This is a genomic window from Paenibacillus sp. FSL L8-0436 (assembly GCF_038593025.1).
In the GTDB taxonomy this organism is placed as follows: Bacteria; Bacillota; Bacilli; order Paenibacillales; family Paenibacillaceae; genus Paenibacillus_AQ.
Window position 1 is genome coordinate 6679979 of record NZ_CP151955.1, and the last position, 230686, is coordinate 6910664.

The 230686-nt window shown below is 49.7% G+C and carries 192 protein-coding genes, 1 pseudogene and 2 riboswitches (1 of these 195 only partly in view); of the genes and pseudogenes, 46 read left to right on the forward strand and 147 right to left on the reverse strand.

The features are described 5' to 3' along the window. A protein-coding gene (locus NSS79_RS30945) for an MFS transporter (RefSeq protein ID WP_342437352.1) crosses the window boundary here: on the forward strand, positions 1-1211 show its 3' portion. It extends 46 nt beyond the left edge of the window; the window shows 1211 of its 1257 coding nt (coding positions 47-1257); its start codon lies beyond the left edge, outside the window; the stop codon is at positions 1209-1211. A gap of 212 nt (positions 1212-1423) precedes the next feature. Further along, the gene (locus NSS79_RS30950) at positions 1424-2704 is read left to right on the forward strand and encodes a molybdopterin-dependent oxidoreductase (RefSeq protein ID WP_342437353.1); all 1281 of its coding nucleotides are present in this window, start codon (positions 1424-1426) and stop codon (positions 2702-2704) included. A gap of 18 nt (positions 2705-2722) precedes the next feature. Here the strand turns inward: NSS79_RS30950 and NSS79_RS30955 are convergent, their stop codons facing one another. From NSS79_RS30955 to NSS79_RS31065, 23 genes are all read right to left on the reverse strand, one after another. Then, on the reverse strand, positions 2723-4594 hold the full coding sequence (locus NSS79_RS30955) for a PBP1A family penicillin-binding protein (protein ID WP_342437354.1): 1872 nt from the start codon (positions 4592-4594) through the stop codon (positions 2723-2725). Beyond that, a complete protein-coding gene (locus NSS79_RS30960) occupies positions 4588-5196 on the reverse strand; it encodes a hypothetical protein (RefSeq protein ID WP_342437355.1) in 609 nt (202 codons plus the stop codon). Before NSS79_RS30960 ends, NSS79_RS30955 begins: the two co-directional genes overlap by 7 nt. 85 nt (positions 5197-5281) lie before the next feature. Then, complete coding sequence (locus NSS79_RS30965) at positions 5282-6409, reverse strand: HAMP domain-containing sensor histidine kinase (RefSeq protein ID WP_144024468.1); 1128 nt, start codon at positions 6407-6409, stop codon at positions 5282-5284. Between the two features lie 20 nt (positions 6410-6429). Continuing rightward, positions 6430-7137: a response regulator transcription factor gene (locus tag NSS79_RS30970; RefSeq protein ID WP_038600934.1), complete on the reverse strand. Its 708-nt coding sequence runs from the start codon at positions 7135-7137 to the stop codon at positions 6430-6432. 138 nt (positions 7138-7275) lie between these two features. Further along, positions 7276-8202: a hypothetical protein gene (locus tag NSS79_RS30975; RefSeq protein WP_342437356.1), complete on the reverse strand. Its 927-nt coding sequence runs from the start codon at positions 8200-8202 to the stop codon at positions 7276-7278. A gap of 13 nt (positions 8203-8215) precedes the next feature. Beyond that, entirely contained in the window at positions 8216-9523 is a 1308-nt protein-coding gene (locus tag NSS79_RS30980; RefSeq protein WP_342437357.1) for an ABC transporter permease, read from the reverse strand. Beyond that, on the reverse strand, positions 9510-10247 hold the full coding sequence (locus NSS79_RS30985; RefSeq protein ID WP_342437358.1) for an ABC transporter ATP-binding protein: 738 nt from the start codon (positions 10245-10247) through the stop codon (positions 9510-9512). Before NSS79_RS30985 ends, NSS79_RS30980 begins: the two co-directional genes overlap by 14 nt. A 2-nt stretch (positions 10248-10249) precedes the next feature. Next, a complete protein-coding gene (locus NSS79_RS30990) occupies positions 10250-11971 on the reverse strand; it encodes an alkaline phosphatase (RefSeq protein WP_342437359.1) in 1722 nt (573 codons plus the stop codon). 287 nt (positions 11972-12258) lie between these two features. Beyond that, positions 12259-14271 carry an NAD-dependent DNA ligase LigA gene (ligA, locus tag NSS79_RS30995; RefSeq protein WP_342437360.1) on the reverse strand — a complete coding sequence of 671 codons (2013 nt, stop codon included), beginning with the start codon at positions 14269-14271 and terminating at the stop codon, positions 12259-12261. 100 nt (positions 14272-14371) lie between these two features. Further along, entirely contained in the window at positions 14372-16729 is a 2358-nt protein-coding gene (gene pcrA, locus NSS79_RS31000) for a DNA helicase PcrA (protein ID WP_342437361.1), read from the reverse strand. Positions 16730-16792: 63 nt separating this feature from the next. Then, entirely contained in the window at positions 16793-17503 is a 711-nt protein-coding gene (locus NSS79_RS31005; protein WP_342440472.1) for a heptaprenylglyceryl phosphate synthase, read from the reverse strand. 266 nt (positions 17504-17769) lie between these two features. Further along, the gene (locus NSS79_RS31010; RefSeq protein WP_342437362.1) at positions 17770-18642 is read right to left on the reverse strand and encodes a phosphatidylinositol-specific phospholipase C/glycerophosphodiester phosphodiesterase family protein; all 873 of its coding nucleotides are present in this window, start codon (positions 18640-18642) and stop codon (positions 17770-17772) included. An 89-nt stretch (positions 18643-18731) separates the two neighbouring features. Continuing rightward, positions 18732-20132, reverse strand: coding sequence for an undecaprenyl-phosphate glucose phosphotransferase (locus tag NSS79_RS31015; RefSeq protein ID WP_342437363.1), 1401 nt, complete (start codon positions 20130-20132; stop codon positions 18732-18734). Then, positions 20129-21076 carry a glycosyltransferase family 2 protein gene (locus NSS79_RS31020; protein ID WP_342440473.1) on the reverse strand — a complete coding sequence of 316 codons (948 nt, stop codon included), beginning with the start codon at positions 21074-21076 and terminating at the stop codon, positions 20129-20131. Before NSS79_RS31020 ends, NSS79_RS31015 begins: the two co-directional genes overlap by 4 nt. 126 nt (positions 21077-21202) lie before the next feature. Beyond that, complete coding sequence (locus NSS79_RS31025) at positions 21203-22162, reverse strand: glycosyltransferase family 2 protein (RefSeq protein WP_342437364.1); 960 nt, start codon at positions 22160-22162, stop codon at positions 21203-21205. A gap of 241 nt (positions 22163-22403) precedes the next feature. Beyond that, positions 22404-23264, reverse strand: a complete 861-nt coding sequence (gene rfbD, locus NSS79_RS31030) for a dTDP-4-dehydrorhamnose reductase (protein ID WP_342440474.1) — start codon at positions 23262-23264, stop codon at positions 22404-22406. 8 nt (positions 23265-23272) lie between these two features. After that, positions 23273-24295 carry a dTDP-glucose 4,6-dehydratase gene (rfbB, locus tag NSS79_RS31035; RefSeq protein ID WP_342437365.1) on the reverse strand — a complete coding sequence of 341 codons (1023 nt, stop codon included), beginning with the start codon at positions 24293-24295 and terminating at the stop codon, positions 23273-23275. A 335-nt stretch (positions 24296-24630) separates the two neighbouring features. Beyond that, complete coding sequence (locus NSS79_RS31040; RefSeq protein WP_342437366.1) at positions 24631-26304, reverse strand: rhamnan synthesis F family protein; 1674 nt, start codon at positions 26302-26304, stop codon at positions 24631-24633. Between the two features lie 4 nt (positions 26305-26308). Beyond that, entirely contained in the window at positions 26309-27613 is a 1305-nt protein-coding gene (locus NSS79_RS31045; protein WP_342437367.1) for a glycoside hydrolase family 99-like domain-containing protein, read from the reverse strand. Positions 27614-27679: 66 nt separating this feature from the next. After that, positions 27680-28897 carry a class I SAM-dependent methyltransferase gene (locus tag NSS79_RS31050; protein ID WP_342437368.1) on the reverse strand — a complete coding sequence of 406 codons (1218 nt, stop codon included), beginning with the start codon at positions 28895-28897 and terminating at the stop codon, positions 27680-27682. Between the two features lie 22 nt (positions 28898-28919). Then, positions 28920-30230 carry an ABC transporter ATP-binding protein gene (locus tag NSS79_RS31055; RefSeq protein WP_342437369.1) on the reverse strand — a complete coding sequence of 437 codons (1311 nt, stop codon included), beginning with the start codon at positions 30228-30230 and terminating at the stop codon, positions 28920-28922. 12 nt (positions 30231-30242) lie between these two features. After that, a complete protein-coding gene (locus tag NSS79_RS31060; RefSeq protein WP_342437370.1) occupies positions 30243-31043 on the reverse strand; it encodes an ABC transporter permease in 801 nt (266 codons plus the stop codon). Between the two features lie 2 nt (positions 31044-31045). Next, positions 31046-31927 (reverse strand): hypothetical protein, encoded by an 882-nt coding sequence (locus NSS79_RS31065; RefSeq protein WP_342437371.1) that lies wholly within the window; start codon positions 31925-31927, stop codon positions 31046-31048. Between the two features lie 584 nt (positions 31928-32511). Between NSS79_RS31065 and rfbA the strand changes: the two genes are divergently transcribed. From rfbA to NSS79_RS31080, 3 genes are all read left to right on the forward strand, one after another. After that, positions 32512-33390, forward strand: coding sequence for a glucose-1-phosphate thymidylyltransferase RfbA (gene rfbA / locus NSS79_RS31070; RefSeq protein ID WP_342437372.1), 879 nt, complete (start codon positions 32512-32514; stop codon positions 33388-33390). Between the two features lie 21 nt (positions 33391-33411). Next, a complete protein-coding gene (gene rfbC / locus NSS79_RS31075) occupies positions 33412-33966 on the forward strand; it encodes a dTDP-4-dehydrorhamnose 3,5-epimerase (protein WP_342437373.1) in 555 nt (184 codons plus the stop codon). A gap of 211 nt (positions 33967-34177) precedes the next feature. Beyond that, positions 34178-36925 (forward strand): O-antigen ligase family protein, encoded by a 2748-nt coding sequence (locus NSS79_RS31080; protein WP_342437374.1) that lies wholly within the window; start codon positions 34178-34180, stop codon positions 36923-36925. Between the two features lie 203 nt (positions 36926-37128). On the opposite strand, the gene galU is transcribed toward NSS79_RS31080, so the two are convergent. The 7 genes and pseudogenes from galU to uvrA all read right to left on the reverse strand — a co-directional run bounded on the left by galU (position 37129) and on the right by uvrA (position 48156). Beyond that, positions 37129-38016 (reverse strand): UTP--glucose-1-phosphate uridylyltransferase GalU, encoded by an 888-nt coding sequence (gene galU, locus NSS79_RS31085; protein ID WP_076113847.1) that lies wholly within the window; start codon positions 38014-38016, stop codon positions 37129-37131. A 256-nt stretch (positions 38017-38272) separates the two neighbouring features. Continuing rightward, positions 38273-40789, reverse strand: a complete 2517-nt coding sequence (locus tag NSS79_RS31090; protein WP_342437375.1) for a DUF3656 domain-containing protein — start codon at positions 40787-40789, stop codon at positions 38273-38275. A gap of 162 nt (positions 40790-40951) precedes the next feature. After that, a pseudogene (locus NSS79_RS31095) lies at positions 40952-41176 on the reverse strand (hypothetical protein); the annotation flags it as partial. Between the two features lie 102 nt (positions 41177-41278). Continuing rightward, positions 41279-43246 (reverse strand): stalk domain-containing protein, encoded by a 1968-nt coding sequence (locus tag NSS79_RS31100; RefSeq protein WP_342437376.1) that lies wholly within the window; start codon positions 43244-43246, stop codon positions 41279-41281. After that, positions 43227-44384: a trypsin-like peptidase domain-containing protein gene (locus NSS79_RS31105; RefSeq protein ID WP_342437377.1), complete on the reverse strand. Its 1158-nt coding sequence runs from the start codon at positions 44382-44384 to the stop codon at positions 43227-43229. Before NSS79_RS31105 ends, NSS79_RS31100 begins: the two co-directional genes overlap by 20 nt. Positions 44385-44570: 186 nt before the next feature. Continuing rightward, positions 44571-44780 (reverse strand): hypothetical protein, encoded by a 210-nt coding sequence (locus NSS79_RS31110; RefSeq protein ID WP_038597219.1) that lies wholly within the window; start codon positions 44778-44780, stop codon positions 44571-44573. Between the two features lie 502 nt (positions 44781-45282). Further along, positions 45283-48156: an excinuclease ABC subunit UvrA gene (gene uvrA, locus NSS79_RS31115; protein WP_342437378.1), complete on the reverse strand. Its 2874-nt coding sequence runs from the start codon at positions 48154-48156 to the stop codon at positions 45283-45285. A gap of 164 nt (positions 48157-48320) precedes the next feature. Between uvrA and NSS79_RS31120 the strand changes: the two genes are divergently transcribed. Continuing rightward, complete coding sequence (locus NSS79_RS31120; protein WP_342437379.1) at positions 48321-48497, forward strand: hypothetical protein; 177 nt, start codon at positions 48321-48323, stop codon at positions 48495-48497. Between the two features lie 123 nt (positions 48498-48620). Here the strand turns inward: NSS79_RS31120 and uvrB are convergent, their stop codons facing one another. Further along, on the reverse strand, positions 48621-50612 hold the full coding sequence (uvrB, locus tag NSS79_RS31125) for an excinuclease ABC subunit UvrB (protein ID WP_342437380.1): 1992 nt from the start codon (positions 50610-50612) through the stop codon (positions 48621-48623). Between the two features lie 181 nt (positions 50613-50793). On the opposite strand from uvrB, the gene NSS79_RS31130 reads away from it, so the two are divergent. From NSS79_RS31130 to NSS79_RS31140, 3 genes are all read left to right on the forward strand, one after another. Beyond that, a complete protein-coding gene (locus NSS79_RS31130) occupies positions 50794-51579 on the forward strand; it encodes a flagellar motor protein (RefSeq protein WP_342437381.1) in 786 nt (261 codons plus the stop codon). Beyond that, complete coding sequence (locus tag NSS79_RS31135) at positions 51576-52406, forward strand: flagellar motor protein MotB (protein WP_342437382.1); 831 nt, start codon at positions 51576-51578, stop codon at positions 52404-52406. The genes NSS79_RS31130 and NSS79_RS31135 overlap by 4 nt, the downstream gene beginning before the upstream one ends. Positions 52407-52475: 69 nt before the next feature. Further along, complete coding sequence (locus NSS79_RS31140; RefSeq protein ID WP_342437383.1) at positions 52476-53111, forward strand: hypothetical protein; 636 nt, start codon at positions 52476-52478, stop codon at positions 53109-53111. Positions 53112-53193: 82 nt separating this feature from the next. Here the strand turns inward: NSS79_RS31140 and gcvH are convergent, their stop codons facing one another. After that, positions 53194-53586, reverse strand: coding sequence for a glycine cleavage system protein GcvH (gene gcvH, locus NSS79_RS31145; RefSeq protein WP_342437384.1), 393 nt, complete (start codon positions 53584-53586; stop codon positions 53194-53196). 182 nt (positions 53587-53768) lie between these two features. After that, positions 53769-53865, forward strand: a riboswitch (glycine riboswitch). A 239-nt stretch (positions 53866-54104) separates the two neighbouring features. Between gcvH and gcvT the strand changes: the two genes are divergently transcribed. From gcvT to gcvPB, 3 genes are read left to right on the forward strand one after another with little or no spacing between them, the layout of a single operon-like run. Next, a complete protein-coding gene (gene gcvT / locus NSS79_RS31150; protein WP_342437385.1) occupies positions 54105-55229 on the forward strand; it encodes a glycine cleavage system aminomethyltransferase GcvT in 1125 nt (374 codons plus the stop codon). Then, a complete protein-coding gene (gene gcvPA / locus NSS79_RS31155; protein ID WP_342437386.1) occupies positions 55226-56578 on the forward strand; it encodes an aminomethyl-transferring glycine dehydrogenase subunit GcvPA in 1353 nt (450 codons plus the stop codon). Before gcvT ends, gcvPA begins: the two co-directional genes overlap by 4 nt. Continuing rightward, the gene (gene gcvPB, locus NSS79_RS31160; protein WP_342437387.1) at positions 56575-58035 is read left to right on the forward strand and encodes an aminomethyl-transferring glycine dehydrogenase subunit GcvPB; all 1461 of its coding nucleotides are present in this window, start codon (positions 56575-56577) and stop codon (positions 58033-58035) included. The genes gcvPA and gcvPB overlap by 4 nt, the downstream gene beginning before the upstream one ends. Before the next feature lie 69 nt (positions 58036-58104). On the opposite strand, the gene NSS79_RS31165 is transcribed toward gcvPB, so the two are convergent. Next, positions 58105-58950: a LuxR C-terminal-related transcriptional regulator gene (locus NSS79_RS31165; protein WP_342437388.1), complete on the reverse strand. Its 846-nt coding sequence runs from the start codon at positions 58948-58950 to the stop codon at positions 58105-58107. A 222-nt stretch (positions 58951-59172) separates the two neighbouring features. Between NSS79_RS31165 and NSS79_RS31170 the strand changes: the two genes are divergently transcribed. From NSS79_RS31170 to NSS79_RS31195, 6 genes are all read left to right on the forward strand, one after another. Further along, a complete protein-coding gene (locus tag NSS79_RS31170) occupies positions 59173-59373 on the forward strand; it encodes a hypothetical protein (RefSeq protein WP_074111224.1) in 201 nt (66 codons plus the stop codon). Positions 59374-59424: 51 nt separating this feature from the next. Further along, positions 59425-59628, forward strand: a complete 204-nt coding sequence (locus NSS79_RS31175; protein WP_342437389.1) for a hypothetical protein — start codon at positions 59425-59427, stop codon at positions 59626-59628. 50 nt (positions 59629-59678) lie between these two features. Next, on the forward strand, positions 59679-60332 hold the full coding sequence (locus NSS79_RS31180; RefSeq protein ID WP_342437390.1) for a type II CAAX endopeptidase family protein: 654 nt from the start codon (positions 59679-59681) through the stop codon (positions 60330-60332). Positions 60333-60592: 260 nt separating this feature from the next. Beyond that, the gene (locus tag NSS79_RS31185) at positions 60593-62800 is read left to right on the forward strand and encodes a peptidase domain-containing ABC transporter (protein ID WP_342440475.1); all 2208 of its coding nucleotides are present in this window, start codon (positions 60593-60595) and stop codon (positions 62798-62800) included. Next, the gene (locus NSS79_RS31190; RefSeq protein ID WP_342437391.1) at positions 62797-64455 is read left to right on the forward strand and encodes an HlyD family efflux transporter periplasmic adaptor subunit; all 1659 of its coding nucleotides are present in this window, start codon (positions 62797-62799) and stop codon (positions 64453-64455) included. Before NSS79_RS31185 ends, NSS79_RS31190 begins: the two co-directional genes overlap by 4 nt. 16 nt (positions 64456-64471) lie before the next feature. Next, positions 64472-65752, forward strand: a complete 1281-nt coding sequence (locus tag NSS79_RS31195) for a hypothetical protein (RefSeq protein ID WP_342437392.1) — start codon at positions 64472-64474, stop codon at positions 65750-65752. A 114-nt stretch (positions 65753-65866) separates the two neighbouring features. Here NSS79_RS31195 and NSS79_RS31200 read toward each other — a convergent pair whose 3' ends face one another. Further along, positions 65867-66670: a LuxR C-terminal-related transcriptional regulator gene (locus NSS79_RS31200; protein ID WP_342437393.1), complete on the reverse strand. Its 804-nt coding sequence runs from the start codon at positions 66668-66670 to the stop codon at positions 65867-65869. Positions 66671-67130: 460 nt separating this feature from the next. On the opposite strand from NSS79_RS31200, the gene NSS79_RS31205 reads away from it, so the two are divergent. From NSS79_RS31205 to NSS79_RS31215, 3 genes are read left to right on the forward strand one after another with little or no spacing between them, the layout of a single operon-like run. Next, positions 67131-68147, forward strand: a complete 1017-nt coding sequence (locus NSS79_RS31205) for an ATP-binding cassette domain-containing protein (protein ID WP_342437394.1) — start codon at positions 67131-67133, stop codon at positions 68145-68147. Positions 68148-68165: 18 nt separating this feature from the next. Further along, positions 68166-68972, forward strand: coding sequence for an ABC-2 family transporter protein (locus NSS79_RS31210; RefSeq protein ID WP_342437395.1), 807 nt, complete (start codon positions 68166-68168; stop codon positions 68970-68972). 18 nt (positions 68973-68990) lie between these two features. Next, on the forward strand, positions 68991-69788 hold the full coding sequence (locus tag NSS79_RS31215; RefSeq protein ID WP_342437396.1) for an ABC-2 family transporter protein: 798 nt from the start codon (positions 68991-68993) through the stop codon (positions 69786-69788). Positions 69789-69923: 135 nt separating this feature from the next. Here NSS79_RS31215 and NSS79_RS31220 read toward each other — a convergent pair whose 3' ends face one another. The 6 genes from NSS79_RS31220 to NSS79_RS31245 all read right to left on the reverse strand — a co-directional run bounded on the left by NSS79_RS31220 (position 69924) and on the right by NSS79_RS31245 (position 77996). After that, positions 69924-70319, reverse strand: coding sequence for a hypothetical protein (locus tag NSS79_RS31220; RefSeq protein ID WP_342437397.1), 396 nt, complete (start codon positions 70317-70319; stop codon positions 69924-69926). Positions 70320-70733: 414 nt separating this feature from the next. Then, positions 70734-73739, reverse strand: a complete 3006-nt coding sequence (locus tag NSS79_RS31225) for an efflux RND transporter permease subunit (RefSeq protein WP_342437398.1) — start codon at positions 73737-73739, stop codon at positions 70734-70736. 361 nt (positions 73740-74100) lie between these two features. Beyond that, positions 74101-74424: an L-rhamnose mutarotase gene (locus tag NSS79_RS31230; protein WP_076109601.1), complete on the reverse strand. Its 324-nt coding sequence runs from the start codon at positions 74422-74424 to the stop codon at positions 74101-74103. A 298-nt stretch (positions 74425-74722) separates the two neighbouring features. After that, positions 74723-75886, reverse strand: a complete 1164-nt coding sequence (locus NSS79_RS31235; protein ID WP_342437399.1) for an ABC transporter permease — start codon at positions 75884-75886, stop codon at positions 74723-74725. Next, positions 75879-77042 (reverse strand): ABC transporter permease, encoded by a 1164-nt coding sequence (locus NSS79_RS31240; RefSeq protein ID WP_342437400.1) that lies wholly within the window; start codon positions 77040-77042, stop codon positions 75879-75881. The genes NSS79_RS31235 and NSS79_RS31240 overlap by 8 nt, the downstream gene beginning before the upstream one ends. An 18-nt stretch (positions 77043-77060) precedes the next feature. After that, entirely contained in the window at positions 77061-77996 is a 936-nt protein-coding gene (locus NSS79_RS31245) for an ABC transporter ATP-binding protein (RefSeq protein WP_342437401.1), read from the reverse strand. Between the two features lie 447 nt (positions 77997-78443). On the opposite strand from NSS79_RS31245, the gene NSS79_RS31250 reads away from it, so the two are divergent. Further along, positions 78444-79598, forward strand: coding sequence for a sensor histidine kinase (locus tag NSS79_RS31250; protein ID WP_342437402.1), 1155 nt, complete (start codon positions 78444-78446; stop codon positions 79596-79598). 66 nt (positions 79599-79664) lie between these two features. Next, the gene (locus NSS79_RS31255; protein WP_342437403.1) at positions 79665-80321 is read left to right on the forward strand and encodes a response regulator transcription factor; all 657 of its coding nucleotides are present in this window, start codon (positions 79665-79667) and stop codon (positions 80319-80321) included. A 218-nt stretch (positions 80322-80539) separates the two neighbouring features. Here NSS79_RS31255 and NSS79_RS31260 read toward each other — a convergent pair whose 3' ends face one another. From NSS79_RS31260 to ftsE, 5 genes are all read right to left on the reverse strand, one after another. Continuing rightward, a complete protein-coding gene (locus NSS79_RS31260) occupies positions 80540-81850 on the reverse strand; it encodes a PDZ domain-containing protein (protein ID WP_342440476.1) in 1311 nt (436 codons plus the stop codon). A gap of 111 nt (positions 81851-81961) precedes the next feature. Beyond that, entirely contained in the window at positions 81962-83431 is a 1470-nt protein-coding gene (locus NSS79_RS31265; RefSeq protein WP_342437404.1) for a S41 family peptidase, read from the reverse strand. Between the two features lie 119 nt (positions 83432-83550). Further along, a complete protein-coding gene (locus tag NSS79_RS31270; protein WP_342437405.1) occupies positions 83551-84867 on the reverse strand; it encodes a peptidoglycan DD-metalloendopeptidase family protein in 1317 nt (438 codons plus the stop codon). A 68-nt stretch (positions 84868-84935) separates the two neighbouring features. Then, positions 84936-85850 carry a permease-like cell division protein FtsX gene (gene ftsX, locus NSS79_RS31275; protein WP_341096733.1) on the reverse strand — a complete coding sequence of 305 codons (915 nt, stop codon included), beginning with the start codon at positions 85848-85850 and terminating at the stop codon, positions 84936-84938. Continuing rightward, on the reverse strand, positions 85840-86526 hold the full coding sequence (gene ftsE, locus NSS79_RS31280) for a cell division ATP-binding protein FtsE (protein WP_038600957.1): 687 nt from the start codon (positions 86524-86526) through the stop codon (positions 85840-85842). Before ftsE ends, ftsX begins: the two co-directional genes overlap by 11 nt. A 298-nt stretch (positions 86527-86824) precedes the next feature. On the opposite strand from ftsE, the gene NSS79_RS31285 reads away from it, so the two are divergent. Together NSS79_RS31285 and NSS79_RS31290 are read left to right on the forward strand one after the other, a co-directional pair. Next, positions 86825-88261, forward strand: a complete 1437-nt coding sequence (locus NSS79_RS31285; RefSeq protein WP_342437406.1) for a VanW family protein — start codon at positions 86825-86827, stop codon at positions 88259-88261. Between the two features lie 202 nt (positions 88262-88463). Then, entirely contained in the window at positions 88464-88868 is a 405-nt protein-coding gene (locus NSS79_RS31290; RefSeq protein WP_342437407.1) for a hypothetical protein, read from the forward strand. A gap of 20 nt (positions 88869-88888) precedes the next feature. Here the strand turns inward: NSS79_RS31290 and NSS79_RS31295 are convergent, their stop codons facing one another. Continuing rightward, positions 88889-89491, reverse strand: a complete 603-nt coding sequence (locus NSS79_RS31295; RefSeq protein WP_342437408.1) for a DL-endopeptidase inhibitor IseA family protein — start codon at positions 89489-89491, stop codon at positions 88889-88891. Positions 89492-89713: 222 nt separating this feature from the next. On the opposite strand from NSS79_RS31295, the gene NSS79_RS31300 reads away from it, so the two are divergent. Next, complete coding sequence (locus NSS79_RS31300) at positions 89714-90499, forward strand: alpha/beta hydrolase family protein (protein ID WP_342437409.1); 786 nt, start codon at positions 89714-89716, stop codon at positions 90497-90499. A gap of 131 nt (positions 90500-90630) precedes the next feature. Here NSS79_RS31300 and argH read toward each other — a convergent pair whose 3' ends face one another. From argH to NSS79_RS31435, 27 genes are all read right to left on the reverse strand, one after another. Continuing rightward, entirely contained in the window at positions 90631-92046 is a 1416-nt protein-coding gene (gene argH, locus NSS79_RS31305; protein WP_342437410.1) for an argininosuccinate lyase, read from the reverse strand. A gap of 125 nt (positions 92047-92171) precedes the next feature. Continuing rightward, the gene (locus tag NSS79_RS31310) at positions 92172-93407 is read right to left on the reverse strand and encodes an argininosuccinate synthase (RefSeq protein ID WP_038597293.1); all 1236 of its coding nucleotides are present in this window, start codon (positions 93405-93407) and stop codon (positions 92172-92174) included. Between the two features lie 340 nt (positions 93408-93747). Then, positions 93748-94716: an ornithine carbamoyltransferase gene (gene argF, locus NSS79_RS31315; protein WP_342437411.1), complete on the reverse strand. Its 969-nt coding sequence runs from the start codon at positions 94714-94716 to the stop codon at positions 93748-93750. After that, complete coding sequence (locus NSS79_RS31320; protein ID WP_342437412.1) at positions 94713-95999, reverse strand: aspartate aminotransferase family protein; 1287 nt, start codon at positions 95997-95999, stop codon at positions 94713-94715. Before NSS79_RS31320 ends, argF begins: the two co-directional genes overlap by 4 nt. A 228-nt stretch (positions 96000-96227) precedes the next feature. Continuing rightward, positions 96228-97046: an acetylglutamate kinase gene (gene argB / locus NSS79_RS31325; protein ID WP_342437413.1), complete on the reverse strand. Its 819-nt coding sequence runs from the start codon at positions 97044-97046 to the stop codon at positions 96228-96230. Between the two features lie 40 nt (positions 97047-97086). Further along, positions 97087-98319 (reverse strand): bifunctional ornithine acetyltransferase/N-acetylglutamate synthase, encoded by a 1233-nt coding sequence (argJ, locus tag NSS79_RS31330; RefSeq protein ID WP_342437414.1) that lies wholly within the window; start codon positions 98317-98319, stop codon positions 97087-97089. 21 nt (positions 98320-98340) lie between these two features. Further along, positions 98341-99390 (reverse strand): N-acetyl-gamma-glutamyl-phosphate reductase, encoded by a 1050-nt coding sequence (gene argC, locus NSS79_RS31335; RefSeq protein ID WP_218642518.1) that lies wholly within the window; start codon positions 99388-99390, stop codon positions 98341-98343. 191 nt (positions 99391-99581) lie between these two features. Continuing rightward, positions 99582-100466, reverse strand: a complete 885-nt coding sequence (locus NSS79_RS31340) for a YitT family protein (RefSeq protein WP_076109619.1) — start codon at positions 100464-100466, stop codon at positions 99582-99584. A gap of 158 nt (positions 100467-100624) precedes the next feature. Further along, positions 100625-101738 (reverse strand): peptide chain release factor 2 gene (prfB, locus tag NSS79_RS31345; protein WP_342437415.1). Its coding sequence is split into 2 segments (ribosomal slippage): positions 100625-101665 and positions 101667-101738, totalling 1113 coding nucleotides; the frame shifts between segments, so codons are not numbered across the junction. A 54-nt stretch (positions 101739-101792) separates the two neighbouring features. After that, entirely contained in the window at positions 101793-102068 is a 276-nt protein-coding gene (locus tag NSS79_RS31350; protein WP_342437416.1) for a hypothetical protein, read from the reverse strand. A 190-nt stretch (positions 102069-102258) separates the two neighbouring features. Then, a complete protein-coding gene (gene secA, locus NSS79_RS31355; RefSeq protein ID WP_342437417.1) occupies positions 102259-104766 on the reverse strand; it encodes a preprotein translocase subunit SecA in 2508 nt (835 codons plus the stop codon). A 357-nt stretch (positions 104767-105123) separates the two neighbouring features. Then, complete coding sequence (gene raiA / locus NSS79_RS31360; RefSeq protein WP_342437418.1) at positions 105124-105675, reverse strand: ribosome-associated translation inhibitor RaiA; 552 nt, start codon at positions 105673-105675, stop codon at positions 105124-105126. A 184-nt stretch (positions 105676-105859) separates the two neighbouring features. Then, a complete protein-coding gene (locus tag NSS79_RS31365; RefSeq protein ID WP_342437419.1) occupies positions 105860-107317 on the reverse strand; it encodes an S-layer homology domain-containing protein in 1458 nt (485 codons plus the stop codon). A gap of 332 nt (positions 107318-107649) precedes the next feature. Beyond that, positions 107650-107847 carry a cold shock domain-containing protein gene (locus tag NSS79_RS31370; RefSeq protein WP_019915069.1) on the reverse strand — a complete coding sequence of 66 codons (198 nt, stop codon included), beginning with the start codon at positions 107845-107847 and terminating at the stop codon, positions 107650-107652. Positions 107848-108072: 225 nt separating this feature from the next. Then, the gene (locus tag NSS79_RS31375; protein ID WP_342437420.1) at positions 108073-108414 is read right to left on the reverse strand and encodes a flagellar protein FliT; all 342 of its coding nucleotides are present in this window, start codon (positions 108412-108414) and stop codon (positions 108073-108075) included. After that, the gene (gene fliS / locus NSS79_RS31380; protein WP_341096757.1) at positions 108407-108817 is read right to left on the reverse strand and encodes a flagellar export chaperone FliS; all 411 of its coding nucleotides are present in this window, start codon (positions 108815-108817) and stop codon (positions 108407-108409) included. The genes NSS79_RS31375 and fliS overlap by 8 nt, the downstream gene beginning before the upstream one ends. Before the next feature lie 19 nt (positions 108818-108836). After that, positions 108837-110726: a flagellar filament capping protein FliD gene (gene fliD / locus NSS79_RS31385; RefSeq protein WP_342437421.1), complete on the reverse strand. Its 1890-nt coding sequence runs from the start codon at positions 110724-110726 to the stop codon at positions 108837-108839. A gap of 17 nt (positions 110727-110743) precedes the next feature. After that, positions 110744-111133, reverse strand: coding sequence for a flagellar protein FlaG (locus NSS79_RS31390; protein ID WP_342437422.1), 390 nt, complete (start codon positions 111131-111133; stop codon positions 110744-110746). A gap of 139 nt (positions 111134-111272) precedes the next feature. Next, positions 111273-112466 carry a flagellin gene (locus tag NSS79_RS31395; RefSeq protein ID WP_342437423.1) on the reverse strand — a complete coding sequence of 398 codons (1194 nt, stop codon included), beginning with the start codon at positions 112464-112466 and terminating at the stop codon, positions 111273-111275. A gap of 282 nt (positions 112467-112748) precedes the next feature. Then, positions 112749-112976, reverse strand: a complete 228-nt coding sequence (csrA, locus tag NSS79_RS31400) for a carbon storage regulator CsrA (RefSeq protein WP_342437424.1) — start codon at positions 112974-112976, stop codon at positions 112749-112751. A gap of 1 nt (position 112977) precedes the next feature. Next, positions 112978-113424 carry a flagellar assembly protein FliW gene (gene fliW / locus NSS79_RS31405; RefSeq protein ID WP_342437425.1) on the reverse strand — a complete coding sequence of 149 codons (447 nt, stop codon included), beginning with the start codon at positions 113422-113424 and terminating at the stop codon, positions 112978-112980. 92 nt (positions 113425-113516) lie between these two features. Next, on the reverse strand, positions 113517-114083 hold the full coding sequence (locus tag NSS79_RS31410) for a DUF6470 family protein (protein WP_342437426.1): 567 nt from the start codon (positions 114081-114083) through the stop codon (positions 113517-113519). A gap of 15 nt (positions 114084-114098) precedes the next feature. Further along, positions 114099-115016, reverse strand: coding sequence for a flagellar hook-associated protein FlgL (flgL, locus tag NSS79_RS31415; RefSeq protein ID WP_342437427.1), 918 nt, complete (start codon positions 115014-115016; stop codon positions 114099-114101). Between the two features lie 14 nt (positions 115017-115030). Next, entirely contained in the window at positions 115031-116626 is a 1596-nt protein-coding gene (gene flgK / locus NSS79_RS31420; protein ID WP_342437428.1) for a flagellar hook-associated protein FlgK, read from the reverse strand. Positions 116627-116683: 57 nt separating this feature from the next. Beyond that, positions 116684-117184 carry a flagellar protein FlgN gene (locus NSS79_RS31425; protein ID WP_342437429.1) on the reverse strand — a complete coding sequence of 167 codons (501 nt, stop codon included), beginning with the start codon at positions 117182-117184 and terminating at the stop codon, positions 116684-116686. Between the two features lie 12 nt (positions 117185-117196). Next, the gene (gene flgM, locus NSS79_RS31430; protein ID WP_038597336.1) at positions 117197-117484 is read right to left on the reverse strand and encodes a flagellar biosynthesis anti-sigma factor FlgM; all 288 of its coding nucleotides are present in this window, start codon (positions 117482-117484) and stop codon (positions 117197-117199) included. Between the two features lie 103 nt (positions 117485-117587). Further along, entirely contained in the window at positions 117588-117998 is a 411-nt protein-coding gene (locus NSS79_RS31435) for a TIGR03826 family flagellar region protein (RefSeq protein ID WP_076109633.1), read from the reverse strand. 168 nt (positions 117999-118166) lie between these two features. Between NSS79_RS31435 and NSS79_RS31440 the strand changes: the two genes are divergently transcribed. From NSS79_RS31440 to NSS79_RS31455, 4 genes are all read left to right on the forward strand, one after another. After that, positions 118167-118874, forward strand: a complete 708-nt coding sequence (locus NSS79_RS31440) for a response regulator transcription factor (protein WP_342437430.1) — start codon at positions 118167-118169, stop codon at positions 118872-118874. After that, complete coding sequence (locus NSS79_RS31445; protein ID WP_342437431.1) at positions 118871-119830, forward strand: HAMP domain-containing sensor histidine kinase; 960 nt, start codon at positions 118871-118873, stop codon at positions 119828-119830. The genes NSS79_RS31440 and NSS79_RS31445 overlap by 4 nt, the downstream gene beginning before the upstream one ends. A 97-nt stretch (positions 119831-119927) precedes the next feature. Next, complete coding sequence (locus NSS79_RS31450; protein WP_342437432.1) at positions 119928-120839, forward strand: ATP-binding cassette domain-containing protein; 912 nt, start codon at positions 119928-119930, stop codon at positions 120837-120839. 1 nt (position 120840) lies between these two features. Then, a complete protein-coding gene (locus tag NSS79_RS31455) occupies positions 120841-121548 on the forward strand; it encodes an ABC transporter permease (RefSeq protein ID WP_342437433.1) in 708 nt (235 codons plus the stop codon). A 5-nt stretch (positions 121549-121553) separates the two neighbouring features. Here the strand turns inward: NSS79_RS31455 and NSS79_RS31460 are convergent, their stop codons facing one another. From NSS79_RS31460 to fni, 54 genes are all read right to left on the reverse strand, one after another. After that, complete coding sequence (locus NSS79_RS31460) at positions 121554-122420, reverse strand: ComF family protein (protein ID WP_342437434.1); 867 nt, start codon at positions 122418-122420, stop codon at positions 121554-121556. Beyond that, positions 122417-124495, reverse strand: coding sequence for a helicase-related protein (locus tag NSS79_RS31465; protein WP_342437435.1), 2079 nt, complete (start codon positions 124493-124495; stop codon positions 122417-122419). Before NSS79_RS31465 ends, NSS79_RS31460 begins: the two co-directional genes overlap by 4 nt. A gap of 94 nt (positions 124496-124589) precedes the next feature. Then, positions 124590-125033, reverse strand: a complete 444-nt coding sequence (locus tag NSS79_RS31470) for a hypothetical protein (RefSeq protein ID WP_342437436.1) — start codon at positions 125031-125033, stop codon at positions 124590-124592. A 240-nt stretch (positions 125034-125273) separates the two neighbouring features. After that, positions 125274-125996 carry a response regulator transcription factor gene (locus NSS79_RS31475; RefSeq protein ID WP_038597350.1) on the reverse strand — a complete coding sequence of 241 codons (723 nt, stop codon included), beginning with the start codon at positions 125994-125996 and terminating at the stop codon, positions 125274-125276. Positions 125997-126000: 4 nt separating this feature from the next. Next, on the reverse strand, positions 126001-127158 hold the full coding sequence (locus tag NSS79_RS31480) for a histidine kinase (RefSeq protein WP_342437437.1): 1158 nt from the start codon (positions 127156-127158) through the stop codon (positions 126001-126003). A gap of 57 nt (positions 127159-127215) precedes the next feature. Next, positions 127216-129900 (reverse strand): stalk domain-containing protein, encoded by a 2685-nt coding sequence (locus NSS79_RS31485; RefSeq protein WP_342440477.1) that lies wholly within the window; start codon positions 129898-129900, stop codon positions 127216-127218. A 403-nt stretch (positions 129901-130303) separates the two neighbouring features. Continuing rightward, positions 130304-134332, reverse strand: coding sequence for an Ig-like domain-containing protein (locus NSS79_RS31490; RefSeq protein ID WP_342437438.1), 4029 nt, complete (start codon positions 134330-134332; stop codon positions 130304-130306). A gap of 208 nt (positions 134333-134540) precedes the next feature. Beyond that, positions 134541-135743 carry a methionine adenosyltransferase gene (metK, locus tag NSS79_RS31495; protein WP_076109642.1) on the reverse strand — a complete coding sequence of 401 codons (1203 nt, stop codon included), beginning with the start codon at positions 135741-135743 and terminating at the stop codon, positions 134541-134543. Positions 135744-136012: 269 nt separating this feature from the next. Next, positions 136013-136285 (reverse strand): alpha/beta-type small acid-soluble spore protein, encoded by a 273-nt coding sequence (locus tag NSS79_RS31500; RefSeq protein ID WP_342437439.1) that lies wholly within the window; start codon positions 136283-136285, stop codon positions 136013-136015. A gap of 149 nt (positions 136286-136434) precedes the next feature. Next, positions 136435-136974 (reverse strand): hypothetical protein, encoded by a 540-nt coding sequence (locus NSS79_RS31505; RefSeq protein ID WP_038597360.1) that lies wholly within the window; start codon positions 136972-136974, stop codon positions 136435-136437. 103 nt (positions 136975-137077) lie between these two features. After that, complete coding sequence (locus NSS79_RS31510; protein ID WP_342437440.1) at positions 137078-139819, reverse strand: hypothetical protein; 2742 nt, start codon at positions 139817-139819, stop codon at positions 137078-137080. Positions 139820-140321: 502 nt separating this feature from the next. Continuing rightward, a complete protein-coding gene (locus tag NSS79_RS31515; protein ID WP_342437441.1) occupies positions 140322-140663 on the reverse strand; it encodes a hypothetical protein in 342 nt (113 codons plus the stop codon). Between the two features lie 255 nt (positions 140664-140918). Next, positions 140919-144824, reverse strand: coding sequence for an S-layer homology domain-containing protein (locus NSS79_RS31520; protein WP_342437442.1), 3906 nt, complete (start codon positions 144822-144824; stop codon positions 140919-140921). Positions 144825-145037: 213 nt separating this feature from the next. Further along, the gene (locus NSS79_RS31525) at positions 145038-146165 is read right to left on the reverse strand and encodes an MraY family glycosyltransferase (protein ID WP_038597370.1); all 1128 of its coding nucleotides are present in this window, start codon (positions 146163-146165) and stop codon (positions 145038-145040) included. 113 nt (positions 146166-146278) lie between these two features. Continuing rightward, positions 146279-147037 carry a WecB/TagA/CpsF family glycosyltransferase gene (locus NSS79_RS31530; RefSeq protein WP_342437443.1) on the reverse strand — a complete coding sequence of 253 codons (759 nt, stop codon included), beginning with the start codon at positions 147035-147037 and terminating at the stop codon, positions 146279-146281. 6 nt (positions 147038-147043) lie between these two features. After that, positions 147044-148177, reverse strand: coding sequence for a polysaccharide pyruvyl transferase CsaB (gene csaB, locus NSS79_RS31535; RefSeq protein WP_342437444.1), 1134 nt, complete (start codon positions 148175-148177; stop codon positions 147044-147046). Next, complete coding sequence (locus NSS79_RS31540; RefSeq protein ID WP_342437445.1) at positions 148153-150189, reverse strand: DUF5693 family protein; 2037 nt, start codon at positions 150187-150189, stop codon at positions 148153-148155. The genes csaB and NSS79_RS31540 overlap by 25 nt, the downstream gene beginning before the upstream one ends. Before the next feature lie 161 nt (positions 150190-150350). Continuing rightward, on the reverse strand, positions 150351-152069 hold the full coding sequence (locus tag NSS79_RS31545) for a phospho-sugar mutase (RefSeq protein ID WP_342437446.1): 1719 nt from the start codon (positions 152067-152069) through the stop codon (positions 150351-150353). Positions 152070-152117: 48 nt separating this feature from the next. Continuing rightward, complete coding sequence (gene fabZ / locus NSS79_RS31550; RefSeq protein ID WP_038597382.1) at positions 152118-152540, reverse strand: 3-hydroxyacyl-ACP dehydratase FabZ; 423 nt, start codon at positions 152538-152540, stop codon at positions 152118-152120. 293 nt (positions 152541-152833) lie between these two features. Continuing rightward, positions 152834-153064: a DNA-directed RNA polymerase subunit beta gene (locus tag NSS79_RS31555; RefSeq protein ID WP_342437447.1), complete on the reverse strand. Its 231-nt coding sequence runs from the start codon at positions 153062-153064 to the stop codon at positions 152834-152836. A gap of 8 nt (positions 153065-153072) precedes the next feature. Beyond that, positions 153073-153894, reverse strand: a complete 822-nt coding sequence (locus NSS79_RS31560; RefSeq protein ID WP_342437448.1) for a flagellar hook-basal body protein — start codon at positions 153892-153894, stop codon at positions 153073-153075. 14 nt (positions 153895-153908) lie between these two features. Further along, positions 153909-154784, reverse strand: a complete 876-nt coding sequence (locus NSS79_RS31565; RefSeq protein ID WP_038597390.1) for a flagellar hook-basal body protein — start codon at positions 154782-154784, stop codon at positions 153909-153911. Positions 154785-154834: 50 nt separating this feature from the next. Beyond that, entirely contained in the window at positions 154835-155833 is a 999-nt protein-coding gene (locus tag NSS79_RS31570; protein ID WP_038597393.1) for a rod shape-determining protein, read from the reverse strand. A 128-nt stretch (positions 155834-155961) separates the two neighbouring features. Continuing rightward, positions 155962-156249 carry a sporulation transcriptional regulator SpoIIID gene (spoIIID, locus tag NSS79_RS31575; protein WP_038597396.1) on the reverse strand — a complete coding sequence of 96 codons (288 nt, stop codon included), beginning with the start codon at positions 156247-156249 and terminating at the stop codon, positions 155962-155964. Positions 156250-156474: 225 nt separating this feature from the next. Next, complete coding sequence (locus tag NSS79_RS31580; protein ID WP_038597399.1) at positions 156475-157215, reverse strand: M23 family metallopeptidase; 741 nt, start codon at positions 157213-157215, stop codon at positions 156475-156477. Positions 157216-157276: 61 nt separating this feature from the next. Next, positions 157277-158434 (reverse strand): stage II sporulation protein D, encoded by a 1158-nt coding sequence (gene spoIID / locus NSS79_RS31585; protein WP_342437449.1) that lies wholly within the window; start codon positions 158432-158434, stop codon positions 157277-157279. Positions 158435-158616: 182 nt separating this feature from the next. Further along, entirely contained in the window at positions 158617-159993 is a 1377-nt protein-coding gene (murA, locus tag NSS79_RS31590) for a UDP-N-acetylglucosamine 1-carboxyvinyltransferase (protein WP_342437450.1), read from the reverse strand. Positions 159994-160189: 196 nt separating this feature from the next. Beyond that, positions 160190-160447 (reverse strand): DUF1146 family protein, encoded by a 258-nt coding sequence (locus tag NSS79_RS31595; protein WP_038597407.1) that lies wholly within the window; start codon positions 160445-160447, stop codon positions 160190-160192. Positions 160448-160643: 196 nt separating this feature from the next. Next, positions 160644-161060 (reverse strand): F0F1 ATP synthase subunit epsilon, encoded by a 417-nt coding sequence (locus NSS79_RS31600; protein WP_038597409.1) that lies wholly within the window; start codon positions 161058-161060, stop codon positions 160644-160646. 65 nt (positions 161061-161125) lie between these two features. Next, positions 161126-162523: a F0F1 ATP synthase subunit beta gene (gene atpD / locus NSS79_RS31605; RefSeq protein WP_342437451.1), complete on the reverse strand. Its 1398-nt coding sequence runs from the start codon at positions 162521-162523 to the stop codon at positions 161126-161128. Positions 162524-162643: 120 nt separating this feature from the next. Further along, positions 162644-163510, reverse strand: coding sequence for an ATP synthase F1 subunit gamma (gene atpG / locus NSS79_RS31610; protein WP_038597413.1), 867 nt, complete (start codon positions 163508-163510; stop codon positions 162644-162646). A gap of 153 nt (positions 163511-163663) precedes the next feature. Then, a complete protein-coding gene (atpA, locus tag NSS79_RS31615; RefSeq protein WP_342437452.1) occupies positions 163664-165175 on the reverse strand; it encodes a F0F1 ATP synthase subunit alpha in 1512 nt (503 codons plus the stop codon). 11 nt (positions 165176-165186) lie between these two features. Then, entirely contained in the window at positions 165187-165738 is a 552-nt protein-coding gene (locus tag NSS79_RS31620) for a F0F1 ATP synthase subunit delta (RefSeq protein WP_038597419.1), read from the reverse strand. Further along, positions 165735-166223 carry a F0F1 ATP synthase subunit B gene (atpF, locus tag NSS79_RS31625; RefSeq protein WP_038597421.1) on the reverse strand — a complete coding sequence of 163 codons (489 nt, stop codon included), beginning with the start codon at positions 166221-166223 and terminating at the stop codon, positions 165735-165737. The genes NSS79_RS31620 and atpF overlap by 4 nt, the downstream gene beginning before the upstream one ends. A 97-nt stretch (positions 166224-166320) precedes the next feature. Beyond that, the gene (atpE, locus tag NSS79_RS31630) at positions 166321-166533 is read right to left on the reverse strand and encodes a F0F1 ATP synthase subunit C (protein WP_036699216.1); all 213 of its coding nucleotides are present in this window, start codon (positions 166531-166533) and stop codon (positions 166321-166323) included. A gap of 107 nt (positions 166534-166640) precedes the next feature. Further along, positions 166641-167408, reverse strand: coding sequence for a F0F1 ATP synthase subunit A (gene atpB, locus NSS79_RS31635; RefSeq protein WP_038597425.1), 768 nt, complete (start codon positions 167406-167408; stop codon positions 166641-166643). 29 nt (positions 167409-167437) lie between these two features. Continuing rightward, on the reverse strand, positions 167438-167815 hold the full coding sequence (locus NSS79_RS31640) for an ATP synthase subunit I (RefSeq protein ID WP_342437453.1): 378 nt from the start codon (positions 167813-167815) through the stop codon (positions 167438-167440). Beyond that, positions 167808-168041, reverse strand: coding sequence for an AtpZ/AtpI family protein (locus NSS79_RS31645; RefSeq protein ID WP_342437454.1), 234 nt, complete (start codon positions 168039-168041; stop codon positions 167808-167810). Before NSS79_RS31645 ends, NSS79_RS31640 begins: the two co-directional genes overlap by 8 nt. Positions 168042-168220: 179 nt before the next feature. Further along, the gene (gene wecB / locus NSS79_RS31650; RefSeq protein ID WP_342437455.1) at positions 168221-169381 is read right to left on the reverse strand and encodes a UDP-N-acetylglucosamine 2-epimerase (non-hydrolyzing); all 1161 of its coding nucleotides are present in this window, start codon (positions 169379-169381) and stop codon (positions 168221-168223) included. Between the two features lie 66 nt (positions 169382-169447). After that, positions 169448-170077 carry a uracil phosphoribosyltransferase gene (gene upp, locus NSS79_RS31655; protein ID WP_038597434.1) on the reverse strand — a complete coding sequence of 210 codons (630 nt, stop codon included), beginning with the start codon at positions 170075-170077 and terminating at the stop codon, positions 169448-169450. 459 nt (positions 170078-170536) lie between these two features. Next, positions 170537-171787 (reverse strand): serine hydroxymethyltransferase, encoded by a 1251-nt coding sequence (glyA, locus tag NSS79_RS31660; RefSeq protein ID WP_342440478.1) that lies wholly within the window; start codon positions 171785-171787, stop codon positions 170537-170539. A gap of 86 nt (positions 171788-171873) precedes the next feature. Then, entirely contained in the window at positions 171874-172527 is a 654-nt protein-coding gene (locus NSS79_RS31665; RefSeq protein WP_342437456.1) for a TIGR01440 family protein, read from the reverse strand. A gap of 171 nt (positions 172528-172698) precedes the next feature. Continuing rightward, positions 172699-172781, reverse strand: a riboswitch (ZMP/ZTP riboswitch). Positions 172782-172831: 50 nt separating this feature from the next. Then, positions 172832-173419: a low molecular weight protein arginine phosphatase gene (locus tag NSS79_RS31670; RefSeq protein ID WP_342437457.1), complete on the reverse strand. Its 588-nt coding sequence runs from the start codon at positions 173417-173419 to the stop codon at positions 172832-172834. Positions 173420-173471: 52 nt separating this feature from the next. After that, positions 173472-174044 carry a manganese efflux pump gene (locus NSS79_RS31675; protein ID WP_038597443.1) on the reverse strand — a complete coding sequence of 191 codons (573 nt, stop codon included), beginning with the start codon at positions 174042-174044 and terminating at the stop codon, positions 173472-173474. A 217-nt stretch (positions 174045-174261) separates the two neighbouring features. Next, positions 174262-175539: an L-threonylcarbamoyladenylate synthase gene (locus NSS79_RS31680; protein ID WP_342437458.1), complete on the reverse strand. Its 1278-nt coding sequence runs from the start codon at positions 175537-175539 to the stop codon at positions 174262-174264. Positions 175540-175669: 130 nt separating this feature from the next. Beyond that, positions 175670-176419 (reverse strand): stage II sporulation protein R, encoded by a 750-nt coding sequence (spoIIR, locus tag NSS79_RS31685; protein ID WP_342437459.1) that lies wholly within the window; start codon positions 176417-176419, stop codon positions 175670-175672. A 108-nt stretch (positions 176420-176527) separates the two neighbouring features. Further along, complete coding sequence (locus NSS79_RS31690) at positions 176528-177739, reverse strand: FtsW/RodA/SpoVE family cell cycle protein (RefSeq protein ID WP_342437460.1); 1212 nt, start codon at positions 177737-177739, stop codon at positions 176528-176530. Positions 177740-177972: 233 nt separating this feature from the next. After that, positions 177973-179157 (reverse strand): FtsW/RodA/SpoVE family cell cycle protein, encoded by a 1185-nt coding sequence (locus NSS79_RS31695; RefSeq protein WP_038597451.1) that lies wholly within the window; start codon positions 179155-179157, stop codon positions 177973-177975. 129 nt (positions 179158-179286) lie between these two features. Beyond that, the gene (locus NSS79_RS31700) at positions 179287-180303 is read right to left on the reverse strand and encodes a HemK/PrmC family methyltransferase (RefSeq protein WP_342440479.1); all 1017 of its coding nucleotides are present in this window, start codon (positions 180301-180303) and stop codon (positions 179287-179289) included. Positions 180304-180328: 25 nt separating this feature from the next. Further along, on the reverse strand, positions 180329-181396 hold the full coding sequence (prfA, locus tag NSS79_RS31705; protein WP_076109669.1) for a peptide chain release factor 1: 1068 nt from the start codon (positions 181394-181396) through the stop codon (positions 180329-180331). A gap of 237 nt (positions 181397-181633) precedes the next feature. After that, the gene (gene ychF / locus NSS79_RS31710) at positions 181634-182734 is read right to left on the reverse strand and encodes a redox-regulated ATPase YchF (RefSeq protein WP_038597457.1); all 1101 of its coding nucleotides are present in this window, start codon (positions 182732-182734) and stop codon (positions 181634-181636) included. A gap of 189 nt (positions 182735-182923) precedes the next feature. Then, on the reverse strand, positions 182924-184267 hold the full coding sequence (locus NSS79_RS31715) for a S41 family peptidase (RefSeq protein ID WP_342437461.1): 1344 nt from the start codon (positions 184265-184267) through the stop codon (positions 182924-182926). Positions 184268-184417: 150 nt separating this feature from the next. Beyond that, positions 184418-184888 carry a GNAT family N-acetyltransferase gene (locus NSS79_RS31720; protein WP_342437462.1) on the reverse strand — a complete coding sequence of 157 codons (471 nt, stop codon included), beginning with the start codon at positions 184886-184888 and terminating at the stop codon, positions 184418-184420. Positions 184889-184928: 40 nt separating this feature from the next. After that, on the reverse strand, positions 184929-186068 hold the full coding sequence (fni, locus tag NSS79_RS31725) for a type 2 isopentenyl-diphosphate Delta-isomerase (RefSeq protein ID WP_342437463.1): 1140 nt from the start codon (positions 186066-186068) through the stop codon (positions 184929-184931). Between the two features lie 248 nt (positions 186069-186316). Here fni and NSS79_RS31730 point away from each other — a divergent pair, with 248 nt between their 5' ends. Continuing rightward, the gene (locus NSS79_RS31730) at positions 186317-187852 is read left to right on the forward strand and encodes a phospholipase D family protein (protein WP_342437464.1); all 1536 of its coding nucleotides are present in this window, start codon (positions 186317-186319) and stop codon (positions 187850-187852) included. 110 nt (positions 187853-187962) lie between these two features. On the opposite strand, the gene cls is transcribed toward NSS79_RS31730, so the two are convergent. Beyond that, a complete protein-coding gene (cls, locus tag NSS79_RS31735) occupies positions 187963-189471 on the reverse strand; it encodes a cardiolipin synthase (protein ID WP_340896217.1) in 1509 nt (502 codons plus the stop codon). A 227-nt stretch (positions 189472-189698) separates the two neighbouring features. Here cls and NSS79_RS31740 point away from each other — a divergent pair, with 227 nt between their 5' ends. Beyond that, positions 189699-190613 (forward strand): TetR/AcrR family transcriptional regulator, encoded by a 915-nt coding sequence (locus NSS79_RS31740; RefSeq protein WP_342437465.1) that lies wholly within the window; start codon positions 189699-189701, stop codon positions 190611-190613. Between the two features lie 114 nt (positions 190614-190727). Then, positions 190728-193928 carry an efflux RND transporter permease subunit gene (locus tag NSS79_RS31745; protein WP_342437466.1) on the forward strand — a complete coding sequence of 1067 codons (3201 nt, stop codon included), beginning with the start codon at positions 190728-190730 and terminating at the stop codon, positions 193926-193928. Between the two features lie 132 nt (positions 193929-194060). Here NSS79_RS31745 and NSS79_RS31750 read toward each other — a convergent pair whose 3' ends face one another. After that, positions 194061-194738: a molecular chaperone TorD family protein gene (locus tag NSS79_RS31750; protein WP_341096858.1), complete on the reverse strand. Its 678-nt coding sequence runs from the start codon at positions 194736-194738 to the stop codon at positions 194061-194063. A 385-nt stretch (positions 194739-195123) separates the two neighbouring features. Here NSS79_RS31750 and moaA point away from each other — a divergent pair, with 385 nt between their 5' ends. Beyond that, positions 195124-196125, forward strand: coding sequence for a GTP 3',8-cyclase MoaA (gene moaA / locus NSS79_RS31755; RefSeq protein ID WP_076109673.1), 1002 nt, complete (start codon positions 195124-195126; stop codon positions 196123-196125). A 93-nt stretch (positions 196126-196218) separates the two neighbouring features. Here moaA and NSS79_RS31760 read toward each other — a convergent pair whose 3' ends face one another. After that, complete coding sequence (locus NSS79_RS31760; RefSeq protein ID WP_342440480.1) at positions 196219-196830, reverse strand: LysE/ArgO family amino acid transporter; 612 nt, start codon at positions 196828-196830, stop codon at positions 196219-196221. A gap of 228 nt (positions 196831-197058) precedes the next feature. Between NSS79_RS31760 and NSS79_RS31765 the strand changes: the two genes are divergently transcribed. The 3 genes from NSS79_RS31765 (at position 197059) to NSS79_RS31775 (ending at position 200224) form a co-directional block, all read left to right on the forward strand. Next, a complete protein-coding gene (locus tag NSS79_RS31765) occupies positions 197059-198639 on the forward strand; it encodes a PLP-dependent aminotransferase family protein (protein ID WP_342437467.1) in 1581 nt (526 codons plus the stop codon). Between the two features lie 63 nt (positions 198640-198702). Next, positions 198703-199311 (forward strand): TetR family transcriptional regulator, encoded by a 609-nt coding sequence (locus NSS79_RS31770; protein ID WP_342437468.1) that lies wholly within the window; start codon positions 198703-198705, stop codon positions 199309-199311. 169 nt (positions 199312-199480) lie between these two features. Next, complete coding sequence (locus tag NSS79_RS31775; RefSeq protein WP_342437469.1) at positions 199481-200224, forward strand: SDR family oxidoreductase; 744 nt, start codon at positions 199481-199483, stop codon at positions 200222-200224. On the opposite strand, the gene NSS79_RS31780 is transcribed toward NSS79_RS31775, so the two are convergent. The 4 genes from NSS79_RS31780 to NSS79_RS31795 form a co-directional block, all read right to left on the reverse strand. After that, entirely contained in the window at positions 200217-201275 is a 1059-nt protein-coding gene (locus tag NSS79_RS31780; RefSeq protein ID WP_342437470.1) for a HAMP domain-containing sensor histidine kinase, read from the reverse strand. The two genes, NSS79_RS31775 and NSS79_RS31780, sit on opposite strands and share 8 nt — an antisense overlap. Next, positions 201272-201952, reverse strand: coding sequence for a response regulator transcription factor (locus NSS79_RS31785; RefSeq protein WP_340896200.1), 681 nt, complete (start codon positions 201950-201952; stop codon positions 201272-201274). The genes NSS79_RS31780 and NSS79_RS31785 overlap by 4 nt, the downstream gene beginning before the upstream one ends. Beyond that, a complete protein-coding gene (locus NSS79_RS31790) occupies positions 201882-203747 on the reverse strand; it encodes an ABC transporter ATP-binding protein (protein WP_342437471.1) in 1866 nt (621 codons plus the stop codon). The genes NSS79_RS31785 and NSS79_RS31790 overlap by 71 nt, the downstream gene beginning before the upstream one ends. A 116-nt stretch (positions 203748-203863) precedes the next feature. Further along, complete coding sequence (locus tag NSS79_RS31795; protein ID WP_342437472.1) at positions 203864-204517, reverse strand: molybdenum cofactor guanylyltransferase; 654 nt, start codon at positions 204515-204517, stop codon at positions 203864-203866. Between the two features lie 317 nt (positions 204518-204834). Between NSS79_RS31795 and NSS79_RS31800 the strand changes: the two genes are divergently transcribed. The 7 genes from NSS79_RS31800 (at position 204835) to NSS79_RS31830 (ending at position 214251) form a co-directional block, all read left to right on the forward strand. After that, positions 204835-206631, forward strand: coding sequence for a sensor histidine kinase (locus NSS79_RS31800; protein ID WP_342437473.1), 1797 nt, complete (start codon positions 204835-204837; stop codon positions 206629-206631). Continuing rightward, complete coding sequence (locus tag NSS79_RS31805) at positions 206631-207896, forward strand: response regulator (protein ID WP_342437474.1); 1266 nt, start codon at positions 206631-206633, stop codon at positions 207894-207896. The genes NSS79_RS31800 and NSS79_RS31805 overlap by 1 nt, the downstream gene beginning before the upstream one ends. Before the next feature lie 112 nt (positions 207897-208008). Then, positions 208009-208953 carry a sugar ABC transporter permease gene (locus NSS79_RS31810; RefSeq protein ID WP_052092358.1) on the forward strand — a complete coding sequence of 315 codons (945 nt, stop codon included), beginning with the start codon at positions 208009-208011 and terminating at the stop codon, positions 208951-208953. Continuing rightward, a complete protein-coding gene (locus NSS79_RS31815; protein WP_342437475.1) occupies positions 208946-209785 on the forward strand; it encodes a carbohydrate ABC transporter permease in 840 nt (279 codons plus the stop codon). The genes NSS79_RS31810 and NSS79_RS31815 overlap by 8 nt, the downstream gene beginning before the upstream one ends. A 97-nt stretch (positions 209786-209882) precedes the next feature. Further along, positions 209883-211232 carry a sugar ABC transporter substrate-binding protein gene (locus NSS79_RS31820; protein ID WP_341096880.1) on the forward strand — a complete coding sequence of 450 codons (1350 nt, stop codon included), beginning with the start codon at positions 209883-209885 and terminating at the stop codon, positions 211230-211232. Positions 211233-211259: 27 nt separating this feature from the next. Then, positions 211260-212828 (forward strand): glycoside hydrolase 43 family protein, encoded by a 1569-nt coding sequence (locus NSS79_RS31825; protein WP_342437476.1) that lies wholly within the window; start codon positions 211260-211262, stop codon positions 212826-212828. A gap of 202 nt (positions 212829-213030) precedes the next feature. Further along, positions 213031-214251: an MFS transporter gene (locus NSS79_RS31830; protein WP_038597510.1), complete on the forward strand. Its 1221-nt coding sequence runs from the start codon at positions 213031-213033 to the stop codon at positions 214249-214251. A 117-nt stretch (positions 214252-214368) separates the two neighbouring features. Here the strand turns inward: NSS79_RS31830 and NSS79_RS31835 are convergent, their stop codons facing one another. After that, positions 214369-216075 carry a glutamine--tRNA ligase/YqeY domain fusion protein gene (locus NSS79_RS31835; protein ID WP_342437477.1) on the reverse strand — a complete coding sequence of 569 codons (1707 nt, stop codon included), beginning with the start codon at positions 216073-216075 and terminating at the stop codon, positions 214369-214371. A 205-nt stretch (positions 216076-216280) separates the two neighbouring features. On the opposite strand from NSS79_RS31835, the gene NSS79_RS31840 reads away from it, so the two are divergent. Then, entirely contained in the window at positions 216281-216526 is a 246-nt protein-coding gene (locus tag NSS79_RS31840; RefSeq protein WP_038597516.1) for a DUF2164 domain-containing protein, read from the forward strand. Positions 216527-216567: 41 nt separating this feature from the next. Next, complete coding sequence (locus NSS79_RS31845) at positions 216568-217116, forward strand: GNAT family protein (protein WP_342437478.1); 549 nt, start codon at positions 216568-216570, stop codon at positions 217114-217116. A 133-nt stretch (positions 217117-217249) separates the two neighbouring features. Here the strand turns inward: NSS79_RS31845 and NSS79_RS31850 are convergent, their stop codons facing one another. The 12 genes from NSS79_RS31850 to NSS79_RS31905 form a co-directional block, all read right to left on the reverse strand. Then, the gene (locus tag NSS79_RS31850; RefSeq protein WP_342437479.1) at positions 217250-217894 is read right to left on the reverse strand and encodes an MOSC domain-containing protein; all 645 of its coding nucleotides are present in this window, start codon (positions 217892-217894) and stop codon (positions 217250-217252) included. Continuing rightward, positions 217875-218405 (reverse strand): N-acetyltransferase, encoded by a 531-nt coding sequence (locus tag NSS79_RS31855; RefSeq protein WP_342437480.1) that lies wholly within the window; start codon positions 218403-218405, stop codon positions 217875-217877. Before NSS79_RS31855 ends, NSS79_RS31850 begins: the two co-directional genes overlap by 20 nt. 49 nt (positions 218406-218454) lie before the next feature. Further along, entirely contained in the window at positions 218455-219672 is a 1218-nt protein-coding gene (locus tag NSS79_RS31860; protein WP_342437481.1) for an MFS transporter, read from the reverse strand. 476 nt (positions 219673-220148) lie between these two features. Then, the gene (locus NSS79_RS31865) at positions 220149-220976 is read right to left on the reverse strand and encodes a formate/nitrite transporter family protein (RefSeq protein ID WP_342437482.1); all 828 of its coding nucleotides are present in this window, start codon (positions 220974-220976) and stop codon (positions 220149-220151) included. 203 nt (positions 220977-221179) lie between these two features. Beyond that, entirely contained in the window at positions 221180-222544 is a 1365-nt protein-coding gene (locus NSS79_RS31870) for an FAD-dependent oxidoreductase (RefSeq protein ID WP_342437483.1), read from the reverse strand. A gap of 366 nt (positions 222545-222910) precedes the next feature. Then, on the reverse strand, positions 222911-224545 hold the full coding sequence (locus NSS79_RS31875; protein WP_342437484.1) for a formate--tetrahydrofolate ligase: 1635 nt from the start codon (positions 224543-224545) through the stop codon (positions 222911-222913). Between the two features lie 409 nt (positions 224546-224954). Continuing rightward, positions 224955-225431: a glutathione peroxidase gene (locus tag NSS79_RS31880; protein WP_342437485.1), complete on the reverse strand. Its 477-nt coding sequence runs from the start codon at positions 225429-225431 to the stop codon at positions 224955-224957. Between the two features lie 129 nt (positions 225432-225560). Further along, the gene (locus NSS79_RS31885) at positions 225561-226583 is read right to left on the reverse strand and encodes an LLM class flavin-dependent oxidoreductase (RefSeq protein WP_342437486.1); all 1023 of its coding nucleotides are present in this window, start codon (positions 226581-226583) and stop codon (positions 225561-225563) included. Between the two features lie 199 nt (positions 226584-226782). After that, positions 226783-227121: a DUF3243 domain-containing protein gene (locus tag NSS79_RS31890; protein ID WP_342437487.1), complete on the reverse strand. Its 339-nt coding sequence runs from the start codon at positions 227119-227121 to the stop codon at positions 226783-226785. 197 nt (positions 227122-227318) lie between these two features. Continuing rightward, positions 227319-228254, reverse strand: a complete 936-nt coding sequence (locus tag NSS79_RS31895) for a D-alanyl-D-alanine carboxypeptidase family protein (protein WP_342437488.1) — start codon at positions 228252-228254, stop codon at positions 227319-227321. A gap of 230 nt (positions 228255-228484) precedes the next feature. Beyond that, positions 228485-230368, reverse strand: coding sequence for a DEAD/DEAH box helicase (locus NSS79_RS31900; RefSeq protein WP_342437489.1), 1884 nt, complete (start codon positions 230366-230368; stop codon positions 228485-228487). A 55-nt stretch (positions 230369-230423) separates the two neighbouring features. Further along, the gene (locus tag NSS79_RS31905; RefSeq protein WP_038597555.1) at positions 230424-230627 is read right to left on the reverse strand and encodes a hypothetical protein; all 204 of its coding nucleotides are present in this window, start codon (positions 230625-230627) and stop codon (positions 230424-230426) included. Positions 230628-230686: the final 59 nt, after the last annotated feature.

The following is a 230686-nucleotide window of genomic DNA, read 5'->3' on the forward strand; positions in this document are numbered from 1 at the left end:
ACCGGGAACAACGCAATCTGCAACAGGATACTATTTACCGGATTTTACTCGCCGTAAGCTTTGTGCATTTATTCAATGATTCCATTCAGGCGCTTATCCCGGCGATGTTTCCTATCTTAAAGGAAAACATGCTGCTCTCCTATGCACAGGTCGGATGGATATCCTTCGCCCTGAACATCACTTCTTCGGTGATTCAGCCGGTAATCGGCTATGCCGCTGACCGTAAACCGCGACCGATCCTGCTCCCTCTGGGGATGTGCTGCACGTTCGCCGGAGTGTTCCTGCTCGCTTTTGCCGGAAATTACGTACTGGTCATCTTCTCCGTTATGCTTGTCGGCTTCGGTTCGGCTGCGTTCCACCCGGAAGGCATGCGTGTAGCTCATATGGCTGCAGGTCAGCGCAAGGGATTGTCGCAATCCATCTTCCAAGTGGGAGGCAACGCCGGACAATCTCTGGGTCCTCTTTTGATGAAATGGGTATTCATTCCCTTTGGGCAGATGGGTGCACTTGGGTTCACCGTCATTGCTGCCGCCGGAATTGCCGTACAGACCTATGTGGCCAAATGGTACCAAGAAATGCTTAATGCAGGCTATACGTTCCGCAAAAAATCAACTGGACGCACGCTTGACCCTGCCCGCAGCAAAAGCATTCTGACCGCAACCGTGATCCTGATCTTTATCGTGTTTGTACGCTCCTGGTACAGCGCCTCCATCGGCGGCTATTATGCCTTCTACTTAATGGATAAATACGGAATGAAGCTTGATGACGCTCAAATATACATCTTTATGTATTTGGCAGCCGGTGCAGTTGGCACCTTCTTCGGGGGCCCGCTAGCCGACCGCTTCGGACGGCGTAATCTCATCCTGATCTCTATGGTGAGTACGGTGCCTTTTGCGCTGGCGCTGCCTTTTGTAAACCATTTCTGGGCCGCTGTTCTGCTAATCATCTCCGGATTTGTCCTACTGTCCAGCTTCTCAGTAACAGTCATTTATGCACAAATGCTCTATCCGGGCAATATCGGAACCGTCTCGGGACTGATTACTGGACTGGCTTTTGGGCTTGGCGGGATCGGCTCGGTAGTTATCGGCGACCTGATCGACCGGATCGGAATTGCGACTGTGTTCATAGCTTGCGGCTTCCTCCCGCTGCTTGGCCTGCTTGCCCTGCTGTTACCCAATGATAAGACGCTGGAGAAATGGGCCGCTGAATAAGCAGCATGATTTCATCGCTTCGTCTCTCTTCTATATCTATATAGGTCCATAAGGGTCCATCCTTCTCTATTAGAGTAGGGTGGGCTTTTTTCACAGCAGAAGATATAAACTCTTAACAGCCAGCAGAATTATCCAACCGCCCTTTTTTAGGGTACAATTAATTAAAAGTTGAACTAATTGTCATAGCGCGGAAGGCTGAGGAGGAATGGCAATTGAAGAAAGCACTCACGAACATTCGTAAAGGATACGGGAAGAAGCTTGTCTCCATCCATATGTGGAATACCTGGCTGGTCCTGTTTCTGGCACTCAGCGGATTATTGCTGGTCGGCGGTTTCTGGCGGGAGCTTCTGGGTGAGGGCAGGGTGTGGCTAAAATGGGCCCATATCGCGTTTGGACTGGTGCTGCTGATTCCGGTCATTTATTATTTACTGCTTGCTGCAAAACACTGGAAAAGGCTCAAGGGGAAAAATGGGCAAAAGGCTAATGTGATTTTTGTGCTGGCCCTATTGATCGGGTGGATTGTGTCGGGTGTCGTACTCTGGCAATTCAGGCTTGCCGGGCCAAGAGCGGCCAATACCGCACTATTTATACACGATCTTCTGACTTGGGTTGGACTTCCGGTTATTATTTACCACTCTATTACCAGAGTCAAATGGCTCAAAGAACCGAAGAAACGCTCTATTGTACCAGAACCGGTAACATCGGCTAATGGAGCATCTGCTTCTAATGATGAGCAGAAACAGCCGGGAGCAGCCCATTTCCAGCAGCCGATGTATACCCGCCGCGGTTTCATTAAAGTCGCTGTGGGTGCCGGACTTGCGGTAACGCTCGGACCGACCTTTGTCCGCTGGATCGGCAAATCTTTTCAGTTGCCCGGCACCGCGGATTATGCAGCCAACAATGCCAACACACTAATCCCCGACCCTATTCCGCTGGCAAATTCAGCACCACCGATTGGTGGAGGAGCGGAAGGGAACTTCCGCGTATATACTGTAACCGATATTCCAGCATTCGATAATTCGAACTGGTCATTTACGATTGACGGGCTGGTGGACAAGAAGTTCACCTGGAACTGGGAGGAATTCGTCAAGCTGCAGCGCGAGGTGCAGGTCAGTGATTTCCACTGCGTCACCGGCTGGTCTGTCTACAAGAATACCTGGGAGGGTCTGCCCCTCTCCAAGCTGCTTGATCTTGCCGGAGTAAAAAGCCAGGCGGTGATGGTCAAGCTGTATTCCGGCGACGGCGTCTATACGGACTCCCTGACACTCGCACAGGCGCGAATGGAGGATGTTATGGTTGCCGTCATGCATGACGGCAAGCCGATTCCGAATCAGCTGGGCGGGCCTGTACGTCTGGTCACTCCGCAAATGTATGCCTATAAATCGGTAAAATGGCTTAACCGGATTGAACTCATTGATGAGGACCATGTCGGCTATTGGGAACAGCGGGGGTACGACAAAGACGCCTGGCTGCCTGGAGCAAATCGTGTATAACTGCGGCCAGCGCCTCTTTCAATTCCGAACGGCTATTGCTTTGTTCATCACTGAGGAGAATAAAGCGGCCGCCATCCCGCTGCCCGCAGTCATATAGTTATCCTTATCGGTACGGTCAAAACCCATCCATACAGCGGCTGTCCAATCCGGTGTGTAGCCGACAAACCAAAGATCCCGATTAGCCTTGCTGTCGACACCGGGAAGCGCTGCCTGAGTCGTTCCGGTCTTGCCGGCAACCGGAATGTTCATCCGCGCTTTTTTCCCGGTTCCTTGATTTACTGCATTGCGGAGCATGAACGTCATGCTTTCCGCAGTTCGCGCCGAGATCACTTGACGCTGGCTGGAGACATGCTTGTATAGAACCCGCCCGTGCGCATTGGTTATGCTGCTAATGGTATGAGCTTCATTAAACGTCCCCCCGCTCGCAAACACACTGTAGGCCTGGGCCATTTTCAGAGGAGATACCCCATTGTGGAGCCCGCCGAGCGCAATGGACAGATTATTATCCTCCTGCGGCAGTTCTAACCCCAGCTTTCCGGCAAATTGACGGGCGCTGAAGATTCCCACCTGCTTCAGCAGCCATACGGCCGGAGCATTGATGGATTGCTGGAGTGCCTGGTTCAGGCTAACTTGGCCACGGTATACGCCATTCAGATTACCCGGGCTGTAACTCCCGTAAGACTGCTTACGGTCGGGAACTATACTCGATGGAGTAAAGTTGCCGCTTTCCAGCGCAGGCCCGTAATCAATAATCGGCTTAAAGGCGGAACCCGGCTGGCGTGCGTCAATAATCGCCCGATTAAGGCTGCCCGTTTGGGGATTGCGCCCTCCCATCATGGCGGCAATTTCTCCGGTGTGATGATTGAGTATCACCATGGCCGCCTCGACCTGCTGGTTTTTCCCATCGGGAGGAAAGGCATCTGCGTTACGAAATGCTTGCTCCAGTGTTTTCTGGATGCCTGTATTCATCCCTGTCTTAATCCTGTAACCACCTGTTTGCAGCTCTTCCCTCGACTTACCCGTAAGCCGGGAGGCTTCTTTCAGCACAGCGTCAATATAGGAAGCTCCTGAGACCTCAGTCTCAAATTCTACTTGAGGGCGGTATTTCTGTTTGCGCGCGGCAACCATTTGCTGTGGGCTGATCAGCCCCCGCTGCTGCATGATTCCCAGAACAAGCTCCCTCCTCCCCTCGGAAACCGCGTTGTTCTCCGCAGGATTATAGATGGAAGGACCTTTCGGGATAGCCGCTAAAGCAGCGATTTGCGAAATCTCCAGCTTTTTTAGGTCACTTACACCGAAATAGTACTCTGATGCCGCCTTTATTCCATACTGCCCCCGGCCCATATAGATTTGGTTCAGATAAAGCTGCAAAATATCCTGCTTTGACAACCGTTTCTCCAAAGCTGTAGCAATGGAGGCCTCGTTCAGCTTGCGTAGCATATTTTTATCTCTGTTTAAATAGAGATTGCGGGCTAACTGCTGGGTGATGCTGCTGCCTCCCTCTGTTACTCTGAAGTTCACGGTATTGTTAATGGCGGCACGCAGGATTCCCGTATAGTCCAGTCCCTGATGGCTGTAAAACCGGCGGTCCTCGACTGCCAAAAAGGTGTCGATCAGCAGAGCCGGCATCTCTTCCAGCTGAGCCATCGTCCGATATCCCGATTCCGGCAGCGGAATTCGGCGCAGCACATTCCCCTCTGAGTCGGTAATGACGCTTGATTGATCTAAAACCAGCTTCCCGGCCTGACGGCTTACCACAGCCTCTCCATATACACGGACATAGAACAGCATTGCCAGCAGCAGTAACACGCCAATTACCGCAAGATCAAATCCGGTATAAAAAACACGCAGCAGTTTTCGCCGGGTGCCGGTATTCCCTCTGCTCAGCACTTTGCAATCAGGTTCACAAGGAACCGCTCCAAGCCCGCCGCTTCACGTTTCACCGCATCCACCTGAACGGCCTCTCCTTCTGCAGCCTTCAGCTCATCCAGCAAGCGCAGCAGCGTCTTCATCCTTAGTATGAGGGCCATACTCTCTTCACTGCTCCATCCCGCTTCTTCTGCATCTGCCGATTCAATCTCTGCTGTACCGGTGAGTTTTGTTTGCTGGCCTTTGTTCAGTTTCCGCAGATTAGCAGCCAGCCTGCCCAACTCTCCTCCGGTGGATACCTCCAGTTCCTTAAAGAAGCCATTCGCCGCAAGCTCATCCGATGCCTGCAGCAGCGCCTTGAAATCATCGGATAATTTTTGCGAACGCAGCAGAAAAAAGCCGCCGGAAAGAGCGGTAAAAAGAATTACTGCCAAAGGCAACCTGCCGATATGATTGATTATCCAATGCAATAAGCGGACTGTAAAAGCCCCGGAATCCGCGCTATGCCGCGAATATAGAAAGGAAACCACCGCCTGCAGCACCATAAGAACACCACCGCTGAGCAGCAAGCTTCCTCCAATAACATACAAATATCCGGTTCGTACCGTATTTAGTCTTCTCAAGTTTATCCCCTCCCGGTATCTGTGCATTTACTACTCCATGACACATAGAATACCGGCAAGTTCTTAAGAACCTCCCGCACAAGTTCTAAAGATTCTCTAAAGACTCCTCTGGAGACAACGGGAAGCGGGTGATAAAGTCGGTACGGTTCACATCGCTTTGGGCTGTAATTTCTCCATGGTGGCGTTCCACAATCCCTTTGGCTATAGCAAGTCCCAGCCCCGAACCTCCGGTATGCCGGGAACGGGAGCGTTCAGCCCGGTAGAATCGTTCAAAAATATGCGGAAGGTCGCTTTCGGCAATCATTTCTCCAAAATTGCTGATCCGCACGACCGCTTCATCCCCTTCCCGGGTGAGTACGATCTCCAGTTTTTTCCCTTCACGCCCGTAACGGATGGCATTGGTAATCAAATTTTCATAAGCGCGCAGCAACTCGTAAGGCGCTCCCTGAATCCATAAGGATTCTGTATGGTCCACCAGCTCATAGGCCATGCCTGCCCGGGCAAGCTCTGGAACCGCCTCTTCCGCCAGCTGCCGAATGAACGCCTTGAGGTCCAGCTGTTCTGCTGCAAGCGGCAGTCCTCCACTGTTGACACGGGTATATTCGAACAGATCATCAATCAGCTTACGCAGCACCAGTGCTTTCTGATAAGCAATACCTACATAATAGCGCACCTCTGTCTCTTCCCGGCAGCGGTCCTGCTCAATATAATCCAGATAACCCAAAACAGAGGTCAGCGGAGTACGCAAATCATGAGAGACCCCGGTAATCAGCTCATTTTTGGCCTGGATCGCCTTACGCTCTTCAAGCAGGGACTGCTGCAGCCGTTCGGACATAATATTAATATTCTCTGCCAGTACACCTAGCTCATCACTGGTCCGCACTTCAATCCGGTGTGACTCTCCCAGTTTGGTGATTTGCTGAATTCCCTGTGTGATCTCTTCAAGATAGGATACTACTTTTCGTGTGTACAAAAAAAAGAACACCAAAAAGCTGATAATGCCTACGGCTGTCATTACCGGTACTGAACCAATATGGTTAATAATCCATTTCAAAACCAGGGAATAGGGAGCCGACGGTGAACTCGTGTTCATGTGAAGCAGAGAATTCACCAGCCGGTAACCTCCCCATAACAGGATGGCTCCTGACAACATGCTGAGAATAAACGCCCAAATGAATTTCCAGCGGATAGTACTTATATATTTTGCATTCACAGCATTATCACCTCAAGTTCTCAGGATGGCCCGTCCAATTTATACCCGATCCCCCATACAGTTTGCACATAACGGGGCTGCTTTGGATCCAGCTCAATTTTCTCGCGGATATTGCGGATATGTACCATAACCGTGCTGCCTCCGTCCAGGAAAGGCTCATTCCAGATATTCCTGTAAATCTGCTCCATGCTGAGCACCTGACCCTGATGTCTCGCCAGCAGCTCCAAAATGGAAAATTCACGGGGTGTCAGCCTTACCTTACGTCCATCCACGCAGACCTCATGTTTCAATATGTCGATGACCAGATCCTCGAAGATCAGCTCATTGTCATTCATCCTTGGTTGGGTATCCTTGTTGAATTTATGATAGCGGCGCAGCTGTGATTTGGCCCGGGCCACAAGCTCCAGCGGATTAAACGGCTTTCCGACATAATCGTCGGCGCCTATACTGAGTCCAAGAATTTTATCCATATCGGAATTTTTGGCGGACAGCATGATGATCGGCATATTTTGCTCTTCACGGATTTTCATGCAGGCTTCTATCCCGTCCATCTTGGGCATCATCACGTCCATAATAATGAGGTCCACCTTCTCCTCTTTTAAATATTCCAGCGCTTCCTGTCCGTCAAAGGCTTTGAGCAGCCGATAACCTTCGTTGCAGAAATAAATATCCATCAGGTTAACGATCTCCCGCTCATCGTCCACTAGCAATATTGTTTCTTGTCTCACAGGTAGGTATCCTTTCCATTCCATAAGTGGTAATCTACCTTCTAATATATTAGAAATTATCCAATCTATAAACCCAAAAAAAGCCTCGTATCCCCATAAGGTATACAAAGGCTGGTATTACTCATTTTATTAGTTCCTTTAAATGCTCTTGAAGGAGGCATCATAAAGCCGGAACATTGTTTTGTAGCCCGACTCGTCAATCTTGATACCCACGTCCAGACGCCCGGTAATTTGCAGTGGGCCGGAGGTATGCCGGAGCTTGCTGCCTTCAGGCACAAAGACAATCATAATCTTGTTCCAGTAGGTCTCATCCCCATTATCAAAGGGACACTCCGCCCCGGGCTCTGGAATCAGCAGAAACCAGTTCTTCTCAAAGGAGAGGACTTCGCCCATAAAGCCCTTAATCGTAACCTCGCTGCCGCTGAGATCCCAGAACTGCTCCGAGGGGCGGGTCTGGTCACTGCCGTCGAAGAAGCCGTTCCAATCAATGGCAGTGTGGCCTGTGTTGGAAGTCTTCGATTGGGGCGCTGCGGTTGGGGCGGGGCTGGCCTCAGGGAGGGAGCTGGCTTGTGGAGACGGAGATGCAGCGCTGCTCTTTCCACCGTTCTTGTCTGCTTCACCTGTGTTAGCCTTTGACTTCGTTTCAGGTGCTGGAGATGCCGGGCTCTTGCTATTACTCTTGCTGGAGCCTACAGTCTTCTTCGATGTATCCTGAATAACTGCTGCTGGAGCAGAAGGTTTCGGCAAAGGTTTGGATGTACTTGGTGCGATGGATGACGCCGCAGCCAGTTCGGGTTCCGGTGAAGGTCCAGCTGTGGCCGTGGCGGCTTCTGGAGAGCGATCCATGGTTGGCGAAGCTGCCGGTGATTCTTTTGCAACTATGGGTACTTGTGTAGCTTCGGGTGATTGTGCCACATCCTCTGTTACCGGATTGTCCGCCTCCACCGCAGCAGCAAAGGACTCTCCACCGCCATCAGCTGCACTGTTCTGGCCGCATGCTTGAAGCAGCAGCAGGCTTGTAACAGCAACCGTCATCAGGATCAACCTACCCTTTAATGTTATCAAGTGAATGTACCTCCTAGGATTTGAACAAAGCAAGAGGATGCATCCGGTACATCCGGAATGCAGGCCCCAGCGAAGACAGCAGACCAATGGAAAGCGCCCCTGCAGCAATAAGCCAATGATCAGATGTCCACTGATAAGGTTCAATTTGAATGCCAGCTTGGGCGAATAGTGCATCCTTCAGCAGGTAAGCGCCAAGATGACCCAGCAGCAGTCCGGCGATAAGTCCGGTAGCTGTCACCAGCAGACCTTCGCTCGTTAAGGTCAACCATACATAGGCTCTGGATTTGCCGAGAAGACGCAATAACCCCACATCCTTGGTACGTTCCCCGACTGCGGCAATCAAAGACAGCAGGATCGCTATCGCTGCCAGAATTACGCATAATGCCGTGAGCACACTCAATAGCTGTGCTCCCTGATCAACAGCGTTCAGCACGTCAGAAACCGCCTGGCTTGTATAGGCAGCCTGAACTCCATTACTGCCATCCAGCACCTCTTTCAAATCATGGGCCCCCAGCAGACTGGCCGGTTTAACCAGCACGGCTGTAATCTCCCGCTCCTCAGGAGGCAAGCCATGTACGGCCCAGGCATAATCTACGGTCGTAAATACTGCGCGGTCATCAGGGGTATGAAGGGCCGGAAGAATACCCACAACGGTATACTGGAAGCTTTCATGTGCGTGTTCTTCGCCATGTTCTTCGCTATGTGTTTCGTCCGGGGAATCTCCAGCCGCCTCGGCAGCATGGTCTTCCTCATGCTCTTCCTCATGATTTTCCTCATGCTCCTCTGTGTGTTCCGCCTCCGCAGTTTCATGGCTGTCTCCCTGAACAAGCCCATGTGCGCCCGTAAATGTATCTCCAATGTGCAGACCCAGAGATTCCGCCACATACGATCCAATAATGGTCTCACCGGTGTGCGCATATAAATTCCCGTCCTGAAGGTGACGGTCGCCGTAACGGGTAACAAAATATCCGGAGTCCATGCCTACGATCGGAAAACCTTTATAATTATCTCCCGTTGTCATCGCAAAGGCCTTATCCACATCCTGATCCTGCTCCACTTGATCCAGAACAGCAAGCGGGATATTGCCTGTCGGAGCACCGATATGATAAAAGGTATTCAGTACAAGCTGGGTTTCACTTCCGGCTGCACCAATTACGAGATCGAACGGACCATACCCTTTTTTGGCGCCTTGCTCAACGCTTTGCCGGGACAAGGATAGCAGGACGATAAAAGCAACCGTAACTGCGACCGCACATACCGTCAACAGCGACAGAAACCGCCGATGCAGCAAATTACGCAGTGTTAATTTAAAGAGACTCATACAATCCCCTCTTCCGTTTCTCCCGGCTGCTCTGGAGTTTGGGCGCTGATTCCCGGCGTATCCGGTTAATCTCTTGAATGTTCAGACAGCGGGGAAAACGGTTCGCCATATTGAGATCATGCGTTACAACAATTAAGGTATGTCCATGAGCGACGCTGAGATCCAGTAAAAGCGAGGCAATTTCATCTGCCGTTTCCCAGTCCAGACTGCCGGTGGGTTCATCCGCCAGCACAAGCGGCGGCTCATTCACGAGCGCCCGCACAATCGCTACCCTCTGCTGCTGCCCGCGGGAAAGCTGGGAGGGAAGATGCCGGCCCCGGTCTGCCAGACCTACCTGATCCAGCCAATCGTCAACTACCCTTCTTTTCTCCTTAAGCGGAAGCTTTGCGGTCATAGCAATCTCCACATTCTGCCTTGCCGTCAATGAGGGGATCAGATGGAAATCCTGCAGCACATACCCGATATTGGAAGCCCGGAAAACATCACGCTTCGCCTCTGTGAGCTCGCGTAGCGGCTTGCCGTCCACGACAATCCCGCCGCTGTCGGCCAGCAGAATTCCGCTGATCAGATGCAGAAGAGTGCTTTTACCGGACCCGCTGGGTCCGGTAATCGCTACATTCTCTCCTTTTTCAACACTCCATTCAGGAATATCCAGTATCGGCACATTTCTTCCGTCTACACGAAATTGCTTTTTCAAATCGTGAATTTGGAGCAACAGAGCCACTCCTATCTCAATTTAATACGTTCGGACAAGGCATCCCAAGTCAAGGTTGTGCCCTTCAGCTGGCTGAATGCACTAAGCGGCAGGTACAATACGCCGTTATCGATATCAACGATATAAGAAGCAGCCTTGCCGTTCAGCTTAGCGGTTTTGTCTGTTAGATTCACATCAATTACATTCTTCTGCAATGTCAGCTTCGCAGCGGCAGCATCCCCTTTGTAAGTGCCTCCCAGCGCCTTGATCAAAGCTTCAGCAGGATAGAGTACTTTGTTGTCGCGGCTGATTTTGAACTTCGGATATACGTATTGGGATTGCAGCTCTGCGGAACGTTTGTTCAAATCAAGGCCCAGTATGCTGGCACCCGCCTTCGCGATCTCGGTGTTGTCCACCTGTCCTTTTACCTGCTCCGCAATCGGACCATAAGCCCAGACACCCACATCTACTGCGGAATGGCCATGGCCTGACCAGCCCACCAGCAGACGTTTGGAAACCACTGCATTGTAGGCTCCTTCACGTTTATACGAAGACCCGTCGCCTTCCATAATTTGTGCAACCTCTTCGTCTGTAAGATCGGTAATCCATGTATTGGCTGTTACGATGCTGCGGATCTCTTCTGGTGTCTGTGCTGCTTCCAGAGCGGCAGCCAGGCTTTCCGAGGAATGTTTTTGCTTATCCCACAGGTCGATATTAATTTCGTAAATGTTGTCGCGGGAGAGGGACAGTCCGCCCGTTTCATGGTCGGCTGTGACCACAACGGAGGTGTTGCCGTTTTTCTTCGCGAAATCAATCGCTGTCTTGACCGCCGCATCGAAGTCAAGTGCCTCCTGGACAAGTGTCGGCAGATCGTTGGCATGACCGGCATGGTCAATCCGTCCGCCTTCAATCATCATGACAAAACCCTCTTTATCCGCCGATAAAATATTCAGCGCTTTGGAGGTCATTGTCGCCAGGCTTGGAATTTCCGCTGTACGGTCCGGAACATAAGCCACGTGGGAACTGCCGAACAGGCCCAGCACCTTGCTGTTTTTGGAGGTAAGCGCATTTAAGGCTGTTTTATTTTCAACTACAGTGTAGCCTTTGGCTTTAAAATCAGGGAGGATGTTCTTATCCGTCCGTTTGCCCTTTTCATCTTTGGTTACAAAAAACTGCTTGCCCCCGCCCATCAGAACATCAACGCCGCTCTCCAGGTATTGCGAGGCAATCGCCGATTCATTATCACGGCTGCGGACATGGGAGGCGTAGACAGCTGGCGTCGCGTGAGTAATCCGGGCTGTGGTAACAAGTCCTGTTGCTTTGCCGCTCGTTTCCGCAGCCTCAATAATGGAGGCAAACGGTTTGGATACATCTTCATTGGAAACGCTGATGCCTGCGTTGTATGTTTTGTGGCCTGTAGCAAATGCAGTACCGGCTGAGGCGGAATCTGTAACGATCCCCGAAACGATTTTCCCGCCGTCCTCACCACGGTCTGCATATGTAGTCGCTTGTCCCACGTAGTACGGATCAAGATTAAGATGGCTGACTCCCTTGGTGTATTGCTGAAAATATCTTGCGGCAGAAATTTGGGCCGGACCCATGCCGTCACCAATTAGTACGATAAGATTTTTGGACTGGGCTTTTGCAGCTCCCCCAGAAGTTTTAGCACTTTGTGCCGCTCCGGCCAGTGTAGCTCCTGAAACTACAGCTGCTGCCAATCCTCCAATTACCACACTCTTCATCAGCTTTTTCATTATTAACCCCTTCCTTGTTATAAAGATCTTTAACCAATCTTACCTTCGAAAGGTTAACCAATTGTCAACTGTAGTCAGGGGTTGTATTAAATTATCAACTGTTCATATATCACCGGAAATAAAAGGCTCTCTACTTCAGGATAATGCTGCTGTTTCAGATGTACCCATTGAACTATACATACTTACCTTTCACAAAAAAGCCCTGTGACCTTTCGCAGGAAGCGAAATGATCACAGGGCTTTGTATCTTGCTGTTCATTGCTATTCAGTATTATGCTGTATAACGGTCTAAATCTCCAGCAGCCGGATCAGTTCTTCCTCATCCTCAATGACCTGAATGCCCAATTGCTGTGCTTTGGTCAGCTTACTGCCCGCTTTTTCACCGGCGATGACCAGATCGGTTTTCTTGGAGACACTGCCCGATACCTTGGCGCCAAGTGCCTCGAGACGTTCCGCAGCTTCCTCACGGGTAAGCTTCTGCAGCGAGCCGGTTAACACTACGGTCTTGCCGCTGAAGAAGGAATCGGTACTCACCGGCCGCGGAGCCTCAGGCGCCTTAGCTTCTACACCCAAAGCCAGCATGCGGTTAATGCCCGTTACCACAAAAGGATCAGCGAAGAAGCCCACGATGCTCTCTGCCACAATCCCGCCGATATCCGGCAATCCAGATAATTCCTCTGCTGTAGCAGACATTACAGCCTCCAGACTGCGGTAATGATCGGCCAGCATCCGTGTGGTTGCTTTACCGGTATTCGGAATGCCTAGGGCAAAGAGGAACGAGGCTAAATCACGCCCTTTGCTCTCTTCCAGCGCCTTCAGCAAATTGTCTGCTTTCTTCTCACCGAAGCGATCGAGCTTGACCAGCTGTTCAAAATTCAGTTCATATAAATCGGCAGGTTCCCGCACATTCAGCTCTTCGTGCAGCTGCCCGGCCGTCTTGTCGCTGAAGGTCTCAATGTCCATCGCATCACGGGAAGCGAAATGGGTGATCCGTCCGATAATCTGCGGCTTGCAATCCAGCTTGTTGTTGCAGAAAAGATGCGCGCCGCGCATTTCGAGCGGGAAACCACATGACGGACAATTCTCGGGGAATACAATTTCCCCGCCGTCGCTTTCTTCCGTCACCTTGCCAAGTATCTCTGGAATGACATCATTGGAGCGGCGGATAAACACCCGCGTGCCCAGCGCATGCTTAAGATTCTTGCGTTCGATATCTCCGACGTTATTCAGCGTGCAGTTCTGGACAGTAACTCCAGCCAGTTCTACCGCCTCCACACGGGCCAGAGGTGTGACTTTGCCTGTGCGGCCTACGTTCCAGCTGACTGACTCCAATATCGTCGTCGTTTCTTCAGCTTCGAACTTGTAGGCAACCGCCCAGCGCGGGAATTTATCGGTATAACCCAGCGCTTCGCGGATACGGAAATCGGTAACCTTGATTACCGCACCGTCAATCAGATAGTCCAGACCGGAACGGCTCTCTTCAATCTCCGCCAGCTGCTCTGTAACCTCGTCAAAGTTAGCGAAGTAGGTGAGGTACGGATTCACCTTAAACTGGTTGGTCCGCAGGAAATTCATCATCTCCTGATGATCGGCAAACTGCACCCCTTCAGCATAACCCACGTTATAAAAGAAAGCATTTAGCCTGCGGTTCGCCGTAGTCTTAGGATTAAGGTTGCGCAGCGCTCCGGCAGCGCCATTGCGTGCATTCTTCAGCGGTTCGGCCGCCCGTGTATTGTAGTCGGCCAGCACCGACAGGTTCATAATCCCCTCGCCCTGCACTTCGATAAGACCTTCCTTGAACGGAATCGTCAATGGAACAGACTTGATCGTCTTCACCTGAGCCAGTATGCCTTCACCCGTCACTCCATTTCCTCTTGTCGCCGCCTGCACTAACACACCGTCACGGTAGGTCAGGTTCAGGGTCAGGCCGTCGAATTTCAGTTCGACGGCATAACAAGGCTCGGGCAGAGGTGTATCCGGATTCTTCGTGTTGTAGTCGTTCACGAGACGCAGCACACGGGTATTCCAGCTCCGCAGCTGCTCAATATTCTGCGCTTTATCCAAACTCCATAGTGGAGCAAGGTGACGATGCGGGGTAAAGCCTTTCAGCAGTTCCCCTCCCACACGCTGGGTAGGAGAATCCGGCAGCACAATGCCGCTCTCTGCTTCCAGGGCCACCAGCTTATCGTAAAGCACATCATATTCCTTGTCGCTGACCTGCGGCGCATCCAGCGTGTAATAATGATAATTGTATTGATTCAGCTCAGCCACAAGCTCTTCCATCGTATGCATAACGTCCATCCGGGCGTATCCCTCCGTCATAAGGATAATGTAAAGCATGTGAATGATACTTCTACCTTATCTTTATATTCTAAAAATGCATTCGTTAACCGTCCCCGGATTATTCGACTTTAGTAATCGGGGCAAAACCCGCAAGCAGCCGTTTCACACCGACTGGTGCCGGAAAAGCAATTTGCAGCTCCGTGTCGTTGCCGCTGCCTTTCACGGACACAATGGTGCCGGTACCCCATTTGCCGTGGGCTACCTTGTCGCCGGCTTTATACTCGCCTGGCGCCGCGGCCCCCGCTCCTGATGCGCGCTGTGCGCCGCTTCCGGAGGTTACGGTCACGCGGCCTGATCCGGCCGCTGACGCTGTGCTGCCGCCAAAGCCGGCGGTCCCGCCGCCTGCCGGCGCATCCCCGGCAGCGCCTCCGCGGCTGCCGAAGTTCCCCCTGGCGCCGCCGGTGAAGCCACGGCCGCCATAGGCACCGCCAACCTCCGCGCCACCGCGCCGGAAGCGGTCCGAAGCAGAGCCGGTATCTTCCTTAAGCTCCTCCGGAATCTCCTCCAGAAAGCGGGACGGCGGGTTGGCCGTCGTCCGCCCGAACAGCGTGCGGCTGCGGGCACAGCTGAGGAACAGCTGTTTCTCTGCACGCGTAATGCCTACATAAGCCAGCCGCCGTTCTTCTTCCAGTTCATCATTGTCCTGGAAGGCGCGGCTGTGCGGGAATACGCCCTCTTCCATCCCGATAATAAACACGGTCGGGAATTCCAGCCCCTTCGCGCTGTGCATGGTCATCAGCACTACAGCATCGTCGCGTTCCTCCTCATCGTCATTCACACTGTCGATGTCAGCAATCAGCGCCAGATCCGTGAGGAAGGAGACCAGTGACTTGTCTTCGTTATTCTTCTCGAATTCCATCGTCACGGACAGGAACTCATCGATGTTCTCCAGCCGTGAGCGGGATTCTAGCGTATTCTCATTCTGCAGCTCCAGCCGGTATTGCGAGAGCTCCAGAATCTTCTCCGTCAGCTCCGTTACCGAAAGGAATTCGACCATCCGGTGCAGCGCTTCGATCATATCATAGAACTCCACCAGCGTATTGCGCGTCCGTCCGGCAAAGCCCAGATCGTCCACCGTCTGCAACACACGGAAGATGGATACCCCACGTTCTGCTGCTGCTACAGCTAGCTTGCCTACAGTAGTGTCACCAAGTCCACGCTTTGGCACATTGATAATACGCGTCAGACTGATGTCATCATCCGGATTGGAGAGCAGGCGAAGGTACGCCAGCAGATCCTTGATTTCTTTACGGTCATAGAACTTGATCCCGCCGACGATCTGATAAGGAATGTCCGATTTGATCAAAATTTCTTCGATTACGCGAGACTGTGCATTCGTGCGGTACAGGATGGCATGATTCTGGTAAGCCTGGCCCTGCTTGGCATTTTTACTGATCTCTCCGGTGACAAAATAACCTTCATCATGCTCGGAGTCGCCGCGGAACACTTTGATCTTCGGACCTTCCTCTGAATCCGTCCACAGCTTCTTCGGTTTACGTCCGGAGTTCAGCGCAATTACGCCGTTGGCTGCATTCAGAATATTGGAGGTCGAACGGTAATTCTGCTCCAGCAGAATCGTCTTGGCTTCCGGATAGTCTTCTTCGAAATTAAGGATATTCGTAATGTCTGCTCCGCGCCAGCGGTAAATCGACTGATCGCTGTCACCAACTACGCAAATCCGGTGATGGCTTTCCGCCAGCATACGGCAAAGCATGTATTGCGCACGGTTCGTATCCTGATACTCATCCACATGAATGTATTTGAACTTTTTCTGGTAGAAATCAAGTACCTCAGGCACTTCCTTGAACAATTGGATCGTCTTCATAATTAAATCATCAAAATCCAGCGAGTTGTTGCTTCTCAGCCGATGCTGGTACTTGGTGTACACTTTAGCAACAAGACCTTCAAAATAATCGCCAATCTTCTGCTCGTATTGCGCCGGAGTAATCAGCTCATTTTTGTTTGTGCTGATGACGGCCTGGACAGCCTTTGGCTCAAATTTCTTCGTATCGATATTCAGGTCTTTCATACAGTTGCGGATGACGGACAACTGGTCTGTAGAATCGAGAATTGAGAAATTGGAGGTGAAGCCAATCCGTTCTATATCCTTGCGCAGAATCCGTACACACATCGAGTGAAACGTGGATACCCATATATCCCGTCCTTCTGTTCCAACCAGCTTCGAGACACGGTCCTGCATCTCCCGGGCCGCCTTATTCGTAAAGGTAATCGCCAGAATTGCCCACGGCGGAGCCTTGCGGTTCGCAATCAACCAGGCAATGCGGTGGGTAAGCACCCGGGTCTTGCCGCTGCCCGCGCCGGCCATAATCAGCAAGGGACCTTCAGTAGCTTCTACAGCCTGGCGCTGTGGAGGATTAAGCCGGCTTACGGCTTCCTGTATGTTAACAAGTTGCATGTGTGACATGCTCCTTTCTCAGTTTAAGCTTAAAATGTCATGAGCAGTGCTATCTCAAACTTGCTACTCCCAATGCATCTGCGGGGTCTTCTTTACCGCCTGCACAGTGAGCAGTGCTTGCTGTATATCCTGGTAAATAATATTCCCCACCACTACGGTATCGCAGAGGGCAGCTGCCTGCTCAGCCTCAGCCTCGCCGGTAATACCGCCCCCGTAAAACAGCTGGCTGTTCTCCACCATCTCTCTTACCGAACGAACCGTCTTCATATCACCGAACATGCCGCTGTATTCAAGATACACTACCGGAAGCTGCATCAGCTTGTCTGCAATCTGGGCATAAGCCGCAGCCCCCTCGGCACTAAGCGAATGGTCTGCACCCGTAAGCCGTGCTACGGAAGAATCTCCATTCAGGACAATATATCCTTCAGCCAGCAGCAGTTCCCATGGAATCAGGCTTCCGTAACGCTGAATGGCTTTGCGGTGTTGGCCAATAATCCAGGCCGTGTCTGGTGTATTAAGCACCATAGGAATCATATACAAATCAAAGCCGGGAACGACTGCCTCCAGATCCGAAATCTCCAGTGCGCAAGGCAGCTCATAACGCCGCAGCCGGTTCAGCAGATCAATAGTATTCTCATAAGTCACACCGGTGGAGCCCCCAACCAAAATCGCATCGGTTTCGGACAGGCAAATGGCCTCCAGTTCAAGGTCTCCGAGCGCACGGTCCGGATCGAGCTTAAAAACATGCCGCCAAGGCTGTATCAGTTGCCGCATCATATTCATCAATCGTCCATCTCCATCATTCATCTAGCAAGCCAAATACACTCCCGCTACCGCAAAAAGCCGTAACTCTAGTCTATGCCAGCGCTAAGGGGAGTGTCAATTTAAAGAGCGAAAAAATGCGAACATTTTTTCGCCTTTTTATAATATAAGAATTCATTGTTTTATGCTAAAGATCAGTCTTATCTTTCTGGCAGAAACTATGCTTTAAGTGCAGCGTTCATCGAACAATGATTGCTCATCATCACCTCTGCCGGCTGCTAGTTTCGCCCCAGACCTCTGAGTCTGTCCATGTCATCTTCAGAAACGAAATCAGTATAGAACCCGTCCACACCCAGACGGGACAGCTGGACGATTTCTTTCTCATCATTAATCGTATGCACATAGACGCGGGCACCGGCCCTTTTCAGCTTTTGCACAAAGCTCTTGGTGGCCCTGTCGTCAGACATGGTGATGTCCGCCCCGGTTTCCTTGACGAATTGAGTCACCACTTCATCACTATCCTCCGATTGATATAACGTATAAATGACTTTGGGGAAGACATGCACCTTACGGATCATATCCAACATCTCACGACTGTAAATCTGCGGTACAATCCGCTTCAGCAGCGATGGATCCCTGCGCTCAGCTGCCTCGACAATCACTTCGAATTGCTGTGTGACCAGCCCCGCTTCAACCTCCTTCGTATCGGTTACGATATAGGCATCCGGATAAGCCATCATCAAATCCATGATCTTCTCAATATCAGCCGGCGAGTATAAGCCCAGAATCGGACTGTCCATAAATTCGGCATAATCCAGTACTTCCCCTTGCTTGTCTGCAGGAAGCACTTCCTGCTGTCCTAACTGCTTAGTCATATCCTTTGACCACTCATGACGGGCCACTAGTTTCTGATCCCCCGTGAACAGCAGATCAACTTCAAATACGCGTGTTCCCTGCTCATAATTGGCGATAAAACCTTCAACAGCGTTGGTATAGGCATGCCCGTTGATGCCACCCATTGCATGGGCAACAATCCGGTGGGCTGCAATGCCGGCGGCCGGCTCTTTATCTTCCGGTATCAGCGTAATCACAAGCAAAAGTACTATTGCTATAACCATGATGACTGATGCAGTACTCTTTTTTTTATCCATTATAGTAGGTTTCCTTTGCAAAAGTTAGAGTATAAAAACAAAAAACGGCTGTGGCCTTGGGTAAGGATAGCAACCGTTTCTATGTGAAATTAATAGGCATTTTTAAATCCGTTACGAATCGTTTTGACAATAATCCGGATATCAAACAGCAATGACCAATTTTCAATATAAAAAATATCATGCTTAATCCGTTCTTCAATCGAGGTGTCCCCACGCAGACCATTGCTCTGTGCCCAGCCGGTAATACCCGGACGCACATGATGCTTCACCATATACTTGGGGATCTCTCCACGGAACTGCTGCACGTAGAACGGCCGTTCCGGGCGGGGCCCTACCACACTCATATGCCCCAGCAGCACATTAAAAAATTGCGGCAGCTCATCCAGACTGGTCTTGCGGATAAAACTTCCGAAGCGGGTGCGCCGCGGATCCTCCCGCGTACTCCAGCCTGTATCTTCTTCGCCGTCCTGCTGCATTTTCATCGAGCGGAACTTATACATCATGAAATTATGCCGGTTCAGTCCTACACGTTCCTGCTTGAAGATGACCGGGCCCGGAGAAGTCAGGCGAACACCAAGAGCCACTAAGAGCATTACAGGCGACATTACAATAATTGCGAACAGCGAAAAAATAATATCAAACAGCCGCTTAGCCAGCTTATTCCCGGTCATATCCAAAGGAATATCACGAACATTAATCATTGGCATTCCGGCAAAATTATCAAAATAAGGACGCGCCGGCAGGTAGTCGAAGAAATCCGGAATAATCAGCGTCCGTACCCCAGCCTTTTCGCAGGCGGCAATAATGGCAGGATACTTGGAGTGGGCATCAAGCGGAAGCGCCAGAATCACCTCGTCTACCGGCAGCAGCTCCAGCATTCCAGCCAGTTCATCCACCTTGCCGAGAATTGGCTTAAAGCGCCGTTCCTCAATCCCGTCCCATTCCTGATAATCATCAAGAAAACCAATGGTCTCATATCCCAGCTCCGGATACTGCACCAAATTGTTGTAGAATCGTTTGCCGAGCGAGCCTGCACCGATAATCAGCACGAATTGACGGTTAAAGCCTTTTTCACGGAGTGATTTCAGCATCGTCTTCAGCACATAACGGTAAAGCATGATGGAGAGAATATTAAAACCCATATATATGGCCAGATACTGACGGGAAACGTCGATTTCCTTCAGGAAGAACATCAGGCCAAGCAGGATAAAGACTGCCATGATATGCACCTGAAATATTTTGAGGAATTCATCGACAAAACGTTTCTTACGCTTCGGCAAATACAGGGAAAGCATAATCCCTATAAATACGGAAATCACACCATAAATAAGGCTCCAATAGGCATAGGATTCAACCGGAAGCGTATTATAGGATTCCAGCCAGCCACTCTTGAACTTCAGCCACCAGGCCCCCAAAAAGGAGATTTGGATAATCAGGAAGTCGGCAACCATATAGAGTTGTGTTAAAAACCTCTGATTACGGCGAATCATAATCTCACCTCAGCATTCGTTTCATTGCGTGGACCTGCTTCTCCGGAATCCGCAAGGCTCTGCGCCGGTGAAGAAACCACACGTGAAGACTTTAACATATTGCGGACAAGCGAAAGGGTGAACTTTACCCCGACTCCGGCATATACCGCTCCATTAATCATACTGTTGTACCTCTTGCTATAATGCTTGCGATGAAATAAAATCATCGCTCTGTGAAACTCATAGACAATTTTAAATGGCCTGCGCCGTGCGCTGCCGCCTTTTAGATGCACGATGGAGGTCTGCGGATAGTAATAAATCCCCCACCCGGCTTCTTTAATCCGGAAGCACCAATCCAAATCTTCACCATACATAAAGAACTCTTCGTCCAGGCCGCCGACCTGCTCGATCGTCGCCCGCCGCACCAGCATAAAAGCTCCGACTAGACAGTCTACCGGGTAATCCAGATCTGGATCCAAATAACCTAGCTGGTAGCCGTTGAATCTGGGCCGGTCGGGAAACAGCTTGCTGAAACCAAAAGCATAATAAAAGGATGCCGAAGGCGTCGGAAATCCCCGCTTGCAGGCCTTGTCCAGCGATCCATCCGGCAAAATCACCTTGCAGCCCGAAGCGCCAAGATCCGGCCGGCTGTCCATAAAGGAAACCATCGTCTCCAGCGTATCCTTCCGCACTACCGTGTCGGAATTGAGCAGCAGCACATAACGTCCGGAGGCCGCCTCCATCCCCTGATTATTCCCCCGGGCGAAACCAACATTCTCAGAGTTGGCAATCAGCAGCACATCCGGGAATTCCTTGCTGATCGACTCGACAGAATGATCACGGGAATTATTATCTATTAAAATGATCTCATAGGAATAATTAGTTACCGAGTCATATACCGACCTAATACAGTCCATCGTCAAGCCGCATGTGTTGTAACTTAAGATTAATATACTGACATCTATATTCACTTCACTACGCTCCTGACAAATATAGTAATCTACCGACAACTATTATAACATAAAAACCTCCCTGATAGGCGGAGCCTAATTAAGGAGGTTTTTACAGATTTCCCGTGTCAGCCAATTACCTTACGCGTCCGGTTTCCTGGATGCTTTATTTTGTATATATCGCCGTTTCTGTTTAAGATGTCTCCATTGTTCGAAAAAAGCAGACCAGGCCTTTAGCAATTGGCGTTCCTTAAGCAGCGTATAACCGTGTGCGGCAAGCTCATACGGCAGTGAATACAGCAAAGTGAGAAGCAGCGTGCCGGCAGGCTCGTTCTTGTAAATCATCTTGTAGCGGTTAATATACGAGATCCGCCTAATAAACATCGGTTTGCTGTCCCGGCCGGAAGGTTTCCAGCCACGTTCGTGGTAGCCTATGGCTTCTGCTTCAAAGTAAGCCAACCAGCCGAACAGCCCAGCCCGCCATGCCACGTCCACATCCTCCTTATAGGCGAAGAAATCCGCATCAAAGAACTCCCCCTCAACGCTGATATCTTCAATCATCCGGCGCGAATACATCGCTGCAGCGCCGGATACGCCAAATACGAAATCAGATTCCAGCCAGTCTGTGGAGGGATCTCCCGCCCCGCGGTCAAAGGCACGCCGGGCTCTATTCATCCGCAGCCCTGTGCTGTCCACTAGCGAGTGATCGGCTTTGAGTAAAAGCTTGCCAGTAGCGCTGCCAATACGCGGATTTGACTCCATCTGCAAGACAAGCCTGGAAATATAACTGTTCTCAAGCGTCAGATCCGGGTTAAGCACAAGTACATAATCTGTATCCGTAGCCGCCAGGGCCTGGTTATGAGCGGGTGCGAAGCCAGTATTAATCTTATTTTCTATGAGAACAAGGGAAGGAACCCCGGTCTCATGGAGCTTTTGATAAAACGTCTTTACTCTTTCCACGCACCCGTCCGTTGAGGCATTATCCACCACCACAATCTGCTTCACCGGATAATCCTGGGCGAGTACTGCCGTCAGACAATCAATAATATCATCCGCACTGTTAAAGGTAACAATATGTACACTGACTGTTTTGTTATTCATAAATATCCTCGGATTCTTGAATTCATTATGATTCTGAAGCTGTTACACATTATTATAACGAAAACATCAGGTTGCGGCTATGTTACCCAGGAATGATGACATCCCTTGAAGAAGGAATAAAAGTGAAATTTCAGCCATGGTGTCAGCACTTTGTAATGTAATGTGTTAATGTGAACAGTCGTTACTGCAGCAAAAAGCTCCCGACCGTCGATGACGGTTCAGGAGCTTAGCTTGCGCTTATCTATTTCAGTTCCAGCAAAAAGTCCCTCAATCCGGCCCGCCAAGGCCGGATATCTTCAAACCCGTTCGTGCGGATGGCTAAATGCTCCATTACCGAATTGCGTGGACGTGGCGCCGGGCGTGGAAACTGTTCTGTAGCACATGGCTCTAGCTTTGCTGTGAATTTCAGACCCAAAATATCTTCTGCCTCCGCGAAAATTGCCAGTGTGAACTCATACCAGGTGCAGGACTCACTGTTAGAGGCATGATAAATTCCGTACTTCTCCGTTTGAATCAGCTCAAGCAGGAAACGGGCCAAATCTACCGTGTAGGTAGGTGAGCCATGCTGGTCGTCTACCACCTGCAGCAGCGGCTTCTCCTGCCCCAGCTTCAGCATCGTTTTCACGAAGTTGTTGCCATATTTTCCATACACCCATGATGTACGTACGATGAAAAATTTCGAGGACAAAGACTGCACCAGGATTTCTCCTGCCCGCTTTGACTTGCCATAAATACTTTGGGGATCCGTATTATCATATTCATGATAAGGCTGAGTTCCCATGCCATCAAAAACATAATCCGTACTAATGTATACCAGCTTGGCTCCGGACTTCTCCGCAGCCAGTGCTACATTGCGGCTTCCGGTGGCATTAATCAAATAGGCGGCATCCACATCGGTTTCCGCAATATCTACCGCTGTATGGGCGGCACAATGAATGACAGCATCCGGACTGAACCCGCTGATGACCTCAGTACATTGATCAAGATCTGTAATATCCATCTCCTGACGGTCACAGCCTAGAACCTCATGTCCTTGCTGCTGCAACAAAAGTACAAGGTCCTGCCCCAACTGTCCAGCGGAACCCGTAACCAATACTTTCATCTTCGACATTACAGGGAATCCCCCAAACGGCTGCCATACTGTAGTTCGGCATATTTCTGGTATTCACCGGATTGAATACGGGTCCACCACTCTTTATTATTCAAATACCATTGAATGGTTTCTTTAATGCCGGTTTCAAATGTATGCTTTGGCTTCCAACCCAACTCGTTCGTAATCTTAGTCGGGTCGATGCCATAGCGGCGGTCATGTCCTGGACGATCCTGCACGTAAGTAATCAGAGAATCCGGTTTGCCCAGTTCCTGCAGCACAGTATTCACGATATGCACATTTGTGCGCTCATTATTGCCGCCAATATTATAGACCTCACCGTTTACCCCTTCGTGAATAACCAGATCAATTGCGCTGCAGTGATCTTCTACATACAACCAGTCACGGATGTTCATTCCATCACCATAAACCGGCAGTGCCTGATCAGCAAGCGCACGGGAAATCATAAGCGGAATCAGCTTCTCCGGAAATTGGTATGGCCCGTAGTTGTTAGAACAGCGGGTGATATTAACCGGCAATCCAAAGGTTTCGTGGTAGGCGCGCACAAGCAAATCTCCGCCCGCTTTGCTGGCGGAATAAGGACTGTTTGGAGTGAGTGGAGTTTCTTCAGTAAAGAGTCCCGTAGCTCCTAACGTTCCATACACCTCATCTGTAGACACTTGAACAAATTTGGTCACACTATATTTCTTTGCTGCATCCAACAGCACCTGTGTGCCGAGCACATTTGTCTTTACAAACACATCCGGCTCCAGAATACTCCGGTCCACATGTGATTCCGCCGCGAAGTTGACTACGATATCGACTCCCTGGCTGAACAGTGCATCCATCGCTTCTACATCCGTAATGTCCGCTTTGGCAAACGTATAATTCGGATTGCCCTCCACCGACTTCAAATTCTCCAAATTTCCCGCATACGTCAACGCATCCACGTTCACGATCTGGTAATCCGGGTGCTGCTGCAGCATGTATATTACAAAATTGCTGCCGATAAATCCGGCCCCGCCGGTAACGAGCAGTTTCATATGTTAGCCCACCTTTTGTTGATATTGTGATATTTTCACAACAGAGTTATAGAATTGAGCGAGCCCTCTTAAAACTCCCCAACCTGTTGGATTCTTGATAAATTCTTTAGATGAGTCCTTCTAAATCAAATGTTCAAATCAGTATCCAACGTTACTTCCTTAAACAAAGAAAGTAGTCTATTCTTAGTAACAAAAATGGCATACCGGTTGTTTTACATTATTCCTTTACCATTCTTCATGGAATAGTATTCGTCTAAACAATATAAAATTTGGGCGTGCATCAGCACAAAGCCTATCAAGTTTATAAAAAACCAAAATACAAATTATAAAATATCTTATAACACCGGGATTCTTTGATTGATATAATTTCCGTCTTGCAATTCTGTATCAAGATACTCCGTAGTTGAAATTTTATAACCCTTCTGTCTAGCGAGCAATACAAATATTCTTTCTAAAGCGTGAGCCAAAGTTCCATCTTGCATTCCATTTTCGAAATCAAAATCGTCTGCAGTGATACACAACTTTGTTATGGAATTAATTGCTCTTGGATTAAACCAAAACATAGTCCCCGCAAAGAAACTCAACGTAACTTGTTCTTTATCGATTCCAATTTTCAAGCAAAGTTCCTGAACTCTTTCTTTGTTGGCACCCCAAAATTCATCATTAATCAAATATGATTGTTCTGGTCCAATCATTCCCAGGTGCGGATCATTCTCAAACTGATTTATGATAGACAAAACCCTTGTTGTAGAACCCAATAACTCGTTATATATCCCTTGTCTCCAGTTGGTACCTTGAGCACTATAGAGACTTTTTTTCGAATGGATTTTACAAACACTGTTGTACTTATCTAAAAGCCCAGTATTAAACAGAGACAGGAACGGGGCCACATCTCTACCTCTATTTTCAACATAATAAACATATACATTAGCATTCGTAAAGTGCTTGAACTTTTCTTCCACTTCAAAAGCGGCCCCCAAGCTTACGACTGAAATGTACAAATCAAACTTAACAGGTATATTCTTCAAATAACGAATAATTTCATCTAGCAGTTCCAGATAAAATAAATGTAGAACAACTGCAGTTTCAATTGATTTATCGGTTACTCGGCTAGGAAGATTCTCAGAAGAGAAATATAATTGAGTTGAAGTATGTCCAATATCATTTAATAAGTCATCTATCTTTTTCCCTTTATAGAAGGAGGCCTTATTAACTAAATAGTCTTTCACTTCAACTGCATCTTCTCCCCTACCCTTCTCGATATATTCAACTGCTTCTGGATAGTCCCTCACAGCTTCCCACTTACAAATTGAAAACTGATTATAAATATCTTTCCATAGTAGGTGACAAGCATTTCCTTCTCTCAAATACTTGAGACTAAAAAAACTCAAAGCCATAAGTTTCCAATTTTTCTTTTTATAACTATTAAACAATGCTTGAAGATAGCTTTTAGAAGACCACTGGTAACAAGAACCCACCAGTAACGAATGACTCATTGCACTTTGAGACATCCCAATCTCATACTTAAAAATAATATCCGTCTTTTTATCTAGTATGGTTACATTTCTCCAAAATTCCCCAAACCAGACACTTACTAAGGCCTCTTTTTTTAGAACCACGAAAAAACTTTGCACATGATAATTAAACTGATAGGAATCTACCAATCCACATATATCATAGATGCTATTATCAGCAATTTCTAAAATACTTTGAATATTAAAGGATGAAGATATAAAGAAACTATCATTAAGAAGTAACACCTGGTCATATATATATACATTCCCAATTTTTTCAATCCCAAATTTATAGCTGTAAAAGTCATATCCTACATTCTCTCTTACAAAACATTCCACTTTAGGAGGCAATAAATCCAATTGATCAGCATGTAAATTTGTCGAGACCATTATGATACGTTCACAAACTGCTTCAAGATGCCCTAAAAGCTTTAGTACATTATTAGATAGCTTCCCATCTTTGTCATAATGCGCAAAAACGGCAATTCTTTTCAAAGTGTTACCTCCTAACTCTTAGATATATCTTTTTAGCCAAGTTGAAAAATCTAGGATATCTCCTTAACCGATATTTAATTTTATCCTTAGTAAAATATGTCCATGCCGTTTTGTCTTGCAGTTTGAGATTTAAATTTCTATTCTCATTCGCGTATAAAATTGACATATTGATAGCTTTATTATATTCATCCGTAAATGTTTTCATTTCGTTTTCGGTAAGAGCTATACAATCAATAACCTCTCGCAATTCGAAATCTTGTTTCTGCAAGGCTGTTGATGTCGCTTCAAGGTACGCATGTCCATACTTTAAATCCGGTTCTAGATGACAGCCTTCTCCCCATTCATTCCAAGCATTTATAAAAATATACTGGTTGTGTATTGGGTTTGTTTTTTCAGTAAATTCAACGAGATATCTTAACCAGTACCTGTAAAGAGCAGGAGATGCGTTAATAATTGAGTGTGGATTATTTTGCCTACGCGCCGTATTATCCCAAGATGGAATTATGCCTCTGTACCATATATAGTCCTTCGATTTAGCCTGAATACCTTGAGCCGCTACTTTAGGATAATCAACAATTCCACCTGCAAAATTGGGATTAGTTATATTCGGCATATTGGAAGGTCTATTTTCTGGAGTTATAAATTTATGCGGAGGAAATTCTATGGCTGAATCAAACCCCCATTCAGTAGGATCGTCTATTCCATAGAATTGTACAGCGCTTAAATGAATATCCTCAAAACCAGCATTACGTGCTTCCTCTCTCCATATTTTCACCGTGTTCTTTATGTCCGGAAATAAATCGACTCGATAAACTATAAACATTGGCTTTCCATCAACTTTAATGTAGCGTTTATCTTTAAATACAGGAATTAAAGATCTGATCAAATCCCTATCATCTTCTGGTGTATGGTTTTGCTCCAAAAGTATTTCTTTATCTAAGCCATCCCAAGTACGTGTCCAATTCTCATTCGCCCAGCAAAAGCAAATTGGAAAGTCTATGTCTGATTCCAGATACTGATTCAAAGGCTTCTCTAATATTCTTCTACCGTTAAACCAGTAAAAGTAAAAACAAAAACCATGAATTCCATATAATTCAGCCATCTTTGCTTGTTCTCGCATTACTTCAACATTGCTCAGATCATAAAAGCCTAAGTCTTTTGGAACATGTGGCTGGTAATGTTCAGGAAAATTCGGTTTTGCCTTTGCTACATTTGTCCATTCGGTAAAACCCTTTCCCCACCATTGAGAATTTTCTTTAACATGATGATACTGTGGTAAATAAAATGCAATAGGTTTTACTTTACTCATTTATATCCTCCATTTAGCTGTACTATAAACTTATTATTTATATAGCTAAGTACTTATTTGTATTACTCAATTCTCATGTGAAATCTCATCTTGAGAAAGCAAATCATCTTCTCCAATACTATTCTCACGAATTCCATTCAAATAACCATTAATTTCACTTAAGCAAATACTAAAGTCAAACTTTTCAATTTTAAGTTCGATATAAATAGAAAGTTCCTCAGAATGTTCATGAACCGAATTACCCAATAAAAGTTGAGGGTCATCTGACATAGATATAAAGTTAATAATCTTTCCATCGTTTTGCAACTGTACTAGTCCAAGAGAATCTTCTATGGCTATAGGTTCTAATGAGACTTCATTAGCCGTTTTAAATATCATATCTTTTTTGATTTGGAAACTAGCCGGTTTATTCCCTATATCCAGCCTGATTTTCCCAACAGAGTGCTTGGGTATTGTAAAACAATACGTATGAAACTCATCGCTATATTTAAATTTGGCCTTTCTTGAATTGGATTCACTAAACCCATCCATTTCATTAGCCCAATAGAGTTGCACATAATCTTCATCGATTATTTCTTTAGTCGAATTATTCTCAAACAATGAATTAAGTGTAATGTTATTCGGAATCTTTTCATTACTACATATAGCAATAATGAATCTGCCTTCTTTTTGTGAATTTATTGTATTGATTAGCTTAACCTTTTCTTCTACATTCTCATTTCGGTCTACAATCAGCCCGTATTCACCATAATTCTGGTTATAGAAGTTAACATATTTAAATTGTTTTTCTAGAAAATCCTTATATTCAGAAAAATAAAATTCTTTCACATGATAAGGATTTCTATGATTAGGCACGTCCGTGTATAGGTATTTATCCGGAGTTGAAATTATCAAAATACCGCTATTGTTCAACACTCGACTTGCTTCTTTTAGAAATTTATCCTGGATTAATTCATTGACATGTTCTATCGTTTCAAATGAAACAATCATATCAAAAGAATCATCATCAAATTCTAATTTCTCTACCGACCCCTGCTTGAAATCCAAATTATACCTAATATATTTCTCTCTAGCATAAGAAATAGCTTCCTCACTAATGTCAACCCCACACACATTTGCTGCTTTCCTAGCAAGGATAGCTGACCCAAATCCCTCTCCGCAGGCAATATCCAAAACATTTTTCCCGCTAGCAATATCCAAAACAGCATTATATCTGTGCAAATGCTCCGTTTCAATTTCGCCTTCAGCTTTTCCCAAAACGAATCTTTCACCGGTATATTCCATCAACTACACGCTCCTTTAATGCTTATTCTAGAACCACATTCTCTATTTTGTGTTTATATAACGTCGTATCGGCTTCAATCTCTACCAAGGAAAGGTTATAGCTTGGGTTTTCCACAATTATTTTCTTAACGTTTGTTAACCATGTAAGCATAACATGACTATCTTGTGTTCCTTGAGCAATTGCTGGACTCAATAGATAGTCTCCTTTCATTATTCGTGGTAATTTAAATCCAAAAATAATTTCTATAACATCACCTTTTTTTGCGTTAAAGTTCGTACTACTTTCAATAAAAGTATTTACAGCAAACAAAGAAACTCCCCTGTTACTTTCCCACACAAAACCAGCAATCAGATGATCCATATTAGTTTTCGGACTAACTATGATATGACATTTGTAAGTATTATCAACTTCTAATTCTTCAGTTACATTGTTTTTAATATCAGTAATGAAAAAAGAGATAATCTCAATACTGTCTGAAAAAACACTATTCTCCCTTGGAATAATTTTAGGGAATTTCACGGAGGAATTATCAGCTTCATTTAATTTGATACTGTTATATTCAAAGGTATCAATGAGTTCACTATTCAATTCATTATTCTCTGCAAATCTCTTATTAAGATACTGAGCACATACCACTTCTCTATCATCGTACAAGATTTGTACAGATGAATCTAACCATAAAACTCTGCTACACATTTGTCTGATGCTACCGATATCATGAGAAACGAAGATAATGGTAGTATTTTTTTCCTTAAGTTCATCAAACTTTTTAAAACACTTATTCTGAAAAAAAATATCGCCAACACTCAACGCTTCATCTACTATTAAAATGTCTGGTTCAACATTAATAGCAACAGCAAAGGCTAATCTCGCAAACATACCACTAGAATAAGTTTTCACAGGTTGGTTGATGAAATCTCCGATATCAGCAAATTCGATTATTGCTGGAATTTTCTTTTCAACTTCCGCACTTGAGTACCCCATCATAGTTCCATTTAAATAGATATTCTGTATACCAGTAAATTCAAGATTAAAGCCTGCTCCTAATTCTAGTAATGCCGAAACCCTGCCGTTTACTGTTACCTCCCCAGAGGACTGGGATAAGACTCCAGTTATTATTTTTAATAAGGTTGATTTTCCCGAACCATTCTTCCCAATGATTCCAACAGTTTCACCCTTTTTCACTTCAAAAGAGATATCTTTTAAGGCGTGAAAGTCTCTATGATAACTTTTTTTCGAAATACTTAGAGATTCTTTCAATCTGTCAATAGGCTTATCGTATAGCTTATAGACTTTACTGACATTTTTTATATCAATCGAGATATCATTCATGGTTGCAACTCCTCACAATACATCCGAAAAATGCATTTTCAGCTTTTTATACACAATAGATCCTATTACAAAGTAAATTAATGTCAAGTTCCAAAACCATAATGATTCATTCATTTTTTCCCAAAACCACACATGATTAAACATTGCATCTCTATATCCTTCAACAACATAATATATTGGATTCATTTTAAAAACCCAACGCCAATTTTCAGGAACCATTTTGTAATTCCACATAATAGGGGTAACCCAAATCCCAAATTGCAGCACAATACCTACGATTTGCCCGAAATCTTTGAAGAAAACGACTATTGAAGAAGTGATGTAACTCAGAGCGATCGTAATTGCTATTAAACACCCTACATAATAAATTAATTGAATACTGTATATTGTGGGATATTCGCCATAAATCGCAAAAATAAGCAACATAACTGCAATGAAAAATATGTGAACAAAAAAAGAAGACAATATTTTAACAATAGGTAAAATGCTAATTTTAAACAAAACCTTTTTAACTAAATAACTATATTCAAAAAAACAATTGGTCGCACTAGTCATTGCCTCGTAATGAAAGAACCAAGGAATTAACCCTGACATGAGCCATAAAATGAAGGGAACTTTCTCAACTTGACCAGAGCGAAATCCAACTTGAAAAACTGCCCAGTAAACCAAAATAGTAACAATAGGCTGGATAAAGGCCCATGTGATCCCTAAAAAAGATCCAGCATATTTCATTTTAAAATCATTTATAGCCAAGGATGTAATCATCTTTCTGCTGTTATAAATCTCTTTTGAAAAGCCTTTGACACTAAACATATTTACTCACCTATACTTTCTTTGGACCAGTGAAAACCAGCTTTCGCACCATTTTTTATATAAAGCCCAATTTTATATCTTTTATTCTTTAAATCTTCTTCACTTATCCTTGATATAAATCCACTTTTATCTAAATCAAGTTTTTTTGAATAATATGCTGTTACATCTTTACGAATTAGGGTTTGTGTATCATATACTATTAATTTGTTGCTTTCTTCCTCTTTGAGAACCACATAAATAGTCGAGAGTTCCGGAGAAACTTCCTCCAAAAAACCCCATCCTTTAATCTTTATGATACCATTTCCTACTTGTACTTCTTCTATATTAGCTTGCACCTTATCTTTTCCTGCATCAAGCTGTACGTTCAGCTTGTTATTTGTCTTTTCTTTAAGCTCTATGCTGGTGTTACTTTTAATCACGGTCAGGCCTGAAACTGAAAGCGAAAATTCCTTTTGAGAACCATTTTCAATATAAAACGCTATATCATAAGTATCAGCAGCTAATTCACTCATGTTAATTAAACTTCTCAATCCCGAGCTTTCCACTTTATTACTTTGGTCATTTAATGCAGCTGGCAGATCTCCCCGATCAACCTTTTCAGTATCAAACACATATCTATGGTTTTTTGAGAGCAATACTATATATGCATTCTGCTTATCTGCCTGAAGATCATTAATGTAGGCCCACCCTTCAACTCTGAGTAACTTTTTGAATTTCATTTTTTTAACATCAATTTTGTCAATTCCAGAGTTAATATTGTTACTCTCTCCCGGCAATTCAATATTTTGAACATTAGATGTTCCATATACATGTGTAAACTCGTAATATACCAAGGTAAAGAAACATAGTGACAGAATCAGTAGTAGTATTTTCCCTTTTTTCATATGGCGATCCTTCTCTTCCCTTCATTCATACACTAGGTTGAATTGTTTAGCTTTCTCTTACTTACGATGAAATCAATGAGAACTAACTTAGCTATTATAAGGTGAGCAAACCTTGCAGTCGATAGATGCCAAATAAGCTAAGCTCTTATACATAAACTTTGATCTTCTAGTACATTCTAGTTTTAATGCAAACTACCTTTCAAGTGGGATTATTTAACGGATTGCAGATAAGATAACTGCCATCCAGATAATTCACATGATTACTCATTTCTTCGTTTTATTAAAGAATCGTTAAACAAAATACCTCCAATCCATCGTTGCTGGTAGCGCAACACTATTTCTCAACTTATAATAAAACAATCTAATGTTACCATACAAAAGGAATGGATAGAAGTGACAGTTCATAGCTACGCTTATATGAAGTATCATTTTTACATTATTTAACTAAAATAACTCGCATAGAAAATAGACATGAGAGAACTAATCAGAGTAAAATGGATGATGTACAATTTCAACATAGTAATTAACCCTATATTATTAGTAATACATTTTATACAAATAATAAATAGAGAGTTGGAATAACAATGAAAGGCATAATCTTGGCAGGCGGTAGTGGAACACGTCTGTACCCATTAACCATGGTTACAAGTAAGCAGTTGCTTCCGATTTATGATAAACCGATGATTTACTATCCGTTGTCCACCTTGATGTTAGCTGGTATAAAGGATATTTTAATTATCTCTACTCCTGATGATACACCGAGATTCAAAAATCTTTTGGGTGACGGCTCGCAATTTGGAATCTCGCTTGAGTATGTGGTTCAGCCCTCTCCAGATGGTCTGGCTCAAGCCTTTATACTGGGGGAAGACTTCATTGGAAATGATTCAGTTGCCATGATTCTTGGAGACAATATCTATTATGGAAACGGTATCCGCAAAATGCTGAAACGTGCTTCCAACAAGGAAAAAGGTGCGACTGTGTTTGGTTACCATGTACAAGACCCGGAGCGATTCGGCGTGGTAGAATTCAACGCAGATGGCAAGGTACTTAGTGTTGAAGAAAAACCGGCACATCCTAAATCCAACTACGCTATAACCGGTCTGTATTTCTTCGATAACCGTGTAGTGCAAATTGCGAAAAATGTAAAACCATCAGTCCGTGGAGAGCTTGAGATCACTTCCATTAACGAAGCCTATCTGAAATTGGGAGAACTGGACGTCGAGCTACTTGGCCGCGGGTTTACTTGGCTGGATACCGGAACTCATCAAAGTCTAGTTGATGCTACCAACTTTGTAAGAACTATTGAAGACCATCAAGGCATCAAGATTGCAGCTTTAGAGGAGATTGCATACATTAATGGATGGATCACTAAAGAACACTTATGGGATTGTGGACAAAAATTAAATAAGACGGGTTATGGGCAGTATTTAATGAAGGTAGCAACAGGGAAGATTCAATACTAAAAAACAGAGGGTGTGGCTACAATGAAATTCACAGAAACTGCGTTGGATGGCGTATGGGTTATAGAACCTCAAATCTTCGGTGATCACCGGGGATGGTTTATGGAAACATACAGTGAGAGCAAATTTCAAGAACACGCTCTTAATCTAAACTTTGTTCAGGATAATCAGTCGTACTCTGCAACCAAAGGAACACTAAGGGGATTACATTACCAATTAAATCCCAAAGCTCAAAGCAAACTTGTTCGTTGTACACAAGGAAGTATTTTTGATGTCGCTGTAGATATCCGTAAAGGTAGTCCAAATTACGGAAAATGGTTTGGAATTGAGCTATCCGCTGAAAACAAGAAGCAGTTGTTGATTCCAAAAGGTTTTGCGCATGGTTTTATGACCTTAGTTGAGAATGTAGAAGTACAATACAAAGTGGATGAACTATACGCTCCGGAGTGTGATGGGGGTATTTTATGGAGTGATCCTGCCATTGGCATAAAGTGGCCTATAGATGTTGTACCGGTTTTATCCGCTAAAGATGAGCACGCGCCTCTTTTAAGCGATACGAATTTGAATTTTGTGTACTAAGCCCCGAATGAGATCCTGAATGATTAGAAACTTGGCCTATGCCCTTATTGCTCCAAGACGGAGTTGCAAAGGTATAGGCCAAGTATATTTCTATTCAAAGTTCATTCGTCCAAATGGTAAGTCTTACTCCTAAATAATACAAGACTACGCCAATAATTATATGCTAAAATAGCTTTTAGCTCTCGTACCTAGAGAAAAAGGAGATTAAAACGTGTCTAAACCAGTATACGGAAAAAATGCTGTTCAGTCGAGAAATGTTGAAAAGATATCCAGCCCCATATGGGCATTAGTTGTCGCTTTTATTGTGTTTTTGGTTTGGACCCCGTTTCAGGTGGGGGTGTTTAATGGACAACAGATTGATTTTGAAAAACCGGTCTATGTGTCTGCTCTGCTTAGCGGCCTGATGTTATTGGTGTGGATGGGCCTCTACTTCAACAAATTCAAGCTTGAGGAGCAGCGCGATCTGATGGCTGTCGCCTCACTGCTGCTTCCAATAACGTATGCTTTGTCAATCTTTGGTGCAGCCTCGCATTATATGGCGATGAACCTGCTGTTAATTCAGAGCATGTACATTGCAATATTCATTATAGCGTTATATCTCTTGAAGCAAAAGCAAGTAAATGTTGTCATCCAAAACGCTGTCCTTGCAATTGCATACTTTATTGTAGGATTTGGACTATTAAATTGGCTGGGCAGCTCGAAATTTGCCGGCAGTCTGGTTGGCTGGTTCTCCAACACTGTAAAGAGTGGTAAATATTTGGATGCTGTTATGACCGACTCCAACGGTCTGCGGCTGACTTCCATATTCCAATATGCAAATACCTATGCTGCCTTCCTGATGGCTTTTCTGTTTGTGGCTGTATTTGCTTTGGTCCGCTCTAAAAAATGGTATGGTACACTGACTCACGGATTTATACTTGTGCCCATTATTGTATCGCTGCTGTTGACGTTGTCCCGTGGCGGGCTCGTCATGCTGCCTGTGGTATTCATCCTGCTGCTGCTGTTCCTGAAACCGGCTCAGCAAATTCTCTGGATTATACACATTGCCATTTCGGGCCTTGCAGCTCTGCTCGTTACAAATCCGCTGACTACGCTGGGACTAGAACTGAATACCAGCTTCACTTCAGGGGCTGCTTTTAAAGCTTGGGCGTACCTGCTTGGGGCCTCTGCTGTCGTTGCTGCTCTTGGGTGGGCGGTTCAGCGTGTTGTTGCCCCTTGGCTGGAAGCAAAGCTATCCGGCATGTCTTCCCGTAAGTTTTCCGGGCTATGGCTTCCGCTGGTATCGATCGTGCTTGTTGGAATTGCGGCTTTCCTGCTCATTGGTACAAGCGTCCGCAGTGTTTTGCCGGATAATATTGAAACACGGCTGGAGAATATCAACTTCAAGCAGCACAGTGTACTAGAGCGGTTCACTTTCTATAAAGATGCTCTTAAGGTTGTTAAAGATTATCCGATTCTGGGTGCGGGTGGCGGAGGCTGGGCTTCTCTCTATGAGCACTATCAGAATAACCCTTATACCAGCCGCCAAGCGCATAATTTCTTCCTCCAATATCTGATTGAGGTTGGAATTGTCGGATTCATCGTATTTATGGGCTTTATCGGATACATTTTCTATAAATATATCCGCAGTTATGTGAAACGGGAGAAAGATGAATTTGATAATGGTTTCTTCTTCCTTATTATCGCCTTATCCATTCTTGTCCACAGCTTGCTGGATTTCAACCTAAGCTATGCCTTTATGGGAATCCTTGTTTTCCTTGGACTGGCTGGAATGGCCGCTGTCATGGACAGCAAGCCGCTTCGCCGTGGCTGGAGTAAACCCGGACTGCGTATCGGCTACTTGGCTGTACTCACCATCGGCACCATATACCTGGTCTTTATGTCGATAAGTTATATCGGATCCAGCAATGCCGCAATGAAAGCCAAAAAACTGATCGGCGTCAGCCAATCTTACGAGGAAATCAAAGCACCTTTGGTAGATGCTCTGAAAGACCGTCCATTCCATCCAGAATCGGCGATATACTTATCGTCCATGGATCAGCAAGTCTTTAGCCAAACCCAAGATGAGCAGTATCTGGAGGAAGCTTACACAATAATTACTCGTGCACTTAAGGACGAGCCTTATAATAAGGATTTGTTAAAGCAATTAGTCGGATATTATGACCTTAAGGGGCAGAGCGATCTTGCCCTGGGTGTCTACCTTGATAATGCCGATAAATATGTCTGGGACATAGACTGGTATGAGACGATAATCAGCCGGTCCCAAGCGCTTGCAAATGCAGCAAGTGTGCAAAAGGATGAAGCTAAAAAGCAGGAATACCTGACTAGTGGCTTTGATGCCTACAAGCATGTGGTTGATGGAGTGGAACACCTGAAAACTTTGCCTCCTGAGCAGTTGCAAGGCCGTCCATTCTCTATAACACCAAACATTGCTTTAAATGTCGGCAGAATGCAGTTGCTGGCTGGAGAAAATGATGCGGCAGCAGCAACGTTAAAGACTGGTTTTAACGAAAACTATGCTGATATCGTAAACAGTACAACTCTCTGGGACACGAACTGGTATAGCGCGCTTATCAGCCGTTCCTACGAGCTGGCTCAGCAGGCTTTCACTCAAAAGAATGACGATAGTAAACAGCTTAATCTCAAGATCGGCCTCGAAGCCTATCGTCAGGTAACGACAGACTTGCAGGGCCAGGCCATTCCTTCAGCAATTACTTTGAATGCAGGCCGAATTCAGTTCATGGCAGGTCAAACTCAGGTTGCTGCCGCAACATTGAAGCTTGGATTGAGTGAGGATTATTCTGATGCTACTAACCGCGAAATTGCCCGTTGGTATCTAGCTGCTCAACAAAAGGCCAACACCGCTCTCGATCAGGACGTATATAATAAGCTAATCGCTGCTGATCCTGCGGAAATTGAAAAGATTACTGAAATTGCAAGCACATCATTTCAAGAGTAATTAACAGGATAACAAGGTAGCGGGCGATATTGTATATGGAATCAGCGCCCGCTGCAATAAGAACTATGCACATATGATCGTCTTATAAATCTTTAGTTGTAAAAATAAATAAGAGCGTCCCGCAGTTGTAGACAGCGGAGCGCTCTTATTTATTTTATGTTATGGTAGATGCCGTGCGCAGATATAAGGGTACCGACGCTCAGTTAATTACTGACTTTCTGAGCCTCGCTCTGGAGCACTTCCTGGAGGTACTGCAGCAAACCTTCCTTAAGCTCCTCATGCTGGAGCGCATAGTGGATCGTCGTCTGGATGAAACCCATCTTCTCGCCGACGTCATGGCGTTTGCCTTCAAAGTCGTAAGCGATGATCCGCTCCACTTCGCTTAAACGGGCAATGGCATCCGTAAGCTGGATTTCGCCGCCTACTCCAACCTGTTGTTCTCCTAGCATATCGAAAATACGCGGAGTCAGTATATAACGTCCCAAGATCGCCAGGTTGGAAGGAGCCTCTTCTCTCTTTGGCTTCTCAACAAGGCGGTTAGCTTTGTAGACACGTTCAGCCAAAGGTGTACCATCTACAAGACCGTATCGGGATACCTCTTCCCAGGGCACCGGCTGAACTCCGACTATGGAGGATTTATATTGATCGTAAACTTCGATCATCTGTCTAAGGCAAGGTTTGTCCGCTTCAACAATATCGTCTCCGAGCAATACAGCAAACGGTTCATTCCCGATGAATTTGCGGGCGCACCAGATAGCATGTCCTAGTCCGCGCGGTTCCTTTTGCCGGATATAGTGAATGTCGGCCATTTCGGAGGATTTGCGCACAGATTCCAGCAGCTCCCACTTCTGTTTCTCAGCCAGGTTGAACTCCAGCTCAAATGAGTTGTCGAAATGGTCTTCAATCGCACGCTTGCCTTTACCCGTCACGATGATGATGTCCTCAATGCCGGAGGCAACGGCTTCCTCCACAATATATTGAATCGTTGGTTTGTCTACAATCGGCAGCATTTCTTTGGGCATCGCTTTGGTCGCGGGCAAAAAACGGGTTCCGAGACCGGCAGCGGGAATAATCGCTTTACGGATCTTCATCATATAGCTCCTTCGTATTCTTTTCTTTTTCCGGTTTTAGAAGATATGGTAAAATGCATAATTATTTTAATTATAGCAGTTATGGAGGGTTTTTGGCAGTTATATGGTTAATTCTCCTGTAAGAATAATCCTGCAGACAAAAAGAGCCAGTACGGCATGGAGGATTCATCAAACCTCCTTTGCCACACTGGCTCTGCATAGATTCAGAGCTAGGGACTGGCTTACCATGCGATTGGTAAGCCAGCCCCACTCTTCTTTATTTCGCGTTGACGAGCTGTCCGCGTGTAACCCCAAGCTGGTTGGTGGCCTTCAGGCTCTTCCATACCTGCGTGCCGGAGATTTCCCCACGGAGTGCACGGGAGTAGAGACTAATGACCTCGGCAACCTGCTCCGGTGTTTCTTCCAGGAATTCGACGCGGAAAGAAGAAACGCCCAGTTCGCGGAAATTGTTCAGGTATTCCGCGCCTGACTGTTCAACCGCATTGTATACGGTATTGCGGCAGCCTTCATCCACGCGGACAGGATGGGACATGCCGATCCTGTCCTGCAGAGATGCACGCTGCTCCTCGCAAGGGCGTCCGCAGTTCGTATAGTCTGTGCCTTCACTCATGAAGGTGCAGTACACGCAGTGCTCGGTGTGGAACATCGGCAGATGCTGATGGATCACAACCTCCATCCGCGAGGTGTCGCTTCGGCCCAGCAGATCGACCATTTGCTGAATGTTCAGGTCATAAGAAGGCGTGACAACGTCGCAGCCCGCTTCCAGGAACAGATCCACCGCCTTATGATTGGCGATATTGAGCGAGAAGTCGCCAATCAGCCGCGGATGCACAGCATCCGGCTGCTCCATGCGGCGGCGCAGATAATAATACAGCGCGCCGGTATTGCGCACCAGCACTGCATCCGGCTGCAGGCGCAGAATATTGGCGTGATAGCCGTTCTCGCCCGGCATATGAATGCGTGGCGTGGCCAGCGTGATGCTGGCCCCCGCAGCCCGGACAGCGTCTACCGCTGCCGGGAACTGCTTGATAAATTCGAAGTCGGCGTAAATGCTTCTTACGCCGGCTTCGAGGGCAGCCTGCACCTGCGGCAGGCTGCGGCATAGCACGGTGAGCTCTGCATCACCGCTTGCAGCGACGTCCCTGCGGGAGGCGTCGCTATAGATCTCTACCGCCCGTTTCACGTAGACGGGCGGTTTCGGGCGCTCGCCGGCAAGCAGCTCCACCGCTTGGCGGCGGATGCTGTTCAGCTCGCGCATAGGCACGATCACGTCGCCTTCCAGCTGCGACGTAAGCGCCTCAAGCTGGAACACGGTCCCGCCCAGGCGGCCGAATTGTTCTTCCAGCAGGGCGGCGTCCATCGGGCGCTTTTGCGCGATCTCCAGCAGCAGCTCCGAGTCTACACGGACAGTCACGTCCTTCTGCACGTCCGTCCACCATGTAGCCAGCTTCTCTCCGGCGCGGCCTTCCACCTTGACATGAACCGGGAAGACGCGGTACGGCTTCTCGGTTTCGTAGCTCTGGCGCAGCGCCTTGTCGAGCGCCGGATCATTGGTCTTCCAGATGCGGTCGCCGACATGCAGGCGGCGCAAATCCACATCGTTGCGCCCAGGAACAATGTCGATGATCCAGCCTTCGCCGGCTTCGCCCTCAAGCTTCACGCCTTTGCGGCGCAGGTCATACACGCGTCCGCCTTCTTCCTTCTTGGTCGGATCACCAGCGTCGAACACGATGCCGTCTCCGCGTTTAAGCGGAGCATGAATGCGGCAGACTACGCCATCACGGAGAATTTGCTCCACCGTGCCCATATACACACCACGGCTTTTCGGGAAAGTCCCGTCAACCAGCTTCTTGTTGTTTGTTCCCTCAAGGAAGCCATGCGTAAAGCCGCGGGAAAAGCTCTGCTGCAGCTCACGGATATCTTCCTTAGAAGTCGGAGACCAGTTCCCGTCAAAATACCGGTCAATAGCCTTACGGTACTTGCTCACCACGTTTGCCACGTACTCCGGGGTTTTGAGACGGCCTTCTATTTTGAAAGAGGTCACACCCGCCTCGATTAGCTCCGGCATCAGATCAATGGCCGCCAGATCCTTGGGAGACAGCAGATAGGTTACATCACCCATCGGCTTCACTTCACCGTCGACCATCAGGTCATACGGCAAACGGCAGGCCTGGGCACACTCCCCGCGGTTCGCGGAACGTCCACCCCACATTTCCGAGGTCAGGCATTGCCCTGAATAGGACACACAAAGTGCTCCATGCACAAAAACTTCCATCGGCAGGCGGGCCTGCTCCCCGATCGTGCGGATCTGCTTCAGATTGTTTTCACGGCCGAGCACTACACGCTCCAGCCCGAAGGGTTTCGTAAACTCCACCGCCTCCGGTGAAGTAATCGTCATTTGCGTCGAGCCGTGAATCGGGAAGTCCGGAGAAATCTCGCGGATCATTTTGACGAGCCCCAAATCCTGGACAATTACCGCATCTACACCCGCATCTACACAGGCATCAATCAATTCTTTTGCATCTGCCAGCTCGTTCTCAAACACCAGTATATTAAAGGTCAGAAACCCCTTCACGCCATAGCTGTGCAGGAATGCCATAATCTCCGGCAGCTCCTCCGAGCGGAAGTTGTTTGCTCTGGCCCGTGCATTAAATTTCTCTACGCCAAAAAAGACAGCATCTGCCCCGTTTGCCACCGCTGCACGCATGCACTCCCAGTCACCTGCCGGAGCCAACAGCTCCACGTCTTCCCTGCGTATTCCTTGCTCGTTCATTTATATCCTCCCAAACCGTCATATGGACGGGTCATTTCTATCTCTTTAACTTATTAATTGTATCAAATATCACAGACTTGCGCCATTGATTTGCCAGAAATTATACAGGGAAAGGACTTTAACCGGATTATTAAAACCGAACTTATTCCTAACCTATCCCTTCCGCCTTTGTACATCGTCGAATGAGAAATGAATGATTCTCCAACCCGGCCCTGATAAAAAAGTATCCCGGTTCAAAGAGTAACCAGGCCAAAGAAATTGCGACTTGCGATTCCAATCGTAAACTTCATATGCAGGATGCAGGTCATCAAAATTACCGAAGAGTGGCCACCAGACATTTTGCAGCAGAAGCTTTTCGGCATATAGATGTCTTCTAGCCAAACTCATTTCTTCATAAAAAAAGAACGCCCCAGCCAAAATCGGCAACTTGGGACGTTCTTCGTCTGCAATAATTATACTATTTATTCCTTACTCCTCAACATGTCCTACCTATTTTTCCTCCCCCGTCAACACAAAAGACTTCAGCGTCTTGTCTATAAGAGTCTGCTGCTCAGCCGTTGCGTTAGCGTCATTTAGCGTGACAGTGAGGGTATAGACCCGTTCATTTTTGCTAAAAACAATGAGCTGGGTGCGGTAAGGAATGCCGTTTTTGCTCTGGTGCACAGTAAGGCTTGTGGCTGGAACTTCGGCAAAGGTGATGTCCTCCACACGTTCGACCTGCGGGCCCTTAGGGTCATTTTTCGTGTTCTGATAGTAGCTTTGGAGCTGGCTCACAGTATACTCGGCCGAACCTTCGGGGCTCACAGTGATTTGGAAACCCCCTCCGGTGAAGCGGTAATCTACGTTCTGGGTTTCAAAGACATCCTGGACAGCTGTCCATAATGATGGGATATGAATGCTGTAGCCATAGGTTTTGGAGCTTTTGTTGATTGTTTTAGCGTAAAGTACCGGATAGTCATCTGTTTCCAGCCGCCCGAAGTTCTCTTTTATTAATTCAAAATCAATATCAATTGAGCTTAAAATATCCTTGAACCGTGCCTTGTCCTCATCCTGACCGGCAACTGCCACATATTCTACGTAATAGCGGTGCCCATTCTTCAACAGCAGGGTTTGATATTTCGTAATCCAGCCGCTGCCCGGATTCAGCAAACTTTCAATGACCCACGCCGGTTGACCGGAAACTTTTGCAGACGTGCTTTCTTTAATCGTATAAGCCCCGTCCACATAATTGGCCCGAATCTGCGTCTCCAACTCCTTGCTCCAGGTTTCCAGCGTAGAACCGGACGGAGCAGATGTTACTTTTACACGCAAATAGCTCCCCTCTTTGCTCTCATAATACAGATGCTGGTCATCCATACTCCAGTCTGCAGGGACCTGCAGTGCAATGCCGTAATCCTCATTGTACCCTTCTTGCAGCCCGTTTTTTACTGTGGAGAGATCACGTTGGCTTTTATCATTCGGGTCAAAGCTTGGCCGGAAGGAGTTCAAAAGCACGGCATATTTATCAAAATCCTTATAGTTCGCTGCATTGTCATCGGTCAGATACAGCTCATACAGTCTCCCACCGGAATTATATTGCCTGTTCTCCCACAGTGCGCCGCTGGAATCCTTGCTGACAATTCGCGCGTAGGGCACAACGGCATTCGGATAAGTTTCCCGGTCCAAAATCGTTTCCCCGCCTTCTTCAGCCGAGCGGATCAGCCCATCCAGCAATTGTTCCGGGTCTGCCGGATTCTCCTGCGGTGAGGCATGAACCTCCAGATAATACTGATTCTCTGAATTCATAAAGGTAGCCACGCCTTCATTGCCGCCGCTGTCGCCAACCACCAGTCCGGGAGGATAATTCATGCTCCACTGAAAATAGCTGTTCCCTATCCGGGTCTTACCGACATCGCTGTCAATGCCGCTATCCCCGGGCGCCTCCTCTTCAGTGACCGATGGCACAAGCGACACTACCAGTTCACCGTTGCTGCCGGAAGTTACACGTGCGTCCAGCACTGCCGCCACGAACCTCAGCGGGACCATCAAAACCCCGGAGACCATATGCGGCGGTGCAGCAAGTTTGATTTTGACGCCATCCTTCCAGGCAGTGCTGCTGCCTATCACCATCGTTCCCGTATGCCGTCCGTACATCACCTTGACCACATCGGCGGGTTCGAGGGAAACTGTGCTGCCAAATGTTTTTTTGAACACACCGAGCGGCACCATGACGGTACCATTCTTCATAAAAGGCTGCTTAATCGTAATTTTTTTGCCATTCACCGTTGCAGCCGGACTGCCGACCTTAAGGGTGAGCTGCAGCTCCGCCTTCTCCGCTGCGTGCACCTCTGTGACCGGGAGCACAGTCAGCAGCAGCACCAAAGCAAGCATCATTGTACATAGACCACGAAAGGTATATCTGCGGCCCCTCTTCCGCCCCTCTCTTCCCAGTGCCTTTTTACTCTTTCGCTTGTTCATCAGCATCACCTTCCACATCAGCTTCTTCATTGTTTATCAGGGGATCGCCCTGGCCAAGCTTGAGCTTCCGGGTAACAATATCGCCGTCGCTCTGCATAAGCAGATTTACCACCGCACCCGGTGCGTAGCTTTTGAAAAGTTCATTAACATCCACTAAGGAGCCGACACGGTGGCCGTTAATCGCGTATAAAACATCCCCTTCAAGAATCCCTGCCTTGTCTGCTTCCGCAGAGATGACCTTCGTAACTGTTAAGGGATCTTGTGAGGGGATGCCCACTAAGGCAGACCAGCTTTCCTCCAGTTCCAGGCCAAGACTTGGATGTTTTACCTCTCCATACTTGAACAGCTGGTTCATAATGTACTGTACCGTATCAGACGGGATAGAAAATCCCATATTCTCTACGCCTACTGCGGCAAATTTCAGACTGTTCACGCCCAGCACCTCGCCTTTCATGCTGACGAGCGGACCACCGCTGTTGCCTGGATTAATCGCTGTATCACTCTGGATAAGCCGATAGGCAGCATCCACTGAACGGTTAAGACCGCTGACCACCCCTACCGTGGCAGAATTTCGCAGCGAGAAGGAAATGGGTGTACCGATGGCAATCACTTTGTCGCCAACCTGAAGGCTGGCAGCAGATTGGGCAAACTTCGCAGGCTTTAATGCCTTGGCATTGATCTTAATCAGTGCCAGATCACTAACCTCATCCAGATACGTATTTGTGATGCTGTAGGACTTCGCGTCCGATGTAACGACCACAGCATTCTGCAGACCCTTCATCACATGCGCATTCGTAATAATCCAGCCGTTTGCCCTGACGATGATACCTGATCCATGGGACAGATTAAAACGGTCATTGGGTGCATTAGAGCGATCTTCTGAATATTTGCCGATGATTCCTACTACCGACGGGGAAACCTCTTTGATAATTTGCGGTACCGGATCGGTTATCGAGGCTGCACTCTTTTTGCTGCCGGTCAGGGTACTTCCTATTTCTTTAATCTTTCCTGAAGACGATACATTCTCCGCAGTCTGCAAGCCATCCGGAAACGGCGCCCCCTGCGCAGAAAGCGATCCGCCTCCTATTCCCGTCAGCAATACTCCGCACAGCAACAGTCCGAGGCTTTTCTTAACCATGTTCTTCCCCCATTTCCCCAGCCTTCGCCGGGCGCTCTCTCTGACCTTGTTCGACTCATATGAAGACGTGCATAATTTGAAAAAGACGCCTTTAGTCACGCCAGACGGCGGTTAAAGGTGTCTTTGGGTAAACTTAAAATCTGCAATTGTTTTGACTTGAATTTGAAGCAGGGCAGTGTTCCTGTGTCAGCTTAACCAGTGCATAAGCATCGCGTAGTCCGAAACCGCAAATACCAGCAAGCTTACCACTCCGAAGCCAATCGCAAATTTGTTCTTCTGCGGAGCCCGCAGCAGCCGGATGACCCCAATGAGTATCAGGATGGTAAAGGCGATCATAAATACATCGAAGGTATGAAATTTAGACGGTTCTTGCGCAGCAGCTTCTGCAAGCAGCATGGCATTACCTCCTCGAAAGTGTTGTCAAGCAAGTTCCTCTAATCCATATCTCCCTCTATGTTATCGCTACCATTTCAGTGACGCAATAGGAATTGCATAAATTTTATGTAAAAGTCACGATAAATATTTTTCGCAGCAGATTTAGGGCCTAAAATCATGATATTTTTCATTGACACCATGTTTTGTATTGATTTTTCAAAGGGCGAATTATATGTAAGGCTGTTTTCCATCCCTGTTAATCATTCAACGCAAATCCTTCTCTTTGAATCTTACTGCGGACATGCTCCCGATATGCCTGATTCAACTATTAAGCTGTCCTTATTTCTAGATGGCTTTCAAGCCTGTTGAGGACCAATGCTTGCTGAGCTGGCCAAGTTTTAATTTGGCAAAGTGCAGAAAGACGGGCTGAACATTATCCGGGTGATTATTGAAAAACAAGGCCAAAAAACTAAAAGAACCACGGCGAAAATGCTGTGGCTCTTTTGTTCTTCATGAAGTGCAGTTATACTGTCTCCGACGTCTGCAGCTGCAGAGCTTCAGTCCGCTCCGTATCGCGGATCAGAATCGGCTTCAGGTATTTGCCGGTATAGGACTCTGCAACGGTGATTAACTTCTCCGGTGTCCCTGTAGCCAGTACCGTTCCCCCGCCGCTGCCGCCTTCCGGTCCCATATCAATAACATAATCGGCCGTCTTAATCACATCGAGGTTATGTTCGATGACCAGAACGGATTCGCCGGAATCCACCAGGCGGTGCAGCACCTCCAGCAGGCGGCCGATGTCATCTACATGCAGCCCTGTTGTCGGTTCATCCAGAATGTACAATGTCTTGCCGGTACTGCGGCGGTACAGCTCGGAAGCCAGCTTCACGCGCTGCGCTTCCCCCCCGGACAACGTCGTTCCCGGCTGGCCAATCTTGATGTACCCAAGACCCACATCCAGCAAGGTCTGCATTTTGCGGTGGATACGCGGGATGTTCTGGAAGAACCCGGTTGCATCCTCTACCGTCATCTCCAGCACATCAGAGATGTTTTTGCCTTTGTATTTCACTTCCAGCGTTTCGCGGTTGTAACGTTTGCCTTTGCATACTTCACAAGGCACATAGACATCCGGCAGGAAGTGCATTTCAATCTTGATAATCCCGTCTCCACGGCAGGCCTCGCAACGGCCGCCTTTGACGTTGAAGCTGAAGCGGCCCTTCTGGAATCCGCGCACCTTGGCTTCATTGGTTTTGGAGAACAGATCACGAATATCATCGAACACCCCGGTATAGGTAGCCGGATTGGAACGCGGCGTGCGGCCGATCGGCGATTGGTCGATCTCTATGACCTTGTCCAAATTGTCCAGACCGCGAATTTCTTTATGCAGGCCGGGACGGACCTTAACAGCCTTATTCAACTGACGGGCCAGGCTCTTATAGAGGATTTCATTAACCAGCGACGATTTGCCGGAACCGGAAACTCCAGTCACTGCAGTAAAGACACCTAACGGAATCTTGACATTTACATTCTTCAGGTTATTCTCTTTGGCTCCGCGAATTTCCAGCCAGCGGTCATCGGTTGGCCGCCGTTTGGACGTAACCGGAATAAACTTGCGTCCGCTTAAGTAATCTCCGGTCAAGGAATTCGGGTCTTTCATGATTTCCTGCGGCGTCCCTTGGGCAATAACCTGTCCGCCGTGGATACCGGCACCCGGTCCGATATCAATGATATAGTCTGCCGCCATCATCGTATCTTCATCATGCTCAACCACAATTAATGTGTTGCCGAGATCGCGCATATGCCCCAGTGTGGCGATCAGCCGGTCATTGTCTCGTTGATGCAGACCAATACTTGGCTCGTCCAGGATGTACAGAACGCCCATCAAGCTGGAGCCAATCTGCGTCGCCAGCCTGATCCGCTGCGCCTCACCGCCGGAGAGTGAACCTGCCGCACGACTGAGTGTCAAATAATTCAGACCCACATTCACCAGGAAGCCAAGTCTGCTGCTAATCTCTTTCAGGATAAGATGGGCAATGGCCGTTTCCTTCTCGCTAAGCACCAGATTATCAAAGAAGTTCAAACAGTCGCCAATCGAGAGATCCGTAACATCCGCTACATTCTGCTCATTAATTGTGACCGCAAGAATTTCTTTCTTCAGCCGTTTGCCCTTGCACACATTACAAGGCTTGGCGCTCATAAAACCTTCGATAAACTCACGGATTCCATCCGATGCCGTATCGCGGTAACGTCGTTCCAGATTCGGAATAATTCCTTCAAAGGCAACCAGCGCATCTTTTTTCTGGCCGAAGTCATTTTCATACCGGAACCGGATTTTCTCGCTGCCTGTGCCGTGGAGCAGCTTGTTCATGTGTTCGGGAGTCAGGCTGCTTACAGGAACATTTTGCGGAATCTTAAAGTGCTCACAGACCGATTTCAAAAACTGCGGGTAGTAATTCGATGTGCTGCCGGTCCAGGCCAGAAATGCTCCTTCTTCAATCGATTTCTCGGAATCCGGAATTAATAGATCGGGATCGACAACCATATTCATACCAAGTCCATCACACTCTGGACAAGCACCGAAAGGGCTGTTGAAGGAGAACATCCGCGGTGCCAGCTCTTCAATACTAAATCCGCATACCGGACAAGCAAAATTCGAACTGAACAGAAGTTCTTCCTGGCCGATAACATCAACCAGAATCTGTCCACCCGAGAGCTTCAAGGCTGTTTCAAGCGAGTCGGTCAGACGAGTCTCCATATCATCCTTGATGACAATACGGTCAACCACGACCTCGATGGTATGCTTCTTGTTCTTCTCCAGTTGAATATCCTCAGTGACTTCCCGCAGCTCGCCGTCAACGCGCACACGGACAAACCCCTGCTTAGAGATCTCCGAGAACAGCCCCTTGTGTTCACCCTTGCGCCCGGAAATAACCGGTGCCAGAATCTGCAGCCGCGTCTTCTCGGGATACTGCATAATCCGGTCCACCATCTGTTCGACGGTCTGTGATGTAATTTCGATCCCGTGATCCGGACAATGAGGATGGCCGACCCGGGCAAACAACAGCCGCAAATAGTCATAGATCTCCGTAACCGTCCCTACCGTTGAGCGCGGATTGCGGCTTGTAGTCTTCTGGTCGATCGATATTGCCGGAGATAATCCGTCGATGGAATCAACGTCCGGCTTCTCCATCTGGCCCAGGAACTGGCGGGCATACGCCGACAGGGACTCGACATAACGGCGCTGTCCCTCCGCGTAGATCGTATCGAACGCCAGCGACGATTTGCCGGAGCCGCTAAGTCCCGTAAGCACGACGAAGCGGTCCCGCGGAATCGTTACGTCAATGTTCTTGAGATTATGCGCCCTCGCGCCTTTGATTACTATATTTTCGTTCGCCAACGGTACCTCTCCTTTATATGAATCATTTAGTTCAAAACTAGTTCAAAGCCTTATTTAAAAGCCACATTTCAAAATATTTTCGATCCCTCCCAAACCCTCCCTTCCAAGGGAGGGCCCCAAGGGCTGCGCCCTCTGGACACCCGCAAGGTTGGCGAAGGAGATGGATGGGGCTGTACTTAGCTGTTAGGGCGCTCGGAGCGCTTGTCCCTAAAGGGACCGCTTCAACGTCCGTGCTCCGCTGGTGGGCACGCTGCATGCTGCTGCGTGCCGGGACGCTGTCCCTGACGGGATGCGCTAAAACCGGAAACCACCAAGACAGCTGTCCCTGCGGGATGCGCTAAAACCGGAAACCCGCCAGGACAGCTGTCCCTACGGGATGCGCTGACAACAGGCAACAAAACAACGGAGCAGTTTATCTAAAAAGAACGGCCTGGGAAGCGCCGTTCCGGTACTCGCTTAAATATTTACTCGGCACGCAGCTCCAGCAAAGCATCACGCAGCTCGGCGGCGCGCTCAAATTGCAGGTTCTTGGCAGCAGCCTTCATCTCAGCCTCCAAGCGCTGCATCAGGCTTTGGCGGTCCTTCTTGCTCATCTTGCCGCCCACGCCGGTGAGATATTCGGCTTTGGATTCGGCGACCTTGGTCGCCTCGATGATTTCGCGTATTTTCTTGTTGATCGTTGTCGGGGTGATTCCATGCTTCTCATTATAGGCAATCTGGATCGCCCGGCGGCGTTCAGTTTCGCTCATAGCTTTCTCCATGGAATCCGTAATACGGTCACCATACATAATGACGCGGCCGCCTGAGTTACGGGCGGCACGGCCGATAGTCTGAATCAGTGAGCGCTCAGAACGGAGGAAACCTTCCTTGTCGGCGTCGAGAATCGCGACAAGGGATACCTCTGGCAAGTCCAGTCCTTCTCTTAATAAGTTGATACCCACAAGAACATGGAACGTACCGAGACGCAGATCACGCAGAATTGCCATCCGCTCCAGCGTCTTGATGTCAGAGTGCATATATCGGACCTTGATCCCGATCTCCTTGAAGTAATCGGTCAGATCCTCGGACATTTTCTTCGTAAGTGTCGTTACCAGTACCCGTTCATCCCGTTCCACACGCTCGCGGATTTCACTGATCAGATCATCGATCTGGCCTTCTGTCGGACGCACCTCAATAATCGGATCTAGCAGACCGGTAGGGCGGATAATCTGCTGCACCATCGTATCGCAGTGTTCCATTTCGTATGGACCTGGCGTAGCGGACACATAGACAATCTGGCTTACCTTGTCTTCGAACTCCTCAAACTGAAGCGGCCGGTTATCCAGCGCTGACGGCAAGCGGAATCCATGCTCTACCAGAACCGTCTTCCGCGCTCGGTCACCGTTATACATGGCCCTGATCTGCGGAAGGGTAACATGGGATTCATCAATAATAATCAGCATGTCATCCGGGAAATAGTCCATCAAGGTATAAGGGGTTGCTCCCGGCTCACGGAAGGTGAGTGGTCCCGAATAGTTCTCAATCCCGGAGCAGAAGCCGACCTCCTTCATCATCTCGATGTCATAACGCGTCCGCTGCTCCAGCCGCTGGGCTTCCAGCAGCTTGCCTGCGTCGCGAAGAACGGCCAGCCGTTCCTCCAGCTCACGTTCAATGTTGACGAGCGCAACCTTCATCGTTTCTTCCTGGGTTACAAAGTGAGATGCCGGAAAGATGGCGATATGCTCACGTTCACCGATTAATTCTCCGGTCAGCACGTCAATCTCGGTAATCCGTTCAATCTCGTCGCCAAACAATTCTACCCGGATGGCATGTTCTCCCTGTGAAGCCGGGAAGATCTCAACCACATCGCCGCGCACACGGAATGTACCGCGGACAAAATTTATGTCATTGCGCTGATACTGGATATCTACTAGTCTGCTTAAGATCTGGTTGCGCGGCTTCTCCATCCCTACCCGCAGCGAGAGCAGGAGGCTTCCGTATTCCTTCGGCGAACCGAGGCCGTAAATGCAAGATACGCTCGCTACAATAATAACATCGCGCCGTTCAAACAATGAACTAGTCGCGGAGTGGCGCAGCTTATCTATCTCTTCATTGATGCTGGAATCTTTCTCGATGTAGGTGTCGGAGGAGGGAATGTAAGCCTCTGGCTGGTAGTAATCGTAGTAACTGACGAAGTAATCTACCGAATTGTTCGGAAAAAACTCTTTGAATTCACTCGCCAGCTGCGCAGCAAGCGTCTTGTTGTGCGCAATTACCAGCGTGGGGCGGTTTAACTTGGAAATCACTTGTGCGACGGTGAATGTCTTACCTGTGCCCGTCGCTCCCAGCAGCGTCTGGTGCTTCTTACCCTGCCGGATGCCGTCCAATAATTCCTCAATGGCATGAGGCTGATCGCCCTGGGGTGTGTATTCGGACTCCAGTTCAAAAGTCTTCGTACTGACGACAATATCGCTCATTTGCCCGTCTCCCCTCTATCGTCTAAAATATAGTAGTATAGTATAATTGTGGCCCTAAGTACTGGCTCTCCATACAATCCTGAAAAATATGGAAGATAAGAATACTTGTTCCCGTTTATTATACAGTGTTGCCTACATTCATGCAAACCATAATATATAGAAAAGTAAGGAGTCATAACCTATGGATATCACCGCAATTATCGGCCTCCTGGCTGGACTGGCCGCTATGATCGGCGGCTTCTTTTGGGAAGGCGGTAATCTCTCCGGATTGCTGCAGCCTAATGCTGCACTGATTGTCTTTGGCGGCACATTGGCCGCTGTTCTCATCAGCTTTCCCGCATCTAAACTGCGCCACATCCCTGCTGCTCTGCGCATGGCCTTCGGCAGGCAGCCGGACCTGAGTGAGCAGAACGCGGAGGAGCTGATCTCCATGGCTGCTATTACCCGGCGCGGCGGAGTGCTCCTGCTGGAGCAAAAAGCCGAAGAACATCCCAATCCCTTTACCCGTGAAGGATTGCTGCTGATCGTCGACGGCACAGATGCTGACGAGGTTCGCCAGATTCTGGAGCTGGACATGGATGCCAAAGAGTTGAAGTACAACGGCTACGCCAAAATTTTTGAGGCGGCCGGAGGCTACGCACCAACGATGGGGATTATCGGGACGGTCATGGGACTGATCCATGTACTCAGCAATCTGACCGACCCTTCTAATCTGGGAGCATCCATCGCAGTCGCTTTTACAGCGACGCTTTATGGTGTAGCCAGCGCTAATCTAATATTTTTACCCATTGCCTCCAAGATCAAATCCCGCAGCCAAACCGAGCTGGCTGGCATGGAGATGCTGCTGGTCGGCATTCTGGCCCTGCAGAACGGGGATCATCCGCAGCTGGTGCGCAAGAAGCTTAGCTCCTTCACTGCGGATTCTGCCGGAAGCCGTAAGCGTGAGTATGCAAGAGGGCTGCTATGAGGCAGAGAAACCGGCGTAAGCAGCACGCCGAAGGCCGGGAGAGCAATGACCGCTGGATGATCACTTATGCCGATCTCATTACACTTTTACTTATATTTTTCGTCATCATGTACGCCATGAGCAGTCTGGACGTGCAGAAATACAAGATTGTCACCGGTTCCCTTTCGGAAACGTTCAGGAGCGGCATCCCCGTGCTTGAAGGTGGGGATGGCATTCTGGAGAGCCAACAAGAAACGGAAAACAGCGGCTCAACAAACAGTCAGGATAATGGAACAGGAAGCGAAGCTGCAGGCACAGCCAATGCCGGAGAGGCGGCTCAGCCGCCTTCGTCACGTGAACTGGCTTTCAAGGAACAGGAAGCGAAGCTGGCCTCATTGATGGGCGTCATCACCAAATATGTTGAAGACAACAACCTCGGGGATCAGATCTTTGTTGCAGATAAACCTCAGGGCATTGCCATTACGCTTAGCGACCGGTTCCTGTTCGATGCCGGCAAAGCCGAGCTGAAAGCACCTGCATTCCCTGCGCTCCGCCAGCTCTCAGGCCTGTTCCGCGGCATAGGCGCATCTATCAGCATTGAGGGGCATACCGACAATACCCCGGTGTCGGTTGGCTCACGCTATAACGACAACTGGGAGCTGTCAGGTGCGCGGGCACTCTCCATCCTGCGTTTCTTCCTCGACAATGAAGGACTGGATCCGGATACCTTCCAGTATGCCGGCTATGCTGATACCCGGCCCGCTGCCGACAATACTACACTGCTTGGAAAACAGAAAAACCGCCGCGTCGAGCTAATCGTGCTGCGGCAGCTTCAAGACGAAGAATAATTCCGCCTATCAGCCCAGAACAGCAGATGATGAAAGGTTACATTTGCTTCTAAAGGAGTCTGAATAGGTATGGAAACTCTAAACGGAACATCACCTGATCCCACCCGATTTTTAAAAAATCTGCGTCTACTAGTCTCGCTATTGGTTACCGCGTTTCTCCAGGGAATCATTACGTTCTTCGTTGGGGGCATGGCTTATTTCCTTTTACTCTCGTCGTACTCCCTTTTCTGGGGCGAACAAGCCAATGTGTATCCGCTAAGCAAGCTGATTCAAATCGCCGTTCGTTTTCTGCTTGCGGGCGGCGCTTTTGCCTTGCCCTGGCTGGGAGTCTGGTGGATGCTCTACGGTCTGGCCGACAACGGACGCATCCGCTGCTTTTTTCTGCACCTGTTCTTCGCTTATGTGCCGCTTTGGGTTATCTTTTTGCAGCTTGATCCCGTGTATTACCCGGACACAATGATCCCCAGCTCAGCCGGTGAGATGACCTTTTTTGTCTGCATGGCCATGGCAGCTGTCCTGCTGTATCCCTTTTACTCTATCGGAGTTTACTACTTTGTGCTCAGACCGGCTGCACCCCCTCGCAAAATCTACAGATTTATCCTTTTATGCTGTTTATTCGTCCTGATTAGCCTTGCACTGCTGCCCTTCTTGTGGCGGATGGCTCCACATTTTTATCCGGGACTTGCAGATTTCCCAAGCCGCTGAAAGCGCAAAAAGACAGACTCCTCACATTAGTGCAGCTAATGCGCGAAATCCGTCTTTAATAAATTTTCCACAAAACCAATTGTTATTCCCCAACCCGTTCACGGTAAGCGGCTGCGTCCAGCAGTCCCGATACGGCGTCGGCATACTCGCCTTCGATCTCCAGTTCAAAAATCCAGCCCCCGCCGTACGGCTGATCGTTAATCAGCTCCGGGCTGTTCTCCAGTGCATCGTTAATCTTGGTCACCGTTCCCGATACCGGTGAATATAATTCGGAAACCGTCTTCACGGATTCAATGCTGCCCACGCTGTCCCCGGCAGAAATAGCCGATCCAACTTCAGGAAATTCCACAAATACGATATCGCCTAGTAAATGCTGGGCATGGTCCGTAATCCCAACACGTATTAAACGCCCTTCGCCCTGCTGCGCCCATTCATGCTCCTCGCTGTACAGCAGGTTATCTAGCACTTCACTCATTTCAAGCCGCCTCATTTCCGAATTGGAGTTGTAAATTTAGTTATAGACTAAGTTATCGTCCTGCTCAATGTCAATATAACTGACAGGAAATTTAAATTTGTCATCTTTTTGACGTTTTTTTGTTGACAGTGCACCTCCATACCCGGTTTAATGGAGACAGCAGAAAATTATACGGTTTGCGAATGATGGCATAGGGAGAGACCGTCTCTTGAAGACGGCGCCGAAGGAGTAAGCCCTCTACGGGGTGAATCTCTCAGGCAAAAGGACCTTTGCCGGACGCATCTCTGGAGAGCATCAGGCCCTGCTATTGCAGCGTACTGGTCACCAACGGGGAAACCTGCCGGGTTCACAGCAGGGTAACTCTCAGGTACAAAGGACAGAGCGGAAGTCTATATATGCGCGTACGCATATTCGGCTTCCGCCTGTCCTTTTTTTTAATGGGCAGAAACGGACACCGTCCCTGCCGGCAAAGGAAATCCCGTTAGGCTTGCATGTAATCAGACCAAGGGAGTGAGCACATGAACGCTTTGAAAAGAACGCCTTTTTATGACCTTTATTCTGCTTATGCGGAGTCCAGATGCATTGACTTCGGCGGCTGGGAGCTGCCGGTGCAGTTTACCGGAATCGTCAAGGAGCATGAGGCCGTGCGCGGGCAAGCCGGACTGTTCGATGTGTCGCATATGGGTGAATTCATGGTTAGCGGCAGCGGCTCCGAAGCCTTCCTGCAAAAAATGACGACTAATGATGTCAGCAAGCTGGCAGACGGTGGAGCGCAGTACACGCTGCTTCTATATCCAAACGGCGGTGTTGTCGATGATTTGCTCGTATACCGCCTCGGCGAAGAGCATTACATGCTTGTCGTGAACGCCTCCAACATCGACAAGGACTTTCAGTGGCTGCAGGAGCATCTCACCGCAGAATTCAGCGGCGTCAGCCTGAGCAATATCTCGGATGAGACTCTTCTGCTCGCCCTGCAGGGCCCGCTGGCTGAGGCCATCCTCTCCAAAGTTACAGCGGCTCCCATTGCTGAGCTGAAGCCTTTCCACTTCATCGAGAACGCCGAGGTATGCGGCGTGAACGTTCTGCTCTCCCGCACCGGATATACCGGCGAGGACGGATTCGAGCTCTACGCGCCGCCGGATACGGCGGCTGCGCTGTGGAACGGCCTGCTGGAAGCGGGGGCTCCGCACGGCCTTACACCGGCCGGTCTTGGCGCACGCGACACGCTGCGCTTTGAAGCCAAGCTGCCACTGTACGGCCAGGAGCTGTCAGCGGATATTACGCCGCTGGAAGCAGGCGTGCAGTTCTTCGTGAAGCTGGACAAAGAAGATTTCATCGGCCGTGATGCGCTGGTGAAGCAGAAGGCTGACGGTCTGCCCCGCCGCCTCGTCGGTCTGGAAATGATCGACCGCGGCATTCCGCGTTCCCACTACCCTGTATACGGAGATGGAGTAAAGATCGGTGAAGTGACCACCGGCACCCAGTCACCGACACTCAAACGCAATCTCGGACTTGCGCTGCTGGATGCAGCTTACAGTGAAATAGGCACAGAGGTAAACGTAGAGATCCGCGGCAAGCAGCTCAAGGCTGTCGTGGTCAAAGCGCCATTCTACAAAAAGAGCCAGGGAGTGAAGCCGCAATGAAGCACCGTTATCTGCCAATGACTGAACAAGACCGCCATGAAATGATGGAAGCAGTCGGAATTCAGTCCATGGAGGAGCTGTTCTCCGATATCCCCGAGGCCGTCCGTTATCAGGGAACTATGCCGATATCGGAGGCGCTGGATGAATACGCCTTGCTGCGCCATATGAAAGAGCTGGCCGACAAAAATGCCAATTTCGATACCCACGCCAGCTTCCTCGGCGCCGGCCTGTATGACCATCATATCCCGGTTGTCATCAATCATGTCATCTCCCGTTCGGAATTCTATACTGCTTATACCCCTTACCAGCCGGAAATCAGCCAAGGCGAGCTGCAGGCGATCTTTGAATTCCAGTCCTACATTTGTGAGCTGACCGGCATGAAGGTGGCCAACGCCAGCATGTACGATGGCGCTACGGCTTTCTCGGAAGCGGCAGTACTTGCAGCTGGTGCCACCAAACGCAAAAAGCTGATTGTCTCCCGCACCGTGCATCCGGAGGCCCGCCAGGTGCTGCGCACTTCGGCAGGGGCCTGGGGCCTCGATGTCGTAGAGATTGACTATAAAGACGGTGTAACCGACCAAGCGAAGCTTGCCGCAGCCATCGACGGCGACACGGCGGCGGTCCTGGTGCAGTCACCGAACTTCTTCGGCGCAATAGAAGAACTCGGTGCCATCGAGCCGCTGATCCACGGCGTCAAAGGCCTGTTCATTGTCAGCGCCAACCCGCTGGCGCTCGGCGTGCTGGAAACGCCGGGCAAGCTCGGCGCCGACATCGTCGTCGGTGACGCGCAGCCGCTGGGCATTCCGGCTTCGCTGGGCGGACCAACCTGCGGATTCTTCGCCGTAGCGGAGCATCTGATGCGCCGCATGCCGGGCCGGATTGTCGGCCAGACCGTTGACCGGAACGGCAAACGCGGCTTCGTGCTGACGCTGCAGGCCCGCGAGCAGCATATCCGCCGCGAAAAAGCCACTTCGAACATTTGCTCCAACCAGGCGCTGCTGGCGCTGTGCGCCTCCGTCTATTTGTCCGTGATGGGCAAAGAAGGCATGCGCGAGGTCGGCGAGCTGAACATCCGAAAGAGCCACTATGCCGCCGGCAAACTCGGTGAAATAAACGGTGCTGCGGCTGCGTTCTCAGCTCCTTACTTTAACGAATTCGTCCTGAAGCTTCCCGAAGGAAGTGGAGTGAGCGAAATTAATTCCAAGCTCATTAAAGCAGGTTATCTCGGCGGTTACGATCTGGGCCGTGATTATCCGGAGCTTGCCGGACATATGCTGATTGCCGTCACGGAGAAAAGAAGCAAAACCGAAATTGACCAATTCACCAGCGCACTGGAGGGCTGTTTATGAAACCGGAACAAAGTCTGATCTTTGAGCTTAGCCGTCCCGGCCGCTCGGCCTACTCCCTGCCGCAATGTGATGTTCCGCAGGACGAGAACCTTGATGCACTGATCCCTGCAGGACTTCTGCGCAGCGAACCGGTCGTGCTGCCGGAAGTATCCGAAGTGGATGTCATCCGCCACTACACTGCGCTGTCCCGGCGCAACTTCGGCGTCGACAACGGATTCTATCCGCTCGGCTCCTGCACGATGAAATACAATCCGAAGATCAACGAAGATGTTGCCCGCTTCCCGGGACTGGCCAAGATTCATCCTTACCAGCCGGAAGAAAGCATTCAGGGTGCCCTGGAACTGATGTACACCCTGCAAAATGATCTTTCCGCTTTGACCGGCATGGATGCCGTCTCCCTGCAGCCTGCCGCAGGCGCACATGGTGAATGGACTGGCCTGATGATGATCCGCGCCTACCATGAGAGCCGCGGCGAGATCCGCACGAAGGTGATTGTGCCGGACTCCTCGCATGGCACCAACCCGGCCAGCGCCGCAGCAGCCGGACTCGATACAGTGACGATTCCTTCCAATAATAAAGGAATGGTTGATCTTGAAGCGCTGAAGGCTGCTGTCGGCAGCGATACCGCCGCGCTGATGTTGACCAACCCCAGCACACTTGGCCTGTTCGAAACGCAGATTGTGGAGATTGCTGCAATTGTACATGAAGCGGGCGGACTGCTCTATTACGATGGAGCCAACTCCAATGCCATTATGGGCATTACCCGTCCCGGCGATATGGGCTTCGATGTGGTGCATTTGAATTTGCACAAGACGATGAGCACCCCGCACGGCGGCGGCGGCCCGGGAGCCGGACCTGTCGGCGTGAAGGCGAAGCTGATTCCTTTTCTTCCGCAGCCTACAGTGGTCAAGAATGAAGATGACAGCTTCTCGCTGAACTATGGCGGCCCGGAATCCATCGGGCGGGTCAAAGCCTTTTACGGCAACTTTGGAATTCTCGTCCGTGCCTATGCCTATATCCGTACCTACGGGCCGGACGGCCTGCGCGAGGTTTCCGAGAACGCCGTGCTGAATGCCAACTATATGATGCACCGGCTGGCACCGTATTTTGAAATTCCGTATCCGGGTGTCTGCAAGCACGAGTTCGTGATGTCCGGCAGGAATCTTAAGCAATACGGCGTGCGCACGCTGGACGTTGCCAAACGCCTGCTCGACTTCGGCTACCACCCGCCAACGGTCTACTTCCCGCTGACTGTGGAAGAGTGCATGATGATTGAGCCGACCGAAACCGAAAGCAAGGAAACGCTTGATGGCTTCATCGAAACGATGATTCAAATCGTCAAGGAAGCCCAGGAGACTCCGGAAATCGTGATTTATGCTCCGCATACTACGGAGATCAGCCGTCTCGACGAGACACAGGCTGCGCGTAAGCCGGTATTGAATTGTTCTTGCGGTTAAAAATCTTATTTAATTAATCAAAGGAGCCCATTTTTCACTGTGGGCTCCTTTTTGAACAAGGAATAAATGCTATTTATATAAGAATTTTGGGTTATTTTCGGAATTAGGAGAAAGCTTCTTAATGAACTGCCAACGGTCAGTTACTTTCATTTTATTATATATGCTCTTAATTACATTTCTCACTGTACCTTCACTAATTCCTAAACCGTTGGAAATAAATAATGCACTTTTTTCTGATAACCACATTTGAGCTACGTCTTTTTCTCGCCCGGTCAAGCTATATTCATCGAAACTCATTTCCAGCTTAAGCAACTGTAACTCGGGGTTGCTCAGCATCCATTTACAACTTACATTTTCCGCTATCTGCTGGATTAATGGGATGGCTAATTCAATTTGCTGCCCCTTATAAAATGAAATATCTATATATCCTTGTATCTCCCCCTCTGAATAGAGAGGTGAACATACACAATTCCAATCGAAGAATAACGAATTTGTATGTTCCATTCCTTTAACTACTCCAATAGAATTCATCTCAATTGCTAGCGAAACAGCATTCAATCCGTGCTCATGTTTGGCAAAACTCGTTCCAACTCCTAATCTGACCTTATTGAGTTCTTCTTTTATATCAGGTGATGAAGGATACAAATCAAGAATTTCCCCAATATCGTCGGTAAGAAAAGCTGCAAAGTCTACTGATATGTACTTACTAATTTTAAACATCTCGTTATGTAAGGAAGTAATCATTGCTTTATGATATATAGAATCCGGCTTAATCTCCGAAAAAGAGAGCTCTCTCTTATTATCGTGAGCTATTAAACTGCTAATTTTACTCAATGAATAGAACGAATCCAATTGTTCCTTTTTTAGGTCTCCTGGTGAATACCAAAATTTTGTCTGATCGTAAGCTGATGTCAATTAAATCCCTCCTGATTTCCATCATTTGTATTACCGAAAAAGAATAACATTCTAAAATGATATATTCAAGTAACTACAAATGATTCAGAAAAGATAATACAGTAAAAGATTCCTATCATAATTAGGAATAAATGTAAATACCCACTTCTTAACATTTAACACCAATAATTCCTATGGTAATCTTTTTTATGTAATACACTATATAAACAGGGAGGTATTTTAGTGAAAACATCTTTTACAGAACTAACCCTTTCAGAATTGGAGCAAATTCAGGGGGAAGGGGTTTGGAGCGATTTGGGATATGCCGTAGGATATGGCTTACATCAGGCATATGAAGGGGCAAAAGATGTTGTAGGGCTAACTAAAGAAGCAATGAACCCTATGAACTGGATTAACAGTTATTACCCAGGATTCAAGCCTTGATTTGTTCATTTTCAACCTTAAAAAAACCATTATTAAAGGAGAGGTATTAATATGAATATTAACGCATTCACTGAACTTTCCCACAATGAAGCACTAGAATTAGAAGGTGGCGGTTGGTTAGACACAGTGTTGGATTTTTCTAAAGAAGTTGGAAAAACCACTCTCGGAAAAGTTGTTGCCGTTGTTAGTTTTGTTCAGCCAGCTTATGACTTTGCAAAAGGTGTAAAAGCTGGTTGGGATGGATACTATAATTAATCACACCCCCCCCCAATATATATTTATATTGGGGGCTATTGGAGATAATTATGCTTAACGACAACGGGAAATATTATTTAACGAAAAACCTGGTGCAATTAATTACACTTTTCTTTATATGTAACTTATTTCTTTCAATTAGCTTAGGCTTTATTTTCAGAAATGACTCTATTATCAACTATATTGCAATATTTGCTCAACTTCTTTCCTACATTATTACCTTAAGTTTATCAAGCAAATTAAAGAAAGATATTCTTAAATTGTCTAACTTTATAGGTCTAAATCATTGGTTTACTTACATAATTGCCCTTGTCTCATTAGGACTTTTTTATTTTGCAGTTATGTTCTTTGTAGATTTTTTAAAATGGGACCGCATTTCAGAACAACTAACCTTGGCTGAAACCCTTAAACCTGGATACTCAAAGAGTTTTCATATTATTTCTTTCTTAATTTTATCGTTTCCGTTTCCCTTTTTTGAAGAATTAATTTTCAGAGGTTTCTTCATTAATTTCTTTAAGGAACGCTTCTCCTATATTTCCGCAATTATAATATCATCCTTACTTTTCGGTCTTTTACATGAAGGGAATTTTTTCACAACCACTATCTTTGGAGTGATACTATGCCTAGAAAATAAAGTTACCAAATCCCTAACACCTGGAATAATAACCCATATATTATGGAACTTTTTGAATTTATCTTTTTAACTACTTAAATCAAGCTTCTAAAAAACTTTATGGGAGCACTCCATGAAAAAAAGTACATTTGACTTATTGATGCTTTTTATATTCTCAATTCATTTATTTAATTTATTTTTTTATTTTTTCACAATTCATTCTATTGAGTGGTTTTCTTTGTTTATTGTATTAGTGCTTCTAGTTATGTATATACATTTCCATTACAAAAAATCAAATAATAAAGAATAAAATCACATTATTAGGTGGGAATTGATCTGTTCAAAAAATACGTGTGCATTAAACAACATGATTATAAAGATTGCGGAGCCGCCAGCATCGCCATGGTTACGAAACATTATGGACTTAACTATCCAATTACTAAAATACGGAACGTTGCAGGAACAGATAATAGAGGTACAAGCGCATACGGCTTGGTTAAAGCTGCTGAAAAATTAGGGTTCACCGCCAAGGCCGTAAAAGGAAATCACGAGGCATTTTTTGAAAACTTCCCACTCCCGGCCATTGCTCACGTGGTTATAGACCAAACCCTATTGCATTATGTTGTCATTCATAAAATTACGAAAAAAACAATTGTCGTCGCAGATCCCGCGAAAGGCATTGTTAAATATACACCGGAAAACTTTTTCAATATCTGGACCGGTGTTCTCATATTAATGGTACCCACTCCCCAGTTTAAAAAGGGCGACGAGTCTAAAGGGTTATTCACTCGTTTTTTCGGATTACTGATTCCTCAGAAAAGAATGCTGCTCGGCATTTTTTTAACATCCATGTTATATACAGTACTGGGTATTCTTTCAGCGTTCTATTTTCAATTTCTATTAGATGAAATTCTTCCATTTGGACTAAAGAAGACTCTTAATATCATCTCTGCCGGGGTGATAGTTCTATATATCTTTAAGGTTTTATTGAATGCTTTCCGCAGTCATATTCTACTGACACTGAGCCAGAAGCTCGACATATCGCTAATTCTTGGCTATTACCACCATGTATTAAAACTACCCATGAACTTTTTCGGTACCCGTAAGACTGGCGAAATCATCTCAAGGCTTATGGATGCCTCTAAGGTTCGGGATGCTATTTCCAGCGCAACCCTAACCATTATGATCGATATAATCATGGTTATTGCCGGGGGGATAATTCTTTATTCGCAAAGTTCCCTTCTGTTTGGTGTAACTGTAATGTTGGTTCCTTTGTATTTGATATTAGTTTGGGGATTCCACAAGCCATTTGACCGGCTGAACCGTGAACAAATGGAGAAGAACGCGCAGCTCACCTCCTACATTGTGGAATCTATTGACGGTATCGAAACGGTCAAAGCCTATCATGCGGAATCCAAGGTTGGCTTTGAGATGGAGCAGAAATTCATCGCGTTTCTGAAATCTGTATTCAGCTTTGGTATTTTCAATAATATACAAGGCTCACTCAAGGGTCTGGTCCAATTGCTTGGAGGCGTAGCCATCCTTTGGGTAGGTGCCAATCAAGTAATTAAAGGAAATATGACTATGGGCCAACTAATTACATACAACTCATTACTGGCTTACTTCCTGGAGCCGATACAGAATCTCATCAACCTTCAGCCCACCCTGCAAACAGCCGTTGTAGCTGCTGAGCGATTAGGAGAAATTCTTGATTTGGAAGCGGAGAAGCTTGAAGATGAAGACAAGAAGATTCAACCCTCTTCATTAAAAGGTGATATTAAATTTGATCGTGTCAGCTTCAGGTACGGTACACGTTCCCTTGTACTTCATGATATCGATTTGACGCTTAGACAGGGCGAAAAAATTGCATTTGTCGGTGAAAGCGGCTCCGGTAAAACAACACTAATCAAACTGATCATGCAATTTTACCAGCATGAAAAAGGCGATATCTTAATCAACAACTACAATATCAAAGATATTCATCTGGATAGCTTAAGAGAGCGGATTGCATATATCTCACAAGATACTTTCTTTTTTAGCGGAACGATACGAGAGAATCTATGCCTGGGTGTGGATCAGGATATAGATCTGGAGCAGATTGTTGCCGCCTGCCAAACCGCACAAGCCCACGAATTTATCAATCAGCTGCCTCTACGCTATAACACGATGTTGGAAGAGAATGCCACCAATATCTCTGGAGGCCAGAAGCAGCGACTGGCAATCGCCAGAGCGGTTCTTAAGCAGCCGGATATCCTTATCATGGATGAAGCAACCAGTAATCTGGATTCTACGACGGAGAAGGCTGTATCTGAGACTATCAATGCTTTTGAAGACATGACCACAATTATTATCGCTCACCGGCTGAGTACAATTATGCGCTGTGACCGGATTTATGTGATGGACCAAGGTCGGATTATTGAGCATGGAACACATCAGGAGCTTCTGGATTACCGTGGGAAGTACTATGGGCTTTGGAAGGATCAACTCCCCGGAGTTGAACAAAAACAAGAACAGCCAATTCAATACGTTGCCGGGATAGGCGAGGTGTCTCTTGTATGAGTGCAAAAATTCATAACCTATCAGAAATGTCGGATAGCAGAGAAATTATGGAGTCTAAAACCAGCCCTGTGATCTCTATTTTCATACTCATTCTATTTACTATATTGGCTGCTGCGTTAGTTTGGTCCTATTACGGCCAGATGGATGAAGTTTCCAAGGCTTCTGCTATAGTCAGACCCAATGAGAAAGTCAGTACCATTCAGACTTCATCTGCCGGAAAAGTCGAACAGGTATACATTCATGAAGGAATGCAGATTAAGCAGGGAGAACAACTATTCAGCTTTGAACATAAAGATCTGGATATAGAATTATCCAATCGGAATTCTGAAATCAATAAGCTGACTAAGGAACTTCAGTATCTACAGCTTTATAAACAAAGCATTAGCAGTTTGACCAATAAATTTTCTTCTAAAAAAGCAGACGAAGTTTACTATTATGACATGATAGAGCAATTCCTGCTTGAATACTGCCAGCAGCAGCAGAGCTTTCAGGCAAGCCAAGATCAGCTTACAGCTTCCATTCTTGAGAATAAAGGGTTGCAAGAATCTGCTGCTATCAGTACCGAATCCAGCTCAAATAAATCTCTTCAGAATAAAATAGAATTAGAGCGGAAGAAGAACCTGTTGGATGTTGAAATCGCAAACGAAAAATTGCTCGCGCAATCCATCAAAGCAAATCAAAATTTGCTTCCGCCTGAAGATACCAAACGGATAGAACAATATAACGCATACCAAGGTAAATACGTCCAGTTGTCTAACCTGTCTGCCGAGAAAAAAGAAATCTACGTCCGCTCGCTCAGCTTGGGGAACCGCCTTGTGCCGCAATCCCAGATTACAGACGAACAGCATCAATATGAAAGTTCATATTTGCAAATCGGCCAATTCCAAAACGAAGCTGTGCTGAGCGCAGAGAGCAATATCACCAATTTCAATCAGCAATTGGCTGAGATAGAGAACAGCCTTGACTTGCTAAACAATGGACATGACCCTTCTGTCTCGGAACGAAAAACTTTTGAAATGCAAAAGAAACAGCTCGCCGAACAGCAAAATGATCTGCTGAATCAAGAGAAGCTTAACCGATCAACCGAAGAGACTTCATTGGAAAAGCTGAAACTCGACCGTATTGTTCAGATTCATTCGACAATTGAAGAAGATAAAAAAGCTTTAACCATGCTCCAAGAGAATGTTAAGCAAATTGAGCTTGAACGAGACAAAAAGCTGCTAGTAGCACCTATTTCCGGTACAATTAATATTTTAAAAGAAACGAACACAGGGGATATGGTGCAAGCAGGCGAATCCTTGATCTCCATCATTCCCACCAATGAGTCAAAATATAAAATGAGCATTGCTGTACCTAACGCTGAGGCAGGAAAAATAACGGTTGGAAATAAAGTCGATTTCAGCTTTTCTGCCTTTCCCAAACAAAGTTTCGGTTCCCAAAAAGGTACGATTACGTCAATAAGTACAGATTCAATTGTTCAGCAGGACGGCATGAGCTACTATCTGGTGGAGGCAACGATATCCAATGATCCACTTGTTAATCGAAGAGGTGAGCGTGGAGAACTTCGAGTAGGGATGACAGCACAAGCATCTGTTATTACCGATTCCAAGAAAATCATTGACTTTGTTCTTGAAAAAATCAATTTAAAAGAATAGCGAGGCTGCCAGTTAAATGTTAAAGAAATCAATACTCTTGGTTCTGTCCTTCTTACTACTCCTTTTCTCTCAAACAATTATAGTACACGCTGATACACAGGGATCTGTTCCATTAAAATCACTTTCTATAGAAGAGGCAGTGCAGCTAGCATTAGCTAACTATGCAGATATTAAGCTCACGCAATGGAATATAGCGAAAACAGATTCCCAGTTGTTGTATGTATCCACTGAAAAGAAAAAGTTGGAGCAAAAAAACGTATCCGTGTCCAACGGAATGCTACCAGTAAATCCTGATATTTTTATAAAAGGCATTCCCAATTACAATGAGTTAAGTGAAGAAGAACAAGTTGGTGTTAATCAATCTATTCTCATACAAATCATGATCAACACCTCTCTTAATCAATTAATTAGCGCTCAGTCTGAAAGCCAAAACAGCTACAATCAAGAGGCAAAAACCGCACAACTCATGGAATTTGGTGACCAGTTACGCACTTTGGAAACGGATAAAGTGATCAATCAGTTGCGGCTGCATAAGACGGAGGCCATGATCCGCTACTATGCCATACAGAAATATTATCAACTGTGTTCTTTAAAGAAAACGATTGAGTATGACAAACAAGAGAGCGAATATTGGTTTCAGCAGTCTGAGGATACCCTTAGATCCTATGAGCATGGTGTATTGTCAAAGAAAAGTATGGAAGACTTTAATCATAAGAGCGCTGAACGAAAGTCAGTTTTTGAACGTAACCTTAGGAGTTATGAAGCCCAACTGGAGCAATTTAAGCTTGAGCTAGGATTATCATCCTATTCAGAAGTCATTCTGGATGATGTCATTTCTAGTACGCCAGAGCCCGGGAATTGGAACACAGCGATTAGCCTATCTACTAATTATGATTTACAGGAGGAAGATGCTCAAATCAAACTCGCCAAAGATAACCTTGATGCTGTTAAAGCTTCCGATACTGGACTTGCCGCCTATTATTCTGTCCTATGGTCCAGCCAAATTGCACACAAAAATATAGTGCAACAACAACTTGAAGAGAAACTGACAGGTTATAAGTCGGAAGCCCATGAAATTGCTTTTGAGTATTCACAACTGAAAGTGAAACAACTGGAGCTTCTACAGACGTCCCAGGATAATGCCGCTCTCTTAAGTAAAGGGTTAATCTCAGCGGCCCAAGCAGATCAGAGCAAGCTGGATTTATTTAATTCAAATCGGGAATTGGACAAGCAGAAAGTTGCGTATGCTCTGTTCCAAGCAAAAGTTACTCTGGCACTTAGTGGCCTCATCCTCTAATAACTACTCTTAGATTCTCACAATCTTGGTAAGTCCACGAGGATAAACCCCTAGATAGGAGCAATCCTGCAAAGCCAGGATCAGAGCCTCTACAGGTTCTGGTCCTTTTCACGTCTATATCAGTTTCTTGGCGAAGTGGGAGCGGTCATTTACATTCGTTTTGATATAAATGCTCTTCACTACATTCCGGACAGAGCCCTCACTGATCCCCAGCGCGCTCGAGATATGCAGTGCACTTTTGTCCGCCAACCACAGCACAGCTACCTCTTTCTCTCTCGCAGTCAGCTTATATTCTCCAAACACTGTGTCTCGTCTGAACTTTTGCAAGCTTGCATTGTTAACCATCCGTTTATACGCCACATTATCTGCCAATCGCTGCACGAACGGAATCGCAAAATCTATCTGCTGCCTGGAATCAAAAGAAATATCCACATAGCCATGCGTACAACCGTCCAGAATCAAAGGCGCGCATACACAATTCCAGCTCTTGAAAGCAGCGTCTGTATGCTCCCCTCCCCGCACCACCCCTATGAGGTTCATCTCCATAGCCAGCGGGACTGCATTCAGGCCCGAATACCGTTTGGAGAGATTGATGCCCGCACTCATACCTGCACGGTCCATGTTCTCCTGAAGGCTTCGTGAAGAGCAGATCAGATCGAGAATCCAGCCCTCTTCATCCGCCAGAAACACAACATAAGGAATCGGAATGAACTGGCTGATCGCCACCATCTCTGCCCGCATGGAAGAAACCATGGCTTCACTATATATCGCTTTGTTCTCTTTCACGCAAGAGACAACTGGAGACTGCAACGGACTATATGTATTAGATGAATTACTAGGGTGAAAAGACGCCGCTTGAGCTGCTGGAAGATCATTTGGCGAACACCACATTTTCATCTTGGAATTGAAGGTAGTCAACACAAACGCCTCCTTGGTTATTGTCGTTAGTTGATTGGGGATTTTTGTGAATATATTCACTAATATTAATTCATCTATATTTGCTATAGCAATATTTCCTATCTCTATTATAAACTTACAAGACAGCATAGCCTAGAATAGCAGTAAATATATCATAGGATATTTATGAGACAATTGACAGGGGCTATTCTTACGAATGAACGTTGAAAAATATCCTCTTCTTCATATTCATCTATTTCCTTCAAAAAAAGCAGCCTAGATGAGCGATAGAGGTATCCGAAAAAATATTTAAGCGGCTAACCCGGGTCTGCAATCCAGCCTGCGGATAGCCGTTTTTTTATCATTCGTCATAATCTTATAAATTTTTTACCGTCCGACCTAAACCGATAGTTTTCGACATCAGCCCGGTGCTATATTTGTTTATACGTCTTTAGAAGTTAGGAATGAAGGAGGTCTATTCTTGAGTATTATTGAAGTCTGCGGGCTGTCCAAGTCGTTTATGCAGGCGGTGAAGGAACCCGGCCTCAAAGGCGCGGTCAAACATCTGCTGATCCCCAGGCATATTGAGAAGATGGCAGTGCAGTCGCTGGACCTTAGCATCGAGGCAGGTGAGACGGTGGCCTATGTCGGGCCGAACGGTGCAGGCAAGTCCACCACGATCAAAATGCTGACCGGCATACTAATGCCTACCGCAGGCAGCATTTCTGTAAACGGTATCAATCCGTACCGGAAAAGAATGGAGAATGCCGCCCAGATCGGAGCGGTGTTCGGGCAGCGCACGCAGCTGTGGTGGGATATTCCGATTGTGGAGTCCTTTTCCCTGCTGAAGGATATTTATCAGATCCCCGATGCTGTGTACAAGACCAACTTGGAGATGTTTATTGAGATGCTGGGTATGCGTGAATTTATTCACTTATCCGCCCGGAAGCTCTCCCTCGGCCAGCGTATGCGAGCGGATCTGGCTGCTGCTTTATTACATAACCCGCCGATTGTGTATCTGGATGAACCGACGATTGGCCTCGACGTCTCCGTGAAGCAGAAGATCCGCGAATTCATCAAAAAGATCAACCAAGAGCAGCAGATTACAGTTATGCTGACTACCCACGATCTGGGTGATATTGAGGACCTCTGCAAACGGCTGATTATCATCGACCACGGCTCCATTATCTATGACGGCAGCTTAAGTGAAGTCAAATCCCGTTTCGCCAGAAACCGGGTGATCTTCTTCCAGGTGGGCTCGCCATTGCCCGAGCTGTACCAGCAGCTCTCACAGACTCCGGGAATGAAGCTGGACTTGCAGAATGATCAGGAGTTCTCCGTATCCTTTGACCGTTATGAATATACCGCCAGCGAAGTGGTCAGCCGGGTGATGAAACATGGCGAGGTGATTGACTTCCGGATGGAGGATGCCAATATTGAGCAAGTCATCAAAGCCGTATACGACGGAAATCTGAACCTGAACGAAACCGGTGCATAAGGAGGAGCGAACGCAGTCATGCCTGTACCCAATCTTAAGAAATACAGAAGTATTGCCAACCGGTCCTTGCAAAATGTTCTCGCTTACCGGACTTCTTACGTGATCACCTTTCTGGCCAATTCGATCAATCTGCTGGCGATCTACTTTTTATGGCAGGGCATTTATAGCGGCCGCGATATCGTAGGCGGGTATTCTTGGGACCAGATGAAAACCTACTTGCTCGTTACCTTTCTGGCCAACTCTGTGTTGTCCTGGTATTCCGAAACATCTATTTCCGGCAAAATCCTCGACGGGAGCGTTGCCGTAGATTTGCTTAAGCCCATCGATTTTCAAAGCGCAAGATTTGCGGAAACCTTGGGCTCCAGCCTGCTTGAGGGTGGAATGAGCACGGTGTTGCTCGTACTGTTTGCCACCTTCCTGACCGGTGTTACCTTCCCGCAGTCGGCCCTGGTCTATCTGCTGTTCGCAGTCAGTCTGCTCGGAGCGATCCTGGTAAAGTTCGGCGTTGTCTATCTTGCGGCATTATTATGCTTCTGGTCGACCGGCTCCATGGGTATTGTCTGGACAAGAATCGCCCTGACCAACCTGCTATCCGGAGCGCTGGTACCCTTGGCCTTTTTCCCGGATTGGCTGGAGAAGCTCGCACTGTTCCTGCCTTTTCAGAGCATTATTCACACACCGACGATGATCTTTCTGGAACAGGCGGACACTTGGGAGAGCGTCAGGCTGATCGGCCTGCAATTCTTCTGGGGGGTTGCACTCTGGATTGCCGGAAAATGCATGTGGAACTGGGCAGTACGTCAGGTAACGATTCATGGAGGTTAGGCGGAAGGAGAGCGAAGCATGAAGTTATCACGCATGTTCTATCTATACAAAAGGCTCTACATACAGCAGTTAAAAGCCATCATGGAATATAATAAGGATTTCTATATCCTAATGTGTTCAGCTGCCTTAACACAGGTGCTGGGATTCGTCTTCCTCTGGGTCATCTATGACCGGATTCCCGACATCAACGGCTGGCAGTTCTGGGAAGTCACCTTTATGTACGCGATGATCTTCTTGACCGAAGGCATTGCCTCCCTGTTCTTCGAGGGGACCTGGCGTATGGGCAGATTGGTCAACATGGGAGAAATGGACCGTTATCTGCTGCGGCCGGTGCCTGTCGTGCTTCAGGTGTTCTGTACCGGCATCGGCATTAACGGCCTCGGAAATCTGCTAATCGGCGGCGTAATTGTCTGGCAATCGCTGGTCCACACCCATCTCCACTGGACCTTTGGCAAAATCATAATTATTTCCCTGCTCCTTGTGACAGCAGTAGTTATCCGCGTATCGATCAATCTGGCCGGCAATTCGGCAGCCTTCTGGATCCGTAATGCCGGCAATGCCTTTCCCTTGATGGTGCATAATTTGGCCGACCTGGCCAAATATCCGATCACGCTGTTCCCGCAGACTGTACGGGTGTTTATTTCTACCGTGCTTCCTTATGCGTTTATCAGCTTTTATCCGGCGACTTATATCTTCGGCAAAAGCGAATGGTCCGGCTGGTGGATGCTGGCCCCGGTAGCTGCGATAGGAAGTGCAGCTGCGGCCTATGGCATATTCCGCTTCGGACTGTCGCGGTATGAAAGCACGGGGAACTGATCCGTAAAGAGCGGACTGTTTATAAAAGAACAGAGTGAAAATACTAAAAACCCCACTTGTCCATTTGGGCAGGTGGGGTTTTGACGTTTATATGAAGATAGTAATTACGATTACGTTAAAATCAATCAATAATTATTAATAGATAACTTTAAAGTTCCCTCCGAAACTTGAAGTTACATAAATTTTATGATAGCCCCATAATTGGCTTGTATACTTACCTGAACCAATAATCTCTGTTCTATAGTACCAATTATTACTGGGATCGATGGCATAGATTACGTAATTACCGCCTGGTTCGCCTTGAATCTCGACTGTATAAACGCCATTGAAATATATATCCGTAGTAGGAGTTCCTACTGAACCGTAAAGTGTTGCCAGCGGTGTAACAACTCCGCTCGCTGCCTGAACTTCCTGTGCCGCAGGAGCAGCAGGAGGAGTAACGGCTTCATCGGCGAACGCAGCCGGTACAGATCCTAAGAGCAAAGCCATGGAAGAAAGTGCGGCAACTGCTGTTTTTTGAAACTTTTTCACAATTTAACATCTCCTTTAGTAATTGAGTTGGAATGAATCCTTCACCATATCCTTGCAGCTTACAAGAATACTACTAAAACGGGCGATAGAAATTGTGTAGCGAAAAGAACAACTTCCCCCCCTCGCCTATTATTTTATTACAAGATTAATAATACATATATTCCCATGGAAAAACAAGTATTTTATATATGAAAATGTGTTAAAACTATATATTTACACAAAAAATCATATTATTTTACATAATTCAATAGAGACATTTGTATTTATATGTATATTATTGATTGCTAACATTTCTATTTGATAACGATAAATGAAAAAATCTTAGCTTATGCACTCCACATTCCGTAATGAAATGCGGAGCACAAGCTAAGACTTTAATTATCACTGATACAAGCCTTCCCTGCCTTGTTCGGCCTATGCTGCAACCGCAGCCTTTGCCGCCTTTTTACGTTCCTTGGCGGATTTGCGGAAGTACAGCAGCTCGTAGATGGCCGGCACGACCAGCAGCGTCAGCAGAGTGGCTGCGGTTAATCCGCCGATTACTACGATGGCCAGACTCTGCGAGACAATGCTGCCCTGCTCGGAATGTCCGAAGAGCAGCGGTAACATGGCGCAGACAGTGGCAATCGCCGTCATTAGAATCGGGCGCATCCGTGTGCCGGTTGCTTCGAGAATGGACTCGCGGATCGACATATGCGCTTCATTCTGCTTGATGCGGTCGATCAGCACCACCGCATTGGTGACCACGATGCCAATCAGCATCAATGCACCGAACAACGCGGTGAAGTCGGGGGTTACCCCGGATATGATCAGGGCGACAATCGCTCCGATGGCTGCAAGCGGCAACGAGAACATAATTGCCAGTGGTGCACGCAGCGTCTTAAAGGTGAGCACCATAATCAGATACACTAGGCCGATTGAGATCAGCGCCGTCATTCCAAGGTCACCGAAGTCCCCGGCCTGGTCTGCCGATGCTCCGCCTGCGAACAGAGTTACGCCGTCCGGCAGCGTTATGCCGTCTGTCTGCTTTTTAATATCGGCACCGATGGCCGATACCTTCTTCGGATCCACTTCTGCGGTAATCCGCACATAAGGCTTGCCGTCCTTATGGTATAGCATGGCCGGCTGATCCGTGACCTCAAGGGCTGCCACTTGCGACAATGGCTGCGGACCAGCGGCGGTCATGATGGTCATGTTCTTCAGGTCTTCCTGTGACTCCGCCTGAATGACAGGTTCAAGGATGACACCGGCCGGGGAACCGTCCAGTTGGATCTGTCCCAGCGGAACCGGATTGAGCATCGCCCCCAGCTGCATGGAGATTTCCTGGGCGTTAGCTTCAGCAGGATTCACCTTGAAGGCAAATACCGGCTTGGTATCCTCCATGTTGCTGCTGACCTTTTGCACACCTTCTATATTCTTCACCTTGGCGGCGACCTCTTCAGCAATTGTATTGATAGCTGCGACATCATTGCCGACAATATCGACATATTCACTGGTGGAGCTTGAGCCCATCATGCTGGCTTCATTTGCGGTCAGCGTTGCCCCCGTATAGGAAGCCTGAAGACTGCGGACTTGATCCAAAAACACCTGTGCATCCGTTCCTTCTTTGATCATTACTGTATAATCCACCTGGGTCAGCGAGGTAACACTGCCCCATTTCGCCGAATCGGCACTGTTCCCGGATTGCATGATGACCGTCTGGGCCTGCGGCTGGTTCATCAGCTCCTGCTCCAGCAACTTGCCATTCTTCAACACCTCCGCGACCGGAACATCATTCGGATATACCAGTTGAACGGATACATTGCTGGCATCGCTAGCATCCAGCGCGGCCTTCGGCATGGCAATATAAGCGCCAATAGAGCCGACTAACAGCACCAGACCCAGGCTCAGCGTGAGCCATTTGCGCTGCAGATTCCAATCGAGAAAACGGGTGAACCATCCGGCGGGCTCATGTTCCTTCAGGGAAGAACCGCGCAGCAGCCAGGAGCTTAGCAGCGGAACGACGGTCAGAGCCACAACAAGCGAAGTCAGCAAGGAGTAAGTTACCGTCAAGGCGAACGGAAGCAAGAAAGCTTGCAATCCGCCGCGCAGCAGCCCCATCGGCAGAAATACCGCCACCGTAGCAAGCGTTGAGCTGGTTATGGCTCTGGCCACCTCGCGGGTTGCGCTGATCACCATATCACGGGACAAGGGTTCCTTCTGCATACGCCGGTAGATGTTCTCAATGACCACGATGCTGTCATCCACCAGCCGTCCGACAGCAACGGCAACCCCGCCCAAGGTAACGATGTTCAGGGTAATTCCCGATACCTTAAGCAGGTAAAGGGTAACCGCCAGAGACAGCGGAATGGATATCGCCGTGATCAGCGTAGCCCGGATGTTGCGCAGGAACAGCAGGATTACGATTGTGGCAAACAACGCACCGAGCAGGACTTCACGCATCATGCTGTTGACGGAGGTGACCACCATATCAGAGGTGCTGAAAATGACGGAGGCCTCGGCATTTTTAATTCTGTCATTGATATCGTCTGCAGCGCTGCGCACCTTATCGCCGACATCCACTGCATTGGCATTCGCTTCCTTGGTAATTACGACGAACAGCACATCTTTACCATTGGAGCGGCTGACGCTCTCCTGGTCTATCTTGGCCTCAACAGCGGCAATATCCTGCAGCTTTGCTCCAGCCCCGACCGGTAGCTGCTTCAAGGTATCTATACTGTCTATCGAAGAGATTACATTCACATTCCCCGTCTGGCCGCCGATCGTCTGCTCGCCGATGGAGGCGGAAACATTGCGCCCCTGAAGCAGCCCCAATACCTGCGCAGTGGTTACCCCTTTTGCCGCCATCACCTTCGGATCAAGCTTCACTCTAACTTGAGGAGCTGTCTTGCCATACAAAGCTACGCTGGCTACCCCTTCGATCTTCTGCAGCTCGGGGATGATGGTATTCTCGGCAATCTCAAGGTTATCCTTGGTGAGCCCATCATCGAACGACAGCGTAAGCTGGGAGACAGGAATCATTGAGGTGTTCAGCTGAATGATGAACGGGTCCATCACACCTTCGGGAAACTGCAGTGTACCCACAGCTTTCTCGACTTCCTGCGCCGCCTCCTTCATATCAGACTTGCCGTCAAAATATATGTCTACCTTGGCATATCCGTCTCCTGAGGTAGACATTTGTTCGGTCTTGCCTTTCACCTGAGAGGTCGCCGCCTCAATCGGCTTGGTAACCGAGGTTTCCATCGAATGCGCATCCTGTCCGGGTCCAAGTACTGTAACCGTGATCTGTGGATTATCGGCCTCCGGCATGAATTCCATCGGCAGCGAGGTGTAGCTCATTATCCCCACCACCAGTGCCATGACAACTAGAAGACCTACCGCCCCCTTATTGCCAAACGACCATTTCGTTAACCATGTCATTCTTTTTTCCCCTTCCACTCCATTATTGATTACTCTCTTTAAGACTGATCCCTTATGTATCAAGCATTGCTTTCCTGCTTTAGTGTAGTAGCTTTTGACCGAAGTCAAAACCGCCCAACGAAGGGTTTCGCGCTCAGCCCCGGGGCGGAGGTGATCCCATTCCCGGGATTGAGCCCCTCCAGATAAGCCAAAGCCTGGCCGAAGCAACACAATATAAACCTAAAATAATCCACTCGCTCTGCCTCAAACCGCCAGTACAATCTTTCCATAAAAAAAACAAAAAGAAGCCTATATGGACAGGCTTCTTCAAATTCAAACAAATATTCGGTTGATCAAGAAAATGTTTATATGAGCAACCGTACTATTTCAAATAAAATACCTCGCGGAGCGGTTCCATCGGTGTTTCTTCGTTAAAATCAAAGGAGCCCTCAACCATTTTAGAGGTAATGGCGTTCCACCGGTTGCAGGCATCGCTCTGGGCAATGTAGGCAAAAGCCGCCTCTTTGTCGTCACATTCAAAGCAGTAGAAGAACTGATTGCCGTTCTGGAAGATCGAATAATTGCTGATTCCCGCTTTGCTGTGCTCCTCAAGGATTTCCGGCCAAGGGTTCAGGTGCATCTGCACATATTCCTCCAGGTACTCTTCCTTGACCTTCCAGGTCCAAGCCAACTTATTGCTGCTCATCTTCCCGACCTCCTAAAAGTTTTGTTAGCATTACTTCATTGAGCCCACTTCGTGCAAAACTCACATCGAAAGCATACACTTAAGTTTTGTTAGCATTGCTTCATTGAATCACTTCGGATAAAACTATCTTCGCAAGATTTAATGATACCGCTTCCATCATAACTTTAGCAACTTTTTTTATGGGGAATATTGGGTAATTAAAGGATCATTCAGAACGAAGAGCCTTTATCCCCCGCCAGCAGCAGTCCCTCTTCTGCTGCTGTGAGAAGTAAAGGCTCTGTGTTACAGTTCAGTCTTCCTACGCGTTGATCCCCGCTTCATTAGGGCGAAGAATCGCGGAGCCGATGGCCAGCAGAATAACAGCCATCAGGCCCAAAATGGCAAAGGGCAGCCATAGCTCATCCCAGCCTCCACCGGCTGCGGCGATGTCCACCGCTTGAATCGCCCATTTCTGCGGCATGAAATTGGCCGCCTTCTGCATGTAATCCGGCATGATGGACAGCGGCCAGAAGCAGCCGCCCAGCATGCAGGTCGGTGTAAGAATCAGCGAATTCAGCATCCCGGTATTGTTCGGATTGCGGATCAGACCCGCCACCGTACCGGCGATTCCCATGGATACGAGCATGAATGCAGCGAGGACCAGGAAGTACAAATACATCGGCACCTCATAGTCATAACGGAGCACCCACTTGCCCAGCGATAGCACAACAGCAATCTGGATCAGTCCTACCATAGAGCTGCCGAGGAAATTGCCGAGCGCAATTTCATAGGAGCGTACCGGTGCGCTGAACATCCGCATCATCGTCCGCCCCCTGCGGTCTGCCATAATCAGCGACACGCTGCTGGTCACGAGGCTCATCAGAAACATCAGCGTCATGCCTGTAATAACACCCAGTGTCTGCCGGGGGTAAAGATTATAGTCGGTTCGGATACTGCCTACATTATGCTCTTCCGCCTGCTTCAGAATCGCGGCGAATCTCTCCTCTGAATCCGTACTTCCGGTTGCAGAGACCTTTCTCACCGTAGCTGCGGTTGACAGCATTTCTACAGCGATTGCATCGGTTTTCATCTTGATTAGTATAGAATCCTCTGTCGTCTTCAGCTCATATACGGTGAGCTGCGGCGCTTTCCCCTGCAGAATTCCCGAGGTAAAGCCCTCCGGAATCCATAAACCGGCCGCACCGTCCTGCGAGGTGACACCTTCCTTCAAATCAGCCTCATCGCTGCGCTCGACAAGCTTGTAATCCCCGCTATTCTCGAGTTCAACAATCAGATGATTCCCGGCTGCTCCGGTATCCTTGTTGGTATACAGCAGAACCGCCGTGCTATCTTCCATGCCGCCGGTAACGGAGACAATACCGGCTACCACTAAAGAGGGCAACAGGATATGCAGCAGCAGCCCTTTGCGGGAACCGATCGTTCGCTTGACCATATTCCAGCCAATCGTAAATATGTTATTCATGGTATCCCACCTTCCGGTATGAGAGGATTGCAGCACAGAACAAAATCAGGCAGATCAGCAGCATCATCCATAAATTCGGCAGAATCTGCTCTAAATCTGAATGCAGCATCATTCGGATTACGGCTTGCAGCGTCCAATGATTAAGCGTAAACGCACCAATACTGTTCACCCAGGAATCAGGAAGCGGAGCCATGCCGCCGCTAAGAAAGGTCATGCCTACTGTAATGACATTGATGATACTCGTGGCTTCCGTCTCTTTTTTGCTGAACATGCACGCAATTACAGAAAAGGTCAGGGAAGCGAGGATCATCAGCAGGCAGAACAGCGCCAGCAGACCCGGACGATTGCCCCAATACACACCGAACAGCCAATGAGACAATAGAATGATGGCCGCACATTGAACCATGGTGACAATCGCAATGCCCAGCATTTTTCCTATAAACAAATCCGAGCCTTTAACCGGCATGGAGTTAATTCTATAAAGCGTGTGATTGTCCTTCTCGCTGAACAGCGAATGAGTCACCGTAAGGCCGCTATACAGCAGAAACATCAGCAGCATTGATGCGGCATAAAATTGCGAGGCTGTGTAAGTTCTTCCTCCATTACTCAAATCCCCAAGTTTTACGGCTGTCCCTTCTTGATGAGAATCAGCTGCGGCGGCAACAGCTTCCGGTCCTAGTGTCATAGCTGCGGCCTGCTTGTAATTCATGATGCTGAGGAAATTGTCAAAGGCTGTTCCAGCAACGGTATTATCCACCCGGTCTTTGCCAAGAATGAATTCCAGTTCAGCCTTTCCCCCGCTCTGTACTCCACTGTCAAAATCCTTCGGCACAACCACCGCATAGCCGTAGATCCCGGACCGCAGCCCGCTCTCTGCTTCCTGCCTGGTTTTGGCCTCATGGGGAATAATATAATCCTTAATATTGGCTGATTCCAAAAAGGCCTTGATCATCTCGGAACTTCCTGTCCCCCCGGCATTCACTACAGCTACCTTCACCGGCTCTATGGTTTCAGCTTTCTTGTCTCCCACTACCTCAGAGAGCGACGCGCCAAGCAGGAAGATCAGCACCAGCGGCAGCAGGAACAAAGTCATCAGCACCCACCGTGAACGGGTCAGCCTGCGCAGTTCGTACACCGCAATTATCAAAATATTCATTACAGGTTTCCCCCTCCTTTAATCGCGCAAGGTCCGTCCGGTCAGGCTCAGAAACAGCGTCTCCAGATCCGGCTCTTCGATATGCAGGGAGACAATAACCCCCTCATGCTTGGAAAAGATGAACAAAATATCCTGCAGCTCGCTCTGTGAGGATGGAAGGTACAGCTCCACCGCCTGCTCCACTTCCTTGACGCGGTTAATCCGCGGGTGAAGACTAAGCTCTTTAATCAGGGCAGCCGAAATATTGACAGCCTTGATGACAATTTTTTCTTCATGGGCAACCTTCTCCCGCAGTTCTTTCTCTGTGCCGCAGGCAATAACATGACCTTTATCCATAATTGCTACACGGTCGCAAATTGCTTCGACTTCCTCCATGTAATGGCTGGTGTAAATGATGGTCGACCCCAGCTTGTTCAGCGTCTTGACCGACTCGAGGATATGATTGCGCGACTGGGGATCAATGCCTACCGTAGGCTCATCCATAATGATCAGCTTCGGGCGGTGCATGATCGCGCAGGCAATGTTCAGCCGCCGTTTCATTCCCCCGGAGAAGGTCGCCGGTTTATCCTTCGTCCGGTCGCTTAATCCGGTGAATTCCAGCGCCTCTTCCACCCGTTCCTTCAGCAGCTTGCCGCGCAGGCCATACAGCTTGCCAAAAAATCTCACATTTTCCTCAGCCGTCATCGTTTCATACAAGGCCAGTTCCTGCGGAACCAGACCAATTCTTTTTTTCACCTCTAGCGGAGCTGCTGCCACTGACAGCCCGTCGATGATAATCTCGCCGCTGTCAGGCTTCAGCAAGCCGCAGATCATACTGATGGTTGTGCTTTTTCCGGCGCCGTTTGGGCCGAGCAAACCGAAAATTTCGCCTTCCTCGATGTTCAGATTCACATGATCTACCGTTAATTTCTGGTCGTACCGTTTTACTACATTACTGAGTACCGCAAGTGTCATCTCTTCATCTCCCCTGTTCCTCAATCTCTATGCTCTTATTGTAACGCGCCAACAACATCACCGAAGGTACGAAAGGTCATCTTCTGGGGTGACTAAAGTCATCTCCTGAAATGGCCGGGGAATATGCTAAGATGAACATAAGAACAAAAATATAAGATGAAATAAAGAACTACCTAGAGGCAAAAGCAGCGGAGGGGAAGTTTGGAACTGTAGGAGCGATAGTGACCGCCTCAAAGCTTTCCGTAGGAAAGCTCGCTTCGGAAGCATAACCTGTCTACGGATTTCAACCTCAAATAGCGGTATAAATCAAGAAATCTGTAGACAACAGCGGCCGGAAGTCCAAACATTCACCGCAGTTGCGTTCTATGCCGGATAGGTAAGCTTAAGTTCAACTTATATAAAACATGGTAGATTCGGGCATTCCATTGAAAAAAAGGATGACTTCTATTGATTAGAGAACTGAACTCTTTGCGTTACGGCCTCATTCTGCTCCCTGCGGCGATCACTATATACCTCTACGACTATGCCGACTATGAATTATTCACCCTGCATTTCCTGCTGCTGCTGCTTGTAGTGACGCTTGAGTACCAGCTGCCGAAATCACTGCCGCTGCTGGCCTGCATAGAACTGCTCTTCACGGCCTGGCTATGCCGCCAGTACGGTACGCTGATGATTTTCCCGGCCATCTCAGCACTGCTGCAATATTCACGGCAACAGTCAAAGACGGTATCCGTCGTATTCACCTACGTTCATTTGGCTGTTCTGAATATCGCCTTCAGTCAATCAACACCTGTCGAATGGGGAGTGATGAATCTTACCTTCCTGCTGGCCGTTTTTCTCAATGTACTGCTGCTGCGGACCGGCCGCGGCCGCGAGGAAACGCAGTTTCTCTATGATGAGCTGCGCCGCAAGCATTTTGAGCTGGAAGAAGCCCGTAGCCGGCTGCTGCAGTTCACCTCTCAGGTAGAGAATGCCGCACAATCGGAGGAACGGGTACGGATTTCCCGCCAGCTTCATGATGATATCGGCCACAGGCTGATCCGGGTCAAAATGATGGTTGAAGCTGCCATTCATACCTTGCCGGCTGCTCCTGAATCCGGAATGAAGATGATGGGCCAGATCCGCGATCAGCTCGCGGCCAGCATGGACGATATGCGAGCTGCCGTAAGACGGATTAATTATGCTCCGCAGCTTGAAGGGGCTTATGCCCTGGACCGCCTGCTGGAAGAAATCGGGCGGGATACGGGTATTGAAACCACGTATTCCATTCATGGGTATCCTTATCCGCTGTACCCAAGCACCCAGGTCGTACTTTATAGAAATGCCCAGGAGGCCATCACAAACGCCCTAAAGCACGGAAAAGCAGCGGCAGTATGGATCACACTGTCCTATAGTGAGCAAGAGGTTGTGATGGAGGTTGGCAACAACGGCAAACGGCCCGAAGGCGACCAGCTGCGAAGAATGCAGGGCAGCGGCGGCATGGGCCTGAAAGGCATGACCGAGCGGACAAACCTGATCGGCGGAACACTGGAGCTGCGTACGGAGCCGCAATTCACCGCAATTACCCGTCTGCCGGTTTATAGGCAGGCGGAGATTAGGTAACATTGCATGAAGAACCGTAGGGTGCAGCAAGTGATCATAAATTAGAGATAAGGGAGTTTGCCCGCTATGATTAATGTAGTAATTGTTGACGATGACTCTTTTATCCGTGAAAGCCTTAAAGTACTGGTAGGACTGGACCCCGACATTGCGGTTGTTGGCGCAGCAGGCGATGGCAATGAAGTATTAGCCTTGCTGCAGTTGCTGCCGCAAACAGATGTGGTACTAATGGATATCCGAATGCCGAATTGCTCCGGCGTGGAGGGCACCCGTCTCGTCAAGGAGACTTATCCCAATATCTCCGTGCTCATGCTGACCACCTTTGATGATGATGAATATATCATTGAGGCACTCCGTAACGGCGCCAGCGGCTATCTGCTCAAGAACATCCCGCCGGACCGCATTATCCAGGGCATTAAGACGGTGCATGAAGGCAACATGCTGATCCATCCCGACATCGCCCGCAAAATGGCCGGATTTCTGCAGCCCGCCTCACGTACAGAGACCGCACAGGGCCGTCCACTGGAATCCTTCGGCCTAACCAAAGCGGAGCTTGCCGTCGTCGCTTCCATTGCCGAAGGTCTTACCAATAAAGAAATTGCCGCTAAGCTGTTCTTAAGTGAAGGCACCGTGAAAAACTACATTACCGATATTCTCAGTAAGCTCGGACTGCGCGACCGGACACAGATTGCGATATTCTATTTGAAAAACCAGCAGGAGAAGTGATGGCCAGCCGGGATTACGTTACAGAGAACGGTTGTGGAACGGAGAAGTAGTTCGCGGACAATGAGGCGCTCCCGGTTTCTCTATGGATTGGAATACATAGATATACTCAGTACATTTAGAAAAAGGCCTGCATTCCCGCAGTTACGCGCGAATGCAGGCCTTTTATTGGTTTAGTTGATGTGTGCGGATGGAATCCTCTTGCGAATTCTGCAGCAGGATCAGCCTCCGGCGTTTTCCTGTTTGGGTTCAGCTCCGGCAGGTTTGGTCCGCTTGAGTCCATCTGCCGGAAGGCTGCGGCGACGGGTTCCGGTCTTCATCCCGATGATGCTGAAGATGCTGGAAGGTTTGGCCTCAGCAGTACGCAATTCATCCGGCTCCGGCACCAAAATCATCCCGAGCTGGTGATGGTCGCCGTCATATATCGCCCGCTGCAGATATTTGCTCTCGCCTTCCCGGTTCTTTACCTCCAGCTTGCAGAACGCCGGGTTCATGCGCAGCGCTTCATGCAGCTGCGCCGCTTCGGTCAACAGGACCCCGTTGACCTTCAGCAGGATCTCGCCCGGCAGGATGCCCATCTCCTGCGCGGGGCTGTCCGGCAGCACGGCAAGCACCTTGCGGCCGGCCGGGGGATGCACGAAGATGGGACTGGTACTGCGCTCCTCCAGAGCGCTGTACCAGCTTAAGCCTTCGTGCAGCAGAACAGCCGCGAGCGCCGCGAGCACGGTCAGCGGGCTCCACCAGGCCGCAAGCAGGCTGATGCCCAGCAGGACGATGCTGTATAGCAGCAGCCGTCCTGCCGTGCGGGCCGCCTTGCGCCCGGGCAGCATGCTCTGGGTCATCTCGCTGAAGCCGATGATCACCGGCAGCGAGACCAGCCCAAGGCCGCCGCCCAGCAGCGGCTGCCAGGGCAGGTCGCCGATTCCGGTGCCTGAGGGAATCAGCAGGAACAACGGCAGCGGCCAGAAGGCTTGCAGCTGATAGCCGCCGACGACCTTGCCGCGCTTCCCTGCCAGGAAGAGCGGGGTTGCCAGGCGCGCGCCCTGCCAGCGCGCCAATAGCGCCTCCGCAAGATGAAGCAACGCGGCCAACACCAGCAGCGCCGGGATATCCATATCCCGCAGCGCCGTGGCGAAGGTGCTTACGCCTCCGCTCTGCAGGCTATCCGGGAAGAAGGAGAGCACAAATTGCGCAACTCCCAGCAAGCCTATGGAATAAGCGAAGCATAAAAACCGCACACGGAACAACATCAATACCAGACTGACCACCCAGATGAGAGCTACCGCAGCCCCGGGCAGTGAAATGCCCAGCGCGATCGCGGCTAGCGAGACAAGCAGCCCCATGACCAGCCCGCTCCAGATCGTCCGCCATGTTTCCTTCCCCCAGCTATGCTGCTTCACATGAATCAGCTTCCGCTCCAGTGCAACCTGCCTGCGGTAATACAGTGCTATAAATATAAGTGCGATATAGTAATAAGGCTGAAGAAGCAGATGTATGACCGCATTCCCCCAGCTTGTAAGCAGTTCCGTCATCACATTCAATGCGTTCGTCACACTCCTTATCTCCCTGGCTTGACTCCTATTGCAGTGTAATCCACTATCGTCTACCCGTCATAGAAAAAAAGAAGGCTGAATTCAGCCTTCTTACTTTTTCGACGCTGTTGCCTTAATTTCCTTCTGAATCTCTTCGATTGCCTTGTTCCGCTGGTTATCATTGACCGGGTCCTGAATAACCTTGATCAGCGCCAGCTCCATGGCTTCTGCTGTCTTAGCGTCAATGACACCCGTCGGTTTCAGCTTCGCCGTGCTTTGGAATTTCTTGACTGCTTCCTTCGTGCCTGCATCAAAATATCCATCCTTGCGGCCCGGCTTGTAGCCCAGACCCTCCAGCATCGTCTGTGCGCTTTTCACATCGGAACTGTTCATGTTGTATTGCAGTGTCACACTTTTGTTAATAGGTGCCACCGAGAAGTAATCAGGCTGGGATACGGCGATATCCGGCTTGATTCCCTTGCCGTGAATCCATGTGCCATCCGGCGTCAGCCACTTGGCAATGGTAATCTTGAGCAGACTGCCATCGCCAAGTTCCTTTTCAAAACTGGTCTGCACCGTGCCCTTACCGAATGAATTCTCACCAATCAGCTTAGCCCCGGCCGATTGCTGCAATGCCCCGGCAAGAATCTCTGATGCACTTGCGCTGCCTTTGTTCATCAGCACGACTACCGGGTATTTCTTGCTTGAGCCCTTTGAGGTACTGACCTCGCGCGTTTTGTCCTTATTTTCAACCTGGACAATCGTTTTGCCGGACGGTACGAACTGCTCTGCCATCTCAATGACTCTTTGCAGTACACCCCCGGGATCGTTGCGGACATCAAGGACAAGTCCCTTCATGCCCTGCTTCTCCAGATTAGCCAGCTCTGTCTTGAAGCGTTCGGCGGTATTCATGGAGAACTGGGTCACTTCGATAACACCCACCCCGTTCTTCTCCATGGTCGCATACACAGTCTCCAGCTTCACGTCAGCACGGGTAATTACAAATTTCAGCGGCACTGCAGAACCTGCCCGCTGGATTTGAAGCGTGGCATCGCTGCCTTTCGGGCCGCGTATCTTGGCTACAGCCGCATTCAGCTCCAACCCCTCCAGCGATTCCCCGTTCACTGACAGGATAACATCCTTGGCCTGAATTCCGGCTTTTTCGGCAGGTGAGCCCTTAATCGGGGACACCACCACTACCTTGCCGTTGTCCGAGGAAACCTCCGCACCGATTCCCGAGAAGGAGCCTTCGATACTCTCCTCAAACTTCTCTGCCGTTTCCTTGCCCATATAGTTGGAATAAGGGTCGCCCAGGGCTTCCATCATACCGTTGACCGCACCATCTATCAGCTTTTCCCGGTCCACAGTCTCATAATAATTGCCCTCAATCAAACTCAGAGCGGTTCCTAGCTTCTGTGACTCCTTGTCCTCCAGGCCACCGGTCGGCCGCACCGACGCCGCCAGGCCTTCGCCTGCGGCTTGTCCAAATACTTGCACATATCCGGTTACGCCTAAGGTCAGCAGGCTGCCGCACAGCAAGGCGGCGACAATCATAAAGGCCGCTGTGCTTTTCTTTAACATAACGTTCCCACCGTCCCTTCTTGTCCATCTCGTAAAACCCACATTAGTCCGTCCAGGAAAGAACGGTATCTCTCCCAGTATATGCCGTATAACGAATTTATATTTATTAGTGCTAAAAATTAGAGATAAGGCATTGGATTAACCGCTTTTTGATCAATCCGGACTTCAAAATGCAGATGGGGCCCCGTTGAACGACCTGTCGATCCCGATTCAGCAATTACTTGGCCTCGTTCTACCTGTTCGCCTTCTCTCACCTTAATGCCGCCTTCGCGGATATGTCCATACAATGTCCAGACACCGCCGCCGTGGTCAATAATTACGCAGTTTCCGTAACCGCTCCACCATTCTGCAATAATAACGGTGCCGGAGTCCGCTGCATGGATGCTCGTCCCCTGCGGAACTGCAAAATCCACACCGGTATGCACTTTACCAACCTCTCCTGTCACCGGATGGGTACGCGGACCAAAAGGAGAAGAAATACGCGCCTGGCCTACCGGCATCAGGAAAGGACCACTGCCTCCAACATATTCCGAAGAACTCGAACTCGAACTGGAATTCGAATCGGAACTGGAGCTGCTAGCGCTCGCAGCCTTCGCTCTAGCTGCCGCTGCCGCCGCTCTGCGGGCCGCCTCCGCTTTCGCTGCTGCTGCCTTGCGTGCCGCTTCTTCAGCCTTAATCTTATCCTTCTGCACTTGTAAAGCGGAACGTTCACTGGCAAGCTGCACTAGCTTGGCGTTCTGCTCTTCACTGATATCATCCGTATCTTGTATTTCCTTGTCATAATAAGCAATAAGTTCTTGTCTCTGCGCTTCCCTTTCCTTAAGCACGCTGCGCTGGGATTCCAGATTCGTGTACAGCTGCTTGGCCTGTGCATATTGCCCTTCAAGCTCCTGCTTCTTCACAATAACGGTCTGCTTGTCCAATTTGTGCTGCACCAGCAAATCCTGATCCTGATCCACAATCATCTTCAGCGAATCGGCCCGGTCGAGAAAATCCGCAAAGCTCTTTGAAGACAGCAGTACATCAAGGTACGATACCGCCCCATCTGTATACATCAGCCGAACGCGCGATTCCAGCAATTTCTCCCGGGAAGCTACACGCGCTTCTGCTTCATCCAGCTCGGCCGCGGTAACATTAAGCGACTCTTCGGTGCTGGCGATTTTGCCGGAGGTGGTCTTCATTTCGCCTTTCACTTGATCTATTTGCTCCAGCACAAGCTGGAGATTAAGCGTTGTCTTGTTCTTATAGTGCTGGGCTTCCTGATTGCGTGATTCCGCTTTTTCCTGTGCAGCCTTGGCCGTCTGCACCTCTTGCTGCAGCTTCTTCAATTGCTTGTCAATTTCAGCGACACTTGTCTTCTTGGCGTATCCGTCAGAGGGTCCTACTAAAGTGACAGCCAGCAATGCAACGGCTAATCCGGCGGCAATCTTCTTCAACTCGCACTCCCCATCCTTTATTCTCAAATAATTATCGTTTCGTAATTTCAGTCGTATTGAATGAAGACTTATACTTTCAAAAACTTGCGGATCGACACGGTACTTCCCCACACACCGATCAGCACGCCCAGGCCAACCAGCAGCCCGCAGAGCATCAACCAAATATCCTCAAAGGGAACAAGTTTCAGCCCAAGCATCGGATCTCCCTGTACGGAAGACACCAGACTGCTGTAACCAACGTAGAGAGCACCTGAGGTGACCAGTGATCCGATCAGGCCAATAAGCGCACCTTCAATAAAGAACGGCCAGCGGATAAAATAATTCGTCGCACCCACCAGTTTCATAATGCCAATCTCCTTGCGGCGGGCAAGAATGGTCACCCGGATCGTATTGGAGATCAGGAACATCGACATCAGCGCAAGTCCTGCCACAAAAATAAAGCCGATGTTGCGCACAGCACGCGTTACTTTGAACAGCGTCTCTACCGATCCTTTGCCGTAGTTAACTTTAAATATTGGCTGCTCTTTGTGGGTCTTGTTGAGTGCTTCAATCTTTTCGGAGACAAAAGGAACGGTTGTTGGTTCGATAACTTCCACCAGCAGCTTGTCCGGCAGCGGATTATTGTCGACATCAAAACCCTCCAAAAGCTCGGCGGCATCCGGACCCATATCTTCGCGGAACTCCTTTAGCCCCTGCTCCTTGGAGACGAACTCAACCTTGCTGACTTCCGGCATGCTGCCAATTTCGTTCTCCACCGTTTCACGCATCTTCTGATCCGTATTCAGCGCCAAGTGCACATTGATCTGCACCTGGCTGTCCGCCTTGTCTGCGACGGAATTAACATTAAGCACTAGCAATATAAATACGCCTAGGACGAAGAGAGAGACGACAATGGACGTGATGGAAGCCACCGACATCCAACCGTTGCGGAATACGTTTTTGAAGCCTTCCCGCACATGCCGCAAGAAGGTCTTAAAACTCATAACCGTATTCCCCTCTCACCTGGTCTCGAACAATGTTACCGTTCTCTATTGCCAGCACCCGCTTGCGCATTTTGTTGACTATATCTCTGTTGTGGGTAGCCATGACGATGGTCGTGCCGCGAAAATTAATCTCGTCAAGAAGCTGCATAATTCCCCATGAGGTCTCGGGATCCAGATTGCCGGTCGGCTCGTCCGCAATAATAACGGAAGGATTGTTGACGATGGCCCGGGCAATCGCGATCCGCTGCTGCTCCCCGCCCGACAGCTGTGAGGGCTCACGGCCCGCTTTGCTGCGGAGACCTACCAGGTCGAGTACTTCATTGACACGTTTCTTAATGATCTTCTTCGGTGCTTCAATAACCTCCATAGCAAAAGCGACATTCTCGTATGCTGTCAGCCTGGGCAGCAGGCGAAAATCCTGAAACACAACGCCGATATTACGGCGGACATAAGGGATCTTGCGCGGCTTAAGCTTACCTATATTAAACCCGCCTACAGATATCTGTCCTTTGGTCGGAGTTTCTTCTCTATAAATTAATTTCATGAACGTTGATTTCCCTGCGCCGGACGGTCCGACGATATAAACGAATTCATTGCGATCGATCTTAACGGATACACCTTGAAGGGCATGGGTTCCGTTCGGGTAGGTCTTCCATACATCCTGCATTTCGATCATCTTATCACTTCCCGATTCTGACATATTGCTCCGGTCCCTGCCTTTCGACAGTAAACAGCGGGAGCTTCCATAAACTGCATTATTATCGCAGGCGTATCTATTGTAACAAATCCGTAACCGATTGAGTACCCGAAAGTTTTGCCGGAGCCGCACATATACATATATAAAAGCGTGAATGTTGTCCCCTGTACATATATATCGGTTACAGAAACCGTTCTTTAAGCATTGTTACTACTAGCATTGTTACTATGGCCCGCGCCGCTTCAAGCGCCAATACGCCCCCAGAAGGAGAATTTTCATGAAAAAAATCCACGCTGCGCTTATCGCTCTGATCGGGCTCATCCTTGCCGGTTCTCTTTTCGCCGGAGCGCTTCATTTATATGGGAGCCAAAAAACCATTCCGAAGGATACCTATTTGGCAGGCTGGAACATCGGCGGAATGGACATCGGCGAGGTCCGCAACGGATTAAATGCGCGGCTGGAGGCGCTGGAGGCGGTCCCTCTTATCCTGAAGGCGGAGGGTAATACGGAATTGACCCTCACGCTGAAGCAAGCGGGAATGACCTACGAAGCGGAACATTTCCTCCGGGGACTGAAGGAGCTGACAGACGGAAGACTCTTGGACCGTGTTCGTGCCCGCCGCAGTTTCCCCCGCAGCTGGAGCTTCGGTGCCCATCTGGAGATCAGCCAGCTCCAGAACAGCTTAAGCCCGGCCTGGGAAAGAGAGTCTTTTGGCATTCCCGTTGACGCCACGCGGCGGATTACTGAGGATGACCGGGTAGTCTATACACCAGAGAAGACCTCTTACGAGGTAGATTGGCACAGACTGGAGCTTGCCCTCCGGGCGGCCCTGCCAACCAGACTCAGTACCGTAGATTCTTTGCAGGGCAAGGGGATCACTCTTGAAGTGCCGTTGGCCGTCCAGGAGCCTGCAGTCACACTTAGGGCTTTGAAAGACCAGGGGATTGAACGGAAAATTACCCAATTCAGCACTTCACTCGGTACAAGCGGACCCGGGCGGTCCTTTAACGTAGAAGCCGCCGCAAAAGCCGTCAACGGTACAATGCTCCCGCCGGGCGCTGTGTTCGATTACGGTAAAGCGATTGAAAAAGCTCAGGTTGAATACGGCTTCCGTGAAGCACCGGTTATTGTGAACGGCAAGCTGCAGCCCGGCACTGGCGGTGGAATCTGCCAGGTCTCCAGCACCCTCTACAACGCCGCACTCCGCTCGGGGCTGGAAATTGTGGAGCGGCGCAATCATTCGCTGCCGGTCAGCTATCTGCCCAAGGGACAGGATGCAACATTCGCCCAGGGCTACATCAATTTCCGCTTCCGCAACAACACCGGTAAATACTTGATTATTAAAGCTGCGGTACAGGGGCGCACCTTAACTGTAAAGCTGTTCGGAACGTTCCCGAAGAACGTTTCCTATGCTATCCACTCCCAGACCGTGGAGGTGCTGCCGCCGACCGATAAGTATGTGGGCGACTCCTCGCTGCCTCCCGGCGGAACACGGGTACTGCAGAACGGCAAAACCGGCTATGTGGTTGAGACCTATATTACCCGCTATGAGGACGGCAAGGCCGTAGAGAAGACAAAGCTCTCACGCGATGTCTATCCGGCGCAAAAACGGGTCATCGCCATCAACCGCGGCGGCATGAGCAGATCCACCCTGCCGGAATCGCCAAAAAAGCAACTGGTTGAGGATGGCGTACGCAGCAGCGGGCAGCAGTGAGCCTTCCCTTTACTGGCGGGCATTCCGGAAATTCGAAAAAGACGGTCAGCAGCGGATGCTCTAACCGTCTTTTTGGGCAATATAAGTATAAGTTTCACAAGTGTATATATCCATTTTACACTCTGATAATCTACAGCGCCACCGCAGTTAATGATATGACGTTACACTGACAGTAAACTAGCATCAGAAAGGATGAATTACTATGAGCACAATACTTGCATCCGGACTGCCCTCCGTTGTCCGCAGCGCTCCTGCCGTCTACGCCTCCCGCACCTGCCGTGAAACGCTGCGTGTCATGTTTCAGCATCCGGAATCCAAATGCATCGTCGTCTGCAATTCCGAGAATGAACCTGTTGGCCTGCTGATGTGCGAGCGCTTCTTTTTGAAAGCCACCGGGCGTTTGGGCATGGATCATTTCTACAGAGAATCTATCACCAAGCTGATGAGCCGCAAGCCGCTGATTGCAGACATCTCCGCCTCCCCAGACAACGTGCGGGCTGAAGCAATGAACCGCCCCGAGCCTATGAGAAATGATTGCATTATTATTACGGGCAACGGCAAGTTCTCCGGTGTTGTCTACCCTTCAGATCTACCTCAGCCCGAATAGCAAACCTACTCCACTTCCTCTTAGAAAAGAATGTCCGGTGACGTGTCAATCCTCCAGTACCCGTTCACTTTTTTCAGTTCGACTACTACAGTTTCTGTCGGGCCCTGGCCCTCCGGATAAGGCACAGTAAGCTCGAACACTGCTGAGGTTGTGGTTTTGGAAACCATTCTGGCCTTGGCCTTCTCATATTGCAGTGAATCGCCCATGTCGGCATTCACCTGCGCCATTCTCCCCTTATACTCCAGAAATTGATTCTGTACATAATAAGCCGCCGCCTTGTGGGTGTACGCACGTTTTATGTAACTGAGCAGCTTCTGTTTCGTTCCGAGATCACTGGAAAGAAACCGGTATTCCATAGTATTATACTGAAAAAGCTCCGGCATATATGCACTTCCTCCGCGATGCGTATACGTATACAAAGCTTTGGCATGGGCCACCAGCGGAACCACGCTATTGACTGTCAAATTATTGATCAGTACCGGCCCCTCTTTTCCCGGTGCCACTACGGCCACGCTTTTTACTCCTGTATTCGAGAGCGGCAGTGAAGCCGCCAGTGCCCCGCTTCCCGCAGACATCAGCCCCAGGGAGAGAGCTAACGAACCGATCATCCACTTCTTGTTCATCCTTTAAACGCCTCCTTCATTGTCTTTAAAAATTAGCAGAGCTCAAATGTTTCCATTGCAGCAATAGCCACTTTATAGCTTACGGTCTCCCTTAAGCTAAAATACCCAATCCCGCTTCTTATGAAAACGGATTAATGTCCGGCAAGCACAAAAAAAGCTCAGCCGAGGATGTATATCGGATTTGCACTGTGCTATTATTTGGCTGAGAGGAGGAGTGAATAAATGGCTTTAATAGAATGCAAATTTTATTCAGAAGTATTGGGACTGAACACTTCGATGACTGTCATTTTGCCGCAGCAAACCACTACACAAATCGGGATGAGCAACGTAAAACGGGGTGATCTTCACCCGACGCTGTTTTTGCTGCATGGCTTGTCTGATGATGATTCCATCTGGCTGCGCCGGACTTCAATCGAACGGTATGTGGCGAAACTGGGGATTGCTGTGGTTATGCCGCAGGTACATCGCAGCTTTTATACGGATATGGCCTCAGGGGGTAATTACTGGACGTTTATCAGTGAGGAATTGCCTGCGCTGGCGCGCTCCTTTTTTCCGTTGTCAGCGAAACGTGAGGATAACTTCGTGGCTGGCCTCTCGATGGGCGGTTATGGGGCGATCAAGATGGGTCTGCGCAAGCCGGAGGTTTTTTCCGCTGCTGCAAGTCTGTCGGGGGCACTCGATATGGCCCATCATTTCTTGAACTCGGAAGATGCCTTGAAGAAAAGTAAAGAGTACGAGCTGATCTTTGGCAAGAAAGACATCGCAGGCACTCCGGATGACTTATTGTGGCTGCTTCAGGAAGTTGACGGCTCCAAGGGACCCAAACCACTGCTCTACCAATGCTGCGGTACCGAGGATTTCCTGTACGAGGATAACCAGGCCTTCCGTGAAGCCTGCAGCAAGACGTCTTTGTCGCTCACTTATGAAGAAGGTCCGGGCGAACATGAATGGGGCTACTGGGACACCAAGATCCGCGATGTGCTGGACTGGCTGCCGCTGAGTAAATAGGCTTTTCTCTGCCAATGCAGTGACATTCCCCTGGCATCGAAAAAAGACTGTCCTCCCCGCATCCTAAGATACGGCTGAAGACAGTCTTTCTTGATTTAAGCTCTTTCGATGATGCGTTGGCCAAAAGTTAACTATTCAGCGGCGTCCCCATGCTGCGCTACCCATTTATTGGCCTCAAGCAAGGCAGCCTCTGCCCGTTCAATCGCTGCTTTCACCTGCACAGTGGCTGTGCCGCCGTACACGTTGCGTGCATCCACCACCGCTTCCGGCTGCAGGACCGCATAGATCTGCTCGTCGAACAGCGGCGAGAACTGCTTGAATTCCTCCAGCGTCAGATCGAGCAGGAATTTCCCTTCGTTAATGCAGAACAGTACGGTTTTGCCAATGACTTCATGGGCTTGGCGGAAAGGCAAACCTTTGCCGACCAGGAAGTCTGCAATATCAGTCGCGTTGGAGAAGTCGGTATTCACCGCTTCACGCATCCGCCCCCTATTCACCTTCATGGTGGAGATCATTGGTGCAAACAGCTGCAGCGCCCCTGTAAGAGTGGCTACTGTATCGAACATGCCTTCCTTATCTTCCTGCATATCCTTGTTGTAGGCCAGCGGCAGGGACTTCAGCACGGTCAGGAGGCCAATCAGGTTGCCGTAGACGCGGCCGGTTTTGCCCCGCACCAGTTCCGGCACATCCGGATTCTTCTTCTGCGGCATAATACTGCTGCCAGTACAGAAGGCATCGTCCAGCTCTACGAAGCTGAATTCCGTGCTGCTCCACAGCACCAGCTCCTCGCTGAGCCGGGACAGATGGGTCATGATCAGCGAGGCGTTCGCCAGAAACTCCACGATAAAGTCACGGTCGCTGACTGCATCCAGGCTGTTCTCGTACACACTGTCGAAGCCAAGCTGTTCCGCTACAAAATGTCGGTCAATCGGGAATGTAGTTCCCGCCAGCGCACCCGCTCCCAGCGGCAGCACGTTGATCCGCTTGTAGCTGTCCGTCAGGCGCTCCGCATCCCGGCGGAACATCGACACATAAGCCAGCAGGTGATGGGCGAATAGAATCGGCTGTGCCCGCTGCAAATGCGTATAACCGGGAACAATCGTCTCCACATTATCCTTCGCCTGGCCAATCAGTGCTTCCTGCAGCTCATGCAGCAGCCCAACCAGCTCTACTACCCGATTGCGCAGGTATAGATGCATGTCGGTCGCCACCTGATCGTTACGGCTGCGTCCGGTGTGCAGCTTCCCGCCGACCGGACCGATTTCCTCGATCAGGTTCTTTTCAATATTCATATGAATGTCTTCATCTGCTACGGAAAAAACAATCTCGCCTGCACGAACCTTATCCAACACCTTATTCAGTCCTGCCTTGATCGTCTCTACATCTTCCTGCGGCAAAATCCCGCATTTGCCCAGCATTGTGACATGGGCCAGACTGCCCTGCACATCCTCTTCGGCCAAAGCCTTATCGAACCCGATGGAAGCCGTATATTCCTCCACCAGCTTGTTTGTTCCTTTGGTAAAACGTCCGCCCCAAAGCTTGCTCACCTGTTGTTTCCTCCTCTGTTGACGCCAGAAGGGCCGCTCCTGTCCTGACGGGAGGAACGGCCTTCGGATGTCTGCTTAATTAAGCTGAACTTATTTCTTAAATACCGCCGCGCGGTTAAAATACTCTACTTCTTGGATTCCGCTACACCTGCCGAAACCTTCAAACGCAGGGCATTCAGACGGATAAATCCTGTGGCATCGCCTTGGTCATAAGCTTGTGTCGGATCAGCTTCCATCGTCGCGATATCCGGGTTGTACAGGCTGACCGGACTCTTGACGCCGGCACCGATGATATTGCCTTTGTAGAGCTTGAGACGCACCGTACCGGTCACGTTCTGCTGGCTTTCTTTGACCAGAGCCTGTAGAGCAAGACGTTCAGGCGCAAACCAGAAGCCGTTATATACCAAAGTGCTGTAACGGGTAATGAGGCTGTCACGCAGGTTCATCACTTCACGGTCCATGGTGATGGACTCCATCTTGCGGTGTGCCGTGAACAGGATCGTTCCGCCCGGAGTTTCATACACGCCGCGGCTCTTCATACCTACAAAACGGTTCTCCACCATATCTACGCGACCAATACCGTGCTTGCCGCCCAGTTCATTGAGTTTCTCCATGACTTGCAGGGGGGTCAAAGCTTCGCCGTTCAGCGCAACACAATCGCCTTTAAGGAAATCCAGCTCCAAATATTCCGCCTCGTCCGGAGCATCCTCCGGCGCGTTGCTGAGCAGGAACATTCCCTTGTTCTCCGGTGCGCTTGGATCAAACCAAGGATCCTCCAGCACGCCGCTCTCATAGCTGATATGCAGCAGATTGCGGTCCATGGAATACGGTTTTGCCGCTGAGGCCTGTACCGGAATTCCGTTTGCTTCCGCATAAGCAATCATTTCTGCACGGCCCGGGAACTGGTTGCGGAACTCTTCGAGCCGCCAAGGTGCAATAACGTTGATGTTCGGAGCCAGTGCAGCTACACCCAGCTCAAAGCGTACCTGGTCGTTGCCTTTGCCTGTTGCGCCATGGGCTATTGCTGTAGCACCTTCAGCGATGGCAATGTCCACCATCCGCTTGGCGATCAGCGGACGGGCAATGCTGGTGCCCAGCAGGTACTGTCCTTCATAAAGTGCGCCCGATTGGAACATCGGGTAGATGAAGTCATTCGCGAACTCGTCGCGCAGATCATCAATGTAAACTTTGGAGGCGCCGGTCGCCAGTGCTTTTTCCTCCAGACCATCCAGCTCTTCCTTCTGGCCGATATCGGCTGTAAAAGCAATGATCTCCGCGTCATAGGTTTCTTTCAGCCATTTCAGAATGACCGAGGTATCCAGTCCGCCGGAATAGGCGAGTACAATTTTTTCTTTAGCCATGAAGAAGCAACTTCCTTTCGTGTGGGGGGTATAGGATGAACTTCAAAAATTCGCTTATAGAACTCCGGTGATCAGACGCAACTGCGTGAAAGGTTTGGACTTCCGGCCGCTGTTATAATCAGATTTCTATGATTTATAAGCCCGCGTACAACGGGAGAAATCTGATTATAAAGGCGGACGCTATCGCTCCTACAGTTCCAAACTTTCACTCCGTTGCTCTGCACCGGAATTCTAACGCTGTTTATTAAGTTCAACCTATATAGTGTTTTATATAGTATAAGACCAAGCAAGACCCTTGCAAGATCAATCTTTATTCACTCTAAACCTAAGGCTAAATTAATTAGCCCATCAGCGCGGCCATCAGAGCCTTCTGCGCATGCAGGCGGTTCTCAGCCTGGTCAAAAATGACCGAATTCGGACCGTCGATTACACCGCTACTGACCTCTTCCTCGCGGTGGGCCGGCAGGCAGTGCAGGAACAGGTAGTCGCTCTTCGCGCCTTTGACCAGTTCCTCATTGACCTGATAGTCCTTGAACGCCGCTTCGCGGGCCAGCTGCTCGGCCTCAAAGCCCATGCTCGCCCACACGTCCGTGTAGATGACATCGGCATCCTGTACCGCTTCCTGCGGGCTGCGGGTAATAACGATGACAGAGCCGGTCTCCTTGGCGATCTCACGCGCTTCCGCGACGACAGCGGCATCCGGCTCATAGCCTTCCGGTCCGGCGATGGAGACATGCACACCCAGCTTGGCTCCGCCGATCAGCAGGGAATGCGCCATGTTGTTGCCGTCGCCGATATAAGCCAGCTTCAGCCCTTTAAGCTTGCCCTTGTGCTCATAGACCGTCTGGTAATCGGCCAGCACCTGGCAAGGATGAGCCAGATCACTCAGCCCGTTGATTACAGGGACTGAGGCATAACGCGCCAGATCCTCCACTTTATCATGACCAAAGGTACGGATCATGATGCCGTCAAGATAACGGGACATTACCTGCGCCGTATCCCCGACCGTTTCTCCGCGTCCGAGCTGAATGTCATTTTTGCTTAAGAAAAGCGCATGACCGCCCAGCTGATACATCCCCACTTCAAATGAAACGCGTGTGCGGGTTGAGGATTTCTCGAAGATCAGTCCGATCGTCTTGCCCTTTAGCGGCTGATAGACCTCGCCGTTCTTTTGCTTCTGCTTCAGCTCGATGGCCAAATCGATCAAATACGTGATTTCTTCCGGACTGTAATCGTTCAGCTCCAGTAAATCACGGCCTTTGAGCTGCTGTGCGATTGTATTCGCAGCGTTTTCTACACCCTGGCTCATGAACCTGCCTCCCCGTTTTCTTTGTTAGCATAAGTATGAATTAGTTCGGAAAGGATGTCCACCGCCTGGTGGATCTCCTCTTTGCTTACATATAAATTAGGCAGCAGCCGAATCACATTCGGTCCGGCCTGTACGAACAGCAATCCCTGCTTCTGTCCGGCCAGCACAATATCGCTTACCGGCGACTGGCATTCGATGCCGATCAACAAGCCTTTGCCGCGGATCTCCTTCACAAACGGCGTATCTGCCAGCTTCTCTCCCAGCAATCCGGTGAGGTACCGGCCCATTTCGGCTGCGCGCTGCGGCAGCTCATCTTCGAGCATCGTCTCGATGGTCGCTTCCATCACCGCTGCGGCAAGCGGCGTGCCCCCGAAGGTGCTCGCATGGCTGCCCGGACTGAACGCTTCACGCAAATAGCCTTTGCCCAGCATAACCCCCGCCGGAAAACCGCTGGCCACACCTTTGGCCAAAGTGAAAATATCCGGCTCAATGCCGTAATGCTGATGTGCAAACAGCTTGCCGGTACGGCCCATGCCGGTCTGCACTTCATCGACGATCAGCAGCAGACCATGCTCCTTGCACAGCTCCACCACTGCGTCGAGAAACTCCTGCTTCACTTCAAGCACGCCGCCTTCCGCCAGCACCATCTCCAGCATAATGGCTGCGGTATTCTCGGAGATCGCTTCCTTAAGCGCCGGAAGATCATGCAAAGGCACCGTCTTAAAGCCTGCCGGAAGCGGCAGGAAGCCTTCTTTAACCTTTTGCTGGCCGGTAGCCGTAAGAGTCGCCAATGTGCGGCCATGGAAGGATTGTTCGAACGTGATAACCTCATAACGCCCCGTGCCCTTTACCTTCTGGTGATAGCGGCGGGCCAGCTTGATCGCAGCCTCATTCGCTTCTGCTCCACTGTTGCAAAAGAACACCTGATCCGCACAGCTGTTGCCCGTAAGCAGCGCTGCCACTCGGTCCTGGCCCGGAATGTGGAACAGGTTCGACACATGCCATAGCGTATCAATCTGCGCCTTGAGCTTCGCGCCAACCTTCTCTGGAGCGTGCCCCAGACTGGTCACAGCCAGACCACACATGAAATCGAGATATTTGTTTCCCTGATCATCCCATACCCAGCTGCCTTTGCCCTTGACCAGACTAATGTCATATCTGGCATAGGACGGGAATACCGCACCCAGCTTGGCAGGAGCAGCCCCCTGATCCTCCAGTTCCGCTGAACGGTTTTCCGTTGCCCCTGTCAAAGAATCCTTTTCCGCTTGCGTTAGCTTACTCATTCTTAGTCACTCTCCCACCATGCTGCTTCCGGTATTCCGGCAGCGCTGTATTTTGTGATTCCAATCAGCAATGCGGCTGTGCAGTATATCTTCTCTTGCATTCTATCAAATTCAGCTACATAAGTTGAACTTTAGATTTACCGATCCGGCATAGAACGCAACTGCGGTGAATGTTTGGACTTCCGGCCGCTGCTTTTGCCCCTAGGTAGTTCTTTTGTTCAACTTATATTAGGAAGAGATAATCTTCGTTCCTAACTCTTCGCCCTGCAGCACCCGGCTGAGTACTTTCGGCTCCTTGCCGTCCACAATAACGACCTCCGACACACTGCCTTGAATGCAGTCCATCGCGGCCCTCACTTTAGGAATCATCCCGCCGTAGATCTCGCCGCTTTCGATCAATTCTTCAATCTGCGCTACCGTCACCGACGGAAGCACAATTTTCTGTCCTTCCACTGTACGCATAATGCCGGGAACATCCGTCACTACAATCATTTTGGGCGACTCCACAAAAGAAGCCACCGCTCCGGCTGCTGTATCCGCATTAATATTATAGCGCTGGCCTGCAGCATCCACACCGATAGGAGCAATTACAGGAATATAACCCAAATCAAGAATACCCTTGATGATCTGTGCTTTGACCCCGGTTACTTCACCGACCTGGCCCACTTCATCGCTGTTCGCTACCGGTTTGGCCATGATGAGATTGCCGTCGACACCAGATAGGCCAAGTGCCTGCCCGCCGCTGCCCTGAATTCTTCGGACAATCGCCTTGTTGATACTCCCGGCCAAGGTCATCTCCACCACATCCAGCACTTCCTCGGTCGTCACCCGCAAACCGTTCACGAAACGGCTCTCAATACCCAGTTTTGCCAAATTTCCGGAGATCGCCGGACCGCCGCCGTGAACGATCACAGGCTTCACACCGCTGCTCTGCAACTCTCTTAAATCCTCAAAAAAAGAGTCAGGCAATGCCGCCAGCGTACTGCCGCCGCATTTCATCACGAACAGCCCGCCGGCCCTATTCTTCTCTATACGTTCATCGGTCATAGTATCGGTATCCTTCCCATGGGCTTATGCAACTGGTTGGTCAGGTACGGTAGGCCGCATTGATCCGCACATAATCATAAGTGAGATCACAGCCCCAGGCTGTAGCCGCACCGTCCCCATCAGATAAAGCTACGGTAATCAATATCGTATCGCTTTTTTGCAAATAGTGAAGTGCCTTCTCTTCATCAAAAGCGACCGGACGCGACTGCTTCAGCACCTCGATCTCTCCCAGCGAAATGTCTACACGCTCTGGTGATACAGGTACTCCCGCGCGTCCCACCGCAGCAATGATTCTTCCCCAGTTGGCATCTGCACCGAATATCGCCGATTTGACCAGACTGGAGCCGACCACCGTTTTGGCAATCGCACCTGCAGCCTCGTCATGGACCGCCCCGCTGATCTGCACTTCAATAAGCTTCGTTGCACCTTCGCCGTCACGGGCAATTGCCTTGGCCAACGTCTTGCAGACATGTATAAATGCAGCGGCAAAAGCGTCCCAATCCGGATGAAGCCGCGTCAGCTTCTCATTGCCGGCCAGACCACTGGCCATCGCTACCAGCATATCATTGGTGCTCGTATCTCCATCCACCGTGATCATATTAAATGTCGAATTGGTAGCCGTGCGCAGCAGGGTCAGCAGAGCTTCCCCATCAATGACCGCATCCGTGGTCATGAAGCCCAGCATCGTGGCCATATTGGGATGAATCATTCCCGAACCTTTAGCCGCTCCGGCAATTGTAACTTCCTCGCCGCCGACCCGTACCTTCACGCAGCATTCTTTTTTCACCAGATCGGTAGTCAAAATAGCCTGGCAGAATTCCTCCGCACCAGCCGCTCCCCCATCCAGCTTCTCCGGAAGTCCGGCAATTCCGCTGCGTACACAATCCATCTTCAGCAGCTCACCGATTACCCCGGTAGAAGCAACCGCAACATCCTGCTCATTCACACCAAGATGACGTGCAGCGGCGGCGCGCATTTCATAGGCATCGGCTTCTCCCTGTTCACCAGTGCAGGCATTGGCGTTTCCGCTGTTTACAATTACTGCCTGCAATACCCCGTTCGCCAGGCTTTCCCGTGTCACCTTCAGCGGAGCAGCCTGAAATACATTGGTCGTATAGACAGCAGCAGCCGTGGCAGGCACCTCGCAAAGGATGGCCGCAAGGTCATTGCGGTCCGTTTTTTTGAGGCCGCAATGCAGCCCCCCAGAGGTAAAGCCCTTCGGTGCAGTTATACTTCCGCCTTCCACGACGGTAAAAGCTTTAATCTCATTCATTGTATGTTTGACCGCTGAACCTTACGGATACACAGGCGTGTAGCCAAGGCCACGGGTTTCCTCCCATCCCATCATCAAATTCAGGTTCTGAATCGCTTGCCCTGCTGCGCCCTTAACGATGTTGTCAATCACGGACACTATGGTAACCCGGCCTGTACGGGCATCTGTGGCAAACCCGATATCGCAGTAGTTGGAGCCGCTGACCTCTTTCGTCGCCGGAACCACGCCAGCCCCGCGGACGCGGACAAACGGTCTGCCTTCATAATACTCACGGTATAATTCCACAAAATCCTGCTCGCTATAATTTCCATTCATCCCGGCATACATCGTACTCATAATCCCCCGGTTCATCGGAACCAGATGCGTAGTGAACGTTACAGTTACCTTCTCTCCGGCAATCTCCGTGAGCACCTGCTCAATTTCGGGGATATGCTGGTGTTTGTTGATTTTATAGGCTTTGAGATTCTCATTGATCTCGGCAAAATGGACCATTAGACTCGTTCCGCGCCCTGCTCCGGAAACTCCCGATTTTGCATCAATAATGATACTGTCATGCTTAATCCAGCCTGCCTTCAGCGCCGGAATCAGCCCCAGCAGTGTTGCCGTAGGATAACAGCCCGGATTAGAGATAAAATCCACGCCGGCGGCACGTTCCCCGAATACCTCACATAAGCCGTAGACCGCCTGCTCCAGGTAAGCTTGAGGGGGAGCCGGATGCTTATACCACTGCTCATACTCCGCACCGTCTTTCAGCCGGAAGTCACCCGATAAATCGACGACCTTCAGTCCTGCCTCCAGCAATTGCGGCACCAGCTTCGCACTGACTCCCGACGGCGTAGCCGTGAACACGACATCCGCCCTTCCGGCGATCTCTGCCGGGTCGACACCATCCAGATTGCGCTGGATAATTCCCGTTAAGTGGGGGAATCCATTCTCAATGGGCTCGCCCGCACTCGATGAGGAGATCACTGACGTAACCTCTATATCAGGGTGGTTCTGCAGCAGTCTAATCAGCTCCACGCCTCCATAACCCGTTGATCCGACAATTGCCGCTCTCAGCTTGCCTTCCACTGTCATCCCCACTTCCTGCTTTATGAATTGAATGAATACCGTCCTGCAAATATGTATTATTATACGTCCGAATTAATATAAATACAACATGTTGCGTCAACTTTATTCCAAGCATTTTTAGATTTCCACCACAGCCCGTGACCCGATATCTAAGAAAAAAGAGAAGCGTTGAGCTTCCCCTAAGGAAAAATCTATGCTTCTCTTTTAAAGCCTTCGCCCAATACTTCATGAGCCTCCGTTATAATGACAAACGCCCCCGGATCAACTGAGCGGACAATGGCCTTCAGCCTCGTAATCTCGTTCTGCCCGACAACTGCCATGAGAACCGTACGATTGTCACCAGTATATCCGCCCTCAGCCTTCAGCTTAGTCAGACCACGGTCCAGGTCGTTTAAGATCGCCTGCGATATCTCTTCCGTCTGGTCCGAAATAATATACGCAACCTTGGTCGTACTAAAGCCTACCTCCAGCGCGTTGATTACTTTGCCTGTAACAAACAGCCCGATCAATGCGTACATCGCCTGCTCCATCCCCAGTACAAAAGCAGCCAGCGTAATGACCGTGCCGTCCAACAGCACAACGGAGAGTGAGAAGCTGAACCCGGTGATCTTCTGGATAATCTGCGCCAGAATGGTCAAACCACCTGTCGAACCGCGCCCGCGGAAAACCAGACCCAGACCCAGACCCACGCCGATACCACCATAGATGGAAGCCAGCAGCGGGTTTGTTGTAGGAACAGGCCCATCTTTGGTCAGGAAAATAAACAGCGGCAGCACAAAGCTCCCCAGCAAGGAGCGGATTCCATATTGCTTGCCGAGAAAGATGATCCCCAGCACAAACAGCGGGATATTCAGCGCCCACTGCGTAAATGCCGGCTCCGCATGAAACCAGGCTTCGGCAAGTACGGACAATCCCGAAACCCCGCCGGATGCAATCTGGTTCGGCAAGAAAAACAGATTAAAAGCAAGCGCGGTAATCAGCGACCCGACCAAGATGAGCACAATATCTACGGTATGGCGCAGCGGCCCGTTCAGCGGGATCAACGGGGGTTTGTTGCGTGAATTGATTTTTTGCATGTATGCCTTTTCTCCTTAAGATGTGATCTTGCTTATATATCGCCGCCAAGTCAAGTTGTTGTTCCAGAGCGTTTCAACTTGGCGGGAATTACAGGCATTTCATTCTTACATCACAAAAATTCCTACACCTCCGAAGACGCGTAGGAATACAGTTCCGCTTATTCAACCTCTGTTTTGATTTGGCTCCGCAAGTACCCGTCAATGAACAGATCCAAATCGCCGTCCATGACCGCTCCGACATTTCCGGTTTCCACGGAAGTGCGGTGATCCTTTACCATGCTATAGGGATGGAATACATAAGAGCGAATCTGGCTTCCCCAGGCAATTTCAGATTGCTCGCCGCGGATTTCATCCAAATGCTGCTGTTGTTCCTGTAATTTGCGCTCATACAGCTTGGAACGGAGCATTTTCATTGCCTGTTCCCGGTTTTTGATCTGCGAGCGCTCGTTCTGGCAGGTTACCACTACACCTGTCGGCAAGTGGGTAATCCGCACGGCAGAGTCGGTTGTATTGATATGCTGACCGCCTGCGCCGCTGGCCCGGTACGTATCGATCTTCAGATCTTCTGTACGGATATCCACCTCTACATCATCGGCTATTTCCGGAACGACATCGCAGGAGACAAAAGAAGTATGGCGTCTTCCGGAAGAGTCAAACGGTGAAATGCGCACCAGCCGGTGGACCCCTTTTTCAGTCTTTAAATAGCCATAGGCATTGAAACCCTTGATCAGCAGGGTAACACTCTTAATCCCCGCTTCATCACCCGGCAGATAATCGAGCACCTCTACTTTAAATCCGTGCTTTTCCGCCCACCGCGTATACATCCGCAGCAGCATTTGTCCCCAATCCTGAGATTCCGTTCCGCCAGCACCCGGGTGCAGCTCCAAAATTGCATTCAGCTTGTCATACGGCTGGTTCAGCAACAGCTGAAGCTCGAACTCATCGACTTTACTGCCAACACTGCGGATAGTTCCGGCAATCTCTGCTGCCAGGGCGTCATCGCCTTCTTCATCGGCAAGCTCAGCCATCATTGCGGCATCTTCATAATCCTGCTGCAGCTTCTCATACTGATCCACGCTGGATTTTACCGCGTTCATCTCGGCGATTACACCTTGCGCCTTCTCGGGATCGTCCCAAAATCCGGGAGCAGCCATCTTCTCCTCAAAGTTTGCGATCATCTCCTGCTTCAGATCTAAGTCAAAGAGACCCCCTAAGGTTGGTTAGTTTCTTGCCTATTTCACGCAGGTCTTGCTTCACGTTAGCATCGATCATATGGTTCACTTCACCTTTCAAAAATAAGTGGTTGCGCCGGGCGGCTTATTGGACTTAGGCGACATGGGAGTCCAACGCGCTTCGCTGGCGGAATTGTTCTTCAGAACAAAGCGTATTATTCGGTGATGCCCGTAACTGCGTGGAATGTTTGGACTTTCGGCCGCTGTTGTCTTCAGATTTCTTGATTTTATCCGCTATTAGCGGTAGAAATCCGAAGACAAAGGCGGACGCTAGCGCTCCTACAGTTCCAAACTTCCCCTCCGTTACTCTCACCTTCATGGCTAGGTTCTCAAGAACCAGTTCCTTCTGCTCCGCTTGGGAATCTCGCAATCGCCTAAAGTCCAAAAAAGCGGCCGGGCCGCAAAACGGGGGAGTCCCCCCGGGCCCAGCCGCATTTTATTGTCATTATAACCTTTGAAGCAATGAACAAGACCTAAAGCGCAAAGCATTAAAATGCACTCGCCACTTCGTACTTGCTCACTATTTTAACAGAATCATAACATCAAGTACTAACTATGTCTTACGCGTTCTGTCCGTGACAGTTCTTGTACTTCTTGCCGCTTCCGCAAGGGCAAGGGTCGTTACGGCCAATCGCAGACTCCACATGCACCGGACGTTTCTCGGCAGGCTCAGCATTTGTGGAGATTTTGTCCTCTTCCACTACCGACTGGCGTTCCTGATTCGTCTCAATGTGCGCCTTCATAATGTAGGTCGCTACTTCTTCCTGAATGCTGGCGGTCATGGCATTGAACATTTCAAAGCCTTCGAATTGATATTCGCGAAGCGGATCGGTACCGCCGTAAGCGCGCAGGTGAATCCCTTGACGAAGCTGATCCATCGCATCAATATGATCCATCCATTTGCTGTCTACGGAACGAAGTACGATAACCTTCTCGAATTCGCGTACCAGCTCAGCACCCAGACGTTCTTCACGGGCTGCATATTTCTCCAGCACACGGGTGAAGATGTACTCGATGATCTCTTCAACTTCCTTGCCCCAGAGATCGTCACGTGTCAAAACGCCTTCTTCCAACAGTTTGCTGTTTACATAATCAGCAACCTCTTGAAGCTCCCAGTTTTCCGGAATATCATCACTACAGTGGGCGTTAACCACACGGTCAATGACCGGCTTGATCATTTCTACTACGATATCTTTAATGTTGTCAGACTCCAGAATTTCGCGGCGTTGTTTGTAGATAATCTCACGCTGCTGATTCATTACGTCATCATATTGCAATACGACCTTACGGATATCAAAGTTATTGCCTTCTACCCGCTTCTGGGCAGATTCCACTGCACGGGTAATCATACGGCTCTCAATCGGCTGATCTTCTTCAAATCCGAGACGGTCCATCATATTCAGGACATTGTCCGCTCCGAAGCGTTTCATCAGTTCATCGCCAAGCGACAGATAAAATTGAGTTGAGCCCGGGTCGCCTTGACGTCCCGCGCGTCCACGCAGCTGGTTATCAATCCGCCGGGATTCATGCCGCTCCGTACCAATAATATGCAGCCCACCCAGATCGGTCACACCTTCACCCAGTACAATATCCGTACCACGGCCAGCCATATTCGTAGCGATAGTTACTGTTCCCGGTTGTCCGGCATGAGAGATGATTTCCGCTTCTGACTCGTGATGTTTGGCGTTCAGTACCTGGTGTCTAACACCCTTGCGTTTCAGCATTTCAGATACGCGTTCGGAATTCTCGATGGATACTGTACCTACCAGTACCGGCTGGTTCTTTTTGTGGCGCTCTACAATCTCCGCTACTACAGCGTTGAATTTGCCATTTTCGCTCTTGTACACGACGTCTGGCATATCATCACGTTTATTAGGTTTATTGGTCGGCACCTGGAGAACTTCCAGCCCGTAGATCTTCTTGAATTCCTCTTCTTCCGTCTTCGCAGTACCTGTCATACCACCCAGCTTACGATACATCCGGAAGTAGTTCTGGAACGTAATTGTAGCGAGCGTCATGCTCTCATTCTGTACCTGAATCTCTTCCTTGGCTTCTATCGCTTGATGCAGACCGTCACTATAACGGCGTCCGGCCATCAGACGGCCCGTGAATTCATCGACAATAACAACCTCTTCATCATTTACTACATAATCCACATCGCGGCGCATAATAGCATTGGCCTTGAGGGCTTGTACGATATGATGGTTCAAGGTTACATGGGAATGGTCATATAGATTCTCAATGCCAAAAGCACGTTCAGCCGTAGCGACACCCTTCTCAGTCAAAGCCACGGACTTCACTTTAATATCAATGGTGTAGTCCTCTTCAGCAGTCAGCTTTTTCACGAAACGGTCTGCTGCGTAATAGAGCTCTGTCGATTTTTCAGCCTGTCCGGAAATAATAAGCGGGGTACGGGCTTCATCAATCAAGATGGAGTCAACCTCATCAATAATACAGAAGTATAGCGGGCGTTGTACCATTTGCTCCTTGTAGAGCACCATGTTGTCACGCAGGTAGTCGAAGCCGAATTCATTGTTCGTGCCATACGTAATATCGCAGGCATAAGCGCTTTGTTTATCAGCATGGTCCATACCGTTCAGGTTCACCCCGACGGTCAAGCCCAGGAAGTTATAAATTTGTGCCATTTGCGCACTGTCGCGCTGAGCGAGATAGTCATTTACGGTTACAACATGCACGCCTTTACCCAGCAATGCATTCAAATATACCGGCAGCGTTCCTACCAGTGTCTTACCTTCACCTGTCTTCATCTCGGAGATCCGGCCTTCATGCAGCGCCATCCCCCCAACCAGCTGTACGTCAAAATGCCGCATGCCCAGCGTCCGTTTGGAAGCTTCGCGTACGGTTGCAAAGGCCTCGGGAAGAATCTCTTCCAAGGTTTCGCCCTTCTCAATACGGGCGCGGAATTCTTCAGTCTTAGCTTTGAGCGCTTCATCCGAAAGCGCCACAAAATCCGGCTCCAGTCCATTAATTACTTCGACCGTCTTCATTAGACGTTTGACATCCCGTTCATTGGTGTCGCCGAATATTTTCTTTACAAGTCCTAGCATGGTTAACCCCTTTCATGCAACACAGATGGTGGAATCGAGCCCATCCCACAAAATTGAAAGGGCCATATATTATTTCGATTCCGCTGCTTCATAAATTGTAACAGTTTGTAAGAGATGCCGCAATACGAGCAGGCCGCAACCTTATTTTGCAAAAAAAGTTCAGTCGCGTTTTAACTTCATATTTTCGCTGAATGCCGCTGTACCTTTGGAGGGCAATGTTGCCCTTTTTTTTCTGTCTCCGTTTATATACGCACAAGAGCCCTATTCGATTCACACGAATAGGGGCTCGGTTAATTTTCTACGTCAGACTGAAACGATTACCGCCGCCTCAGCTAATGCCTTGTTGATTTTCAGAATCTAGTTCTGTTCAATCAAGCCATACTTTCCATCATTTCGTTTGTAAACAACACTCACTTCAGAAGTGTCGATGTTGGAGAACACAAAGAAATTATGTCCAACCATGTTCATTTGCAGGATCGCTTCCTCGACATCCATAGGCTTCAAGGTAAACCGCTTGTTACGCACAACTTCCAAATCATCATAATCCTGTTCCTCTACGGCAACAGCACTAGGGGATCCTTCGACAAAGAGCGTCTTGAGGCCTCCTTCCTGGCGGAACTTGCGATTAAGTTTGGTCTTGTGCTTGCGGATTTGGCGTTCCAGCTTGTCCACAACAGCATCAATGGAAGCGTACATGTCATCACTGCGGTCCTCGGCACGAAGCGTCACACCTGCCAGTGGAATGGTTACCTCCACCGTATGAAGGCCGCGGACAACGCCAAGCGTCACATATCCTTCTGAGGTAGGGGGTGCATCGAAATACTTCTCAAGTCTGCTGAGCTTCTTATCAACATATTCTCTCAAAGCGTCGGTCACTTCAATTTGTTGACCTCGAATGCTGAATTGCATGGGCACTCCTCCTTTGTTTACATTTTCATTATACCAAATTGTCAGCGCTAAGTAAAAAACAAATCATGACAGCCTTTACATTTAGCTAACATAAGATGCTACGATTTCCCCGAAAATACACAATTGGCCCGGAAGGGGCAATTGTATCATCACCCTCTTCCGGACCAAGGTCAGTCATTACTACTTATTTAGTATGAATGCGCAGGATCTCCACCGGTGACCATGTGTTTTCACTGCCGGTAATGAGATATACCTTGTAGCCGGTATTCGCAGTCAGGCCTGTTAACCCCAGCGTCTGTCTTACTCCAGGAGCAGGTGCAGGACTGATTAAACCCGTCCAAGGAGCTGACAGCGCTGTTCCGGCACTATCTTTTCCCTGGGCAATTTGAGCTGCACTCGGATCAGCTGCACTAGCCGGCAACACCACGTATCTTACCGGTGCAGCAGTCCCACTTGCTTGCCCGTAGGTGACATACACATCTGCTGTAACCGTACCTATCTCCCCTGGTTTAACAGCAGTAATAGACGTTGCACTGCTTGCAGCAGTGGTTAAACGCAGTGTCGATACTTCTGACCAGTTTCCGTATGAATCAGCAAGCGTTACATAGGCTGCATACTCAGTACCCGCCTGCAAGCCATAGACAGAGAAGGATACAGTTGTATTGCCTGTTGCTGCAGTCTTCCCGCTATTGACACCAGCTGTTCCGGCACTGGTCAGACCGTCTCTAATCTGCAAAGCGCTCGGTGCCGATACAGTACTGCTGTAAGGGGCCACAACATAATAGACCTCGCCAGTCACTGAAGGTGTAAGATACACATCTGCTGTAACAACACCAACATGACCGTAGGTTACACCACTTACGGATGGAACAGTGATGCCACCGCCACCGCCATTGCCTCCTCCACCACCGCTGCCTCCGCCTGTACCGCTAGTTGGAATTGGTGTTGGTGCAGGTGTTGCCGAAGGTGCAGGTGTCGCGGTTGGCGCTGTTGTTGGCGTAGGTGTAGGTGTTACAGTACCACCAGAGCCACCCGGCCGGTTAGCTACCGAATTTCCGATGATGGTAACCGCTTCAGCTCTTGTCAGCGATTTCTTAGGGCCGAAGGTTCCGTCTGTATACCCGTTGATAATCTTCTTATTGGCTACCGCAGCAACGGATCCCCGTGCCCACACAGAAATCTGCGCACTATCCTTGAATGCAAGTGTAGTGCTGCCTGTGTTCAGACTAAGTAATCTGGCAGTAATCGCTGCTGCTTCCTGTCTTGTCAGCGGGCTTAAAGGGCGAAAGGTCTTGTCGCTAAAACCGGCGATATATCCGGCTTTTACAGCTTTGGCTACTTCATTGTAAGCCCAGTTGGATTTTTGAAGATCCTTGAAGCTGATAGCCGCCGTATCCGTAAATCCAAAGAGGCGGTTTACAAAAGCAACGTATTCGCCCCGGGTAATCACCTTATTGGGCTTAACCGTACCATCAGGGTATCCACCCAAATATCCTTTGTCCAGCCAGTTCTGCAGTTGGCTTTGTGCCCAGTGTCCCTTAATATCCTTTGGCACAGAAGCGGCAGAAACACTGCCCAGAGCCCCGAACAACATGCTAACTCCAAGTAGTACGGTCATAAATCCACGCCATGTTTTCTTCATTCAGCTGTTCATCCTCCTGAGTGTTTGATGGGCATAGGCTTCACTCATCGCTTCTTCCACATCCTCCCGGAAGCATACGCCATAGTTGTGTATGTCGAGGCACATTGAGAGCCCAACGTTTTACATTACCCTCTACAAGGGTGAATCTAACACAAAATTGGTAAAATTTTGGGAACTATTGATTTAACCTACGCTCATTCTTTCTTATTTTGCTACTCTGGTTAATTGCCTGAACAACAAAAAAGGACCTCAGGAGTAATCCCAAGGTCCGCGCTAGCGTAGTCTCAATTGCTAACCATCTACCATATATGTAGGTCGGCTTCGCCGGATGATTATAATTTGATGACGTTAGCTGCTTGTGGTCCGCGTGCGCCTTCTACGATATCAAACTCTACGGATTGTCCTTCATCCAAAGTCTTGAAACCGTCAGTTTGAATCGCGGAGAAGTGTACAAATACGTCGCCACCATCGGCAGTTTCGATGAAGCCATAACCTTTTTCTGCGTTAAACCATTTAACTTTACCTTCCATTGATTAAACATTCCCTTCGTCATCAGATGAACGTGAGTCTTGCTCACAAGTCGACTATACCACCGCTGCTTCTTTATTGTCAATTGGAATAGTAAATGTTTTCTTTCAATAAATTACCATACCTAAATTTAATATAAAGTCGTCAACCTTGTGATATTTTCATCAAAAAAGGAGCAGACGCTATTTAATACCCGCCTGCTCCTGAGATGAATCATAAGGAAATTATTATTTTTTTCGGTCCATCAGGAAGCTGTCCGGGGTGTATCCGGCCTCGTAGGCATTGCGCTGTTGCTTAGCTTGATTACGCTTATAAAGCCAATCCTGAGCCTCCAGGCGAAGGGCGTTCATGCGGGCGGTGATTTCCGGATCGTGATGCAGGATTCGTTCGATTTCGACTTTTTGCGCCACCGATGCAGGAATCGACGAGAACTGTCGGATAATGTCATCAATCAGCTTTTGCCGTTCTTCCACGAAAGACTCCAAGTCTTCGAATTCAGCTTCGTATAACCGACCCATCATATTCTGCGTCAATTGCTGCAATTCTGCAATAAGCTTGTCTTTATCCATTAGCACTTTCCGTAGATGTCGGCTCTGGCCCCTGACCTGCTGCGATCTTCGAAGCCTGAAGCCAGGTTTCCCGCAGTTCAGTTAAGTAACCCAGCGCTTCTTCTGCCTTAGTCATGTCTTTACGAATATTGGCTTCGACCAGCAGGAAATTAGTATATTCATACATAGAGTATAAGTTTTTCGATATTTCATAGGTATAGTCAAGGGTACTCATCAGCTCACTGACAATGGTCTGAGCTTTGCCGAGGTTAAGATTAGTTTTCTCCAAATCGTGCTTGCTCAGCCCATCCATTGCCGTTCTCACGAAACGAATTGCACCGTCATACAGCATTACAACTAACTGTGCAGGCGTGGAAGTCTGGATAGAGGATTGTCGGTATTTCTCATAAGGAGATTTAAGCAAGATAGTCTCACCCTTTATTTTAAGATAGTCCCAAGCTGGACATCAGGCTGGAGGACTGTGTCGTCAGCTTGTTCATTGCACTTTCCATTGCTGAGAATTGCTTATAGTAACGATCTTCTACCATTTGAAGATTTTTCTGCATAATATAAATCCGATTATTGTAACCTTTAAGTTGTTTCCCCATGACACTTTCTTCTTTAAATGTACTACTTAAGTCCATGGAAAATTTATTGGTACCCGCCCGCTCAGTGATCATGTCTAAGGTGCCGGTAATGCTATTCGCTAATTTGTTGAAGATACCTTTTTCCGGTGCATTGGCGGGACCTTGAAAAAGATCGAGCGCAAGTTGAGGATTGGCGCTTATCGCATTTTTCAGCTTTGTCTCATCCGCTATGACCAGCTTACCATTCTCCATATAATTCCCTGTAGTTATACCAATTGCATTAAGGCTTCCAAGTTTCTCGGTAATCGTTTCTCTCATTTTGGATAAGAGACTTGTGATAATATCATTATTTTTGAATAAACCGCTTTTGGCTTTTACTGTCCAGCTGTCAATATCGTTTTCTTTCATTTCCTTTTTTTGCTCATCTGACAGTGGTTTAAAATCACGATACCTAGTCTCATTAACTTTGGTATTAAGTGCTTTTATTAAGGCATTGTAGTCATCCATGAAACCCTTGATGGATTCCAGAGCTTTATCCGGATCACTTTGAGTTTTAACATTGGCAGGAATGTCAGTTCCATTGCTATCCTTGGTCACATCCAATAATGTCAGCTGAACCCCATTGATAGTGAAAACGTTGCTAGTAACGTTATTGATAACTTCACCATTAATCGTGACTATTCCATTTTCACCCTTGATAACCTCTTTGATCGGCTCCGGGCCTTCAGCAAAAGGTACAGCTCCTTTGAATAGACCTAAAAATTCGTAGGAGGCTCCATCCATCTTCACTTCTCCACCAGAGTTACCGGTAATCGTTAATTTACCATTTGTGAAGCTTGCCGTCACATTGACATCGGGTTTTGTATTGATTGCTGTCACTACTGATGCTATTGAGGTCGAAGCAGTAAATACAAACTGCTTTCCGTTAATAACAAAATCATAATACTTCGCCGGAGCATCCGGAGCAGGGTCTTTACCATCCAACATCTTCTGCAGGTCAGCCAATGTTTTGTCATCTGTGACGCCTGGGCCAGCTCCGTTAGTCTCGACCACTGTTTTCTTTGAAAAGAGTGCCAGTAATGAATTGCTTCCAGCCGGGGTTTCGACTTTAATCTTCCCATCTGCACCACCAACCTTCGATGCAATCGACAGCTTTCCTGTAATCTCATCATAGCTTGCAACAGCATTAGCCTTTGTATTGGTGTTTATCGCTGCCACCAGGGAAGAGATAGATGTGAGACCATTAAACAGAGAATTACCTGCACTATCCTTGAAACTCACCCCGTTAATGGTAATGTCGAAGCCTTTCTTGAGATATGCAGCCTCTTCTTCTTCAGAGAGCTCTGACAAAGCTACACCATCAAGCTGTGCCAATGAAGTTGAACTGGGTATACCTTGACCTAAGCCGGGGGTCTGAAGCGTGGTTTTGGTAGCAAGCTTACTTACACTTACCTTCATATCCACTCCATTTGCCGTTGCTGTAGCTTCGGCTTTCACTGCAGTTGTATTCCCTGTGGTCACGGCTTTATTCGCATTTAAGGAGTCGGATTTTTTATATTTATCGTTCAGTTTATTTGTACGAAAATCATACAGCACACTGTTCAGCTCACGGTATCCTTCTCTAGTCCACTGTAATACTTGTTTATCCTGATTGAGCTTATCCAGTGGCACCCGTTTAGCTGCCATCATACTCTTGACCATACTATCAATATCCATGCCAGAAAATCCATTAATTCTTGTAACCAAATCAGCACCTCCAAATGTTAGACTTTCTCGTCTACAAGTATACCTGCGATTTCCATCATTTTAGCAACGAGATCCAGTGTTTTCTCTGGGGGAACTTCACGAATTAACTCACCGGTATCTTTATTGAGTACCTTGACCATAATATCATGCGTCTTCTCGTGGATGCTGATCTCCAGCGTGGTCTGAGGCCCTTGTAGAGATTTCACTGCTCGCTCAATGGTTCGAATAAGCTGTTCTTCGGCCACAGATACGTTCACGCCTTGCTTCTCTCTCAAACTCATCTCCTTAGTATCTTGAATTGGAGAAAGTGGTTTCACCTGTGATGTCGACTCTGTGCTGTGATTGCTCTCTGTACCGTTAGGCCTGCTTATTGTGGAACTGGCAGTAAGTGAAAACTGTACATTCATTATCCTGACCTCCAGCAACGCTATTTATATTGTATATATCGGTTTCATTTAGGGATAATTTAGGATTTGATCCCTGTCAAGCAAAAAAAAAGAAAAAAAGCTCCGGGTTTCCCCGGAGCTTTGGTCAAACGAGAAGAAATTAACGAAGCAATTGCAGAACACCTTGTGGCTGTTGGTTAGCTTGTGCCAACATAGCCTGTGAAGCTTGAGCAAGGATGTTGTTCTTCGTTTGTTGCATCATTTCTTTAGCCATGTCAACGTCACGAATACGGGACTCAGCAGCACTCAAGTTCTCGGAAGCAGCACCCAAGTTGTTGATAGTGTGTTCCAGACGGTTTTGCATAGCACCCAAGTTACTGCGTTGGGAAGAAACCTTTTGCATAGCGTTTTGAACGGTCTCAATTGCTGTGGCAGCACCAAACTTGGTGGAAATATCAATATTTTTCACGCCAAGAGCTTGTGCACGCATATCTCCAACAGAGATAAATGCAGTTTGACCAGAGTTCGCACCAATTTGAGTCATGATAGAGCCTTTAAGATCGCTGGTTGCAGCTTCATCTTTATTGAAAACAATAGTTAAGCTTTCGCCAACTTTCATTGCATCAAGGGATGTCACAGCTAAACCAGTAGCAGCTGTCGTTACGCTAGTTGAAGTTGTAATAGCTGTATCAGTCAATGTGAAGTTAACACCAGAAGCAGTTTCTGCGCCGTCTGGTCCAATGATTTTGTAATCAGCAGCGTTAAATGTAGCAGCAGCAGTCTGATTAGTCTTTACAATTGTGTAAGCACCATTGACAAGGGATTCGGTACCTGCAGTTCCAACAGCTGTATTAAAAGCAGCTTCACCTGTAATAGCAACTGAAGAGTTGTTATTAACTCTTGCAGTACCCTTAACCGCTTCTGTTACACCCTTTGCAGAACCATCCAGCAACTTCTTGGTATTGAACTCAGTAGTGTTACCGATACGGTCCAATTCAGTAACCAATTGTTTAACTTCGGATTGAAGTTCTTTACGGTCGGAGTCTGTGTTCGTATCATTGGCAGATTGAACGGATAGTTCACGCATACGTTGCAGGATGCTGTGGGATTCGTTCAATGCGCCTTCAGCAGTTTGAATCAAAGAGATAGCATCTTGTGAGTTCTTGGAAGCCATATCCAAACCGCGGATTTGACCACGCATTTTTTCGGAGATTGCCAGACCGGCAGCATCGTCACCGGCACGGTTGATACGAAGACCGGAAGACAATTTCTCGATATTTTTGTTAGTGTTGGCTGTGTTAGAAGTCAGTTGGCGGTGAGTGTTCATCGCCGCGATATTGTGGTTGATAATCATTTGATATTTCCTCCCTGAAATTAAGTTAGTTCCACATCCATGTGGTAAACGCCAAACCATTAAGGTCGGCCGCCCTGCAGGATCAGCGTCTAAATTATATATCGACAACCCCAGGCAAACTATGTAGAGCAAACAGAAAGTTTTTCTATATTTTTTTTAAAAGGTTATCATTCATTTCGAAAGTTACCTTATTAAAAAACAAAAAAAGGGCTCATTTCTTTGGTGGAATGGTGTTTGTCAACTGCGACATTACCCAAAGAGAAGTGCACCTTTTAGATGAAATCAACCACGAAGCTTATGAATTAACGCATGAAGATCCGACTGCTGCGGTGCCACCGATTCACGATTGGCTTCCTGAATAGACAAATATACCTCTTTACGAAAAATATCGACATGCTTAGGAGCCGAGATGCCGATCTTCACGGTATCTCCCTCCACGCTCAGTACGGTCAGCTCAATGTGATCCTGTATGACGATGGACTCGCCTTTTTTACGGGACAATACCAGCATTTCATCCACCATCCTTTCCGTCAATTACGGATTGATCTTGCAGCAAGCTGTGTTTAGTATGATAAGGGCTTCTATGCAGGACCACTTGCTTACCAAGTCTCTCCAAAGGATTCAGAACAACTGGAGCAAGCAAGTTAAGGGTGGACTGCTCCGTCTGCTCCTTAAGCGTAATAATACAGCGGACAACAACATCTGAACCAATTGCCAGTTCTTCCGCCTCCTCATCAGGTAACTCGAATTCATAAGTCGGATAAAACGCAAACGGATCACCGAGAAGAAAAGATAATCCTTGATCGTTCACAGACTGTAAATACCAGAACGGCGCTTCCTCCATAGCTATTAAGGCGAACTTTGTTTCCTCATCGAAACCCGGCAGCCCTTTGGGAAAATGGTAGATCTGTTCTTCACTCACTTCAAGTCTACCCCAAGACAACGTTTCTATAATCAAGTTATTCACTCCTAAAGTATAAATTAAGTTGTATAAAAATATAAAGCAGAAAAGCTATAGAGGCGCTGTAAGGCACATCTATAGCTTGGAAGCTACCCTTGAACATTGATTTCTGGCGGAATAAATTGTAAAGAGCCATAACTCTGCATATAAATATCCAGCTTGCCACGGGTGAACTCAATCTCAGGAGCATTCCTTTCGATCTCCACATCCACCTGTGCAGGCCGGTAACTAAGCTGCGGCGCCTGCGTTTGAATATGAATGTCCACATTGTCATAGGATGCAGGACCACGCATCTCAGGAAAGGAGTTCGGCAAAGTATCCGTTCCATACACTTCACTAATTGTATTCCCTGGCTTGAAAAATTCGGCCATCCGATTTCCCTGCTCTACCCGTCTGGCAATTCCTTGTAAATACAACTGCTCAATACCGGAATAGATACGTTTATTCATTTCCAGCATTTTTCCACCGTTATACGCTGCCCATGCTTTTGATTGATCTACGGTTAGTTCTGGACGAGTGGAGTGAACGGTAAGTTCTCCTGGAGTAGTCGTTATGCTCACATCAGCCTTGGGCTGTCTTATAGAAAATGTGCCTGGATTTGCATCTATGTTCATAACAGCAGGAGACTGGCGTATTTGTACGACAGGTTGGATCAACAGAGATCACCTCCACTATCTTATGAAATCAACCAGAGAAGTAGAGATAATCTTCGCACCCACGGATAGAGAAGCATTATAGATGTTCTCCTGGATCTTAGACTGCATGATCAGTCCCTCGTAGTCAGCATCCTCTGTCTTGGCTTGCAGATCCGTAAGATTCACATTAAGGTCACTCAGGCGATCCTGCATTAATTCAACACGATTGGTTTTGGCCCCTATTTCGGAGCGGGCTGCTAAGATGGTCTCCATTCGTGTGTCGATATTAGTAAGCTCTGCTGAGACTGCTGAATAATTTCCGGAACTCAATGCCGCTGAAATATTATTAATAGTCTTGAAGAGATTGTCGGGATCAGCAGTATGTCCGAACACCTCATTACCGGTCAAATTAATAGGCATCTGTACACCTTCACCTACGATATACTGAATTTGACCAGGATCTGTTATTACAGCCTGAGTAGTATTATAGGTACCGTCAGCATTTTTGGCAAAATCGTACGGCTTGGTATCATACTTCTCACCATTAAAGATGTATTTGCCGTTGAGCTTGCTGTTTGAAATATCCACAAGCTGTTCTTGAAGCTGCAGGACTTCCTTATTTATACTGTCTAAAGCAGACTGCGGATTACTGCCCGTCGATGCTTGCACCGTCAACTCCCGTAACTTTTGAACAACCTCCCCAGCCTGTCCTAACACTGTATCATTATAATCCAGCCAAGAGACTGCGCTGTCTACGTTCTTGGTGTACTGTTCATTTGACGAAAGCTCCGCACGGTAACGCAAGGAATATGTAATTCCTACAGGGTCGTCGGAGGGCTTGTTGATCTTCCGCCCGGTGGCCAGCTGCAGCTGTGTATCGTTCATTGTACGCGCATTGCGGTTCAAGTTAAGCAGCAGCTGTGAATTCATCATATTGGAGGTTACCCTCAACATATGCTCTTCCTCCTCTATCTGCCGACGGTGCCGGTAGAATTAATCAATTTATCGAGCATTTCATCAAAAGTCGTCATAAAACGCGCAGCGGCGCTGTAAGCATGCTGGAATACAAGCATATTCGACATTTCTTCATCCAATGATACCCCGCTTACAGACTGGCGGCGGGAATTCACTTGCTCAACCAGAAAGTCCGAATTGCTTGCCTGGCGGGCAGCCTCTTGTGATTGGATACCAAGCTGGCCGACCATAGAGCTGAGATAGGATCCGACAGTGCCTGTTGTAGAGCCGCTTGCTGTAGTAAATGTATTATTATCTTTGAGATTGCTGAACATCAGGGCCAAGGTATTATTGCCTTTGATCACTGAAACCTTGCCAGCAGCATCAGTAGTTGCACGCAGCGAAGTTGCAAATAGGCTTGGGTCGGCTGCAATCTCCGGATTCAACCGGATATTGCCGGCAGTGATAGCTTCACCTGCGACAGCAGGGGTAAAGAATGCGCGGCCTGAGCTGCCATCCATACCAAATCCCAACTGATGCAAGCCGTTCAGACCTTTAACAGTAGTTTTTAGATCGCCGGTTAGAGGAATAGGAATTGCAGTACCTGCAAGCAGTGTGGTCTTAGTCCCGTCTACATTTATGATTTCTGAGTCTTTGAGTACTGTAGTTCCTGCGGGAACAGTAGAGCCTGCCGGAATAGTAACCTGCACCTCTCCATTAGCAATCGTATTAGCCAAAGTATCAAGTTGTTTCTTGTAATCTGCGACATAAGTTCTGTTGGAAAATATCATCCCGTAAGCTTCTCCAGCCTTCAGATCTCCAGAGTCATAAGCAGCATTAAGGAACGCACTGTCTACCGTTGCGCCGAGCGCTGCTCCCTGCACAAGATTCCGTCCCCCCAATGAGATGTTATATCCGGCGTCCGTATCTACCACCGTAATATTAGCAATCTTGGAGAGCTTGTCCGTCAACAGGTCACGTTGATCCCGCAGATCATTGGCTTGATCCCCCATGCCTTCAATCTTGGCAATGGATTGGTTCAGGTCGACGATAGAACTGAGGTAGGTTTGAATTTCCTTCCCCTTTACATCAATATTGGAGGTAAGATCACGGTCAAGATTATTTAATTGGGTGCTCATATAATTAATTGCATCAGTGAGCGATTGTGTGGTCTGCACTACAATCTTACGGGCCGTTGGGTCCTCTGGATTCTTGCTCAAATCTGACCAGGACTTCCAGAAGTTATCGAGTACGGTCCGGATGCCTGTATCTGAAGGTTCATTCACAATAGCCTCCAGTTTATCAAGGGTATCCGATTGGATGGTCCAGTTGCCGCTGGCGGCACTTTCTCCACGGTATTGGTCATCCAGGAACATTTCCCGGATCCGTTCGATGGAGGTGAATTCTACACCGGTACCCAGCTGGCCAGGAACGGTAGAATTAGTGAGTCCATACGCCTCAATAGGTGAAGCTGCTTTCATATTCACGCGCTGGCGGGTATAGCCCTCCGTATTTGCATTGGCAATGTTGTGTCCGGTTGTATTGAGCGCAGCAGTCTGTGTAAAAAGGCTTCGTCTCGCGGTCTCAATTGAGTGAAATGTCGATGTCATGCTACTTGGTCCTCCCTTGTAATTGCTCCGGCAAAACAGCCAGTAATAAATACAATTCTATCCGCGGGTGTCAAAAAGGCCCGGCCGTGCTGCGCTGTTGCCCTTGTCGGATGGATGATGATAGGTAAAGTCCTGGTTCGGTCTTCCGACAAGCAAATCCAGGGAATAATCTATAAAGGTAAGCGACTGCTCAATCAGCTTCTGGTTCAGCTCATTGGCTTTCTTCAAGCGACGCACTGTGTCTGAAAGCTTCTGCTGAATTTGCTGCAGCCGTAATTTGTCTTCTGGGTCAAATACAAGCCGGGACAGCTCTGTCAGATTCAGATTCAGGTTGGAGCGTATGCCCACATGCTGCAAAAAGGCATACGCAGCCTCCGTGCGCTGCTCTTCAAGCTGTCCAATCAGCTTCATTAATTTGGACTCACGGTTCATGATGTCAATAAGACCATCCACCTTGTTGTCCATAATCGTCTGTTTCTTGACAGCGGCCAGATCCAGCATCTGAAGATGCGCTTCGTCCAGCCGCTCAAGCAATTCAAGCAATTTCGTCAATGCCATGGATGGGTTCACCTAATTCTCGGAGGATTGCTTAAAATAAGGGGCGAGTTTCTCTGCGAGTTTGGCTGCGTCTACTTCATAGGTACCTGCGGAGACCTGTTGCTTCAAGCTGTCAATCTTAAGTGCGCGTTCTGCATCAACCTTGCCGCTGTTCTGGGCTTGCAAGAGCTTAATAGCTTCGTCGGAAATAGAAACCTCATCTTTACGCGTACTCTTCTTCATTTGTTCCTGCCTTTGCGATTCCGCACTGCGTTGATACGGATTAATCGCATTAATTCGTCCGGTCTCGTTAATTTTCATAACTTCCACCTTCCTTTTGATATAAAAAAGCCGATAATCTTTACTAAGTTTATCGGCCTACGTTGAAACATTCTTTATAGCTGCAAACGTTTTTTTACAGAATTTATATACCGCGGAGCTTATCGACTGCCCGGTAGGCGCCCTCAGATGACTTCTTAACAGGTTCCGCAGCAGCACTTTCTTTGGCAGCATTTGCAAGATCTTTCGTCAGACGGGAGCGGCAGCTGTCGCACATATGCCCTTCACGGATCAAGGTTCCACACACTTCGCACGGCAGCATCATATTAGGCGCATTTGCTATGGAAATTCGGCCTTCGCGAATAAAACGGGTGATTTCCTTGATAGGAATCTCCGTAGCATCGGACAGCTCCTGAATATTGGTGCCTCTGTTTTTGCGCAGATATTCTACGCAGATTTCATATTGATGTTCAAGCTCTTTGAGACAGGGCTGGCACAGGTCCATGATATTTTTGACATATAACCGGCCGCACTTTGGACAATTGTCTAAATTCATTTCGGCAGCGGCTCCCTTCTTACATTCTTTGCAGTGATCGCACGTCTTATGCTCTAGATTACATGATAGCAGAAATTCCGTCTATGATTAGTATCGGCTAAAAAATCGCTTTAATTATATTATAATAGCAAAAAATATGCCAAACGGTCATATCAAAGGAGAAATCATATGATTCGTATTCTTGTTATCGAAGATGATCAGGAAATTTCCGGGCTGCTCGAGCGATATTTTCATAAGGAAGGCATGGAATGCATGCGGATCGGGAACGGTCTTGAAGCAAAGGCAGCTTTTGAGAGCAACGGCCCTTTTCAGCTTGTACTGCTTGATCTGATGCTGCCAGGTATGGATGGACTGGAGGTACTGCGAAGAATCCGTGCGGTCAGCTACGTGCCCGTGCTGATTATGACCGCCAAAGACGGGGAAACGGATAAAATCATCGGTCTCGGCAGCGGAGCTGATGACTATATCATTAAGCCTTTCAGTATCTTTGAATTAATAGCCCGTGCAAAGGCGCTTATCCGGCGGTATATTGATTTTTCAGCCGATCCCCTACTTGAACAGAGCAATTCATACATCTCCTGCGGCGATCTTTTAATTGATCCCGAGCAATGCTCAGTCCTGCAAAACGGTGTCTCCCTCGGTCTGACGGCCACGGAATTTCAAATCGTCTATTTGCTGGCCTCTCATCCCAAAAAAGTGTTTACCCGGGAAAATCTATATACCCGAATCTGGGGTGAAGATTATGCAGGTGCTGGTGCGGAAAACACCATTTCTGTACACATCCGCAGATTGCGCTCCAAAATTGAAGAGGACCCTTCCCTCCCCCGGCATATCATCACAGTCTGGGGGATGGGCTACAAATGGGGTGAAGCATGACAGTTCTTATCCTTCTTATCAGCCTGATTCTTGCTGTCCTGTTGGCCATTGTCCTTGCCATCCGCTTACTGCGGCTTCATCGCGAACTGAATCATGTCCATGAGTTTCTTTTGAACAAGACTACCTTCACAGAACCAGGACAGTCTCTACCTAACGAGCGAGTTCGGGTCTTTAGCGAAAATCCTATACTTCGCAAGTTAGCCTCCAGCATTAATAGACTTCTGGATCGTCTGCAAGATGCTGAATCCCGTACAAGGCAAGCAGAGGACGCACATAAACGGCTGGTATCGAATATCTCGCATGACTTACGTACTCCTTTGACCTCTGTGATGGGCTACTTAGAGGTACTGCAAACCGATGAGAATCTGAGCGGGGCGGAGCAGAAACAATTCATGAACATTGCTTATAAGAAATCCCGTTCGATGTATGAGCTGCTGGATCAGTTTTTTCAATTGGCGAAGATTGAAGCCGGGGATCTCCCCCTGCAAAACGTCCCCATAGACATGAACAGATTAACCAAGGAAATGCTGGTCGGCCTCTATCCTTCTTTTCTCAGCCTGTCACTGGAGCCTGTTGTGGAGATTCCTGAAAAACGCTTGTATGCGCTTGGTGATAGCATGGCTGTGGAACGCATCGTAGGCAATTTGCTGTCCAACAGCTTGCGGCACGGCGCTTCCTCCGGAATAATCGGGGCTCGGCTCACCGAAACCGAGGATCACATTTCGCTTGAAATCTGGGATAACGGACCGGGGATTTCACCGGGGAATTTGGAGCTTATTTTCGAAAGAATGTACACCATTGAACCTGCCCGCACATCCGGCAGCAGCGGCAGCGGCTTGGGACTCACGATAGCCAGACAGCTGGCGCTCAAGCAGGGGGGAAGTCTCCATGCCGCTTCGATACCAGGGGAACGCACCTCTTTTATTTTGCAGCTGTCTAAGGCTTCCTCTTGCTGAATTGTGGAATATTAAAGAAAAAGTAAGAATTAAGTCATAGTTAAGTAAGGGTATTCCTCTAAGCTGAGTCCATACCTTTACTGAGGAGAGACAATCAATGATTCCTATTCTGCAAACCCGTGACTTAAACAAGCACTACCGAAACGCGGCCGTGGTTGAAAATTTGAACCTGACCGTGCGCCAGGGTGATATTTATGGTCTTCTCGGCCAGAATGGAGCCGGAAAAACTACGACCCTACGCATGCTTTTGGGATTAATCCAGCCTACCTCCGGCAGCATCGAATGGCTTGGCAATCCGCTGCACAGAACGCTTTACAGCCGGATTGGCTCAATTATCGAAACCCCGGGATTCTATCCACACCTGACTGCCGCTGAGAATCTTGAAATTCACCGCCGGATGAGCGGCATTCCCGAGAGGGAATCCGTGATGGAGCACCTGAAGCTGGTCGGTCTGCAGCAGGCCGCACATAAAAAGGCAAAACAGCTCTCACTCGGCATGCGCCAGCGCCTCGGCATTGCCCGTTCACTCATGCATCGTCCGGACATGCTTATCCTGGATGAGCCGATTAATGGGCTTGACCCCCTTGGCATTAAGGATACCCGCGAGCTTATTGTAGACCTGCAGAAGAAGCGGGAATTGACCGTGCTGATCTCCAGTCATATTTTGGGCGAAATTGAGCTTATGGCCAACCGGATCGGTATTATGCATAAAGGCAGACTCATTGAGCAGTTGGATTATGAAGAGATCCAGGGCAAAAACCGCCACTATCTTGAGCTTAAGGTAGACGATGATCAGCAGACGGCCGTGTTATTGGAGCGCCAGCTTGGAATTCACAAGTTCCAGGTATGGGAAAAGGGAGTGCTCCGTTTGTACGAGGGCTTCGACAACAGCGGTGAAATCAACCGCCAGCTGGTGGTGCACGGGATTGAAGTGAAAGAGCTGGCCATCCGCGCCGACTCACTCGAGGATTTCTTCATTCATGTCACCAGCCAAAAGGAGCTGAACTAACATGCTGTACTGTGAATGGCTTAAGTTCCGAAAATCGCCGCTTTTCTGGGCTCTCCCCGAAGTAAGCCTATTTGGCCCATTGTTGTTTATGGTAATGCGCCTCGGAGAACCCATGTCCTGGGAAGGTTATCTCTCGAATGAAAAGCTGATGTATGCATTCATGACGGTAACCCTTTGGATTGCTCTAATAGCCAGTCAGATCATCTCCAAGGAATATACAGATTTTACGGCTTCCGTGTTATACACCTATCCACGCTCCAGAATGTCGATTATATTCACCAAACTATTCATAGCTTTCCTGATTTTATTGGTCAGCACGTTTATTGAATTTATAGGGATGTATATTACCATTTGGATTTTTAAAGGAGAGCCGTTGCCTACAGAACTGCTAACCGATCAATTGGCTCGCGCAGGGCTATTCCTGCTGGGTCAGCTTGCGGTTCTGCCTCTGTTCGCTCTGCTCAGCCAGCTCAGCCGCTCCCTGCTTGTACCCGTGCTGGTGGCAGTGGCTGCTACGATTACTAATCTGAGTCTTGGACTCAGCGGCAGCAAATATTTTTGGTATTCGCCTTTTTCCGTGGTGGCTGCCCCCTATGTATCCGATATTGGAAACATCGAGACCGGAAAGATCGTAATGCTGATTGTAATTGTGTTCCCGGTCTCGCTGGCTGCGCTGCTCATGCATACCTTCAAAATGGAAGTAAAATGACCGCTCTAAGATCTGGCCCAGGTCAAGCTGTATATTTCCGCAGTGCAGCCCAAACTCGCGCTTAGCCGGATTATCGTTTCCGCGCACGCACGTATGGTGCTTCCTGTGGTATAGATATCATCAACAATGATAATCTGCAAAGGCCGGTCCTGCGGATTCAATGATTCCAACAGATCTTCAAAACTTGATAGAACTTTAGAATCTCGGCTAGCGGCAAAAGCGTGCTTCATATCTGCCAGCCGCTCGGCCCGGGTTTTAAAGCTCTGTTTGCCGGTATGATGGGTACGGATCAGCAGCGGGAGCTGCGGTATCCCTCTGCGCCGGGATAGAATCTCCGCCAGCCGCTCGGCCTGGTTGAATCCTCTCTCCACGAGCCGGGAGTCACTGACAGGTACAGGAACCAGCAAGTCGGCCGCCCAGAAGCGATTCCGCTCCTTTTTTCTGGCAGAAAGTGTGGTGTTTGAGAATCTGCTCTGCACCGGACGGCTGCTGTGCATTAGCTGCTCCCGTTCTTCCTTCAGAATGGAATATGCCCTGTCCAGCATCAGGCCAAGCATTGAAGCCAGCTTCTCATCGCCGCGATATTTGTACCGTCCCAGAAGCTCACGCATCACACTCGTATAAGCAACCGCACTGCGGTTACACACGATAGGACCTGGCTCGCTGCTGCGGGTACAATCGGGACAGCCGACATGGCGTCCGCATTTACTGCAGCGCGGACAGCGAATCCAGGGAATAGCCGCTTCACAGCCCGCACAGACTCCAGGCAGTTCTGTTGCGGGCTGGCTGTGTTTCCCGCAGATCAGGCACTGCTGCAGAGAAGGGGCAAATAAGGATCGAACATTTGCCAGCTTTAAGAGTGAGAATTTCATATCCATCTCTCCTTGCTTATCAACCCTTGCCTGCGGGCAATGGCATTCATTGTCCGAATCTGCGAAATGGCTCCGCGCTGTGACCTTGTCCACTGCGGAGATAAGAAGATCACCGATCCGTCTGGAGCGTCCTTTGACCTCCCGGCCCGGCCTGCCATCTGGACAAGTGAGGCCTCATCGAACAGACCACTGTCAGCATCCAGAATAAACACATCGCTTCGCGGGACCGTTACTCCCCGTTCAAGAATCGTAGTTGTCACCAGCAGGGAGATTGCCCGGTTGCGGAATCCCGCCACCTTCTCTGTTCTTTCCGGATCCTGAGATGAGGTGCCTTCAATGGTTTTGCCTGGAAAACTCCGGCGCAGAAGCGACAGCAGTCCGGCAATATGGGAAATCCGCGACACAAACACAAATATTTGCGCTTCCCGGGCAAAAGAACTGCCCAGCGCCTTCTTAAGCTTCCCGGGCAGTGTTCTGCGCTTCAAGCATTGCTGTACCGGCGCCATGGTCAGATGCTGCGGCACGGGCAGTGGATGACCATGAAAACGCACAGGTACTCTGGCATGCGGAAGTCTGCCGTTGCGTGCTTGGCGTTGCAGCTCCTTTGGCGGCGTCGCCGACAAATAGATAAAACGGCCGTCCGGCTTGCACGCATGCTCAGCCGCAAAGGCCAGCATTGGATCATTGACGTAGGGAAACGCATCAAGCTCGTCAATTATGACCAGATCAAAGCTCTGATGAAAACGCAGCAGCTGGTGGGTGGTCGCCAGCACCATCTGGCTCTGGCCCCAGCGGTCCGGACTGCCGCCGTATAGCACGGAGAGCGTCCTGTCCGGGAACGCCCGGCCCAGCCGCGGAGCCAGCTCCAGTACGACGTCGCGGCGCGGCGTCGCTATCAGTACGCGTCCCCCGGCACGCAGCACCGCCTCCAGGAGCGGGAAAGTGATCTCCGTCTTTCCCGCTCCTGTAACCGCCCAGAGCAGGAACCGCTCTGGGCCCTGGGCGGCGGAGCGCTGGCGCGGCTCCGCCAGGAACCCCAGTGCAGCACCGGCGGCTCCCGCCTGCGCGCTGCTCAGCCCCCACCGGCGCGCTGCTACGGTGGGACTGACCCCGGCCGTACACCGTACGGCCGGAAGGGCCGCGCTGCGCAGCAGCAGCGCGCAGGCCCGACTGCGCCCGAGCGCGAGGCAGGCCTCGCAGTAGGCGCAGCCGGTGAGGCCGCACGCGGCGCAGGCCGTGCGGCCGGTGGCGACGCTGCCGCAGCGCAGGCAGCGCATGTCAGCGCGGCGGGCGACAGCGCCGCGCAGGGGCAAGCGGAGCCGCGGCAGGCGAAGCGCCGCAGCACGCAGGAGGCCGCCTGCGCTGGGCAGCCGCGCACGGACATCCCTGCCTTTGCTCTCACTCCATTTATCGCCTCCCACCTCCTTACTTCCCCGCTCTCTCCTTGCCTCACCTGCAGCCTTCTGTAAGCTGTCAGTCTTCTTACCTCTCTTTCCTACTCCCGAGCTCCATCGCCGCAGTTTCCTCTTGCTCTCTTCAGCCCTGCTGCAAGCGGCCTCAAGCTTCAGCCGCCCCTGCAAATGTGCGAGCTGCGCTGCAGCTTGCCAAGCGTTTGCCAGTTCCGGATCCTTCTCCTCCAGCAGGGCTTCAACTTCAGACTGCAGCAAAGACCGGCCGGACAGTGCCTCCACTAAGCGATCCGCCTGCGCACTGAGTGCAAAACGCTCAGTCCGCTCCTTAAAACTGGCGGTTGGATGAACCTGGGTACTGTTCTTCCATTCGCCCCCCGCTTCCCGCTCCTCATTAATCTCAGCCTGCAAAAGATTAGCCAGGTAGCCAGCCCAATGTTCTTCCGTCCATTCCTGCATGCCCTTCACAGGTTTGACATTGTCACGAAGTTTGACTGCCCAACCGAGCGGTAGATCCGCAGAAAGTAATACCCGTTTGTCCGCAGACTGTCCATTCCAGCCTTCACCTCCCGCCCCGCTCCACCAGACATTGTCTACCTGGATATCTAGCGAAACCCACAGATGCCAGCGTTCCTTATCCTTCACAGCGTATAGGGCAACCCTCATCCGCAACCCCTCCTTAATTTATCCTGAGACACAAAAAAGCACACCACTCCATTCATGGAGAGTGTGCTTCACCCGATTCTTGCGTATTTAGTTCTCATTCGCCGCGCTCTGATTGATATCCCCCGCTTTCCGGCATCCGCATAAACGGCAACGGAGCAGTTGTGCCGGGAAACCGCAAATCGACCAATATACCCTGCTGTAACGGACTTTCTGCCTGTAAGCTACGATTGTGCATGAACCGGTCCACATCAATGGAAGAACCGCTGCAAGCCAATCTGGAAGCCACAGCTATCGTAGCATCACTTGAATCATCGTCCATTACTGTCACCCGAAATAACTTTCCAGTCAGAAAAGCATGAATACCGATTACCCGGATATACCACTCGACAACAGCTTCATGATTACGGGTAATGAGAATATAATGCAGCCGCTTCCCAGAACGTGCTGTCTGCCGGGTCAGTTCCCGGTTGCGCAAAATATGAACAAGGACAACTGCGGATCCGTATATAACCGCAATCCAGATTAACTGGGCTACCATGGAGATGCACCTCCTCTGTATACCGACACTATATGCCGGAGTTAAAAGGTCGGTGCCTGCCCATGGTTCCAACAAGACTGGGTATAGCCGGGTACATATTTACATCAGATTTTTGCCAAATCGAATATAACTGCGCACTGAAACAATACGTTTGATTACAGCAGAATCGCTGCAGTCTGTTATGTAATGTTGTTCCGGATCATTGGGATTCTCCAAAACGTTCAGTTAAGGTTAAACCTGTTATAGGGTTACCCAGCCGTATTTGATGGAATTAATGACTGCTTGAGTACGGTCGTCAACTTCCATTTTTTGCAAAATACTGCTTACATGGTTCTTAACAGTTTTCTCGCTGATAAAGAGGTATTCTCCGATCATCTTATTGCTCTTGCCTTCGGCCATCAGCCGCAGTACCTCTGCCTCGCGCCGGGTCAATGGATTGTTGTCGCCTGCAACGAATTTGACGCCTGCTTCCTTAACGGCCGTTTCGGTCATTGCCCCCGTCTCATTGAGATAGGTCATGCGCCGCAGCTGATTAATCAGCTTGCCCGTAACCTTGGGATGGATAAATGCATGGCCTTCACAGACGGAACGAATGGCGTTAATAAGCGACTCTGCCTCCATATCCTTCAGCAAATAGCCATTGGCACCCTTACGCAGCGTTTCAAATACATAGCTTTCATCATCATGAATCGACAAAATAATAACCTTGACTTCGGGGAACATTTCACGCAGCTTTTGAGTAGCCTCCACACCGTTCTCGATAGGCATATTGATATCCATAAGCACGATATCCGGTTTATTGACATTGCAAAACTCCAACACCTGGATGCCGTCACCGCATTCGCCAATGACTTCAATGTCATCCTCCATATTTAAAATACGTTTCAGCCCTTCACGAAACAATTGATGATCATCGGCCAAAAGAACCTTAATGGGCGATTTGCCAGAACTTTGGTTCTCCATCACATTACTCCTTTCCCTTATCCACATTCGTCGGAATGTGGATTACAATTGTTGTGCCCTGATTCTCTGCTGACAAAATTTCCATTCTTCCTTCAAGCAGTTCCACCCGCTCCCGCATGCCTACCAGTCCAAAGCTTTCACGGTTGCCCTGCTCGCTTACCTTCTTAACATTAAAGCCTAATCCATTATCCTTTACGACGATCTTAATCAGCTGCGCCTGATAAGTGATCTCTACTAGCACATAGCTGGGAAAGGCATGTTTGGCCGCATTGGACAAACCTTCCTGAACCAGGCGGTACACCGCCGCCTCCATGGCAGAAGACAGCCTGTGCTCCTTACCCCTCGTTTCAAAGGAGGTTCTGATCTTCGTCTTCTCCTCATAATCATGAACGTATTTACGGAGTGTCGGGATCAGCCCCAAATCATCGAGAGCCATCGGACGTAAATTAAAAATCACCTTGCGCATTTCTTCGAGGCTGTATCGAACCTGTCCCTTTAAGTCTATTACTTCGTCCTGCACCAGGGCAAATTCCTGCTTTACCAGCATTCTTTCTACAATTTCCGTCCTAAGGACTAAATTCGCCAGCATTTGAGCAGGACCGTCATGAATTTCCCGGGCAATTCTCTTCCGTTCCTCTTCTTGAGCCAGGATTATTTTGAGTCCGATCATCTGCCTGTTCTTCGCATTTTCGACAATTCTAGTCACTTGTCCTAGTTCTCCGGACAAATATTCCAGGACAACGCTCATTTGCGAACCAATCGATTCGGCACGTTCCACTGAGTTCTCCACACTTCGAACCCGCTGTTGCAGTTCATCCCGTCTGCTCCGGAGATAGGTTTCCCTTTCCCTTGTCATCATGAGCTCAAGCTGAAGCTCTGTCGCCTTCTCATAAGCAATCCGGATATCTTTCTCCGAGTAGCGGACAAAATCCCGGCTAACCTCAGTCAGCCGGATGCGGGAGCGGTGGTACTGCAGCTCCAGTTTGTCTACCTTTTGCAATGTTTCATCCGTTTCTTCCATAACGCGCTGCAGTTCTTTGGTGAGTGCAACAAGCTCATCCCGTGCAACCTGCAATATTTCAAATATCTGATACTTGCTGCTCTCCATCACGTCGATGGTATTCTTAATGACGCGATCTATCGCATCGGCCTGAAATTCCACGGATGCTTGCCCCATTTCTATCGAATCGTATTAAAGGCTTTCCTTTATACTAACATATCACGATTCGATAGTTACGGTCTTCGTGTTCTGTTCCCATTTTACGGTCAAACCTAGCTGTTCTGAGACCATTCTTAGAGGTACTAAAGTCCTGCCCTGTAGGATCAAAGGGGCTACTTCAGCACTCTGCCGTTTCCCGTTCAACACATATTCCTTGCTATTCACAGTAAGCTCCATAACTTTTGCACCGCGCAAAACCAAGATCTTCTTGGTGCTTGAATTCCAACCCGCACTGCCGCCAAACGCATCCATCACATATTTAATCGGCACATAAGTACTCTCCCCCTTAACAACCGGAGCTACGTCAATGGGTTTATCCGTTCCGTTCAGCGCCATGGATTTGGAACCAATTTTCATTACAGCGGTTCCCTTCGGAAGTCCGGCTTCACTGGAAAGCGACGGCATCACAAAGGAAAGATTGTCAAAGGCAACGGTGCCGGTTTTGGCCCGCTCGTCTTGTCCTTCTTCTACATTCACCACATACAATCTCTTTAAGGAAGCAGGGAATTTAATTCCGGAGCCTGACAAATCAATATTCAAGCTTTTCCAGCCGTTCCAGTCGATAACTTTGGCCAAATCAATATAAGCTGTAGTTCCGCTGCTGTCCACCACTTCAGCCCGCAGCCAATTCAAACTCATATCGCCCATGACATCAAGCGACATTGAGGTCGCTGCTGCCGGGATGCTTTTACCGCTCGTACCATTAAATTGGGCGTAGGCATACATCTTGCCATTGCCAGCCGTCATATCATAGCTGAGCGACAGCACCTTGGAGCCTGCCCGTTCAGCACTGCCGGCCGTAACCCCCGCAGTTCCTGTTACAGTGTTCACATTGGAAGTAAAGGCAATCGGATAGGTTACATTCTCAAAGTCTTCCCAGGTAGAAGCTGCTGCTGCCGACAATACAACTGCAGTGCTGAAACCATCATAACGGGCTATCGCATATCCGGTAGTCACACCAGGATTGACAGAATCAACTGTGAGCTTGCCATCCTGCACACTGCCCTTAAAACCGACGAACTCCCATTTGAGCGCTGAATTCGGTACTGAAATTGTTGCTCCGCTCTTGGCAGCTGCCGTCACAGGCACGGATACCGATGCACCGGCCGTAAGAGGCGCTGTAGCCGTTCCGACAGACAGACCGTTCAGATCTTCACCACCCAGAACAGTGACCTTAGTAGACGCGCTGGCTGTACCGCTGGTCGCTGTCAAAGTGACTGTCCCCGGCTTCACTCCGGTCACTTCCCCTGTACTTACACTTGCGCTGCCGTTGCTTGCTGTCCAAGCAGGGTTTGCAGCAGCTACATCGATTGGATTATAGTACGTATCATAGCCTTTTAAAGAATAGCTTGCCTTTTGTCCGATCAGAAGCACCGGGTCGCCGCTGATTTTAATCCCTTTTACTTCGCCTTTTGGAGCAGAGGTAAATACGCCAAGCCCGTTGACAATGCTGCGCTGCTCTTTGCCATACTCTGTATTAAACGTTAGCGTGGTGGAGGTTTCAGCCAAAGGCCGGTCTACCATCGTTGTGGAGCCGCCTCCGTCCAGATTAAGCCCCTTCCAGACACCGATATTCGTCATGAAGGATTGCAGCTCTGTCAGCGACATTCCGGCACTGTTGTCATTTTTCTCGGCTGCGATTACATAGGCATATCGTCCATCCTGTGAATACCCCAGCGCTGTGCGGGCACGGTAACCGCCAAGACTGCTGGTTGAGCGCGAGAAGGTCGCGGCTTTACCGCCATTGACCAGTATCGTATGTCCACCTATCATCATCTGCAGATTGGCGGGATCAAGCTCCTGCTGCGTTGTTTTGGAGCGTAGCTTATAGTCAGTGACCAGTTTTTGTCCTACAGCCAGGTGACCCGTAACAAACTGGGAAGCAAGTCCATGTGTCCGCAGAATATAGGCACCTTTAGGAACCGCTATTGCCAGAGCTTTACCGGCTTCTGAAATTTGGGTAATAGTACCATTTTCAACCAGAACCTCTGTGGGGCTGGCTGAGCTGTTCTTCGGCCGCTCCCGCGCCGTCCAGACATCCGTATAAATATAGGCAGCATTAGCATGGCTGTATGTAGAACTGCCGCCTTCAGGTGTATAGGCCCCTTTGTTGATACCTGATAACGGGAATTGCGAACCATCCTCCGCCGTCACCAGCCCTTCAAACGTAAATTCGTCAATCACAGGCTTGCGGTCCTTGGTAACAGCAAAGGCGTACATTCCATTAATCAGCGACGGCGTTGAAACAACAACTCCGCCCGTTACCTGTCCACCAATAGGAGCGCCTTCACCACTTGTATTGAAATAGTCTCCATTAACTGCAGCCACTGCGCCGGTTTCTGCAGCCATCCCCCCTGTGCTTTGGCGCGTAGTCAGGTTGCCGCCTTTGCCGGTCATCACATCTAGAGATACGTAGGGGTTAGTCAGATCTACACGTACTACATCTGCGAGTCCTGTCGCATTTTTGCCGGAGCGGGTGGTGACAAATTTATATTTCATCATAACTGCACCTGAAGTGATTACTTCCTCACCCAGTTTGGTTACTTTGAAGGAGGCTGCTGCCTGAGCCACCGATGCGGTTCCCGGCCCGAAATGAGGCAATCCTTCACTGCCGATTACCGGCATAATCCACAACACTCCTGCCAATGAAGCGGCGATCCATTTTTTAGCTGGCGACATTTTCATTCCCCGTAAATCTGCTCTGCTATTCTTGTCCTTGAATACTTCATTCATTTCAGCGTAACTCTCCCATCTCATTGTTAAAAATTTAAACTTCCCCATAGGTTCACATCTATTTTCAAAAATCTATAAACCGTTTTCTATGTTCCCGTTATACCTTTAATAGACTGAATTTAGGGGGAAAAGTTGCGAATAATACTAGATTCATGAATTTGAACTGACAAAAAGCGCCCGGCGCAAACCGGACGCTTGAGAACAGGCATCCAACGATTGCCAGGATAAATGGCACACTTGGATGCTCATGCGCTTGCAAGTGGAAACGACTTCGCCGTTTTCAAAATGACGATATCCGTTTCAGCGAGAAATAGAAGGATAATTTATCGCGTGCAGCATATAAATTCTTATATTTTTACAAAAAACCTGCCTTTGTCAGCATCCGCTGCAGCATTACTGCTGCTTGAGAGCGGGTGGCATTGCCTTGAGGCTGAAACTGGGCGCCAGGCATACCCAGAATAATTCCTTCCTGCACAGCTTTGGCCACAAACTCGGCACTTTGCCCCGAAACCTTGCTCTTATCTTTAAAGGCCGATAGTACGGATGTTGATGTGCCGCTAAGCGTAATCGGATTTTTGGTGTATTCCATAGCCCGTATCATCATTGTCGCCATATGCTCACGGGTAATATTGGCGTTGGGACGGAACGTGCCATCTGTATTGCCGGTTATAATTCCGGCCTTGGCCGCAGCGCCAATAGCATCCCCAATTTGGGTAGAGGCTTGAACATCACTGAAGCGCTGTGCTGTCTCACGGTCACCAAGCAGCCCAAGTCCTCTGCTTAGCATCACCGCGAACTCGGCACGGGTAATCTTCTGCTCCGGCTTAAAGGTGCTGCCGTAGCTGTTGTCTATAATATTTTTGGCTGCCAGCAACGCTACACTTGATTTGCTCCAGTGCCTGCTCATATCTGAAAAGCCACGGGTAGACAGGAACGTCCCTACCACCTGATTGCCTACCACCTTCGCCTGAATGAAGGTATAGCTTCCTGCCCCGCTGATTTTGCTAGGCAGATATGCCGCTTCAGAGTAGACAAGATCCAGTCTCGCCGATAATGTCTGGTCACTGACTAAAGAAGAAGTTGTACGGGCTGTATATTCACCCGGAACACTTAGAACCGTACTATTAGAATAATTTCCGCTTACCGCAACGGCCAAACGGATATCCACAAGGCTGGTTACACTCTGCAGTCCCTGAGTTTTAAGCGTTGCCTCAAGTGGCCCAAATGTACCGAACGGTACCTTTTCAAGTCTTAGCATCAGCGAGATATTGCTGCTGTCTGTAGTTAACTTGGACGCAAGGCCGGTCATATCTATGTCATTTAGTGCAAGATTGTACAGGCTGTCACCATAACGTATAGCAAAGGTTGCCTTACTGTCGCGTTTGACTGCTTCCAGCAGGGGCTTGAACGGTATAACTACATAGGCCCCCAATTCCGTGGAAGGGACTTCGAATGCCAGAGACGGACTGCCCATTTTATTGAGGTAATCATAGCTGGCAGTCAATCGGTCAGCCGTAAGGGTATATCTTTTTACCGACTGGTTATATAAGGAACGGTCTTCCGCAGAAGCTGCGGAGTCCCCTTTCAATAGCGGATACTCTTTGCCAAATTCACTTGCTGCCAGAGTTCCCAAATACGAAGGACGCCCGGTTGTGGATGTGCCTACACCGGTGAGATTCTGAACATAAAGTGAGCTGAATGAGGCAAGCGCACTGCCGTTCAGATCCAGAATATTACCGGAACCGGACATATAGGATAAATTGACGGCTTGTCCGGGTTTGACTACCGTGGACAACAGCAGCTTCAATGTACTTCCCGATACAGTATACGATTGTACACCCACACTGCTTCCATCTGCTCTCACGCCAAATTGGTTGGTGTACAAGCTTGAGGACGCCTGCATATTTTTGCTGAAGTTTACAATAAGCTCATCACCGGAGATGGTCGCTGAATTAATAAACGGCACTGTTGTTGTACCGTTACTGTTACTGCTGGTGCCTGAAACCGACACTGGCTGCAGGTTAATGTAAGCGGCCCGGTTGCCGTTCAGATCACTGACTCCGGCCGTTCCCGGTACATAAGAGATCGTAGTCGAGTTATTCGTGTTCAAGGCACTCGCAAGCGTCAAGGTTACCAGATTCCCGCTTACTTCTACGTTTGTCACATAATTAGGTGTATTCCCCACAAGTACGGAGAATTGGCTGTTCATCGGCAGATTAGCCGTTGACAATCCCTCATTATATGTAAGCACAATCTTATTTCCAGAGCCTGCAGCGCTTTGATAGACAGGTGCAGTTGAATCACTGGTATTACGGATATAAAAATCGTTAAAATTCGCTATATTCTGGCTATATTGATCTTGGACAGGATAAGATCCGGCATAATAAGCTAGGCGAATCGTCTGTCCATTCGGTGCATCACTACTTAGCCCCAGAATCACCGTGGAGCCACTGGAAGTGGAGGAAACCACTCCAAGCGAAACACCATCCGCATAAACAGAAAACTGGTTGAAGGCGTTGGTGGAAATCGCCTTAAGCGTATCATTGAAATTCAGCGTTAGTGTTTTTCCTGACAAGATTCCGTCCTTAGGTGCAGGAAGTGCCGTTTGGACTGTATTCGTTACCTGTCGTAGTGAAAACGTAGATGCTGCATTGCCGGCGGCATCCTGAATCGTTCTAAGGCCACCCGTATAGGCTATTTTGACAACTTGGCCTACTGCTACACCCGTGCTAAGGGTTACATACACACTGTCGCCTTGGATATATACACTCTCTACTGTCCTTCTCTCATCGTTGACGGTTACATTAAAGCTGGAAGACAGCAGAGCAACTGACGGACGAATTGCTTCATCATACTTGAGCCGGATCGTGCGGTTACTTTCGAGCTGTGTAGACACCAGAACCGGTGCCCTCTTATCTAATGCCACCGTTCGGAAACTCCAAGAGTTTTTCCCGCTGAGTCCCTCATATGAATTCGGATTATTTTTTTCAACAAAAGCACCTGGAGGAACATCAACGTAATAAACCGTATCGTTTTCGAGCGTATTTGAAGGCACGATTACGAATTCAGTGTCGTTATTCCCGATTACTTTTGATCCTAATTTAGTTCCATTGCTCTTATACAGGCTCACAGGATTCGTCTCAATATATTTACTTGGACGGTTGAAGGTAATCTTAATGGGCTGATCAAGCGCCGCAGATTCACTGCGGTCTGCCGGGCTGAGCGAGTCTACAGCGTAACCTGTTTGTGAGGTAGTTGTAAAACTCCATACATATGGTGTTCCTGAGGCAGGAAAAGCATTGCCATCTTGGTCATTAAACGCGCCTGCAGGAATAGTGACTGTGTAAATAGTATTATTCATCAGCGGACTCGTCGCCGATGTCGATGCCACCGTTATGGTTCTGGTCCCACCACCGGTAACAGCCGAGGAGTTCACATCAAAGTATCTTGTATCCGCTGCATTAGTGGAAGATAATCTGATCACTCCATTAACCGGCGTCATCGGCTGGTCAAAGTTCAGCTGAATGTTGCCGGCTGGGGATACGGCAGTAGCACCACTGGCTGGGGATACATTTACCGCAGCGCCTGTTCCCTTTGTGGAAAAACTCCAGATGTTCCCACTGGTTATTCCAGCGAAGGTTTTATTCTCATCATCCTTAAAGGCATAAGGATCGATTAGAACATAATAACTTTTTCCTGCCGTAAGTCTACTAGCAAGATTCAATCTCACTATCGTGGAAGAGTCATCGCTTTGCAAATTGACTGAATAATCTCCATCATTGACCTTGAATTCCTGAACAACTGAATTGTCTGCCGAGGAAATGAGTTTAATGGATCCACCGCTCTTTTGCAGCTTCTTGTTCAGCTTAAAGCTAAGCTGAGTCAGTGTTGTGGAATCTACCCGTGAATAGTTCGCCGGATTGAATTCGCTTGCCCCAATATTCAGGTTCATTTCAGGTGATGTGGTAAATGTCCATGAAGCAGCCGCTGAGTCAGCACCCGCCCCGTCCTTAAACAGTCCTCTGGGAACAGTGACGGTATAGGTTTTGTTCTTCTCCAGCTGCTTGCCTAATTTAACTTCGTATTCCGTAGAATTGCTGATTAGCCCAGAACTGCCGATAGGCACCGTCACATATGGCGTGCCTGAGTCTCGCGTAGTAAGGGTGATATCTCCACTCTGCGGATACACCTGACGATCGAATTTCAGCTTAATGGAGGACGATACATTTACATTGACCTCACCTGCTGTTGGCGAAGTTGCCATACTGAATTCGCTTGCAGCATAAACTGCTGAATTCCCGGGACCAATTGACGAATACCCTGCACTGAGCAGCAGATCTCCTGCCAGAATGAGTGCTGCTAATATTGAAATTTTCCTTTTCATGCGGTGATAGACTCCTCTCAAGCCATACTTTCGTCTTTACATATATTCTTATATTTCGGCTAAACGGCTTCCAAAGTTTAGAAGAGTTCCTCTATAAGATAAGTTCACTTATATATAGTTTCAGCATAACCATACAAAAAAGCCCGTAAAAGCAGCTCTTCCTTGAACCGAAGAATTGCCTTTACGGGCCTGATTCTAAAGCTATAATTTATATCCCAGCCTGGTCTTTAAGCATTTCTGCCTTGTCCACACGTTCCCAAGGAAGATCTATATCCGTACGTCCAAAATGACCGTAAGCTGCAGTTTGTCTATAAATCGGCTTGCGCAGATCCAGCATGGAAATGATTCCGGCCGGCCGCAAATCGAAGTTGCTGCTGATTAACTGAGCCATTTTTTCCTCACTGATTTTACCTGTTCCGTATGTATCTACATTAATCGAGACAGGATTAGCAACGCCAATGGCATAGGCCAGTTGAATCTCGCATTTGTCGGCAAGACCAGCGGCTACCAAATTCTTGGCGACATAACGGGCGGCGTAAGCTGCGGAACGGTCGACCTTAGTTGGATCCTTCCCTGAGAATGCCCCTCCACCATGACGGGCATATCCGCCATAAGTATCGACAATTATCTTGCGCCCAGTCAAGCCTGCATCACCTTGCGGACCGCCAATAACGAAACGGCCTGTCGGATTAATGAAATATTTAGTATTCTCATCTAGCAATTCGGCAGGAACAACTGGCAATATAACATGCTCTTTAATATCAGCCTGAATTTGCTCAAGCGAAATTTCTTCAGCATGCTGTGTGGATACCACTACAGTATCTACACGTACCGGTTTTTCGCCATCATACTCAATGGTCACCTGTGTCTTGCCATCAGGACGCAAATATTCCAAAGTGCCATTCTTACGGACCTCAGACAGGCGCCGGGCAATACGGTGGGATAAAGCAATTGGCAACGGCATCAGTTCAGGCGTTTCATTCGTAGCAAACCCGAACATCAACCCCTGATCACCGGCACCAATGTTGGCGGTTTCTTCAGCAACCTGTGCAGGGTCGCGGTTCTCCAGCGCAGCATTTACACCTTGGGCAATATCTGCAGACTGCTCATTCAACGAGCTGAGAACGGCACAAGTATTATAATCAAAGCCATATTTCGCCCGTGTATAGCCAATTTCCTTAATCGTATTACGTACAATGGCCGGTATATCTACATACTCCGACTTTGTACTAATTTCGCCAATGACGAGCACAAGACCCGTTGCAACCGCTACCTCACAGGCGACACGTGCGTTTGGATCATTAGCCAGAAAAGCATCCAGTACCGCATCAGAGATCTGATCACAGATCTTATCCGGATGTCCCTCCGTTACGGACTCGGAAGTGAATAAATGACGTCCTTTAATCGACATGTACAATAACCTCCCATATGGATAGTCTGACACTGTATAAGGGGGCTCCTTAACAAATAACAGGCCACATAAAATAAGTATAGTATAAATATCGGAATACCGCATATCTTAAAAAAATGAAACCTTTTCCGCATGGAAAAGGTTTATGGCTTTCCTCAAAAGTCATATTATCTTATTTGCCGGATGGTGTCAATTATAGCCAGTGTTACCCGTCATTGCGTAAGGCAGTAGCTTATACCCCGCAAGCAAACCCTAGAGTGGTTCGGGTATTAAGTAAACAAAGATTGCTCAGCTTGTTTGACCAGTCTCTTTGTAATCTCTCCACCTACAGATCCGTTGTCTCTGGATGTAAGATGTCCGAGGTACTGACTTCGCCCGATTCCACCTGTTCCACCCAAAGCCCCCAGTTCAGAACCAAACTCTGTATCAGCCCCGCCACCGTAAGAAGCTCCGTATAGTCCGAATTCAGCAGCGATCTCGTATTGCATCTGTTTAAGCATTGCCCGGCTCTCCGGTACAACTGTGCGATTAGTACGTGCCATGTTACAGCACCTCCTGAATTTTTTAAGATTACAGGAATTATTGTGTGCTCTTTACCAGGGCCCCAATCGCCTCAATGTTTGTCAACAGTGGTAAACTGTGCCGAAGTATGACGAATCTGATATTAGGACATCCTAATTTATATTCGAGCTTACTTCAATGTATAGGCTCCGCGCACCATAACAACCAGGCCACCGGTCTGACCCTCTTGCACCACTATGCCCCGTCCGGCACGAGGGAAAGATAACAGATGATTGGATGGTACTGCAGTACCGTTAACCAGATCTGCTCCATCCGTTAAATCAGCAACACCATTGCTGTCCTGAGAATAAATAGCAGCCTTTCCAGCGCGGACGATAAACTCGGCACCCGCTCCGGCAATCAGAGTCTGACCTGCTTTCACATCAACGATCTCAACTTCCTCGCCTTTATTTTGGCTAGGTGTTGCTGTAGGCGTAGGGGTTGCTGCAGGAGTTGGTGTCGCTGCTGGAGCCTGTGTAGCGATAGTTCCGCCCTGAATCGCTTTTTGGATCTGTTGATCTACATAGCTTTTGGTAACTACTGGATCTTCAGACGTCCCTGGCTGGTTGCCCACACTCGCACCGTCAGCTTGACCAAAAAAGAGGGATCCACCCCACAGACTGCCTGTAATAAGCACAGCTGCTGTGATTATTTTATACGTTGGTTTCATACTAACCTCCAATGTACTGGGATTGTAAGCCTTATTACATAAAAAATCTAAAAAAAAAAGAATAGCCTCCGAAGAGGCTATTCTGTGCTTCGGTAATCGGAGATTACTTAGCGTTTACTGTCTTATCACCAACGATAGTGTTACCTGCGATATCTGTAGCAGTTGCGCCATCGATAACTCTAACAGTAATATTGTTTATGTTGTTAGCGTTGAGGTCAGGATATCCTGCAAGTCTAACATAATATTTACCTGCATCGTTACCAACACCGGCGATGAAACCACTATTACCACCATTAATTGTTGCTGGAGTCGTCGTGTTGTTGTTCACAATAATTACGAAGTCGTTAGCCTTAAGAGTAGCAGCATTGATCGGCTCAGAGAATGTCAATTGCAGAAGTGAAGTATCTCCTGTAGAAACAGCTGCTGAATCCAAGGTTGGTTTAACACCATCTGCCAATACTGGCTTAATAGTAGCGCCGTAAGTACCATTTCCTGCAGTATCAGTAATACCGGATGCAATAAATTCAATTGCTTCAGTTTTGCTGATTGCTGATTTAGGAACGCGTACTTCAACTACTGCTTCTGTAGGAGCTGTTGAAGTTCCTTTAGATGACAATAGCTGCGGATAGGAATTGATAGGAAGTGCTTTGCTGCCCAAAGTATAGCTATTCAAATCACGCAGGGATGCCACATTCAGACCAACGTTGTCTTTAACTGTTACGGTGAAGACAACTTCAGTATCAGCTTTAACACCCTCAGAGTAAGTGATGCTTGTAACTACAGGTCTTTCAGTATCAGTAGTAGTTGCAGCTGCTGCAGTAACATTAACAGTAGTGCCAACTGATTTGTTCTTAGCAAGTGCCAAATCTGTTACTAGACCAGCAGGAAGACGCAGAGTATAAGTTCCACTAAGACCCTTCACATTTGGATATGTGAGCTTAGTACCGTCAACAATCTTAGCACCACTGAAATCAACACCAGTTACTACTAGACCAGTAGAATCGCTAATCAATGTTGGTGTTCCACCTACCAGAGTAACATCTTCGGAGTATGGTACAACCAGACCTTTATCAGTGCTGAATGCTGCGTTAGAAGCTACAGGAGCCGTAGTATCCTTCACAAGTGTGATCGGTTGAGTCACTGGTGTACCAAGCGTGTTGCCCAATGTGTCTTTAACAGTTGCTCCGAAAACAAGTGATCCAGTGTAAGAACCGGAATCTGGCAGTTTGAATCCAGCAGGAACTTTAAACTTAATAGTGTCACTGTCAGCAGTTGCTTCGACACTAAGTGTTCCTTGGGACTCTCCATAAGTATTCAAGAATTTAACGTTACCAATCAAGGACTGATAGTTAACTTTCTTGTTGAACTTGACAGTGATAAGGCTATCACCTGTTGCAGTAACAGAAGTAATTGCAGGAGCAGCAGTATCAGAAGTTACAGCTACGCTTGTTTTGATCGGATTAGGACTTATCAGGTTGCCAGCAAAGTCACTAACATTCAACAAGGATACATCATAAGTTGTACCAGTCTTCAATGTTCCTGCAGTCAAGCTGAAGGTGTCGTAAGTTTCACGAGTTACTGAAGCGGACACACCGTTCACGCTAGCAATGATTCCAGCTGGTTTAACTGGCTCACTGAACTTCACAAGCACTTTATTAGTAGTGTCCTTAGCTACAGCAGTTACGCTTGCAACTGTTGGAGCCACTGTATCAGCAACAGTCAACATCTGGCTGTACTGAGCAAGAGCTGTTCCAGCAGTTGTCTTAACTGCATCTGTTACAACAACAGTGTATTGGCCTTTAAGGAATTCAAGACCCGGGAAGGTAACAACCGCTTCAGTTCCAGCTGCGTTAACGCTCACTTCAGCACCATCTACAGTAATAGCAGGTTGGTTATTCAAAGGGATTACTCTGATAACACCGGATTTAAGCTTATCGCTAGAAACTACAGTTGAAGTATCAATTGCACGGTTGAATGTTACTTGCAATTGCTTAGCGTTTGGAGCATTTACAGAAACAACCTTAGGAGCTGCAAGAGTAACCTTCACGGTGTAATCAACGTTGTTGTGTTTGAAAGGAACTGTAGTTTCAACGCCTTCTACCAAAGCAGTAGTCAGAGTTACAGTTGTTGTAGATTTATCAGAGAAAGTCACCAATACGCTAGTTGGGTTCAAAGCTTCACCCGAAACTACTGTAGGAGCTTTCGAGTAGTTAGCAGCAGCATAAGCCGCTTCTACTACCAAAGAGCGGGTAGCGTTGGATTTGAAATCAAGACCCTTTGCAACTAGACCAGCGTCAACAACTGCTTGTGCGTAACCTTTAGCCCATACAGCTGCATTGTTGTCAGTTGTAGTAGGAGTTTCAAGTTTCAAAGCACGGTGCAGTACAGCTGCAATTTCTTGCACTGTAACTTTACCATTGAAGTTAAAGAGACCTTTTACAGTGTCAGTTCCCTTCATGTATCCAGCTGCAGTTACAGCTTCAATGTATGGCGCTGCCCACATAGTTTTAGTGTAACCTTTGTCTTTGTAAGACAATGTTGTAGGAGTTACTTCTGGAAGATCAAACAATTTAGTGATGATCTTCGCGAATTCAGCGCGAGTCAGATCTTTTTCAAGATGAGATTGACCGTCTGGGTACCCTTCAACAATACCTTTCGCTGCCAAAGCATCAAATTTCGCTTGTGGAGTTGTTGCAGTTTCACCAAATGCTACAGAGGCAAACATCGAGAATGCCATTGCTGTAGATAATGCTACGGATAAAATTTTCTTCATAACCTTTTTTTCTCCTCCTTGGACGTTCATGAACTGAGATTTTTCTTTAGTTGGGTAGCTCATGTCACTCATTAGCCGATGCACCCCCTTTCCCGAGTTGAGCATATTAAGTATAAATAATGTCTGTGACGGGTATCACAGAAACTTGTAAACCGGTTTAAGGCATGACAATACTAGATTCCTAATTCTACCTAAGTATTATACAATGTGCCTCAAGTCACGTAAAGCTAATTTTTCCAATCACTGCGCCTTCATTGATTTGGGTCATCCCAAATGTCTGGTGCAAATGACTCTACACTTTAAACGCAGAAGTTCCGGAAAAGTTGCGCCTTACTCAAAAAAAGTTTTTTTGGCATCCCGATGCCGCTCCAATAGAAGAGCATATGTAGTTCTACTAACTATTGCTAATCATGGGTGACTACGGGAAACAGTATAGCACATGAACTTTCGAAACGTCATTAAACAATATTTGTTAAGTTAATAAACATAATCACCTTTTTTCAAACCCAGAAATTTCTTTATCAGCCAAAACAAAAAAGCGCCTTAACCGGCGCTTTCACTTTATAGCATATAACTAACGGATCTTCATCGATAGCTGAATCAATTCCTGCCGCTTCTCAGGGCTTGAATTGACACCCTCGTACATAGTGTCAATCGCTACGCGGTTCTCCCGATAGCTCTTCTCATGCTTAATTGTAGTATGAGACCATTCAATTAATGCATTCTCCGCAATAACAAGATCATTGTATGCATCATGGAATCCTGTAGCTTGTACAAGTTCCTCCATTAGATCCTGTGAGATTTCCTGCAACGCTCTTTTTGCTGTGATTTCCTTTTCCAGGATCTTCGCTCTATTCTCAAACATATTCTTTGCTTTCATATAATCCAATTGTGCTTTTGCTAAAATCGGTTTCATGGATGGCTTTCACCTTTCAGAAAATATTATTTTCAATATTATTGTAACGTAAATGGGAGCAGATTACAAAGTTATCTAAATGGAAATGCAACCTGCATGAAGTCACAGCTGCTCCGAAGAACTATATATAGTTCGTTTCTTATTATACCCAAAGAAAATTGATTTATAAAGGCATACCCTTAACAACTCTATTTGCATACAAAACGGAGGGCAAGTAACCAGCCCTCCGTAATATCATAACAAATTAAAATGTATCTAGCTCAGGGTTTTAGGGAAGATGGTGGTGCTCTTCTTTAACAGTTCTACTGCGATCTTTCCTGCCTCAGCTCTGGTCATATTAGACTTAGGATTAAAGTTGTAAGAAGCCTTCTTTTGACCAGCTATGCTTACTTCAGCCCCATTCATAATTTTCGCCTTCGAAACTGCTTGGACTGCCGACAAGGCGTAAGATTCTATTTTACCGGAATCCAAAAACGACTTGGCGACTGAATCCTTTAATTTCTGATCGTTAGCTGCCAATTTCAATTTCAGGGCTCTGGCAATCATTACAGCTGCCTGCTCACGAGTAATTGGCTGATCCGGAGCAAATACTCCATCGGTAAGTCCAGTCACTATGCCTGCTCTCGACGCAGTTTCAATATGAGCATAGTCCCATGTGATTGAACTTGCTCCAGGCACCAGATCGGAATACGTCTTGTTGTCATCATAGTTAAGTGGAAGATTCAACCCTTTAACCAGAAGTGTCGCGAATTCACCTCGTGTCGCTTGATCGTCTGTTCCAAATTGCTCAAACCGAAGATTTTTCATAATCCCCTTTGAGTAAAGAGCGTTCAAAATATTTCTCGCCCATTGATGATTCGTAACGTCATTATAGCCTCGGCTCATTTTCATTACCTTATAATACCCAAATTCATCAAAAGGAACGGAGATCGTGTGCTTATTGGTATCTACAGTACCGCCAATATTCTCCCATTCCCGTTTATTGTTGTATTTGAAGACTGTAACAATAGTTCCCGCGTCTTGTACAACATTCGGGTCAAAGGCTAATGTCAATTTCCCCCGCTTAGACGGTGTAATGATACGTTCCGCAGGAGTCTGTGGATCCCCAAACAATCCATCTACAGAATAAGGAGCCAAACCATTCGTAGCTGGAATATGCCCTGGCGTTGATGTGGTTCCAAGCTCACCCAATCCTCCGCTGATCCAATACACTTCCGATATACGTCCAAAATTGCTGCTCTCATAAGGAGAATTGAACCGGAGCGTAAATTCATCTGGAATCGTCCAAGTTGGTATGCCACTCTCTTTAAAGGTTTCAGGGAAGCCGATGACGTTCCCATAATCGTTACGCCGTTCTACAACACCCGTGGCTGGGTCTGCAATCCCAAAGCGTAGCTTGTTATTAGGATAGTACTTCGTCAAATTACGCGTATCCGTACTTTGCATTACCGTTCCTTTAGGGAAGGTTAATTCCACTGCTTTGTTAAACACACTGTATTTGTCTGCTGTTTTGGGTGACATGTATTGTGCATCGACTGCTACTGTACCGGTATAGAATATTGAAATAGTGTCTGTACTTGTCGTAGCACCGCGAACAATTTGAATTTTGATGCTGTTAGCTTTATCTGCCTTCAACCCTACATAGTCCAGTGCAAATCTCCCTGGCCCCAAATCCGTACGTTTGACTGCTTTTTCTTTGTCTATGATGACATCTGTAGCCCCTTCAGCTTCAATATCAAAATGAACAAAGTTTTTATTAACAACATATTGAGTACCTACAGAAGGCTGAGGAGAGAGAATACGATACGCACTTACTTCTCTAACAATCTCCAGCTTCTGACTGGTTTTGGCTCCTGTACTATTTATCAGCTCAAGAGTGTAAATATACGTTCCTGGCGTATCATTCACAAGATCCTGAATCCGCATTACAAAGTCTTTTTGACTCCCAGCAAAACTGGTGGTATAGCGTTTATCTGCAAAACTCGGGCTGGGAGTAATCGGTGGATTGGGAATGGCAGGAATATCAAGTGACAGGATATTTTTTGTTCCCATATTCAAATTGAGTTTTACCGCACCGCTTCCTCTAAGTACCAGATCATAAGTTTTCAAGCTGGTAGTATACTGATTATCTTTGTATATAAAATCAGGAGTTAAGTTAAATAGTTTGGTCAGCAGTTCATCCGTTGGTCCAAACTCCCTATCAGGAAACGTACTTCTAGCAGTACCCACCGCGGGTTGAAACTTACTTATGGTTGATACGTTCTCATCGAGAATGTAAATGCGCAGTTCCTTGCGGACTTCCCGGGTTTGCCCCTTTTCATCCGTACCTGTGCCTGTAAAGACAATTTTATTCTCTCCAAACACTAATGGACCCGTGGTCGCATTAATCGCTAAATTAACTTCAAATCCACCTGCGGCGCTTTTAAACCAAGTTTTATCTAAGCCGGTTGATCTTTGTTTTGTTCCATTCACATACATTTCAGCCACGAAGTAATCGGAGTTTGAATTGAAATCAATATATTGCCCCTTAATAGCAAGGCTCTTGCCAGCCTCGGAATCAATAACAATAGTCTGTCCATCTGTAAGGTTGGATACATAAATATAGCTTTTAGAGGCAAAGGAAATATTAACATCCTTATATGCAGAGGAACCCTCAATGTTAAATCTAACGGTCTGGTTCCCGTTTTGGAAATCCTTTATTTTAAAGATATGCTGTGTATCTGAAACAGAAGTCACCAACTCCGGTGTCAGACCTGCAGTGGAAATCGGTAAATATTTCGCAATCAGTTTCGCCGGGCTAGTCACTGCTGCATTTGTTTTAACCGAGATATAGAACTCACTGGCATCCACCTTAGCCCCATTCAGAGCTATCCCGGGTGGAATAACGCCAGTTCCATCGTATCCTGCAAGATATTTCATATCCGTGATTACGATTCTATCTTTCATATACTGAAAATCAAAAGAACGATTTATAGTTTTAGTTCCGTAAGCTACCGAAAGATTATGTGTTTGCGTCTCTAATCTGTTCGCTGGCGTTGCATTGTCTTTGTTTAGGGTCAGCGGCATCTCAAAAGAAACCAGCCGATAGGACGGTGCATTCTTGATAGGAGAGGGTACCAAAACCTCATCTCCCGCGTTCAATGCGATAAGACCAGCGCTGTCCAATGTTATACCGCTCCCATAGGTAGGCGTTGATACTGCTCCATTCATTTTCACTACTGCCGAACCCGCAAAAGGGACTCCCGCAGTATCCTCAATCATCATTTGAACCATTAATTTTGCAGTATCTGAACCTTCTGTCATCACCGGCTGACCACCCAGCAGGTCCTGACCCTGATTGTGCGAATCAACCAAATACATTTTAACTATAGGATTCTTCTCATCATAATAAAAAAGCGTATATTCAAAGCTCAACGTATCTGAGCCATTCTGCACGACTAATTTCAGATTATTGACACCCGGATTAAGCGCCATACGCTGTGAGAAGAACGTTCCATCCTGCAGTAAGGAGGTATTTGATGCACTTTCATTATTAATGGCAGCAGTAACCTTTGTTGCATTTAACGCTTTACCTTCAAGTGTAATTTCTTTGGTGGCTACGACCAATTGTGCTCCTTCGTTCAAATTAAGCTTCTCTGAGCCACCCAGAACTTGAAGTCTCTCGACATAAGGAACCTGATCAAATAGTACATAAAAAGCCTCAGAGCGATCATTGCTTCCCTGTGAGCCTGTAAGAGTAATCTTGTTCATGCCTGGAAACAATGTCAGATTTGCGGTAAAGCGGTTGTCAGGACTGTCAATATCCAACTGCACAACACCTGGCGTTACATGAGTAGCATCTTCCACCCATTTCCCATCATCCCAGTTCAAACGTTGTACATTGGCCCCCAGAGTAGAACTCGTAACTTTTGTAAACGTTCCTGTAACTGGTAAACTAGCATCCGTTACCTGTAATACATTAGTTCTTGAGATTTGATTTGTTGCTGGAGGCAGTAATGTCAGATCAACAGTGTTTCTCAATTTCGTATTATCTGGCGTAAAATAACTGGTAGGCTTAAGCGTATCTGCAGCCACTGCAGTATTCATAAGTCCAGTTGGAATTAAAGATACAATTAAGGCGAACAGAAGCGTCCATACAAATGGCTTTCTCATGCGCTGCATGTCATTAATCTCTCCCTTTTGATGATATTAATTATTTTATCGGTCCTAGAGAAGATAATTTGAAGGAATTCCTTGAATTTTCTATACACTTATCATTCGTGCTTCAACATATTCCTTCAATAAACACCCTCTAAAATGCAAAAAGCCCACCCTTCATCAGGATGAGCCTTTCAAAAAAAATATATTATAGCAATACAAATCTATAAACAAATCCTACAGCTTCGAGCCTCGTTCCTGACTAACCTTCATTCGCATTCTCAGGAAAAAGTCAATCACAGGACGTTTGGTCTTACTGATGACACCGGTAATCTCCGCACCAATTTGCAGGAAGAACAGCATTACGCAAATGACTACAAAAGTAACCCAGTTTGCTTCGTAAAGTGAGGCCGAGGTCTGGATAACAGCCAATACACCGAAAAATGTAGCAATTCCATAAATGATCAGTACCGTTTGACGGTGGCTGAACCCCAGTTCGCGCAGGCAATGATGCAGGTGGCCTTTATCCGGTGCGAATATTGGTTTCTTCTGCAGCTTGCGGCGTACGATAGCAAAAAAGGTATCAGACAAAGGCACCCCTATAATGAGGAGCGGTGTAATAAAAGAAACGACGGCAATTTGCTTAAATCCAAGAAGTGCAAGCAGAGCCAAGCAAAAACCTAAGAACAGTGAACCTGTATCACCCATAAAAATTTTGGCGGGGTGAAAATTAAAGAACAGAAATCCTATGATACTGCCCAGCAGCAGCAGGCACAGGAGTGCAACCATTGTATTTCCCATCAAAAAGGCCATCACTGCAATGGTGGCAATTGCGATACCGGATACCCCGGCAGCAAGCCCGTCCAACCCGTCAATCAAGTTAACGGCATTCGTGACACCCACAATCCAGAAAATAGTCAGTGGAATAGCAATCCAGCTTTCCAGCGAAGAATACGTATTATGAAAAGGAATATTTACGAAATCAACAGTAATACCAAACCCGAAGACTACTATGCAGGCAGCCGCAATCTGGCCCAGCAGCTTCACCTTTGCCGAAAGTTCGAACCGGTCATCCAAACCGCCGATCAGAACAATCATTCCGCCGCCACACAGCAGCGCTTTGATGAAGCTTACCTCCCGCGGAGTGAAGTCATAAGGAATAATTGGCAATACGGCAAGTAGGCCCAACACAAACGCCAGAAAAATACCAAGTCCGCCAAGGCGGGGCATAATCTTCGTATGCACTTTACGGGCATTCGGCACATCTGTAGCGCCAATCTTAATAGCGAATTTCTTCACCAGCGGCGTCAAGAGTAAGGCGAGTCCCATGCACACAATAAATCCGGCGATGTATATGATTAACATTTGATCAGTCGACCCCCATTTCTCTACCGCATTGAATTATACGCTGAACTAAATACAAATTCCAATTCCGTTTTTGGGCTGCTATTCTTATTTTCACGGTGAATATCCGCATTTCACTGAGCTTTTGTCACTTTATCTTTCTCACGCATCACTTTTACTGCGAATTTCGGCAGCGCAAGCATTCTTTTATAGCGTGTCGGTTCTTTAAGAAGACGATATAACCATTCCGCTCTAAGTTTCTGGAAGGCTATGGGAGCCCGTTTGGTCTTGCCCGAGATCACATCAAAGCTCCCTCCGACCCCCATCATCACCGGAATGTTCAGTCTGGATTTGTACTTGGCGATCCAAGGTTCCTGGCTGTCAGCTCCTCTGGCAACAAAGAGCAGATCCGGCTGAGCCTCCAGAATTCCAGAAATAATCTTTTCGTCGTCGTCGGGTCCAAAATAACCATCATGATATCCCGAGATTACGATCCCGGGATACTGAGTTTGTAACCGGGAAGACGTCTCCTGAATCACTTCCGGGGTAGAGCCCAGCAGATAGACCTTCCAGGTATATCTTTCGCCTTGGCGCAGCAATTCATGTAAAAGATCAAATCCGGCCACACGCTCCGCTACGGGTTCACGACAATATTCCGCAGCCCACACGACGCCTGTCCCATCAGGCACCACCAGCTCCGCCGATTTCATGATCTCCATGTAAGCGGGATTCTCCAGCGCGGTCATAACCATGATCGGATTAGCAGTAATTACCTGATGGGGTTCACGGTTGCGGACAGCTTCTGTCAAATAAGCGACTGTGGCTTTCATATCGATTTTAGACACCCTGATGCCAAAAATTGGAACTGTAGGTACCGGACTTTCTGCTTTCACTATCAATCATCCTTTGCGGTGGAAATATTCAACAATTTGCCGGGCAGGAGCCTCGGCTTCTTCTACTAATGCAGCAATTAGCGGCTCACGCTTACGTTTCCAATCATCTCCTGCTTCCAGAAGATGAAGGACTTCAGCGGCAACTTCTCCGCCGTCAAGCGAAGTCGTAGAACCGATGGGCCGACAGTCGACCCGCTCAAGAAAGTGATCAATCTTAGGATCATAGGAGATCCCCATCAGCGGCACACGCCTTCCGGCAGCATAGATGAGACTGTGCAGCCGCATCCCGATCAGCATATCGCATTCTCCTACCTCTCGCAACATCTGCCGGGGATGGAGCGCATCTTCACAGATGCTGATCCTGCCGCCCTGACGCGCAATACCTTCCTCCAGTTTCTGCATCACATAATGCGAAGCCTCATTATCTGAGGAATGATGGAAAGGCAGGAAGCGCAGATGCAGCGGAACTTGCCCACAGGCTTTTAGCAGGCCTTGCGCAATGGCATCCAATTCCTTACGGGACTGCTCCCAGTAACGCACTGATATCCCGACGGTCTTCAATGCAGTATCGCGGGTAATCTCCTCTAGGGGGTGGGAACCCTCGGGAAGAGAGAGTCCCATCACAGGATCAGGAACAACCTCAACAAGTTCCCGGTCAAGACCCATAGTCTGCAGCAGCTGGCGGGATTGCTCATCCCGCACAGATACATAGCTGCATTTGCGGAAAACGGATTTGATCAACGGATGGAAGAGCTTCCGGTTTACCGGACCAATACCCTGGGCATAAATAAAAGTCGGCTTTCTCATCCATTGAGCCAGCTTTATAATCCCCAGGTAATAGGGAATACTCTTGCTGCCCGTCACATCCTGCAGCAGGCTTCCGCCGCCGCTGATGAGACCTGCACTCTCGTAAATGGCCTGGCGTACCTCACCCAGCTTCATCCGGTGGACAGCTTTCACACCATAAGTAGCCGTTGTCCACTCCGGATCAATGGATAATACAACAGGTTCAACCGGTATACCGGCAGCTTGTGAATGCTTCTGCAGCGCATCTAGAATAGACTGCAGCACTGCCTCATCCCCGCTGTTGCGGAAACCATAATAGCCGGAGAGGATTATTTTTTGAGCAGCGGCGACCATCGTTTCCAACACCCTTCTGCAATCTGCCATACGCCAACGGCGATGAGCCCGATAATCAAACCAATTCCCAGCCCAAGTAAGCCGCGAAGCAGGGAGATCAGCACAGGAGAGTGGATATGGGCAAAGGTATCCACCATCGAAAGCTGACCGATAACCGCAATAATCATAATAAACGCAGCATTCCGGTATTTATAGGCCATGAACGCCCCCAGAATGAACAGCGGATGTGCCAACAGGAATTCTTTGTTGCGCGGCCGGATATTAACTGTATTCTCCAGGAAGGTGCGGAAAGTCATCTCCAATGGACTTACAGTACCGCTGTTCCCGGTCCGTTTTAAGTAATACCAGCCAACGATCGCCAGCACAACGGCAGCAATAACCATTATGAGTGTAATTGGAGTACGCAGAAGTTTGCCTGTCTTGTTAAAAGTGAATTCACCACGGTACAGAAGCACATACAGCGCAGTCAAGGCAATCGGCGCCAAGTGCAGCAGGCTGACACCACGGAACTGATTGAGCACAAGGCTGTACGTAATGTTGTTCAGAAGTGCAATTACAAACGGTACGGCACTAAGCGAGATCAGTGCTGTCTTCACATAAAGTACAAGACTGTGCACCAAACGCCGCTTGGGACTCATGACCGTATAGGTTAGTTTATTGGTTCGAAGCGGCGGTCCCTGTTCATTAATTTTGCGGATCGCCATTACTGTCGCCACAGTCGGGGCGCTGATAGCTACCGCAAGTGCCAATGCCTGTTCAAAAAGCTGAGGCTTTACTACAAGCAGTCCGGCACTTCCCAGCAATCCCAGTACCCAGGCAGGAAGTGTGAGCCATGGAATGAAAAAAGAGACAAGCAAAGCTACCATGGATACCGCACCAATCACAGCAACAAGTTTGAAATAACGCTGATAGGAGGAGTCTACGACTTCAAAAGCCGTGGCTTGTCCCAGGGTAAAACCGTTGTCCTCAATTTTATCAACAGCCCCCCCCGGATCGCTAAGACTCGTTATGAGGTTATCCAACGTGTCGGTCACCTGAGCTTTAGCAGTGTTTCTTGCCGGAATTGTGTTGAGATAGATCATCCGGATATTACGGTCTTTGGTTGCAAGCGCGAAACGGTCAGCAATGACTTCCGGTGCCAAGCCGGAATCTCTTTCACTGAGAGAATACAACCGTGCGACGTTATAGTCGAGCTCATAGGCGAGTTTATTAAAACCTTTTTGCTGGGCCTTAATATTCTCAATTGCAGCAATCCCCATTCCGCGTTCCTTCATAAGTTTACCAAAGGCGTCTAAACTCTTTAAGTCAGCGTCATCATTATATCCCTTGACCGACTCGCCTTCGAAAAGAATCCGCTTGACCCCGAGTTCCTCATAGCGGTCCAGCAGTTTCTGTACTGCTTCCTGGTTATACTTTAAGGAGTCCACTAGACGGGGGACAATGTTGAACCCTTTGCCATGCAGCATGTCCAGCGTCATCGGATCCGGCTGTAGCGGTTTCATTGTAGCATCTTCAATCGGAGTCTTGATGATCAGACCCTGCTGTCCGCGGAAACTCCAGTCCTCCGTTCCAATGTCAAGACCGCTGAACGCTTCACGTATCATTGCCGAGAGTGCATCACTATTATCTGCGCTCGTAAAGAGGACATATGTATAGTTCTCATTCTCCGGAATCACAGTGTCGGTAAGATTAGCGATATCAGCCGCTCCCCATAACATCAAACGGCGGGCCTTACGGTAATCCTCAAGCGTACTTTCATAAATTGCCATGCTCTGAACGCCGGCATCCTTTAAACGGTCAAGCTGGTCGGAAATATAATCCTTCGGATTAGAGCGGTAGCTGGCCACTTCAACCAGATCGCGGTAATCAAATACAAATTCAACCGTTTTGGATGATTTCTCCGTCTGCAGCCGGTCATAAACAACCGGGAGAGCAGCCAAGACACCAATTATTACGATAATCCACAACCACTTTCGCGAAGCTATATTCCATCGTTGCCATTTCTGCTGCACCAAAAGTACCTCCTCTTTCACTTTGAAGCCTAGTACCGTTTATAAAACAGTCTTCACTGCCAAGCTACATATTAATTAAAATCGCTCTAAACTCAAGCAGAAACGGATGTGCATCCGGTTAGGAGCAGTATCCGTTTCTGCGGGAAGTTAGCTATCTCGTATTATTTCCCGTCAACGCGGGCCATAACCTGCTGAGTAAGTGCAGCAACCTTATCCTTGGCATTCTGGAGCGATTCACCGCGAACCGCAAAATATACCTTGATCTTCGGCTCTGTACCGGAAGGCCGCAGGCAGAACCAGGAGCCGTCGGATAACAGATACTTCAGCACATTTTCCTTAGGCAGGCCATTCAGCCCCAGAGAGTAATCCAGAACCTCGCTTACAGAAGCACCTGCGATTTCCTGCGGAGGATTGCTGCGCCAGTCATTCATGATTCCCTGAATCTGGGCCACACCGTCTTTCCCCTTCAGTGTGCGTGATTCCAGACTTTCCAGGAAGAACCCAAACTTGCTGTACAGCTCCTGAAGTACATCATAAAGCGTCTTGCCTTGTGCTTTGTAATACGCCCCAGCTTCTGCAATCAGCATGGAAGCCAGTACGGCATCCTTGTCCCGGGCATAATTGCCGGCAAGATAACCATAACTCTCTTCGTAACCGAAGAGGTACGTGTACTCCCCGGACTGTTCGAACTGGGTCATTTTCTCCCCGATATATTTGAAGCCAGTCAGCGTATTGAATACAGTAGCGCCATAATGCTCGGCAACCGCTGCGCCCATTTCACTCGTCACAATTGTCTTGACAACAGCACCGTTTTTCGGCAGCTTGCCTTGTTCCTGCAAACGGCTCAGGTAGTAATGGATCATCAGGGCACCGGACTGGTTACCAGATAAAACAACGAAGTTCCCTTCATTATCCCGTACGACGGCCCCCATCCGGTCTGCATCAGGGTCGGTACCGATCAGCAGGTCGGCATTCAATTCTTCGCCAAGTTTTATAGCCAGGGTAAAGGCTTCCCGCTCCTCGGGATTCGGTGATTTCACCGTCGAGAACTCAGAATCCGGCTGCTCCTGCTCCGGCACCACATGGACCTGCGTAAAGCCGATCTTCTTCAGTACACTGCGGACCGGCAAATTGCCCGTTCCATGCAGCGGAGTGTACACAATCTTGAAATCTTTGCCAAGAGTAGAAGCGATCTCTTCACGGGCAACACTCACAGCAGCTACTGTATCTGTAAAAGCTTCGTCTTCTTTCTCTCCCAGCCAATGCAGCAAGCCTTGACTTTCTGCATCTTCACGGGAAATCCGCTTTACGCCATTGAAGGAATCAACCTCCAATATGGAGGAAATGACTTTCTCCGCCTCGTCCGGCACCAGCTGTCCACCTTCAGCATTATAAACTTTATAGCCGTTGTATTCCGGCGGGTTATGGCTTGCCGTGATAACAACGCCACCTGATGCCTTCAAATGACGGACAGTAAAGGAAAGCTGCGGCGTCGAACGCAGGGATGGAAATAAATGCGCCTCAATACCGTTGCCGGCCAGCACAAGGGCTGCCTCCAGCGTAAATTCGGGTGAGAAGCGACGGGAGTCATGCGCGATGACTACGGAAGGTCTGCCTTCTCCAGTATGCTGCTCCAGTATATAATTAGCGAAACCTTGAGTGGCCCGGCCTACTGTATATCGGTTGATCCGGTTGCTGCCTGCGCCGATAACCCCGCGCAATCCGCCTGTACCAAACTCCAAATCTCTATAAAAGCGTTCTTCCAGTTCCTGTTTTTCATTCGCAAGAAGGTTCAGTTCTGCCTTCGTATTCTCATCCACAGAAGGGTCCTGAAGCCAACGTGTCAATGTTTCTAGCGCTTTCGGGCTTAATTCAGTCATATGAATCTCTCCTTATCCATATTATGATATATGATTGTATAACAGGTGCTAGCTGAGCGCGAACATAATTTCGCCAGAGGCTACAATCTTGCCCTCCACCTTCGCGGTGGCTTGGCCTTTTCCGATGCTGCCTTTAAGCCGGGTAATCTCCACCTCAAGCGTTAGCGTATCTCCCGGTACTACCTGGCCACGGAAACGGAAACCGTCCAGTCCGGCCAGAAAACCGATCTTGCCCCGGTTGGCTTCAAGTCCCAGAATAGCTACAGCGCCTACCTGTGCAAGAGCTTCTGTAATTAGAACGCCGGGCATTACCGGATAACCCGGAAAGTGACCGGTGAAGAACGGTTCATTTACCGTCACATTTTTGATGCCGACAGCCCGTTTGCCCATTTCTATTTCTGTAATTTTGTCCACCAGCAGAAATGGAGGCCGATGGGGTATTATTTCTTGAATTTGATTGATATCCAGCATTGTCGCAAAGCTCCTTTCGGATGTAACTGCGTGTTTAAACAATCCGCTGGGCAGTACTTTGATTTTATTATTTTACAAAGTCTGCATAAATATTGGCGGCTTCGGTAAAAACTATAATTATCCTTCACCACCTGCAGCAGTGGAGGTTAAGATAAGGGGCTTTCTCCACCGCACGCGGCAGCATGGCGGAGAGGGCCCTTTTTGGCGTTCCTTGGTCCCCAATCATTATACATTTTCCAGTATAAAAAAGAAAACTCCCTTAGACAACCAGGGAGCTTTAAAACACCTCATATTTAAGGTGCGAACACCAAATCATATACATGCTTCCAGGTACTCCACAGAAGCACGTCACTGAATTCCTTTTTGCCTAGAACGACGTAACCGACCACAAGACCACTCGCAAGCGCAGCTACAAGCAGCAAGGGAATCATAATCCACTGGATAATGGCCCATGTGGATACTCTCCGCTTCTTCACCGGCTGCCGTTGATCTTTTTCCGGTTTCCTATTGTCCTGACGACTCATTCCTTCACCTACCCGCGCATAGAATTGGCCAGGCCAAGCATCTGGTCACTGGAGGAGAGTGCCCGTGAGACAAGCTGATAGGTGCGCTGAATCTGCATCATTTCCGTTATTTCCTTGCTGAGGTCAACGTTGGACTGTTCCAGATATCCGGAACGCACTCCTACTGCTGAGGCTTCACCCGGTGCTCTTTGGAGGAAGGCTTGCTGCGCTGTGACTCCGTCAGCAAGCACGTAAAAATTACCGTCGACTGCCTGCATCGCACTCTTGCTTAGCGGTTCTACAATCATAATTGTACCCGCTACCCGGGTCGGCGCATTCTCGCTGGTCTTCGTGAGCACCCGGCCGCTCTCATCAATAGCGGCACTTACATTCGCAGGTACTGTTAAAGGGTTGCCGTCTGTATTCAATACAGGATTGCCTGTATTATCTACCAACATCATATTATCGGGGTTGGAGGCATCCGGTGTAAAATGAAAATCCCCTTGACGTGTATAAGCGGTAGCTCCATTCACCTGAACCCCAAATAACCCGTTACCTTGCAGCGCCAGATCCGTCGGATTCCCTGTTTCTTGAAGCGGACCCTCTTCCCAGTTGGTCTTAACCCCAGGCACACGGACCCCAAAGCCGATATTGAAGCCAAGCGGCATGCTGCGGCCAGGCTGATCGTAGTCTTTGGACTGTTGCTGAACACGGGTCAGAACGTCCTCAAACGAACCTTCTTTGCTCTTATAGCCATTGGTACTCATATTAGCAAAGTTATCCGCGATAATATCCAGACGCTGCTGAAGGCTGGACATCGAGACAGAAGCGCTGATTGCCGAATTGTTCATGGATTAATCCCCCTCTATACTCTACCGACTTCATTGACGGTCTTCTGCAGACTGGTATCGTAGAATTGAATGACTTTCTGGTTCGCCTCATACGCCCGGTATGCAGCATTCATATCCACGGTTACCTGGGTAGGGTCCACATTGGAATTCTCCAAATATCCCTGGCGCACCTGCAGGTTATCTCCTGCGTTAGCATAGCGGATTTCCGCAGCCTCAATATCATCGGCATGGAAGACACCGTTACCGTCGCGCACTAGTTCCTGCGGTCTCGTGATTACACTGACACCAATTTTGGTTCCGGAAGGAAGCCCTGTAGCCGTATTGATCAGATTGCCCTGCCCGTCCACTTTAAGATTATCCTGCGGGCCTGTCAAGACCAGCGGGTTGCCGTTAGCATCCAGAACATTAAATCCTCCGGCGCTGAGCACCTGTCCGGTTGCGCTAACGCTGAAGCTTCCGTTGCGTGTATATAAATTATTGCCTTCGTTATCTTGAACGGTAAAAAATGCCTGCGGCCGGTAGATAACCTCGCCTTCAGGAGTTACATATTTGCCCGACCCGTCAAAAGCTATGTTGTCTCCGGTAGCAGGGTCCGCGACCTGTAAGTCAGTAGATAAGGCAAAGTCAATCGACTTTCCGCTTTCAATCAGATCGCCCTGCAAATATTGGGAAACAGATTGTTCTGCAAAAACCCCTGTGTTGAGGCGGCCTACCGGCTTCGTGGTGCCGCCACTCATGGCTGAAATCAATACATCGGGAAAGGCATGGCTGACACTATCGACCTGCTTGTACCCCGTTGTATTCAGATTGGCAATGTTTTGCGTCGCCGTATCATGTCTGCGCTGCTGCGTGACCATCCCGGCAGCGGCCGTATATAATCCTCTAATCATGAGGGCAATTCCCCTTCCTGAATCTGCTATTATCCTTTATTATCGGCAGCTTAGAACTTTTTCTTAACGACCTTGTCCAAATGATCCAACATAATCCCCGTTCCCTTGACCACACAGTGCATCGGATCTTCAGCTACCCAGACAGGAACATGCAGCTGCTCCGAAAGCAGCTCGTCCAGCCCGTTAAGCAGTGCGCCGCCGCCGGTCAGTACAACCCCGCGGTCGATAATGTCGGCCGACAGCTCCGGCGGTGTACGCTCGAGCACTGATTTTGCCGCAGCGACAATAGAGGAAACCGGATCCCATAATGCTTCTTTAACCTCACCGGAGTTAATGGTCAGTGTTTGTGGAAGTCCGCTGACCATATCCCGGCCGCGAATATCCATTTCCGCCTGCATGCCGCCCGGCCGGACTGTTCCGATAGTGACTTTAATATCCTCAGCCGTGCGCTCACCGATGAGCAGTTTATATTTCTGTTTGATATATTTTAAAATGGCATCGTCGAACTTGTCCCCTGCAATTTTAATGGAGGAGGCGGTAACGACGTCGCCCATGGACAGGACAGCTACATCCGTCGTTCCGCCGCCGATATCGACGACCATATTTCCGCTTGGTTGATAAATATCCATACCCGCTCCAATTGCCGCGGCCTTGGGTTCTTCTTCCATATAAACATCCTTGGCCCCGCTGCGTTCCGCCGCTTCACGGATCGATTTCTGCTCAACTGATGTAATATTCGTGGGGGCACAGATCAAAATGCGGGGCTTAGCGTACCAAGTACGGCCACCAACGCGGTCGATGAAATATTTCAGCATCATTTCCGTAACGGCAAAGTCAGCAATAACGCCGTCCCTAAGAGGACGAATGGTTGTAATGTTGCCTGGTGTCCGTCCTACCATGCGACGCGCCTGTTCACCTACCGCAAGGACTTTCTTCGTATCACTTTCAAGTGTGACCACGGAGGGTTCATCCAGAACGACTCCCCTCCCTTTAACATGAATGAGCACATTGGCCGTGCCGAGATCGATTCCGATATCCTTGCTAAGCATAATGAAAGAGCCCCCAAAGTGTTATTTTAAATGAGATTAGTTAGTGAGTACCAAATTTAAAAATACCATACTTTAGGGGATATACACAATGTAGTAAACCTGAATTATTGCTTAAAATTCCGAAAATATCATGGCTTTGCGGCTACGGCAACCTCACGTTTTTTACCAGTCGTTTTTTTATATTTAATTTTTGTGGCTTCTCCCCCCCGCAAATGACGGATTGATTTGTGATATTCGAGAATGTGCTTCACCTGATCGGCCAAATCAGGGTTGATCTCCGGCAAACGCTCGGTTAAGTCTTTATGCACCGTGCTTTTTGAAACGCCAAATTCCTTGGCAATGGTCCGGACTGTATGCCTGGTTTCCACGATGCAGCGTCCGATTTTGATCGTACGTTCTTTGATGTAATCGTGCACGCTCCCGCCTCCCAACTGTGGATAGTTTGGTACATTATATGAGGGGCGGGCCTATATATTCGCGCTTTCAGGGGATGACAAGCCCTGGAAGGCTCATTTTATTTCCTGGACAACCGTAAGAAGGGCCCATTTCGGCGGAAAACAGCTTACTTCTGTCCTGCTATGCTCCGCAGAACACAGCAACAAAAAAACAGGAGGCATCCGCCTCCTGTCTAAAAGTTATGCTTAACGCTGCGGCAGCAGATCCGAAGGATTGACTACCTTGCCATCCTCGTACACTTCAAAGTGCACATGATTGCCAAGATTTTTCTCAATTTCACTGCGTCCGGCCGTTGCCAGCGTGTCGCCTTGCTTCACTTCATCGCCTTGCTTCACTTTGGTGTCGCCGAGGCTCTGATATACCGTCTTCAGATTGTTCGGATGGGTAATCTCTACAACCTTGCCGAACACTGCAACATCTTCAACCCGTGTTACTTCACCGCTAAGCGCTGCCTTGACATCAAACGTCTTGTTGTCCTCACGTGCGATGTCGATTCCGACATTCGGCACGAAGGTGTCATTGTACTGCACCATAGCCGCTACATGATTCTCTTCCGTCCCATTCTCATCATAGAACGGTTTTACCACTTCCACTTCTCCAGGACTGGCTACAGGCCAGGTCAGAGTTTCTGCAGAAGCGACAACTTCCAAAGCCTCAGGGTCGTTTGCTGCACCGGCTTCTTTGCTGGGTTTAGCGGCATCCTGTGAAACGACTGCGTTGGTGTCGGAGTTCAGCGGCTTCTGGCCGGCATCCTGATAGACCCACACCAAGGTTAGTATAATAGCCGCTGCCGCCGTGTAGACTGCCGGGAATACCCACCGTTTGGAGAACAGCCTGTTCCATGAAGAAGGCTTAGCGCCTGAATCTCCCTGCTTGTTTTTGAGAGATTCATCATGGGTTGATTTGTTTTTTTCTTGTTCATTCATATGTTTATCACCTCAGTAACCAGTGTTACCGGGCGCTTCGCTTTTATACGTATCTTTCAAGTTATTTTTTCAGAAGAGTTGAGACTTGAACAAAAGAGATACCGCTGTAATAGTGTTTGAGAATTTGTGTCGCTGTGCTGCCTTCCTTAGCCATGCCGTTTGCCCCCCACTGGCTCATGCCGACTCCGTGTCCATTCCCGTAAGTTGTGATTATATACTCGCTGCCCTTTCGCTTCCAGGTAAACTGGCTGGAGCGCAGCCCCAGCTTCTCGCGCACCTCCCGTCCGGTAAATACGGTTCCTCCAATCGATATCTCCTTGACCCGGTGTCCCGCAGTCAGAGACAGTACTTTCACAGGCATCTGTGCAGAAGAAGAGGAGACCGGCTTCGCCCCTCCGGAAGCTGCAAGATCCTTGGAAGCAGGCAAAGCTTTGCCGCTTAACCCCAGCTTGCCTATCAGCTCTGAAATACTAAAGGTATAGGTTGCCGCGAGATTCGGTGTAATCTCCTGCTCCCAGGGGCTGGCTACACTGCGCAAATAAGGCACGGCGGCATTCCAGTAGTCTTCCGAATTTTCCGTATAGCCTCCACTCGAGGCAAAAAAGGAGGCGGTGATCGGCTGCCCCTTATAGGTCATAATGACGCCGCGCGTTTCGCGCACCGCTCGGCGGAGTTTGGCCAGCCCGGCGCTTTTGCCGCCGCGCACCCAATCCCGTTCCAGCGCCGCCTGCGAGACGTAAGCCTGATGGCTTACCGTATCGGTCACATCCGCGCCCGGAACGGGCACGCCACTGCTGTCGCCGGCCACTAGGCGGCGCATAATGAACGTGCGGGCGGCCACGGCCTGCGCTTTGAGCGCTTCGAGCTCAAAGTCCGCCGGCATCTCGGCCGCCAGCACGCCGCTGACGTACTCCTCCAGCGGCAGGGTCTCTATTTGTCCGCTCTGCGACAAATAGACATGCACTTCCGGTTGCGGGGCCTCCACCGCAGCCGCCTCAGGCGCCACAGGCCGGTCCGTGGCCTGTGGCACGGCCTTGGGCACCGGATGCGGATGCCCGCCTCCGCGCAGCGGGACAATCGCCAGCGGCAGCAGCAGCGCCGCCAGCAGCGGCGCTGCGAGCCAGGCGGCCGGGGCCAGCCGCTGGATACGGGGTGCTCCGCGCCGGGTGCGTGCGTAACGGCGTTTGAATTTGCGCCGCAGGTAGTGGAAATCTTTCATCTCTATGGCTCCTTCCGTAAGTCACCGGTGATTCTTATAGATATGAGTTTTCCACAACTGCTAGAACGCTATTCTGAGAGTAAGAGAATCAAATTGCCGTGAAGTTAGCAAAATTCTCAATCGGCACAAAAAAGACCGCACCGCAAATGCGGAGCAGCCTATTTCATTTATATTATTTACGATTATACCCAGGTTGGCTGAATCTGAAAGCGCGGCTTCAGCTCATCGCTTTTGTACGATTCGCTTTTGGTAGCTTCCGGTTTAACAATTTCTTCTTTGGATGCCGCTACAGCCGGCTCTTCCATGGAAATCCGCCAAATGTCTGCACCAAGTCCCGACAGCTTCTCAGCCAGATTCACATACCCGCGGTCAATGTGATGCGTACCGCTCACTTCCGTAGTCCCTTCGGCAACAAGTCCCGCCAAAATAAGTGCAGCGCCTGCACGCAGGTCCGTAGCGCACACTTTGGCGCCGACAAGCTGAGCATTGCCGGTCACAATCGCCGAACGGCCCTCAATCTTGATCTCGGCGTTCATGTTGTGGAATTCATCCACATGCATAAACCGGTTCTCGAAAACGGTCTCCGTTACGACACTTGTACCTACGGAGCGAAGCAGCAGCGCCATCATTTGCGACTGCATATCGGTAGGGAAACCCGGATACGGCAATGTCTTCAGATCAACAGCCTTCAGTGGCTTGTCGCTGATAACGCGCACGCCATTCTCATCAGGAATGATCGTAACGCCCATTTCCTCCATCTTGGCAATTACAGGTCCGAGATGATCCGCAATCGCACCTTCAACGTATACATCCCCGCCTGTAATCGCAGCAGCTGCCATGTAGGTACCCGCTTCAATCCGGTCAGGAATCACATGATGTTTTACACCGTGAAGCCGTTCTACGCCCTCAATACGAATGACGCCGGTCCCAGCTCCACGTACAATACCGCCCATTCCGTTGAGGTAGTTGGCCAAGTCGACAATTTCCGGCTCTTTCGCGGCATTCTCAATCACAGTCACGCCTTCGGCGAGTGCTGCGGCCATCATTATATTTTCAGTCGCGCCAACGCTGGCCACATCCAGATACACCTTGGCTCCACGCAGTCGACCGTTTGATTTCGCTTCAATGTAGCCTTGGCCCAAGCTAATCTCGGCACCAAGCGCTTCAAATCCCTTCAGATGCTGGTCAATCGGCCTTGTACCGATGGCACAGCCGCCGGGCAGAGAAATGCGTGTATGACCCATACGGGACAATAAAGGGCCCATCACCAAAAAAGAAGCCCGCATTTTCCGCACCCATTCATAAGGCGCTTCACAGGAAGTGATGCTTCTAGCATCAACCTCGATGATATCGTTCTGGTATGTAACACCTGCACCCAGAGATTCCAGCACTTTGCTGATGGTCATTACATCGTCTAGCGGAGGTGCGTCCACAATGACGCTGACTCCTTCTTCTGCCAATAGAGAGGCGGCTATGATCGGTAGTACGGAATTTTTTGCGCCGCTTACTTTCACGCTCCCGGTCAATCTGTTGCCACCGCGGACGATAAATTTGCTCATTTCGGTTTCCCTCCGCGTCCATATTTCTGAAATAATTTTGAATTTAAGATTCATTTGTTAAATATCGGATATTCCGTCTGTGCGCCCGATGTGCGGGCACGTTCCTTAAACTTCAGTGTTGACATAATAAAACCTTATTATTCGACACCTTTTTCGCATCCATAGACCTATACAGATATAACCAAACTCACTTGCATTAAAACACATTGCGGAGCAGCCCGCTCCAGCCCAGGTAATCCAGCAGAAACCCAGCCACGAAATGACCGAGGACGATAGCCAGCAACAGATGGAGCAGTCTTCCTTGAGGGCTCTTGGGATATCTTATGACCAAATCAAGCTTAAGGTTCTGAAGTGCCCACCAAGATAATACGACACAGAGCAAAGAAACGATCATTGAAACCAAACCGCTGGTACCGATCGCGCTGGATAAATCATCGTAGATCATTTGTTCCATGTTACCTCCCGTGTAAATGTTACTTAGAAATCGACTCTTATATCATACTTGCGCAGATGAAAAGAATCCAGTACTTTTACGAATTTTTAAACATTTCGCCCATTAAGCCCCAGGTTCATGACAATATGTTCATTTTTTACAGGCTTTTTATTCCAAAAAAAATGCAGCCAAGCTATAGGCTTGACTGCATTTCGTGCTACTGTTGTCCTTTTCCGGTGGACACTTTAATCCGTGTAACGGCGCGTTGCAGCGCCAGCTCCGCACGGCGGTGATCAATCTCATCCTGTTTGCTGCGGGTCTGAAGACGGCGTTGTGCCCGTTCTTTAGCCGCTTCGGCGCGTTCAACATCGATATCCTTAGGCAGCTCGGCACTTTCAGCCAGAACTGTCACCTTGTCTTTATGCACTTCTACGAACCCGCCATGAACGGCGATAGTGACGGAAACACCGTCCGATTTTACAGTGAGCGGAGCAACCTGAAGTGGAGTCACAAGCGGAATGTGTCCCGGCAAAATGCCCAGCTCGCCATTGACTCCCCGTACTGTCAGGCTGTTAACCTGTTTGGAGTAGACAAGACGCTCCGGCGTGACAATTTCCAACAAAAAGGTATTCACTTCCATTCCTCCTCAAAGCTTTACCCAGTAAAGCTCGCATCGAAAGCATGATCTAAAGCTCAAAATTACATGGATTTCGCTTTTTCGACCGCTTCTTCAATCGTACCTACAAACAGGAAAGCTGCCTCCGGAAGATCATCGTGCTTGCCTTCCAGAATCTCTTTGAAACTGCGCACAGTTTCTTTGATCGGTACATATTTGCCTTTAAAGCCGGTAAACTGCTCTGCCACATGGAAAGGCTGGGACAGGAAGCGTTCAACTTTACGGGCACGGGCTACAATAACCTTGTCTTCTTCACTCAGCTCATCCATACCCAGGATGGCGATGATGTCCTGAAGCTCGGTGTAGCGCTGCAGCAATTGCTTAACGCCTTGTGCGACGTTGTAATGCTCTTCGCCGACAATTTCGGGAGCCAGCATACGCGAACTGGAAGCCAGTGGATCCACCGCAGGGAAAATCCCCTTCTCGGAGATTTTACGCTCCAGGTTGGTCGTTGCATCCAAGTGGGCAAATGCCGTTGCCGGAGCCGGGTCAGTGTAATCGTCCGCCGGTACGTAGATCGCTTGAATGGAGGTAACGGAGCCTTTTTTGGTGGAAGTGATGCGCTCCTGCAATTGGCCCATTTCTGTTGCCAGCGTTGGCTGGTAACCTACCGCTGAAGGCATACGGCCGAGCAGGGCCGATACTTCGGAACCTGCTTGGGTAAAGCGGAATATATTATCGATAAAGAGCAGCGTATCACGGCCTTCCACATCACGGAAATACTCCGCCATGGTCAGACCGGTCAAGGCTACACGAAGGCGTGCGCCCGGCGGCTCATTCATTTGTCCAAACACCATGGCCGTCTTCTTGATAACGCCAGAGTCGGTCATTTCATGATAAAGGTCATTACCTTCACGGGTCCGTTCACCAACACCGGCGAATACGGAAATACCGCCGTGCTCTTGAGCGATGTTGTTGATCAGTTCCTGGATAGTTACCGTTTTACCTACACCGGCACCGCCGAAGAGGCCGATTTTACCGCCTTTGGCGTATGGGGCCAGCAGGTCGATAACCTTAATCCCGGTTTCCAGAATTTCCGCTTGGGTCGACAGTTCATCATAAGTCGGGGCAAGACGGTGAATCGGATTCTTCTCTGCGACAACCTCAGCACCGTTATCAATAGGGTTGCCAAGTACATTAAATACCCGGCCGAGTGTAGCTGCGCCAACGGGAACCGAAATCGGTCCACCCTGGTCAATTGCGTCCAATCCGCGAACCAGACCATCCGTGGACGACATGGCGATACAACGGACGAGATTGTCACCCAGGTGATTGGAAACTTCAAGCGTCAGATCAATAATGCGGCCGTTCTCCAAGCTGGTTTCAATCTTGATAGCGTTGAAAATCTTGGGCAACTGGCCGCGTTCGAATTCAATATCAACAACCGGACCCATAATGCTTACAACGCGTCCTTTGTTCATCTTCATTTCCCTCCTCGAAAGCTGTTACATTGAGAAGAAACGGCAGTGCTGTCTTCAGGAGTCTATGCCCCTGAAGCGAGCGGTACGTTGTATCGCTCTACGGCACCCGTTTCTTATAGATCAAGACTGCGCATTTGCTCCGGCAACGATCTCAGTAATTTCCTGCGTAATCGCCGCCTGACGGGCACGGTTGTACGTAAGTCTGAGGTCTCCGATCATTTTCGACGCGTTCTTAGTGGCACTGCCCATCGCTGTCATCTTCGCACCCAGCTCACTGGCTTTGCCGTCCAGAATTGCGCTATAAATCAAAGTTTCGGCATATTTTGGAAGCAGCACTTGCAGTACGCCTTCCGGTGAAGGTTCGTATTCATAGGCTGCACTTGCGCCTGTGTGCTCCTCACCCACTGCATCCATGGGGAGCAGACGGTCGACAGTTGGCACTTGGCTGATGGCATTCACAAACCGGTTATAGCAGATATAAAGCTCATCATATACACCTGTCTCAAACTGCTGAACCGCCGAGTAGGCGATCGATTTAATATCAGAGAATTTCGGTGTATCGGACAGCTCGGTAACTTCCTCTACAATCGGGTATTCACGGCGCCGCAAGAAATCACGGCCCTTACGGCCGATGACAAAGAGCGCATATTCGTCCTTGGAACTATGCCGCTCTGCCAGAAGCATCGTTACTTTACGCAGGATATTGGCATTGTATCCACCCGCGAGACCTCTATCGGAAGTAACAATAATATAGGCGGTCTTCTTCACGGGACGGCTGACCAGCATCGGATGCTGCAAGTCCTGTGTACCGGCAGCAATACTCGATACGACCTCTTTCAGCTTCTGTGAGTACGGACGGGCAGCTTCCGCTTTCTCCTGCGCTTTGCGCAGCTTGGAGGCGGCTACCATCTCCATTGCTTTAGTGATCTGTCTGGTGTTTTGAACGCTCTTGATTTGACGTTTAATATCACGCATACTTCTTGCCATGATTTCACCACCTTAAAGCTTTGACGAAGTCAAAGCTGACCTCGTAAGCATAAACTGAGCTTTGAAGAAGTCAAAGCTAACTTCGCAAGCATATATCAGAGCTCCGGCAGAGCCAAAGCCCGTTTCAAAGCATGGGTAGACAGTTATTTGCGATTAGCTGGTCGCGAAGCCTCTTTTGAACTTCTCGATCGCTTCTTTCAGTGCTGTCTCGTTGTCTGCCGTCAAATCCTTTGTATCAGTGATGGATTTGATAATGCCGGCAGCGCTGCTGTCGATGAACGCCAGGAATTCCTTCTCGAAGCGTTTTACGTCTTTGACAGGAATATCATCCAGGTGGCCTTTAACAGCGGTATACAAGCTGAGCACCTGATGTTCAACAGACAACGGCTGGTTTACGCCCTGTTTCAGAATCTCCATCATACGGGCACCGCGGTTCAGACGGGCTTGCGTAGACTTATCGAGATCGGAGCCAAACTGGGAGAATGCCTGGAGTTCGCGGTATTGGGCCAGATCCAGACGGAGTGAGCCGGCAACCTTCTTCATAGCTTTGATCTGCGCTGATCCCCCTACACGGGATACAGAGATACCGACGTTGATTGCCGGACGCTGACCGGAGTTGAACAGGTCGGATTCAAGGAAGATCTGGCCGTCTGTAATCGAAATTACATTCGTAGGAATGTAGGCCGAAACGTCAGAGGCTTGGGTTTCAATGAAAGGCAGTGCGGTTAATGAACCACCACCCAGCTCATCGCTGAGCTTAGCCGCACGTTCCAAAAGACGGGAGTGCAGATAGAAAACGTCACCCGGGAATGCTTCGCGGCCTGGTGGACGACGGAGCAGCAGGGACAGTTCGCGGTAAGCGGAGGCTTGCTTCGAAAGGTCATCATAAATGACAAGGACATGCTCGCCTTTGTACATGAAGTACTCGCCCATTGCACAACCTGAGTATGGAGCGATATAAAGCAGTGGGGACGGCTCGGAGGCCGACGCGGTTACAATAATTGTATACTCCAAAGCACCATGGCGGCGGAGTGTTTCTACAACCTGCGCCACTGTGGATTGTTTTTGACCAATGGCAACATAGATACATTTCATGCCGTTGCCCTTTTGGTTGATGATCGCATCAATTGCGATAGCTGTTTTACCAGTTTGACGGTCACCAATGATAAGCTCGCGTTGTCCGCGGCCAATCGGCACCATCGCGTCAATCGCTTTAAGACCGGTCTGCATCGGCTCATGAACCGATTTACGGTCGATAACACCCGGTGCATTGTTCTCTACCGGACGGAATTCCGTCGTATCAATCGGACCTTTGCCGTCCAGCGGCTGGCCGAGGGCATTCACTACACGTCCCAGCAGGGCTTCGCCCACCGGTACCTGCATAATTTGTCCCGTGCGTTTAACTTGATCGCCTTCACGAATCTCCGTATACTCACCCAGAATAACAACACCGACGTTGCTTTCTTCCAGATTGAGCGCCATGCCCACTACTCCGTTGGAGAACTCCAGCAACTCGCCTGCCATTGCGTTTTCCAGACCGTAGACACGGGCGATACCGTCTCCGACTTGAATGACGGTGCCAATTTCGGCCACTTCGATATCGGCTTTATATTGCTCAATTTGACTTTTGATCAAAGTGCTGATCTCTTCAGGTCTGATGCCCAATATCCTCACCCCTATCTTCTATGCTTATCGTTAAAAGATTTCTCGAGACGCTCCAGTTTGCCGGACAAACTGCCGTCATACAGCGTATCGCCGATTACGACCTTAAGTCCGCCCAGCAGGCTCTTATCCACGAGATTCGTAACACGAATCTTGCGTTTAGTAAGCTCGCTGAATTCTGCGGCCACAGTATCCTGCTCTTCTTGACTAAGCGCATAAGCAGAGTACACTGTAGCATCGCCGATACCGAGGGCGTCTCCTTCAATTTTGATGTATGTTTCCAGCAGCTCAGCAAAAATATCGGTTCTGCCCCGCTCAACCAGCAATTCCACCATGTTCATCACCGTTGGAGAGAGCTTATCCTGAAATGCTGTGCGAAGCACCTTCAGCTTGTCGGACTTGGAGATGCGCGGTGCATGAATGAACCGTTTCACCTCTTGATCGAGATGCAGTACCTCGACTACTGTCTTCAGCTGTTCTTCCACTTCAAGCGTAATGCCTTTCTCCACCGCTGCACCGTACAATGCTCTGGCGTAGCGCCCAGCAACTACCGTATCGCGGCTCATGAGCGGCCTCCTACCTCTTTGAGGTATTGATCGACAAGCTGTTCCTGCTCGCCGTCAGCCTTGACTTCTTTTTCAAGCAGCTTGGAAGCAATGCGGACCGAAGCCGTTCCAAGCTCGCTGCGCAGGGCTTCCACAGCCTTGTTCTTTTCGTTGGAAATATCGCGGACAGCCTCGTCCTTAAGACGTGCAGCCTCAGCTTTAGCTTGATCCATAAGCCGGTCTGCCTGATTGCTGCTTGTGGCCTGGGATTGTTGAATGATCTGTTGTGCCTCTTGACGCGCCTGCTGCAGAGCCTGCTTCTGTTCTTCTACATAAGCGACCGCCTGCTCTCTGGTCTTAGCTGCTTCATCCATCTGCTGCATCACCAGTTCACGGCGTTTCTCCATAACTGCGAATAATTTGCTGAATGCAAATTTGCTGAGCAGGAAGTAGAGAATTACAAATGCGGCAATTGAAAAAACTATATTCGTCCAAACTATAGTCACTGTGGTCACTCCTTTCCGTTACCGCGGTGTGCGGACATATACAAAAGTAAGGCGCGGATGGCACTTGCCCTCCCCGCCAAACCGTAAGAACGGTTTATTAAGTAAACATGATCAGGAATGCAATAACTGTTGCGGCGAGCGGAATTACTTCGACGATACCTACACCGATAAACATTGTTGTCTGCAGTGCGTTACGTGCTTCCGGTTGACGAGCGATGGATTCTACCGTTTTGCTGACGATCATACCGTTACCAAGACCTGCACCGAGTGCGCCCAAACCAACCGCGATTGCTGCTGCCAAAAATTCCATTTGTAAATATCCTCCTTTAATTTTGAATCATTTAGTAGTTGTTTAATGATATAAAAATCTCCCGCGAAGAGTATTCCGGCGGCTGCCGCTTTCCTCACGGCAGTTCATTAATGTGCTTCTTCCTCGTGGATCGTCATCTGCGCGATGTACACCATCGTCAGAATCGTAAAGATAAATGCCTGAAGCGCTCCTACAAAGATACTGAAGCCTTGCCAGATTGCCAAGAATGGAATACTGAGGAATCCCAGCTTCAGAATAACCGTGATCAAAACCTCGCCGGCAAAAATGTTGGCAAATAGACGGATGGCAAGCGCCACCGGCTTCGCCAGGTTCTCAATAATGTTCAGCGGCAAGAAAATTGGAAACGGCTCAATGTAGTGTTTGAAATAATGTTTACCATTCAGCTTAACGCCGAGGTAGTTCATCAATACAAACACGATGATCGCCAGCCCTGCGGTGACATTGATATCGGCAGTCGGCGATTTATACCACAAGATCTCCGCATGCTCGCCATGCGCCAAGTTTTTGGTCGCTTCGATTACATGTCCGAAGATGTACACCGGTTTATCAGCTTCAGTGATGAAGGAAAACGGCAGACCCAGGAGATTGGAGACAAAGATAAACAATATCAGCGTCAATCCCAGTGAAATGTAAGGTTTCCCTTTCTTCAGGTCCATGGCACTGCTGATGACTCCCTGTACAAATTCCACCACCCACTCCATAAAGTTCTGAAGTTTGGACGGATTCTCAACGGACAGGTTGCGGACAGACATCATTACCAATATGAACACTACCAGCGAACTGATTAAAAGCATCAGAACAGCGGATAAATCAATCGGTATTCCGCCGAAATAGATTAATGGCATTTCATGCATAGTATCATCCCCCTTTCTCTTTAATCTGGCTACAACTTATTCCTAATACCTAAATATATCCCCACAGGAATAGAGAGAAGCTGGGGAATGAACAGGCCGGCAATGGTTGCCTCCAGCGAGAAATGCTCGATCTTGACCGAGAACATGGTGACCAGAATCGCAAAACAGATCCGTGTAAGAAAACCAAGGCTGAATGCCTTCCCCTCGTGGTTTGCAGCCGACTTTGTTACCCGCCTTACTTTGGCGGCAAGATAACGAAAGTTGACCAATCCCGCTAACAAACCAAGCGTCATTCCCAGTGTCACGGTACGGGTCTCATGATGAAGTGCCCATCCCATTAACAATCCGGCCATCACAACGAGAGTAATCCTTGTAACGGAATTGATCATGGGAGTCATATTATCCATTTTGCTCCCCCAGAAATTTTTTGATTAGCAGGACGACGTTAACGATCCCGAGAAGCATCCCGGTGATTGTACCGATGGCCAGCCAGGATGTGGGGCCGTCCATCTGGTTCTGCAGCCATCTTGCCGCAAAAAAACCTATAATAATGTAAGCGGCAAGCAAAGTGCCTGCACTTCCGATGACTAAAGCGGTCCGTCCCAGTCCGGCTTCGTCCTTTTGTTCCTTCATAGGCTACAATCCCAACTAATTTTACTGAATATCCAGACTCTTTGTCAATTCATTGAAAATTGCTCAAAAGCGCTTGAAAACATGAAAATAATCACAGCAAAGCCTACCAAAACCATATAAACCGTACAGTTTCACTGTATGCTGTTTTTATTCACTTTAGTATATTAGTCGTTGTGCCTTTAATTATTAGTTGTGAACATTCTGTGAAATTCCTCAGGACGTTCTTCAACGGCTCCAAAATGGTGCAAAATCGCATTGACAATTCTCTCGGAGGCTTTGCCGTCTCCATACGGGTTGGCGGCCCGGCTCATCGACTGATACAGATTCTGATCGGTCAAAAGAGCATATGTCCGTTGATACACCTTCTCCTCGTCCGTTCCCACAAGCTCCAATGTTCCGGCTTCGATCCCTTCCGGGCGCTCGGTTGTATCACGCAGCACAAGCACAGGAACTCCAAAGGAGGGAGCTTCCTCCTGCAGGCCGCCGGAGTCGGTCAAAATCAGGTGGGTATGCGGATAAAAATTATGCAGATCAACGACATCCAGCGGATCAATCAGCTTAATTCTCGGGTGTCCGCCCAGTATCTCATGCGCCGGTTCCTTGACTGCCGGACTCGGATGCACGGGATAAACAATGGCTACATCTTCAAATTCATCAGCGATTCTTTTGACAGCACGGAAAATATGACGGTGCGGTTCGCCTTGAGATTCTCTGCGGTGCGCCGTCATTAAAATTAGTCTTTTTCCTGAAGCAAAATCCAGTACAGGATGCCGGTAGTCCGGCTGTACGGTATATTGAAACACATCGGTAACTGTATTGCCTGTGATATAAATGCTTGACTCTTTTTTGTTCTCGTGTCTCAAATTCCCTGCTGACAAATCTGTCGGAGCAAAGTGCAGATCCGCAAGGACTCCCGTAAGCTGGCGGTTCATTTCCTCAGGATACGGGGACAATTTATTCCAGGTCCGAAGTCCCGCCTCAACATGTCCTACTTGAATTTGCTGCAGGAAAGAGGCATAACTGGCCAGGAAAGTCGTCAATGTATCTCCATGCACCAGCACGAGATCAGGTTTGGCCTCACGCAGTACAGGTTCAAGCCCTTCCAGTACCCGAATGGTGATTTCATTCAACGTCTGGCGGTCCTTCATCACATCCAGATCGTAGTCAGGAGTGATTTTAAAGACCTCGAGCACCTGATCCAGCAGCTCACGGTGCTGCGCGGTCACACATACAACAGATTCGATGTGCTCGGGATGCCTGTTCAGTTCCAGGACCAGAGGCGCCATCTTGATCGCCTCGGGGCGCACTCCGAAAATCGTCATTACTTTAATTTTGGACATAACCCCCAGCCTCTCTTCTAAAATAGATGCTTGTTTTACGTTTATTCTATATTACTTCTCTAGAGATTATTTGGTTCCATATAACCGGTCTCCGGCATCGCCAAGCCCCGGAATGATATATCCGTGTTCATTCAGATGGTCATCCAGTGCTGCCACATAGATATCCACATCAGGATGGGCTGCTTGTACAGCGGCGACACCTTCAGGGGCGGCAATCAGATTCATCATCTTAATTTGAGTACAGCCGCGGTTCTTCAAAGAAGTGATTGCTGCAATTGCAGAGCCGCCTGTTGCCAGCATCGGGTCGATAACGATCAATTCCCGTTCCTGCACATCCGTAGGAAGCTTAATGTAATATTCGACAGGCTGAAGGGTTTCCGGATCACGGAACAAGCCGACATGTCCTACTTTAGCTGCCGGAAGCAGCTTCAGAACGCCTTCAAGCATTCCCAGCCCGGCCCGCAGGATCGGTACCAAGCCCAGCATTCTTCCTGAGATAACCTTGCCCTGTGTTTCGGCCACCGGCGTCTGCACAGTAATTGTCTCCAGCGGAATATCCCGCGTGATTTCGTAAGCCATCAGTGTAGCAACTTCATCGACATGCTCTCTGAATTCTTTCGTGTTGGTCCGCACATCGCGAATAAATGTTAGTTTGTGCTGAATCAAAGGATGATCGCAAATCACCAATTTTCCCATTTCTGTCCCTCCGGTAATTGTGAGTCTTGTTCGCCATAGAAAGCGCTTTTGCTTCTTCCGTGGCTAAATCCTGTCTATTATATCATCACCGGAGGCTCTTTTCACCTACGATGACTGAGTCCTTTTCATGGAAGCATAAACAAAGGCAAGCTATTCTTTCCAGTACAGTCAGGAAAATACGGAGTACTTTGGAAATAGAGTGCGCTTTAGTTTGTTCTATTTGCTGCATTTAATACTATTCACATTTTTTTCACTTATTTTGTTGAAAACTCCATGAACTTTCATGAATATTTCATGACAACATCAGTCTGTTTTCAATTCTAATATGTGAACATTATGTCACATGAAGACTTCGCTTCTTTATATCATCTTCCAAAAAAACCCCCGAAGCAGCCGGGATACCGGCGCAACGGAGGCGAAAGCTTTAAGCTCGGAATAGTCTGATCGCAAAGTGGATATTTAGTACTGGAGACCCGGATAAATCGGGTATTGATCCGTAAGCTGGGCGACCTCACGGGCCGCTTCAGTCAATTTAGCTTCATCCTTCGGATTCTTCAGCACGTTTGCGATAATGCGGCCGATTGTTACCATAGCCTGCTCGTCCATGCCGCGGGAAGTAACCGCAGGTGTTCCGATCCGGATGCCGCTGGTTACAAATGGGCTGGTAGGATCAAACGGGATTGCATTTTTGTTCACGGTAATACCGATGGAATCCAGTACTTTCTCCGCATCTTTTCCGGTAATGCTCAGATTGCGGGTATCCAGCAGCATCAGATGGTTGTCCGTACCGCCGGAAACGATGTTAACTCCTTCTCCGATCAGCGTCTCCGCAAGTACTTTAGCGTTCTTCACCACATTCTCGGCATAGGTCTTGAAGGATGGCTGCAATGCTTCGCCGAAGGAAACCGCTTTGGAGGCAATCACATGCATCAGCGGTCCGCCTTGGGAACCAGGGAATACAGCTTTATCAATGGCCGCGGCCCATGGCTGTCTGCAGAGAATCATGCCTCCGCGCGGACCACGCAAGGTTTTGTGCGTTGTTGTAGTAACGAAGTGGGCATGCGGAACCGGACTCGGATGAATACCCGCAGCAACCAGCCCGGCGATATGAGCCATATCGACCATGAACAGTGCACCTACGTCATTCGCAATGGAACCGAGTGCTGCAAAATCAATCGTCCGCGGATACGCACTTGCACCGGCTACAATCAATTTAGGACGGTGTTTGAAGGCGGCTTTGCGCACTTCATCATAATCGATCAGGAATGTGTCTTCCTGCACACCATAAGCAACAAAGTTATAAAGCAAGCCGGACGCGTTCACAGGACTGCCGTGTGTCAAATGGCCGCCATGCGCCAGGTTCATCCCCAGTACAGTATCGCCAGGATTCAGCGCGGCAAGATAAACCGCCATATTAGCCTGAGCACCGGAATGCGGCTGCACATTGACATGTTCGGCGCCAAACAGTTGTTTGGCACGGTCGCGGGCCAGATTCTCCACGATATCTACATCTTCACAACCGCCATAGTAACGTTTGCCAGGATAACCTTCGGCGTATTTATTCGTCAGTACGGAGCCCATGGCCTCCATTACTGCTTCACTGACGATATTTTCCGAAGCGATAAGCTCAATGTTGGCACGCTGACGGCTTAGTTCCAGTCCCATAGCTTCCAGTACTGCAGGGTCACTCTTACGCAATTGTTCCATAATTTTTGATTTCCTCCCTAGTGCTTAGTTTATGTTGTACTTATTTAATCCCTGATTGTTAATGTATTGCCTAAAAGCTGCTGCTCTGCTTAATCACAGAGCTGTGCACCACTGGTTTCCGGTGTACGGTATACCGCACGTTCGCCGCCGATAAGAGGCGGTCTGCTCCAGGCCGCATTGACTCTGGCCGAACCAATATAGCGCAAACTCGGGCGAAACGGAACCGCTACCCGGCGCAGATGCATGCCGATCAGCGTCTCACCGATGTCAATCCCGGCATGGGCTTCCACCGTTTCAGCCAAAACAGGGGCGGACATCGAGCGGTACGCTGCGGCAGCCATTGAACCGCCGGCTCCCGGTATCGGCACCGCCGAAACCTCCCTCAGTCCGAGCGACTCCAGCAAAGAACGCTCCATGACAAGCGAACGGTTCAAATGCTCACAGCATTGGTATACGGGATGAAACCCCCGTTTATCAGCAACCTGGCGAACACCCTGCAGCAGTTGCTCTGCCACTTCAAGCGCCCCGCCGGTTCCAATCCGGACGCCGGCTACTTCGCTTGTACTGACTCCAACGACCAGGATTTTTCCCGGCCCCAGCTTGCCGGCTTCCGCCAGTTCGCCTACGACTGCTGCGGTGGCAGCAGCCAAGGAAAGCTCAGTCCCCGCCGGTTCCACCCCTTCCCCGGCTGGACTGCCGGGAGCGCGTTCTTCCCAAGAGTCCTGCTTCATGACTTCATCCATCACTTCTGCCTCCTCAACGTTGACTGCAACTCATTTCAAGCCAAAACCGTGTTTTTACTGCAGAGGTACCGCTGCGCCACAGCAGGGAATGAACGCTGAAAGATGGTGCGCAGCTTAATCTTACATATACTTTAAACAAAAAAGAGCAGTCCGCAGGAAGCTGCGGATGTGCTCTTTTGCCCAGGCGACCGGCCGTTTATTCCAGTGCTCCATCGTGGTTTGATCCACATTTGTCGCCAGTTACACCGGAACCGGATAATATTTATTTCATCTTAAAGGAAAGGCTGCGAAAAATCAACCTTCTTTACAAACGGCGTAAGGATTCCAATTTATCGAGCAGATTGTAAAGAGCGGTACGGATTTCCGCCGCTGCCAGTTCATAATCCTCACGGGAACCGCCATAAGGGTCGGTAATATCAAAGCTTGGAATGCGCTGGCGGATCTCGATTATCCGCTGCAAATCGGCCGCCTTCGGCTCACCGCCCAATGCTATGCTTAGTTCCGCATCTGCATACAAGCTGTCCAGCTCCTGAATATCACTATTAACCGCCTCTTCATCATGGACATATTCTTTCAAGGTATACGTCTTCGTAACCGCGCTAGGAAAATATTGCAGCAAATGCCGTTTATGCCCGCCCGTCAGGGTCAGCACCAGATCCGCCCAGGACACCATCTCTGCGTTCAGCTGTGAGGAGATAATCTGATCATTAATGCCCTCTTCCCGCAAGATTGCTCCAGCGTGTCTGGATATGGAAGTGCCGGAAATGGCGGATACGCCTGCAGACCGCACTTCCAGCTCGATTCCGCGTTCCTTCGCAAGTTTCCGCAGAAGCCCTTCAGCCATAGGACTGCGGCATGTATTCCCGGTGCAGACGAATAAAATATGCAGCATGCTTTCCACCTCCAAATATAATATAAAATAAATTTCTTTTGCCGTTATTGTATCAGAAGATGAACAGCAATCCAAACGCCAGCAGGATCGCTCCGCCCAGCGCCTCCCCGTAATCGCCCAGCCCACGGCTGACCCGTCTGCCCAGCAGCAGACCGGTAATCGCCATAAGTCCCCCGCAGGCGCCAAAAGCCAGAACAGTTAAAACTATGCTATTCACAAACATGCCAAGCGATACCCCGACTGAAAAAGAGTCCACGCTTACACTCAGTGAGATAAGCAGCATGCCCCAGAAGGTCTGGTGATCCATAGACCGCGTTCCAACATGACCGGCCCGGAAAGAGTTAAACACCATATGTCCGCCGAGCAGAATTAACAGCCCTCCGGCTGCGAAAGTTGTTACCTGGCCAAGCAGATGTCCCACATAGCTGCCGGTAAACAAGCCAAGCAGCGGCATCAGCACATGAAAAAAAGCAATAAGCAGGCTGAGATGCAGCACATGCAAAAGACGGATGCCTTTCATCCCGATTCCTACACCGAGCGAAAATGCGTCCATCCCGAGTGCGATTGCCATAATGGCAATCGTTACAAGCTGGCCCCAGCCAGCATATTCCCCTGCTATGCCCATGCCTATACCCCCAAAGTCCGATAGTCTTGTACAACAACGATATGCGGACAAGACGGCAATCATGACTGAGCGGGAGAGGCCGGAGGCGGGAAAGCCGCTGGGTGAAAGGATTCCGGTTAAAAATCAGGCGGCCGGGAGGGACTCGACCGGCATTGCACCGGACCTTGGTGCCCCTGCGGGACTTCAACGCAGGGCACTCTGTGAGCGGAGCCGGAAATTATCCGGCGTCGATCACGGATCCACCGGCTGCTTTCATCAGCCGGTTCATGATGGCTGCGCCGAGCCCGGCCTCCGGGCAAGCCTCGGCCAGGATGTAGGTCGCTCCCGCTTCATCGAAGCGCCGCAACGCGGCATACAGGGAGCGCGCTCCTTCCTCCGGCGAGTCCAGCGAGCCGAGGGAAACGACGCAGGCGGCCGGAACGGCGGGATACAGGGCCCGGTGCTCCTCGAAGAGGAGCAGGCCCGTCACTTCGCCGTTCCGCTGCGCCGCCTGCAGCAGATCTGCGGCAGTTTCCGCCACGCGCTGCGGGGAAACGCCGCGCACTACGCCCAGCCAGCCGCGCGGGGCGTAGTGCGTGTACTTCATGCCCGGCGCGCGCGGCGCCGGGCTGTTGTTACCGGCGGCCTGCACCGCGCCGGCAGGCTGGCCGGAGGCGGAGCCGGTACCGGCGTCCGCTTCGGCCCGGGCCGTGGACGGGCCGGCTGCAGCGCCGGCAAAGTCCACGGCAGCAGCCGGGGCGGTGTCCACAGCCCCGGCACCCGCAACCGCAGCCAGCTGCTCGGCGGTAATGCCGCCGGGACGGAGCACAGCGACCGTCCCGTCCGGCTGGACCTGCACGACGGTCGACTCCAGGCCGACCCCGGCGGCACCGCCGTCCAGAACCCCGCCGATGTATCCGGCGAGGTCTTCCATCACGTGGGCGGCCAGTGTCGGACTTGGCCGCCCGGAACGGTTGGCGCTGGGCGCGGCAACCGGGCAGCCGGCTGCGCTCAGCAGCGCGAGCGCAAGCGGATGGTCAGGCATACGCACGCCGACCGTATCAAGCCCGGCCGTCACCAGTGGAGACAACACGCCGGGCCGAACCGGGAGTACGAGCGTCAGCGGACCGGGCCAAAATGCGTCGATCAATGCCGCGCCCACCGGATGCACTTCCGTCACAAGGTCATCCAGATCCGCCCGCTGCGCAATATGCACGATTAGAGGATTGTCGGAAGGGCGCCCTTTGGCCGCAAAAACCGCCTCTACTGCAGAGGTATTCCGGGCATCCGCGCCAAGCCCGTACACCGTCTCGGTCGGAAATGCGACCGTTCCGCCTTCGCGCAGCATGGCTGCAGCCGCCGTGATCGCCCGCTCATCCGCCTCACTCCGCAGCACCGGAGCCGCAGCCGGGTGATCTCCAGTTTTCTTTACGGAATCCAGTTCCCAGTAAACCGTATTCTTTATGTTTCCGCTCCGGCGCTGGGCCGCGAACGGGTAATCTTTCTGCTCTGTCATTTTTCATCACCTTATCATCTCTTTAAATCTCAAAAGCGGCCCCACCAGGTGGGGCCGCAGCAAATCCGCTCAAGTTCATCCTATATCGTAACATATCTCGCAACCACGAGCCAGAAAGACTAATATCTGCTCAAGACCATAATCCGCTGATCCAGCTCCACAGATTGTGCAGCAGTTCCCAGATAAAGAACCGCACTTTCGGGGCCGAAGCTTGTTCATCCCCATTGCCATTCTCAGCCGAAACGGTTGTCACCTTGCCCGCTTCCGCAGCCTTCACCTTGGCTCCATCCTCAGCTCCAGCAGCGGAAACGGTCTTTGCTCCTTTGGAGGAGGCAGCCGCATCTCCTGAGCCTGCATCAATGAAGCATAACGGCGGAAACAGTACACACCACCAGTTCTGCCCTTTGCCTGCACCGAGCGTAACCCGTACCGCTTCATATTCCCCAGCCGGATACACCGTACCACCGTACATTTTGGTCGGGAAAGGAACCACACCCAGTTCCACCTTATAGTTGTACTCAATCCCCCGCTTTTCCAGTTCGTCCGCGACAAGCGCATTCAGTTCCGGCAGATGGCCCCGGATCAATGTCCGCGCCTGCTCCAGGCTCTGGGGATCTTCCAGTTCCGCTACCCACTGGTTCATTTGTTCAACAATGGAGTCCCGGATCTGGCGTTTGACCAGCTGATCGCCCGTTATATCCGAGTTCGCCAGAATACGCAGACGGATCGAATCCTGAGGAATAGTAACCTCCGCTATCGCCGCATCACTTTTTTGCCCTTCCCAGGCCATCATCAGGATCATAAAAAAACAAACTAAAATGGCAGTATACTTAACGGTTACGCGCAAGGAATCCTGTATTCCCGGTTTATTGACATCCATCTCCAGCAGCCCCTCTCCCTATGAAACTCTTATGTCCCTAGTATGTCCAGGGAAGAGAGGCTGCAAACCTAACAATCTATTAATTTATAATTAGCAGTTCGATATCCGCTATTTCACGAATGGAATCATGCTGCTTAATTTGCTGGCAGGGGCTGAGGGAGCGGCAAGCATCGGCAGATCCTCTTCCATATCCTGTCCGTATAAAAGCACACTCATGGCAATGCCCATGCTGGCCATATTAATCAGAATCGAGGTTCCTCCAAAACTGATGAAGGGCAGGGTAATTCCCGTCAGCGGCATTAAACCGATATAAGCCCCGATATTCTCCAGAATCTGATACAACAGCATGGCTACAATCCCTACGATGAGAAACGGCCCTGCGCGGTCCCTGCTGACAAGGGCTATCAGAATCAACCGGTGAATCAGGATAAAATAGAGCAGCAGCAGTACAGCCGATCCAACAAATCCAAATTCCTCCGCGATCTGCACAAAAATCGATTCCGAATACAAATAAGGCACCATATTGTTCTGCACGGAGTTTCCCTCCAGGTACCCCTCTCCGTTCATCCCTCCGGAAGCAATGGCAATCTTGGCATTCCGGGTCTGATAACTCGCATCCTTGCTCGCCACATCAGGAACGAGCCAAGGATCGAAGCGTCTGATAAAATGATCGCGCCCCAGGGTTTCTTTAATAAAAACTACTGCTTGATCATGATAGTTAATATAGGTCAAAATAAAACCGGTCGCCGAGCCTCCGATAATAAGCAGCCCAATCAGGGCATGTGAAAATTTAATATGGCCAATCCACAGGACGCCTAACAGAATTATGAGATAGCTCAGCGCATTGCCAAGGTCGTTCTGGCTGATGACAAGAAGAAAGGGAACCAGTGCGATCAGACTGAGCGGCACGACATCCCGCCAGAACAGCAGCTGATTTTTATTTTTGCGTACCAGCACAGCTGCCAGAAAAATAATCAGAATCAGCTTGAACAGCTCGGCAGGCTGAAAGCTTAATTCACCGACTCCGATCCACCCCTGGCCCCCGTTCTTCACCTTTCCAAAGAAGCTGACCATCAGCAGAATCCCAATGCCTATAATATAAATAAACAGTGCATATTTAACGAGCAGGCGGTAATCAAATATCATCAGCACGGCAAAGCCAACAAAACCCACCCCATAATATTTGATCATTCGAATATGCATTCCGCCCATGCCTTCTCTTCCCTGGGTGACACTATATATAGAAAAGATACTGATACACATCAGCAAGAGCAGAATAACAATGATGACGCCGTCAATTTTTTTGAGCCTTTGCAGCATAGGGCGAACTCCTTAAGTTATCCGGATTTTGGACTTATGTACAACACAACCACACAGTATAGCAGCCACTTATTCCCATTGTAAAACATTTTACAGCCCGGATACAATTTTATAGTTTAGGCCCATAATCATCCTGATCACTCACATTCCCATTTCGAAGCTAATCATAGAAAAAAACCGCCGGAGTTCATCTGCATAGATGTTCTCCAGCGGTTTGTTATTTAGCAGTGAAACTATCCCTGCTTGGCAGGGGGAGGGTATAAAGTAGATGTCGGCAAATCCTCCTCAACATCCTGTCCATGCAGCCGCACGCTCATGACGAGGCCAATACTGGCCATATTAATCATAAGCGAGGTCCCTCCGTAGCTGACGAACGGCAATGTGATTCCGGTAAGCGGCATTAAACCGATAAAAGCCCCGATATTCTCAAAGATTTGATACAGCATCATTGCGACAATCCCTACAATCAGGAAAGGCCCGCCCCGGTCTTTGCACTCCAGCGCAATCAGGATCATCCGGTGAATCAGAATAAAATAAAGCAGCAGCAGCAGCGCCGAGCCGACAAAGCCGAATTCCTCGGCAATCGCGACAAAGATGGAGTCGGAATAGGTGTACGGTACACGGTCCGTCTGTACCGAAGTCCCCTTCATATACCCTTCGCCGCTCATACCGCCCGAGGCAATTGCCAATTTGGCGTTTTTGGTATGATAACTCGCTTTGGCCGTTGCTTTATCGGGCACAAGCCAAGGATCAAACCGTTCAATCCAGTGTGACCGTCCAATATCGTCAAGGAACCCTTTTATCTCATCGTGATAGTGAATATAGCTCATAATCCCTGCGGTAGCAGCGCTGGCTATTACGAGCAGTCCAATGAGCGCATGTGAGAATTTGATATTGCCGATCCATAGCAGCCCTACCAGAATCACAAGATAAGAAAGCGCGTTACCCAGGTCATTCTGGCTGATGACGATCATAAACGGCAGCAATGTAAGCAGGCCTAGTGGCACGACATCACTCCAGAAGCGGAGTTTGTTCCTGTTCTTGCGGACAAGCACGGCCGCTAGAAAAAGAATCAGGATCAGCTTGAATAGCTCCGCGGGCTGTAGACTGAATCCTCCAAACTTAATCCAGCCCTGGGCACCATTCTGCTCTGCGCCCACAAAGCTGACCAGAACCAGAATTCCAATCCCTGTAATATAAATATACAAAGCGTATTTAACGAGTATCCGGTAATCCACAAACGTCAGTCCGACAAAAGCAATAATGCCGAGCACATAAAATTTGATCATCCGGAGATGTGCCCCGTCCAGTTTTTCCCTTCCATGCGTGACGCTGTATATGGAAAAAATGCTGACGACCATCAACAGCACTAGAATCATTACGATGACGCCGTCAATCTTTTTAATCTTCTGAAGCATATTCTGTCTCCTTACTCTGTACTGGTTCTTCCAGATTCATGCCTGCAGGGAAGTTCCGTCAAAATCTATTGTAAAGGAAGGGGCAGCAAAAATAAAATTCCATCTTCTAACACTTAACTTTCCTGCTTCCTATCGTGCGATGCCCAGCACATGGCGCGGAATTCCGGCGAGATCGTCAACGGTCACGATCTCGTTCCAGTGGCCCGCCGCCTCAAGCAGCGCGGCCACCTGCCCGGCCTGGCCTTGGCCGAGCTCAAAGCCGACCAGCCGCGGCGGGGCCGGGAGCAGCGGCAGCTGCTCCATCATGCGGCGGTAAGGGTCAAGCCCGTCATCGCCGCCATCCAGCGCGGTGCGCGGCTCATGGTCGCGCACTTCGCGCTGCAGCCCGGCGATGTCGCCGCCGGGAATATACGGCGGGTTGGAGACGAGAATATCCGTCTCCATCCCCGCAAACGGCTCGAGCAGATCGCCGAGCCGCAGGTCCACCGCCGAGCCGTGCCGCAACGCGTTGCGCGCGGCTACCGCCAGTGCGCCCGGCGAAATATCGCCGGCGCAGACCACCCACGCCGGCGCTTCCGCCGCCAGCGTGACGGAGATCGCCCCGCTGCCGGCGCCGATATCGACGGCGGTCAGCGGACGGGCGGCGCGAGCGTCCCCTGCGCCGCTGCCGGGGCTGGCTTCTTTGCCGCCTGCCTCTCTGGGTGCAGCCGCTTCAGCTCCGGCTGCACCGCCTGCATGCACGGAGCTGTCAACAGCTCCCCGCGTTTCTCCCGTTCCTGCATTTACCATCCCGTCCGGCCACAGCTCCATAGCGTAACGCAAGATAGCTTCGACGAGCAGCTCTGTCTCCGGCCGGGGGATCAGCACATCGGGCGTTACCTCAAAGGCCCGTCCGTAAAATTCCTGCTCGCCAATAATATACTGCACCGGTTCCCCAGCCGCGCGGCGGGTAATTCCGGCTTCCCAGGCATCCTTCACCGCTGCCGGAAAAGGATCAGCCAGCGCCATATAATACGCCGCCCCGGTCAGGCCCAGCACATGCTCCAGCAGAAGCTGCGCACTGCGCTGCGGCTCAACGCATCCATGTCCGGCCAAAAAAGAAGAAGCCTCCGCAAAGGCTTCCCGGATGCTTTGCACGTAAGGCATGACATAAGAGTCGTGTTTCAAAGCATTATTCTCCTTTTTCCATCAATTCCGCTTGTTCCGCAATAGACAGTGCTGAGATAATCTCGGTAATATCTCCGTTCATTACTTGTTCCAGACGGTGCAGCGTAAGTCCGATCCGGTGATCGGTAACCCGGCTCTGCGGGAAGTTGTACGTACGGATACGCTCACTGCGGTCACCTGTGCCGACCTTGCTCTTCCGCTCTCCGGAATATTTAGCTTCCTCTTCCTGGCGTTTCAGATCTGAGATCCGGGCCCGCAGCACTTGCAGCGCTTTTTCCTTATTGGAGTTCTGCGATTTACCATCCTGACAGGTAGCCACGATGCCTGTAGGCACATGGGTTACGCGTACGGCAGACTTGGTAGTATTAACGGACTGTCCGCCCGCACCACTGGAGCAGAAGGTGTCGACACGGATGTCTTTATCATGAATCTCGATCTCAAATTCTTCAGCTTCAGGCATAACTGCAACGGTAGAAGTAGACGTATGGATACGTCCCCCTGATTCCGTCGTAGGAATACGCTGCACACGGTGTGCTCCGCTTTCGAATTTCATTTTGCTGTAGGCACCACGGCCGTTAATAAGGAAGATGACCTCCTTGAAGCCGCCCAGGTCATTTGTATTCACATCCATCAGCTCTACGCGCCAGCCTTGTGCGTCTGCATAACGGGTATACATGCGGTAGAGATCGGAGGCAAACAGAGCCGCTTCGTCTCCGCCGGCAGCGCCGCGGATTTCCACAATTACGTTCTTCTCATCATTAGGATCTTTAGGCAGCAGCAGAAGGCGGATCTTCTCCTCCAGCACGGTCTGGCGTGAGGACAGGTCATCGATTTCCATCTTGACCATTTCCTTCATTTCATCATCGAGCTTCTCAGCCTGCATCATCTTTGCCGCTTCCAGCTCTTCCATTACATTCTTATATTCGGTATAAGCCTCAAAAGCAGGCTGCAAATCAGATTGTTCTTTGGAATAGTCCCTCAGTTTCTTACTGTCGTTTGCAACATCCGGGTCACAAAGCAGTTCACTGAGTTTCTCATAGCGGTCCGCCAGGGATTGCAATCGGTCCAACAAGGGAATTCACCTCTCCTGATTCAATTTCATATTCAATAAATAATGTTTACATTATTAGATATAATGAAAATAGATATACGACTTTATATTATACCACCGATTATGCCAATTGGCTACAGTGCCCCCGTATAGATTTGAGGGATTTTTATAAAAGGGAGCCATCCGAAGGTGAACATTCACCCCGAAATGGCTCCCCTTCTTGACGTTTAAACGCAAAGCAAAGACTGTTTATACATGTTATACGTTGAAACGGAAATGCATGACATCGCCGTCCTGTACCAGATATTCCTTACCTTCCAGACGCAGCTGTCCGCGTTCCTTGGCACCGTTCATCGAACCTGCGGCTACCAGATCAGCATACGCTACAACTTCCGCCCGGATGAAACCGCGCTCGAAGTCGGTATGAATGACACCGGCTGCGCCAGGCGCTTTTGTTCCGCGGCGGATGGTCCAGGCACGAACCTCTTGCACGCCGGCTGTGAAATACGTATACAATCCCAGCAGCTTGTAGGCTGCTTTGATCAGGCGGTTCAGGCCGGATTCCTGCAAACCCAGCTCTTCAAGGAACATCGCCTTGTCTTCACCTTCCAGCTCGGCAATTTCCGCTTCCACTTTGGCGCTGATAGGCACAACCTCTGCATTCTCAGCAGCAGCAAACTCACGGACCTGTTGGACGTACGGGTTATTGTCGGCACTGGACACTTCATCTTCGCCCACATTCGCCGCATACAGCACCGGCTTCAAGGTCAACAGATGCAGATCGCGCACGATCAGGAGCTCATCATCGGACAATTCTACACTGCGTGCTGGTTTATCTTCGTACAGGGCTTCCTTGATTCGTTCCAGCAGTTCAACTTCCTGGGCATATTTCTTGTCGCCGCCCTTGATATTTTTGCGGGACCGCTCAATCCGTTTCTCAAGGCTTTCCAGATCTGCCAGAATCAGCTCCAGGTTAATCGTCTGGATATCGCTGATCGGGTTCACTTTACCGTCCACATGCGTTACGTTCTCATCCACAAAGCAGCGTACGACATGAACAATGGCATCCACTTCACGGATGTGGGCCAGAAACTTGTTGCCAAGACCTTCGCCTTTACTCGCGCCGCGCACAAGTCCGGCAATATCCACAAATTCAAAAGCAGTCGGAACTGTCTTGTTCGGCTGCACCAGCTCGGTCAGCTTATCCAGACGTTCATCCGGCACTTCTACAACACCGACGTTAGGGTCAATCGTACAGAAAGGATAGTTTGCGGATTCTGCTCCCGCTTGCGTAATTGCATTAAATAAAGTGGATTTACCAACATTTGGAAGTCCAACAATTCCAGCTTTCAAAGCCATTTATATGACAACTCCTATTTTCGGTTGTATTGATCGCCCGCATAATTACTGACTTGATCTAAACCATTATATATTAGAACAAAATCTCCAGCAACAGCGGATGTCCGGGGGATGTGTCAGATAAAGGGCGGAGGCGGCAGGCTTTTCGCTGCGCATGGCGGTTAAACGGCTGGCATTAGATAGCCGTGCTTATTGCCGTGAGGCAGCCAGCTCCAGTGCCTTCTGGATCGCTTCGTCTTTGTGCCAGTCTCTGTTTTTTTCGGCATTCACAACAGCATCGGGCATGGTCTTGAATTCATCATTAGCGGATCCATCTGCAGTCAGACCAAGAACCACCGGAAAGTTGAGCACAAATCCGCTATTAGGCAGAGCAGCGATAAGCGGTGTGGCCCCGATGCCGTCCCCACCCGTTTTCTCACCCACCAGGGTAGCAAACCCCGTGCTTTTAGCAAAGGTCGCCAAGCTCTCCGATGAGGAGTAAACGTTCCTGTCAACGAGCAAGTAGATCTCGCCTTTAAATCCTACAGGGTCGGGAGTAATATCATAGGTATTCACAAAATAAGATTTGAAATCCGTCATAGCTTCAGGTGGAAGCTTCGGCAGCTTTTCCTGCTCCAGTCCCTTAACGGGCACCTCCCCAAACCCTCTGCTTGCCAGAAACGGCTGCTCGTAATCCCCGCCTCTGAAGAGCAAATATTCTTTATACGGGAGTTTTTTATCCGTAAGCTTTGCTACAATATTGCTCATCCAGTACCACTGATCTCCACCACCGTTGCCCCGTATGTCGAGGATAAGCGTTGGATAGTCCTTGATCTCGCTTAAAAAATCCGCAATGGCCGGCCCATCCTGTTCTGTGTATTCCGTCCCGAAACTTTCCACCTGCAAATAAGCCGATTTCCCGGGTTCAAGGATTCGGTGGAAAAGGGTGGAGGATTCTGTGGGTTCAGCCTGACTTCCACGGCTGCTCTCCCCAGGTGTGGCCGCAGCTTCGACAGCCCCGTAACGATCCTTTACCTGTTTCTGCTCCAAGATATCGCTCCATGGTTTATAGACAGGATTGCCATCAAAGATCTGCCGGTAATACTGGTACGTTTCTTTTTCCAGCATATAAGTATGTCCATTGTGCAAATCCGCAAGGATTTCATTTAATGCCCCATAGAACTGAAGGTCCGTCGGAGTTTCTTCAGCTTTCTCCAAATACTTATCTTTGTCCGCCAGCCAGTCGACACCATTTGCCCGCTTGTTTACTTCAAAAAACGGATAGTTTTCCTGCAGAATCTTGTACATGTATTCAAAATCCTCATGTTTCTGCTCTCTGGTCAAGGTGGATTCGGCCGAAAGTGCGGTTGCCGGAACTGCAGAAGGTGCAGCAGCAACCTCTGCCGCAGCGGTCCCGGGACCGGATCCTGAATCAGGATAGGCGGCAGCACCATCCGGATTGCCCGAATTCCCGCCATTACAGCCGGTCAAGGCCAATAAGAGAATAAGGCTTAAACCTACCGTTGCTCTGTTAGAATGAATTGTCTTTTGCATAATTTATCTCTCCTTAATAAAGACAATCATATTTTCCTTTTCATCCGAATTAAATCAGATAAGTCACATTTTTCTAATCCAAAGCGTTCTGGAGAACGCCAAAAAAGACCCCTTTACGAGGTCTCTGTGTGCTGCGATGAGCCGGGCTTCTTAAAGCGTTTTGGACATGGTGATGTCCGTAACGAGGTAGCCCATCTTTTTGTACAACTCGAAAGCGCGGTTGTTCTGTCCGAAGACATGCAGGCCGATTTTGGAAACACCCATCTCCCGGGCAGACTCATCAAGCGCATGCAGGGCCTGTTTGCCATAACCTTTGCCCTGATACGGCTCAAAAATATAAATATCATAGATGAAAGCTTCCCGTCCGGTGCGTGCTTCCGTTACATTAAACCAGATATAACCGGCCTGAGTATTGCTTTCTGTTTCCATAACAGAATACAGGTAGGCCCCGTCTGTGTGAAGTCCTTTGGGCAGGAAACGCACCATCTCTTCCTGAGACTGCCTGAGCGCAGTCTCGGCATCCCATGCCCCCGCTTTGATCTTATCCTCCGCATAATCGCGGGTCGATTGACTCCAGAAAAATTGAAAAGCCATTTCGTCCATTTGGACTAATTTAATCATGATTTGTGATCCTTCCTTACTCCATAATCTTCGCTCGCCCCTACTTGCGGATCAGTCGCGGGTTGCCGCGCAGAGCTGCAAGATCCGGCGCGCCAATGCCGAACATCGCCGTCCTTAGCTCCAGCTCCACCTGTGCCAGCGCATGGTCCAGCGCTTCCTCAGACTGCACTGCCGGGCCCAGCAGATTCCGGCCGAAGCCGGCCAGATCAGCGCCAAGCGCCAGCGCCTTCGCCGCATCTACTCCATGCCTCAGCCCGCCGCTGCCGATAAGCGCGCCCTGCGGTGAAGCCGCCCGCACCTCGGCAATACATTCGGCGGTGGGAATTCCCCAGTCGGCAAAGGCCTCCGCCGCCGCGCGCCGCACCGGATCGCTGCTGCGGAACTTCTCGACCTGGCTCCAGGAGGTGCCGCCTGCACCGGCCACATCGATAAAAGCCGCACCGGCATTGTACAGCCTGACCGCTGTCTCGCCGTCGATGCCCCAGCCGACTTCTTTCACGCCTACCGGCACCTCAAGCGTCCGGCATACCTTCTCGATCTCTTGAAGCAGGAAAGCAAAACCTGTGTTGCCTTCCGGCTGAAACACCTCCTGCAGCCCGTTCAGGTGCAGCACCAGCCAGTCGGCGCCGGCAATCTCCACCGCCCGGCGGCATTCTTCCACGCCAAAGCCATAGCTTAGCTGCACAGCGCCAATATTGGCGATAACCGGAATTCCCGGGGCCATGCTGCGTACATGAAAGGTCTCGGCCAGCTCAGAGCGTTCCACAGCCGCACGCACCGAACCTACACCAAGCGCCCAGCCCCGGCGCTCGGCTGCTTCCGCCAGCCGGGCATTGATTGCCCCGGTAGCTTTGCTCCCGCCGGTCATGGAGCTGATCAGCAGCGGTGTGCGCAGCTCCCTCCCCAAGAAGGTCGTACGCAGCGCGATATCATCAAAGTTCAGCTCCGGAAGCGCATTATGCCGGAACCGGTAATGCTCGAACCCGCCCGTTATCCCGGTGCCGCCGACCTCCTCGTTCAGGCAGAGGCGCACATGCTCAATTTTACGCTCACCCGTTGTGGATGAAGGCAGCAGAGATGTATGCCCTGCACTGTCTGCAGTCTGCGGATCTCCGCCAGGCTCCGGGCTGAACCGTTCCTTTACTTGCCGGGGCCCTTCATCCTGCGGCATATGATTCATCCTGACTCCCTCCATTTCCATAGCATGCTTCATTATAGCATCGCCGCAGAGCAATTTACAGAAAGGGTCCCCCTTGTATCACGTCAGGACAATGGCATAAGGTATCAGAGGTTCAGCCAAACTATAGATTGGTCGATTTCGCTGCTGCTGCTTCACTTCTCCCCCACGGGCGTTAATAGGTTGTTACAATGCCAACGCAGGCTGCAAGAACTGGCTTGACACTGCGGCACACTCAGGAGGATTAACCCATGAATCGACGCAAACATCCCATTATGCCCGGAACCCTTCAATCTACTTATAATAGGGAACTGGACTCATCCATTGCTGCAAAAAAACGCCTCTTCCCACGCCGCCGCTTATGGCTGCTTGCTGCTGCTGTGCTCGTGTTATGGTTAGCCGGTGTAATGATTTACCAGACCCATAAACCGCTGCCTCCGGGCCTTTCTTCTGAAAGCCCGGTGTACAAGGTTCAAAATGTGCACTTTTGGCATGATTTGACCTACCAGGGCGACAACGGGTCGCAGCACCGGGAAGAGCAGATCCTGCCGAGGATGCTGCAAATTATCGAAGAGTCGCGGGAGTTTCTGGTCGTTGACTTATTTCTGTTCAATGGGTATACCCATAAGGATCAGCAGTTTCCTGCGGTCAGCCGGGAGCTTTCCGATAAGCTTATCGCGCAGAAAATAGCGTACCCCGCTATGGATGTTGTCTTTATCACCGATGAGGTCAACACTAATTACGGCTCTGCCCCCAATCCTCTGCTGGAAGAGATGAAAGCCGCGGGAATCAAAGTCATTCTGACTGATGTAGACGCGCTGCGCGACTCTACTCCTGCCTACTCAGCCGTATGGCGGACCTTCATCCAGTGGTTTGGGCAAACCGGTACAGGCTGGATTCCTAATCTTATGGCCAGCGGAGGGCCTGATATCACAGCCCGTTCATATATGAAGCTGCTGAATGTAAAGGCCAATCACCGCAAAGTTGTAGTCAGCGAGAATACAGCTTTGATCTCCTCCGGCAATGTCCACGATGCCAGTGCTTACCATTCCAATATCGCACTGGAGGTAAGCGGTCCCGTTATTGCCGATATCCTGAAGACTGAGCAGGCCGCGGCAGACCTGTCCGGAGCAGGTCCGCTGCTTGGCAAAGACCCCGTACTCACGGGGAGCGAAACTGCAGCAGACGGTCCGCTGGAGGTACGATATTTAACTGAGGGCAAGGTAAACAAATACGCCCTTGAAGGAATCCGTGCGGCCCAGAAGGGCGACATCCTCTGGATGGGCATGTTCTATCTTGCCGACGACACCATTATTGATGCACTGCAGGAAGCATCCGCACGCGGCGCAGAGGTGCGCCTCCTGCTGGACCCGAACCAAAACGCCTTCGGCCGTGATAAAATCGGCATCCCGAACCGTCCGGTGGCCTGGGAACTGAACCGGCGTTCGGATGGCAACATTGCCATCCGCTGGTACAATACGGGCAAGGAGCAGTATCATACCAAACTCTTGTTCATTGCCAAAGCGGCCGGCAACTCAATCGTCCTGGGCGGCTCCACCAACTTCACGGCCCGCAACCTGGACGACTACAATCTGGAGAATAATCTCTGGGTATCCGTGCCGCAGGATCAGCCGCTCTATGCGGAGATGGAGAGCTACTTCAACACACTTTGGAACAATGAGGGGGCGGAGTACAGTCTGCCCTTGGAGGATTACCAAAGCGAGGTGACCTGGCTCAAATATATAATTTACCGGATGCAGACCCGCCTGGGTCTGACAACATTCTGATCTACAGAAACATCAAGCAGTTCCTGTTTCTTATATTTTCAAAAAAAACGCCGGAAAGCTGCACTCAGCTGCTTCCGGCGTTTTTTTACTTGTACGTTATCATTCCGTACTCAGAGCAGCGGCGACATCAGCCGGGCTGCAGATTCCAGCATCCGCTCCAGGAGACGTTTATTCATGAAGGTCTCATGTACAATCTGGCGGGTTGACAGCAGATCCCGTTCAAAATCAGCAACGATCCGGGAGACGCTCTCTGTCTGCAGCAGCAGCGCATTGACCTCAAAGTTCAAGTGAAAGCTGCGCATGTCCATGTTTGCAGTACCAATTGTGGCTATCTCGCCATCGGTAATCAGCAGCTTGGAGTGAATGAAGCCCTTCTCGTATTCGTAGATCTTCACACCCGATTCCAGCAAGGCCGGGAAATAGGAATGCGACGCCAGAAACGGCAGCCATTTATCCGGTTTGGCGGGGAACAGCAGCCGCACATCAAGCCCGGACATTGCCGCTACACGCAGTGCGGTCAAGATATCCTCATCCGGAATAAAGTAAGGGCTGGCAATCCAGACCGATTTCTCGGCGGAGGTAATCATGGAGAAGAAGATATTCTTCAGCGCACGCCTTTCGTTATCCGGTCCGCTGGCAATAATCTGCACAGCTCCATCCCCGGCTGTGAACCGCAGCTGTGGCGAGAGGTAGTCCTGCTCCAGTATTTTCTCACCCGTTGTATGCATCCAGTCCTGCAGGAAGATAATCTGCATCGTACGTACTGCCTCGCCTCTGAGCAGCATGTGGGTATCGCGCCAGAAGCCGTACGTCTTGCTGCGGCTTAAGTATTCATCACCAACATTAAGCCCGCCCATAAATCCGACATCGCCGTCTATGACAACAATTTTGCGGTGATTCCGGTAATTAACCCTGCTGGAGAAAAAAGAGGTGGAATTGCCGTATGAGGCAACCTGCACTCCTGCATCGCTTAATTCCTTAAGAAACGCTTTGGAAAGCTGAATACTTCCTACAGCGTCGTACATAAATCTGACCGTAACGCCCGCACGGGCCTTCTCGATCAGAATCTGCTGAATGCGGGTGCCGATATGGTCGGCCCGAAAAATATAATATTCCATATGAATATGATGCTGAGCCTGCCGCAGCTCCAGCAGCAGGGTGCCGAAGGTTTCTTCCCCATTGGTAAGAATCCGCGTTTCTGAATTAAAAGAAACCGGCGTCCGCGCGAGCCTTTGCGATAATCCCAGCAGCTTCTGGCGGGCAGGATCAAAGACCGACCAGTCCTGGTGCATGCGCAGGGCATCATTCTCAATCCGTTCATAAGCCATGAGGTCCCGCTGGGCCTTCTTATCATATTTACGCCGTTTGAACACATTTTGTCCGAACAGGAAATAAAAGACGAGTCCCACTACCGGAATCAGGGCAAGCAGCAGAATCCAGGCCATCGTTGTGGAGGGGTTGCGATTCTCCATAAAAATCCCCAGCCCGATCGAGATGACGGTCAACGTGGAGAAAATACTGATGATCGTACCGGCGGTACTTCCAAGTAAACCAAAACCAAAATAATAAAATGCCAGCAAAGCCCCGATAATGATTATCGCCTGCAATCCTCTTCTCATATGCAACCTACCTTCTCTTTCTTCCGTACATCACTAAAATGACACATTTATATATTACATGAATAATCTCTTTCTTCCTACTGGAATCGTCTGCAAAACAAAAATTACAATAATAAGCTAAACTCTCCATACAGAAATTTGTATTGCCGCAAAATATATAATGTAATCGGCTTGACCTTAGGGTCATTTACAGAACCCAATAGTCAGGAAAGGAGTTATACCTCTTTGTGATTGACAAAAACGCAAACAAAAAAGAACAGATTATCAAAACAGCCATGCAGCTATTCGCTGTAAAAGGCTCATCCTCCACCTCCATGCAGGAAATTGCTGAGCTATGCGGAATCTCCAAGGGCAGCCTGTACCTGGTGTTCAAGTCTAAGGAAGAGCTGGAACGCAGCATTTACATATATTGCTTCCGCATGATTCGTGATCCCCTGCAGCGTGAGGAATTGGAGAGCCGGAGAAGCCCGCGGGAGAAGCTGCGTAACCAGGTCGAGATCGTGCTTAATCATGTATACGAGCTTCGCGAGTTTTTGCAGCGTCAAATTCAGGAATTTGCCGGAAAAGGCGTAATGGAAGTGCCGGAATGGCTGCGCAAGAGCAACGCTCCCCTGCTGACCTGGTTCCAGAATAAACTCGAAACCCTGTACGGGCCCGATATTTTGGTTTACACAGGAGACCTAAGCCTGCTTGGGAGCGGGATGATCCACTCCTATATCCGGGTTATTTTCAATCAAGGGTCACCTGTATCAATCGCACGTATGGCCGACCATCTAGTGGATCTGCTGGACATCGTCGTCTCGGGCCTGCTCGCCGATAAGCCTGATCCCCTGATCTCCTCTGCCTACCTCACACAGTGGCTCGAGGAACATGGGGACACCCCGCGCAAAAGTCCGCTGCAGCTGATCAAAGAAATGAAAGTGTTGCTCAGCGCTACTCCCGCCGTAGACACGCAAAGTCTGGAAGAAGGGCTTGAATCTCTGGGGATTCTGGAAAGTGAGATTCTCATGCCACATCCACGTAAGGCAATTGTCCGGGGAATGCTGGCCAACCTGCAGAGCTACCCTGCACTGGACAAGGAACTGCAAGATCTGAATAAGCTGATTTCTCCTTACATGCAGAACACATGCGGTTTATATTAACCCTTTAGACCAAAGGAAGTGGAAACAGAGAGAGGAAGTCCGGATAGGCAGTGCCAGTAAATTATAAATAGAGGCTTTCCATAGGAAAGTCCGAGAGGAGCAGAAACACTACTTATGAAAAGCTTAATTAATTTCTCGCTTAAGAACAAATTCGCGATATGGCTGCTAACCATTATTATCGTATTCGCCGGTTTGTACAGCGGCCTGACCATGAAGCAGGAGACTCTGCCTAATATCAGTATTCCTTATCTCAGCGTGACTACGATTTATCCAGGTGCAGCACCGGAGGGTGTTGTGAATGATGTCAGCAAGCCGCTGGAGCAGAAGCTTCGCAATGTGGATGGCGTCAAGATGATCACTTCCACCTCGCTCGAGAATGCTTCCAACATCCAAATCGAGTTTGATTACGGCGCGAATCTGGATAATGCCACAGCAGCCGTTCGTGAAGCCTTGAACGATGTCGCTCTGCCGGATGATGCCCAGAAGCCGACCATTTCCCGCTTCAGCCTTAGCTCACTGCCGGTTATCTCGCTGAGTCTGTCCGATGACAAATCCGGGGATCTGGAAGAGCTGACCCGCATCGCAGAGAATGATATCCGTCCTGCCCTGGAGGATATCGAAGGTGTTGCTTCCGTGCAGATTTCCGGGCAATACGTCAAGGAAGTCTCCCTGAAATTCAACCAGGACAAACTGAAGCAATACGGGCTGACAGAGGATACCATTAAAGGTCTGGTTCAAGCCTCCTCTCTGCGTGTTCCGCTGGGACTGTTCGAAATGGAGAAATCACAAAAGGCCGTTGTTGTAGACGGCAATATTACCACAGTAGACGACCTTAAGAATTTGACGATACCGCTTGTGCCTTCAGCTGCGGGTGCACAAGCAGGCTCAGGTGCTGTTGGTGGTGCTGCTAGTGCCGGTGGTGGTGCGGTTGCCGGTGGTGCCGGTGCAGCCGGTACTGGCACTGGTGCCGCTGGAACTGGCGCGGGAGCAGGTGCTGCAGTACCAACAGGCCTGCCGACGGTCAAGCTGGGTGAGCTTGCCTCCATTGAGGTTATCGGCAAGTCCGAATCCATCTCCCGTACCAACGGCAAAGAATCTATCGGGATTCAAATTGTTAAGTCCAATGACGCCAACACCGTTGAAGTTGTAAACAGCGTTAAAGATACAACGAAAGAATTAAAGCAGCAGTATAAATCTATGGATCTTACGGTTCTGCTCGACCAGGGCAAGCCGATTGAGGATTCCGTAAACACTATGTTGTCCAAGGCAGTCTTTGGCGCTCTGTTCGCCGTACTGATCATTCTACTGTTCCTGCGGAATATCCGTTCAACTATCATCTCGATCATTTCTATTCCCTTGTCACTGCTTATCGCTGTTCTATGCCTGCGTCAAATGGATATCACGCTCAACATGATGACGCTCGGCGCGATGACCGTAGCTATCGGGCGGGTTGTCGATGACTCGATTGTCGTCATTGAGAATATATACCGGCGTATGACGTTGTCAGGTGAGAAGCTGCGCGGCCGGGAGCTGATCAGCTCGGCTACAAGCGAAATGTTCGTGCCGATTATGTCTTCTACTATTGTAACGATCGCCGTATTCCTTCCGCTTGCTTTTGTCAGCGGCATGGTGGGGGAACTGTTCCTGCCGTTTGCACTGACCATGGTATTCTCCCTGCTCGCTTCTCTGGTTGTGGCGATTACACTTGTGCCGGCACTGGCGCATACGCTGTTCCGTAACGGACTGAAGAAAGGCAAGAAAAACCATGAAGAGAAACCGGGCAAAATGGCTCTGGGTTATCAGAAGATTCTGAACTGGTGCCTTTCCCATAAGCTGGTTACTTTCGGGGTCGCGGTTCTGTTGCTGGTTGGCAGCTTGTTCCTGATCAAACCGATCGGGGTAAGCTTCATGCCTTCACAGGAAGATAAGAGTGTCATCATGACCTATGCACCAAAAGCCGGACAAACCGCTGAAGATGTCCAGAAACAAGGACTGAAGGCTGAGAAGTACATTCTGGCCCAAGAGCATATCGACAACATGCAATACTCCATCGGTGGCGGTGGATTTATGGGAATGGGCTCCAGCAATTCAGGTCTCTTCTATATTACCTATGACAGCGATACTCCAGATTTTGATACAGTTAAGGAAAATCTGATTGAAGGGCTGACCAAAGAGGTTCCGGAAGGCGTGTGGGGCGATATGTCCGGCATGATGGGCGGAGGCCTTGGCGGCAATACGCTGACCGTGAATATTTTTGGAGACACCCTGGATCAGTTGAAACCGGTCGCCGATGAGATAGCAGGCATCGTGAATGCCGATACCGCTAATTTCAAGGATGGGGAAACCAGCCTTGCAGAGGGTTACGAACAATACACGGTGGTTGCCGATCAAGCGAAGCTAAGTTCGCTTGGCCTCACTGCCGGACAGATTGCTATGAAACTGAGTCCGGTTAATGCCCGCCCTGTAATGACAGAGGTGGAAGTGGATGGCAAAAACTATAATGTCTATATTGAAGCTGACACCCACACGTACAGCAGTATTCAGGAAATGGAAAAGGCTACGCTGACCTCACCGCTGGGCTTTACAGTGCCGATCGGCGAAGTGGCGAAGATTGAGAACGGCACATCGCCGGACTCGATTACCCGCATTGACGGCAAAATGAGCGTTAATGTGACCGCTGAAATCGTTGCTGCTGATGTAAACAGCGCTTCAAATGACGTGAAGGAAAAGATCGACGCCCTGGAGCTGCCTGACGGAGTTACCCTCTCCTTCGGCGGCGTAACCGAACAAATCAATGAAACCTTCGGCCAGCTCGGACTTGCGATGGCGGCCGCTATTGCCATTGTATATTTTGTGCTTGTTGTTACTTTCGGCGGCGGTCTGGCACCGTTCGCGATCCTGTTCTCACTGCCATTCACTGTGATCGGAGCACTCGTCGCTCTGTTACTGGCAGGAGAAACCCTGAATGTCTCCTCGCTGATGGGAGCACTGATGCTGATCGGTATCGTCGTAACGAATGCGATCGTACTGATCGACCGGGTTATTCATAAGGAAAAAGAAGGAATGTCTACCCGTCAGGCACTGCTTGAAGCCGGAGGCACCCGCTTACGTCCAATTCTAATGACGGCTCTCGCTACGATCGGCGCTTTGCTGCCGCTGGTTACAGGACTTGAGAACAGTGCAGGCATTATCTCTAAAGGACTTGGCGTGACCGTTATTGGCGGTCTGATCAGCTCCACCCTGCTGACACTGGTCGTTGTACCTGTAGTCTATGAATTCCTGATGAAATTCCGCAGCAAAAAGGTTATTGAATAGAGCTAAGAACACTAACCAGAAGTTCATAAACAAGGCGCCTTTCCACAATTGGAGAGGCGCCTGTTGTTTGTGCTTAATATGAAAGTATACATAGTCTATAGACAGCGGCCGGTTACCGTTACCTGGCCCAGGCTAAACCATTGCTGCCGCGCTGCTCTCCAGCGAAGACTTCCACGCTCGTAGCATCTGCAGATCCTGCGGCAGAAATTCCTCCAGCATATGGCTGAGCCCCAGATATAAAGGACTGTCTGTAGCTGCATTCAGTCTTTCGCAGAATTGTGGTGTCCATTTCAGTAAATGCTCTTCCAGGAAGTTCTCCTGGATTTCCAGCAATTCCATGGCGCTTCTCACCGAGAAGCTGTTATACAGCATCCGTTCATGCAGCACGGCCATGAATTCCAGCTCAATAGCGATATGGTCATCGGCTTCGCCGCCGCATTTCTTGAACACTATCCCTGCCGAAGCGTACACATCGGAGAGCACGTTGCAGAATTCTTGCTCACGGCCCAACTGGGCGGCTTCACGCGGCAGTTCGTTCATTAGCCGCTTGTATTCGCGGTTCTCCTTCTCGCAGATCAGCGGAAGCTGGGCAGGCTCCTGGCTGCATAGATAACGCTTCAGCTCTCTTCCGCCCTCCGTCATTTCCGCCGCTACGCTCATTTGGCGGTTGCGGCTCCACTGGGCAACCAGCGAAAGCGTTGGTTTTCTCCCGTAAAAATCAACTAAAATCTGATATATTAATCCCCGGCTCTCCAGCCAGCGGCTAAATGCCTCCGGCACGACAAGTGATGGAACTGTTGTTATCGTCATTTTGCAAATCCTCCCTACTTGGTTTGACCGGATACTGCACCGTCGTTATTGCCGCGTGCATACCCCGGTATCGTAGCTGTGAGCTGCGCAAAAGTGAACATAGAATAGAGATGAATCTTTCACACCTAAATTATATCGAAATTGTAAAACGCTTTCAGTGAGCATTTTATGACCATTCCCCGTAATTGTCGTACTATTGTCAAATTTAGACTTTGCCGTTCCTCTTTTGTCCCCTATTATTTAGGTTATCCTTTTTGCCTGCCGTACAACCGTTACTCCCCCGCAGAGTGTACGGAGAGAGAGCTAACAACGTATGGCACCATTGACGGCAGCGAAAGCAATCTTTAAAATTTAAATAAGATACACAAATGAAGGGAGCAACGCTATGGAACCGCTGACGGACCCTTTTGGACGTTTACATGACTATATCCGCATTTCGGTTACAGACCGCTGCAACCTGCGCTGCATTTATTGTATGCCGGCGGAAGGAATGCAATTCCAACCGCAGGACGAGATTATGAGCTATGAAGAAATTACCGCTGTGGTGGAGGCGCTGGCGCCTCTGGGACTGAGTAAGGTCCGGCTGACCGGGGGAGAACCGCTGGTCCGCAAGGATCTGGAGAAGCTTGTATCCATGATTTCTGCCATACCGGGTATTAAAGATATATCATTAACCACGAATGGTCTCATGCTGCCGGCTAAAGCTGCCCTGTTAAAACAGGCAGGCTTGTCGCGGGTGAACATCAGCCTCGATTCGCTCAAACAGGAGCGTTTCGCGATGATTACCCGCGGCGGAGATGTCGCCAAGGTGCTGAAAGGCATAGAAGCCGCTGAAGCGGCGGGGCTCTCCCCGATCAAGCTGAATGTTGTGCTGATGAAAGGCATCAATGATGATGAAATTAAGGATTTCATCTCGCTGACCCTGCACAGCCCGCTGAATGTGCGGTTCATCGAATATATGCCGATCGGCAGCGCAAGCGATTCCTGGCGCCAGACTTATTTGCCTCTGGAGACGGTCGTAGAAGCCTGTACCGAAGCAGGCTGGGCAACCGAGGAAGCGGAGATGCCCTCGGGCAACGGCCCTTCGCAGAACCGGCGGGTGGTCGGAGCGCAGGGAACCTTCGGGCTGATCCACCCGGTCAGCGAGCATTTCTGCGATAACTGCAACCGGCTGCGGCTCACTGCGGACGGTCATATCAAAGCCTGCCTGTATTGGGCGGATGAGTACAACGTACGGCCTCTGACCGCTGATCCGGCGGCGGTGCAAGCCCTGTTCCGCCAGGCGCTCGGCAACAAGCCGCATAACCATGAAATGGCGCTGGCGCTGGAGAAAAAAGCGCAGAGCCATACTCCGACGGTTCGCCGCATGTCGCAAATCGGCGGCTAGCTATTATGATTGCACAGTCAAAACGGATACCCTGCTGCCAGCAGCAGGGTATCCGTTTTTTCAGGAAAACAACTTACTGCAGCAGATTTGGAGCTAAAGGCTTACCCCCAATTGAAAGCCCATATAGAGGGCAATTCCCCAGATCAGCACTGCCGAAACCTTGTTCATCAGCCTGACCGCCTTGCCGGAGGAGTCGGCTTTCCCGAGCATTCTCCCAGCTGCCGCTAGTCCGATGAACCATACCCAGGATACCCCTGCGGCAGCTGCCGCGAACACCCAGCGTTCACTCCCGCCATATTGCAGTGCATTCGTACCGATAACACCTACCGTGTCCATCAGAGCATGCGGATTCAGCAGGGACACCGACAAGGCATAACCCACCTGCCCTTTCAGCGATAGCCGTTTTGCTTCTCCTTTTGCCGGAGTGGCGGCCCATATTTTCCAGCCCATAAAACAAAGAAATAAGGTGCCCGCCCCCAAGACGACCGGCGTCAGCCAATCCAGTGAGAGCAGAACCAGCGACACCCCGCCGACAGCAGCAGCAATAAGCAGACTATCGCACAGGGCAGCCGTCAGAATAACGGGCAGGGCACCGCGAAACTGCGGATGCAGCGCCCCTTGGTTAAAGACGAATATATTTTGTACCCCCAGCGGTAAAATAAGCCCAAAAGCCAATATTATTCCATGCACTATTGCTTCCGTCATCATCCTGCTCCTTCCAGCCTGCCGTCTATTTCAAATCAACGTATGGCAGCAGCATACACGTCCTTCGCTGCACTATTGATCCTACTCCCCCTAACGGCTCAGGTAACCCTCCAAATCCAGAGGATACTACCCAACCAAATGTAGAAGCCCGGACGAAGCGTGGTATACTCCAAGTAACAAATCTCTTATTCCATCAGCATTTACACCCTATAAAAAGGAGCTAGTCCTTTGACGCGCCAACGCCGATCAGACCATCCACTTACAGCCTCACCCTCGGCAGTTCCCCCTGTCCAATCCGCTTCCCTTGATGATTCTGCAAGCTTAAGCGCCCATTGGAAGCCGGATCCTTCTTCACCGATGCCACTGCACAGACAAATCTCAGCCTATTTCATCGGCAAAATCTCCAGCGGCGCCTGGCCTCCCGGCATGCGGCTTATCCCGCAGCGCGAGCTATGCCGTCAGCTTGGCGTCAACCGCAGCACAGTTGTCACCGCACTCGGGCAGCTCGCTGCACTCGGCCTGATCGAAGGCAGCCGGGGCGGAGGAACCCGGGTTGCCGCTTCAAGCAGGGCTGGAGCCTCCGGGCCGGATGCAGCAGCCCGCTCCACTGGAGCTGCGGGCCAGCTTGGCGGCAACTGGAATGACTACGTGGAGGAAGGCATCCACTACCCTAACCTGCCTGCGGTACAAGCCATTAACAGGCTTGAATATGAAGCGGGGCTGATCCGTCTCGGCACCGGTGAGCCTGCGCCCGGGCTGCTGCCCGGCGAGTCGATGCGCCAGGTGCTGCTCGAGCTGGCACAGAACCCGCTTCCGCCGCTCTCTTACGAGGAGCCGCTTGGCAGCCTTAGTCTTCGCAGAGCGGTCAGCCAGGAGCTGTCGAAGAACGGAATAGAGGCCGATCCGTCTTCCATCCTCATTACCTCGGGCGCGCTGCAGGGTCTGCAGCTCATTGCGCTGGGCCTGCTTCCGCGGGGCTCGACGGTGCTGCTGGAGAAGCCCTCCTACCTGTATTCCATCCACGCCTTCCAGTCGGCGGGGGTGAAATTCAGCGGCCTGCCGATGGACAAAGACGGCCTCTTACCGGATCAGCTGGCAGCCGCAGCCATCCGTAGCAAGGCGGCCATGCTCTACACCATCCCTAGCTTCCATAATCCCACCGGAATTGTAATGGATGCGGGACGGCGGGACGCCTTAATGGACATTGCAGGCGGACTTGGACTGCCCATTCTCGAGGATGGGGCTTATCAGGATCTATGGCTGGATGATCGCCCGCCCAAACCCCTGAAAGCCCGGGACCGCGAGGGAAGAGTGCTCCACCTGGGCACGCTGTCGAAGGCGGCGAGCCCCGGCCTGCGCATCGGCTGGATTGTCGGCCCGGAGCCGGTAGTCCGCCGGCTGGCCGATATCAAGATGCAGACCGATTACGGCGCAAGCTCCTTGTCGCAGCTCGCCGCTGCGCGCTGGCTGGAAGGCGGTTATCATGAGCAGCATCTCGTCCTGTTGCGCGAAAAACTGCGTCAGCGGCGTGATTTCATGCTGCAGCTGCTTGATATCCATTTTGCGGGGCTGGCTTCCTGGAGCATTCCGGCCGGAGGTTTCTACATCTGGCTCTCTCTAAACGGCCCTCTTTCGCTGCGCCGGCTCTTCAAGGCTGCACTACAGGCTGGAGTACTCCTGAATACAGGGGATCTGTATGACCGCAGCGACAGCAGACATCTCCGCCTGTCCTTCGCCTATGCCTCTGAGGATGAGATGGAGCACGGAATAGCCTCCTTGGCAAATATCATTAATAATAAAATGACATAAATTAATATTTGTCATTTGTCATCCACCATGTTAATCTGTACCTACCGAAGGGAGAATCCACCCGTGAACAAACCAAGCGCTTTTTTAAGCAAGACGGAAATATTGGACGCCGCTGAACAGACCTTGCGCAGGTTCGGCCCTGACAAAACCTCAGTGACCGATGTAGCCAAGCTGCTGGGCGTCAGCCATGGTACCTTGTACCGGCATTTTCCCAGCAAAGCGGCATTGCGGGAGGCTGTAACGGAAAGATGGCTGGACGAGTTGATTCTTGCCCCTCTGACAGCGATTGCGGCAGCTGCAGCAGCCGGAAATGCTCTGGAGCAGCTAAGGAACTATATCGCGAAGCTGATCGAGCTTAAACATCACTACGCCGAGCAGGACAGCGAAATGTTCAAGATGTATGCATCTGTTACGGAAGAAGCCTCCGAGCTCATTGACACCCATATTCAGCGGATTATCAGCCAGATGGGCAGTGTAATCGACAAAGGCATTCGGGACGGCACGATTACGCCAATCGCCGTTACGGAGACGATTGCCCGTTCACTTTTTTACGCGACGGCCCGGTTCCACCATCCTTCCCATGCCTATGAATGGCATAGCGGGAGCATCGGACAGGAATTCGAACAGCTCTGGACAATACTTGCCAGAGGCCTCACGGCTGTCACCAGTTAAACCCGGTATCTTATACAAAACTAAGCGAATACTTCCGAAGCCAGTTTTGTCCGAAGCAGATTCTTATGATGTGATGCTAACAAAACTAAGCGAATGCTTCCGAAGCCAGTTTTGTCCGAAGCAAATTCTTATGAAGTAACGCTAACAAAACTTTAAGGAGGAACAATTCATGAATCAAAACCTGCGGGGTAAGGTAGCTATCATTACGGGGTCCTCTAGAGGGATCGGACGGAGCGTTGCGGAGAGATTGGCGGAGCAAGGGGCCGCTGTAATCATTAACTATTCCAGCAGTCCTAAACAAGCTGAGGCTGTGGTGCAGGGTATTCAGGAAAAAGGCGGAAAGGCAGCCGCCCTTCAGGCCGACATCAGCAAACCCGCGCAGATTGAGCAGTTGTTCAAGGATACCAAGGAGCTGTTCGGCAAGATTGATATCGTGGTCAACAACGCCGGAATCATGATAAACAGCCTCATCGGCGCAGCTACTGAGGAGGAATTCGACAAGCAGTTTGCCATCAATGTCAAAGGGACCTACTTCTCCTGCCAGCAGGCTTTCTTCCATCTGGAAGAGGGCGGCCGGGTCATTAATTTCTCGACCTCGGTCAATGGCCAAATGTTCCCGGCTTACAGCATCTATGCCGGAACGAAAGGTGCCGTAGAACAATTCACCCGTCAGCTCGCCAAGGAATTCGGGGCCAAAGGCATTACGATCAACGCAGTTGCGCCGGGGCCGGTTGCCACGGATTTATTCCTGGAAGGCAAATCCGAGGCACAGCTTGAAGGGCTGAAGCAAGCCAATGCTTTTGGCCGCCTGGGCCAGCCTGAGGATATTGCCGGAGCCGTCAGCTTCCTCGCCGGGCAAGAGTCCCAGTGGATTACTGGACAAACGCTGCGCATAAACGGCGGATTTATTTAAGCCGCAATGGCAGGCTCACCGTACAAGCCGTCCCCTCACCGGGACGGCTTGTTACGTTTATCGTCCCGTTATGCAAATCTACGATTTTCTTCACCAGTGACAATCCCAGTCCGCTTCCGCCTCCGCTGGCGCTTCTTGCTTTATCGGCCTTGTAGAATCGTTCAAAGATGCGGGGCAGCTCCTCCCCGGCGATGCCTATGCCGCTGTCCCTGATTTCCACAATGGCTTGACCCTCTGCGTGATGCACGCGTATGGTGATATGCCCGCCCTCAGGGGTAAACTTGATACTGTTATGCAGCAGATTGGTCCATACCTGGCTCATCAGATCCTGCACAGCGTCCACCGAAACCTCCTCCAGCTCGGCTTCCAACTCGATCTCTTTATCCAGCCACTGCGGCTCCGAGGCCAGAATCATATCTTGCAGCTGTTTGTCCAGCCGGTATGACTTCACTTCAAACGGAAAGCTGCCCGCCTCCAATGCCGACAGCTTCAGCAGATTGTCGCTGAGCCCGGAGAGCCGGCTGCCCTCTGCTTCGATGATGTCCAGATAATGTCTCCGGTTGTCTGCACTAAGGCCCTCTTCCCGCAGCGCACGGGCGAATCCGCGAATCGAGGTCAGCGGCGACTGGATCTCATGTGAGACGTTGGAGATGAAATCCTGGCGCATAATCTCCATCCGGCCCAGCTCGCTGGCCATTTCATTAATCCCCTCCACGATTCCGCCAAACTGCCCGTAACGCTTGCTGTTTTCCAGCTCCACCTTGAAATTGCCTTTGGAAATTTGCCGCATTGCTGTCAGGATGGGAATATAGAAAGCTCTCTCATCCCCCCTGGCATGTCCGATAAGAGCTACGATACCGCCCACAACGAAAAGAATGAGAAACTGCAGCGCCATAACAAGCAGCCCCGATCCATAAGGGGACAGAGACCATTCAAAATGTCCCGACAGCAGCTTTACTCCGTAGTATCCTCCATTCCAGGAAACATAGAGGGCAGCGATCAATATCCCCATTCCAAGGATCTCTCTCACAATCCTGCCAAGTCTTCTCATCCATTAACCACCTCCAGACGGTAGCCCAGCCCACGGATGGTACGGATATTGAAGCCATATTTTTCCCGGGGGAAACGTTCGCGCAGACGGCCCACATGCACATCCAGCGTCCGTTCATTGCCCCCAAAATCATAACCCCAGATTTCTTCAATCAGCCTGTCGCGCGTCAATGTCTGCCCGGGATAGCTTGCCAGCTTGAACAGCAGCTCGAATTCCTTCAGCGGCAGCGTGATTTCCCCAAACTCCGAGGAGGCTTCATAAGTCTTGCGGTTCATCCGCAAATTCCCGACGTTTACACTCTGTGCGGAGGAAATCTGGTACCGCTTCAGCAACGCTTTAACTCTGGCGATCAGCACCAGCGGTTCAAACGGCTTCACCAGATAATCGTCCGTACCCAGCTCGAAGCCTTTAACAATTTGTGAGGTTTCCCCTTTGGCTGTCAACATCAGAATGGGAAAATCATAGCTTTCACGCAGCGCGCGGCACAGCTCCCAGCCATCCATCTTCGGCATCATCACATCGATGATCGCCAGATCCACGCTGTTGTCCTCAAGCAGCCGCAGCGCCTCCACCCCATCGGAAGCGCCGTAGACCTCATCCATCCCCTCAGCTCTCAGAAACAGCTCCACCAATTCGCGGATGTGCGGATCGTCGTCCACTACCAGTATTTTGGCCATATTCTGCTGTAGCCTCCTCTTTGCCGCCCTCCAAAAGCTGCGGTGTGTTCATCTGCAGCTGCTGTTCCGCAAATTCCCGGTACAACTCGTGACTGCGCAGCAGCTCTTCGTGCGTTCCTTTGCCGGTGATCCGGCCTTTCTCTATAAAGATAATCTGATCCGCATTCACCACGGTTGCCAGTCTGTGGGCAATCACAATCGTGGTCCGGCCTTGCATAAGGTTCGATAACGCACTCTGCACCACTGCTTCGGATTGACTGTCGAGACTGGAGGTAGCTTCGTCCAGCATCAGAATCTTCGGATCACGCAGCAGCGCCCTCGCAATGGCAATCCGCTGGCGCTGTCCGCCGGACAGCTTCACGCCCCGTTCCCCCACATCCGTCTGATAGCCGTCCGGAAGCTCACGGATAAAGCCGTCGGCATAGGCCATGGCTGCAGCACGGCGCATCTCCTCCCCGCTGATCTTCCGGTCCAGCCCATAACCGAGATTATCGGCAATTGTACCGGAGAGCAGCGGGCTTTCCTGCGAGACATACCCGATCAGCTTTCGCCAGGAACGCAGGGAAAACACCGACACCGGCTTACCGCCCAGCTTGATGACGCCATGCTGCGGTTCATAGAACCGTTCCAGCATTGAGAATAACGTCGTTTTGCCGCCTCCGCTTGGTCCGACAATCGCCGTAACCTGACCCGGCAGCATGGAGAAGCTGACCTTGTCCAGCACCTGTTCACCTGTTTTATAGCCAAAGCTTAAATCCTCTATAGCAATCGGTCCCTGCAATCCATCCGCTTCCTCTGCCCCTTCGTAAATCTCCTCTTCCGCAGCCAGTGTTTCAATGATCCGTTCCGAGGCACCTTTGGCCTTCTGCACCTGGGTGAAGAATTGGGTCAGCTGGGTGAGCGGCATCACGATCTGGATCAAATACAGAATAAAGGCTACCAATTCACCTGCAGTCAAGGCACCCGAGGACACCTGCATGCCGCCATAGCCGATAATGACGACCAGCAGCATCATGAACACAAACGAGACTAGCGGACTGATCATCGCACTGATTTTGCCCTCCCGGATGCCGAAGGACAGCAGATTCATAATTCCGGTCCGTCCGGCTTCATATTCCCTTTGCTCCGCGCCCGATGATTTCACCAGCCGGATTTCGGACAGCACACCGCTCAGTGTAGCGGTAAAGGACGCTGTTTCATCCTGAGTACCCTTGGAGATTTTGTACATCTGCCGGCCCAGCGGCACCAGAATGAGTGCGGACAGCGGAAGCACCGTGAACAGCACCAGCGTCATTTTCCAGTTCAGATACAGCAGCACCGATATCGAACCGACGATGGAGATTACCCCGGTAAACAAGCTGGCCAAATGCTCGGAGATCAGCGTCTTGAGAATTCCGGTATCGTTCGTCATCCGGCTGACGCTTTCACCTGTGCGGTTATCATTGTAGTAGGCCACCGGCAGCACAAGAAATTTGCGCCATAGCCGGTCGCGCAGTCCCGCAACAATCTTCTGCCCTACGTAGTTCAGCAAATAAATGGAGACGCCTCCGGCAATCGTCTGGGCTACAAAAGCTCCGGCAATTCCCGCAATCTGCAGCTTGCTGATGGAGGCCAGCGAGAAGCCGTCCACCAGATTCTTGGTGAACATAGGAATGACCAGGCCCACGAGCGTCGATATCATACTAAGCCCTACCGCCAGAGCAAGCAGCCCGTAGGAGGGTTTCGTCTCATGCAGCAGCTTCAGGAACGGCTTCAAGGCCGCTCCCTGCTTCCGTGAAGATTTGGATTTATTCATAGAACTTCCTCTTTTCTGACGGATAGATCTCGGAGCTGTCCCGCTCCTGTCCGCCTTCCTCTCCACATTAACCCCGCTTTGTAAACTGAAGTTAAACAAAGGAAAAATTAGTGCTCTCAGCAAGGACCCTTGAACTGTGGCAGCAGCTTGACGGCAGCCAAATAATCATCCGTTGTATTCATATTGTACAAAGGGGAGGGCGTAGGCTGGCTAGGCGTAAAGCCGGATTCTGGAACATATAGAACGTCCAGCTTCTCCAGGCACTCCATGACTTTGAATCTTCCACCGCTCAGCGCTGCTTCCAGCACCGGAAGTGTCCGCTTATGATACAGCCCGAGCAGGGGCTGCGTCCGGCCGGAGGCGGACACCGGAACAGCGGCAGACGCGCCGAAACCGGCCCTATGACTCACTGTCTCGGGATACGTTTCCGCATGGCAGCTGAGTATGTACTGCAGAAATAACGCCGAAGCAAACGGCAGATCGCAAGCCGTCACCAGATTCCATTCCGTCGGTGAATGGCTGAGCGCCGCATGAAGACCGGCCAGAGGGCCGCAGCCTTGATAATGGTCCGTAATCTGGGGAAGCTGCAAGAAGTCGTACTCCCTGCGCTCCCGGGGGCCGCAGGCAATGACCGTACTTTCGGCGAGCTTGGCCAACTCGTCCGCCAGCCGGGCAATCACAGGTTCTCCGGCAAGTGTAAGCAGCGCTTTATCGCTGCCCATCCGCCTCGAAGCCCCCCCTGTCAGAATAATTCCCGTGTATTGTGTCATTTTTTCCTCCCGCTGAAATCTCTTGTTCTCTATGGGTATCGTATCAAACTTTACAGCGCGAAAACAGCAAGGCTGACGTGTTATCACTTGAAATATCCTTTTCTGCAGGAAAGAAATGAAATTTATTACGCGGGCGAACTTTTTCAAAATTCGAAAAAATATAGACACTGGTTGATTTTGCGGAGGTCTGTGCTAGACTCTAAATTCAAGGCCTCCTAAGCGCCGGTTCCGGCAGCTGCCTAAGGATAAGCGAGGCTCATTTCATAAATGTTCACGTAAACATTATGGAGATCTTATCTGCAAAAAGGAGTTATTCCATGAAACGTTACCTCGTAGACAGGCCGATCCAATCGAAGCTGTTAATCTGCTTTTTGCCCATTTTGGTCTTATCCGTCGTGCTGACCGGATTCTTCTCTTATCTTTCGTCCAGTCGGCAATTAAAAGAAAACGCTTTCTACGCCCTCGCCGACACTACTCATCAGACAGCCCTGTTCATGAACGACAAGTTTCTCACAATCTTCGAACAGCTGGTGCGCCTGGAGGATAATGATGCCCTGCAGAGCATTCTTTCGGGAGAAGGCCAGGCGGCCGACCAGAACCGGTATGACGATCTCATTAAGCTGCACGACCAGCTTGACGATGTGTACCATTCCTATTTCCAGATGATCGATTCCATCTTCGTTGCGTTCAATAACGGAAGATCCTTCAACCTGCAGCAGGAATATGTCCCCCGGCAGGTCCATATTGATCTGAACGATTGGCACAGACGCTATAATACCTCGCAGAAAGGCTACTATTGGCTGAACAGCCATAAGGATACGATCTTTGATACGGTGGAGCAGCGGAGAGTTATGAGCAGCTTCAAAATGATCGGCACCGAACATTCCCCGGCCAGCGGCATTGTCCTTATAAATTTACGAGAAAGCTATTTTCTCGAGATTATGGAGAATGTAAAGATCAGTCCGGGCGGGACACTGATGCTGATCAGCCCGGAAGGTGAGCTGTACTCCAAGACCTTGGATGCCGAATATGAACTCAGCGGGGAAACCATTAACGCACTAAGAAACGGAGCACAGGACAGCGGCAGCCTGACAGCCGACAGCAAGGCGGGCCGGAAAATGGCCATTGCCTACAATACCCTGCCGCTCAATCATTGGGTGCTTGCAGCGGTTGTGCCGGAGAAGGATATTCTGGAGGGAGCAACCCGCATTAAATACATCTCCCTGGTTCTGATCCTGTTTATCCTAATTGTGTTCATCGTGGCTGCCGCGGTTGTCGCCCGCAATCTCAGCAACCCGCTCCGCTACCTGTCCAAGCAGGTCAAACGTTTCGAGCGGGGAGACCTCGGCGTCAGCTTTGAGCTGGACCAGCATAATGAAATCGGCGTATTGGCCCGTGGGCTCTCCGGCCTGGTGGCTTCGGTAGCCCAGCTGCTCGAGACAGTGCGCAGTGAGCAGGAGAAGAAACGCCAGATCGAGCTGCAGGCTATGCAGGCCCAGATCCAGCCCCATTTTCTCTACAACACGCTAAGCTCCATCAAACATCTGATTGATATGAATGAGCGGCAGCGCGCTTCCACCATGGTCAGTGCATTGACCTCCTATTTCCGGATCAGCATCAGCAAAGGCCGTGAGATTATTCCGGTCCGTGAGGAGATGGAGCATGTGCGCAGCTATCTGATGATACTCAACATCCGGTACAGCCAGGAATTTGACTTCGAGATTAAAGTCGAAGACGAGCTGCTTGAGCTTCCCATTCTCAAGCTTACGCTGCAGCCGCTGGTGGAGAATGCCATTTACCATGGAATTAAAAACAAGCACGGCCACGGCTTCCTCTCCATTTCCGGCCGCCGTGAGGGGGATTATGCTGTCTTTGAAGTGTATGACAACGGGCACGGGATCAGCCGGGACAAGCTCTCACAGCTCCGCGCCTCGCTGGAATCAGAGACGGTAGGACATGAAGCGATTACCTACGGGCTGTGGAACGCCCACCGCAGGATTGTCCTGCATTTCGGCAGCCGCTATGGATTAAAGCTCGACAGCGAAGAGGGCCTGTACACACAGGTAAAGGTGTACCTTCCTTATACAGGCGATACGAAAGGAGAACGATTATAATGCTGAAACTGCTGATTGTGGATGATGATAAATGGATCCGTGAAGGCATAAGGGCCAATGTGAAATGGAGTACTGAAGACATCGAGGTGACCGGAACCGCCGCGAACGGGGAAGAGGGCTGGCTGCTTGTTCAGCAGCTCCGTCCGGATATCCTGCTGACCGATATTCAGATGCCCCTGCTGGACGGGCTCCAGCTGGCGGAGATGGTGAATAGGGCATATCCGCTGACCCGGATTATTTTCCTGACCGGCTATGATGATTTCTCCTATGCCAAGAAAGCTCTCCACCTGCAGGCTTCCGACTACATTCTGAAATACGAGGACAATGATACCATCCTGAAGTCCGTGGCGGCTGCCGGGCGCAGTCTGCTGCAGGAGCTGCGGGAATCGGAGAAGGCTCAAAAAAGCCAAACCCTGATTGAAAACAAGTTCTTCTCCGATCTGCTGTCCGGTGTTCCCAGCATCGACTGGGCACGCCGCGAAATGGATCTTCTCGGCATCCGCTGGGAGGGGAACTACTTCCGGGTCGCGGTGATCCAGCCCGAAGATCTGCGGCGCTTCTCCCGGCCCGGCATTGAGGAGAACGCCGAGCTGCTGCTGTTCTCGATCCGCAATATAGGCGTTGAACAGTTCAGCGGCCGGGCTCCAAAGCCTTTTTTCGTCCATTACAATCACAGAATCAATATTCTCTTTAACCTGGAGAACCCGGGCGAGGCGGATCAACCGGACGGTTCCTTTGCCCAATTGCTGGAGGAGATGAGGAATACGATTGAGGCCTGTCTTAAAATTCCGGTAAGCATCGGTGTAGGCAGCGTGTGCGAAGGTTTCGCCCAGATCCCCTACTCCTACAATAAAGCCCTGACGGCTGCGCATATGAAGGATGTTGCCGGCGAACCCGGCCTGTTCTTCTGTGATGAAATGCGCCATTCACAGCATTCGCATCACATGCTGCTGAAGCAAATGGAGCAGTATATTATCAAACATTACGCTGATGAGAAGCTGAGTCTCGCGGCAATTGCCGGTGAAGTTCATATCTCACCATCGTACGTAAGTACTCTCTTCAAAAAATACAGAGAGATCAACGTAATCGAATATATCGCCGGCATCCGGATGGAAAAGGCGGCGGAGCTGCTGAAGCAGACAGATTACAAATCCTATGAAATTAGCGAAAGGGTAGGCTACCCTAATCCTCAATACTTCAGCGTGCTGTTCAAAAAGCACTTCGGCATGTCCCCTTCGGACTACCGTAAGGTTCAGCAGGGTTAAGCCGGCAGCTGCTAACTTATACGCAAACTGTTAAAGAAAACAAACAACCTTTGAAATATATCTTATTCAGCTGATCCGCTATCTGAATTACGATTGTTTTGGAGGTGCAGTTATGGATATTACGCGACAAACCGGGGGCAAGCTTGCCTTATCCAAACCGGGAAAAAGAAAACGCATCAAAGGGGACGGGTGGCTTCCCTATTTGCTTATCGCCCCCACAGTCCTGCTCATTGCGGGCATCCTGATCTTTCCGATATTCCGGGTATTCGACCTGAGTGTTCAAAGCTACGATTTCACCCGTCTGCAGGAAGCAGGCTATATCGGACTGGAGAACTTCCGCCATATCTTCACGGAAGACGATTTATTCTACACCACACTCGTCACTACGCTGAAATGGGTGTTTTCCGAGGTGGCCCTTCAGCTGGTCTTCGGGCTGATTGTTGCCCTGCTGCTGAACCAGTCCTTCCGGCTGCGCGGCCTGGTCCGCTCGCTGGTGCTGGTTCCCTGGGCCGTATCCGGCGTGCTAACGACCATGCTGTGGTCGCTCATGTTCAACCAGCATATCGGGATCATCAACGATATCCTGATGAAGCTTGGCATCATTGATGAAGCCATCGCCTGGCTGGCTAATCCGAGCACTGTGTTCGGCTCCGTAGTCTTCGCCGAGCTGTGGCGGGGCATTCCGTTCTTTGCGATCACACTGCTCGCCGCGCTGCAGACCATTCCGCACGAAGTGTACGAATCCTGCGAGGTGGACGGTGCCGGGCCCCTGAAGAAGCTGTTTCATATCACTCTTCCTTATCTGAAGGAGAGCATTATTTTCGCCACCCTGCTCAGAGCCATCTGGGAATTCAACTCCATCGACATGATCTTTACGATGACGAACGGCGGCCCGATGGATATGACGACAACGCTGCCGATTTATATGATGAAGACCTCGATCCTTGAGGGCAATTACGGATACGGCTCGGCGCTTGGCGTCGTCACCTTCCTGTTCCTGATGCTCTTTGTCATTCTGTACCTGAGACTCAACCGGGGAGGAATGCAGGATGAATAAGACTACCGGCCGCAAAGTAGGCAGCAGGCTGCTCTTTTACATTCCGCTGGCCTTAACGCTGATCTTTGTACTCGTTCCTTTTCTGTGGGCTATCTCCACCTCTCTAAAAAAAGAAACAGACATTATGAGCTCGACGATTCAATATCTTCCGTCTCCGCTGACCTTTGAGAATTATATCAATGTGTGGAACGATAATAATTTCTCGCAATATTTCCTCAACAGTGTGCTGGTCTCCATCCTGTCGGTGATCGTCATTACACTGCTGTCGGTGATGAACGGTTATGCGATGAGCCGGTTCAAGTTCAAGGGAAAAAGCGCCTTTATGCTGATCCTGCTGGCTACACAGATGATGCCTGTCATCCTGTTTGTAATCCCGCTGTTCCTGATTTTCAAGAATCTCGGGCTAATCAACACGCCTTACTCGCTCGTCCTGTTCTATATCGTGCTGCAGGTCCCGTTCAATACGATATTGATGCGCGGCTTCATCGCCTCCACCCCGAAGGAGATTGACGAAGCGGCTATGGTCGACGGTGCGGGAAGATTCCGCATTATCTTCGCCATTATCGCGCCGATCGTGCTTCCGGGCATCGTGGCAACCAGCGCCTTCGCATTCATCGGCGTCTGGAATGAATTTCTGGTCGCGTTCTCGTTTATCACAACGCCGGACCGCTTCACAATTCCTATCGGGCTGAAATTTATGATCGGTGAATTCAGTGTGCAGTATGCCTCACTGGCAGCGGGAAGCATCATCGGGCTGATCCCTCCTGTGCTGCTGTTTATGTACATCCAGCGTTATTTGGTGGAAGGCCTCGGCGGTGCCGTCAAGGGCTAACCCGGCTCCAGTCATTAAGGACGGGGCCGGGCCGGCTTTTCCCGGAAACGTCCTTAATATATACAACAATATAACTTTCAGGGAGGTCTAAAGATTTATGAAGACAAGAAAATTACGGAGTTCCGTATTGGTGGGCGCCTCGCTTCTGCTGGCATTGACCGGCTGCGGCTCGAACAAGACAACGAACTCCGCCTCATCAGGCGAAGCCAGCAAGAACGGGGATAAGGCTAAGCAGACAACCATTAGCTTCTGGGCAGCTGCGGTGACTACGGAGCGCAACGCTTTTTTCGAGAAGATCATCAAGCAGTTTGAGGAAGAGAACCCGGACATTAAGGTGGATTATCTCGGGGTTCCCGGCGATTTATCCGCTTACGAGCAAAAGGTAAATGTCGCGATCTCCGCAGAACAGGCACCGGATATCATGAATGATTTCAAGGCCGACCTGCTCGCCAGAGATGTGCTGGAGCCCCTCGATGCCTATTATGACAGCTGGGCCGACAAGGATCTGATTTCCGCTGAGCTGATTGCCAGCAACCGCAAGCTGGATACCAAAGAAGGAAAATTGTATGCGCTACCATACAGCTCCCAGACCTGGAATCTCTGGCTGCGCCCTGACTGGTTCAAAGAAGCCGGCCTTGCGCTCCCCGATACCTGGGATCAATTCTTCGAGGATGTCGCCAAACTTACCGATAAATCCAAAGACCGCTACGGGCTCAGTATCCGCGGTGGTGCCGGAAGTGCCAATACGCTGGAAATGCTGATGTACTCCTACTCCGGAATTGCCGATTACTTTACGCCTGAAGGAAAAGCAACGATTAATGATCCGCTTCACGCAGAGTTTCTGGAGAAATATTTAGGCGCGTATAATGTCTATACTCCAGAGGATGATCTCAACAAGGGCTGGAGCGAGCTCGCCGCCACCTTCCAATCGGACAAAGCGGCTGTTGTTGTGCATAACCTTGGCTCGGCAAGCTCCCATGAGAAAGCATTCAACGGAGACTATACCAAGTTTGAAGCCGTACCGTTTCCGAAGGGTGTCAACGGCTATCGTGAACATCCCGGCCTCATGCCGCTGGGTCTGACCATGACCAAAACCGCCGAAAACAAAGACGCGGTATGGAAATTCATGACCTTCTACCTGTCCCATGACATCAACAGCCAGTACGCCAAGCTTTATGGTGAAATCCCTGCTAATCAGGAGGCGGCCGCCGATGCCTGGATTCAGGACATTCCTTATATGAAATCCGCTTCGGAGCTGTTGAATTCGGCCGACACGCATTTTGCCGGCACTCCGTATTATCTACCGGGCTACAGCAATATCCAGAAAAAGATTGAGCCTATGATTCAAAAGGTGATGGCCAAAAAAATGACCGGAACGGAAATGCTGGACGAATGGGCTAAACTGCTTGAGGCAGAGAAACAGTCCTATGATCAGACTCAAAAATAATACGCCACCGCGAATGGGAGGGCTGGAATGAATACTCATGCTGTTACAGGTTCCGGACGCTGGATTCCCGATCAGGGAGACGGAACTTACAAAAATCCGATCATCTATGCCGATTACTCTGATCCCGATGTTATCCGTGCAGGCGATGATTTCTTTATGACCGCCTCAAGCTTTGCGCATACGCCGGGTCTGCCGATCCTTCATTCCCGGGATCTGGTCAACTGGAGCCTCGTCAATCATGCGCTGCCGCAGCTGGAGCTTCCCGGCTATGAGCGGGTGCAGCATGGTAAAGGCGTGTGGGCGCCCAGCCTGCGCTTTCATGACGGGCAGTTCTGGATCTTCTACGCAACACCCGACGAAGGCATCTTCATGACCAAGACGGATAACCCGTTTGGTGCCTGGGAACCACCGCATCTGGTGAAGGCCGCCAAAGGCTGGATCGATCCTTGCCCTTTCTGGGATGAAGACGGGCAGGCCTATCTGGTCCATGCCTTTGCCCATAGCCGTTCCGGCCTGAAGCATATTCTGAGCCTCTGCAGGATGTCCCCGGACGGCAGAAGCCTGCTGGATGAAGGCCGGATTATCATCGACGGCACAGTAAAGCATCCTACACTGGAAGGTCCGAAGCTGTACAAAAGAAATGGCTATTATTATATCTTTGCCCCCGCGGGCGGAGTGCCCACAGGCTGGCAGGCGGTCTTCCGCTCCACCGCCATCGAAGGGCCTTATGAGGATAAAATCGTGCTGCATCAAGGGGATACCCCGGTGAACGGCCCGCATCAGGGAGGATGGGTTGAGCTTGCGTCCGGCGAATCCTGGTTTATTCATTTCCAGGATAAAGGCGCTCACGGGCGGATCGTCCATTTGCAGCCCATGGAATGGCAGGAGGATTGGCCGCTGATGGGCCGGCTTGCACCCGGGCAGGACATCGGAGAGCCGGTAGAGCTCTGGAGCAAGCCCAATATCCGTGCCGCCGGAGAAATTGCCGTTCCCCAAACTGCAGATGACTTCCGTGGACCGTCGCTCGGCCTGCAATGGCAGTGGCAGGCCAATCCGGCCACCGGTTGGTATAGCCTGAATCCCGGGGGCGGCTTGAGACTGTATGCCGCAGCACTTCCAGAGGGCTGCCGCACTCTTTATGACGCTCCGCAGCTGCTCATGCAGAAGTTCGCCGCTCCCGTTTTTTCGGCAGCCGCACAAATTACGCCCAGCTTTGCCACCTGCGAAGAACGGGCGGGCCTCGTGGTCTTGGGGCAGCGGGCCTTCTATCTGGCCTTGTCTATGGACCAGGACGGAGCGCTCCGGCTGACCCAGTATGAGAGCAGTGGTGTTACAGAGAACCTCACGGAAGCCGGGGACATTAAAAAAGCTGAGATACTCACCGGTGCAGACAGCCTGCACTTAAGGTTCAGCTTGGAGGAAGATTGCCTTTGCCGGTTCAGCTTCAGTAAGGACGGTTCACAATACACCGATTTCGGTGAGCCGTTCACGATTGCTGAAGGACGGTGGGTCGGAGCCAAAGTTGGCCTGTTCACAGCCTCCTTTGCCCCGGTCCAGTCCGGGGGCTTTGCGGACTTTGACCATTTCCATATCTAAGCTAAATTCTTCGCCGATATCCCAGGATATCGGCTTTTTTCTACTTAAAAAGCTGACGGGAGCAGAAATTAGACAGCTGGCTGGAAAATCATTCAAAACTTGGTTTGTATCCCTTTTCAACAAGTGTTACAGTGTTAGAAACGGCCTATTTTAAGGCTGAAGCAAGGAATGCAAGACATCTGGCGGGAAAGGAGTGCCCAATTTGCGGGAGTACCTTAATAAGCATCCATCCTTCAGCTCTCTGAAATGGTTCAATTTCTTCGTATATGGAACCGTGGTCCTCTTCACTAGCTTCTTCCCACTATATCTGCAGGATGTAGGGATGAATAAGTTGGAGATCGGGAGCTTAATGTCGGTAGGCGCACTCGTTTCAATTATTGCCAATCCTTTCTGGGGCATATGGAGTGACCGTTATCAGAATATGCGGCGGATTGTCCTCGTCATGCTGACGGGAACACTGGTATTGTCTCAGCTTGTATTTCAGGCGCATACATATGAAATGATTTATGTTTCCATCCTTTTCTTCTATTTCTTCCAGGGTCCGCTGTTCGCCCAGAGCAACACGATGATTCTTAGCTATATTGACGGCACGAATCACAAGTTCGGCTCTTTCCGGCTCTGGGGCTCGCTCGGATGGGCGCTGACCGCGATCCTGGCCGGGCCCGTTATTGAGTGGGCCGGCGTATCTATTTTGTCTTATCTCTTTGCTGCACTGCTCTGCGCGGCCATGCTCTCGCTGGTTGCCCTGCCGAGGCTCGATCATTCCATAGGCGTTGCGCCATTGCCGTTCAAGGGCTTCCAAAAAATCTTTTATAATCCGTTTTTTCTATGTTTTATCTTCTTCGGCATTCTGGTCTCCATCCCCAATACGATGAACAATACCTTCGTGTCGCTCTACATTACAGAGCTTGGGGGCAGCAAAACAATGATCGGCCTTGCCGTATTCCTCTCCTCCATCCTGGAGGTGGGCGTGCTGCTGCTGTGCGACCGTTTCCTGAAACGCAAGGTCTCGGTGCTGCTGGGCTGGCTGGCACTCGTGAGCGTCTTATTTGTCCTGCGCTGGTGGCTGATGGCCGGTGCGACAACACCGCTTCAGGTGGCTTTTATTCAAATTCTGCACTGCATTACGTTTGGCGGCTTCTTCTATGTGGGAACGCAGCTGACCATGCTGCTGGTTCCACGCCCCTACCGTTCCTCTGGACAAGCCCTCTACACTTTGACTTGGAGCGGCATTTCCGGCATTCTGGGCGGTGTTCTCGGCGGTTGGCTGTATCAGACCCTCGGGGCCCAGAGCATGTACCAGTCCGGTGTATTCCTCTCGTTCATTGGAACGCTTGGCTTCGGCTTAATGTGGCTGTTCGTCAGCCGCGGCGACTACCTGAACCCGGCGGAGCAGGAGGAAGAGCTGGCGGGCCACGAATAATAACCTCATAAGCAGCGGATACACCCCATAGGACATAACACAAAAGCAGGCTTGGACTTCCCGATAAGGAAGCCAAGCCTGCTTTTATGTTAGCCTGCCAGATTGCAATGCTATGAATTAGCCCTGCTTAGGCGGCTGGAATGAGCTTTTGAGGGATACCACAAGATTGAACACGAGATGTCCCGGCGCGGAGTATTTGCTGTCCACGTTAAAATAGCCATGGCGGAAGAATTGGAACTTGTCCTGCGGCACGCTGTCCTTCAGACCCGGCTCCACAAAGCCCTGCAGAATCTCAATAGATTGCGGGTTCAGCTGATCAAGGAAACTCGGCTCCGGCTTGTCGCCCACAGGCTCCATTCCTTCGATCTCAGCCTCCGCATCCGCTTCTTCAGCGGAAATCAGCGGCTCATAGAGGCGGAATTCCGCCGGTACTGCCTGGCTGGCATCCACCCAGTGCAGTGTTCCCTTGACCTTGCGGCCGGTAAATCCGCTGCCGCTCTTCGTCTCGGGATCATACGTGCAGTGCAGCTCCACAACCTCGCCGTTCTCATCCTTGATGAACTCGTTGCACTTAATGAAATAGGCGTTCTTCAATCGCACTTCGTTGCCGGGAAAGAGACGGAAATATTTGTTCGGCGGAATCTCCATGAAGTCATCGCGCTCAATGTAGATTTCACGGGAAAATGGAATCTGCCGGTTGCCCATTTCCGGATTCTCCACGTTGTTCTCAATCTCGAAGTATTCGGTCTGACCTTCCGGATAGTTGGTAATGACCACTTTCAGCGGCCGCAGCACAGCCATCGTCCGGGGAACGGTCAGCTTCAGGTCCTCACGGATGAAATGCTCCAGCATTTGCAGGTCCACGAGACCCTGGCTTTTGGAAATGCCTGTTTCGTGCACAAAGCTGCGAATGGCTTCCGGAGTGTACCCGCGGCGGCGCAGTCCGGAAATCGTCGGCATACGGGGATCATCCCAGCCGTCCACATGGCCTTCGTCCACCAGCAGTTTCAGCTTGCGCTTGCTCGTTACCGTCTGGGCCAGGTTGAGCCGGCCGAATTCATACTGATGCGGCACAGCCGGCATCTCGCATTCTGCTACCACCCAATCATAGAACGGGCGCTGATCTTCAAATTCCAATGAGCAGAGGGAGTGGGTTACACTCTCAATAGCATCTTCCAGCGGATGGGCAAAGGTATACATCGGATAGATGCACCATGCATCGCCGGTATTATGATGATGCGAGTGGGAAATACGGTAAATGACTGGATCGCGCAGGTTGATGTTCGGCGAGGACATGTCAATTTTGGCACGGAGCACCTTTTCGCCGTCCTTGAACTCCCCTGCCCGCATACGGCGGAACAGATCCAGGTTCTCTTCGATTCCGCGTTCACGGTGCGGGCTGTTCTGCCCCGGCTGGGTCAGCGTACCGCGCAGCTGGCGGATTTCGTCAGCGCTGAGGTCATCGACATAGGCTTTACCTTTTTGGATAAGCAGTTCTGCCCGCTCGTACATTTCTCCGAAATAATCGGAGGCAAAACGCAGTTCATCCCATTCATAGCCTAGCCACTTTACATCCTCTTGAATGGAATTCACATATTCTGTATCCTCTTTAAGCGGATTGGTGTCATCAAATCTCAGATTGGTCTTTCCGCCGAATTCATCAGCCAGCGTAAAGTTAATCCAGATCGCCTTGGCATGTCCGATATGTAAGTAACCGTTCGGCTCCGGCGGAAAACGGGTGACGATCTCCTTAACCTTCCCCGAGCTCAGATCTTCAGTAATGACATTCTTAATAAAATTGGAGGGTGTTCCACGGTTCTCCACAGCTATCAACCTCTCGTTCTGTATTGTTCTACTTCCTTGTATGAACATGTTTCCTACTAATATACCCGTTAACCGTAGAATGTTCAATAAAATGGGTGACTCACTCAGCCTTGCTGAATGCTTTGACTTCTCTCCCGGCGATAGAGTAGCATGGAAATTATAAGGCATAATTAACGAATAACTTAACAATGGGGGACTCATTCTTATGAAACCGATGAAACTGCCTAAAGAGCAGCGCGACATTATTACAGAGAACATCCGTACTTATTTCGAAGCCGAACGCGGAGAGACCATCGGCCATCTCGCAGCCGACAATTTGCTGGATTTCTTCCTTAAGGAACTGGGACCTGCCCTATACAATGGAGCGCTGAGCGATTGCCGCGCCCTTGTAGGACAGCGGATGCAGTCGCTGGAAGAAGATATTTACGCTCTGGAATGGAAGAAGCGTTAATCAGAACATCCGGCCCTAGTGGCACAGAGGGAGGCAGCCGCTTGTTTAATTATGTCATTGATGAAGAGCTTGTGCTGAAACTGTTGATGCCGGAGCAGGCCCGCCACATGTTCGCGCTGGTAGAGCGCTCGCGGAGCAGGCTCAGGCAGTGGCTGCCTTGGGTTGACGGAGTCACCGAGCAGGACCACATCGCCACATTTATCAAAAATGCCGTCAAGCAGGGCAGCGACAACGGCGGCTTCACCGCCGGACTGTGGGTCCGGGGAGAACTGGCCGGCATTATCGGCTATCATGAGATAGATTGGCAGAGCCGCTCCGTCGGAATCGGCTATTGGCTTGGCGAAGGATATGAAGGCAAAGGCTACATGACCAGCGCCTGCCGGGTTTTCGTAGATTATGCGCTGCTGGAAATGGAGCTGAACCGCATTGAAATCCGCTGCGCTACGGGCAACAAGCCCAGCCGGGCGATTCCCGAGCGGCTGGGTTTCGTATTCGAAGGGGTCCTGCGTCAGGCGGAGAAGCTGCCTACGGGCTATGTGAACCATGCGGTATACGGCCTGCTGCGCAGTGAATGGAAGCTGCTGAGCTAAACAGAGGGACATATACAACCCCGCCGGATCTAACGGAATTTTAGATCTTTTATAACAAACCAAGCCCCCCGTAACAGGCGTCCGGGGGGACTTGGCATATCATCAAATTCACCGATTTGGATATCAGCAGTCGTTAGCTCTCCGCAGCCTCAAGCCAGCTCCGGAACTTCATCCGGGTTCCCGACGCCAGGCTGTCCAGTTCCGATAGCTCAGCCAGACCGTTCTTGTCCTTTCGGCCATGTTCCATCAGGTAGAGCACCCGCTTTACAGGGTAGCCTCCCGCACCGGATTCCTTCTTGACGATTACATCACCGGCTGTAATCTGACCTTCACGCAGTACACGGAAATAAAATCCGCTGTATCCGGTAGCCAGCACTTTGGCCGGCATATCAGCCGGGCCATGCTTCTGCGAGAGTTTAAAGCAAGGAAACCGCGGCTGGCTGACCTGCAGCAGAGTCGAACCGATCTCATACACATCACCGATACAGACCTCGGTCTCCAGCAGCCCGCTGACTGTGATATTCTCGCCGAAGGCGGAGAACTCCAGTTTCTTGCCGAGCTGCTCCTCCCAAAAGGCATAATGCTCAATCGGATACACACAGACTGCTTTGTCCGGGCCCCCATGGTTCACCAGGTCCGCTTGCCCGTCACCGGCGAATCCCTCAAGATGAAGCTGTACCGGCCCAGCCGCCGGCATTTTATAAATCCCCGTTTCCAGCGGCTTACCACGGTAATCTACCGTTACAGGTTTGCCTACATTAAGCGAAATGACTTCCATTTCCCTTCCCTCCAGTCAGCATGCAGCTCATAAATACCTCATCTACATAATGTCCGACAAGATAAAACTCTTCCCTGAGCCGGCCCTCTTCCTCAAATCCGCATTTCCGGTAGAACGAGAGCGCAGGAGTGTTGCTGGACAGCACCCGCAAGCGGAGTTTGCGTATCCCGTTCTCTCCGGCGTGCTGCTTGATCGCCTCGATCAGCTGTCCGCCGATGCCAAGCCGCTGGAACTTCGGATGGACAGCGATGTTCACCTCGCACACATGGCGGTTGCTCTCCATCCCGCTGGGACAGCCGAAACCGACATACCCGCATAGTTCCCCTTCCTGCAAAGCTACAAGCTGGGAACCGGGAGGGGTATGGAGCAGATAATCCTCACGGGAACACCACATTAATGGACCCGGTGTGGTCTCCTCCGTCCAAATCATGTTATCGAGAATAATCAGCTCACGGGTATCCTTGAACTCCGAGGGACGAATCGTGAGCGAGCCTCTAATAATTTGTTGCATAGCTCTTTGCACTCCTTGACTTACCTTTAAGTGATTCTTCTACAGACCATTATACCCCATTTTGTTCCAGTGCACGGCCAGAACGGTTGATGAAGGCATGGACCGCGAAGAATCCTACCGCCAGCAACGCCATTCCGCAAGCCAGCCAGCCTGTCGGCGCAAGGCCTCCCCGGTCATACAGGCTGCCCATCATATAGGGGCCGAGAACTCTGCCAACCGCGCCGATCCCACCGCTAAGCCCGAGATAGAAGGGCGCACTGCGGTCCGCATGATCGGAAATAAATGAAGGCATCGCCGGAGAAATAAGCATCTCCCCCAGCGTGGTCAGCAACATCGCCAGCACCAGGCCGGGATAGCTTGGCATTAACAAGATCACTGCATATCCACTCAGGTAAAAAACAGCGCTTGCCGTCATCTGCGCCGTCGAGGTCTCCGCGAACCAGCGTTTGATCAAGCTTACCAGCGGCTGCGCGGCAAAGATCAGAATCCCGTTGAGCGTCCAAAGAAGGCTGTAGGTACTCTTAGCCCAGCCTTCCGAAATAATAAACGGAGAAACTCCCGTATTCCAGATCGAGTTGCCGATCAATAAAAACATCGAACCTAAGGCCATATACAGATAGATTCGGGTGTGGCCTATAAGCTTCCAGCTCGACAGCTCTCCGGGACCGTTTCTCCTATGCGGCTCGGCATGGGCCGGCTCTGTGCCAACCTTCCGCAAATACACAAAGAAAAATGCGGCAAACACGGCTGAGGCCAGCCCATTAAGCACAAAGCTCAGCAGATAGGAAATATCGGCCAGAAAACCGGCCAGCATCGTGCCCAGCGCTACCCCAATATTATTGGCGACATAAATTACATTAAAAAGCTCTCCGCGCTGTTCTGCGAAGCGGAAACCTATAAAGGCCTGAATGGCCGGCAATGACAACGAATTGAACAGACCCACCAGCCCCATCACCAGCATGAACATATTCCAGTTCACGCTTGCCGCCGGCAAGGTAAACAAGGCCAGGGCATTCATGGCCAGCGCACCGACGATCAGGCGTTTGACACCAACTTTATGATAGAGTGATCCCCCCAGCAGTTGTCCGAATATACCTCCGAGGGATTGAATAACAATAACGAGTGCCGCATCTGTCATACTGCGGCCCAGTTCATCAAATACATACATCGTGACAAGCGGCCACATTAGCGCGCTGCCTGTTGCATTGATAAGACTGGCAATCAGAAAAACTTTGACTTCCTTTGGATAAGCTTGTAAAAACCTCATGACTTGTCTTTCAACCCCTGTAATATATGTGTCATTAATTTCATCCAGTATCATCCCAAAACAGGACGAAGAGCAAGCATTCACACTGACGCATTATCGCGTCACTCAAACACAATACCCCCATGATTCTTGACCAAAACCTATGGCCAGCCCCAGCAGTGAAAAACCTGCCCAATCGGATCTTTATATTTTATAACTGCTGCCACCATGCGTAAATAAAATTGCTGAACAGAGACTGATTCGCTCTTCGTTTGCCCGGGTAATAGAGCATATGAAACACTCCCTATTAATTCGCCGTGAGCCCGATTTCGTTCCCCCGAGTCGGATATGCACGGCGAATTTTGTGTTGTGCAGCCCTATTTTACCTCACAAAAAAACACCCCGAGAACCTTCCCTCTTGAGCCGTTATAGGCTGGAAGAGGAAAAGCTACAAGGAGTGTCTATTGCCGTTTAAGACGGCATTTAATTAGTAAGGATTAAGCGTGTTTCTTCACTCCGACAGAGGATACACCCTCTACGGATTGCACAGCCGCCGGCTCTTTGCGAAGGTAAGCCATATAATAGGCTGCGGCTACGAAGATGGCTCCGCCCGTAAGGTTGCCCAGCCATACCGGGGCAAAGTTGCCGAAATATTGTGCCCAGGTAAAATGCCCCTCAAATATAGCAGCAGGGATAAGAAACATGTTGGCTACAACGTGCTGGAATCCGATGGCCACAAATGCCATGGTCGGGAACCAGATACCGAGGATTTTACCGCTGAAATTATCCGCCCCGTAAGAGAGCCACACGGCCAGAGCTACCAGCCAGTTACAGCCGATCCCGGAGACAAAGGCCTGCAGGAAGGTTGCATCAATCTTATGTTCAGCCATATCGACCAGTTTATCGAGATACACTCCGTCTGCGGTGAGGCCGACAACGTGGCCGAAGAAATAAGCAACGAACAACGCGCCTGCCAGGTTGCTGAGCGTGATCAGCACAAGGTTCTTGATGACCTCCCAGAAGGAAATCTTCTTCGCTATAAATGCCAGCGGCACGGCCATCATATTGCCTGTCAGCAGTTCCCCGCCGGCCAGCAGCACCAGGATCAGTCCTACCGGGAACACCGACGCCCCGATAAAGTTTGCGATGGATCCCCATTCCGCCGGAGCACCGGCAATGACACGAATATCCAGTAAAAATCCGAGCGCAATAAACGCTCCCCCCAGAAAACCGAGAATAAGTACGGTGGCAAGCGGGTTGTGAGCCTTCTTGATTCCGTTCTCTACCGTTACCTCGGCAATCTGCTGCGGTTTGTTATAAGCCATGATTCCTATCCCCTTTTAATACTTAAAATTTGTTCCTTTATGCCATTGTAGCGTGATCCCAATCACATTTACGTGATAAAAGTCACGTCTAAGAAAACTAAGTGAAAGTTTTCACTGACATGTCAAATTTACCATTACTGCATTGGATGCAGAAACAAAAAAAGACCAGATCCAGTGGCTGGATCCGGTCTCTTGGGTTTGTTTTATACAGTAACAATTTCTTTGACTGCAGACATCTTTGGCAATGCCTGAAGGCCAGCAGTGTTCAGGAAGTTCCATGGCTTGTTGTAATGCGGCTGGAAGAAGAAATCAATGAAGGCCAGCTGATCCACCGTCATTTTGTTCTGGATGCAGACAGACACGGTATTGATCGACTGTGTCAGATCCATCTTGGACATAATCTGCGCTCCGAGAACCCGGCGGGTGGCGCGGTCAAAAACTACTTTTAACTGAACCTGCTCAAAGGTCGGCATAAACTCTGGACGGTAGTTGTCGATCAGCAGCACGCTCTCGATATCCATGCCTTCGGCTTTGGCTGCGTATTCTGTCAGTCCAGTTCCGGCGATATTATCCTCATAAATTTTAATCCCCGATGTTCCCTGCGTACCCATGTATGGGATCGTATTCGCCACCAGGTTGCGAGCTACCAGTGTTCCCATACGTACGGCATTCGTAGCCAGCGGAATATAGGCATGTTTGCCGGTTGGGTTATAATGAATCGCACAGCTGTCGCCGGCGGCATAGACATCCGGGAGGCTGGTCTGCATATAATCATTGACGATAATCGCCCCGTTAGGCAGCATATCCACTTGCCCTTTCAGCAGCTCTGTATTCGGACGGAAACCGATGCAGAGGATAACCAGATCGGTCTCATGCTCCCCTTTGCTTGTGATCACCTTGGTCACTTTACCGTTCTCTCCGGCAAACGAGCTGACCTTCTCACCGAGCGCCAGCTTGATGCCGTGATCCTCCAGTGTCTGCTGGATCGGTGTAGTGAATTCTTCATCCAGATATTTGCTCAGGATCCGGTCCTCGCCATCGATCAGCGTAACCTGTTTGCCGTTCATTTGAAAAGCCTCCACCAGCTCGACACCGATATAACCGGCTCCGACAACGGTGATTCTGTCCACCTGCTGCGCTTTTTCGATAATGGTGTTGGAGTGATTGTAGTTCTTCGAGAGCAGGATGCCATCCAGCTCCATGCCTTCAAGCTTTGGCACAATCGGCCACGAGCCGGTAGTCATAATGAGTTTGTCGTACGTATCTTCAAATTCCTGGCCGTTTGCCAGATTACGGGCTTTTAAGGTTTTGCGGGCTGTATCCACATTGATCACTTCATGGCGCATCTTTGTATTGACACCCAGTTCAGCGAGCTTCTCGGGCGAAGAATAGAACAGGCCTTGCGGGTCTTTAACCACTCCGCCGACATATAGAGCAATGCCGCACGACAGGAAGGAAATATTATCATTGCGTTCGTACACCGTTATCTCGGCATCCGGGTAAAGCTGGGCGGTATTAACAATTGCGGCGGTTCCGGCATGGGTACATCCAATGACTGCTACTTTCATGATTTCTTCCTCCTCCAAATTGGCAAGCATAATTTCGTCTGTTTGTTTGTGATATATTTCACTTTATATACTGATTATATTGTGATTAATATCACATTGCAAGCCTTTTGGTACATCTTCTCATATTGTTCACAATTGAAATGTATGAACTACGCCTTTTTTCGGCGCTCTGCGGCTTCCTTTAGCTTTTCCCCGGCGGCAAGACATTATGTCTTAAGAACGCAGGAAGCAGTAGCCAGTCTAGGATAACAGCAGCAGCGCAGCAGGATAATATCAATGCCGGGAACTCGTCACGCAAAAAACCCCGGAGCCCGCGCAAATTACACAGCGGGTCCGGGGTTTCGGCCATACTAAAAGATATAAAAACTACATCAAGCCGTGAATTACACCGTCTTCGTCGACGGAAAGCCCTTCGGCGGCCGGATTGGCCGGCAGTCCTGGCATGGTCACAATATTGCCGGTAATCACAACAGCGAAGCCTGCACCCAGTGACAGTGTAATATCACGCACACCCATCGTGAAACCTTCCGGCGCACCAAGCAGTCTTGGCTGATCTGAGAAGGAATACGGTGTTTTGGCCATGCACACCTGAAGCTGCTGCAAGCCCAGCCGTTCGATGATAGCCAAACTGCGTTTGGCGGCAGGGGAGAACGCCACTTCCGCACCACGGTAAATTTCGGTGACGATTTTATTGATTTTGGAGGGAATATCCAAACTGTCTTCATATAGTGGCGCAAATCCCCCTGCATCTTCACGATCCAGCAGTTTCTTCAGCTCCGCTGCCAGCCCGAGTCCACCTGCACTGCCTTCTGCCCATACCTTGGAAACGGCCGCAGGCACGCCAAGGCGGCTGCAGGCGTTCAGCACCTCTTCAATCTCCGATGGCGCATCACCTTCAAAGTGATTGAGCGCAACGAGCACAGGTACGCCGAATTTGCCCAAATTCTCAATATGGCGTTCCATATTGGACAGTCCCGAGAGCAGTGCCTCCCGGTTGCCGGCATACAGCTCTTCTTTGCGGACACCCCCGTTATATTTCAGCGATTTCACCGTCACGACCAGCACAGCTGCAGAAGGGGCAAGCCCGGCCTGACGGCATTTGATATCCATAAACTTCTCCGCGCCGAGATCAGCGCCAAACCCCGCTTCGGTTACAACCACATCACCTAGCTTGAGCGCATAACGGGTCCCGATGACACTGCTGCAGCCATGGGCAATATTCGCAAAAGGTCCACCGTGCACAATGACCGGCGTCCCCTCCAGTGTCTGCACAAGGTTGGGCTTCACAGCTTCCTTAAGCAGCGCAGTCATCGCTTCCACCGCCCCGAGATCCTTGGCCGTTACCGGCTGCCCCAACTGGTCATAGCCGACCAGCATGCGGCCTAAACGCAGCTTAAGGTCAGCAAGGTTATCGCAGAGGCACAGCACAGCCATAATCTCCGATGCTGTTGTAATCTGGAAGCCGCTCTCCCTAACCGTTCCATTGCCGTCGCCCAGCCCGGTCACAATGCTGCGCAGACTGCGGTCATTCATATCCATGACCCGCTTCCAGACGATGCGCTGCGGATCGAGGCCCAGCACATTCCCTTGGAACATATGATTGTCGATCATCGCCGACAGCAGATTATGCGCTGAAGTGACTGCATGAATATCTCCTGTAAAGTGCAGATTAATCTCATCAGCCGGAACGATCTGTGCCTTGCCTCCGCCGGTTGCCCCGCCTTTCATGCCAAGGCATGGCCCGAGCGAAGGCTCGCGCAGTGCTGCTACCGTCTTCACCCCCGCGGCATTCAGCGCCTGGGACAGCCCAATGGTTGTTAAAGTCTTACCTTCGCCTGCCGGTGTAGGATTAACCGCAGTAACCAGAACCAGCTTGCCATCGGGCTTGTGCTTCAGCTCATCCCATAGCGTTGGCGCCAGCTTGCTTTTATATTTGCCGTACAGCTCCAGATGCTCTTCACTAATCCCTGCTGCCGATGCTACCTCTGTTATTAACCTCATGCCCTTATAAAACCCTCCTGCCGTTATTATCCTGCTTCGTACTGCGCATTATGCGCTTAATATGTTTTATGTATGGCCAACGATGATGTTGCTCTCTTCAAAGGATACAGCGTCTCTGAAAAGCGTCAAGGATTATTTTCATAGTATATTTCACAGCGCAAGCCGTGGCAAAGGACTCAGTGCCTGCTTTCACCGGAGATCAGCTATGGCTAATACAAGTGGAAACGGCTTCGCCGTCCTCAAAAGGACGGTATCCGTTTCAGCGAGAAATAGAAGGATAACTTATAGCGTGAAGCATATAAATTCTTATATTTAAATAAAAGCCCTCCCAAAATGCGGTTTGCACCGGGTTTCGGGAGGACACTGAATTTGCACTAAGCCAGGCGTGGCCCGGGTTTGCAAATGCTGTTTACAGCAAAGATTCTATGAGTCCCTTCATCGTTTCAGGGGATTCCTTCGGCTCCACGCGGGCCACAACCTTGCCGCTGCGGTCAACCAGGAACTTGGTGAAGTTCCACTGGATGTCACTGCTCTCGGCTGTACCCGGCTGCTGGCCCTTCAGATATTGAAAGAGCAGGCTTGCATCCGGTCCATTGACATCCACTTTGGCGAAGACCGGAAATTTGACGCCATAATTAATCTGGCAGAACTCCTCCGCTTCTTCACTCGTTCCCGGCTCCTGGCCGGCAAATTGGTTGCAGGGAAAACCCATCACAACAAGACCCTGGTCACCATATTGCTCATAAAGATTCTGTAGATCTCCGTATTGCGGGGTAAGTCCGCATTTGCTGGCCGTGTTCGCGATCAGCAGCACTTTGCCTTCATAATCCTTAAGCGGCACTTCTTTACCGGAAGGCGTTACTCCGGCAAAACTGTAAATAGACATCCTGCATCCCTTCCTTTCGGGTGTATGTTAATAAATGACCGGTATTGCAGCGAAATGCCCAGACTGGGACTTTGCATTTCATTTCCCATCTTACCTTATCGGAAACGGAAAACAAAACTCAGCAGATTATTATCCAGCGTCTGAGCCCCGCGGGGACAGCCCGCAAGCCTCAGCGATAAGCCGGAGGGATTTCAGCCGGTCCTCAAAGCTATGCATAAAACTTGCAAACATAATCTCTTCACATTGATATTGCTCGGCAAGAGCCTGGAACTGGCGCCGGATATCCTCCGGCGCCCCCACAACCATCCGCCTGCGGTTCTCCTCCATACGAAACCGGTCATACGGTGCATAATTATAGCGCAGCGCGGCTTCTACGGAAGGCGTGCCTGTGGAGACATGTCCTTTCTCCAGCAGTACAAGTGAAAGATCCATGCTGGTTGCCAGCCGGTCTGCCTCTTCAGCGGTTTCGGCACACACAGCAAATACGGAAACCAGCGCATGCGGCTTCGCGGCAGCGGGGGACGGCCTGAAGCTCTGCCGGTAGGCACTTACCGCTTCAGAGCCTCCGTTGCCGTTAATAAATTGGGCGAAGGCGAAGCCGGTCCCTAGCTTCGAGGAGAGTTCGGCACTATCTTTGCTGGAGCCGAGCAGCCAGATTTCCGGCGCTGTACGGACGGCCGGAGTGGCCAGCAGTCCGGCAAAACGGTGCCCGGAATCCACTGTGCCGTGCAAATAGGCAATGAGATCCTTAACCTGCTCCTCATAACGGCTTATGTCGTCCATCCGGCTCTCTTGCAGGGCGCGTACAGCCAAAGCCGCACCTCCCGCTGCCTTGCCCAGTCCAAGGTCAATTCGTCCGGGATACAGCCCTTCCAGCACGCGGAAATTCTCAGCCACCTTAAAGGCGCTGTAATGCGGGAGCAGAACGGCACCGGAGCCAATCCTAATGGAAGAGGTCACAGCAGCCAGGTGGGCCATGAGTACTTCCGGGCTGGATCCGGCCAGTCCGGGAGCCGCATGATGCTCCGATACCCAGAAACGGTGATACCCCAGCCTCTCCGCCTCCCGGGCGAGCATGGACGTTTGGGCCAAGGCCTCGGCGGGGGAGCTGCCCTCGGAGACCGGAGACTGATCCAATATGCTTAATTTCATATTCCAAGCCACTCCAATAATAAGATTTGAGATATCCAGATACTGCCTCCATTATATCCTGAACGTTCCCTATGTACCTATTCCCCAACAGCAAAAGTCCTCCTCCTGCGAACCGGAGAAGGACTTTACCTCGCTATATACCAGCGCATGCACCGGTAGAGCTGCGTACCCGCTTAACCGCCTGTGGGCAAGCTTTGAATTACTCCTGAACCAGCTTGACCAGCATGTGCGCCAGACGATGCCGCTCTTCCTTGCTGCCAACCTTCCACAGCTCCAGCAGCAGTTTCTCCTCGCTGTTGCGGGGCTCTTCATAAGCCGCCAGATAATCAGCGATTTTCTCGGCTGCTAGGGCAAGCTGCTCATTGCTGAGCCCGATTTTTTGGGCAAGGTGAATCCGCTTACTTAAATAGCTCTTAAACTCCTGAAAATTGTTCAGAATAACCTCTTTCTGCTCAGGTTCAATCCGGTCCAGGGCGTCATTGACACGGTTCATGGTTACACTTCCATCTTTGCTTACCACATGGTTATGTTCGGACACGTGATGCGCCTCCTTATGAAAACTAATTAGTTTCCCACTACTTAACCATCGGCCGCGTAGCTGAACCATAGCATTGCAGGAAGCAGACGTTACGCATTGGCCAATCAAAAAAGCGGCCCCGTTATCCCGGGACCGCTGATGGAGCTGTTGCTAAACGTATAGTGAGCCTACTTTTTAATACAATGGCTTGCAGCCGGTTAATTCGATACGGGAACAGCATCAAAGTACTCTTCCAACGTAATACCTTTCTCTGCAATGGAGGCGGCGATCTCCTTGCCTACATAGCGGACATGCCAAGGCTCGTACTTATAACCGGTAATCGACTCCTTACCTTCCGGATAACGGATAATGAAGCCGTACTCCGCAGCATGGCTAGCGAGCCAATCGGCTTCAGGCGTACCCGCAAAGCAGCTCTCGGCGGCGCATTTGCCGTCACTGCCGGAAATGTCAATCGCCAGGCCCGTCTGATGCTCACTATGGCCGGGAACTGCGCTGTAGGTGCGGGCTTTCTCTTCCCCGTCTCTGTCTACATAGTTGTTAAATAGCCTTGTCTGGGTTTTCTCGGAACGGTAGGCCGAAACACCGGCCAGCTGTATGCCGTCCTTCTTCGCCCCTGCGAACATTTCCTCAAGTGCACCAGCTGCAGTGCGGCGCATCATCCGCTTCTCAATCTTCTCCGAGAAGAGGAACCGCACATTCGGATATACCAGATCCGAAGGCTTATACTTATCCGGCAGCTTGTACTGCTTGTTGACCATGACTGACATGCTTTCGGGCTCTGCGGCAGTCAGTTCGGCTGCATTATTGCCTGAGTCCGGCGTGCCCGGCTTATTTGTAGCAACAGTAGTTGGATTGGGAGCCGTATTCTCACTAGCGTTCTCTTCCGGATCAGCTGTAGACCCTTCGGCACCCGTGTTGTTTCCAGAAGTCCCCTGGTCCTGCTCGTCCGGGTTTACACTGGCAACTGGCGAAGGTTCTGCACTTGCATCCGGCTGACCCTGAAGGGCACTGCCGTCGCTTACTACTGTTCCTTCTTCCTCTGAAGCGGATGGAGCCGACGTATATTTCCCGATTCCCCAACCGATCGCAATCACGACAATGAACAAAATAACTATTTTGGCGGTCTTGGACATATGATGTATGTTTCCTCCTATACTTGTTGGCATCCTGCTTCCGATCCGTCTGTACGAAACCAACAGTTGCCTCATTCTCTGCACTCCTGCAGCTGGTACTCTATTTATCTATTAGACAGGCTAAAGGGCAAAAAAGTTTCAGTCGTATAAAACAAATGTTACCACAGGTCGTTGGCGGATACGCCAACTGCCCTATGGTAACAAGTTTCATCTATAGCCGTCGAGCGCCTTTATCTGGATGAGCCGCGTCCGCCGCGCGAACCGCCGCCGGAGCTCTTGCCACGCCCGCCGCGCGATGCACCGCCACCGCCGCCGCTGTTCCGTCCGCCGGAGCTGTACCCGCCTTTGCCGCCCTTGGAGCCGCCGCGCGCACCTTTGGGAGCTGCCGCATTGTAGCCGCCTGCTTCACTGCTGCGGGCTACATTGGCTCTGTGTTTAGGGCTGGCTTGCGCACCGCCCGGATTATAGCCGCTTCCGGAGCCTGCTCCTTTGGAAGCGCCATAACTGAAGCCGCCGGCTTCCATTCCTCTGGTGACGTTGGAGCTGTAGCCGCTGCTCGGGCCGCCTTTGGATGGGGCGGGCGTTCTGCTGCCGCCACGCCCGCCGGCGGCATTGCCGCCTGCCCCGTAAGCTGCAGCCGGGCTGGCGCTTCTAGGGTCAAAGGCACCATAGCCGCCGCCCGGTCTTGGCTTCGCCGCGCTCTTGCCGGCGGAATCGCCGCCTCTAGGCGCTGCCGCCTCATAAGCGCTGCGCTTGCCTCCAGCCGCTGCACTGCGGCTGGTCTTCTCGGCAGGCGCGCCCCAGCTGCCTGCTTCCTTGTTGCCGCCGCGGCTGCGGCCGCCCGGCCGCGCTCCGGCTTCGGCGCGCGGTGCTCCGCCGCTGCGCCCTTGCCCGCGCCCGCCGCGGCCGGCACGCGCCGCTTCAGGCGCTGCGTTCTGGCGTCCGCCGCGCGGGGAGCCGCCGCCTTGCACGGAGGTGAATTCGCCTACGCCGAATTCATCCTTCTCGTAGCGGCGGCGGTCCAGCCGCTGGGAAATGCCGTGCTCGATCAGCTCGAGCCCGGCGCGTTCGCGCGGCGAGGAGAAAGTGATCGCGAGGCCTTTGCCTCCGGCGCGCCCGGTCCGGCCGATCCGGTGAATGTAGCTGTCCGCATCCAGCGGCAGGTCGTAGTTGAAGACATGGGTAATCCCTTCAACGTCCAGACCGCGCGCGGCAACATCCGTAGCTACCAGCAGCTGCAGCTTCGCATCGCGGAACCGCTTCATCACTGCTTCGCGTTTGCCCTGGGACAAATCGCCGTGCAGCTCGTCACAGTCATAACCTGCTGCCTGCAGCGCTTCGTTCAGCTTCGATACCCGCCGTTTGGTCCGGCAGAAAATAATCGCCAAATACGGGCGGTCGCGTTCGATCAGCGCCTGCAGCGCTTCTTCTTTGTTGCGGTCGGAGCACTCTACGACCTGCTGGCGGATATTGTCCAGCGGAATCGGCGAGCCGCTCTTGATCACGATGTCCAGCGGTTCCTTCATGTAGTTGGCGGCGAGACGTTTAATGGGATCCGGCATTGTGGCGGAGAAGAGCATCGTCTGACGGCGGTAAGGAACAGCCGTAATAATCGTCTCCACATCCTCCAGGAAGCCCATATGCAGCATCTGGTCCGCTTCATCCAGGACGAGCATCTTCACGCCCCCAAGATCCAGCGTTTCCCGCCGCAGGTGGTCAAGCAGTCTGCCCGGGGTTCCGATAATGAGATGTCTGCCGCCCTCCAGCTTGCGAAGCTGCTTCTCCACATCCTGGCCTCCGTAGACAGCCAGAATCTTCACGCCCGTATGCCGTGCCAGCTTACGCGCCTCTTCCGTAATTTGCAACGCCAGCTCACGCGTCGGCGCGAGGACCAGCGCCTGCGGATAAGCCGCCTCCACCCGGATTTTGTCCATAATCGGCAGCAGGAAAGCGAGCGTCTTCCCCGTTCCCGTCTTCGCTCTGGCGATAACATCCAGACCCTGCACCACCGGCGGAATAGCTTCCTCCTGCACTGGCGTTGGTTTTACAATGCCTTGTCCTTTGAGCAGATCATTCAATAATTCAGAAACTCCTAATTCCTTAAAACCCGGCAATTTCTCCACCTCACTAATTCTCTAATTTGCTTTACTTGTGCAGCATAACTTATAGTCATCCATTTTCGGGAGTAATGTACGCATCCATACGGCCTCCGCCGGAGTGGCGGCACAAGCTTATTTCAGGCGAAAACGGCATATTTTCAAACAAAAGCGGAAGAACCCCGTCACCGGAGTCCTTCCGTCCCACTTGCCGATTCTGGCCCTGCAGACGTGCGGTCCAAGTCGGTTTCAGGGGCAGCAGCGATCCACCGGACATTCAGACGGCACTCCATTTGCGTTCCATTACATACTATACGATAGCCTGTCCTGCCTTAA

Excerpts from the sequence above, each read along its gene's own strand:
- NSS79_RS30980 (WP_342437357.1), bottom strand. The coding sequence starts at position 9,523 with ATGAGTCTCTTTAAATTAACACTGCGTAATTTGCTGCATCGGCGGTTT.
- NSS79_RS30990 (WP_342437359.1), bottom strand. The coding sequence starts at position 11,971 with ATGAAAAAGCTGATGAAGAGTGTGGTAATTGGAGGATTGGCAGCAGCT.
- ligA (WP_342437360.1), bottom strand. The coding sequence starts at position 14,271 with ATGGACGTTATGCATACGATGGAAGAGCTTGTGGCTGAGCTGAATCAA.
- pcrA (WP_342437361.1), bottom strand. The coding sequence starts at position 16,729 with ATGCAACTTGTTAACATACAGGAAGCCGTAAGCCGGCTTAATCCTCCA.
- NSS79_RS31005 (WP_342440472.1), bottom strand. The coding sequence starts at position 17,503 with ATGCGGCAACTGATACAGCCTTGGCGGCATGTTTTTAAGCTCGATCCG.
- NSS79_RS31010 (WP_342437362.1), bottom strand. The coding sequence starts at position 18,642 with ATGGATAAAAAAAAGAGTACTGCATCAGTCATCATGGTTATAGCAATA.
- NSS79_RS31015 (WP_342437363.1), bottom strand. The coding sequence starts at position 20,132 with ATGATTCGCCGTAATCAGAGGTTTTTAACACAACTCTATATGGTTGCC.
- NSS79_RS31025 (WP_342437364.1), bottom strand. The coding sequence starts at position 22,162 with ATGAATAACAAAACAGTCAGTGTACATATTGTTACCTTTAACAGTGCG.
- rfbD (WP_342440474.1), bottom strand. The coding sequence starts at position 23,264 with ATGAAAGTATTGGTTACGGGTTCCGCTGGACAGTTGGGGCAGGACCTT.
- rfbB (WP_342437365.1), bottom strand. The coding sequence starts at position 24,295 with ATGAAACTGCTCGTTACCGGCGGGGCCGGATTTATCGGCAGCAATTTT.
- NSS79_RS31045 (WP_342437367.1), bottom strand. The coding sequence starts at position 27,613 with ATGAGTAAAGTAAAACCTATTGCATTTTATTTACCACAGTATCATCAT.
- NSS79_RS31050 (WP_342437368.1), bottom strand. The coding sequence starts at position 28,897 with ATGGAATATACCGGTGAAAGATTCGTTTTGGGAAAAGCTGAAGGCGAA.
- NSS79_RS31055 (WP_342437369.1), bottom strand. The coding sequence starts at position 30,230 with ATGAATGATATCTCGATTGATATAAAAAATGTCAGTAAAGTCTATAAG.
- NSS79_RS31060 (WP_342437370.1), bottom strand. The coding sequence starts at position 31,043 with ATGTTTAGTGTCAAAGGCTTTTCAAAAGAGATTTATAACAGCAGAAAG.
- NSS79_RS31065 (WP_342437371.1), bottom strand. The coding sequence starts at position 31,927 with ATGAAAAAAGGGAAAATACTACTACTGATTCTGTCACTATGTTTCTTT.
- rfbA (WP_342437372.1), top strand. The coding sequence starts at position 32,512 with ATGAAAGGCATAATCTTGGCAGGCGGTAGTGGAACACGTCTGTACCCA.
- rfbC (WP_342437373.1), top strand. The coding sequence starts at position 33,412 with ATGAAATTCACAGAAACTGCGTTGGATGGCGTATGGGTTATAGAACCT.
- galU (WP_076113847.1), bottom strand. The coding sequence starts at position 38,016 with ATGAAGATCCGTAAAGCGATTATTCCCGCTGCCGGTCTCGGAACCCGT.
- NSS79_RS31090 (WP_342437375.1), bottom strand. The coding sequence starts at position 40,789 with ATGAACGAGCAAGGAATACGCAGGGAAGACGTGGAGCTGTTGGCTCCG.
- NSS79_RS31100 (WP_342437376.1), bottom strand. The coding sequence starts at position 43,246 with ATGAACAAGCGAAAGAGTAAAAAGGCACTGGGAAGAGAGGGGCGGAAG.
- NSS79_RS31105 (WP_342437377.1), bottom strand. The coding sequence starts at position 44,384 with ATGGTTAAGAAAAGCCTCGGACTGTTGCTGTGCGGAGTATTGCTGACG.
- NSS79_RS31110 (WP_038597219.1), bottom strand. The coding sequence starts at position 44,780 with ATGCTGCTTGCAGAAGCTGCTGCGCAAGAACCGTCTAAATTTCATACC.
- NSS79_RS31120 (WP_342437379.1), top strand. The coding sequence starts at position 48,321 with ATGGGGCTGTACTTAGCTGTTAGGGCGCTCGGAGCGCTTGTCCCTAAA.
- uvrB (WP_342437380.1), bottom strand. The coding sequence starts at position 50,612 with ATGAGCGATATTGTCGTCAGTACGAAGACTTTTGAACTGGAGTCCGAA.
- NSS79_RS31130 (WP_342437381.1), top strand. The coding sequence starts at position 50,794 with ATGGATATCACCGCAATTATCGGCCTCCTGGCTGGACTGGCCGCTATG.
- NSS79_RS31135 (WP_342437382.1), top strand. The coding sequence starts at position 51,576 with ATGAGGCAGAGAAACCGGCGTAAGCAGCACGCCGAAGGCCGGGAGAGC.
- NSS79_RS31140 (WP_342437383.1), top strand. The coding sequence starts at position 52,476 with ATGGAAACTCTAAACGGAACATCACCTGATCCCACCCGATTTTTAAAA.
- gcvH (WP_342437384.1), bottom strand. The coding sequence starts at position 53,586 with ATGAGTGAAGTGCTAGATAACCTGCTGTACAGCGAGGAGCATGAATGG.
- gcvT (WP_342437385.1), top strand. The coding sequence starts at position 54,105 with ATGAACGCTTTGAAAAGAACGCCTTTTTATGACCTTTATTCTGCTTAT.
- gcvPA (WP_342437386.1), top strand. The coding sequence starts at position 55,226 with ATGAAGCACCGTTATCTGCCAATGACTGAACAAGACCGCCATGAAATG.
- gcvPB (WP_342437387.1), top strand. The coding sequence starts at position 56,575 with ATGAAACCGGAACAAAGTCTGATCTTTGAGCTTAGCCGTCCCGGCCGC.
- NSS79_RS31175 (WP_342437389.1), top strand. The coding sequence starts at position 59,425 with ATGAATATTAACGCATTCACTGAACTTTCCCACAATGAAGCACTAGAA.
- NSS79_RS31180 (WP_342437390.1), top strand. The coding sequence starts at position 59,679 with ATGCTTAACGACAACGGGAAATATTATTTAACGAAAAACCTGGTGCAA.
- NSS79_RS31190 (WP_342437391.1), top strand. The coding sequence starts at position 62,797 with ATGAGTGCAAAAATTCATAACCTATCAGAAATGTCGGATAGCAGAGAA.
- NSS79_RS31195 (WP_342437392.1), top strand. The coding sequence starts at position 64,472 with ATGTTAAAGAAATCAATACTCTTGGTTCTGTCCTTCTTACTACTCCTT.
- NSS79_RS31210 (WP_342437395.1), top strand. The coding sequence starts at position 68,166 with ATGCCTGTACCCAATCTTAAGAAATACAGAAGTATTGCCAACCGGTCC.
- NSS79_RS31215 (WP_342437396.1), top strand. The coding sequence starts at position 68,991 with ATGAAGTTATCACGCATGTTCTATCTATACAAAAGGCTCTACATACAG.
- NSS79_RS31225 (WP_342437398.1), bottom strand. The coding sequence starts at position 73,739 with ATGACATGGTTAACGAAATGGTCGTTTGGCAATAAGGGGGCGGTAGGT.
- NSS79_RS31230 (WP_076109601.1), bottom strand. The coding sequence starts at position 74,424 with ATGAGCAGCAATAAGTTGGCTTGGACCTGGAAGGTCAAGGAAGAGTAC.
- NSS79_RS31235 (WP_342437399.1), bottom strand. The coding sequence starts at position 75,886 with ATGAATAACATATTTACGATTGGCTGGAATATGGTCAAGCGAACGATC.
- NSS79_RS31240 (WP_342437400.1), bottom strand. The coding sequence starts at position 77,042 with ATGAATATTTTGATAATTGCGGTGTACGAACTGCGCAGGCTGACCCGT.
- NSS79_RS31245 (WP_342437401.1), bottom strand. The coding sequence starts at position 77,996 with ATGACACTTGCGGTACTCAGTAATGTAGTAAAACGGTACGACCAGAAA.
- NSS79_RS31255 (WP_342437403.1), top strand. The coding sequence starts at position 79,665 with ATGATTAATGTAGTAATTGTTGACGATGACTCTTTTATCCGTGAAAGC.
- NSS79_RS31260 (WP_342440476.1), bottom strand. The coding sequence starts at position 81,850 with ATGACGGAACTGCTTACAAGCTGGGGGAATGCGGTCATACATCTGCTT.
- NSS79_RS31265 (WP_342437404.1), bottom strand. The coding sequence starts at position 83,431 with ATGTTAAAGAAAAGCACAGCGGCCTTTATGATTGTCGCCGCCTTGCTG.
- ftsX (WP_341096733.1), bottom strand. The coding sequence starts at position 85,850 with ATGAGTTTTAAGACCTTCTTGCGGCATGTGCGGGAAGGCTTCAAAAAC.
- ftsE (WP_038600957.1), bottom strand. The coding sequence starts at position 86,526 with ATGATCGAAATGCAGGATGTATGGAAGACCTACCCGAACGGAACCCAT.
- NSS79_RS31285 (WP_342437406.1), top strand. The coding sequence starts at position 86,825 with ATGAAAAAAATCCACGCTGCGCTTATCGCTCTGATCGGGCTCATCCTT.
- NSS79_RS31290 (WP_342437407.1), top strand. The coding sequence starts at position 88,464 with ATGAGCACAATACTTGCATCCGGACTGCCCTCCGTTGTCCGCAGCGCT.
- NSS79_RS31295 (WP_342437408.1), bottom strand. The coding sequence starts at position 89,491 with ATGAACAAGAAGTGGATGATCGGTTCGTTAGCTCTCTCCCTGGGGCTG.
- NSS79_RS31300 (WP_342437409.1), top strand. The coding sequence starts at position 89,714 with ATGGCTTTAATAGAATGCAAATTTTATTCAGAAGTATTGGGACTGAAC.
- NSS79_RS31310 (WP_038597293.1), bottom strand. The coding sequence starts at position 93,407 with ATGGCTAAAGAAAAAATTGTACTCGCCTATTCCGGCGGACTGGATACC.
- argF (WP_342437411.1), bottom strand. The coding sequence starts at position 94,716 with ATGAGCCAGGGTGTAGAAAACGCTGCGAATACAATCGCACAGCAGCTC.
- NSS79_RS31320 (WP_342437412.1), bottom strand. The coding sequence starts at position 95,999 with ATGAGTAAGCTAACGCAAGCGGAAAAGGATTCTTTGACAGGGGCAACG.
- argB (WP_342437413.1), bottom strand. The coding sequence starts at position 97,046 with ATGACCGATGAACGTATAGAGAAGAATAGGGCCGGCGGGCTGTTCGTG.
- argJ (WP_342437414.1), bottom strand. The coding sequence starts at position 98,319 with ATGAATGAGATTAAAGCTTTTACCGTCGTGGAAGGCGGAAGTATAACT.
- NSS79_RS31340 (WP_076109619.1), bottom strand. The coding sequence starts at position 100,466 with ATGCAAAAAATCAATTCACGCAACAAACCCCCGTTGATCCCGCTGAAC.
- secA (WP_342437417.1), bottom strand. The coding sequence starts at position 104,766 with ATGCTAGGACTTGTAAAGAAAATATTCGGCGACACCAATGAACGGGAT.
- raiA (WP_342437418.1), bottom strand. The coding sequence starts at position 105,675 with ATGCAATTCAGCATTCGAGGTCAACAAATTGAAGTGACCGACGCTTTG.
- NSS79_RS31365 (WP_342437419.1), bottom strand. The coding sequence starts at position 107,317 with ATGAAGAAAACATGGCGTGGATTTATGACCGTACTACTTGGAGTTAGC.
- NSS79_RS31370 (WP_019915069.1), bottom strand. The coding sequence starts at position 107,847 with ATGGAAGGTAAAGTTAAATGGTTTAACGCAGAAAAAGGTTATGGCTTC.
- NSS79_RS31375 (WP_342437420.1), bottom strand. The coding sequence starts at position 108,414 with ATGGATAAAGACAAGCTTATTGCAGAATTGCAGCAATTGACGCAGAAT.
- NSS79_RS31390 (WP_342437422.1), bottom strand. The coding sequence starts at position 111,133 with ATGAATGTACAGTTTTCACTTACTGCCAGTTCCACAATAAGCAGGCCT.
- NSS79_RS31395 (WP_342437423.1), bottom strand. The coding sequence starts at position 112,466 with ATGATTATCAACCACAATATCGCGGCGATGAACACTCACCGCCAACTG.
- csrA (WP_342437424.1), bottom strand. The coding sequence starts at position 112,976 with ATGCTGGTATTGTCCCGTAAAAAAGGCGAGTCCATCGTCATACAGGAT.
- flgL (WP_342437427.1), bottom strand. The coding sequence starts at position 115,016 with ATGTTGAGGGTAACCTCCAATATGATGAATTCACAGCTGCTGCTTAAC.
- flgK (WP_342437428.1), bottom strand. The coding sequence starts at position 116,626 with ATGACATCGACATTTCACTCAATTGAGACCGCGAGACGAAGCCTTTTT.
- NSS79_RS31425 (WP_342437429.1), bottom strand. The coding sequence starts at position 117,184 with ATGGCATTGACGAAATTGCTTGAATTGCTTGAGCGGCTGGACGAAGCG.
- flgM (WP_038597336.1), bottom strand. The coding sequence starts at position 117,484 with ATGAAAATTAACGAGACCGGACGAATTAATGCGATTAATCCGTATCAA.
- NSS79_RS31435 (WP_076109633.1), bottom strand. The coding sequence starts at position 117,998 with ATGAATTTAGACAATTGTCCAAAGTGCGGCCGGTTATATGTCAAAAAT.
- NSS79_RS31440 (WP_342437430.1), top strand. The coding sequence starts at position 118,167 with ATGATTCGTATTCTTGTTATCGAAGATGATCAGGAAATTTCCGGGCTG.
- NSS79_RS31445 (WP_342437431.1), top strand. The coding sequence starts at position 118,871 with ATGACAGTTCTTATCCTTCTTATCAGCCTGATTCTTGCTGTCCTGTTG.
- NSS79_RS31450 (WP_342437432.1), top strand. The coding sequence starts at position 119,928 with ATGATTCCTATTCTGCAAACCCGTGACTTAAACAAGCACTACCGAAAC.
- NSS79_RS31455 (WP_342437433.1), top strand. The coding sequence starts at position 120,841 with ATGCTGTACTGTGAATGGCTTAAGTTCCGAAAATCGCCGCTTTTCTGG.
- NSS79_RS31460 (WP_342437434.1), bottom strand. The coding sequence starts at position 122,420 with ATGAAATTCTCACTCTTAAAGCTGGCAAATGTTCGATCCTTATTTGCC.
- NSS79_RS31465 (WP_342437435.1), bottom strand. The coding sequence starts at position 124,495 with ATGAGGGTTGCCCTATACGCTGTGAAGGATAAGGAACGCTGGCATCTG.
- NSS79_RS31470 (WP_342437436.1), bottom strand. The coding sequence starts at position 125,033 with ATGGTAGCCCAGTTAATCTGGATTGCGGTTATATACGGATCCGCAGTT.
- NSS79_RS31475 (WP_038597350.1), bottom strand. The coding sequence starts at position 125,996 with ATGGAGAACCAAAGTTCTGGCAAATCGCCCATTAAGGTTCTTTTGGCC.
- NSS79_RS31485 (WP_342440477.1), bottom strand. The coding sequence starts at position 129,900 with ATGAAAATGTCGCCAGCTAAAAAATGGATCGCCGCTTCATTGGCAGGA.
- NSS79_RS31490 (WP_342437438.1), bottom strand. The coding sequence starts at position 134,332 with ATGAAAAGGAAAATTTCAATATTAGCAGCACTCATTCTGGCAGGAGAT.
- metK (WP_076109642.1), bottom strand. The coding sequence starts at position 135,743 with ATGTCGATTAAAGGACGTCATTTATTCACTTCCGAGTCCGTAACGGAG.
- NSS79_RS31500 (WP_342437439.1), bottom strand. The coding sequence starts at position 136,285 with ATGGCACGTACTAATCGCACAGTTGTACCGGAGAGCCGGGCAATGCTT.
- NSS79_RS31505 (WP_038597360.1), bottom strand. The coding sequence starts at position 136,974 with ATGAAACCAACGTATAAAATAATCACAGCAGCTGTGCTTATTACAGGC.
- NSS79_RS31510 (WP_342437440.1), bottom strand. The coding sequence starts at position 139,819 with ATGAGTGACATGAGCTACCCAACTAAAGAAAAATCTCAGTTCATGAAC.
- NSS79_RS31515 (WP_342437441.1), bottom strand. The coding sequence starts at position 140,663 with ATGAAACCGATTTTAGCAAAAGCACAATTGGATTATATGAAAGCAAAG.
- NSS79_RS31520 (WP_342437442.1), bottom strand. The coding sequence starts at position 144,824 with ATGCAGCGCATGAGAAAGCCATTTGTATGGACGCTTCTGTTCGCCTTA.
- NSS79_RS31525 (WP_038597370.1), bottom strand. The coding sequence starts at position 146,165 with ATGTTAATCATATACATCGCCGGATTTATTGTGTGCATGGGACTCGCC.
- csaB (WP_342437444.1), bottom strand. The coding sequence starts at position 148,177 with ATGGTCGCCGCTGCTCAAAAAATAATCCTCTCCGGCTATTATGGTTTC.
- NSS79_RS31545 (WP_342437446.1), bottom strand. The coding sequence starts at position 152,069 with ATGACTGAATTAAGCCCGAAAGCGCTAGAAACATTGACACGTTGGCTT.
- fabZ (WP_038597382.1), bottom strand. The coding sequence starts at position 152,540 with ATGCTGGATATCAATCAAATTCAAGAAATAATACCCCATCGGCCTCCA.
- NSS79_RS31555 (WP_342437447.1), bottom strand. The coding sequence starts at position 153,064 with ATGAGTCGTCAGGACAATAGGAAACCGGAAAAAGATCAACGGCAGCCG.
- NSS79_RS31560 (WP_342437448.1), bottom strand. The coding sequence starts at position 153,894 with ATGAACAATTCGGCAATCAGCGCTTCTGTCTCGATGTCCAGCCTTCAG.
- NSS79_RS31565 (WP_038597390.1), bottom strand. The coding sequence starts at position 154,784 with ATGATTAGAGGATTATATACGGCCGCTGCCGGGATGGTCACGCAGCAG.
- NSS79_RS31570 (WP_038597393.1), bottom strand. The coding sequence starts at position 155,833 with ATGCTTAGCAAGGATATCGGAATCGATCTCGGCACGGCCAATGTGCTC.
- NSS79_RS31580 (WP_038597399.1), bottom strand. The coding sequence starts at position 157,215 with ATGAATGAACAAGAAAAAAACAAATCAACCCATGATGAATCTCTCAAA.
- spoIID (WP_342437449.1), bottom strand. The coding sequence starts at position 158,434 with ATGAAAGATTTCCACTACCTGCGGCGCAAATTCAAACGCCGTTACGCA.
- murA (WP_342437450.1), bottom strand. The coding sequence starts at position 159,993 with ATGAGCAAATTTATCGTCCGCGGTGGCAACAGATTGACCGGGAGCGTG.
- NSS79_RS31595 (WP_038597407.1), bottom strand. The coding sequence starts at position 160,447 with ATGGAACAAATGATCTACGATGATTTATCCAGCGCGATCGGTACCAGC.
- atpD (WP_342437451.1), bottom strand. The coding sequence starts at position 162,523 with ATGAACAAAGGACGCGTTGTAAGCATTATGGGTCCGGTTGTTGATATT.
- atpG (WP_038597413.1), bottom strand. The coding sequence starts at position 163,510 with ATGGCAAGAAGTATGCGTGATATTAAACGTCAAATCAAGAGCGTTCAA.
- NSS79_RS31620 (WP_038597419.1), bottom strand. The coding sequence starts at position 165,738 with ATGAGCCGCGATACGGTAGTTGCTGGGCGCTACGCCAGAGCATTGTAC.
- atpE (WP_036699216.1), bottom strand. The coding sequence starts at position 166,533 with ATGGAATTTTTGGCAGCAGCAATCGCGGTTGGTTTGGGCGCACTCGGT.
- atpB (WP_038597425.1), bottom strand. The coding sequence starts at position 167,408 with ATGCATGAAATGCCATTAATCTATTTCGGCGGAATACCGATTGATTTA.
- NSS79_RS31640 (WP_342437453.1), bottom strand. The coding sequence starts at position 167,815 with ATGGATAATATGACTCCCATGATCAATTCCGTTACAAGGATTACTCTC.
- NSS79_RS31645 (WP_342437454.1), bottom strand. The coding sequence starts at position 168,041 with ATGAAGGAACAAAAGGACGAAGCCGGACTGGGACGGACCGCTTTAGTC.
- wecB (WP_342437455.1), bottom strand. The coding sequence starts at position 169,381 with ATGTCCAAAATTAAAGTAATGACGATTTTCGGAGTGCGCCCCGAGGCG.
- upp (WP_038597434.1), bottom strand. The coding sequence starts at position 170,077 with ATGGGAAAATTGGTGATTTGCGATCATCCTTTGATTCAGCACAAACTA.
- NSS79_RS31665 (WP_342437456.1), bottom strand. The coding sequence starts at position 172,527 with ATGGATGAAGTCATGAAGCAGGACTCTTGGGAAGAACGCGCTCCCGGC.
- NSS79_RS31670 (WP_342437457.1), bottom strand. The coding sequence starts at position 173,419 with ATGCTGCATATTTTATTCGTCTGCACCGGGAATACATGCCGCAGTCCT.
- NSS79_RS31675 (WP_038597443.1), bottom strand. The coding sequence starts at position 174,044 with ATGGGCATAGCAGGGGAATATGCTGGCTGGGGCCAGCTTGTAACGATT.
- NSS79_RS31680 (WP_342437458.1), bottom strand. The coding sequence starts at position 175,539 with ATGACAGAGCAGAAAGATTACCCGTTCGCGGCCCAGCGCCGGAGCGGA.
- spoIIR (WP_342437459.1), bottom strand. The coding sequence starts at position 176,419 with ATGGATGTCAATAAACCGGGAATACAGGATTCCTTGCGCGTAACCGTT.
- NSS79_RS31690 (WP_342437460.1), bottom strand. The coding sequence starts at position 177,739 with ATGCTGCAAAGGCTCAAAAAAATTGACGGCGTCATCATTGTTATTCTG.
- NSS79_RS31695 (WP_038597451.1), bottom strand. The coding sequence starts at position 179,157 with ATGCTTCAGAAGATTAAAAAGATTGACGGCGTCATCGTAATGATTCTA.
- NSS79_RS31700 (WP_342440479.1), bottom strand. The coding sequence starts at position 180,303 with ATGCCTTACGTGCAAAGCATCCGGGAAGCCTTTGCGGAGGCTTCTTCT.
- ychF (WP_038597457.1), bottom strand. The coding sequence starts at position 182,734 with ATGGCTTTGAAAGCTGGAATTGTTGGACTTCCAAATGTTGGTAAATCC.
- NSS79_RS31715 (WP_342437461.1), bottom strand. The coding sequence starts at position 184,267 with ATGCAAAAGACAATTCATTCTAACAGAGCAACGGTAGGTTTAAGCCTT.
- NSS79_RS31720 (WP_342437462.1), bottom strand. The coding sequence starts at position 184,888 with ATGATTAAATTAGTCCAAATGGACGAAATGGCTTTTCAATTTTTCTGG.
- fni (WP_342437463.1), bottom strand. The coding sequence starts at position 186,068 with ATGAATCATATGCCGCAGGATGAAGGGCCCCGGCAAGTAAAGGAACGG.
- NSS79_RS31730 (WP_342437464.1), top strand. The coding sequence starts at position 186,317 with ATGAATCGACGCAAACATCCCATTATGCCCGGAACCCTTCAATCTACT.
- cls (WP_340896217.1), bottom strand. The coding sequence starts at position 189,471 with ATGAGAAGAGGATTGCAGGCGATAATCATTATCGGGGCTTTGCTGGCA.
- NSS79_RS31745 (WP_342437466.1), top strand. The coding sequence starts at position 190,728 with ATGAAAAGCTTAATTAATTTCTCGCTTAAGAACAAATTCGCGATATGG.
- NSS79_RS31750 (WP_341096858.1), bottom strand. The coding sequence starts at position 194,738 with ATGACGATAACAACAGTTCCATCACTTGTCGTGCCGGAGGCATTTAGC.
- moaA (WP_076109673.1), top strand. The coding sequence starts at position 195,124 with ATGGAACCGCTGACGGACCCTTTTGGACGTTTACATGACTATATCCGC.
- NSS79_RS31760 (WP_342440480.1), bottom strand. The coding sequence starts at position 196,830 with ATGACGGAAGCAATAGTGCATGGAATAATATTGGCTTTTGGGCTTATT.
- NSS79_RS31775 (WP_342437469.1), top strand. The coding sequence starts at position 199,481 with ATGAATCAAAACCTGCGGGGTAAGGTAGCTATCATTACGGGGTCCTCT.
- NSS79_RS31780 (WP_342437470.1), bottom strand. The coding sequence starts at position 201,275 with ATGAGAAGACTTGGCAGGATTGTGAGAGAGATCCTTGGAATGGGGATA.
- NSS79_RS31785 (WP_340896200.1), bottom strand. The coding sequence starts at position 201,952 with ATGGCCAAAATACTGGTAGTGGACGACGATCCGCACATCCGCGAATTG.
- NSS79_RS31790 (WP_342437471.1), bottom strand. The coding sequence starts at position 203,747 with ATGAATAAATCCAAATCTTCACGGAAGCAGGGAGCGGCCTTGAAGCCG.
- NSS79_RS31795 (WP_342437472.1), bottom strand. The coding sequence starts at position 204,517 with ATGACACAATACACGGGAATTATTCTGACAGGGGGGGCTTCGAGGCGG.
- NSS79_RS31800 (WP_342437473.1), top strand. The coding sequence starts at position 204,835 with ATGAAACGTTACCTCGTAGACAGGCCGATCCAATCGAAGCTGTTAATC.
- NSS79_RS31805 (WP_342437474.1), top strand. The coding sequence starts at position 206,631 with ATGCTGAAACTGCTGATTGTGGATGATGATAAATGGATCCGTGAAGGC.
- NSS79_RS31810 (WP_052092358.1), top strand. The coding sequence starts at position 208,009 with ATGGATATTACGCGACAAACCGGGGGCAAGCTTGCCTTATCCAAACCG.
- NSS79_RS31815 (WP_342437475.1), top strand. The coding sequence starts at position 208,946 with ATGAATAAGACTACCGGCCGCAAAGTAGGCAGCAGGCTGCTCTTTTAC.
- NSS79_RS31820 (WP_341096880.1), top strand. The coding sequence starts at position 209,883 with ATGAAGACAAGAAAATTACGGAGTTCCGTATTGGTGGGCGCCTCGCTT.
- NSS79_RS31825 (WP_342437476.1), top strand. The coding sequence starts at position 211,260 with ATGAATACTCATGCTGTTACAGGTTCCGGACGCTGGATTCCCGATCAG.
- NSS79_RS31840 (WP_038597516.1), top strand. The coding sequence starts at position 216,281 with ATGAAACCGATGAAACTGCCTAAAGAGCAGCGCGACATTATTACAGAG.
- NSS79_RS31850 (WP_342437479.1), bottom strand. The coding sequence starts at position 217,894 with ATGGAAGTCATTTCGCTTAATGTAGGCAAACCTGTAACGGTAGATTAC.
- NSS79_RS31855 (WP_342437480.1), bottom strand. The coding sequence starts at position 218,405 with ATGCAACAAATTATTAGAGGCTCGCTCACGATTCGTCCCTCGGAGTTC.
- NSS79_RS31860 (WP_342437481.1), bottom strand. The coding sequence starts at position 219,672 with ATGAGGTTTTTACAAGCTTATCCAAAGGAAGTCAAAGTTTTTCTGATT.
- NSS79_RS31865 (WP_342437482.1), bottom strand. The coding sequence starts at position 220,976 with ATGGCTTATAACAAACCGCAGCAGATTGCCGAGGTAACGGTAGAGAAC.
- NSS79_RS31870 (WP_342437483.1), bottom strand. The coding sequence starts at position 222,544 with ATGAAAGTAGCAGTCATTGGATGTACCCATGCCGGAACCGCCGCAATT.
- NSS79_RS31875 (WP_342437484.1), bottom strand. The coding sequence starts at position 224,545 with ATGAGGTTAATAACAGAGGTAGCATCGGCAGCAGGGATTAGTGAAGAG.
- NSS79_RS31880 (WP_342437485.1), bottom strand. The coding sequence starts at position 225,431 with ATGTCTATTTACAGTTTTGCCGGAGTAACGCCTTCCGGTAAAGAAGTG.
- NSS79_RS31885 (WP_342437486.1), bottom strand. The coding sequence starts at position 226,583 with ATGAAATTAAGCATATTGGATCAGTCTCCGGTCTCCGAGGGCAGCTCC.
- NSS79_RS31895 (WP_342437488.1), bottom strand. The coding sequence starts at position 228,254 with ATGTCCAAGACCGCCAAAATAGTTATTTTGTTCATTGTCGTGATTGCG.
- NSS79_RS31905 (WP_038597555.1), bottom strand. The coding sequence starts at position 230,627 with ATGTCCGGTGGATCGCTGCTGCCCCTGAAACCGACTTGGACCGCACGT.